This is a genomic window from Pedobacter sp. SAFR-022 (genome assembly GCF_051965375.1).
Taxonomy (GTDB): Bacteria; Bacteroidota; Bacteroidia; order Sphingobacteriales; family Sphingobacteriaceae; genus Pedobacter.
The window spans coordinates 288,358-519,043 of record NZ_JBQCME010000001.1; the positions used below are offsets into that span (position 1 = coordinate 288,358).

195 protein-coding genes, 2 tRNA genes and 1 riboswitch (1 of these 198 cut by a window edge) are annotated in these 230,686 nt (G+C 44.8%); of the genes, 61 read left to right on the forward strand and 136 right to left on the reverse strand.

Features of this window, described 5'->3' with window-relative positions; genetic code table 11:
- A protein-coding gene (locus tag ACTHQF_RS01280; RefSeq protein ID WP_440428040.1) for a TolC family protein crosses the window boundary here: on the reverse strand, window positions 1-830 show its 5' portion. 538 nt of this gene lie to the left of the window's left edge; the window shows 830 of its 1,368 coding nt (coding positions 1-830); its start codon is at window positions 828-830; its stop codon lies beyond the left edge, outside the window.
- Window positions 831-912: 82 nt separating this feature from the next.
- Here ACTHQF_RS01280 and ACTHQF_RS01285 point away from each other — a divergent pair, with 82 nt between their 5' ends.
- Both ACTHQF_RS01285 and ACTHQF_RS01290 read left to right on the forward strand, forming a co-directional pair.
- Window positions 913-1,530 carry a polysaccharide deacetylase family protein gene (locus tag ACTHQF_RS01285; RefSeq protein ID WP_440428041.1) on the forward strand — a complete coding sequence of 206 codons (618 nt, stop codon included), beginning with the start codon at window positions 913-915 and terminating at the stop codon, window positions 1,528-1,530.
- Between the two features lie 284 nt (window positions 1,531-1,814).
- Entirely contained in the window at window positions 1,815-4,082 is a 2,268-nt protein-coding gene (locus ACTHQF_RS01290; RefSeq protein ID WP_440428042.1) for an aconitate hydratase, read from the forward strand.
- Window positions 4,083-4,164: 82 nt separating this feature from the next.
- On the opposite strand, the gene ACTHQF_RS01295 is transcribed toward ACTHQF_RS01290, so the two are convergent.
- Window positions 4,165-5,976: a MutS-related protein gene (locus ACTHQF_RS01295; protein WP_440428043.1), complete on the reverse strand. Its 1,812-nt coding sequence runs from the start codon at window positions 5,974-5,976 to the stop codon at window positions 4,165-4,167.
- Between the two features lie 84 nt (window positions 5,977-6,060).
- Between ACTHQF_RS01295 and rlmH the strand changes: the two genes are divergently transcribed.
- Window positions 6,061-6,534 (forward strand): 23S rRNA (pseudouridine(1915)-N(3))-methyltransferase RlmH, encoded by a 474-nt coding sequence (gene rlmH / locus ACTHQF_RS01300; protein ID WP_440428044.1) that lies wholly within the window; start codon window positions 6,061-6,063, stop codon window positions 6,532-6,534.
- Between the two features lie 237 nt (window positions 6,535-6,771).
- Here rlmH and ACTHQF_RS01305 read toward each other — a convergent pair whose 3' ends face one another.
- The 5 genes from ACTHQF_RS01305 to lpxK all read right to left on the reverse strand — a co-directional run bounded on the left by ACTHQF_RS01305 (window position 6,772) and on the right by lpxK (window position 11,747).
- Window positions 6,772-7,317 (reverse strand): DUF5606 family protein, encoded by a 546-nt coding sequence (locus ACTHQF_RS01305; protein WP_440428045.1) that lies wholly within the window; start codon window positions 7,315-7,317, stop codon window positions 6,772-6,774.
- Between the two features lie 27 nt (window positions 7,318-7,344).
- Entirely contained in the window at window positions 7,345-7,806 is a 462-nt protein-coding gene (locus ACTHQF_RS01310) for a peptidylprolyl isomerase (RefSeq protein WP_440428046.1), read from the reverse strand.
- Window positions 7,807-7,898: 92 nt separating this feature from the next.
- Window positions 7,899-9,902 (reverse strand): putative porin, encoded by a 2,004-nt coding sequence (locus ACTHQF_RS01315; protein WP_440428047.1) that lies wholly within the window; start codon window positions 9,900-9,902, stop codon window positions 7,899-7,901.
- The gene (locus ACTHQF_RS01320) at window positions 9,902-10,717 is read right to left on the reverse strand and encodes a purine-nucleoside phosphorylase (RefSeq protein ID WP_440428048.1); all 816 of its coding nucleotides are present in this window, start codon (window positions 10,715-10,717) and stop codon (window positions 9,902-9,904) included. Before ACTHQF_RS01320 ends, ACTHQF_RS01315 begins: the two co-directional genes overlap by 1 nt.
- Complete coding sequence (gene lpxK, locus ACTHQF_RS01325) at window positions 10,665-11,747, reverse strand: tetraacyldisaccharide 4'-kinase (RefSeq protein WP_440428049.1); 1,083 nt, start codon at window positions 11,745-11,747, stop codon at window positions 10,665-10,667. The genes ACTHQF_RS01320 and lpxK overlap by 53 nt, the downstream gene beginning before the upstream one ends.
- 119 nt (window positions 11,748-11,866) lie before the next feature.
- Between lpxK and pruA the strand changes: the two genes are divergently transcribed.
- Window positions 11,867-13,501 (forward strand): L-glutamate gamma-semialdehyde dehydrogenase, encoded by a 1,635-nt coding sequence (pruA, locus tag ACTHQF_RS01330; RefSeq protein WP_440428050.1) that lies wholly within the window; start codon window positions 11,867-11,869, stop codon window positions 13,499-13,501.
- A 101-nt stretch (window positions 13,502-13,602) separates the two neighbouring features.
- On the opposite strand, the gene ACTHQF_RS01335 is transcribed toward pruA, so the two are convergent.
- The 3 genes from ACTHQF_RS01335 to ACTHQF_RS01345 form a co-directional block, all read right to left on the reverse strand.
- Window positions 13,603-14,283, reverse strand: a complete 681-nt coding sequence (locus ACTHQF_RS01335; RefSeq protein ID WP_440428051.1) for a carbonic anhydrase — start codon at window positions 14,281-14,283, stop codon at window positions 13,603-13,605.
- Between the two features lie 30 nt (window positions 14,284-14,313).
- The gene (locus ACTHQF_RS01340; protein ID WP_440428052.1) at window positions 14,314-15,918 is read right to left on the reverse strand and encodes a SulP family inorganic anion transporter; all 1,605 of its coding nucleotides are present in this window, start codon (window positions 15,916-15,918) and stop codon (window positions 14,314-14,316) included.
- 111 nt (window positions 15,919-16,029) lie between these two features.
- On the reverse strand, window positions 16,030-16,365 hold the full coding sequence (locus ACTHQF_RS01345; RefSeq protein ID WP_440428053.1) for a hypothetical protein: 336 nt from the start codon (window positions 16,363-16,365) through the stop codon (window positions 16,030-16,032).
- 191 nt (window positions 16,366-16,556) lie between these two features.
- Here ACTHQF_RS01345 and ACTHQF_RS01350 point away from each other — a divergent pair, with 191 nt between their 5' ends.
- From ACTHQF_RS01350 to ACTHQF_RS01365, 4 genes are all read left to right on the forward strand, one after another.
- Entirely contained in the window at window positions 16,557-18,098 is a 1,542-nt protein-coding gene (locus ACTHQF_RS01350; protein WP_440428054.1) for an acyl-CoA carboxylase subunit beta, read from the forward strand.
- Window positions 18,099-19,271, forward strand: a complete 1,173-nt coding sequence (locus ACTHQF_RS01355) for an MFS transporter (RefSeq protein ID WP_440428055.1) — start codon at window positions 18,099-18,101, stop codon at window positions 19,269-19,271.
- A gap of 79 nt (window positions 19,272-19,350) precedes the next feature.
- Complete coding sequence (locus ACTHQF_RS01360; protein ID WP_440428056.1) at window positions 19,351-20,460, forward strand: M42 family metallopeptidase; 1,110 nt, start codon at window positions 19,351-19,353, stop codon at window positions 20,458-20,460.
- 94 nt (window positions 20,461-20,554) lie between these two features.
- Window positions 20,555-21,454, forward strand: a complete 900-nt coding sequence (locus ACTHQF_RS01365) for a sugar phosphate nucleotidyltransferase (protein ID WP_440428057.1) — start codon at window positions 20,555-20,557, stop codon at window positions 21,452-21,454.
- A gap of 210 nt (window positions 21,455-21,664) precedes the next feature.
- Here ACTHQF_RS01365 and dnaK read toward each other — a convergent pair whose 3' ends face one another.
- The 33 genes from dnaK to ACTHQF_RS01530 all read right to left on the reverse strand — a co-directional run bounded on the left by dnaK (window position 21,665) and on the right by ACTHQF_RS01530 (window position 41,399).
- On the reverse strand, window positions 21,665-23,575 hold the full coding sequence (gene dnaK, locus ACTHQF_RS01370) for a molecular chaperone DnaK (protein ID WP_440428058.1): 1,911 nt from the start codon (window positions 23,573-23,575) through the stop codon (window positions 21,665-21,667).
- Between the two features lie 151 nt (window positions 23,576-23,726).
- Window positions 23,727-24,920, reverse strand: a complete 1,194-nt coding sequence (locus tag ACTHQF_RS01375) for a class I SAM-dependent methyltransferase (RefSeq protein WP_440428059.1) — start codon at window positions 24,918-24,920, stop codon at window positions 23,727-23,729.
- A gap of 78 nt (window positions 24,921-24,998) precedes the next feature.
- Window positions 24,999-25,538, reverse strand: coding sequence for a 50S ribosomal protein L17 (rplQ, locus tag ACTHQF_RS01380; RefSeq protein ID WP_440428060.1), 540 nt, complete (start codon window positions 25,536-25,538; stop codon window positions 24,999-25,001).
- Between the two features lie 73 nt (window positions 25,539-25,611).
- Window positions 25,612-26,604 (reverse strand): DNA-directed RNA polymerase subunit alpha, encoded by a 993-nt coding sequence (locus tag ACTHQF_RS01385; protein WP_440428061.1) that lies wholly within the window; start codon window positions 26,602-26,604, stop codon window positions 25,612-25,614.
- Window positions 26,605-26,691: 87 nt separating this feature from the next.
- The gene (gene rpsD, locus ACTHQF_RS01390) at window positions 26,692-27,300 is read right to left on the reverse strand and encodes a 30S ribosomal protein S4 (RefSeq protein ID WP_440428062.1); all 609 of its coding nucleotides are present in this window, start codon (window positions 27,298-27,300) and stop codon (window positions 26,692-26,694) included.
- Between the two features lie 64 nt (window positions 27,301-27,364).
- Window positions 27,365-27,754 carry a 30S ribosomal protein S11 gene (gene rpsK, locus ACTHQF_RS01395; RefSeq protein WP_330145807.1) on the reverse strand — a complete coding sequence of 130 codons (390 nt, stop codon included), beginning with the start codon at window positions 27,752-27,754 and terminating at the stop codon, window positions 27,365-27,367.
- A 21-nt stretch (window positions 27,755-27,775) separates the two neighbouring features.
- Window positions 27,776-28,153: a 30S ribosomal protein S13 gene (gene rpsM / locus ACTHQF_RS01400; protein ID WP_068403475.1), complete on the reverse strand. Its 378-nt coding sequence runs from the start codon at window positions 28,151-28,153 to the stop codon at window positions 27,776-27,778.
- Between the two features lie 83 nt (window positions 28,154-28,236).
- The gene (gene ykgO, locus ACTHQF_RS01405) at window positions 28,237-28,353 is read right to left on the reverse strand and encodes a type B 50S ribosomal protein L36 (protein ID WP_082434884.1); all 117 of its coding nucleotides are present in this window, start codon (window positions 28,351-28,353) and stop codon (window positions 28,237-28,239) included.
- Window position 28,354: 1 nt separating this feature from the next.
- Entirely contained in the window at window positions 28,355-28,573 is a 219-nt protein-coding gene (gene infA / locus ACTHQF_RS01410; protein WP_008244555.1) for a translation initiation factor IF-1, read from the reverse strand.
- Window positions 28,574-28,640: 67 nt separating this feature from the next.
- Entirely contained in the window at window positions 28,641-29,429 is a 789-nt protein-coding gene (map, locus tag ACTHQF_RS01415; protein ID WP_440428063.1) for a type I methionyl aminopeptidase, read from the reverse strand.
- A 3-nt stretch (window positions 29,430-29,432) separates the two neighbouring features.
- A complete protein-coding gene (secY, locus tag ACTHQF_RS01420) occupies window positions 29,433-30,767 on the reverse strand; it encodes a preprotein translocase subunit SecY (protein ID WP_440428064.1) in 1,335 nt (444 codons plus the stop codon).
- A 3-nt stretch (window positions 30,768-30,770) separates the two neighbouring features.
- Entirely contained in the window at window positions 30,771-31,217 is a 447-nt protein-coding gene (rplO, locus tag ACTHQF_RS01425; RefSeq protein WP_440428065.1) for a 50S ribosomal protein L15, read from the reverse strand.
- Window positions 31,218-31,330: 113 nt separating this feature from the next.
- A complete protein-coding gene (gene rpmD, locus ACTHQF_RS01430) occupies window positions 31,331-31,510 on the reverse strand; it encodes a 50S ribosomal protein L30 (protein ID WP_440428066.1) in 180 nt (59 codons plus the stop codon).
- A 4-nt stretch (window positions 31,511-31,514) separates the two neighbouring features.
- Window positions 31,515-32,033, reverse strand: a complete 519-nt coding sequence (gene rpsE, locus ACTHQF_RS01435; RefSeq protein WP_008244566.1) for a 30S ribosomal protein S5 — start codon at window positions 32,031-32,033, stop codon at window positions 31,515-31,517.
- Between the two features lie 18 nt (window positions 32,034-32,051).
- The gene (gene rplR / locus ACTHQF_RS01440) at window positions 32,052-32,405 is read right to left on the reverse strand and encodes a 50S ribosomal protein L18 (RefSeq protein WP_440428067.1); all 354 of its coding nucleotides are present in this window, start codon (window positions 32,403-32,405) and stop codon (window positions 32,052-32,054) included.
- A 5-nt stretch (window positions 32,406-32,410) separates the two neighbouring features.
- Window positions 32,411-32,968 (reverse strand): 50S ribosomal protein L6, encoded by a 558-nt coding sequence (gene rplF / locus ACTHQF_RS01445; protein WP_440428068.1) that lies wholly within the window; start codon window positions 32,966-32,968, stop codon window positions 32,411-32,413.
- Between the two features lie 18 nt (window positions 32,969-32,986).
- Entirely contained in the window at window positions 32,987-33,385 is a 399-nt protein-coding gene (rpsH, locus tag ACTHQF_RS01450) for a 30S ribosomal protein S8 (protein WP_440428069.1), read from the reverse strand.
- Between the two features lie 131 nt (window positions 33,386-33,516).
- On the reverse strand, window positions 33,517-33,786 hold the full coding sequence (rpsN, locus tag ACTHQF_RS01455) for a 30S ribosomal protein S14 (protein WP_440428070.1): 270 nt from the start codon (window positions 33,784-33,786) through the stop codon (window positions 33,517-33,519).
- On the reverse strand, window positions 33,786-34,355 hold the full coding sequence (gene rplE / locus ACTHQF_RS01460; RefSeq protein ID WP_440428071.1) for a 50S ribosomal protein L5: 570 nt from the start codon (window positions 34,353-34,355) through the stop codon (window positions 33,786-33,788). The genes rpsN and rplE overlap by 1 nt, the downstream gene beginning before the upstream one ends.
- Window positions 34,355-34,693, reverse strand: coding sequence for a 50S ribosomal protein L24 (gene rplX / locus ACTHQF_RS01465; RefSeq protein WP_229663551.1), 339 nt, complete (start codon window positions 34,691-34,693; stop codon window positions 34,355-34,357). The genes rplE and rplX overlap by 1 nt, the downstream gene beginning before the upstream one ends.
- 1 nt (window position 34,694) lies before the next feature.
- Entirely contained in the window at window positions 34,695-35,063 is a 369-nt protein-coding gene (gene rplN / locus ACTHQF_RS01470; RefSeq protein WP_008244575.1) for a 50S ribosomal protein L14, read from the reverse strand.
- Window position 35,064: 1 nt separating this feature from the next.
- The gene (rpsQ, locus tag ACTHQF_RS01475) at window positions 35,065-35,319 is read right to left on the reverse strand and encodes a 30S ribosomal protein S17 (RefSeq protein WP_037442595.1); all 255 of its coding nucleotides are present in this window, start codon (window positions 35,317-35,319) and stop codon (window positions 35,065-35,067) included.
- Window positions 35,320-35,332: 13 nt separating this feature from the next.
- Window positions 35,333-35,542, reverse strand: a complete 210-nt coding sequence (gene rpmC / locus ACTHQF_RS01480) for a 50S ribosomal protein L29 (protein ID WP_188626197.1) — start codon at window positions 35,540-35,542, stop codon at window positions 35,333-35,335.
- Window positions 35,543-35,615: 73 nt separating this feature from the next.
- Window positions 35,616-36,038, reverse strand: a complete 423-nt coding sequence (rplP, locus tag ACTHQF_RS01485) for a 50S ribosomal protein L16 (RefSeq protein ID WP_048907441.1) — start codon at window positions 36,036-36,038, stop codon at window positions 35,616-35,618.
- A 38-nt stretch (window positions 36,039-36,076) separates the two neighbouring features.
- Window positions 36,077-36,934, reverse strand: coding sequence for a 30S ribosomal protein S3 (gene rpsC, locus ACTHQF_RS01490; RefSeq protein WP_440428072.1), 858 nt, complete (start codon window positions 36,932-36,934; stop codon window positions 36,077-36,079).
- Between the two features lie 5 nt (window positions 36,935-36,939).
- A complete protein-coding gene (gene rplV, locus ACTHQF_RS01495) occupies window positions 36,940-37,302 on the reverse strand; it encodes a 50S ribosomal protein L22 (RefSeq protein WP_440428073.1) in 363 nt (120 codons plus the stop codon).
- 7 nt (window positions 37,303-37,309) lie between these two features.
- Window positions 37,310-37,576, reverse strand: a complete 267-nt coding sequence (rpsS, locus tag ACTHQF_RS01500) for a 30S ribosomal protein S19 (protein WP_440428074.1) — start codon at window positions 37,574-37,576, stop codon at window positions 37,310-37,312.
- A complete protein-coding gene (gene rplB, locus ACTHQF_RS01505; RefSeq protein ID WP_440428075.1) occupies window positions 37,576-38,400 on the reverse strand; it encodes a 50S ribosomal protein L2 in 825 nt (274 codons plus the stop codon). The genes rpsS and rplB overlap by 1 nt, the downstream gene beginning before the upstream one ends.
- A gap of 23 nt (window positions 38,401-38,423) precedes the next feature.
- Window positions 38,424-38,714, reverse strand: coding sequence for a 50S ribosomal protein L23 (gene rplW / locus ACTHQF_RS01510; protein ID WP_440428076.1), 291 nt, complete (start codon window positions 38,712-38,714; stop codon window positions 38,424-38,426).
- A 1-nt stretch (window position 38,715) separates the two neighbouring features.
- A complete protein-coding gene (rplD, locus tag ACTHQF_RS01515; protein WP_440428077.1) occupies window positions 38,716-39,345 on the reverse strand; it encodes a 50S ribosomal protein L4 in 630 nt (209 codons plus the stop codon).
- 4 nt (window positions 39,346-39,349) lie between these two features.
- Window positions 39,350-39,967 carry a 50S ribosomal protein L3 gene (gene rplC, locus ACTHQF_RS01520; RefSeq protein WP_440428078.1) on the reverse strand — a complete coding sequence of 206 codons (618 nt, stop codon included), beginning with the start codon at window positions 39,965-39,967 and terminating at the stop codon, window positions 39,350-39,352.
- 203 nt (window positions 39,968-40,170) lie between these two features.
- Complete coding sequence (locus tag ACTHQF_RS01525) at window positions 40,171-40,569, reverse strand: DUF1634 domain-containing protein (RefSeq protein WP_440428079.1); 399 nt, start codon at window positions 40,567-40,569, stop codon at window positions 40,171-40,173.
- The gene (locus ACTHQF_RS01530; RefSeq protein ID WP_440428080.1) at window positions 40,569-41,399 is read right to left on the reverse strand and encodes a sulfite exporter TauE/SafE family protein; all 831 of its coding nucleotides are present in this window, start codon (window positions 41,397-41,399) and stop codon (window positions 40,569-40,571) included. Before ACTHQF_RS01530 ends, ACTHQF_RS01525 begins: the two co-directional genes overlap by 1 nt.
- A gap of 76 nt (window positions 41,400-41,475) precedes the next feature.
- Here ACTHQF_RS01530 and ACTHQF_RS01535 point away from each other — a divergent pair, with 76 nt between their 5' ends.
- Window positions 41,476-42,096 carry a hypothetical protein gene (locus tag ACTHQF_RS01535; RefSeq protein WP_440428081.1) on the forward strand — a complete coding sequence of 207 codons (621 nt, stop codon included), beginning with the start codon at window positions 41,476-41,478 and terminating at the stop codon, window positions 42,094-42,096.
- A gap of 97 nt (window positions 42,097-42,193) precedes the next feature.
- On the opposite strand, the gene rpsJ is transcribed toward ACTHQF_RS01535, so the two are convergent.
- The 5 genes from rpsJ to dinB form a co-directional block, all read right to left on the reverse strand.
- The gene (gene rpsJ / locus ACTHQF_RS01540; protein ID WP_008244591.1) at window positions 42,194-42,499 is read right to left on the reverse strand and encodes a 30S ribosomal protein S10; all 306 of its coding nucleotides are present in this window, start codon (window positions 42,497-42,499) and stop codon (window positions 42,194-42,196) included.
- A gap of 61 nt (window positions 42,500-42,560) precedes the next feature.
- Window positions 42,561-44,675 (reverse strand): elongation factor G, encoded by a 2,115-nt coding sequence (fusA, locus tag ACTHQF_RS01545; RefSeq protein WP_440428082.1) that lies wholly within the window; start codon window positions 44,673-44,675, stop codon window positions 42,561-42,563.
- Window positions 44,676-44,693: 18 nt separating this feature from the next.
- A complete protein-coding gene (gene rpsG, locus ACTHQF_RS01550) occupies window positions 44,694-45,161 on the reverse strand; it encodes a 30S ribosomal protein S7 (protein ID WP_440428083.1) in 468 nt (155 codons plus the stop codon).
- Between the two features lie 16 nt (window positions 45,162-45,177).
- The gene (rpsL, locus tag ACTHQF_RS01555; RefSeq protein WP_008244597.1) at window positions 45,178-45,591 is read right to left on the reverse strand and encodes a 30S ribosomal protein S12; all 414 of its coding nucleotides are present in this window, start codon (window positions 45,589-45,591) and stop codon (window positions 45,178-45,180) included.
- 323 nt (window positions 45,592-45,914) lie between these two features.
- Entirely contained in the window at window positions 45,915-47,003 is a 1,089-nt protein-coding gene (dinB, locus tag ACTHQF_RS01560; RefSeq protein WP_440428084.1) for a DNA polymerase IV, read from the reverse strand.
- A gap of 209 nt (window positions 47,004-47,212) precedes the next feature.
- Here dinB and ACTHQF_RS01565 point away from each other — a divergent pair, with 209 nt between their 5' ends.
- Window positions 47,213-47,539: a hypothetical protein gene (locus tag ACTHQF_RS01565; RefSeq protein ID WP_440428085.1), complete on the forward strand. Its 327-nt coding sequence runs from the start codon at window positions 47,213-47,215 to the stop codon at window positions 47,537-47,539.
- A gap of 160 nt (window positions 47,540-47,699) precedes the next feature.
- Here ACTHQF_RS01565 and ACTHQF_RS01570 read toward each other — a convergent pair whose 3' ends face one another.
- From ACTHQF_RS01570 to ACTHQF_RS01600, 7 genes are all read right to left on the reverse strand, one after another.
- On the reverse strand, window positions 47,700-48,269 hold the full coding sequence (locus ACTHQF_RS01570) for a DUF3347 domain-containing protein (protein ID WP_440428086.1): 570 nt from the start codon (window positions 48,267-48,269) through the stop codon (window positions 47,700-47,702).
- Between the two features lie 25 nt (window positions 48,270-48,294).
- Complete coding sequence (locus ACTHQF_RS01575; RefSeq protein WP_440428087.1) at window positions 48,295-49,500, reverse strand: efflux RND transporter periplasmic adaptor subunit; 1,206 nt, start codon at window positions 49,498-49,500, stop codon at window positions 48,295-48,297.
- Window positions 49,501-49,502: 2 nt separating this feature from the next.
- Window positions 49,503-50,723, reverse strand: a complete 1,221-nt coding sequence (locus ACTHQF_RS01580) for an efflux RND transporter periplasmic adaptor subunit (protein ID WP_440428088.1) — start codon at window positions 50,721-50,723, stop codon at window positions 49,503-49,505.
- On the reverse strand, window positions 50,701-51,945 hold the full coding sequence (locus tag ACTHQF_RS01585) for a TolC family protein (RefSeq protein WP_440428089.1): 1,245 nt from the start codon (window positions 51,943-51,945) through the stop codon (window positions 50,701-50,703). The genes ACTHQF_RS01580 and ACTHQF_RS01585 overlap by 23 nt, the downstream gene beginning before the upstream one ends.
- On the reverse strand, window positions 51,932-53,869 hold the full coding sequence (locus ACTHQF_RS01590; protein ID WP_440428090.1) for an efflux RND transporter permease subunit: 1,938 nt from the start codon (window positions 53,867-53,869) through the stop codon (window positions 51,932-51,934). The genes ACTHQF_RS01585 and ACTHQF_RS01590 overlap by 14 nt, the downstream gene beginning before the upstream one ends.
- On the reverse strand, window positions 53,866-55,164 hold the full coding sequence (locus ACTHQF_RS01595; protein ID WP_440428091.1) for an efflux RND transporter permease subunit: 1,299 nt from the start codon (window positions 55,162-55,164) through the stop codon (window positions 53,866-53,868). The genes ACTHQF_RS01590 and ACTHQF_RS01595 overlap by 4 nt, the downstream gene beginning before the upstream one ends.
- 156 nt (window positions 55,165-55,320) lie before the next feature.
- A complete protein-coding gene (locus tag ACTHQF_RS01600) occupies window positions 55,321-55,722 on the reverse strand; it encodes an HYC_CC_PP family protein (RefSeq protein WP_440428092.1) in 402 nt (133 codons plus the stop codon).
- A 112-nt stretch (window positions 55,723-55,834) separates the two neighbouring features.
- Window positions 55,835-55,922: riboswitch (TPP riboswitch) on the forward strand.
- A gap of 57 nt (window positions 55,923-55,979) precedes the next feature.
- Here ACTHQF_RS01600 and thiC point away from each other — a divergent pair.
- On the forward strand, window positions 55,980-57,863 hold the full coding sequence (gene thiC / locus ACTHQF_RS01605) for a phosphomethylpyrimidine synthase ThiC (protein ID WP_440428093.1): 1,884 nt from the start codon (window positions 55,980-55,982) through the stop codon (window positions 57,861-57,863).
- Between the two features lie 225 nt (window positions 57,864-58,088).
- The gene (locus ACTHQF_RS01610) at window positions 58,089-58,940 is read left to right on the forward strand and encodes an alpha/beta hydrolase (RefSeq protein WP_440428094.1); all 852 of its coding nucleotides are present in this window, start codon (window positions 58,089-58,091) and stop codon (window positions 58,938-58,940) included.
- A gap of 51 nt (window positions 58,941-58,991) precedes the next feature.
- Here the strand turns inward: ACTHQF_RS01610 and ACTHQF_RS01615 are convergent, their stop codons facing one another.
- Entirely contained in the window at window positions 58,992-59,627 is a 636-nt protein-coding gene (locus ACTHQF_RS01615; protein WP_440428095.1) for a hypothetical protein, read from the reverse strand.
- 35 nt (window positions 59,628-59,662) lie between these two features.
- On the opposite strand from ACTHQF_RS01615, the gene ACTHQF_RS01620 reads away from it, so the two are divergent.
- The 4 genes from ACTHQF_RS01620 to ACTHQF_RS01635 all read left to right on the forward strand — a co-directional run bounded on the left by ACTHQF_RS01620 (window position 59,663) and on the right by ACTHQF_RS01635 (window position 66,289).
- On the forward strand, window positions 59,663-59,884 hold the full coding sequence (locus ACTHQF_RS01620; protein WP_440428096.1) for a VF530 family DNA-binding protein: 222 nt from the start codon (window positions 59,663-59,665) through the stop codon (window positions 59,882-59,884).
- A gap of 444 nt (window positions 59,885-60,328) precedes the next feature.
- A complete protein-coding gene (locus ACTHQF_RS01625) occupies window positions 60,329-63,604 on the forward strand; it encodes a SusC/RagA family TonB-linked outer membrane protein (protein WP_440428097.1) in 3,276 nt (1,091 codons plus the stop codon).
- Between the two features lie 39 nt (window positions 63,605-63,643).
- Window positions 63,644-65,416 carry a RagB/SusD family nutrient uptake outer membrane protein gene (locus tag ACTHQF_RS01630; protein ID WP_440428098.1) on the forward strand — a complete coding sequence of 591 codons (1,773 nt, stop codon included), beginning with the start codon at window positions 63,644-63,646 and terminating at the stop codon, window positions 65,414-65,416.
- 30 nt (window positions 65,417-65,446) lie between these two features.
- Window positions 65,447-66,289 carry an endonuclease/exonuclease/phosphatase family protein gene (locus tag ACTHQF_RS01635; RefSeq protein WP_440428099.1) on the forward strand — a complete coding sequence of 281 codons (843 nt, stop codon included), beginning with the start codon at window positions 65,447-65,449 and terminating at the stop codon, window positions 66,287-66,289.
- 69 nt (window positions 66,290-66,358) lie between these two features.
- Here the strand turns inward: ACTHQF_RS01635 and ACTHQF_RS01640 are convergent, their stop codons facing one another.
- The 4 genes from ACTHQF_RS01640 to ACTHQF_RS01655 form a co-directional block, all read right to left on the reverse strand.
- The gene (locus ACTHQF_RS01640; RefSeq protein ID WP_440428100.1) at window positions 66,359-68,338 is read right to left on the reverse strand and encodes a M1 family metallopeptidase; all 1,980 of its coding nucleotides are present in this window, start codon (window positions 68,336-68,338) and stop codon (window positions 66,359-66,361) included.
- A 5-nt stretch (window positions 68,339-68,343) separates the two neighbouring features.
- A complete protein-coding gene (locus tag ACTHQF_RS01645; RefSeq protein ID WP_440428101.1) occupies window positions 68,344-69,069 on the reverse strand; it encodes a hypothetical protein in 726 nt (241 codons plus the stop codon).
- Window positions 69,070-69,135: 66 nt separating this feature from the next.
- Complete coding sequence (locus ACTHQF_RS01650; protein WP_440428102.1) at window positions 69,136-69,486, reverse strand: ArsC family reductase; 351 nt, start codon at window positions 69,484-69,486, stop codon at window positions 69,136-69,138.
- A 5-nt stretch (window positions 69,487-69,491) separates the two neighbouring features.
- A complete protein-coding gene (locus ACTHQF_RS01655) occupies window positions 69,492-71,945 on the reverse strand; it encodes an outer membrane beta-barrel family protein (RefSeq protein ID WP_440428103.1) in 2,454 nt (817 codons plus the stop codon).
- A 157-nt stretch (window positions 71,946-72,102) separates the two neighbouring features.
- Between ACTHQF_RS01655 and ACTHQF_RS01660 the strand changes: the two genes are divergently transcribed.
- From ACTHQF_RS01660 to ACTHQF_RS01670, 3 genes are read left to right on the forward strand one after another with little or no spacing between them, the layout of a single operon-like run.
- Window positions 72,103-75,549 (forward strand): response regulator, encoded by a 3,447-nt coding sequence (locus ACTHQF_RS01660; RefSeq protein WP_440428104.1) that lies wholly within the window; start codon window positions 72,103-72,105, stop codon window positions 75,547-75,549.
- Window positions 75,550-75,561: 12 nt separating this feature from the next.
- Window positions 75,562-76,377, forward strand: coding sequence for a CheR family methyltransferase (locus ACTHQF_RS01665; protein ID WP_440428105.1), 816 nt, complete (start codon window positions 75,562-75,564; stop codon window positions 76,375-76,377).
- Between the two features lie 17 nt (window positions 76,378-76,394).
- A complete protein-coding gene (locus ACTHQF_RS01670; protein ID WP_440428106.1) occupies window positions 76,395-77,987 on the forward strand; it encodes a response regulator in 1,593 nt (530 codons plus the stop codon).
- 2 nt (window positions 77,988-77,989) lie between these two features.
- Here ACTHQF_RS01670 and pth read toward each other — a convergent pair whose 3' ends face one another.
- From pth to ACTHQF_RS01690, 4 genes are all read right to left on the reverse strand, one after another.
- Complete coding sequence (gene pth, locus ACTHQF_RS01675) at window positions 77,990-78,550, reverse strand: aminoacyl-tRNA hydrolase (protein WP_440428107.1); 561 nt, start codon at window positions 78,548-78,550, stop codon at window positions 77,990-77,992.
- A gap of 93 nt (window positions 78,551-78,643) precedes the next feature.
- Window positions 78,644-79,222 (reverse strand): 50S ribosomal protein L25/general stress protein Ctc, encoded by a 579-nt coding sequence (locus ACTHQF_RS01680; RefSeq protein ID WP_440428108.1) that lies wholly within the window; start codon window positions 79,220-79,222, stop codon window positions 78,644-78,646.
- Between the two features lie 64 nt (window positions 79,223-79,286).
- Complete coding sequence (locus ACTHQF_RS01685) at window positions 79,287-80,228, reverse strand: ribose-phosphate pyrophosphokinase (protein WP_440428109.1); 942 nt, start codon at window positions 80,226-80,228, stop codon at window positions 79,287-79,289.
- A gap of 70 nt (window positions 80,229-80,298) precedes the next feature.
- Window positions 80,299-80,369 (reverse strand) — tRNA-Gln (locus tag ACTHQF_RS01690).
- A gap of 225 nt (window positions 80,370-80,594) precedes the next feature.
- Here ACTHQF_RS01690 and ACTHQF_RS01695 point away from each other — a divergent pair.
- Window positions 80,595-83,621, forward strand: coding sequence for a glycosyltransferase family 117 protein (locus ACTHQF_RS01695; protein ID WP_440428110.1), 3,027 nt, complete (start codon window positions 80,595-80,597; stop codon window positions 83,619-83,621).
- Between the two features lie 299 nt (window positions 83,622-83,920).
- Here ACTHQF_RS01695 and ACTHQF_RS01700 read toward each other — a convergent pair whose 3' ends face one another.
- From ACTHQF_RS01700 to ACTHQF_RS01805, 22 genes are all read right to left on the reverse strand, one after another.
- Window positions 83,921-84,886 carry an acetyl-CoA carboxylase carboxyltransferase subunit alpha gene (locus ACTHQF_RS01700; protein WP_440428111.1) on the reverse strand — a complete coding sequence of 322 codons (966 nt, stop codon included), beginning with the start codon at window positions 84,884-84,886 and terminating at the stop codon, window positions 83,921-83,923.
- Window positions 84,887-84,950: 64 nt separating this feature from the next.
- Window positions 84,951-87,551, reverse strand: a complete 2,601-nt coding sequence (locus tag ACTHQF_RS01705; protein WP_440428112.1) for a DUF4961 domain-containing protein — start codon at window positions 87,549-87,551, stop codon at window positions 84,951-84,953.
- Complete coding sequence (locus ACTHQF_RS01710; protein WP_440428113.1) at window positions 87,551-88,906, reverse strand: MFS transporter; 1,356 nt, start codon at window positions 88,904-88,906, stop codon at window positions 87,551-87,553. Before ACTHQF_RS01710 ends, ACTHQF_RS01705 begins: the two co-directional genes overlap by 1 nt.
- 9 nt (window positions 88,907-88,915) lie before the next feature.
- Complete coding sequence (locus tag ACTHQF_RS01715) at window positions 88,916-90,658, reverse strand: alpha-amylase family glycosyl hydrolase (protein WP_440428114.1); 1,743 nt, start codon at window positions 90,656-90,658, stop codon at window positions 88,916-88,918.
- Window positions 90,655-92,973, reverse strand: coding sequence for a glycoside hydrolase family 65 protein (locus tag ACTHQF_RS01720; protein WP_440428115.1), 2,319 nt, complete (start codon window positions 92,971-92,973; stop codon window positions 90,655-90,657). Before ACTHQF_RS01720 ends, ACTHQF_RS01715 begins: the two co-directional genes overlap by 4 nt.
- Window positions 92,974-92,975: 2 nt before the next feature.
- Window positions 92,976-93,650 (reverse strand): beta-phosphoglucomutase, encoded by a 675-nt coding sequence (gene pgmB, locus ACTHQF_RS01725; protein WP_440428116.1) that lies wholly within the window; start codon window positions 93,648-93,650, stop codon window positions 92,976-92,978.
- A complete protein-coding gene (locus ACTHQF_RS01730; protein ID WP_440428117.1) occupies window positions 93,650-95,500 on the reverse strand; it encodes a glycoside hydrolase family 13 protein in 1,851 nt (616 codons plus the stop codon). The genes pgmB and ACTHQF_RS01730 overlap by 1 nt, the downstream gene beginning before the upstream one ends.
- Before the next feature lie 101 nt (window positions 95,501-95,601).
- The gene (locus ACTHQF_RS01735) at window positions 95,602-96,612 is read right to left on the reverse strand and encodes a SusE domain-containing protein (RefSeq protein WP_440428118.1); all 1,011 of its coding nucleotides are present in this window, start codon (window positions 96,610-96,612) and stop codon (window positions 95,602-95,604) included.
- An 18-nt stretch (window positions 96,613-96,630) separates the two neighbouring features.
- Window positions 96,631-98,214, reverse strand: coding sequence for a RagB/SusD family nutrient uptake outer membrane protein (locus ACTHQF_RS01740; protein WP_440428119.1), 1,584 nt, complete (start codon window positions 98,212-98,214; stop codon window positions 96,631-96,633).
- A 13-nt stretch (window positions 98,215-98,227) separates the two neighbouring features.
- Window positions 98,228-101,176: a SusC/RagA family TonB-linked outer membrane protein gene (locus ACTHQF_RS01745; protein WP_440428120.1), complete on the reverse strand. Its 2,949-nt coding sequence runs from the start codon at window positions 101,174-101,176 to the stop codon at window positions 98,228-98,230.
- Window positions 101,177-101,608: 432 nt separating this feature from the next.
- On the reverse strand, window positions 101,609-102,619 hold the full coding sequence (locus ACTHQF_RS01750) for a LacI family DNA-binding transcriptional regulator (protein WP_440428121.1): 1,011 nt from the start codon (window positions 102,617-102,619) through the stop codon (window positions 101,609-101,611).
- A 15-nt stretch (window positions 102,620-102,634) separates the two neighbouring features.
- A complete protein-coding gene (locus tag ACTHQF_RS01755; RefSeq protein WP_440428122.1) occupies window positions 102,635-103,606 on the reverse strand; it encodes a polyprenyl synthetase family protein in 972 nt (323 codons plus the stop codon).
- 66 nt (window positions 103,607-103,672) lie between these two features.
- Complete coding sequence (locus ACTHQF_RS01760) at window positions 103,673-104,644, reverse strand: YpdA family putative bacillithiol disulfide reductase (RefSeq protein ID WP_440428123.1); 972 nt, start codon at window positions 104,642-104,644, stop codon at window positions 103,673-103,675.
- Between the two features lie 7 nt (window positions 104,645-104,651).
- Window positions 104,652-106,067 (reverse strand): MBL fold metallo-hydrolase, encoded by a 1,416-nt coding sequence (locus ACTHQF_RS01765; protein WP_440428124.1) that lies wholly within the window; start codon window positions 106,065-106,067, stop codon window positions 104,652-104,654.
- Window positions 106,068-106,226: 159 nt separating this feature from the next.
- A complete protein-coding gene (locus ACTHQF_RS01770; RefSeq protein ID WP_440428125.1) occupies window positions 106,227-107,249 on the reverse strand; it encodes an asparaginase in 1,023 nt (340 codons plus the stop codon).
- Between the two features lie 6 nt (window positions 107,250-107,255).
- Window positions 107,256-108,023: a TatD family hydrolase gene (locus ACTHQF_RS01775; RefSeq protein WP_440428126.1), complete on the reverse strand. Its 768-nt coding sequence runs from the start codon at window positions 108,021-108,023 to the stop codon at window positions 107,256-107,258.
- A 79-nt stretch (window positions 108,024-108,102) separates the two neighbouring features.
- Window positions 108,103-110,397, reverse strand: coding sequence for a GH92 family glycosyl hydrolase (locus tag ACTHQF_RS01780; RefSeq protein ID WP_440428127.1), 2,295 nt, complete (start codon window positions 110,395-110,397; stop codon window positions 108,103-108,105).
- A 40-nt stretch (window positions 110,398-110,437) separates the two neighbouring features.
- On the reverse strand, window positions 110,438-111,118 hold the full coding sequence (locus ACTHQF_RS01785; RefSeq protein WP_440428128.1) for a basic secretory protein-like protein: 681 nt from the start codon (window positions 111,116-111,118) through the stop codon (window positions 110,438-110,440).
- Between the two features lie 55 nt (window positions 111,119-111,173).
- Window positions 111,174-113,447 carry a GH92 family glycosyl hydrolase gene (locus ACTHQF_RS01790; RefSeq protein ID WP_440428129.1) on the reverse strand — a complete coding sequence of 758 codons (2,274 nt, stop codon included), beginning with the start codon at window positions 113,445-113,447 and terminating at the stop codon, window positions 111,174-111,176.
- Window positions 113,448-113,463: 16 nt separating this feature from the next.
- Window positions 113,464-114,336 (reverse strand): ROK family protein, encoded by an 873-nt coding sequence (locus ACTHQF_RS01795; RefSeq protein WP_440428130.1) that lies wholly within the window; start codon window positions 114,334-114,336, stop codon window positions 113,464-113,466.
- A gap of 34 nt (window positions 114,337-114,370) precedes the next feature.
- Entirely contained in the window at window positions 114,371-115,789 is a 1,419-nt protein-coding gene (locus ACTHQF_RS01800; protein WP_440428131.1) for a glycoside hydrolase family 125 protein, read from the reverse strand.
- A 193-nt stretch (window positions 115,790-115,982) separates the two neighbouring features.
- The gene (locus ACTHQF_RS01805; RefSeq protein ID WP_440428132.1) at window positions 115,983-116,933 is read right to left on the reverse strand and encodes a LacI family DNA-binding transcriptional regulator; all 951 of its coding nucleotides are present in this window, start codon (window positions 116,931-116,933) and stop codon (window positions 115,983-115,985) included.
- Between the two features lie 179 nt (window positions 116,934-117,112).
- On the opposite strand from ACTHQF_RS01805, the gene ACTHQF_RS01810 reads away from it, so the two are divergent.
- From ACTHQF_RS01810 to ACTHQF_RS01820, 3 genes are read left to right on the forward strand one after another with little or no spacing between them, the layout of a single operon-like run.
- Window positions 117,113-117,652 carry a helix-turn-helix domain-containing protein gene (locus ACTHQF_RS01810; protein ID WP_440428133.1) on the forward strand — a complete coding sequence of 180 codons (540 nt, stop codon included), beginning with the start codon at window positions 117,113-117,115 and terminating at the stop codon, window positions 117,650-117,652.
- Complete coding sequence (locus tag ACTHQF_RS01815) at window positions 117,649-118,074, forward strand: hypothetical protein (RefSeq protein ID WP_440428134.1); 426 nt, start codon at window positions 117,649-117,651, stop codon at window positions 118,072-118,074. Before ACTHQF_RS01810 ends, ACTHQF_RS01815 begins: the two co-directional genes overlap by 4 nt.
- 50 nt (window positions 118,075-118,124) lie before the next feature.
- Window positions 118,125-118,583, forward strand: a complete 459-nt coding sequence (locus ACTHQF_RS01820; protein WP_440428978.1) for a transposase — start codon at window positions 118,125-118,127, stop codon at window positions 118,581-118,583.
- Between the two features lie 241 nt (window positions 118,584-118,824).
- Here ACTHQF_RS01820 and ACTHQF_RS01825 read toward each other — a convergent pair whose 3' ends face one another.
- Both ACTHQF_RS01825 and ACTHQF_RS01830 read right to left on the reverse strand, forming a co-directional pair.
- Window positions 118,825-120,471, reverse strand: coding sequence for a RagB/SusD family nutrient uptake outer membrane protein (locus ACTHQF_RS01825; RefSeq protein ID WP_440428135.1), 1,647 nt, complete (start codon window positions 120,469-120,471; stop codon window positions 118,825-118,827).
- Window positions 120,472-120,482: 11 nt separating this feature from the next.
- Window positions 120,483-123,527: a SusC/RagA family TonB-linked outer membrane protein gene (locus tag ACTHQF_RS01830; RefSeq protein ID WP_440428136.1), complete on the reverse strand. Its 3,045-nt coding sequence runs from the start codon at window positions 123,525-123,527 to the stop codon at window positions 120,483-120,485.
- 432 nt (window positions 123,528-123,959) lie between these two features.
- Here ACTHQF_RS01830 and ACTHQF_RS01835 point away from each other — a divergent pair, with 432 nt between their 5' ends.
- Complete coding sequence (locus ACTHQF_RS01835; RefSeq protein ID WP_440428137.1) at window positions 123,960-126,140, forward strand: GH92 family glycosyl hydrolase; 2,181 nt, start codon at window positions 123,960-123,962, stop codon at window positions 126,138-126,140.
- 78 nt (window positions 126,141-126,218) lie between these two features.
- Here ACTHQF_RS01835 and ACTHQF_RS01840 read toward each other — a convergent pair whose 3' ends face one another.
- The 5 genes from ACTHQF_RS01840 to ACTHQF_RS01860 all read right to left on the reverse strand — a co-directional run bounded on the left by ACTHQF_RS01840 (window position 126,219) and on the right by ACTHQF_RS01860 (window position 134,779).
- The gene (locus ACTHQF_RS01840) at window positions 126,219-127,373 is read right to left on the reverse strand and encodes a glycoside hydrolase family 76 protein (RefSeq protein ID WP_440428138.1); all 1,155 of its coding nucleotides are present in this window, start codon (window positions 127,371-127,373) and stop codon (window positions 126,219-126,221) included.
- Between the two features lie 4 nt (window positions 127,374-127,377).
- The gene (locus ACTHQF_RS01845; RefSeq protein WP_440428139.1) at window positions 127,378-128,514 is read right to left on the reverse strand and encodes a SusE domain-containing protein; all 1,137 of its coding nucleotides are present in this window, start codon (window positions 128,512-128,514) and stop codon (window positions 127,378-127,380) included.
- A gap of 26 nt (window positions 128,515-128,540) precedes the next feature.
- On the reverse strand, window positions 128,541-130,166 hold the full coding sequence (locus ACTHQF_RS01850) for a RagB/SusD family nutrient uptake outer membrane protein (RefSeq protein ID WP_440428140.1): 1,626 nt from the start codon (window positions 130,164-130,166) through the stop codon (window positions 128,541-128,543).
- Window positions 130,167-130,175: 9 nt separating this feature from the next.
- Window positions 130,176-133,457, reverse strand: a complete 3,282-nt coding sequence (locus tag ACTHQF_RS01855; RefSeq protein ID WP_440428141.1) for a TonB-dependent receptor — start codon at window positions 133,455-133,457, stop codon at window positions 130,176-130,178.
- Window positions 133,458-133,633: 176 nt separating this feature from the next.
- Window positions 133,634-134,779, reverse strand: a complete 1,146-nt coding sequence (locus ACTHQF_RS01860) for a FecR family protein (protein WP_440428142.1) — start codon at window positions 134,777-134,779, stop codon at window positions 133,634-133,636.
- A 124-nt stretch (window positions 134,780-134,903) separates the two neighbouring features.
- Here ACTHQF_RS01860 and ACTHQF_RS01865 point away from each other — a divergent pair, with 124 nt between their 5' ends.
- Window positions 134,904-135,461: an RNA polymerase sigma factor gene (locus ACTHQF_RS01865; protein WP_440428143.1), complete on the forward strand. Its 558-nt coding sequence runs from the start codon at window positions 134,904-134,906 to the stop codon at window positions 135,459-135,461.
- A gap of 83 nt (window positions 135,462-135,544) precedes the next feature.
- On the opposite strand, the gene ACTHQF_RS01870 is transcribed toward ACTHQF_RS01865, so the two are convergent.
- Window positions 135,545-136,489: an FKBP-type peptidyl-prolyl cis-trans isomerase gene (locus ACTHQF_RS01870; protein ID WP_440428144.1), complete on the reverse strand. Its 945-nt coding sequence runs from the start codon at window positions 136,487-136,489 to the stop codon at window positions 135,545-135,547.
- Window positions 136,490-136,647: 158 nt separating this feature from the next.
- Window positions 136,648-137,658 (reverse strand): DHH family phosphoesterase, encoded by a 1,011-nt coding sequence (locus ACTHQF_RS01875; protein ID WP_440428145.1) that lies wholly within the window; start codon window positions 137,656-137,658, stop codon window positions 136,648-136,650.
- Between the two features lie 109 nt (window positions 137,659-137,767).
- Here ACTHQF_RS01875 and ACTHQF_RS01880 point away from each other — a divergent pair, with 109 nt between their 5' ends.
- The 3 genes from ACTHQF_RS01880 (at window position 137,768) to ACTHQF_RS01890 (ending at window position 139,312) form a co-directional block, all read left to right on the forward strand.
- On the forward strand, window positions 137,768-138,187 hold the full coding sequence (locus ACTHQF_RS01880; RefSeq protein ID WP_440428146.1) for a nucleoside-diphosphate kinase: 420 nt from the start codon (window positions 137,768-137,770) through the stop codon (window positions 138,185-138,187).
- Window positions 138,188-138,341: 154 nt separating this feature from the next.
- The gene (locus tag ACTHQF_RS01885; protein ID WP_440428147.1) at window positions 138,342-139,067 is read left to right on the forward strand and encodes an FKBP-type peptidyl-prolyl cis-trans isomerase; all 726 of its coding nucleotides are present in this window, start codon (window positions 138,342-138,344) and stop codon (window positions 139,065-139,067) included.
- A 59-nt stretch (window positions 139,068-139,126) separates the two neighbouring features.
- A complete protein-coding gene (locus ACTHQF_RS01890) occupies window positions 139,127-139,312 on the forward strand; it encodes a hypothetical protein (RefSeq protein WP_440428148.1) in 186 nt (61 codons plus the stop codon).
- Here the strand turns inward: ACTHQF_RS01890 and ACTHQF_RS01895 are convergent.
- Both ACTHQF_RS01895 and recF read right to left on the reverse strand, forming a co-directional pair.
- Window positions 139,309-139,599: a DUF721 domain-containing protein gene (locus ACTHQF_RS01895; RefSeq protein WP_440428149.1), complete on the reverse strand. Its 291-nt coding sequence runs from the start codon at window positions 139,597-139,599 to the stop codon at window positions 139,309-139,311. The two genes, ACTHQF_RS01890 and ACTHQF_RS01895, sit on opposite strands and share 4 nt — an antisense overlap.
- A complete protein-coding gene (gene recF / locus ACTHQF_RS01900; protein ID WP_440428150.1) occupies window positions 139,592-140,695 on the reverse strand; it encodes a DNA replication/repair protein RecF in 1,104 nt (367 codons plus the stop codon). The genes ACTHQF_RS01895 and recF overlap by 8 nt, the downstream gene beginning before the upstream one ends.
- A gap of 202 nt (window positions 140,696-140,897) precedes the next feature.
- On the opposite strand from recF, the gene ACTHQF_RS01905 reads away from it, so the two are divergent.
- From ACTHQF_RS01905 to ytxJ, 3 genes are all read left to right on the forward strand, one after another.
- Window positions 140,898-141,566 carry a tetratricopeptide repeat protein gene (locus ACTHQF_RS01905; RefSeq protein WP_440428151.1) on the forward strand — a complete coding sequence of 223 codons (669 nt, stop codon included), beginning with the start codon at window positions 140,898-140,900 and terminating at the stop codon, window positions 141,564-141,566.
- 77 nt (window positions 141,567-141,643) lie between these two features.
- Entirely contained in the window at window positions 141,644-142,135 is a 492-nt protein-coding gene (gene ribH, locus ACTHQF_RS01910; protein ID WP_440428152.1) for a 6,7-dimethyl-8-ribityllumazine synthase, read from the forward strand.
- Window positions 142,136-142,324: 189 nt separating this feature from the next.
- Window positions 142,325-142,657, forward strand: a complete 333-nt coding sequence (gene ytxJ, locus ACTHQF_RS01915; RefSeq protein ID WP_440428153.1) for a bacillithiol system redox-active protein YtxJ — start codon at window positions 142,325-142,327, stop codon at window positions 142,655-142,657.
- On the opposite strand, the gene ACTHQF_RS01920 is transcribed toward ytxJ, so the two are convergent.
- From ACTHQF_RS01920 to ACTHQF_RS01945, 6 genes are all read right to left on the reverse strand, one after another.
- Window positions 142,647-143,054 carry an OsmC family protein gene (locus tag ACTHQF_RS01920; RefSeq protein WP_440428154.1) on the reverse strand — a complete coding sequence of 136 codons (408 nt, stop codon included), beginning with the start codon at window positions 143,052-143,054 and terminating at the stop codon, window positions 142,647-142,649. The genes ytxJ and ACTHQF_RS01920 overlap by 11 nt on opposite strands.
- A 147-nt stretch (window positions 143,055-143,201) precedes the next feature.
- Window positions 143,202-144,713, reverse strand: coding sequence for a glycoside hydrolase family 32 protein (locus tag ACTHQF_RS01925; RefSeq protein WP_440428155.1), 1,512 nt, complete (start codon window positions 144,711-144,713; stop codon window positions 143,202-143,204).
- 31 nt (window positions 144,714-144,744) lie between these two features.
- Window positions 144,745-146,463 (reverse strand): RagB/SusD family nutrient uptake outer membrane protein, encoded by a 1,719-nt coding sequence (locus ACTHQF_RS01930; RefSeq protein WP_440428156.1) that lies wholly within the window; start codon window positions 146,461-146,463, stop codon window positions 144,745-144,747.
- A gap of 14 nt (window positions 146,464-146,477) precedes the next feature.
- Window positions 146,478-149,558: a SusC/RagA family TonB-linked outer membrane protein gene (locus ACTHQF_RS01935; RefSeq protein WP_440428157.1), complete on the reverse strand. Its 3,081-nt coding sequence runs from the start codon at window positions 149,556-149,558 to the stop codon at window positions 146,478-146,480.
- Window positions 149,559-149,616: 58 nt separating this feature from the next.
- Window positions 149,617-150,537 carry a carbohydrate kinase family protein gene (locus tag ACTHQF_RS01940; RefSeq protein WP_440428158.1) on the reverse strand — a complete coding sequence of 307 codons (921 nt, stop codon included), beginning with the start codon at window positions 150,535-150,537 and terminating at the stop codon, window positions 149,617-149,619.
- 31 nt (window positions 150,538-150,568) lie between these two features.
- Window positions 150,569-151,903, reverse strand: a complete 1,335-nt coding sequence (locus tag ACTHQF_RS01945; RefSeq protein ID WP_440428159.1) for a sugar porter family MFS transporter — start codon at window positions 151,901-151,903, stop codon at window positions 150,569-150,571.
- A gap of 307 nt (window positions 151,904-152,210) precedes the next feature.
- On the opposite strand from ACTHQF_RS01945, the gene ACTHQF_RS01950 reads away from it, so the two are divergent.
- Window positions 152,211-155,003, forward strand: a complete 2,793-nt coding sequence (locus ACTHQF_RS01950) for a substrate-binding domain-containing protein (RefSeq protein ID WP_440428160.1) — start codon at window positions 152,211-152,213, stop codon at window positions 155,001-155,003.
- A 17-nt stretch (window positions 155,004-155,020) separates the two neighbouring features.
- Here the strand turns inward: ACTHQF_RS01950 and ACTHQF_RS01955 are convergent, their stop codons facing one another.
- Entirely contained in the window at window positions 155,021-156,388 is a 1,368-nt protein-coding gene (locus ACTHQF_RS01955; RefSeq protein ID WP_440428161.1) for a Gfo/Idh/MocA family protein, read from the reverse strand.
- A 687-nt stretch (window positions 156,389-157,075) separates the two neighbouring features.
- Between ACTHQF_RS01955 and ACTHQF_RS01960 the strand changes: the two genes are divergently transcribed.
- The 6 genes from ACTHQF_RS01960 (at window position 157,076) to ACTHQF_RS01985 (ending at window position 165,164) form a co-directional block, all read left to right on the forward strand.
- Window positions 157,076-157,477, forward strand: coding sequence for a GreA/GreB family elongation factor (locus ACTHQF_RS01960; RefSeq protein ID WP_440428162.1), 402 nt, complete (start codon window positions 157,076-157,078; stop codon window positions 157,475-157,477).
- A 69-nt stretch (window positions 157,478-157,546) separates the two neighbouring features.
- Complete coding sequence (locus ACTHQF_RS01965; RefSeq protein ID WP_440428163.1) at window positions 157,547-158,122, forward strand: uracil-DNA glycosylase family protein; 576 nt, start codon at window positions 157,547-157,549, stop codon at window positions 158,120-158,122.
- A 131-nt stretch (window positions 158,123-158,253) separates the two neighbouring features.
- Complete coding sequence (locus ACTHQF_RS01970) at window positions 158,254-158,580, forward strand: DMT family transporter (protein WP_440428164.1); 327 nt, start codon at window positions 158,254-158,256, stop codon at window positions 158,578-158,580.
- Window positions 158,581-158,806: 226 nt separating this feature from the next.
- Window positions 158,807-159,997 (forward strand): ROK family protein, encoded by a 1,191-nt coding sequence (locus ACTHQF_RS01975; protein WP_440428165.1) that lies wholly within the window; start codon window positions 158,807-158,809, stop codon window positions 159,995-159,997.
- Between the two features lie 125 nt (window positions 159,998-160,122).
- Complete coding sequence (locus tag ACTHQF_RS01980; protein WP_440428166.1) at window positions 160,123-163,242, forward strand: SusC/RagA family TonB-linked outer membrane protein; 3,120 nt, start codon at window positions 160,123-160,125, stop codon at window positions 163,240-163,242.
- Between the two features lie 17 nt (window positions 163,243-163,259).
- Window positions 163,260-165,164: a SusD/RagB family nutrient-binding outer membrane lipoprotein gene (locus ACTHQF_RS01985; RefSeq protein WP_440428167.1), complete on the forward strand. Its 1,905-nt coding sequence runs from the start codon at window positions 163,260-163,262 to the stop codon at window positions 165,162-165,164.
- Window positions 165,165-165,224: 60 nt separating this feature from the next.
- Here ACTHQF_RS01985 and ACTHQF_RS01990 read toward each other — a convergent pair whose 3' ends face one another.
- Window positions 165,225-167,714, reverse strand: coding sequence for a phosphocholine-specific phospholipase C (locus ACTHQF_RS01990; RefSeq protein ID WP_440428168.1), 2,490 nt, complete (start codon window positions 167,712-167,714; stop codon window positions 165,225-165,227).
- A gap of 120 nt (window positions 167,715-167,834) precedes the next feature.
- Between ACTHQF_RS01990 and ACTHQF_RS01995 the strand changes: the two genes are divergently transcribed.
- On the forward strand, window positions 167,835-168,215 hold the full coding sequence (locus tag ACTHQF_RS01995; protein ID WP_440428169.1) for a nuclear transport factor 2 family protein: 381 nt from the start codon (window positions 167,835-167,837) through the stop codon (window positions 168,213-168,215).
- Between the two features lie 143 nt (window positions 168,216-168,358).
- Here ACTHQF_RS01995 and ACTHQF_RS02000 read toward each other — a convergent pair whose 3' ends face one another.
- The gene (locus ACTHQF_RS02000) at window positions 168,359-168,808 is read right to left on the reverse strand and encodes a protein-disulfide reductase DsbD domain-containing protein (RefSeq protein WP_440428170.1); all 450 of its coding nucleotides are present in this window, start codon (window positions 168,806-168,808) and stop codon (window positions 168,359-168,361) included.
- 144 nt (window positions 168,809-168,952) lie between these two features.
- Between ACTHQF_RS02000 and ACTHQF_RS02005 the strand changes: the two genes are divergently transcribed.
- The 3 genes from ACTHQF_RS02005 (at window position 168,953) to ACTHQF_RS02015 (ending at window position 171,936) form a co-directional block, all read left to right on the forward strand.
- Window positions 168,953-169,924, forward strand: coding sequence for an aldo/keto reductase (locus ACTHQF_RS02005; protein ID WP_440428171.1), 972 nt, complete (start codon window positions 168,953-168,955; stop codon window positions 169,922-169,924).
- A complete protein-coding gene (locus ACTHQF_RS02010; protein WP_440428172.1) occupies window positions 169,925-170,734 on the forward strand; it encodes a helix-turn-helix domain-containing protein in 810 nt (269 codons plus the stop codon).
- Window positions 170,735-171,003: 269 nt separating this feature from the next.
- Complete coding sequence (locus ACTHQF_RS02015) at window positions 171,004-171,936, forward strand: TerC family protein (protein WP_440428173.1); 933 nt, start codon at window positions 171,004-171,006, stop codon at window positions 171,934-171,936.
- Between the two features lie 327 nt (window positions 171,937-172,263).
- On the opposite strand, the gene ACTHQF_RS02020 is transcribed toward ACTHQF_RS02015, so the two are convergent.
- The 4 genes from ACTHQF_RS02020 to ACTHQF_RS02035 form a co-directional block, all read right to left on the reverse strand.
- A complete protein-coding gene (locus ACTHQF_RS02020; protein WP_440428174.1) occupies window positions 172,264-173,346 on the reverse strand; it encodes a GAF domain-containing protein in 1,083 nt (360 codons plus the stop codon).
- 480 nt (window positions 173,347-173,826) lie between these two features.
- Window positions 173,827-174,015 carry a hypothetical protein gene (locus ACTHQF_RS02025; protein ID WP_440428175.1) on the reverse strand — a complete coding sequence of 63 codons (189 nt, stop codon included), beginning with the start codon at window positions 174,013-174,015 and terminating at the stop codon, window positions 173,827-173,829.
- Window positions 174,016-174,026: 11 nt separating this feature from the next.
- The gene (locus tag ACTHQF_RS02030; protein ID WP_440428979.1) at window positions 174,027-175,031 is read right to left on the reverse strand and encodes an SDR family oxidoreductase; all 1,005 of its coding nucleotides are present in this window, start codon (window positions 175,029-175,031) and stop codon (window positions 174,027-174,029) included.
- Between the two features lie 606 nt (window positions 175,032-175,637).
- A complete protein-coding gene (locus tag ACTHQF_RS02035; RefSeq protein WP_440428176.1) occupies window positions 175,638-176,978 on the reverse strand; it encodes an alpha-amylase family glycosyl hydrolase in 1,341 nt (446 codons plus the stop codon).
- A 235-nt stretch (window positions 176,979-177,213) separates the two neighbouring features.
- On the opposite strand from ACTHQF_RS02035, the gene ACTHQF_RS02040 reads away from it, so the two are divergent.
- From ACTHQF_RS02040 to ACTHQF_RS02055, 4 genes are all read left to right on the forward strand, one after another.
- Entirely contained in the window at window positions 177,214-177,366 is a 153-nt protein-coding gene (locus ACTHQF_RS02040) for a hypothetical protein (protein WP_440428177.1), read from the forward strand.
- A gap of 165 nt (window positions 177,367-177,531) precedes the next feature.
- The gene (lipA, locus tag ACTHQF_RS02045) at window positions 177,532-178,410 is read left to right on the forward strand and encodes a lipoyl synthase (protein ID WP_440428178.1); all 879 of its coding nucleotides are present in this window, start codon (window positions 177,532-177,534) and stop codon (window positions 178,408-178,410) included.
- 47 nt (window positions 178,411-178,457) lie between these two features.
- Entirely contained in the window at window positions 178,458-179,021 is a 564-nt protein-coding gene (locus tag ACTHQF_RS02050) for an RNA polymerase sigma factor (protein WP_440428179.1), read from the forward strand.
- On the forward strand, window positions 179,008-179,838 hold the full coding sequence (locus tag ACTHQF_RS02055; RefSeq protein WP_440428180.1) for an anti-sigma factor: 831 nt from the start codon (window positions 179,008-179,010) through the stop codon (window positions 179,836-179,838). The genes ACTHQF_RS02050 and ACTHQF_RS02055 overlap by 14 nt, the downstream gene beginning before the upstream one ends.
- Here the strand turns inward: ACTHQF_RS02055 and ACTHQF_RS02060 are convergent.
- From ACTHQF_RS02060 to ACTHQF_RS02070, 3 genes are all read right to left on the reverse strand, one after another.
- The gene (locus tag ACTHQF_RS02060) at window positions 179,831-180,745 is read right to left on the reverse strand and encodes an NAD(P)H-hydrate dehydratase (protein WP_440428181.1); all 915 of its coding nucleotides are present in this window, start codon (window positions 180,743-180,745) and stop codon (window positions 179,831-179,833) included. The two genes, ACTHQF_RS02055 and ACTHQF_RS02060, sit on opposite strands and share 8 nt — an antisense overlap.
- Window position 180,746: 1 nt before the next feature.
- Window positions 180,747-183,590 (reverse strand): excinuclease ABC subunit UvrA, encoded by a 2,844-nt coding sequence (gene uvrA, locus ACTHQF_RS02065; RefSeq protein WP_440428182.1) that lies wholly within the window; start codon window positions 183,588-183,590, stop codon window positions 180,747-180,749.
- 128 nt (window positions 183,591-183,718) lie between these two features.
- Complete coding sequence (locus ACTHQF_RS02070; protein WP_440428183.1) at window positions 183,719-184,456, reverse strand: lytic transglycosylase domain-containing protein; 738 nt, start codon at window positions 184,454-184,456, stop codon at window positions 183,719-183,721.
- A 268-nt stretch (window positions 184,457-184,724) separates the two neighbouring features.
- Between ACTHQF_RS02070 and ACTHQF_RS02075 the strand changes: the two genes are divergently transcribed.
- Together ACTHQF_RS02075 and ACTHQF_RS02080 are read left to right on the forward strand one after the other, a co-directional pair.
- On the forward strand, window positions 184,725-186,110 hold the full coding sequence (locus tag ACTHQF_RS02075; protein WP_440428184.1) for a pseudouridine synthase: 1,386 nt from the start codon (window positions 184,725-184,727) through the stop codon (window positions 186,108-186,110).
- A 4-nt stretch (window positions 186,111-186,114) separates the two neighbouring features.
- Window positions 186,115-187,230, forward strand: a complete 1,116-nt coding sequence (locus tag ACTHQF_RS02080) for a lactonase family protein (protein WP_440428185.1) — start codon at window positions 186,115-186,117, stop codon at window positions 187,228-187,230.
- 14 nt (window positions 187,231-187,244) lie between these two features.
- Here the strand turns inward: ACTHQF_RS02080 and bshA are convergent, their stop codons facing one another.
- From bshA to tilS, 3 genes are all read right to left on the reverse strand, one after another.
- Window positions 187,245-188,372 (reverse strand): N-acetyl-alpha-D-glucosaminyl L-malate synthase BshA, encoded by a 1,128-nt coding sequence (gene bshA, locus ACTHQF_RS02085; RefSeq protein ID WP_440428186.1) that lies wholly within the window; start codon window positions 188,370-188,372, stop codon window positions 187,245-187,247.
- A 157-nt stretch (window positions 188,373-188,529) separates the two neighbouring features.
- A complete protein-coding gene (locus ACTHQF_RS02090; RefSeq protein ID WP_440428187.1) occupies window positions 188,530-189,015 on the reverse strand; it encodes a hypothetical protein in 486 nt (161 codons plus the stop codon).
- Complete coding sequence (tilS, locus tag ACTHQF_RS02095; RefSeq protein WP_440428188.1) at window positions 189,015-190,370, reverse strand: tRNA lysidine(34) synthetase TilS; 1,356 nt, start codon at window positions 190,368-190,370, stop codon at window positions 189,015-189,017. The genes ACTHQF_RS02090 and tilS overlap by 1 nt, the downstream gene beginning before the upstream one ends.
- A 52-nt stretch (window positions 190,371-190,422) precedes the next feature.
- On the opposite strand from tilS, the gene ACTHQF_RS02100 reads away from it, so the two are divergent.
- On the forward strand, window positions 190,423-192,945 hold the full coding sequence (locus ACTHQF_RS02100; protein WP_440428189.1) for an OstA-like protein: 2,523 nt from the start codon (window positions 190,423-190,425) through the stop codon (window positions 192,943-192,945).
- Here ACTHQF_RS02100 and rdgB read toward each other — a convergent pair.
- Together rdgB and ACTHQF_RS02110 are read right to left on the reverse strand one after the other, a co-directional pair.
- Entirely contained in the window at window positions 192,922-193,491 is a 570-nt protein-coding gene (rdgB, locus tag ACTHQF_RS02105; protein WP_440428190.1) for an RdgB/HAM1 family non-canonical purine NTP pyrophosphatase, read from the reverse strand. The genes ACTHQF_RS02100 and rdgB overlap by 24 nt on opposite strands.
- Window positions 193,491-194,192, reverse strand: coding sequence for a hypothetical protein (locus tag ACTHQF_RS02110; protein WP_440428191.1), 702 nt, complete (start codon window positions 194,190-194,192; stop codon window positions 193,491-193,493). Before ACTHQF_RS02110 ends, rdgB begins: the two co-directional genes overlap by 1 nt.
- A 184-nt stretch (window positions 194,193-194,376) precedes the next feature.
- Here ACTHQF_RS02110 and ACTHQF_RS02115 point away from each other — a divergent pair, with 184 nt between their 5' ends.
- The gene (locus ACTHQF_RS02115) at window positions 194,377-195,735 is read left to right on the forward strand and encodes a foldase protein PrsA (RefSeq protein WP_440428192.1); all 1,359 of its coding nucleotides are present in this window, start codon (window positions 194,377-194,379) and stop codon (window positions 195,733-195,735) included.
- 57 nt (window positions 195,736-195,792) lie between these two features.
- On the opposite strand, the gene ACTHQF_RS02120 is transcribed toward ACTHQF_RS02115, so the two are convergent.
- The 7 genes from ACTHQF_RS02120 to mutL all read right to left on the reverse strand — a co-directional run bounded on the left by ACTHQF_RS02120 (window position 195,793) and on the right by mutL (window position 203,751).
- Complete coding sequence (locus ACTHQF_RS02120) at window positions 195,793-196,686, reverse strand: glycerophosphodiester phosphodiesterase family protein (RefSeq protein ID WP_440428193.1); 894 nt, start codon at window positions 196,684-196,686, stop codon at window positions 195,793-195,795.
- 115 nt (window positions 196,687-196,801) lie between these two features.
- Window positions 196,802-197,662 carry a nuclear transport factor 2 family protein gene (locus tag ACTHQF_RS02125; RefSeq protein ID WP_440428194.1) on the reverse strand — a complete coding sequence of 287 codons (861 nt, stop codon included), beginning with the start codon at window positions 197,660-197,662 and terminating at the stop codon, window positions 196,802-196,804.
- Window positions 197,663-197,696: 34 nt separating this feature from the next.
- Entirely contained in the window at window positions 197,697-199,163 is a 1,467-nt protein-coding gene (gene cysS, locus ACTHQF_RS02130) for a cysteine--tRNA ligase (protein WP_440428195.1), read from the reverse strand.
- A gap of 25 nt (window positions 199,164-199,188) precedes the next feature.
- Complete coding sequence (locus ACTHQF_RS02135; protein WP_440428196.1) at window positions 199,189-200,301, reverse strand: endonuclease/exonuclease/phosphatase family protein; 1,113 nt, start codon at window positions 200,299-200,301, stop codon at window positions 199,189-199,191.
- Window positions 200,302-201,165: a rhomboid family intramembrane serine protease gene (locus ACTHQF_RS02140; RefSeq protein WP_440428197.1), complete on the reverse strand. Its 864-nt coding sequence runs from the start codon at window positions 201,163-201,165 to the stop codon at window positions 200,302-200,304.
- Window positions 201,158-201,901: a rhomboid family intramembrane serine protease gene (locus tag ACTHQF_RS02145; protein WP_440428198.1), complete on the reverse strand. Its 744-nt coding sequence runs from the start codon at window positions 201,899-201,901 to the stop codon at window positions 201,158-201,160. The genes ACTHQF_RS02140 and ACTHQF_RS02145 overlap by 8 nt, the downstream gene beginning before the upstream one ends.
- Window positions 201,902-201,903: 2 nt before the next feature.
- Window positions 201,904-203,751, reverse strand: a complete 1,848-nt coding sequence (gene mutL / locus ACTHQF_RS02150; protein WP_440428199.1) for a DNA mismatch repair endonuclease MutL — start codon at window positions 203,749-203,751, stop codon at window positions 201,904-201,906.
- A 114-nt stretch (window positions 203,752-203,865) separates the two neighbouring features.
- Between mutL and ACTHQF_RS02155 the strand changes: the two genes are divergently transcribed.
- Together ACTHQF_RS02155 and ACTHQF_RS02160 are read left to right on the forward strand one after the other, a co-directional pair.
- A complete protein-coding gene (locus ACTHQF_RS02155) occupies window positions 203,866-205,500 on the forward strand; it encodes an amidohydrolase (RefSeq protein ID WP_440428200.1) in 1,635 nt (544 codons plus the stop codon).
- Window positions 205,487-207,295, forward strand: coding sequence for a serine hydrolase domain-containing protein (locus ACTHQF_RS02160; RefSeq protein ID WP_440428201.1), 1,809 nt, complete (start codon window positions 205,487-205,489; stop codon window positions 207,293-207,295). Before ACTHQF_RS02155 ends, ACTHQF_RS02160 begins: the two co-directional genes overlap by 14 nt.
- A gap of 83 nt (window positions 207,296-207,378) precedes the next feature.
- Here the strand turns inward: ACTHQF_RS02160 and ACTHQF_RS02165 are convergent, their stop codons facing one another.
- Entirely contained in the window at window positions 207,379-208,341 is a 963-nt protein-coding gene (locus ACTHQF_RS02165) for an isopenicillin N synthase family dioxygenase (RefSeq protein WP_440428202.1), read from the reverse strand.
- 240 nt (window positions 208,342-208,581) lie between these two features.
- On the opposite strand from ACTHQF_RS02165, the gene msrA reads away from it, so the two are divergent.
- Window positions 208,582-209,181, forward strand: coding sequence for a peptide-methionine (S)-S-oxide reductase MsrA (msrA, locus tag ACTHQF_RS02170; RefSeq protein ID WP_440428203.1), 600 nt, complete (start codon window positions 208,582-208,584; stop codon window positions 209,179-209,181).
- A 79-nt stretch (window positions 209,182-209,260) separates the two neighbouring features.
- On the opposite strand, the gene ACTHQF_RS02175 is transcribed toward msrA, so the two are convergent.
- Complete coding sequence (locus ACTHQF_RS02175) at window positions 209,261-210,565, reverse strand: SGNH/GDSL hydrolase family protein (protein ID WP_440428204.1); 1,305 nt, start codon at window positions 210,563-210,565, stop codon at window positions 209,261-209,263.
- Window positions 210,566-210,587: 22 nt separating this feature from the next.
- Complete coding sequence (locus tag ACTHQF_RS02180) at window positions 210,588-211,805, reverse strand: OmpP1/FadL family transporter (protein ID WP_440428205.1); 1,218 nt, start codon at window positions 211,803-211,805, stop codon at window positions 210,588-210,590.
- 189 nt (window positions 211,806-211,994) lie between these two features.
- Here ACTHQF_RS02180 and ACTHQF_RS02185 point away from each other — a divergent pair, with 189 nt between their 5' ends.
- Window positions 211,995-212,630, forward strand: coding sequence for an NAD(P)H-dependent oxidoreductase (locus tag ACTHQF_RS02185; RefSeq protein ID WP_440428206.1), 636 nt, complete (start codon window positions 211,995-211,997; stop codon window positions 212,628-212,630).
- A gap of 227 nt (window positions 212,631-212,857) precedes the next feature.
- On the opposite strand, the gene ACTHQF_RS02190 is transcribed toward ACTHQF_RS02185, so the two are convergent.
- Window positions 212,858-213,649, reverse strand: coding sequence for a hypothetical protein (locus ACTHQF_RS02190; protein ID WP_440428207.1), 792 nt, complete (start codon window positions 213,647-213,649; stop codon window positions 212,858-212,860).
- A 253-nt stretch (window positions 213,650-213,902) separates the two neighbouring features.
- Here ACTHQF_RS02190 and ACTHQF_RS02195 point away from each other — a divergent pair, with 253 nt between their 5' ends.
- Window positions 213,903-216,635, forward strand: coding sequence for a carboxypeptidase-like regulatory domain-containing protein (locus tag ACTHQF_RS02195; RefSeq protein WP_440428208.1), 2,733 nt, complete (start codon window positions 213,903-213,905; stop codon window positions 216,633-216,635).
- Window positions 216,636-216,718: 83 nt separating this feature from the next.
- Here ACTHQF_RS02195 and ACTHQF_RS02200 read toward each other — a convergent pair whose 3' ends face one another.
- On the reverse strand, window positions 216,719-218,248 hold the full coding sequence (locus ACTHQF_RS02200) for a PspC domain-containing protein (protein ID WP_440428209.1): 1,530 nt from the start codon (window positions 218,246-218,248) through the stop codon (window positions 216,719-216,721).
- On the reverse strand, window positions 218,245-218,577 hold the full coding sequence (locus tag ACTHQF_RS02205) for a PadR family transcriptional regulator (RefSeq protein ID WP_440428210.1): 333 nt from the start codon (window positions 218,575-218,577) through the stop codon (window positions 218,245-218,247). Before ACTHQF_RS02205 ends, ACTHQF_RS02200 begins: the two co-directional genes overlap by 4 nt.
- Window positions 218,578-218,744: 167 nt before the next feature.
- Between ACTHQF_RS02205 and ACTHQF_RS02210 the strand changes: the two genes are divergently transcribed.
- Both ACTHQF_RS02210 and ACTHQF_RS02215 read left to right on the forward strand, forming a co-directional pair.
- Window positions 218,745-220,205 (forward strand): amino acid permease, encoded by a 1,461-nt coding sequence (locus ACTHQF_RS02210; protein WP_440428211.1) that lies wholly within the window; start codon window positions 218,745-218,747, stop codon window positions 220,203-220,205.
- A gap of 147 nt (window positions 220,206-220,352) precedes the next feature.
- Window positions 220,353-220,511 (forward strand): hypothetical protein, encoded by a 159-nt coding sequence (locus ACTHQF_RS02215; protein WP_440428212.1) that lies wholly within the window; start codon window positions 220,353-220,355, stop codon window positions 220,509-220,511.
- Between the two features lie 93 nt (window positions 220,512-220,604).
- Here ACTHQF_RS02215 and ACTHQF_RS02220 read toward each other — a convergent pair whose 3' ends face one another.
- Window positions 220,605-221,747, reverse strand: coding sequence for a putative sensor domain DACNV-containing protein (locus tag ACTHQF_RS02220; RefSeq protein WP_440428213.1), 1,143 nt, complete (start codon window positions 221,745-221,747; stop codon window positions 220,605-220,607).
- Between the two features lie 77 nt (window positions 221,748-221,824).
- Here ACTHQF_RS02220 and ACTHQF_RS02225 point away from each other — a divergent pair, with 77 nt between their 5' ends.
- Window positions 221,825-222,358, forward strand: coding sequence for an RNA polymerase sigma factor (locus tag ACTHQF_RS02225; protein WP_440428214.1), 534 nt, complete (start codon window positions 221,825-221,827; stop codon window positions 222,356-222,358).
- Here the strand turns inward: ACTHQF_RS02225 and rlmF are convergent.
- Window positions 222,355-223,260: a 23S rRNA (adenine(1618)-N(6))-methyltransferase RlmF gene (gene rlmF / locus ACTHQF_RS02230; RefSeq protein ID WP_440428215.1), complete on the reverse strand. Its 906-nt coding sequence runs from the start codon at window positions 223,258-223,260 to the stop codon at window positions 222,355-222,357. The two genes, ACTHQF_RS02225 and rlmF, sit on opposite strands and share 4 nt — an antisense overlap.
- Window positions 223,261-223,338: 78 nt before the next feature.
- Here rlmF and recO point away from each other — a divergent pair, with 78 nt between their 5' ends.
- Together recO and ACTHQF_RS02240 are read left to right on the forward strand one after the other, a co-directional pair.
- Window positions 223,339-224,064: a DNA repair protein RecO gene (recO, locus tag ACTHQF_RS02235; protein WP_440428216.1), complete on the forward strand. Its 726-nt coding sequence runs from the start codon at window positions 223,339-223,341 to the stop codon at window positions 224,062-224,064.
- A 122-nt stretch (window positions 224,065-224,186) separates the two neighbouring features.
- Window positions 224,187-225,374, forward strand: a complete 1,188-nt coding sequence (locus tag ACTHQF_RS02240; protein ID WP_440428217.1) for a porin — start codon at window positions 224,187-224,189, stop codon at window positions 225,372-225,374.
- Window positions 225,375-225,394: 20 nt separating this feature from the next.
- On the opposite strand, the gene ACTHQF_RS02245 is transcribed toward ACTHQF_RS02240, so the two are convergent.
- Both ACTHQF_RS02245 and ACTHQF_RS02250 read right to left on the reverse strand, forming a co-directional pair.
- Window positions 225,395-226,477, reverse strand: a complete 1,083-nt coding sequence (locus ACTHQF_RS02245; RefSeq protein WP_440428218.1) for a sensor histidine kinase — start codon at window positions 226,475-226,477, stop codon at window positions 225,395-225,397.
- Window positions 226,478-226,609: 132 nt separating this feature from the next.
- Window positions 226,610-226,687: transfer RNA gene (locus ACTHQF_RS02250), tRNA-Val, on the reverse strand.
- 500 nt (window positions 226,688-227,187) lie between these two features.
- Between ACTHQF_RS02250 and ACTHQF_RS02255 the strand changes: the two genes are divergently transcribed.
- Complete coding sequence (locus ACTHQF_RS02255) at window positions 227,188-228,042, forward strand: ATP-grasp fold amidoligase family protein (protein ID WP_440428219.1); 855 nt, start codon at window positions 227,188-227,190, stop codon at window positions 228,040-228,042.
- A 71-nt stretch (window positions 228,043-228,113) separates the two neighbouring features.
- On the opposite strand, the gene ACTHQF_RS02260 is transcribed toward ACTHQF_RS02255, so the two are convergent.
- Window positions 228,114-230,639, reverse strand: a complete 2,526-nt coding sequence (locus tag ACTHQF_RS02260; protein ID WP_440428220.1) for a PAS domain S-box protein — start codon at window positions 230,637-230,639, stop codon at window positions 228,114-228,116.
- Window positions 230,640-230,686: the final 47 nt, after the last annotated feature.

Sequence of the window (230,686 nt, forward strand, 5' to 3'; positions counted from 1 at the left end):
CGGTTCAGTTGTGCCTCCTTAATATTCGGGTATCGTGTTAGGGCCTCTGTAAACACCTCGTTTACATTGTAGCTTTTTTGTGCGTAGTTGATGTCTTCGATCGTTGGCGCAACCACCTTAAAGTTGGCATTGTCGGCCTGCATTTCCATCAGCTGGGCCAAGGTAAGGTAAGAGATCGTCAGCTGATTCTGTGCATTGGTAACATTCAACTCTGCAGTCGCGACCTGGGCCTTCGCTTGCGAGATATCAGCCATCGTTTTATTTCCGGCATCCATCAAAGCATTTTCACGCGCTAAGGTCTGCTGAGCTACAATAAGCTGTTCCTGGGAAGCCTTCAACAAATCATCATTGAAGACCACCTGAAAGTATGAAGTTACCACCTGTAGGACCAGATCATTTTTAGTACGTTCCAAAGCACTTTTACCTGCCTCCAATAAGATCTTATTCTGGCGGATCTGATTCATCTTTACCAGACCTCCGAACAAATCCACACCGGTTGACAAGCGTCCATTGGTTACCGACAACGCCTGGTTACGGATCTGGAAGGTTGTTTGATCCAGTGAACGACCAAAACTCAGGTCGCTGGAAGCCCCTGCGTTTAAGGTTGGGAACAGTGCTGCACGTGACTGGCTAAGGTTTACATCAGCTGTGGCAACATCAAGAGCGCTTTGTTTGACGTTGATATTATTTTGAAGCATCCTTTCTACGGCCTGTTTGATGGTAATCACTTCCTGGGCCTGGGCGGTAGCACTGAAGCACATGCTGATGCAGCCCGCCGCCACAAGACAGCCTAACCGGGAGAACAAACCATGATTGGTAAAAATTTTCATACTTTATTATTTTCAATTTTGTTAAACGCCAAATTACCCTTTCAAATCCAACTGCGGCAAGCAGTTTTTAGTACTTTTGGATATGTATCTGGTAAAATCCCCCCTGCTGCTGAAATGGTATTATCCTTCACTTACCTGGCACAAGTCCCGCGCTGAAAAAGCAATTTATTTAACCTTTGACGACGGACCTATACCCGATGTTACAGAATTTGTTTTAAAAACTTTAAGAGATCAGCAAGTTAAGGCTACCTTCTTTTGTATTGGCGACAACATACGTAAACATCCGCATTTATTTCAACAACTCCTGGAGGAGGGGCATAAAGTGGGCAATCACACCTTCAACCACCTTAAAGGCTGGAAAACCGATGATGCAACATACCTGGAGAATTTCGAGCAATGCCAAAAGCTAACCGCCTCAAAGCTTTTCCGTCCACCATATGGAAGGATCAAAAAATCGCAGGTACGCCTAATCCGTGAAAGGTATCCAGAGATGAACATCGTGATGTGGGATGTACTCAGCGGCGACTTTGATCTGCAGCTCTCCCCCGAAGGTTGTTACCATAATGTTAATAAGTATGTGGAGAACGGATCGATCATCGTTTTTCACGATAGTTTAAAAGCATTTGACCGTTTAAAGTATGCACTTCCACGTAGTATAGCTGATTTGAAGTTAAAGGGATACGAGTTCAGGACCTTATGAGGCGTATACCTGCCTTTAACAAGGGCTTGACATGGGGTTGAGCTGTCGCTAGCCTTGTCAAGGCCCTGTCAACCCCTTGTTAACCCCCTGTCAAGGCCCCGGTAATCTGGGCGGCAAACTTGGTTTGGGTTTGAAGCAAACCTAATCCACATGGAATTGTTATATACCGGTCAATTTAGAACATTTATAAATAATATAATGATTTAAAGATGATCGCCCCTGGTTTCTTTTTTTTGTAAATTCGCTCAATTATTTAGACTTATTACCTTTTAACCAATAGTTCAATGGCATTCGACATAGAAATGATAAAAAAGGTGTATGCTAACTTTGGTCCGCGCATCGAAGCGGCTCGTAAAGTTGTCGGCAGACCTTTAACGCTCTCAGAGAAAATTTTATACACCCACTTATGGGAACAGAATACAGATAAGGCTTTCGTAAGAGGTACTGATTATGTAGATTTCGCTCCGGACAGGGTTGCAATGCAGGATGCAACTGCACAAATGGCATTATTGCAATTTATGCAGGCTGGCAGGCCTAAAGTTGCTGTTCCATCAACGGTTCACTGTGATCACCTGATCACTGCGAAAGATGGTGCAGAGTTCGATTTACCTGCTGCAAATACAGAAAGTAAAGAGGTATTTGATTTCCTTGCTTCAGTTTCAAATAAATATGGTATCGGCTTCTGGAAACCAGGTGCTGGTATTATTCACCAGGTGGTATTGGAAAACTATGCTTTCCCGGGTGGTTTAATGATCGGTACCGATTCGCACACCGTTAATGCGGGTGGATTAGGTATGATCGCAATTGGTGTTGGTGGTGCTGATGCCTGCGACGTTATGGCTGGCTTACCTTGGGAGCTTAAATTCCCTAAACTGGTTGGTGTTAAATTAACTGGTAAATTAAGCGGCTGGACTGCCCCTAAAGATGTAATCTTAAAAGTTGCTGGTATCCTTACTGTAAAAGGTGGTACCGGAGCAATTATCGAATATTTTGGCGAAGGTGCAGAAAACCTAAGCTGTACTGGTAAAGGTACCATCTGTAACATGGGTGCTGAAGTTGGTGCAACCACTTCTACTTTCGGTTACGATGATAGCATGGAGCGTTACCTGCGTGCAACAAACCGCGCAGACATCGCTGATGCGGCAAATGCCATCAAAGAACACCTTACCGGTGACCCTGAAGTTTACGCTAATCCAGAGCAGTATTTTGATCAACTGATCGAGATCAACCTGTCTGAGCTTGAGCCTTACCTGAACGGTCCTTTCACTCCGGATTTGGCTACGCCGATTTCTAAAATGAAAGAGGTAGCTGCAGAAAACGGCTGGCCAATGAAAATCGAAGTAGGTTTGATCGGTTCATGTACCAACTCTTCTTACGAAGATATTTCCCGTGCGGTGAGCGTAGCAAAACAAGTTGAAGAAAAAGGCTTGAAAACTGCTGCTCAATATTGCATTAACCCAGGTTCCGAGCAAATCCGCTACACGGTAGAGCGTGATGGTTACCTGGATACTTTCAAAAACATTGGTGCAAAGATCTTCACCAATGCATGTGGTCCATGTATCGGTATGTGGGATCGTGTAGGTTCTGAGAAACAAGAGAAAAACACCATCGTTCACTCTTTCAACAGGAACTTCGCGAAACGTGCTGATGGTAACCCGAACACTTTTGCTTTTGTAGGTTCTCCTGAACTGGTAACTGCAATGGCAATTGCCGGAGATCTTGGCTTTAATCCACTAACAGATACTTTAACTAACGATAAAGGCGAGCAGGTGAAACTTGATCCACCTTCAGGTTTCGAATTGCCGATCCGTGGTTTCGCGGTTGAAGATGCCGGTTACCAGGAACCAGCTGCTGACGGAAGTCACGTGCAGGTTGCGGTATCTCCTACCTCTCACCGTTTACAGCTGTTGGATCCATTCCCAGCATGGGAAGGTACCAACCTTACTGGCTTAAGACTGTTGATCAAGGCTAAAGGAAAATGTACTACTGACCATATTTCTATGGCTGGTCCATGGTTAAAATTCCGTGGTCACTTAGATAACATTTCTAACAATATGCTTATCGGTGCAGTGAACAACTACAACGAAAAAACGGATACCGTTAAGAACCAGTTAACTGGCGAGTACGGCCCGGTTCCAGCTACTGCACGTGCGTACAAAGCACAAGGCATTGGTTCTGTCGTTGTTGGTGATGAAAACTACGGTGAAGGATCTAGCCGCGAGCACGCAGCGATGGAGCCTCGTCACTTGGGTGTTAGAGCGGTTCTTGTAAAATCATTCGCAAGGATTCACGAAACCAACCTTAAGAAACAAGGTATGTTGGCTTTAACCTTCGTGAACAAAGAAGATTACGACAGAATCCTTGAAGACGATGTAGTTGATATCGTTGGTTTAACGGAATTTACGCCTAACGTTCCATTAACAGTGGTGTTAAACCACGCTGATGGTACTAAAGACGAGATTTCTGTAAACCACAGCTACAACGCTCAGCAAATTGAGTGGTTCAAAGCTGGTGGCGCACTAAACATCATCAGAAAACAAGTTGGCGCATAAGATCGTATCAACTTACAGATAATAAAAAGCCTCCTGCTAAACACAGGAGGTTTTTTTATGCCTTACAGGCTGCTCCTTGCAATTACATGCTCAAGCCAATTTGCTTTAAGAGGATCGCAGCATTGAAGGTACGGCAGGCACCATGTTTAAGTTTATAGTCGAAGTTCATCTCGCCCTCGCTAAGTTGAATATCGAAGTGGTAGTTCCGCAACTGTTGCGGATAATCTTGCTCCATCTCGGAGAGTTGCAGGTCATGGGTGGCGAATAAAGCGGGTGTATGCTGTGCGATCAGTCGCTCGATGAAAGCTTTTGAACCTTGGTATTTATCCTTGCTGTTCGTTCCCCGAAGCATCTCATCAATAAGCACCAAGGAGTCGGGTACTTTCGATACCATCTCCAGGATCATTTTCAAGCGGTTCAACTCCGCTTTAAAGGTGGAGGTCTGGTCATTCAGGGAATCTTTGATCCGCATGTAGGTAACCAGGGAGAAGATGGAGCTCTGGAAGCTTTTCGCGCAAACAGGCGCACCAGCGAATGCCAGCACCATGTTGATCCCAACGGTACGTAGAAAGGTGCTCTTACCCGCCATATTCGACCCGGTCACGATGTCGACCGTCGGGCCCTGCTCCAGTGCATAATCATTGGGAATACGTTTGTCTTCCGGAATCAATGGATGTCCCATGCTGCTGGTGTTTAACCCAAATTCCGGCAAGATCTCCGGGAATATCCATTCCGGATGGTTCTGCGTTAAGGTTGCAAAGGAGATCAGTTCTTCAAAGTCACTGATACGCTGTAACCCATGTACCAGGTCATTGGATGCGGTTTGATGCCATTGATCCAGGCGTACGGAACAGCGCAGGTCCCATACAAAGAAAATGTTCAGCACTGCACCAACAATCATGTTCAGCCTGGCATCAAAGGCCTGGATGATCCCGGCAAGCTGTTTAATCTGTTCACTGCCCTTTGTCTCCGGATGTTCCTGTTTGAAAAGGTCCAGAATGTAGGGGCTTTTCCACTGGATATCTTCCATCCACCGGATGACGTTCGCAAAGGAGCTCAATACTTCGGCGCTGCCGCTGAAACCGTCATATACAGCACTGATGGATTTGATGTGTAAGTAGTTGAAGGCGAAGTTGAAGATGGCTACAGCGGCCAGCAGGTCCCAGGTCCAGCCGCCAACAAAACTGCCGAGTAATAATGTTCCAATACTCAGGAAAGGTGCCATACGGGCATATAACCGCAGGAAAGGTTTGTGCGTGAATTTAAGCTCCTCTGGCAATTGCCGGGAGAGTTTATCTTTAATCATTGCCAGTTGATCCGGACCGTGGCTTTTCAGCTCCGCACGGAAGTGGTAGGTGGCTTCCATATGACTTTGAACCTCCCGGATGGCCTGCTGACGGGCAAGGATGGTCTCGCGGCTGCTGGCGGTATGCAACTTTGCTGCAAGCTGGTCCATGCCTTCCCTGCTGCTGCAACGATTGGTTAATACATATAATGATGCCGGTCCAAAGATATCCAGGTCAGAAACATAAGGATGGTTTTCATCCTCGTAGATTTCGCCGTCCTGGTATCCGTTTTTCCGGTGTTCAATAAGCTGGATCTCATTTTCATATACCCAAAGCAGCTGGTTGGCATAACCGAGCTCGCGCTGTAATCTGGTTTGCTTTTTAACCAGCGCCACAAACAAAAAGACAGGTATGATCATCAGGATCGTGTACACCATACTAAAACCGAAACTGATGATCAAGGCCACAAACAGGATCTCCAGCAGAAAAACACCCAAGCGCGACAGCGATACTTTATTCAGGTTCTCTTTAAGTGTTTTTATGATGGACGACTGCGCTGCCGCAGCATTTTGGTAGGCCAATAAAATGCTATCTTTTGTTTTTACCATATCTTTGGATTAAAGCTGAAAATTATAAATATATGCAATCCGGTGATCTCCTGGTCAGGATACATAGAAAATGAGGAATAAAGGATGAAGATTACGTTACTGGTGGTGGGAAAAACGGAGGATAGATATTTGATCGAGGGCATGGAGAAATACCTGAACCGCTTAAAACATTATATCACCTTCAATATGGTGGTGATCCCGGAGTTAAAGAACACTAAAAACCTAACAGAAGCACAGCAGAAAAGCAAGGAAGCGGAAAGCATTTTGAAGCAGGTCAGCAACCTGGATGTGGTGGTACTGCTGGACGAGAAAGGCCGGAAATATACCTCGGTATCATTTTCAAATTATCTGAACAAACAGATGATCGGGAGTGTTCAGCATCTGGTATTTGTAATTGGCGGTCCCTACGGTTTCGATGAATCTGTCTACAAGCGTGCAAACTCAAGTCTGAGCTTGTCGGAGATGACGTTTTCACATCAGATGGTGCGCCTGTTTTTTATTGAACAGTTATACCGGGCATTCAGTATCCTGAAAGGTGAGCCCTATCATCATGAATAGTGATTATGGTATGTGGAAAATTGAACTTTTCTACATCGTAAAAGAAAGGAGTAAATATGCAATTTGGAGATTTTAAAAGAAAGTACAATTATAAAAGCGATACCAGTGCGAACCGGGGCAGTTACTGGCTGGCGATCATCATTTCAGTAATAGCCTTCGTGGTTATCTGGTATTTTTTATAGAAAACACATAAAAAAAGCCGGATCATTGATCCGGCTTTCCTTATAATGGCTTTAATTATACACCTTTTTTAGAGGTCATGCTTACCTTTTTAGCAGGCTGACTAGTCTTGCTTGGCGCTTTTGCGTTAGCAGGTTTTACCGCTGCTGCAGCTGCTGCTTTAGACTTCTTTTCAAGGTCTGCTTTTACTGCTTCCTGCTGAGGATCTAATTCCGGCGCTTCTTCTGTAAATAAAGGCTGATCTTTAAGGATGTTGTACCAGCTGATGATCTTCTTCATATCAGAAACATATACCTTCTCCTGATCGTGATTTGGTGCAACTTCAAGGAAGAAAGATTTCAACTTTGCTGCATCTGCTTTGGTATCTGGTACATTGTCTGCCTGTGCTGCAATTTTTGCAAGTACATCGCTAAGTTTGATGTCATCATCCTCACCATAAACGGTGATGTCTTCCAATGAAGCTAATTTGGTGTTCGAAATATTAGCAACAATTTTCACTTTCTGGGCATCAAGGCTTTCCAATACATATCCTGCCTTATTCTGACCAACAAGCTTAAATAATCCCGGTCTCCCTGAAACCGCAACAATTCCTCTTAAATTCATATTATATAATTTTATAGAAGCGAAGAATTAACCTTCAATAACTTCAATTGTTAAAATCTTGTCGCCTGCTTTGATGTCATCAACGATATCAACGTTTTCTACCACTTTACCGAAGCAAGTGTGGTTTCTATCCAGGTGCGCTGTATTGTTTCTGCTGTGACAGATGAAGAACTGAGAACCGCCAGTGTTTCTTCCAGCGTGAGCCATAGACAATACGCCACGATCGTGATACTGATTTTCGCCAGTCAATTCGCAATCTATTTTGTAACCCGGGCCACCAGTACCTGCAAGGTGTGCTTTTGCTGGGTCTTTAGAGTTCGGGCAACCACCTTGAATTACGAAATCAGGGATCACGCGGTGGAATGTTACACCATCGTAAAATCCTTCACTAGCTAATTTCTTAAAGTTAGCTACGGTGTTCGGCGCATCGTTATCATAAAATTCAACAGTCATGTCGCCTTTTGCTGTCTTTATTATCGCTTTGCTCATATTTGTATGTTTAAATGTCAAATTTAGTAAAATCAATTGATTCCCATGTAAATGGAATTAAATAGCACCTGCAGCTCCCTTAAACAGGCATGTTAATCGTAGAAGTTCCAGCTTACGCCAAACTTCAGCATGCTGTCTGGCATCGGATACCGGCTGGTGGTGTAAAAGCCTTTGGAGAACAAACCCTGATTGGCGTAGTCGTACTTCACAAAGATATTTGCCTTGCGCAAGCTTGCCCTTAACCATACATCCACAACCGGCTCCGTATTCAGCTGACCGCCATTACCCAGGTAAAACTGACTGGTTGATGGGGAGTAAGAATAAGACTGGAAGGGTGTGTTGTATCTTACGTCGAAACCCAGGTTGGTACGAAGCACTTTGAAGAATGTCTGGTTGAAGAAAAAGGTGTTGAAAGTATAGACCTCCGGTGTTCTCAAGATATTCTGCTGATCGGTTTTTTGGTACACCACATAGGTTTCAAAGTTGAATTTACCGAACACAAACTTTTTACCCAAGGTGAGTTTAAGCAGGCTGATGGCATCCGGGTTTTGCATTGGTCTGATCGCCAGCGCCTCTTCCGCACTTTTAGGCGCAAAATACAGGTAGTCGTTCACCAGATAGTACTGCGCACCGGCTTCAAGCCGCAACCGGTCATTCAGGTAGTTGAAAGATAGGTTGATGATCTTGGTGCGATCAAAACTTTGGTTTCTCCACTCATCGTGGTTTCCGATATGCTGAATGTAAATTTGTTCCGGTGATTTATTCTGCATATAAGCACCCAGTTCAATGCGGCCGATGTTATTGCTCAACAGCACGTTACTTTTTGCCTCATATAGAAAATCCCCGATCTGCCTGCCCTGAAAGATCTGCTGTACGTCTACATTCAGGTCAATACGATTGCTGAAACGGTAGCCCAGGGATCCCAGCAACGTGGTATTATTCACATTGGTTTTATATTCCCTAACGCCGGTTTCTGTCTGGGAGTTGGCCCGGAACTGTTCGTAGTTATAGATGTCATTTCGAAGGCCAACATTCAGCTTGAGCTCGTTCTTGATGATGGTACTGCCCTTTCCGCGTAGAAAGAAGCTATAAATAAACTCATTCTGCAGGTGCGTAACCATGGTGGAGTCATTGGTATAGTTGGCATCCAGGATTCCGGGCGCCAGTACCGTATTATCATCCGCTTCATTCTTGGTAAAGTTGAACGATTTGGTTTCATACACCAATGTATGTGAGATCTTGTTCGTTGGCAATACTTTGGCAGTAATCTCCTGTTGTAGAGTATCAATCCGTCCAACGAAATAGTTCTGTTTCAGCATGTATGACTTCTGGCGCCACAGCTGTCTGGCACTGCTTAATCGGATGTTCTCTGCCTCTCTGGAGAATGCATTCTCCTCACTGGTGAAGATGTTGTCGTTCTGGACGGAACCATTTTCCTGTGCTTTGAGTGTGTTGAACACCGCATTGGCCCAGAGGTTATAACGCTTGCTGGGCGATTGGTACCAGGTGAAAAACACCCCATTCAAGTGATCACCACGCTGCCGGGCATAGAGGCCGTTTGCGCCGATACGGTTGTAGTTGGCACCAAAGTTCCAATTCGGTTTGATGTTCTGTGAATGCGTCGCTTTGAACACCTGTTCCGCTTGTCCGCCACTCACGTAATACAGATTGCTGAATGGTGACCGGGCCTGGTAATAGATCACATCATCGTGGGTCATGGCGTAATAATCCAGGGCATGAAAACCCGGATCAAAGCCTATGGTTTTGGTTGGGGAAAAAAGCATGTCCCTTGCCGCTAGTCCGAGGTTACCGAGGTTTATCGTGGGCCGGCGTGGCTGATAGAGCTGGCTGTAATTCTGAAAGCCACGCAAACTGGTATCCAGTGGCAGCGTCTGGATGCTGTCTCTGGTTAACCGTAGGGTCGTAAAGCGAACATATTTAGAGGTGAATACCACCGAATCTCCCGCATTCTCCAGTTTGTTCCTTAGTGAATCCAGTTCTTTATTATCGGTAACAGTTGTTTTAAGATCCTGTGCAGCAGCACCGAATGCACAAAAACAGGTAAGTAAAACCAGGAGTAATGGGGTTTTAAACATTATAATGCAGAGATTAACTGACTTAATATGTGCGTCATTTTAGGTTCGGCATGTTTTGCCGTCTCAATGATATCTTCCAGGCTTGTTGGCTGAAGGTCTTCCGGGAAGCCTTCATCGGTGAGTACGGAAATTGCGAATACCGGCACCGACATGTGATTGGCAACGATAACTTCCGGTACGGTACTCATACCAACAGCGTCGCCACCAATAATCCTCAGGTACTTGTATTCTGCTCTGGTTTCCAGGTTTGGCCCGGTTACAGACACGTATACGCCCTGATGACAGGTGATGTCATTCGCTTTTGCAATCTCCAATGCTTTCCCGATAAGGTCTTTATTGTAGGGCGCACTCATATCCGGGAAACGCGGACCCATATCCGCATCATTGCGGCCGCGCAGCGGGCTTTCTGGCTGGAGGTTGATGTGGTCGTTAATGACCATGAGGTCACCTTTCTTGAACGCTGGGTTCAAGGAGCCTGCAGCGTTAGATACAAAAAGCCACTGTATGCCTAGTGCTTTCATTACTCTAATCGGGAAAGTGATCTGTTGCATGGAATAACCTTCATAGAAGTGCAGACGGCCTTGCATTGCCACTACTTTTTTGCCATTCAGTGTGCCGAAGATGAGTTTTCCGGAGTGGAACTCCAAGGTGGAGATGGGGAAGTTTGGTATGTTGGAATACATCAAACTAAACGCCACTTCAATTTCTGTCACCAAACCGCCAAGACCTGTACCGAGTACGATGCCTATTTCCGGTTCGAAATTACTTGTTCTTTGCTTGATGTATTGAACGGTCTCTTGTATGCTTTGATACATATGTTAGAATCTCTTGATTAAATTTTAGTTGGTCGGCTGCATGAATATCCACCTTTATTGGCAGAAAAAATACAGGCAAATTTAGTAGTAAATCTTTGATACTTGCATCTAATAAACGCTGGGCATCCTTTTCTGTTGTTATGATCAGTTTTTCTCTATCCGGACAGGAATTAAATGCCTGCACCAGGGACTTGATTTCCGACGTGCTGAACTTATGATGATCGGGATAAGCATGTTGTATGACCTGCCGGTATTCGCCCTCCAGGTATTGCAGCAGGGGTTTTGTATTGGCGATCCCCGTTAAGAGAAATACGGTTTGAGCCGGCCCTGTCGTCGTTTTTTCCGGGGTAGTTGCATATACCGGTTGTAAACTGTTGTATTGAATACTCGCATAAGCGATCTTTTCAGGATTCAGGGCGTTGAATTTGCGCTTGATCTGCTGCTTCGTAGATTCATCAACAAGTGTCGGACTTTTGGTGATTAAAATCTGTTCTGCTCTTTTGTAGCCTGGGAAAGGCTCCCTAAGATTGCCCGTTGGCAGCAGCCATTGCGGTCTGCGTATCTTATCATATTCGAACAACAAAATGGAATAACCAGGTTTTACTTTCCGGTGTTGAAAAGCGTCATCAAGGATGATCAGGTCATGGTCCGCTTGAAGTCGCTCGATTCCGGTGATGCGATCTTCGCACACGGCGACAGTAACCTGGGGAAATTTCTGGTAATACTGCAGGGGTTCATCACCGATGCTTTTGGCTGTTGCAGCAGCATCCGCCAGAATAAAACCTTTGGTTTCCCGGCCATAACCTCGACTGAGGATTGCAACCCTGTGCTGGCTTAGCAGTCGCACAAGGTATTCGGTTACAGGGGTTTTACCGCTTCCACCAACGGCGAGGTTACCGACGCATATCACTGGCAAGTCAAATTGACGGCTTTTAAAGATGCCCCAGTCATAACACTTATTTCGTATAATCACGATAATGCCGTACAAGATTGCGAAGGGAAAGAGTAATGGTCGTATGTATTTTATCATGCCTGCATTCAAAAATAACAAATATTAAATGGTTTACCAGGGCATGACGTCCAGGCTTGCCTCCAGGCACGATTGGCTTTGAAAAATCCGTATATTTGTATAAACATTAACATTAAACTATGCTTAAAGGATTTTTTAACGTACCCGCCCCTGTCAACGAACCCATATTAGAGTATGCACCAGGCAGCAAAGAGCGTCAGTTGCTAAAGGCAGCGATCGCTGAAGCACGTTCAAAGCAGCTTGATATACCAATGCATATTGGTGGCAAGGCCGTACATACTGATCAAAAAGGGAATGTAACCCCTCCACACGATCATCAACATATATTAGCGAAATACAGTAAAGGTGATAGCAGCCATGTGCAGCAAGCCATTGATGCAGCCTTGGCTGCAAAAGCAGATTGGGAAAACCTGGCATGGGAACACCGCGCTTCGATCTTCCTGAAAGCGGCTGACCTGATTGCTGGTCCTTACCGTTATAAACTGAACGCAGCAACCATGCTGGGTCAATCCAAAAACGCCTACCAGGCCGAGATTGATTCTGCCTGTGAGCTGATCGATTTCTTACGTTTCAATGTAAGCTACATGTCGGATATCTACAAGCAACAGCCTCCGGTGTCCAGCAAAGGTACCTGGAACAGGGTTGAACAACGCCCTTTAGAAGGTTTTGTATTTGCTTTGACTCCTTTCAACTTCACTGCAATTGCTGGTAACTTACCTACTTCTGTAGCCATGATGGGTAACGTTGTGGTTTGGAAACCTGCAAATACGCAGATCTATGCTGCCAACCTGTTGATGGAGATTTTCAAAGAAGCTGGTTTACCTGATGGTGTAATCAACCTGATCTATGTATCTGGTCCGGTTGCGGGAGATGTGATCTTCAACCATGCAGATTTCGCCGGTATCCACTTTACCGGATCAACAGGCGTATTCCAGGACATCTGGAAAACCATTGGTACAAACATTCACAAATACAAAACTTATCCACGTATTGTTGGTGAAACTGGTGGAAAGGACTTTATCCTGGTTCATGGTTCTGCAGATGTAGAAGCATCAGCGACTGCCATTGTAAGAGGCGCATTTGAATATCAGGGACAGAAATGTTCTGCAGCTTCAAGGGTTTATGTTGCGCAAAGCGTTTGGCCGCAGATTAAAGAACTTATGGTTCGTGATCTGGCGACCTTCAAAATGGGTGGAACGGAAGATTTCAGCAATTTCATCAATGCAGTGATCGACGAGAACTCGTTCGATAAACTGGCTAAATACATCGACGCAGCTAAGGAAGATCCAGCATTGGAAATTATTGCCGGTGGTGGTTACGACAAATCTAAAGGATACTTTATTGAGCCTACAGTTATTGTTGTTAAGGATCCGAGATATGTTACCATGTGTGAGGAGCTATTCGGTCCGGTATTGACCGTTTATGCATACGAGGATGCAGATTTTGATGAAGTGATCAAAATCATTGACACCACTTCCATCTATGCTTTAACAGGATCAATCATTGCACAAGATCGCTACGCTATTGAAAAAGCATCCATAGGACTTCGTAATGCTGCTGGTAACTTCTATATCAATGATAAATGTACCGGCGCTGTGGTTGGTCAACAGCCATTTGGTGGTGCAAGAGGTTCAGGTACAAATGACAAGGCGGGATCAATGATCAACTTGCTGCGTTGGGTATCTCCACGTGCGATCAAAGAAACATTTGCACCAGCGAAAGATTACCGCTATCCGTTCTTAGCAGAAGACTAAGCGGTATTTACCTTAAAAATTCGCGTAAATGAAAAGCTCCTGGAAAACCAGGAGCTTTTTCATTATTAAACTAAAAACGGTATTGATTCAAAAGTCGCGGCTTACTCTGCAACTTTTGATGCTTCACTCACCCTGAATACCGGGGAAAGGTTGTCCGGTCCGGCTGAGCTTAATCCAAGGTCCGTAATTAAGCCAGTTTCAATGCTATACACCCAGCCATGAACGCTAAGCTTTGCACCGTTAGCCCACTTGTTCTGAACGATAGATGTTTTTGAAAGGTTATACACACTTTCTGCAACATTTAGTTCCACGAGTCTGTTGCATCTTTCTTTATGATCAGTAATTCTTTCCATCTCATCGTGGTGTAAACGGTAAGTATCTTTAATCGCACGAAGCCAGTTATCGATAATACCGAACTGCTTATTACCTAAAGCAGCTTCTACCCCACCACAGCCGTAGTGACCACATACAATCACGTGTTCTACGCCTAATACGTTCACGGCATAATCCAGCACGCTAAGCATGCTCATATCGGTGTGTACGACAACGTTAGCGATGTTTCGCAATACGAAGATGTCGCCAGGGTTGGTATTGGTGATTTGGTTTGCCGGTACACGGCTATCCGAGCAGCCGATCCACAATACAGGTGGTTTTTGGCCTTTAGCAAGCTTGTTGAAGAAATCAGGATTTTCTTCAAGGGTTTTTGCTACCCATTCTTTATTACCTGCTAATAAGCTTTCGTATGTAATTTGAGCGTGTTGTTCTTCATGTAATGCGCACATATTGATTTGGTTTATGGTGTTTAGATTTAGTTATTTGTTTATTTCTTCGATTACCCTGGTGTCAATTTTAGGTACCGTATAGTTCTTCTGGATGTTCTCCAGTTGCACAATAATACCTCTTGAATAGGCGTTGTGCTTAAAGTTATTGATGATCTCCAATACATCTGGATCGATAAAGCGAGCATTCGTTCCATCAATGATCACATTGGTTTCAGGTGGTATTTTGGTCAGCATCATCTGGATTGCCGCTTTATTCAGGAAGGATACTTCCTCAGCAAGCTTGATTCTGATGTTCTTCTTCTTGTCATCTTGTGTAATACGATAGAAGAATGAGTTCCGCATGTTGGTTCGTAAAAGGTAGAAAATAGAAACTACCATACCAATTGCCACACCTTTTAACAAGTCGGTAAATATAACGGCCAATACAGTAACCAAGAACGGTACAAACTGATCCCATCCTTTCTGATACATCTGTTTGAACAGGTCTATTTTTGCCAGCTTATATCCTGTTACGAGTAGTACTGCTGCAAGACATGCAAGAGGAATAAGGTTTATAACGAAAGGTATAAGTATCAGGGACAATAACAACCAGACACCATGGAAAATTGCAGACATTTTGGTGCGACCACCCGCGCCTACGTTTGCTGAACTTCTTACGATTACTGAGGTCATCGGCATACCACCTACCATACCACTAACCATATTACCAACGCCTTGCGCTACTAATTCACGGTTGGTTGGCGACACTCGTTTTACCGGGTCAATTTTATCAATTGCCTCAATACTCAACAGGGTCTCTAAACTTGCTACGATGGCAATGGTACCCGCCACAACCCACACGTCTTTGTTGCTGATCTGACTGAAGTCTGGCATGGTGAACAGGCCGGTAAATTCATTCCAGCCATTTACAATAGGAATAGTAACCATTTGATCAGGTCTTAAAGCAAGGCCTGTATTTGCAAACATTAAGGTTAGTGCAATACCGATAAAAACTACTATAAGTGGCGCCGGAACAATGGCTAATTTCTTAAACTTAGGCCATAAAATCAGTACTGCAATAGATAGTGTGCTGATCACAATAGCTGCAATACTAAACTGACCCAATGCATTCTGTACTGCAGAAAAAGTATTTTGCTGATCATTCTGCATGAATGCTTCATCGCCTGCAAAGTCCGAATCGACACCTAAAGCATGTGGTAATTGTTTTAAGATCAATATAATACCGATCGCTGCAAGCATACCGGTAATTACACTGGAAGGAAAATAGTTGCCTATGGTTCCTGCTTTTGCAAGTCCAAGGATGATTTGCATAATACCGGCAAGCATAACTGCCAGTAAGAAGGTCTGGTAGTTTCCCAGGGTCGCAATTGCACCAAGTACAATAACCGTTAATCCAGCTGCGGGGCCACTTACACTTAGTTGCGAACCACTAACTGAACTTACAACAATACCACCGATAATACCAGTGATTAGTCCGGCGAAGAGTGGCGCACCTGACGCCATAGCAATACCTAAACATAATGGCAGGGCTACTAAAAAAACTACGATACTCGCCGGTAAATCGTGTTTTAAATTCTTTTTAAGAAAGTATTTCTTAATATCTAACCCCGATAGGGTTGATTTCTCATTTTTCATAAACAATATTATTCAAAGAAATTAAATGCACCTGATGCACAGGTATAACCAAGATCTTTAATGGAAATTAAACTAGATGTTCGCGCCGTAATTACAGCGGATTAGTTAATGTTATGAAAAGTTCGGTGGCGGTGTAGGCACCGAAGGATGATATGGATCTACATATCGCTTGGAATGTTTTAGAAAGCTATTGGTTAACATGAAATCATAAACCACAGGAATGTAAGTGTTGTAAGTATGGTTGATGATTTTAAAATCTACATACTTCACCGTCTTACCGGTTTCATTATCTGATCCATGTTCCAATTCAACCTGCATGATTACAGAGTTGACCAACTCTTTGTCCATTTTTTGCAGAAATACAGGTGCAGCGGAAATCACCATCTTCGCGCAGAACACGCTTAGAAAAATGATTGCTACAAAAAACTGGTACTTCCTTCTGGACATTTTAAGCTGAATTTTTTTATTCTGGTCCAAAAATAATACCCCAATGATAATTTACATCATCAGTCATGTAAAAAATTTGTAATTAACACTGATTGCATTTGGGAACTTCACAAAATTATAATCAAAACAACACAGTTATAGGGTAAAATTGAGCTTTAAATGTAATTTAGCCTGAATAGTATATTTTGGAAATGGAAAATAAGTTAGCGCTATTAAAGGATAAAGTACAACAGGCCATGGCAGCTGGTGGTGAGGCCAGAATTGCCAGTCAGCATAAAAAAGGTAAACTGACTGCCCGGGAACGACTACATTTCTTGCTGGATGAAAATTCCTTTGAAGAGATTGGCATGTTGGTGACCCACCGTAGCACTGACTTCGGCATGGAGAAAGAAAAGTACTATGGGGATGGTGTGGTGACCGGTTATGGTACTATAGCGGGTCGCCTGGTTTACGTGTTCTCGCAGGATTTCACCGTTTTTGGCGGTTCCCTTTCAGAGACCCATGCGGAGAAGATCTGTAGGGTAATGGATATGGCCATGAAGAATGGCGCACCTTTGATTGGCTTGAACGATAGTGGCGGTGCCAGAATTCAGGAAGGCGTAGTCTCTTTGGGCGGCTATGCTGATATCTTCTACAAGAACGTACAGGCCTCGGGTGTGGTTCCTCAGCTTTCCGCAATCATGGGTCCCTGCGCGGGAGGTGCAGTATATTCTCCTGCCATCACCGATTTTGTGCTTATGGTGGAGAACACATCTTACATGTTTGTTACCGGCCCTAATGTGGTAAAAACGGTGACACACGAACAGGTTACTTCCGAAGAACTGGGCGGCGCGTCTACGCATGCAACCAAATCTGGTGTAACGCATTTCTCCTGCGTGAACGAGCTGGATGCCATTAACCATATCAAAAAGCTGCTGAGCTATATGCCGCAGAACTGTGAGGAGATCCCTACACAGTTGCCATATACGCCAGAAGATGAAAGCAGACCAGCGCTGAACAGCCTTTTACCGGAAAGCTCCAGTCAGCCTTACGACATGCGCGAAGTAATTGCCTCCATTGCAGATGCAGACAGCTTTCTGGAAGTACATAAAGATTTTGCGGAAAATATTGTGGTCGGCTTTGCACGCCTGGCGGGCAGAAGCATTGGCATCGTAGGCAACCAGCCGGCGTACCTTGCAGGGGTTCTGGATAACCACGCCTCGATTAAGGCTGCTCGTTTTGTGCGGTTCTGCGATTGCTTCAACATTCCCCTGCTGGTATTGGAGGATGTTCCTGGCTTCCTACCGGGTACTGATCAGGAATGGAACGGTATCATCAGCAATGGCGCGAAACTATTATATGCATTTAGCGAAGCAACCGTTCCGCGGATTACGGTCATTACCCGTAAAGCTTATGGCGGTGCCTACGATGTGATGAATTCCAAACATATTGGTGCGGACCTGAACTATGCCTGGCCAAGTGCTGAAATCGCAGTTATGGGGGCAAAAGGTGCTGCAGAGATCATCTTCAAGAAAGAAATCAGTGCGGCTGAAAACCCGGAACAGAAATTGCAGGAAAAGGAGCAGCTGTATGCAGAGATTTTCGCGAACCCTTACCGGGCTGCAGAACGTGGATTTGTTGATGAGGTGATTGAACCTTCACAGACGCGTAACAAGCTGATTAAAGCGTTTAAAATGCTGGAAAACAAAGTTGTAAACAACCCAAGAAAAAAACACGGGAACATACCATTATAAATGAAGTTAAGTCGTGCAGACGTACTGCTGATGGCCTTTTGTACGGGTCTGATTGTAGCAAACATTTACTATTGCCAACCGCTCATTATCCTGATCGCAAGAGAGTTTCATATTTCGGAGAGTGTTGCAGGCCGAGCGACCTACCTTACCCAGGCAGGTTATGCGATCGGACTGTTGCTGCTGGTACCGCTTGGTGATATGTTCGAACGTAAGAAACAGATCCTGGTGATTACCGGACTGGCCATTCTATCTTTACTACTGGCAGGATTTTCTCATTCTTTCGGTGTGCTGCAGGTGGCCTGCGTACTCATCGGCGCCAGTTCTATTGTGCCACAGCTTATCCTACCCATGGCTGCAAACCTATCTTCAGATGAAAACCGCGGACACACCATTGGTATTATCATGAGCGGTTTGCTGATTGGAATCCTGGGCTCCAGGTCCGTTAGCGGCACCATTGGATACCTCTGGGGCTGGCGTTCCATGTTCCTTATTGCTGCCGGCATATGCCTATTGCTGGTCCTGCTGATGGCTAAACGCTTTCCTGCAAGTTTACCAGGCTTCAAAGGGAACTATAGACAGCTGATGGGATCCATGTTCGGATACATCAAAACGCAGCCTGTATTAAGAGAAACCTCTTTAATTAACTTCCTTGCTTTTGCGACACTAAGTGCGTTCTGGACCACCATGGTGTTGTATCTGGCGAGTCCGCCTTTCAATTTCCAATCTTTGCAGATTGGTTTGTTCGGCATTGCTGGTGCAGCAGGTGCACTTGCTGCGCCTCTGGTAGGTAAGTTAAGTGACGCCCGTGACCCAAGAAGGAATCTGTTGATCGGGCTGGTGCTGCAATTGATCAGCATCATTGCGTTCTATTTTACGCAGAGTCATCTGTTCCTATTCGTTGCCGGGATTATACTGCTGGATATTGGTCAGCAGGCGATCCATGTGACAAACCAGACCAGGATCTATGCTTTGATTCCGGAGGCTCGTAACCGGCTAAACACTGTGTTTATGTCCGTGAGCTTTGTGGGTGCATCGGTGGGCTCGGCAGCGGGCTTATGGCTTTGGGATCTGGGGCACTGGCCAATGTTTTGCCTCGGCTCAGGTTTAGTGATTAGCACCAACATCCTGATCTATTACTTTTATAAACAGCGACAGCAGCCTGAACTGGCCTAGCATTTTAAGAACCTTAAATTGTAAGTAAAAGAGGCAATAGTTACCGCCTCGATATATCATAATTAAAACAAGTTTAACCATGTCAGAACAAGAAGAAGAAAAAAAACATGTTCCCGTAGTTACGGAGCAATCTGTACGTTTCTTTGAAACATATATTAACAACCCCTCTCCGACGGGCTTTGAATATCCAGGCCAGAAATTATGGCTGGATTATCTTAAGCCCTACATCCACGATAGCTTCATCGACAACTACGGTACCGCTGTAGGTGTGATCAATCCGGATGCGGAGTTCAAGGTAGTTATCGAAGCACATGCTGACGAGATCTCCTGGTTTGTGAATTACATCACCTCAGACGGCTTAATTTACGTGATTCGTAACGGAGGTTCAGATCATCAGATCGCACCTTCCAAGCGCGTTAATATCCATACGGATAAAGGTCTGATAAAGGCTGTATTTGGCTGGCCGGCAATTCATACCCGCAATGGCGAAAAAGAAGAAGCACCGGCCTTGAAAAACATCTTTCTGGATTGCGGATGTACCACTAAAGAAGAGGTTGAAGCTTTAGGTATTCATGTGGGCTGTGTGATCACCTACGAAGATGAGTTCATGGTGCTTAACGACCGTTACTACGTTGGTCGTGCACTGGATAACCGTGCAGGTGGTTTTATGATCGCCGAGGTTGCACGCTTGCTACATGAGAACAAGAACGAACTTCCTTTTGGCTTGTATATCGTGAACTCGGTACAGGAAGAGATTGGCCTTCGTGGCGCAGAAATGATTGCACATCGCATAAAGCCAAACGTGGCCATCATCACCGATGTAACGCATGACACTTCTACCCCAATGATCAACAAGATTACTCAGGGTGACCTTGCCTGTGGAAAAGGACCGGTGGTGTCTTATGCACCTGCCGTACAGACCAACCTGAACAGGCTTTTGATTGACACGGCACAGCAGAATAACATACCGTTCCAACGCCAGGCTTCTTCAAGGTCTACCGGTACAGACACGGATGCTTTTGCTTACTCCAATGGCGGTGTGCCATCGGCATTAATTTCACTGCCATTGCGCTACATGCATACGACCGTGGAAATGATTCACAAGGAAGATGTGGATAATGTGATCAGCTTGATCTATCACGCATTACTAAACATTACCAATAACCACGACTTTAAATATTCAAGATAGGCAAACAATTTAGCCTTAATTTATATTATTGTTCAAACGGCATAAACCGTTAAACTTAACAAGAAAAATATTCCATTTGTTTATATAAACTATTATGAAACCTACTTTACTGATTTTAGCTGCCGGGATGGCAAGCCGCTATGGAAGCATGAAACAAATTGATGGATTTGGCCCGAACGGCGAAACCATTATTGACTATTCTATTCATGATGCAATCAAAGCCGGATTTGGCAAGGTTGTATTCATCATCAAAGAGGAATTTGTAGATAACTTCAAAACCATCTTTGAACCTAAGTTAAATGGCAAAATTGAGACTGACTATGTGTTTCAAAATTTCGACATCAAACAATACGGTGTTGAATTAGAGATCGAACGTGCAAAACCCTGGGGTACTGCTCATGCGGTACTTGCTGCAAGACACGTGGTTAAAGAACCATTTGCGGTGATCAATGCGGATGATTTCTATGGTTTGGATGCCTTCCAAAAAATGAACGACTTCTTAACAAAGGAAGCAAACGGCAGCACATTCTCCATGATCGGCTACGAAATTGGTAAAACTTTATCTGAACACGGATCGGTATCCCGTGGTGTCTGTAAAGTTGATGCCGCTGGTAACCTGGAAGAGATTGTTGAACGTACCAACGTTTACAAAGAGTTTGATGTTATTGTTTACGAAGAAAACGACCACAAACATCCATTAGAGTTCGATACGCGCGTTTCTATGAACTTCTGGGGCTTTACACCAGAAATCTTTAACATCAGCTTAGAACTGTTTAAAGAGTTTGCACACGCTAACAAAGATAACCCTAAAGCGGAGTTCTTTATTCCTTTGGTGGGTGACCACCTGATCAGAACCAATAAAGCAGTGGTTAAGGTGATCCCTACAAGCAGCCAGTGGTTCGGTGTTACCTATAAAGAAGATAAGCCGATTGTACAGGAAAGTATTGACCAACTTGTAAAAGATGGTACATACCCTGAAAACCTATGGGCATAAAATAAAGTACGTAAAATAAATCTGCCATCAAGAAGGCCTCTTAGCGTATGCAAAGAGGCCTTCTTATTTGTTCAGCACTTTAAACGGGTGTTTTCAAGTTTTGATAATCCTTAGGTAGTACTAATCAGCAAGAAGCACTACTTATCAGCAAAGTTTACTGAAAAAAAAGGCTGCCTTTTGGGCAGCCTTTTCCTTTATATTAGAACAAGATTATTTCTTGTCGTCTTTTACTTCTTCGAAGTCTACATCAGTCACGTTATCTCCGCTTGGAGCTTGTTCACCAGCCTGAGGACCGCCTTGTTGTGGCTGTGATCCATCAGCACCAGCTTTGTACATTTCTTCAGATGCTTCGTTCCATGCAGCTTGTAAAGCAGCTTGTGCAGTATCGATGTCAGCAAAGTTTCTTGAAGCATGAGCTTCTTTCAATTTTGTCAGACCTTCCTCGATTGGAGCTTTCTTTTCAGCAGAGATCTTATCACCGAATTCTTTCAGTTGTTTCTCTGTAGAGAAGATTAAAGCATCAGCAGCATTGATTTTTTCTGCTTCTTCTTTAGCAGCTCTATCTGCGTCAGCGTTTTTCTCCGCTTCTTCTTTCATTCTCTTGATTTCTTCATCAGTTAAACCAGAAGATGCTTCGATACGGATCTTTTGCTCTTTACCAGTAGCTTTATCTTTCGCACTTACATGTAAGATACCGTTTGCATCGATGTCAAAAGCAACTTCGATTTGAGGCACACCACGAGGTGCTGGTGGAATACCGTCTAGAATGAAACGTCCAATTGTACGGTTCTGAGCAGCCATAGGACGCTCACCTTGTAAAATGTGGATTTCAACAGATGGTTGGTTATCAGCAGCTGTAGAGAAAGTCTCTGCTTTTTTAGATGGAATGGTTGTATTAGCTTCAATTAATTTAGTCATTACACCACCCATAGTTTCGATACCTAAAGAAAGTGGGGTAACATCTAATAATAATACATCTTTAACCTCACCGGTTAATACACCACCTTGGATAGCAGCACCAATAGCTACAACCTCATCAGGGTTTACACCTTTAGAAGGCTCTTTACCAAAGAAAGCTTTAACAGCATCCTGGATGGCAGGGATACGGGTAGAACCACCTACTAAGATAATCTCATCGATATCAGAAGTTTTTAAACCAGCATTTCTCAATGCAGATTTACATGGTTCAATAGTACGGTTAATTAGATCTGAAGCCAATTGCTCGAATTTAGCACGGCTTAAAGTTCTTACCAAGTGTTTAGGACCAGTTGCATCAGCAGTAATGTAAGGCAAGTTGATCTCTGTAGAAGTGGTGCTTGATAACTCGATTTTAGCTTTCTCAGCAGCTTCTTTCAAACGTTGTAAGGCCATTGGATCCTGGTGAAGGTCCATACCATTTTCGTTTTTGAATTCAGCAGCTAACCACTCGATAATAATGTGGTCAAAGTCATCACCACCCAGGTGTGTATCACCGTCAGTAGATTTTACTTCAAATACACCGTCACCTAATTCCAATACGGAAACGTCATGCGTACCACCACCACAGTCAAACACGACAATTTTCATGTCTTTGTGTGCTTTATCCAGACCGTAAGCCAAAGCAGCTGCAGTAGGCTCGTTGATGATACGTTTAACAGTTAAACCAGCAATTTCGCCAGCTTCTTTAGTAGCCTGACGTTGTGCATCGTTAAAATATGCAGGAACAGTAATAACTGCTTCTGTAACTTCCTGACCTAAAAAGTCTTCTGCTGTTTTTTTCATTTTCTGCAAGATCATCGCAGAAAGTTCTTGCGGCGTATATTTGCGGTCATCAATTTCCACACGTGGTGTGTTGTTGTCACCTTTAACTACGCTATAAGGTACACGACCAGCTTCCTTGCTCACTTCAGCAAAGCTGCTACCCATGAAACGTTTGATAGAAGAGATCGTTTTTGTAGGGTTAGTGATCGCCTGACGTTTAGCCGGCTCACCAACTTTACGCTCACCATTCTCTGCAAATGCAACGATAGATGGTGTTGTACGCTTACCCTCACTGTTGGCTATAACTACAGGCTCGTTACCCTCCATTACGGCTACGCAAGAATTTGTTGTTCCTAAGTCTATACCAATAATTTTTCCCATTTTATTATTATTTTAATGTTTTACTAATTCGATATTTCCCTTTAAACAAGGGTTGTGCCAATTGTAATTTGGCAGTTAATGGCAAAGACTGAGGTAAATAGCGACCGATATTACGCTGCATGACCAGCTGTCAAAATGCCAAATTGACATATTAACCACTAAGCCCGCTGAGTTTTTCCAGATGATGGTAACCTATTCCGAAGAATGCTTTAGTAGACCTGATCTGCTCCAGGATTTCAACTTTACGTGCTTCCGCGATAGTTTTACGTGTGCCTATGATCAGCACGTTTTTCGGTGTATGCTGGTCGGAGATAAACTGCATGATCTTGGTCTGGTAACCAAAATACTCCATGATCAAAGCCCGGAGACCGTCGGTCACCATCTCTGCCTGCCGTTCCAGGAAAATACCATGCTGAGTAATAAAGTCCAGTGCGTTTGACTGTTTGCCCTTGACGATCTCCTTCCTGATCTGCTTGTGGCAGCAGGGGGCAGTAACAATCAGCTGGGCACCCGCCTGGATCCCTTTGTAAATGGCATCGTCGGTGGCGGTATCACAGGCATGCAGTGCAATTAACATGTCCACACCTGCGGTGTCATAGGCATCAATGGTACCTTGTGCAAAGTCTAGGCCCGTAAATCCAGCATTGCTGCCGATCTGATTGCATAAGCCAACCATATCTTCTCTAAATTCTACGCCGGTAACCTGTACGTCTTGCTTAAGGGTATTAACCAGATAATCATAAAGCGCAAAGGTGAGGTACCCTTTCCCGGAACCCATATCAGCCACCTTTTTAATACTTCCTGCTGGAAGCGAAGCAATCAACGGACTTAATATTTCGATATACTGATTGATCTGCTTGTATTTGTCCTGAGCGTTCTTAAACACCGTACCCGAGGCATCGGTTAGCCCCAGATCAACCAGATATTGCTTACCCGTACTCGTAATCTTACGCGCTTTCGTTTTATCATGGGAGAGGAGACTACCCTCCGGCTTGGTCATTGATGGCCCAAGCTGCTTAATGGACCAACGATCACCTTTACGTTGTAAGGACCAGTCGACAGTAGTGGTAAATAGCGTCGCTGCGCTAAACTCCTCCTGAACATACTTCCCTAACATGACCTCCCCTTCTGGCAGGTCGAAATTCTTGACGATATCCCTGGTCTTATACCGGAAAGTAAAAGAAAGTTTAGCCTGCCGCTTAATTTCAACCAAGCGCAGATAAATATTCTTAAGCTCGGGTTCAGCACCAGTGTAATTCGAAAGGGTAACTTTCAGAAAGGAACCAGAAGCCAAGGCTTCTTTTACCTTTTCTAAATAGACCTCCGGCTGATTAGATGCATTCATATGCAAAAGTTAAAATTGAATTATGAAAAAAGCCCTGCTGAAAAAATCAACAGGGCTTCTTTTATCCTTATGAAAGGCTTATGCTTCTTTAGCTTCTTCACCTTCAGCAGGTGCAGCAGCTTCTTCAGCAGGCGCTTCAGTGGTTGCTTCTTCAGTAGTAGCAGTTGCTTCAGCAGCAGGTGCATCAGCTTTTTTGCTTCTGCTTCTACCACGACGGGTAGTTTTCTTCTCTGCAGCGTCAGTATCTTTACCGTATACTTCGTTGTAGTCAACCAATTCGATCAATGCCATCTCAGCATTATCACCTAAACGATTGTTTAATTTGATAATTCTGGTGTAACCACCCGGACGGTTAGCAACCTTAGCAGCTACGTCACGGAACAATTCAGTTACAGTTTCTTTATCTTGTAAGTAGCTAAAAACAATACGACGAGAGTGTGTAGTATCGGTTTTAGATTTAGTAATCATCGGCTCAACGTACATACGCAATGCTTTTGCTTTCGCTAAAGTCGTGGTAATTCTTTTGTGCTTGATTAATGATGAAGCCATGTTAGCCAACATCGCCTTACGATGTGAATCTGTTCTTCCTAAGTGGTTAATTTTTTTACCGTGTCTCATTTTTGATTTTATTCAGTGCATACCGTCTCTTTACGAGGGAATTATGCACGATTAACAATAGTTATATTTGTTATTATTCTTCGTCTAACTTGAATTTAGACAGGTTCATTCCAAAAGATAAGCTCTTAGATTTAACCAGTTCCTGGATTTCAGTCAGGGATTTTTTACCGAAGTTTCTGAACTTTAACATATCAGCAACGTCGTAAGACACTAGATCAGCCAAGGTACGGATGTCAGCTGCTTTTAAGCAGTTTAATGCACGTACAGAAAGATCAAGATCAACCAATTCAGTTTTAAGGATCTTACGCATGTGTAAGATTTCCTCATCAACTTCTTTAGTCTCTTCTTTAGCCTGCGACTCCAATACCAGGTTCTCATCAGAGAACAGCATAAAGTGTTGGATTAAAATCTTCGCAGATTCTTTCAATGCCTCTTCAGGATGAATAGATCCGTCGGTAGAAATCTCAAGGATTAATTTTTCGTAATCTGTTTTTTGTTCAACACGATAGTTTTCAATCGTGTACTTAACATTTTTCATTGGCGTAAAGATCGAGTCAATCGCGATCACACCAACCACAGCATCACTTACTTTATTTTCTTCAGCAGGAACATAACCGCGGCCTTTATTGATGGTTAATTCCACCTCTAAAGTCACTGTTTTTTCCATATTGCAAATCACAAAATCCGGGTTTAAAACCTCAAAGTTGTTTGAGAATTTAGTAATGTCTCCTGCAAGAAACTGATCCTGACCATTTACAATGATGAATACTTTTTCAGAATCACCAGTGTCACCAACTTTCTTAAAACGAACTTGTTTTAAATTCAGGATGATTTCAGTCAAGTCTTCTACAACACCTTTGATGGTAGAAAATTCGTGAGAAACACCAGAAAAACGGATACTTGTAATTGCATAACCTTCCAAGGAAGAAAGTAAAATTCTTCTAAGGGCATTACCAATTGTTACACCGAAACCGGGCTCTAAAGGACGAAATTCAAATATGCCATCGAAATCAGTAGATTTCTGCATGATTACCTTATCGGGTTTCTGAAATGCTAAAATTGCCATTTATAATGTTTTTAGATCGTTTGTTAAAAATTGTAACGCAAAAAAAACTAACCGCCCTTTGGGTAAAGGGCAGTTAGAATCAATTCATTACTTAGAGTACAACTCTACTATAAGGTTTTCTTTGATGTTTTCTGGGATCTCATCACGATTTGGATAAGCTAAAAACTTTCCAGACAATTCACTTGCATTCCAGTCTAACCAATTGAATTTATTGATTACTCTTCCAGCAACAGAATTAGTGATGGATTCTAATGTCTTTGATTTCTCACGAACAGCAATTACATCACCGGCTTTCAATTGATAAGAAGGAATGTTTACCACTTCACCGTTCACTGTTACGTGTTTATGGCTAACTAACTGGCGGGCAGCTGAACGGGTTGTAGCAATACCTAATCTATATACGGTATTATCTAAACGAGCTTCTAATAATTGTAATAAGTTGTCACCGGTAATACCCTGACGTGAAGATGCTTTGGTAAACAAGTTACGGAACTGACGCTCCAATACACCGTAAGTGTATTTCACTTTCTGTTTTTCCATTAACTGAACAGCATATTCAGATTGTTTTCCTCTTCTTTTAGAAACGCCATGTTGGCCAGGAGGATAGTTTTTTCTGTCTAAAACTTTATCAGGGCCGAAAATTGGCTCTCTGAATTTACGCGCGATTTTGGACTTTGGTCCTGTATATCTTGCCATTGTGCTTTGTTTTAAAGTATCGTGCAACCTGTAGCTGCAGACTCTTAGCTTTAAAAATTATAAATTAAACTCTTCTTTTCTTAGGTGGACGGCAACCATTGTGTGGAAGCGGGGTGATGTCTTTAATCGAAGTCACTTCGATACCTGCAACTTGTAAAGTTCTGATTGCTGATTCACGACCAGATCCAGGACCTTTTACAAATACTTCAACCTTACGTAAACCTAAATCATATGCTACCTTACCACAGTCTGAAGCCGCTTGACCTGCTGCATATGGCGTGTTCTTTTTAGAACCTTTGAAGCCCATTTTACCTGCAGACGACCATGAGATCGTTTGACCGTTGTTGTTTGTTAGGGTAACAATGATATTGTTAAAAGTCGCATTGATGTGTGCCTGACCAACAGGCTCAATTACAACAATACGCTTTTTAGTTACTTTTTTACTCTTAGCCATAATTATTGTTTGATACTAATTTTATTTAGTAGCTTTTTTCTTGTTAGCAACTGTTTTTCTCTTGCCTTTACGAGTTCTGGAGTTGTTTTTCGTACGTTGTCCACGAACCGGCAAACCTTTTCTATGACGTAAGCCACGGTAGCAACCGATATCCATTAAACGTTTGATGTTCAATTGAACCTCTGAACGTAAAGCACCTTCAACTTTAATTCCGTCGTTGATGATCGTACGAATCGCTGATAACTCTTCATCAGACCAGTCTTGTACTTTTTTGCTAAAATCGATACCTGCTTCCGTTAAAATACGTTGAGCAGTAGATCTACCTACACCGAAGATGTACGTTAGACCAATTTCGCCTCTTTTGTTTCTTGGTAAATCAATACCTGATATCCTTGCCATATTTGTACTAAATGTTTGATTATTTGATTAAATGACAGATTGAATAACCTGTACATCCAATCCAATCACACTTAAATAATTTCTTAACCTTGACGCTGCTTGAACTTAGGGTTCTTTTTGTTGATAACGTAAAGTTTTCCCTTACGACGTATAATTTTGCAATCAGCGCTACGCTTTTTAATTGATGACCTAACTTTCATTTTATTTATATCTATAAGTAATCCTGCCCTTCGATAAGTCGTAAGGCGACATCTCTAATTTAACTTTATCCCCTGGTAATATCTTGATGTAGTGCATCCGCATCTTACCAGAAATGTGAGCGATAATCTCATGCCCATTCTCCAGTTCTACCCGGAACATTGCATTCGATAATGCTTCCCTTATTACTCCGTCTTGTTCAATTGAGGCTTGTTTAGCCATATATTATTGATTTTTACTTAATTAGCTGCTATTAAACAGGGTTGCAAAATTAATTAAAATAATTTAATTATTTATGCTTTTTCTCTAAAACTTCTTCAATCAACGTAAACGTCGATAAAACATCTGCTTTCCCCTTTTTAACCGCGATCGTATGTTCGAAATGTGCAGATGGTTTATTATCCTTACTCGTTACAGTCCAGCCGTCTGACCAAAATTTAACACCCGCTGTGCCGGCATTAATCATAGGCTCGATTGCAATCACCATACCTTCTTCTAACTTAATCCCGCGGCCTCTCTGGCCATAGTTCGGTACCTCTGGTTTTTCATGCAGCTTAACGCCTACCCCATGTCCTACCAATTCCCTTACTACACCAAAACCGTTATCTTCAGCAATCTTTTGAATGGCATATCCCACATCCCCGATCCGGGAACCGGATACTGCTTTCTCCACACCTGCTACCAGGCATGCTTTGGTTACATCAACCAACTTTTGTTTCTCCGCATCAATCTCACCAATGGCGAAAGTGTAAGCAGAGTCCCCGAAATAGTTGTTCTTAATTACACCGCAGTCTACCGAGATCAGATCACCTTCCTGAATAACATAGTCACTCGGAAAGCCATGTACAACCTGTTCATTCGGAGAAATACATAATGAATATGGGAAGCCATTATAGTTCAGGAATGCCGGAACGGCACCCTGATCTTTAATAAAAGTCTCGGCAAGTTTGTTTAAGCTCATGGTCGTGATTCCCGGGCCAATAACTTTGGCCACTTCTGCAAGTGTCTGCGACACCAACATGGAACTTTCCCGGATCAGCTCAATCTCCTCTGCCGATTTATAATAAATTTTTGACATGACTTATATCACGGCATTACTTCCGGTTGCAGCAGGAATCCCTGTGCGGCCGGTCACTCTACCGGTTTTCATCAATCCATCATAATGACGCATCAATAAATAACTTTCAATTTGCTGAAGGGTATCTAATACCACACCAACAAGAATCAAAAGCGAAGTACCACCATAGAAATGCGCAAACTCAGATTTGATACCGAATTTAACAGCAATCGCAGGAAGGATCGCGATGATCGCCAGGAAAATAGAGCCTGGGAAAGTGATCTTAGAAATAACATCATCTATAAAAGATGAAGTTGCAAGTCCTGGTTTAACGCTTGGAATAAACCCGCCATTCTTCTTCATATCATCAGCCATCTGTGTAGGATTTACGGTGATAGCAGTATAGAAGAAAGTAAAGGCAATGATTAAGAACGCGAAAGTTAAGCAGTACGTAAGTGAAGTATAATCACTGAACTGGATTAACCAGGTGTTTTGCAATGAAGGAAAAAATGAGGTGAGCGTCATCGGAATGAACATCAAGGCCTGAGCAAAGATGATCGGCATAACACCAGCAGCATTAACCTTTAAAGGGATATACTGTCTTACACCACCAAATTGTCTGTTACCAACAATACGTTTTGCATACTGAACAGGCACTTTACGTACACCCTGAACGATCAGGATGGTGAACATCACCACAGCAAATAAAGCAACGATTTCAAGTACAAGTCCGATTAAACCGCCATCACCCACAAACCTGGAGCTGATCTCCTGTTGTAGGGCCATTGGCAAACGTGCGATGATACCAACCATGATGATTAGTGAAACACCATTTCCGATACCTTTATCTGTGATTTTCTCACCAAGCCACATCACGAACAAGGTTCCTGCAGCTAAAACAAACGTAGACAGCACGTAGAATAACGTACGGTCGATCAGAATTGCTTCAACAGGCACCTGCGTTTTGATGTAACCAACTGCCTGAACAGCGGTGATAGCAACAGTCAGATATCTGGTAATTTGGTTAAGCTTATTTCTGCCGCTCTCGCCTTCTTTCTGCATTTTCTGGAAAGAAGGAACAGCAATACCGAGTAACTGAACTACAATAGACGCTGAAATATATGGCATTACACCAAGGGCTAAAATAGATACGCGGGAGAAAGATCCACCGGCAAACATGTCTATCAAACCTAACAGGCCAGATTGTTCATTCGTGTCTAATGCGGTTGCATCGACACCCGGAAGAACCACATGTGATACAAATCTATAGACCAAAAGAATGATGAGCGTAAAAACGATACGCTCTCTCAATTCTTCTATTTTCCAGATATTACTTAAAGTAGTAAACAGCTTCTTCATTAATTACAGTTTTTCAATTGAGCCACCAACAGCTTCAATAGCCTTTTGTGCAGTTGCAGAAAAAGCATGGGCTTTAACTTCTATTTTCGATGTAACCTCGCCACGACCCAATACTTTCACTAGATCATTTTTAGATGCTAAACCATGAGCCTGGAAATCAGCAAATGTGATGGTAGTTAAATTGAATTTTTCAGCAAGCGCCTGGATTACGTCTAAGTTAACGCCAACATATTCTACACGGTTGATTGATTTGAAACCAACTTTAGGAACACGACGTTGTAAAGGCATTTGACCACCTTCAAATCCGATTTTGTTTTTGTGACCTGAACGGGAACCAGCACCTTTATGACCACGGGTAGATGTTCCACCACGACCTGAACCAGTACCACGACCAATTCTTTTGCTGCTTTTGATTGAACCTGATGCAGGTTTTAAATTACTTAAGTTCATTTTTAGAAACTCATTGTGTTGCCCTTCGCTTTCACTAATCAGGGACAACGGTTAAAAAATATACAGAGGTTGCAAATGTAGAATTATATTCCGCATTTGCAACCGCCATTAAATTAGATTTGCTCGATTGCAACCAGGTGGTTTACTTTACGTACCATGCCGATAATTGCATTGTTCGCTTCAACTTCTACAGACTGGTTCATTTTAGTTAAACCTAAAGCCTGCATAGTTCTCTTTTGGCGTTCGCTTCTATCGATAACGCTTTTTATCTGGGTTATTTTAATCCTAGCCATAATGTTATCCGTTAAAAACTTTGTTTAAATCAACACCACGTTGCTGAGCGACAGTATAAGCATCACGCATTTTGGTCAAAGCATCTACTGTTGCTTTTACCACGTTGTGTGGGTTAGATGAACCTTTTGATTTTGCAAGTACGTTGTGTACACCAGCACTCTCCAGAACTGCACGCATCGCACCACCAGCAATAACTCCGGTACCTACTGCAGCTGGTTTGATTAAAACAAAACCACCTGAAAATTTACCGATTTGCTCATGAGGAACGGTTCCGTTCAACAATGGAACTTTTACCAGGTTCTTTTTAGCGTCATCGATACCTTTTGCAATTGCTTCGGTAACCTCTTTCGCTTTACCAAGACCGTAACCTACAATACCGTTCTCATCACCTACCACTACGATAGCGGAAAAGCTGAAGGTACGACCACCTTTGGTCACTTTGGCAACACGTTGTATACTAACTAAACGATCTTTTAACTCGATCTCGCTAGTCTTAACTCTTTTTATATTGATAGTTGACATTCTTCTCTATTTATCAGATTAAAATTCTAAACCAGCTTCACGGGCACCGTCAGCCAATGATTTAACACGACCGTGGTATAAATAGCCATTTCTATCGAAAACAACTTGTTTTACGCCAGCTGCGATAGCTTTCTCTGCGATTGATTTACCTACAGCAATAGATTGCTCCATTTTGGTACCAGTACCAGTAAAATCTTTCGATAAAGAAGATGCTGAAACTAATGTATTTCCGGTTACGTCGTTAATAATTTGAGCATAAATCCCTTTATTGCTTCTGTAAACTGATAAACGTGGACGGCTTTCAGAACCGGTAAGTCTTTTTCTGATTCCTTTTTTTATACGATCTCTACGAGATAATTTTTTTCCTGCCATGATGATTATTTTTTAGAAGCTGATTTACCTGCTTTTCTTCTTAACACTTCGCCTACAAACTTGATACCTTTACCTTTATATGGCTCTGGTGCACGTAATGAGCGGATTTTTGCTGCTACCTGACCAATAAGTTGTTTGTCGATACTCTCTAAAATGATCTTAGGAGTCTGTCCTTTTTCCGAAGATGTTGTTACTTTAATCTCTTCTGGTAACTGGAACACATAGTGGTGAGAGAATCCTAAAACAAGATCCAGGGTATTTCCTGTATTGGTTGCACGGTAACCCACACCAACCAATTCCTGTTGTAGCTTGTATCCTTCTGTAACACCGATAACCATATTATTCAACAATGAACGGTATAAGCCGTGCAATGCTTTGTGTCTCTTTTGCTCAGTCGGACGTAGTACAGTAAGTACATTGTCTTCTAAACTTACAGTGATATCTGAATCAACTGCTTGGGTTAACTGTCCTTTTGGACCTGCAACGGTTACAACGTTATCTTTAGATACAGTAATCGTTACTCCAGCAGGAACATTAATTGGGGCTTTTCCTATTCTTGACATTTTGTTATCCTCCTTTAATTAATAAACGTGACACAAAACTTCGCCACCAATGTTAAGTTTAGCTGCTTCTTTATCTGTCATTACTCCTTTAGAAGTAGACAAGATTGCAATACCTAAACCATTTAATACTCTTGGCATATTCCCTACGCCAGCATATTGCCTTAAACCTGGTTTGCTAATACGCATCAACGTGCGGATTGCAGGAACTTTAGTAATCGGGTTGTACTTCAAAGCAATTTTAATGATGCCTTGTGCAGTAGTGTCCTCGAATTTGTAGTTGGCAATGTAACCTTTGTCAAAAAGTACTTTTGTCATTTCCTTTTTAAGGTTCGATGCAGGAATCTCTACAATTCTGTGATTTGCCTTGATGGCATTTCTTACTCTTGTAAGATAATCTGCTATTGGATCTGTATTCATTTTGATATGATTGTGACAGCGGTTTCCTTCCCGATCCATTCGGGACGACCTTCCATCGGTTAATATTCTTTTTAACGCAAATACATTAGAAGTCCTGCATAAGCAGATCTTCTAATGTATACTGGGTATTTCTACCAGCTCGCTTTTCTTACTCCCGGAATCTTACCAGCTAATGCCATTTCGCGGAACGTAACCCTGGAAATACCAAAGGTACGCATGTAACCACGTGGGCGGCCAGTTAATTTACAACGGTTGTGCAAACGAACTGCTGAGGAGTTTTTAGGTAACTTATCAAGTCCTTCGTAATCACCTGCAGCTTTTAATTCTGCACGTTTGTCTGCGTATTTAGCTACCAATCTTTGGCGCTTAACTTCGCGTGCTTTTACACCTTCTCTTGCCATTACTGATTTGTTGGGTTTTGATTTTTAAATGGTAGTCCAAATTGTTTTAAAAGTTCCATTGCTTCAACGTCGTTGGTAGCGGTAGTTACAAACGTAATATCCATACCCAAGATCTTGTTAATCTTGTCGATGTTGATCTCAGGGAAGATGATTTGCTCAGTTACACCTAACGTGTAATTGCCTTTACCATCAAAGCCTTTATCATTGATACCTTTGAAATCACGGATACGTGGCAAAGCTACGGAAATTAAACGATCTAAAAACTCATACATGTTGTTATCACGTAAAGTTACACGTACACCTACTGGCATACCTTTACGTAATTTAAAGTTTGAGATATCTTTTTTAGATTTTGCGCCTACAGCCTGCTGACCAGAAATGGTAGTCATCTCTAAAATAGAGCTGTCCATAATCTTCTTGTCAGTTACAGAGAAACGTCCAACACCCTGGTTGATAGCGATCTTCTCTAATTTAGGAACCTGCATTACGCTCTTGTAATTAAACTTATCTTTAAGATTATTTACAATTTCCTCTTTATATTTACTTTTTAATCTTGGTACGTAAGCCATTATTTGATCTCCTCTCCTGATTTTTTAGCAACCCTAACTAATTTCCCATCAGCGTTTAGCTTTCTGCCAACGCGGGTTGTTTCACCAGATTTTGGATCAACCAACATCACGTTAGAAATGTGAAGAGCAGCTTCTTTTTTAATGATACCACCATTTGGAGTAGCAGCATTTGGTTTTGTATGTTTTGAAACAAGGTTAATGCCTTCTACCAATACTCTGTTTTTATCAGTTTGTACCGCTAGTACATTACCTTGCTGGCCTTTTGAATCGCCGGCTATAACCTTTACTAAATCTCCTTTACGGATCTTTATTTTTGGTGTCGTTACTTTATTTTTCATATTATAATACCTCCGGTGCTAATGATACAATTTTCATGAATTGTTTTTCACGCAGTTCTCTCGCTACCGGGCCGAAAATACGAGTACCGCGCGGCTCATCTTGTGCATTCAATAATACTGCTGCATTGTCGTCGAAACGGATGTAAGAACCATCCTTACGTCTGATCTCTTTCTTTGTTCTTACAACAACTGCTTTAGAAACTGTTCCTTTCTTAATGTTTCCAGAAGGTAATGCGCTTTTCACGGTAACAACGATCTTGTCACCAATAGAAGCATATCGCTTTCCAGTACCACCAAGTACACGGATAACCAATACTTCTTTTGCGCCGCTATTATCGGCTACGTTTAATCTTGATTCCTGTTGTACCATGTTATTTAGCCCTTTCTAAAATTTCCACTAATCTCCAGTTCTTGTTTTTACTCAGCGGACGAGTCTCCATGATCAGTACTGTATCACCAATACCGCAATCGTTTTTCTCGTCATGAGCCATAAATTTGGTAGTTTTCTTTACGAACTTACCATAGATCGGGTGTTTCACTTTACGTTCTACTGCTACCACAACAGATTTATCCATCTTGTTGCTTACCACTAACCCGGTTCTTGTTTTTCTTAATTGTCTTTCCATTTCGACTCTAAAGTTATTTAGTTTCACTAGCAGACACAGCCTTGCGCTTAGTCAGTTCAGTATTTAATTGGGCAATATTCCTTCTTACCTTTGTGATGCGGGAAGGATTTTCGATAGCCGAAATAGTATGCGCAAATTTTAACTTAACTAAGTTTTCTTTTTCTTCTGCAATCCTGGCTACTAGTTCTTCCTGTGAAAGCCCTGTGATTTCTGAGTTCTTCATTTTATTAATTTTAATGTGTTGGGTCTAGAGGTTATAATAACAAGTTACTTACAACATGCAACCCAATACTTTTTTATGCTTCTACGTAATCTCTACGTACTACAAATTTTGTCTGGATTGGTAATTTCTGAGCGGCTAATCTCATGGCTTCTTTGGCAACTTCCAAAGGTACACCTTCTGCTTCAAAAATAATACGTCCGGGTCTAACAACAGCTACCCAGTATTCAGGAGCACCTTTACCTTTACCCATACGTACTTCAGCAGGTTTCTTAGTTACCGGTTTGTCCGGGAAAATTCTAATCCACACCTGGCCTTCACGTTTCATGAAACGAGTTACCGCGATACGGGCTGCCTCTATCTGACGGCTGGTGATCCAGGTCGACTCTAGAGATTTGATCCCGAAAGATCCGAATGATAGTTCAGCTCCACGTGTAGCTAAACCTTTCATTCTGCCTTTTTGCATCTTTCTGAACTTCGTTCTTTTTGGCTGTAACATTTTATCTTAATATTATCGTAAAACGATTTGTTAACTAATTATTTCCGAGGACCTCTGTTAGGAGTGTTTCCGCCTCTGTTATCTCTTCCTGCTCCAGGACCACCTTGACCCGGGCCTCTTCCGCCACGATTACCACCACCGCGGTTATCGTTACGTCTTTCGCCACCGCCTCTGTTGTCTCTGTCTCTGCCGCCACCGAATGCGCCTTCAGGTCTGCCACCTTTACCAGGTGCATTGCTGGTCGAACCGATGTTTGGAGAAAGATCACGTTTACCGTAAACTTCACCTTTGCAGATCCAAACTTTAACACCTATTTTTCCATAAGTAGTCAAAGCTTCAGCTAGTGCATAGTCAATGTCCGCACGGAAAGTATGCAAAGGAATTCTTCCTTCTTTGTACTGCTCGCTACGTGCCATCTCTGCACCACCTAAACGACCTGAAGTCATGATCTTGATACCTTCAGCGCCCATACGCATCGTTGATGCGATGGTAGATTTCATTGCTCTACGGAAAGAGATCCTTGCCTCTAATTGCTTAGCAACGCCTTCTGCCACTAATTGTGCATCTAACTCAGGACGTTTGATCTCGAAAATGTTGATCTGAATCTCTTTTTTAGTAAGTTGTTTCAGCTCTTCTTTAATCTTGTCAACCTCTTGTCCTGCTTTACCAATTACAATACCCGGACGGGCAGTGTGAATGGTAACAGTGATGCGCTTTAATGTACGCTCGATAACAACTTTCGCCACGCCGCCTTTAGCGATACGTGCAGAAAGGTATTTTCTTATTTTTTCGTCCTCAACTAATTTATCAGCATAGTTGTTGCCACCGAACCAGTTAGAATCCCAACCTTTGATGATTCCTAACCTGTTACCTATTGGATGTGCTTTTTGTCCCATTTCTGTTAATTAGTTTGAGTTTCAACGATTTTACTATCTACTATCAAAGTTACGTGGTTAGAACGCTTGCGAATTCTGAAACCGCGGCCTTGAGGTGCCGGTCTTAAGCGTTTAAGCTGACGGCCACCACCAACCATGATGGTTTTAACATATAGTTGGTTTTCTTCAGGACGAGAACCTTCATTTTTAGTTTCCCAGTTTTTGATAGCGGATAACAAAAGTTTCTCAACTTTTTGTGCTGCTTCTTTATTGGTAAATTTCAAAATATGTAATGCTTTCTCTACACGCTCGCCTCTGATAAGATCTACAACCAAACGCATTTTACGCGGTGAGGTTGGACAATTGTTTAATTTCGCTACTGCTTCCATCTCTTAATTATTTTCTTTTTTCAGAGTGACCCCTAAATGTTCTGGTCGGAGCAAACTCTCCCAGTTTGTGACCAACCATGTTTTCTGTTACGTATACCGGTATAAATTTGTTACCGTTGTGTACTGCAAATGTATGACCCACGAAATCTGGTGAGATCATTGATCTGCGTGACCAAGTTTTGATTACAGTTCTTTTGCCTGTATCATTCATAGAGACTACTTTTCTCTCTACGTTGTGGTCAATATAAGGTCCTTTTTTAATTGAACGAGCCATTATTTTTTCCTTTTCTCTACGATGAAACGATTTGAGTATTTTTTAAGTGTACGGGTCTTGAAGCCTTTGGCATACATACCATTTCTTGAACGAGGCTGACCTCCTGATGAACGACCTTCACCACCACCCATTGGGTGATCGACAGGGTTCATGGCTACCGGACGTGTTCTAGGACGAATACCTAACCAACGTTTGCGGCCTGCCTTACCTAATACTTCATTTGCATGATCAGAGTTGGAAACAGCGCCAATTGTTGCTAAACAGGTAACCAAAATTAATCTGGTCTCTCCTGAAGGCATCTTCAAGGTTGCATATTTACCATCACGTGCAGCTAATTGTGCATAAGCACCTGCACTACGTGCTAACTGTGCTCCACGGCCTGGGTGAATCTCTACGTTGTGCACAATAGATCCCAATGGAATACTGCCCAACTTCAATGTGTTCCCTACCTCTGGAGTAGCTGTTTCTCCCGAAACTACTGTTTGTCCTACTTGCAATCCCTCAGGTGCAATAATGTAACGCTTCTCACCATCTACGTAGTGTAATAATGCAATACGTGCGGTACGGTTTGGATCGTACTCAACAGTAGCTACTGTTGCAGGAATATCAAACTTATCACGTTTGAAGTCAATCAAACGGTAAGATTTCTTGTGACCACCACCTAAATAGCGCATAGTCATCTTTCCTGTGTTATTACGTCCTCCCGATTTTTTAGAAGATACAACCAATGATTTTTCGGGCTTGGTTGCTGTAATCTCCGAAAAGCTGGCACCTACTCTAAAGCGGGTACCCGGAGTAACTGGTTTAAATTTTCTTAAGCCCATAGTTATAAATTATTCAATTCTAATTAAATATTCGAGTAATAATCAATTGTTTCACCGTCTTTCAACGTTACAACTGCTTTCTTGTATTTTGGGCTACGACCCGAAACTAAACCGCCTTTAGTGTTTCTGGACTTTAGTTTTCCGTTAACAACCATGGTATTGATGGCTAAAACGTTAACACCGTACATTTTCTCTATAGCTGCTTTAATCTGCAGTTTGTTTGCTTTGTGTTCTACTTTAAAAGTAAAGCGGTTAGACTTTTCTGTTAATGCAGAAGCTTTTTCGGTTAATATTGGTTTCTTTAATAATTCCATATTACTTGGCAAATGCCTCCTCCAATGTTTTAACAGAATCCGCAGTTAACAAAAGCTTGCCGCAGTTTAATACATCATAAGTATTCAACTGATCAGCAGTAGTAACTTTCACTTTCTGAATGTTTCTGCTTGATAAATAAATATTAGTGTTCTGTGAAGGTAAAACCAGCAAGGTTTTTTCATTAGTCAAGCTTAACGCGTTAACCAAGTTGATGTAGTTTTTAGTCTTGATCTTATCAAAAGTAAAATCTTCCAATACAACAACATTGTTGTCCTGAGCTTTGTAAGACAATGCTGACTTACGTGCAAGAGATTTTAATTTCTTGTTCAATTTAAAACTGTAATCACGTGGCTGAGGACCAAACACACGACCACCACCATTAAATAAAGGTGATTTGATACTACCGGCACGAGCACCACCAGTACCTTTTTGTTTGTATAGCTTACGGGTAGAACCTGCAATCTCATTACGTTGTTTAGACTTGTGCGTTCCCTGGCGCTGATTTGCCAAATATTGCTTTACATCTAAATAAATAGCATGATCAACAGGTGATATGCCAAAAACTGACTCAGGAAGTTGCACTGTGGCACCTGTTTCTTGTCCTGAAATGTTTAATACTTTAACTTCCATCTGCTTACTTATCTAAGATTACGTAAGAACCTTTAGCTCCTGGTACGGAACCACTAACTACAACTAGATTTTGATCAGCATAAACTTTCAAAACCTGTAAGTTCTGAACCTTTACTCTGTCGCCACCCATTCTTCCCGCCATACGCATACCTTTAAATACACGAGCTGGATAAGATGCAGCACCCAATGAACCCGGTGCACGCATTCTGTTGTGCTGACCGTGAGTCTGTCCACCTACACCACCGAAACCATGACGTTTTACAACACCCTGGAAACCTTTACCTTTTGAAGTACCCACTACATCAACAAAATCACCCTCGCTGAAAATAGTAACATCAACCGTATCTCCAAGAGCAACAGCCTCTTCGAATGGATCAAATTCTACTAATTTACGTTTTGGGGTGGTGTTTGCTTTCGCAAAGTGGCCTTTCAGAGGCTGGGTAGTGTTTTTAGCTTTGGCTTCGTCGAAACCTAACTGAACTGAAACGTAACCGTCGTTCTCTACGGTCTTTACCTGTGTTACTACACAAGGCCCAGCTTCGATTACCGTACAAGGAATGTTTCTTCCTTCGGCATCGAAAATGCTGGTCATTCCTACTTTTTTTCCAATAATACCTGACATTTTCTTTTTTAAAGTTTAACACCCATCGAAGCAGTAGGGCTTCGTTCAAGGTGGATATAATTCCCATTTAAGGGAGGGCAAAAATACGAAAGTATTATTAATTTTCAAACAGTTAGCTTATTTATTTTTTAAATAAGTACCATTATTCTCAGGAAGTTGCGTCCGGCGATTAACTAAGTTGCGATTGAAGCACTTAGCCCGGTTTAGCCCGCCAGCTTATTGCTCAAACTGAACAAAATGATGCCCAAAATGATCAGGCCGATGAGCACATAAAGGTAGTCGCGCTCTAAAAGAAAGCTGAAAACAGCAAGAATAACCCTGGAAATCGGTGTAAAGATCAACAGTAGAATGCCCAGCTGAATGATCGCTTTACCATTCATTTCCAGCATACCGGTCCAAATACTGGCCAGTGAGAAGAAGCCTGCTTCATCCATCACGAACTCGCTATAGTCGGCTTGTAGCTTTCCATAACCCATTAGATAGATCACGCCACCAATAAACACCACCGTCATCGAGAGCACCACACCTGCCCTAAGCAGATTGCCCATGATCAACTGCATGTCGCGGTCCTTCAGCATATGTTTCTTTTCCGCTTCCGCCATTATCCTTTTAGCCCGTTATAGATCATTTGTAATGCCAGGAAAGTTACCACTGCTGCAAACAGCATCTTCAACTTTTCCGGTTTGGATTTAATCAGGATCTTGGATCCTGCCCTTGCACCGATCAGCACACCAAGGCAAACCGGCATGGCGATTCCGGGATCAATCTGCCCCCGGTGTAAATAAACCACCGCACTTGCTGCTGCAGTGACCCCCATCATAAAGTTACTGGTCGTTGTAGAAACCTTAAATGGAATCCTCATGATGTTGTCCATTGCCAGCACCTTCAAGGCACCAGAGCCAATGCCCAGCAGTCCCGATGCCACACCCGCAACCGCCATCATCAGAAAACCACCAGCTACGTTGTGCACCGCATAAGGCTGCTCACCGGTTGCTGTTGGATAACTCCCATTCAGCTTAAAGAAGTTCGCCAGCTTCCCCGACGTATCCGTGTCGGAGTGGTCCACCTTCTTCCGCAACATCATCACCGCGGAAAACAACAGGATGCCCCCAAAGATGACTGATATATAGTCTGGATTGATATAGACCGTAATCACGGCACCGAAGATCGCACTGATGGTTGTCGCAATCTCCAGGAACATGCCAATGCGGATATTGGTGATGCCTTCCTTTACGTATGCCGCCGCAGAACCCGAAGAGGTCGCAATAACCGACACGATAGAGGCACCAATTGCATAGTGTATATCCACCCCCAGCACAAGCGTTAACAGCGGGATAATGATCACCCCACCACCCAGTCCGGTCAGCGATCCGACCAGGCCCGCCAGAAAAGCGCCGAGCAGTATTACAAGGGTGAATAGAAGGATTGACATCGGCGCAAAGATAACATCTGAGCCCCAAACACAATAAAATTAAAATATTAATGTTAAATTAGAACAATCAGACTCTATGAGAAAATTTATACACCTACTAACCGCCGTATTGTTTTTTGCATTAAACACGAATCACGCTGCTGCACAGCAGGCTGCAAAAGACTCGGTCAATGCTGACCCAAGCCTTCGCGGGCAATACCAAAGCATCCTGTCGAAAAGCAAAAATCTAAATGGCTTTAAAGTCGTGAATCCTGTCCGGCTAAGTTCATTCTGGAAAAGTGTGAACGACACCCTGCGTAATGAGCGCCGGCAGCTGCCAGCGTTAAAAAAGCAAATTGCCGAACAGCAGAAAGCCATTGCCGACCTCAAAGTACAACTTAGCGGAAAAGAGAACGCATTGAACAGCTCTAATCAAAAGTTGGATGAGATTACCTTTATGGGTATCCCCTTTTCCAAGGGCAGCTACAATACGATGGTTTGGACCATCATCCTGGTGCTTGCACTGGCGCTGATCATCATCATCGTACGCTCTGCGAAGCTGCTGCATGAAGCCAAATACCGGAGCAGCCTTTACGAAGAGATCTCCGCCGAATACCAGAGCTACAAGGTTAAGGCAAATGAAAAAGAGAAAAAGCTGGCGCGTGAACTACAGGATGAGCGCAACAAGCTGGACGAATACAAAAGCCGCGGATATTAAACCAGGCTGGCAGCTAAGCGATAACCACAAAACGATAAAAAGAAAAAGGTCCCGGCAAATGCCAGGACCTTTTTCTTTTATTAAGTATCTATATCAATTAAACTTTGATTTCAACTTCAACACCGCTGGGCAATTCAAGTTTCATTAAAGCGTCAACTGTTTTTGAGTTGGAGCTATAAATATCTAACAAACGTTTGTAAGCGCACAATTGGAATTGCTCTCTTGCTTTTTTGTTCACGTGTGGTGAACGCAAAACAGTAAAGATTTTCTTTTCTGTAGGCAATGGAATTGGACCACTAACTACTGCACCTGTAGGCTTTACAGTCTTAACGATCTTTTCAGCAGATTTATCTACCAAATTGTAATCGTAAGATTTCAATTTAATTCTGATTCTTTGGCTCATGATATATTTAATTAAGGCCGGTTGTTAGAGCTATTAATAACAGCCGACCGGTTGTTTTTTATTATTCTCCGGATTTAACCTTGCCTTTTGATTTAGCAATTACTTCATCCTGAACGTTTCTTGGAGCTGGTTCGTAGTGATCAAACTCCATAGTTGAAGTCGCACGACCTGAAGTGATGGTACGTAACTGCGTTACATAACCGAACATCTCAGAAAGTGGCACAAGCGCTTTGATTACTTGAGAACCGTTACGAGTGTCCATACCTTGCAGCTGGCCACGACGACGGTTTAAGTCACCCATTACATCACCCATGTTTTCTTCTGGAGTTAACACTTCGATTTTCATGATAGGCTCCATCAATACAGGCTTACATTTAGGCAATGCCTCACGGAAAGCAGAACGAGCTGCAATCTCGAAAGATAAAGCATCTGAATCGACTGCGTGGAATGAACCATCGATCAAACGAACTTTCATATCAGGAAGCGGGAAGCCTGCAAGCACACCATTCGACATAGCAGCTGCAAAACCTTTTTCAACTGAAGGGATGAATTCACGAGGAATTGAACCACCAACAATTTCGTTTACGAATTGTAAACCACCTTTTTCGTAATCAGGATCGATTGGAGAAATAACAACCTGGATATCCGCGAATTTACCACGACCACCAGTTTGTTTTTTATACGTCTCACGGTGTTGAGTAGTACCAGTGATTGCTTCTTTGTAAGCAACCTGTGGCGCACCTTGGTTAACCTCTACTTTAAACTCACGTCTTAAGCGGTCAATAAGGATATCTAAGTGAAGCTCACCCATACCAGAGATTACAGTTTGACCAGTTTCCTCGTCAGTTTGTACACGGAAGGTAGGATCTTCTTCAGCCAATTTAGCTAACCCCATACCAAGTTTATCAACGTCAGCCTGAGTTTTAGGCTCAATCGCTAAACCGATAACCGGCTCAGGGAAGTCCATAGATTCCAGGATGATTGGGTTTTTCTCATCGCAAAGGGTATCACCAGTTTTGATGTCTTTGAAACCTACAACCGCAGCAATATCACCAGCACCTACATTAGGGATTGGATTTTGCTTGTTTGCGTGCATCTGGAAGATACGTGAGATACGCTCTTTGTTTTCAGAACGTGCATTGTACACGTATGAACCAGCCTCTAAGTTACCTGAGTATACACGGATAAAACATAGACGACCTACGAATGGGTCAGTCGCAATTTTAAACGCTAAAGCTGCAAATGGCTCGTTGATGTCTGGTTGACGAGTTACCTCTTCACCAGTGTTCGGGTTAGTACCTTGGATACCTTCAACATCCATTGGCGAAGGCAATAGTTCCATTACCAGATCCAACATGGTTTGAACACCTTTGTTTTTGAAAGATGAACCACAAACCATAGGAACGATTTTAGCATCTAAAGTAGCCGCACGCAAAGCATCAAGAATTTCGCGCTCCGTGATTGAATTAGGATCATCAAAGAATTTCTCCATTAATGACTCATCATAATCAGCAACCGCTTCTAATAAATTCTCTCTCCATTGTGCAACCTCTTCAACCATATCATCAGGAATTGGCACTTCAGTAAAGGTCATACCTTTATCATGCTCGTTCCAAACGATACCACGGTTATTGATCAAATCAACAACACCTTTAAAGCTATCCTCAGAGCCGATTGGCAATTGCAAAGGCACAGCGTGGCTACCCAACATTTCTTTTACCTGCTTAACAACTTTTAAGAAGTCAGCACCAGAACGGTCCATTTTGTTAACGAAACCAATACGTGGTACTGCATAGTTGTTTGCTAAACGCCAGTTGGTCTCCGATTGTGGCTCAACACCATCAACAGCGGAGAACAAGAATACCAATCCGTCTAGTACACGTAATGAACGGTTTACCTCTACGGTAAAATCCACGTGTCCCGGGGTATCAATAACGTTTACCTGGTATTTGTTTCCTCTGTAAGGCCAGAATACAGTAGTCGCAGCAGATGTGATGGTTATCCCACGTTCCGCTTCTTGTACCATCCAGTCCATGGTAGATGCACCTTCGTGAACCTCACCAATTTTGTGGTTTACCCCAGCATAATAAAGGATGCGCTCCGTTGTTGTGGTTTTACCCGCATCAATGTGAGCCGCAATACCAATATTTCTTGTGTATTTTAAATCTCTTGACATTATATTATGAATCTAATATTAGAAACGGAAGTGAGAGAACGCTTTGTTAGCCTCAGCCATTTTATGCGTATCTTCTTTTTTCTTAACTGCAGCACCTTCACCTTTAGCTGCTGAAACGATCTCACCTGCTAATTTTTCTTTCATGGTTTTCTCGCCACGTTTACGTGCGTAAGAAATTAACCATTTCATACCTAAAGCAATTTTACGGTCAGGTCTAACCTCGGTTGGAACCTGGAAGTTAGCACCACCTACACGGCGTGACTTAACCTCTACTGCAGGCATTACATTGGTTAAAGCACGTTTCCATACTTCAAGACCGTTTTCACCTGCTCTTTTTTCAGCAAGTTCTACTGCGTTATAAAAAATATCATAAGCGATGGATTTCTTTCCATCGTACATCATATTATTTACAAACCTGGTCACCATAACATCGTTAAATTTCGGATCAGGAAGGATAATTCTCTTTTTTGGTTTTGACTTTCTCATTTTTTTTTCCTCCTAATTATTTCTTTTTACCTTTTGTTGGTGCCGCAGCTACTTGTCCTGGTTTAGGACGCTTAGTACCATATTTCGAACGACGTTGGTTACGACCAGCTACACCTGATGTATCTAATGCACCACGGATGATGTGGTAACGTACACCTGGTAAATCTTTAACACGACCACCACGGATCAATACAATGGAGTGCTCCTGTAAGTTGTGACCTTCCCCAGGGATATAGGCGTTAACCTCTTTTCCGTTGGTTAAGCGTACACGGGCAACTTTACGCATTGCTGAGTTTGGTTTTTTAGGGGTAGTGGTATATACACGTGTACATACACCTCTTCGCTGTGGACAGCTGTCCAACGCTGGAGACTTACTCTTGAACTCCAGTGCTACTCTACCTTTTCTAACTAATTGTTGAATGGTTGGCATTGTTTTTTGTTTTCTATTAAGTGTTTTAAAAACTTTACCCCTAATAAAGGGACTGCAAAGGTAGCAGAATACATTTTATAAATCAAGGGGTTAACTTAAATTTATTGTGGCCGGTCCACTATAGCCCGGCCCTTCTGAAATGCAGCAGCTTAAGCCAGAAAACAAAATCAAATTCGCTTCGGCAATAACAAAGGTTTAGGCATGGTTAAACAGAGACCAGAAGCACATCGAACGCAGGGGTTCTGTGTGGTCGAGGTGCGTTCGATCTGGGTTCGATGTGCGTTTGATGTGCGTTCTATCCGAAGCTGCTTAATCGTTAACCGCTAAAATAAACTCAGCTGTCCCGTGTATTTGCTCGCTTTTTGTTTTGGCTGCGCTTCACCGAAGTTAGACAGCGAAATGCCGAGTAGACGAATCTTGTGACCAATGGGCTCGGTACTCATAAGTAAGCTTTTTGCAGTATCCACAATGGTCTTTAGATCACCCACAGGCTGAGCAAACGAACGGTTCCGGGTGATCTGTTTGAAGTCACTGTATTTGATCTTTAGCGTAATGGTTCTGCCCGAAAGATTCTTTTTCTTCAGGCGTTCATGCACAATTTCAGCAAGCTCCTCCAGCTTAAGCTCCATATCGGTGATCTCTGTAAGATCATAGGAGAAGGTGTCCTCCGCAGCCAGAGACTTGGTTTCACGATGTGGCTGCACAGGGCGGTTGTCGATACCCCGTACGATGTTATAGTAGAAGTGCCCGGTTTTCCCGAAGCGATAAACCAGGGTTTCTTCAGACAGGCGCTTAAGGTCAGCTCCGGTGTGTAAGCCCATCTGTTTCATCTTTTCCGCCGTCACCTTCCCTACCCCATGGAACTTCTCTACAGGCAGTTTCTCCATGAAAGCTTCAATAGCGGAGGGTCCGATAAATTTTAGTCCGTCGGGTTTATTGATATCCGATGCAATTTTAGCGACAAACTTGTTTATAGATACCCCTGCAGATGCGGTAAGTTGTAATTCTTCTTTGATGGCATTTTTGATCTGTTCGGCGATTTCCAGAGCGGAGCCGATGCCAAGTTTATCTTCCGTGACGTCCAGATAAGCTTCGTCCAGGGATAGGGGTTCGATCAGGTCGGTATAGCGGTGGAAGATCTCCCTTATTTTGTTGGATACTTCTTTGTAGGCCTCGAACCTGGGACGCACAAAGACGGCGTGCGGGCAAAGTTGTATGGCCTGACGCGCAGGCATGGCCGAGTGAATGCCATACTTCCTGGCTTCATAACTTGCCGTGGCGACCACACCCCTGCCCTGTGGTGAACCACCAACCACCAGCGGCTTACCCCGGAGTTCCGGGTTGTCGCGCTGTTCTACGGAAGCATAGAAGGCGTCCATATCGATATGGATGATTTTTCGGATGGCGGCCATTAGGTAGAAATATTTGTAAAGCCTGGATAATTCAAAATTAACAATATTGAAAGATTCCTTTCCATTACGACGCAACTTAAAATTTAATGGATGGATAGCGCTAATTTGCTAATCTGAGTTAGAGCCTCTTACGATTTTTGTAATCAAGCTTAAGCTAAAAGTACTTGCATAAAGGCGTCGTAAATACCTGGCGCTATTTAGTTCGATGTATGTTTGATAAATCTCTTGAATATAAATTGGTACAGATTCGAAAAAATCGATTTCCAAAAGTAGAAAGCTTTATTCAGGAATATATCTATCGGTTTGAGAATGCCTCCTGGGGGTTCTTGGCAGCCAACCTACCCAATGAAACCGTAAACACTAACAACAAACGGTTTAGAATATATACAGAGGTTTTACGAAGAACTTTTATTCGTCAGTTTGATGTATATGTTAATAAACAAAATAGCGTTATCTTTGTGATACACAAGGCGAAAGCTACAGAAAAGCAAAACATTATTGAACAGTATGAGCAGATCTTTTCAGAAATCAACTAAGAACCAGTTAACGCTTTTGAATTCGGCTGAAGTGGTTGATATACGAAACCTAACCGTAAAGGCTCCTTGCGCCTCGTATACCAATGGCTTCAAAAGGATGTCCCATAACATTGAACGGGTGCCCCCGTTGGTGATTCCCGGGTATAAAGTGAGGGGTTAACTACAACGTCTCTGTAACTGAACCACAAGTAAGCATACTGTCGCCGAAGTACGGATTTTTGATCTCTTTGCTCGTACTTACCCAAGATGCCCCCTGATCATCCAGCGCCATCGGGCAATGTGCCACATAAAGTTTGCCTTGATCCAAACCTGTATCCTTTAATAACTTGATCAGGTCTTCATTAAGCCTTGCAAATGCAAGTCGTTGCGCCTTTATATCGCTTGTGCTACTGATCTCTGCAGCGGCACGGCCCATCAAAGCGCCGCCTTTAATTTCCCGGGCACCAGTTTCAATTGCCAGCGCAGCAGTCTTGGCGGTGTTCACATCCTCAACCACCAGGGCTTTTGTTAACACCTGATATTGCTGGTAAACTGCATCCAGATTAGGATCTTTTAAGGTGATCGTTGTCGAGGTAAGCGCAGCAGGGGCTGTATTTTTAGATTCCGCAACTACGGGTTTTTGAGCTGCATCTGCGTGCTGGTGATTTGCTATTGAAGGCTTGTTATTGCTGCATGCTGCAGCTAGTATGGTGATAAAGCATAATAGTGCAAAGTGATTTCGTTTTTTCATGATTCTAACTATTGTTGTATTTAAATTAACTTTTGTGAACTGCGGCCATTGGATCTTTTCCCTTTTTGAGCAGGTATTCGCTATATAGCAAATAGGCACCTGAAATGACCACTTTGTCGCCCGGCTGAAGTCCGGAGCTAACGACTATTCCTTCCGTACCTTCCAGCCCTGTCTCCACTATGCGCGGTTCGAAATGGCCCGGTTTTGTTTCTACCCATACATGTGCACCCTTTCCATTGCGGATCAAGGCATCGGGTGGAAGCGAAAGGCCTTTAGCTGTACTTTTTTGAGCCACAAACACCTTTGCCTGCAGGCCGGGTTGCCATTGGTTATCAGGATTTGGCAGTTCAGCACGGATCTGCAGCAACTGAGCCCCCTGCTGTAGCGATGGATTGATAAAAGATACTTTCAGCATCTGCGGCTCATCCTCCCAACCAGGAATGACCACGCGCAGTTGCTGCCCTGCTTTGATCTGGCTAATTTCTGAAGCATAGATATCCGCCTCAACCCAGAGCGACTGATAGCCTTCCAGTCGTAACAGCGGACTACCTTCGGCAACATACTGACCCTCGGTGACAGAAAGTTCTGCAACGGTTCCACTTTCAGGCGCGAAAAAGGTGATGTTCGGACTAGCTTTCCTACTGTGTTGCAGCGATCTGATCTGGCCTTCCGACTGTCCGTACAACCGGAGCTTCTGTCTGGCGGCATTAAGGATCTGTGTGAAGGTTTTATCATCCGGAAACTGCGCGGACTGTTCCAGTGCCAACAGAAACTCCTGTTGCAAAGTAGCCAACTGCTCAGAATAGATCTGGTAGAGTGGCTGTCCCTTTTTAATCTGTTCTCCGGTCTGGCGCACAAAAAGCTTGTCGAGCCGCCCGGCAACCCTGCTGGAAATAAAGGATGTTTGTTCCGGATTGGCAACCAGCCGGCCATTTAACTGCTTACCGCCGCCATCCCCGGCGTCGCCGATGGTGATGGTTCTTACGTTAGCCAATGTCATTTGCCGCTCGCTAAGCTGCAGTCCTCCGGCAGCATCCCCTTTTTCAAAACGTACCAGGTCCATCCCGCAAACCGGGCAGGTACCCATTTCATGCTGCATGACTTGCGGGTGCATCGGACAGGTGTAGGTTTCTTTACTGGCCACAACCTTGTTCTTGCTTTTTTCCTCCCTGCAGCCAACAGTCATCATTAGCGGCAGCAGTAAAATTATGATGAGATATATTCTTTTCATGGTCATTGATTTTTAGCGGTTCTAATAAAGCTCTCACTATCCACCAGGTATTGTGCATTCGCAGCCAGTTGCCAGTCGCCAATTTCATCAAGCACCTGCACTTCCTTGTTTTGCAGCACTCCGGTTTTCACTTTCGTCGGAATAAAGACCTTCCCTTCTTTTTTAAAGACCACCGTTTCATTGCCCAGCGACAATACCGCGGCTTGTGGAAGCCAATAGCTATCCTGCGCGAGGAAAGGGAACTTTCCGGTTACCAACTCTCCGGGTTTCAATCCACTTTTTTGCAGATATACCCTTGCCAACACAAAATTCTCCCCCGCATTCAGTACAGGTTGGATCATGCCAATGCGGCCGGAGATAGATGAGGATGCATCTGCAAGGCGTTGAATGAGTACTTTCTCCTTTTTATTAATCTTCGAGGCGACATCAGGCGTTAAGGAAAATTCAGCCAACAGATCACCGGTCTGGTAAATGCTAAACACCTGCTGCCCGGCATTCAGGTACTGCCCTTCACGCAGCAGTACCGGCGTATTTTGTGGTGCAGACTCCCCTGAGGCCGCTGGCATAGGCCTTGCTGCGGCACTATTATCCATGCCTGACATGCCGCTACCGCCAGTATTCCCTGCAGTTGCGACAGTTTCGCTAGCTGAAACATCCGGCAGGCTCAGGCCCTTTTCCAGGATAAAACCTGTGGCGTTACTATACACTGGGATGCGGTAAGAAACTTGTCCGGTACGTAATACCTTATTGATCTGCGCCATGTCCATGCCCAGCAGCTGTAGTCTGCGCTTTGCCGGCTCCAACATACCTGCGTCATCACCATGTTGTTGAATCAACAGGAGTTCCCGCTGTGCTGCAGCGAGGTCAGGAGCATAGAGCTCCATAATCAGCTGTCCCTTTTTAACCCTTTGATAATTGTATTTGATGTACAACTTTTCGATCCGGCCAGCAACACGGCTTGCAAGAACAACCTGGTTGCGGGTATCATAGCTGATCCGCCCCTGCACTTCCCGCACATAAAGCCTGGAACCCCTTTTCGCCTGGATCAAGGGGCTACGTGCAAGCACCTGCGCGTTTGCAGGCTTCAGCAGGCTCGTCAGGGAGGTATCTTCTGTGTTTGTAGCTACAGCTGCATCGTGCTGCCCGCTCTTGCGCTTACATGAAGTTACCGTTACAGCAAACAGGAAGAGCAGCAATAGCTTAACGATATAGTTCCTTTTCATAATCAACAATCATTTGATATAATTTCATTTTCTCATCCAGCACATTGAGCTGCATCATGGTTAAAGCCTCCCAGCTGTTGATCACCGCCACCACTTCCAGCTTATTTTCCTGATAGTTCACAAAATCGGCTTCCATAGTTTTCCGCAGGGAAGGGATAATCTTTTCTTCCATTGCAGCGATACGTTTTTGCATGGATTGGATTTCATACTGCATTCCGGTAAGCATCCCATGACTTTCCTGCAGCATACCTACACGTTCCTTTTCCATCGCCTGTATTTCATAGTTCATGGCTTTTACTTCCGACTTATACATCTTGGAGGACCATGGCGCCAGGGGAATGCTGACCATGCCCATCACACTATACTGTTTTGGCATCATGCTGCCCAGGGGCGACATGTGGTCCACCCGTAATTTAAAATCTGGTTTTGACTGGTTTTTCATCGCCTTTACCCCAAGCTGCATGGATCTGATGTTCTGCTCCATTTGCAGGATATCTTTACGCTGGCCTGCAAGCAGGACTGTGTCTAACCGGGCTTCTGGTGTAAAGGCTGGTAATGTTGAGCTGTCAATTGCCAAAGGCTGCGTTGCGGGCAAGTTCATGAGGCTGTTCAACCAGGCTTTTGCCTTGGCGATCTCCCCTTGCTGCATGCGGATCATGTTTTCATTCTCCTCGATCTTAGCCCTGGAGCGGTAAACACCAGAAAGTTGCGATTGATTATAAGGGTATCTGATCTCTTCGATCTTCTGCATCATCTGCATGATTTTCTCGTTTTCCCGCAGTACTTTAATGCGTTGACCAGCGATGATCCAAGTATAATAAAGGTTTTTAGCACGAGCTTTCAGCGTGTTGGAAGCGATAGCACGTCCTGCGAATTCAACATCCGCTTTCGAAGCTTCATATACTTTCTGCGCCCGTAGCTTTGAAGGATTTGGAATCTCCTGCTCCAATTGTAGCATCAGCGAACCTTTGTCGCCATCCATCACCTCCTGTCCGGGATAGGGCGTCATGAAGGTACCCGCGCCGACCATAGGTGCCATCCAGGCACTGCCCGCTTCAGCTCTATGTTTGTAGCTTTCTGCTCTTAAAGCATAGGTTTGCAGCATCGGATTGTTTTCATCAATCCGTTTCAGAATGGTATCCAGGGATACCGTATGTTGTTGCGCAATCAGCTGCATGGGCATCAATCCCAGCAGCAGCGCTAATATTCTAATGATTCGCATTACTCACCTCCAGTTTTCCATATTTTTTCAGTTCATATTCTTTGCTCATCAGGAAGATCAGCGGTGTGACCAGCAAGATGTGTGTTGATGACGTGAGTACACCACCAATCATCGGCAACACAATGGGCTGCATTACATCTGTTCCTACGCCAGTAGCCCACAAAACCGGTATTAAGCCAAACAGAGAGACACAAACGGTCATGAGTTTAGGTCTGAGCCGTTTGGCGGCACCTTTCACCACATACTCCCGCAAGTCCTCCCTGCTGATCGTTGCACTGGAGTTCCCATTTAGCTGCACCAGCTGGTTCATCGCGTCATTAAGGTAGATCACCATTACAATTCCGGTTTCCACAGCGATACCGAAGAGCGCAATGAAGCCCACCGCCACGCCAACGGATAAACTCACATCGAAAAAGTAGATGAGATAAGCACCACCGATGAGCGCAAAGGGCACCGTAATCAAACTCAGGAAGGCTTCTCGTAAGGAGCGAAACGCGAAATACAGTGAAAAGAAGATCACGGCAAGTACAATCGGCGCAATCCAGGTTAAGGTCTTCTGCCCCCGGATCATATTCTCATACTGACCGCTCCATTCCATGAAATAACCCTGTGGAAGTAAGCCGCGGCTAGCGTTAAGCTTCTCCATGGCTTCCTCTACAGTACTACCCAGATCACGGTCGCGCACATTGAACATCACCGCGCCACGTAACATGGCATTCTCGGAATTGATCATCGGTGGACCATCTTCAAAACGAACCTCAGCCACTGCAGAGAGTGGAACTTCACCCATGGCTGCCGAGCTTATGGGAATGCGTTTGATGCTTTCCAGGCTGCTCCTGAATTCCTGCCCCAAACGTACGCTAATCGAAAAGCGCTGTCTGCCTTCAATGGTATTCCCAACAGCTGCACCACCAAGCGCAGATTCCACGACCTGGTTAACATCATCTACCGTTAACCCATACCGGCCAAGCTCATTTCGTTTTACATCGATGGCGAGATACTTACCACCAGTAATTGGATCTACATAGAGATCAGTAACCCCGCTGGTACCTTCTAGCGCTTTTCTAACGCGTTCGGAAACTGCAGCAATGGTGTCCAGGTTCTGACCATAGATTTTTACTCCCACATCGGTTCGTATGCCTGTTGCCAACATATTGATGCGGTTGATGATCGGTTGTGTCCAGCCATTTACCACACCTGGAATCTGGAGCTTTTTATCGAGTTCATCAATGATATCCTTCTTCGTTAAGCCCTCGCGCCAGGCCGACTTAGGTTTAAGCATAATGATGGTTTCAATCATGCTGATTGGGGAGTTGTCGGTTGCGGTGCTTGCACGGCCTGCCTTACCCAAGACTTTATCGACCTCGGGCACCGATTTAATAATCTTATCCTGCACCTGCAAAATCCGCTTAGCCTCATTGTTAGACACATCAGGCAGGGTAACGGGCATAAATAAGATGCTCTGCTCATCCAGAGCTGGCATAAACTCTGTACCCAGATTTCTAAGCAGCGGAATCGTAATCAGCAAGGCAATAATATTGATGGCAATGGTTGTTTTCCGCCAGTTTAATACCCCGCGGATCAGCGGTTCGTAATAACGTTCTAAAAACCGGTTTACCGGATTGGCATGATCCGGCCGGAACTTACCTTTCATAAAAAAGGATATTAGCACGGGTGCCAGCGTAAGTACCAGTACCGCATCCACAATCATGATGAAGGTCTTGGTGAAAGCCAGGGGATGAAACATTTTTCCCTCCTGGCCAGTCAGCATAAATACAGGCAGGAAAGAAGTGATGATGATGATCGTTGCAAAAAAGACCCCACGCGAAACTTGTTTGCTCGATTTCTCGATAACCTTAAGTCTATCTTCTTCCGAGATCCAATCCTTATCGGCATCTATTTTTCTTTTGAACCAATTCCTCATAACTTGTTTATATTTTGATGTTCAGCCTGCCAGCTTTCGTATTTTTCTGAAAGATGTTTATAGGCATTTTCACTCATGACGATCCCATTGTCTACGATGACGCCAATGGCCAGTGCAATACCGGTTAAGGACATGATGTTGGAGGATATGTCGAATGCATTGAGCAGAATAAAGCTGGTGGCGATCGTGATGGGTATCTGTATGATGATGCTGATGGCGCTTCTCCAATGGAACAGGAAAACAATGACCACCAGCGACACAACAATCATTTCTTCGATCAGTGTTGTTGTGATGGAGTCTACAGACTCCTGGATCAGTTCACCGCGATCATATACGATATCAAACTTCACCCCTTGCGGCAGACCTTTGGAGACTTCCTTCATTTTGGTCTTTACCCGGTCAATTACTTCCGCAGCATTCTCGCCATAGCGCATGACAACAATGCCACCCACCCGTTCGCCCTCACCGTCCTGGTCAAAGATGCCGAGCCTGGTTTCACCGGTCATCTGTACTGTTGCGACATCGGAAACTCTAATGGCCGTTCCATTCTGATTCTTTACGGGGATGGCGGCGATCTCTTCCATGGATTTGAGGTAACCTGATGTTTTAATGATATAACCGATGTCGCTCATCTCGAATTTGCGTCCGCCAGATTCGTTATTATTGGAGCGGACCGCAGCAATGACTTCAGGAATACTTAATTTGTAGTAGAGAAGTTTATTGGGATCTACAGCAATCTGGTACTGCTTCTGGAAACCACCAAAAGAGGCGATCTCGCTCACGCCAGGTACGTTTTGCAGGGCGAACTTTACATACCAGTCCTGTATCGCCCGCTGTTCTCCAAGATCCGTATCTGGCGCATCCAGTGTGTACCAGAGCACATGACCTACACCGGTGCCATCGGGCCCGAGCTGTGGCGTTGCGCCATCCGGCAAGGTATTGCCTATGGTGCTTAAACGTTCCAGCACCCTTTCTCTGGCCCAGTACACGTCCACGTTATCTTCAAAGATCACGTAGATGAAACTCATGCCGAACATGGAGCTACCACGCACATATTTGATTTTCGGCAGCCCTTGTAAATTGGTTACCAAAGGATAGGTAACCTGATCTTCAATGAGCTGGGGAGACCTGCCCATCCACTCGGTGTAAACGATTACCTGATTTTCTGAGAGATCAGGAATTGCGTCAATCGGATTCTTCTTGACCGCGAATATACCCCAGACAAACAGGCCAGTAGCCAGCAGGAGCACGATCCAACGGTTATGAAGCGACCATTCTATTATTCTATGTACCATTTATGCTTATTTGTGATGCTTGCTCGCGCATGCATAACGATCAGCTGTAAAGCTTTAAAGCGCTTTAACAGGAGAAATGAAAAACTTAATAGCTTAGGCGGGCAAAGCAGGATGATCCTGATGCCCTACACGAAGGTGTAAGAAAGGATAATGGTATTATATACGATAGCTGCAATTTCGTATGAAGACGGGAATATCCTGCAGCGGAGGGGTTTCCTGATCAGGAAAATAGGTCTGTATCCCTTGGTGGGGTACTGATTTCAGAAATCTTTCCAGGAGTGTTTTAGGCAACAGCAGAGCTGCCTGTTCAAACTGGAACTCGCTTTTAACGATCTTTTGAACGTTGTCAATCTTAATGCTTTTAACATCCTGCTGGCAGCAAGCTTCCTTGTCTGAAGCGGTCTGGGTCATACCACAGAAGTCGCAGGCGCTGGATTCACCTGGGTGTTCCATGCCCATCTCGACCAGTTCACCCATGCAATAATGAAGATACACCGTTGGCCCCTGAGAAAGTCCCAGGTAAACAAAGGCGAGTATGATCAATAGTATCCTTTTCATGCGATGAGACAAATCTAAAGCTTAAGGTGGGTATTTGCTTATAGAATCTTGATAAATTTTTACAGTTTAACGTCAAAATGCATTGGTAATAAAATTGATTTCATAGCTTTATAAAAAACTTTAGGGGTGCCTTGTGCTGAGAAATACCCTTTGAACCTGATGCAGTTAGTACTGCCGAAGGGAAAAGTGAAATGACATATCCATGTTGTTTGCCATTCCTTATACAGGTGCTTCCCTGAGGTGTAAAAACAATCAACATGAAAACTGAAAAAACCCCAGGAGCAGAAGTCATTAGCCGAACCCCTTTCCCGGCATCCAGAAAAGTATTTGTTAAAGGTCAGCTGCACGACATTCATGTCGCCATGCGCGAAGTCAGCCTCAGCGACACCAAACTACACGGCAGATTCGGCGAAACGAGCCCTAATGCCGCAGTCACGATCTACGACACGAGCGGTCCTTACACCGATCCGAGTGTCGACATTGATGTGAAGAAAGGCCTTCCTAAACTGCGCGAGTCCTGGATCCTGGAGCGTGCCGACGTGGAACAGCTGGATCATATCTCTTCAAGCTATGGTCAACAGCGCGCTGCAGACGAGAGCCTGAACAGCTTACGCTTTGCGCACATCAGCAAACCATACCGGGCACAAGCGGGCAAAAACGTCAGCCAGATGCATTATGCGAGAAAAGGGATCATCACTCCGGAGATGGAGTACATCGCTATTCGCGAGAACCAGCGAATAGACCAGCTGAAGGAACAGCTTAATGGCGACTTCGAGCTGATGAGTCAACAGCATGCCGGACAAAGTTTCGGTGCGAATACCCCTAAAGGGTATATTACCCCCGAGTTTGTCCGCGCTGAAGTAGCGGCCGGCCGAGCCGTGATCCCTTGCAACATCAATCACCCGGAACTTGAACCCATGATCATTGGCAGGAACTTCCTGGTGAAGATCAACGCCAACATCGGGAACTCTGCTGTAACCTCGAGTATCGAAGAAGAAGTGGAAAAGGCAGTATGGGCCTGCCGCTGGGGCGCAGATACCATCATGGATCTATCCACTGGCAAGAATATCCATGAAACCAGGGAATGGATCATCCGCAACTCCCCTGTTCCGATTGGTACCGTACCTATCTACCAGGCTTTGGAAAAGGTAAACGGTAAAGCCGAAGACCTGACCTGGGAACTGTTTCGCGACACGCTGATTGAACAGGCAGAACAAGGGGTAGATTACTTTACCATTCATGCTGGGGTGCTTTTACGTTATGTGCCGCTTACCGCAAGGCGAATTACCGGTATCGTCTCCCGCGGCGGTTCCATCATGGCAAAGTGGTGCCTTGCACATCATAAGGAGAACTTCTTGTACACACATTTCGAGGAAATATGTGAGATCATGAAAGCGTATGATGTTGCTTTCTCCCTGGGTGATGGCCTACGGCCAGGTTGTATCGCCGATGCCAATGATGCGGCGCAGTTTGGCGAGCTGGAAACCCTTGGAGAGCTCACCAAAATCGCATGGAAACATGATGTACAAACGATCATTGAAGGGCCGGGCCATATTCCCATGCACATGATCAAAGAGAATATGGACAAACAACTCGCTCACTGTGGGGAAGCGCCGTTTTACACCCTTGGACCCTTGACGACCGACATTGCTCCGGGTTATGACCATATTACCTCGGCCATTGGTGCTGCTATGATCGGTTGGTTCGGTACCGCAATGCTTTGCTACGTAACGCCTAAAGAACATCTGGGCTTACCAAACAAGAAAGACGTTAAGGATGGTGTGATTACCTATAAAATCGCCGCCCATGCCGCAGATTTGGCAAAAGGGCACCCTGGTGCACAATACCGGGATAATGCGTTAAGTAAAGCCAGGTTCGAGTTCCGCTGGGAAGACCAGTTTAACTTGTCACTTGATCCGGATACCGCCAAAGAATTTCACGATGAAACCTTACCTGCAGAAGGCGCAAAAATCGCCCACTTCTGTTCCATGTGTGGACCGAACTTCTGTTCCATGAAGATCACCCAGGATGTACGGGACTATGCCAAAGAAAAAGGCGTGCAGGAAGACGAAGTATTGAGCAAGGGGATGGAGGAGAAATCCAAAGAGTTTTTAGAGAAAGGGAGCGCACTATATTTTTAGGATCGGTTTTATATCAGCGGAACAGAACTGTTCCGCTGATATTCTTTCTAGAAGGTACCGCCTACATTCAAGCTGATGAGCTTCAATGGGAGCGCGAAAGTGACATTTCCATCAAAAAGATATAATCAACTTTCTTGCTTTAGTTTCTCCTGCAAAATTGTTACTTCATTGATGTAGTAGCTGAAGTGATACTGTTTAACTTGCATCATAACCAAAGCAGCTTATATGACGCCTAGAACGAACGCAAAATTCATCCATAGACTCCTAATTATTATTACTCTTGTTTTTACAAGCTCAGTGGCCTTTAGCCAGCAATCAGGCACTCGGGTCGACAACATCTTCTACTATCCCGATTCAAGTTCCATCTCAGACAGCTACATCAGATCGAAGTGCAGGCTCGACATTTATTACCCCAAAAACGTTAAGAATTTTGCAACGATCGTGTGGTTTCACGGCGGTGGCATCACTGGCGGGCGCCGGGAGATTCCTGCAGCACTTCTGGATAAAGGTGTGGCTGTAATCGGGGTGGGTTATCGCTTGTCGCCTAAAGCAAAAGCACCAGCGTACATTGAGGATGCTGCCGCAGCAGTAGCCTGGGCATTTAAGCATATTGCTAACTACGGCGGCAACAATAAATTGATCTTTGTTTCCGGGCATTCTGCCGGAGGTTATCTTGGAACAATGATCACGCTTGATAAACAATACCTGGCTAAATACAAGCTAAATGCAGATGCCATTGCTGGGTTAATTCCATTTAGCGGTCAGGCCATCACACACTTTACTGTACGGCAGGAAATGGGCATTAAAGACACGCAACCAACAATTGACAAGTACGCGCCATTGTATCATGTCAGGGCGGATGCGCCACCCATGTTGCTCATCACTGGCGACCGTGAAATGGAACTGTTAGGCAGGTATGAGGAGAATGCATACTTAAACCGGATGATGAAACTTGCGGGGCATAAAACAACAAGATTGTACGAACTTCAGGGATTTGATCACGGTGGAATGGCAGTACCCGCATTTCCGCTGCTGCTGAAAGAAGTTGAAGTACTTAAAAAAGGGATCTTAAAATAGCCGGAACAGCATGGCTTGAATAGCTGAGACCTTCGCCTCAGCTATGTTTTCTTATTTAAATCGCGCTTTTAGCTTGTCCAGATCCAAAGCCTCTTCCTTTTGATCCAGCTGGATTAACCAACCTTTTGTCTTAAGCATCGGTATCTCCTGTTTTGCAACGGAAAGATCTTTGCCTTTGAGGTGCTGGTGAAACAATATCGCCGGTTTCGGCTCAAAGCTGGATGCGGAATGGAACAAAACCTCTAATCTGAACTTCGGCCAGATTTGGATGTCGCTCATGTTTGCGGAGTAAATACGTTTACTGGAATTGCCGGATACTGATCCTGCAAATTCAGCTTTGAATTGATCATTCTTTTCTGTTGTGAAAGCAACCAGCAGATCGTACGAAGTATTATTCACCACATGAAAATGCGCCACGGAATTGCTGTGCTGATCACTGACAAGCGCCAGAAAAACACCATCTTTGATAAATTCCGCAGCTGCAACTGCCGCAGCAGGGCGGTTTCCAACTACCGTATCATCCTCAGGGATACTGCCGTGCACAAGGGTGACCTTAGAAGCGAGTACCGGGATTTCGAAGTCGTTGGCATCGGTTACCCCGATGGTGTCTTTATCTATGATGCGGGTTACGTAACCCTCTATGTTTTCGTCTACAAAACGGACAAAATCGCCTAAGTTTATTTGCATAGCTCAAATTTACTTAATCTTCCTAATTTTGCAGCATGGCCATTAAAGAACAAGTAAACAACCCCCTGCATGGTAAAACGCTGGAGTTTATCCTGAAACAGCTTGTATGGCACTACGGTTGGGAAGAACTGTCGACCTACGTTAAAATTGACTGCTTCAAAAACAACCCGACCATGAGTTCCAGCCTGAAGTTTTTACGTAAGACAGACTGGGCGCGTAAGAAGGTGGAAAAACTTTACCTTAATACTTTTCATTAAACCAGTCTTTCTGCTGAGAAATCGTACTGCGCAGCTCCGATGTTTATCCTATGTTAACAGATGCTTGCCTCTCCTTTAGAGGTAACATTAAATTTACACCGCAGACATAGTCTATGCACATGCATTAATTAACTTCGAGCAACCAAAACCAAATACTGTATGATCATTCTCGTAACTGCAAGCCTTGCATGTAGCATACTAGGCTTGTTCCAGCTTCAGCATCCAGCAACATACACGATTGCTTTTCTACCTGCAGCCCGGTCTGCCAGGCTATAACAAATCCATTTTGTAATTCAGGGCATCGCGCTCCTGCTTGCTGCACAGGATAATATCCTGCTGCATCAGCTTGCCCATGGTTATATAATCTGCGCTTAACGCTGGACTAACATAGCCATTACACCTTTGCCACCAATCAAAATGTACACAATAAACTCTTAAACAATCATGCTTAAAACTGTACTTAATCTAAAAAAGGAAGTCGCGCTGTTTATGGCATTTCTGCTCCTCACCTTAGGGGCAAATGCCATCGGGAACACTGCAGGCTTCCAGAATCAGGACCGCGGAAAAATCAGCGGTAAAATCGTCGATGAGAAAGGAGCACCGCTTCCAGGTGCCAGTGTCCGTATTGCTGAGCTCAACCTCGTGGTGCAAAGTAATTCAGATGGTATCTACACCTTTGATGTTGCAGCAGGCTCTTACACGCTGACGGCCAGCTTTATTTCTTATACCACTGCAACCCAGACCAAGGTTGCGGTAAAATCAGGGCAAACGACGGCATTGAACATCACGCTCACGGCGGAAACCGGTACGCTTAACGAGGTGCTTGTAGTCGGCTATGGTACGCAGAAAAGGGAAAACCTCACCGGTGCTGTAACGCAGGTGACTTCGAAAGTTTTGGAAAACCGTTCGGTAGCCAATCTGGCACAAGGACTTCAGGGTGTAATCCCCAACCTGAATCTGAACATCGCCGATGGTCGCCCGACGCAATCACCAGCTTTCAACGTTCGCGGAACGACCTCCATCGGCCAGGGTGGAAATGCGCTGGTGTTGATTGACGGTATTGAGGGTGATCCAGGTCGTATCAACCCGAATGATATCGCCAGCGTGACCGTGTTAAAGGATGCGGCATCCGCTGCCATCTATGGTGCACGAGCAGCTTTCGGCGTGGTACTGATCACCACGAAAAACCCTGCAAAAGAGCGCACCTCCATTAGTTATAGCATTACACAGTCTATTAAAACACCAACAACGGTTCCAGACTATGTAAGCGACGGCTATACCTTTGCCAGCATGTTCAACGAAGGTTGGTCGGCCTGGAATGACTACTCTCAAACACCTCAGAACATCAATAAGACCGTGAAGTTCTCCCCTGCCTATCTGGAAGAACTAAAACGCCGCTCAGAGAACCCTGGTCTACCGAAAACGGAGGTGAATGAAGCAGGTGAATATGTGTACTATGGTAATACCGACTGGTACGATGAACTGTACAAGGACAACACAAGTGCTACCGATCAGAACATCACCCTTTCTGGAGGTAGCGGGAAGACAGATTTCTACATTTCCGGAAGATCCTTTAAACAAAATGGTCTTTTCCGTTATAATTCGGATGATTATGAAATGTTAAACCTTAGGGCTAAGGGATCCATTCAGCTTTATCCCTGGTTGAAGGTTTACAACAACGCTGATTACTCCGCTTCCAAATACCACACCCCATTGAACGTTGGTGAAGGTGGTGGTATCTGGCGAAACATCGCAGATGAAGGGCATACCGTAGCCCCAATGTTTAATCCCGATGGTACCCTCACCTTCTCCTCTGCTTACACGGTGGGAGACCTTTGGTATGGCAAGAATGGTATCGACATGGACAATAAGGTATTCCGTAACACAACTGGTTTCAGCACCAGCTTTTTTGATGATAAATTCAGGGTTAAAGGTGATTTCACCTTCCAGAACACCGATAACGATCAAAGCCGGAAACGCGTCCCAGTACCATATAGCCGCAAACCCGGGGTTATTGAATATGTTGGTCTGAACTATAATGACCTGCAGAACCTTAACCGCAGCACGCAGTATATGGTAACGAACATCTACGCGGAATATGAACCAAAGATCAGCGAAGATCACTACATCAAGGTGCTTGCAGGTTACAATTATGAGCAATCAACCTATAAAGGATTGGAAGCTTTACGTAACGGGCTGATCTTTGAAGATGCGAACGACATCAATCTGGCGCTCGGGCAGTCCATACAAACCTCGGGCGGCTATGAACAATGGGCCATTCTTGGTGGATTCTACCGTTTGAACTATGCTTTCAAAGACCGTTATCTGGTAGAGTTGAACGGTCGCTATGACGGTTCTTCGAAGTTCCCTGACAATCAACGTTATGCCTTTTTCCCTTCATTCTCTGCAGGATGGCGCGTGAGTAAGGAGCCTTTCTGGAAAATTAACCCGAATGTAATTACGGATTTGAAGATCCGTACATCTTATGGATCATTGGGTAATGGTAATATCGCTTCCTATGCCTTCCAGGAGAAATTCAGGATCGAGCAATCTGGTCGTGTGCTGAACGGTGTACGCCCACAACTAACCAGTCAGCCGGGTGTTATCCCTAATGGCCTGACCTGGGAGACATCAACCACGCAAAACATCGGTTTGGATATCGCATTCCTGAACAACCGTCTAAATTTCAGCGGAGATGCCTATACCCGTAAAACAACAGACATGTTTACTGTAGGTATGACCCTGCCGGCTGTATTTGGAACGGGTGTACCTAAAGGAAATTATGCAGACCTAAGGACAACAGGCTGGGAAGCGAACCTAAGCTGGAATGACCGGGTGGAAGTGGGTGGCTCACCGTTGAGCTACTCCGTAAGACTTACCCTGGCGGATTACAAATCAAAGATCCTGAAGTACAACAACCCGGATCAGCGCTTAACGGACTACTATGCAGGGCAAACCGTGGGTGAAATCTGGGGCTTCGTAACTGATGGTTACTTCCTTTCGGAGGCCGATGTAGCCAACTCACCTAGTCAGATTCTATACAAATCATCCAACACCAGCAAAAGCCTTCCGGGTGATATCAAGTTCCGGGATATCAATGGTGATGGGGTAATCAACAATGGTGACAATACGGTGAGCAATCCGGGCGACCGTAAGGTTATCGGTAACTCTACCCCGCGTTATACCTATGGTATTGCCCTTGGTGCAGACTGGAAGGGATTCTTCTTCAGCACCTTCTTCCAGGGTGTTGGTTCGATGGACTGGTATCCAGGTACGGAGAATGGAACTTTCTGGGGTCAGTACAACCGCCCTTATAATAAGATCCCGACATCACACATCGGCAACATCTGGAGCCCTGAAAACCCGAATGCTTACTTCCCTAGGTATAGAGGTTATATTGCACAGAATGGATCAGGCACACTGGCCCAGGCACAAACGAAATACCTGCAGGATGTATCTTACATCAGGCTGAAAAACCTTCAACTGGGCTATACCCTATCACAAAGCTTTGTCAAAAAAGCAGGGTTAAGCAATGTACGGGTATTCCTTTCCGGAGAAAACCTATGGTCATCATCACCACTATACAAGGTGACCAGAGACCTGGACGTGGAGAACATCGGAAAATCTGACGCCATCTTAACCGGCGACAGTAACAGTGGAAATGGAAATAACTACCCTATTCTTAAGACCTTCAGCTTAGGCTTATCGGCAACGTTTTAAGAATTTAAATCTAACAACAAGCATATAAAAAATATTAATATGAAGAAGTTCTTATTTTGTCTTATACCCGTAGTGATTGGCTTTGCCGGGTGTAAGAAACTAGATCAGACACCAGAAGATACTGCAACCAGAGAAGCAGTGTTCAGCAATGAAAAAGGTCTTGAGCTTTACACCAATTCCTTTTATAACATCCTGCCTAATGCTTCTGACGCCCATAAAGGTGACGCCATGGCTGATTACTCTGCCAGAAGTCAGGCGCCGGAGTTCCTTGTTGAAGGTGCTTATGGGCCCCGTCAAAGTAGCGGATGGACCTGGACCAACCTTAGGAACATCAACTACTTCCTGGAGAACAATAACGACCCTAAAGTAGCACCAGCAGTAAGGCAGCAATATACTGCGCTTGCCAGGTTCTTCAGGGCCTATTTCTACTACGACAAGGTTCGCCGCTTTGGTGATGTGCCATGGATCAACAAAACCTTCAGCGTTGATGATCCAACACTTTTCAACGGCCGCGACAAACGTACCCTGGTTATGGATTCGGTACTAGCGGACATCAATTACGCTTGTGAAAACATCAGCAGGACGAACGATAATAGCCGCTCGCTGATCACCAAATATGTCGCTTTAGGACTCAAATCCAGGATAGCATTATACGAAGGTACCTACCGCAAATACCACACCGAAGCAGGGCTTGCGGGTTCTGCAGATCAGTGGCTACAGGAAGCGGCAAATGCCGCGGAGCAGGTGATGTCAGATGGCGGATTTACGTTGAATACTGCTGGGGGCGCAGATCTTGCCTATCGGAACCTGTTTATCAGCACGGCTCCTGTTGCCACAGAAGTGATGCTTGCGGCAGTTACCGATGCTAACCTCGCTGTTTACAATGATGCGAACTGGTGGTGGACCAGCGCGACCTATGGTTCCAGGGTAAGTTTGGTGCGTACCTTCGTAAACACCTACCTGAATGTCGATGGTACACCATTCACCAGCAGGCCTGGATATCAAACCCTGGAATTCAAAGATGAGGTAAAGAACAGGGATAAGCGTCTGCAGCAAACCATCAGGATGGGCAGCTACAAACGGATCAACGGCGGAACACCTGAGCCTGCACCACCGGTTTTCTCCTACACTTATACAGGTTATCAGCCGATCAAATTCGTGCTGGACGATGTGCGCTATGATGGCGGTGGACAAAACATCAACTCCATTCCTTTAATGCGCTATGCGGAGATCCTGTTGAACTATGCCGAAGCGAAAGCAGAACTGGGCACCTTCAGCGATGCGGATTGGACGAGAACCATCGGTGCCTTACGTCAGCGTGCGGGTATCACTGGTGGCTTGAGCACCAAACCAACGGTTGCAGATCCTTACCTGCAGGCAAATTACTTCCCTGAAATCTCAGACCCAGCCTTGCTGGAAATCAGAAGAGAGCGGGGCATTGAACTTTCTTTTGAAGGCTTACGCTTTGACGATATTGTGAGATGGAAAAAGGGGGACCTGATGACCAAGGTTTGGAATGGCTTCTACGTGCCTGCATTGGATGTACCAATGGATCTTAACGAAGATGGTATCATGGATGTTGCTTTCTACCAGGTGATGCCTGCGAACCGGGTACCTGGGGTTAACTACATCAACGTTGCGCCAACGCTGAATGGCGGACCAAATCCACAGCGTTTGTCTAACAACACCTCCGGTGAATTAACCTGGTTAACGACAACACCACGTGTGTTCACAGATAAAAACTACCTTTATCCTATCCCGGAAACAGACCGATTGTTCAATCCGGCATTGGGTCAAAACCCGGGATGGTAAATCATTAGTCATAAACCTGAATTATAAATAATGAAAATTAAACACTTATTAACCGCAGCCTTGCTCATTTACATCAGCTGCGGTGCTTATGCCCAGACTTACATCTTCGGAAGCTTCAACGTACGCAATGACAACCGTGGTGACGTGGGCAACCTTTGGGAGGACCGCAGGGAATTTGCGGCGAACGTAATGCACTTCCACCAGTTTGACGTTTTTGGAACCCAGGAGGGCAAGAAAAACCAAATTGATGACCTCAGCAATTCACTGCCGGAATATGCGAATCATGGTGCAGGCCGCGATGATGGTAAATCCGGTGGCGAACACTCTTCCATCTTTTATAAGAAAGACAAGTTCAAGCTTTTGAGCAAAGGTGATTTCTGGTTATCTGAAACACCAGACAAACCAGGGCTTGGCTGGGATGCCACCTGCTGTAATCGTATCGCGAGCTGGGTTCAGCTGCAGGATGTTAAAACCGGTAAAAAGTTCTTTTTCTTCAATGCACACTTCGACCACCAGGGCAAGATTGCCCGCGTGGAAAGCAGCAAGCTGATGATCAAAAAGATCAAGGAAATTGCAGGTAATGCACCGGCCGTATTTACTGGCGACTTAAACGGTGACCACCAGAGTGAATGGTACCTGGAGCTGAAAAACTCGGGTTTCTTAAATGACACCTACAACCAGGTAGAAAAACCATATGTAAACAACGCCTCTTTTAATGGCTGGGGTAAACAGCTGGATAGCACTGGCGTTATTGACCACATCTTTGTAACTAAACATTTTACCGCTAAACGCTGGGGAATTCTTACGGATACCTACCGGGGTAAATTTGTATCAGACCACTTCCCTATTCTGGCGGAAGTGACGATGAAATAAGTAAACACAATAATGCAAAAAGGGCTGCTATATGGTTTATAGCAGCCCTTTTTGCATTATAAATACCCCTTACTTTTTCCAGGTATTGTTTGCCGCGTTAACCTCCGGCAATTCATGATCCGGATCAATGGTAACCGCAACAACTTCTTCCGTTGTCGGGAAACGAACCGTCCAGCTGCTATTACGCATCCAGACATCCACTGGGATTCTAACGATATCTTTTTTACCGCTTGCTGTTTCTACGCCAAGAATAATTGGCATCGGTAATTTGCCAAGGTTATCAACAACAATGTCGTAACCTTCACGCGCACCAGCTTTATTCTTCGCTTCTTTTACGCCGCTGATCGCCTGATCCATGGTCCAGTCTTCCATAAACCAGCCTCTCCAGAACCAGGACAGATCTTCACCCGCAGCATTCTCCATAGAACGGAAGAAATCTGTAGGTGTCGGGTGTTTATAAGCCCAGTGTTTGATGTAGTTGCGGAAAGCATAATCAAAGCGTTGCTCACCAAGGATCTGCTTACGCAGGATCTCTAGTCCAATTGCCGGCTTGTAGTAAAGGTTGATACCAATGTTTGCTTCGCGCATGGCATCTGGTTCAAGCATCACAATCTCATTGGTTGGTCTGGCCATATACTTAGCTATACCCTGGTAATCCATGCGGCCTTTGTTGAACTCACCATTGTTAAACACGGTCTTGGAAATGTTATTGATAAAAGTATTGAATCCTTCATCCATCCAGCCATATTTACGCTCATTGCTACCCACAATCATCGGGAACCAGGTGTGTCCGAACTCATGGTCAATTACACCCCATGCGTCTTCACCTTTGGCTTCCCAGCCGCAAAAAACGATACCAGGATATTCCATACCACTGATGTTGGATGCAATGTTTACCGCCATCGGATATGGATATTCAAACCACTTCTCTGAATAGTGCTCAATACTGCCTTTCACGTATTCTGCGCCGCGTGCATACCCATCAGGGGTATTACTTTCTACAGGATGTGCTTCTACAGCGAAGGACTTCTTACCACTTGGCAAATTGATCCTTGCACCGGAAACCACAAAAGCTTTGGAAGATGCCCATGCAGCATCCCTGGTATTATTCATCCTGTATTTCCAGGTCAGCTTAGATTTGGAAGGTCTTGAAGCCGGGTTTAGCACATCAGCTTCGGAACGGATGATTACCGTTTTGTCGCTGTTCTTTGCTGCATTCCAGCGCTTAAGCTCTTCTGCCGTAAATACTTCCTGTGGATTTAACAGCTCACCAGAGCCTAAAACCACCTGATTAGCTGCTGCCGTAATGGAATAGGTAATGTCGCCATATTCCAGGTAAAACTCTCCTGCACCCCAGTAAGGTAACGTGTTCCACCCAGTCACGTCATCATAAACGCTCATCCTTGGAAACCACTGCGCAATACTGTAGATCTCTCCGTTTTTAGTGGTCAGGTGACCCAAACGGTCAGATCCATTCACCGGAATCGGAAAGGAATAATCCATTTTAATGGTGATCAGATCACCATTTGCAGCCATTGGCTGATCCAGTTGGATCTGCATTCTGGTGTCTTCGATCAGCGAGTTAAACTTAACCGCTTTCGCTTTCTGCGTCACACTCAGGTTAGTGATCTTGTAACCACCATCAATCTGCTCGCCACGGGCACCATAACGGCTACCTTTCGGGATTAAGGCGTTACCGCGCGACTGTTTGGAAAAAAGGTTTTGATCCAGCTGCAGCCAAAGGAAAGGCAGCTGATCCGGGCTGTTGTTTTTATAGGTGATCGTTACCGTACCGGTGATGTTGTGCGTCTGTTCATCCAGATTTGCGGTAATGTTGTAATCCGCACGGTTTTGCCAATATTTAGGTCCTGGATAGCCACTTGCAGAGCGGTACTCATTGCCGTTTGAAGTGTAGAACAATGGGCTGAATGCCTCATGTGAATTGTATTTGCTGGTCTGTGGACTAGCACTTTCCTGCGCCTGGAGGGTACTTCCAGCAGCGAGGAGACCAAGAAAAAGCAGAAGTGATTTACTGCAGTTTTTAATCATAATCGTTATTTAAATTTAGGTACTTTTCGTTGTGCAGGCGGCAATTTAAGCCATGCCTGGTATGCTTGTGCAATGTACAAAGTGTAATTGAAAGGTGCTTCACTTTTTACACGGTCTACACTGGGCTGATAAATGGAAAGAAAGGCCTTAAGTTCTTCGCCCTTAAGCTTAGTCACATTACCAACGGTGGTTTCATTGAAGTTAAGACGGATCTCATTTTCCACCCCCTCATTTTCTGTCAGACGTTGTTCTTTCTCCCGCTGGGCTTTCATTTTATCAAAGCCAAGATTAAGGATTACTCCCCCTGCACGGTCGTTGTTCTTCTTACCAGCCAGATCATCACCTTCAATACGTTTGGTTGGCTTAATACCGGCATTAATAGTCTCCAGTTCCAGGTAGGGTGATAACTTGGCACTTTGAATCCTTACCTCATTCAGGCTTATGGAAGAATTTGGAAGATAGACGGCCACCGGACGCATACTGGTTAAATACAGCGTATCTGCATGATAACCTTTGAGCGTAAAGGTGAGCACATCACCCTGCTTGGCACTTAAGGAAAACTGACCCGCCGCAGCCGTTTTCACCACTTGCTTGTTGTTCAGGTTCTGCACTTCAACTTGTGCCAGCGGCAATTTATTCTCAAAATCATAAACACGGCCGCTTATGGAGGTTTGTGCAGCCAGCTTAAGTGGAAGCACAAATAGTGATAATAACAGAAGCTTTCTAATCATAGTGTGTTCCAACACAGCTTAGTCTGCATTGGTTTTAGCATAACAACAAACAACAGCGAGGGTTTATTATTTAAGTTTTTGGGGGTACAAATCTTCGTTGAAGCCAAGCAGTACCGGCTGTTCATCCAGTAAAATAACCGGGCGTTTAATAGCACTTGGCGTAGCCAGCATTACTTCAATGGCCGACTTTTCATCTTTGACTGCCTGCTGCTGCGCAGGATCCAACGTACGCCAGGTAGTGCCTTTCTTATTCAGCACCTGCTCCCAACCAAACACAGCAGACCAGCTTTTCAGCTGGTCTGTGTTAACGCCTTCTTTCTTGAAGTCGTGGAATTCATATTCCAAATTATGATCCTTAAGCCAGGTGATGGCTTTCTTTACTGAATTACAATTCGGGATTCCGTATACTTTAATCATTTCTTTTAATTTGATCCTGAACCGCCACCCGATTTAACATCGTCGTTGCTGATTCCTCTTTTGTTCTTTTTAATAGATTCTTTTAGCTTACCAAAACGCCAGTTCAAACTCATGTTGAAACGTCTGTAATAGTTTTCGCTGTAGGTACGCTGGCTAAAGTTAGGACCTTCCACCTCATTTTCAAAGGGCTGGAATTTCTGGAAAGGATTACTTACACTGCCCGAGAAGGTTAATTTGTCTTTAATAATGTCCTTGCCTAAAGAAAGAGCAGTATTCCATCTTGACCTGGAGCTGCCTTGCAGGGTGATCCATGCACTGCTGTAAGAGAAATTACCACCCAATCGCCATCCTGATTTGAGCCTGTAGTTCAGGTACCCATACATGTATCCCGTTAAACCATCATTGCTAACGGTCTCATCATTTACAAAGCCTTCCAACCAGATGTAATTCATATTACCCCCCAATGAAAGATTTAGGGTCGGTAATATTGGATAGTTGATGTTAAAGTTCGTACCTAGCTTCCGGTCCTTACCGGTATTTACAAAAGTAGATCTGGTAATCTCCGTTTCAGGAATATAGCTACTCACACGCTGGATGGTGTTATTCGCAAACGAATAGTTTAGGCCTATATTGATCGAACCCTTTTTAAATTTACTGTAGTTTAACTCAAAGCTGTTATTTAAAACTGGTTCAAGATCCGGATTTCCACTAGACTCGAAGTTCGGCTGACGCTGTACAAAAGGGTTCAGCTGCCAGATACCTGGACGCTCGATACGCTGTGTATAGCCGAAATTCAGGCTACTCATATTTTTAAACTTCCTGTTTACCGAAACCGAGGGGATGATGTTAAAAAAGCTCTCATCCAAATTAGAAGACTGAGAAATGAAATCTGCGTCTATCGTCGTTAACTCCACCCTCAAGCCTGCTTTGAAGCCCCAGTTGCTCAGATTATACTGGTAAGAGTTGTAGATACCATACACATTCTGATTGTTATTAAAGTTGTTGGTTCTCGTTGAATCAACGACGTAATCGCCGCTTGCATTTTGGCCCTGGTACTCGAACATACTGTTGTTATCACGAAGAATTGCCTTTAGCCCTCCTTCTATGTTCCACTTACCTACAGGATGCACGTAATCTGCCTGAATGGTTTGCTCCTTTTGTTCTTCATCATTAAACTGATTATAGTTGGGAAAGGTCTGCGCATCGTAGTTGATCCGGTCAAATATGTTGTAAGCAGATTCCGTGTTGCCACCGTAAGTGCTGGAGCGGTAGGACAAAGTAAGCAAGCGGTTCTTGTTGCTTTTGAAACCTTTTTGATAATTCACACTAAAGTCGTAACCATCTCCTAAATTGCCCGAGTTGCTGACAGAGCGGTATGACTGGTAAGGATTGTTGGCCTGCATCAAGGCTGAGGTAAGATTTGATGTCCCATCATATGTGTATCTATTGAACGACAGATCACCGGAAAGCAGATTCAAGGTATCAATCTCATAGCTAAGCTCAACACTCATGTACCCCGAATTACCATCGTTACCGTTTGTTCCATTCTGGTTCAAAGCAGTTGCGGGAATACCCAGTAAGGGATTGCCTGTGGTTGTTCTTTCACTGCGGAACATCGTTCCCGGATTCTCAAACTGGTTGAGCATGCCAAAACCAGAAATACCCAGTTTACCTTGCTTAACTGTTAAGGAGCCAGATCCACCAGGTCCACCTGCCGGAAAGGAATGTCTGATGTTCAGGTTACCATTATAACCCGCGTCGATGTTCTTTTTGGTGATAATGTTGATGATACCCGCCAAACCTTCACTGTCATACTTAGCCGGTGGTGTAGTGATCACCTCAATTTTTTCAATGTTTGCCGCAGGCATACTCTTAAACACATCAGAAGGATTACGTGCCACCAATGAAGAAGGCTTTCCATTGATCAGGATCTTGTAACTGCCACTCCCCTTAAGCTGAATGTTATCCTCCGCATCTACAGAGAGTAATGGAATTTTTCGCATCATGTCCAGCACAGTATTCACCTTACTCTCTGGATCCGCCTGAATGTCGTAGGTGATCCTATCGATATCCTGTTTGATGATCGGTCGGGCAGCGGTAACATTGACCTCCGCAAGGTTCTTGGCCGTACCAGAGATCTTGATCTTACCCAGGTCGTAGGTTTTCACATCTTTTACTACCACAGGAATTGACCTGGGGTTAAAACCCATGGCAACAATAACGAGGGTATAATTTCCCGGTGCAACCTTGTCGATCTGAAAAGAACCATCGCTCTTCGACAAAGCAGTTTTAATTGTCGCATTATCTTTTTTTAATGCGGCGGTAATGTAATCCTGGCCTTTATTGGAAGCCGAGTCGATGACGATACCTTTGATGGAGGAGGTTTCCGGTGAAACCTGGGCTTTAACATTGTAGAAACAGACACATGTTAGGAATAGCAAGATAGAGAGCGCTCTCATTTAAAATGGTTTAAGTGGATGATAAGACGTAAAACTAATTTGTTAGTTACAAGTCTAAGGAAATTTTATTTCAACTATCTGTTAAATACTGTTAAATTTTTGTTCTCCTCTTTATATTAGTTACTATTGCGTAAAAATTCGTTTACATTCCTATAATATGCTTAATACTGCATTCAAAAGGCAGGTGCTGGTGGGCTTCACCATTACCATGATCTTTGCACTCATCTCAGCTATTACCTCCTGTCTTAGTGTTTTGTCTACCAGAAAAAGCGATGCCTGGGAGAGTCATACCTATGAAGTCATCAACAAAATACAGGCACTTGACCTGAGGATCGTAACCGCCGAAACGGCCATGCGCGGTTACATGCTTACGGGGTCCGAAAAATTTCTGAATCCTTATCATCAGCATGCCTCGAAGATCATTCCGGCAGTCGACAGCCTGCGTGACCTGGTGTCAGACAACCTGAAGCAGTCCCGCAGCATGGACACACTTGCCGCAACTGTAAGGCTGAAAGTCGGTGCAATGCAAGCCAATCTTGATCTATACCGGGAAAAGCAAAAGATCACACCCGAACTTTTAGGCACCGCCGAAAAAGGCAGGATCTACAAGGAAAAGATTCTGGCAGATATCGAAAGGCTTGTTGCTGAAGAGCGCCGTTTATTGCAGGAGCGTGCTCAGGCATCTGAGATGAATTCCAAACGAACGATTGCCATTGTAATCGTGAGTTCTTTGACCATCTTCGGACTGGTACTCTATTTATTAACGCTCATCCGCAAGACCTTCGACTTCCAGAAGCGTGTTGAAGAGCAGGTAAAAGAACGTAATGAACGGCTTGCGCAGCTATCTTTCGACAACGAACAGAAGAACAAGCTTATGCAAGCCTTGCGAAAGGTTAACGAGCTGATGTTTGGCACTCAAGAGCTGGACAATCTGGCGAGTAATATCCTGCAAGAGGTATGCAGGTACACGAAAGCAACCGTGGGTTTGATGTATTTCAGCGATGAGAACCATGAACTGTCGATTAAAGCAAGTTTCGCAGGCCCAAATAACCACAGCAACCCTAAGATAAAGTTGGGTGAAGGGTTGGTGGGCCAGGCTGCAAAGGATGGTCAGCTGAGCATTATACGGAACCTCCCAGACCACTATCTGAAGGTTCGCTCTGGAATTGGCGAAAGCAAACCTACCCAGCTGTACCTGATTCCTGTTCGACACAATCAGGATACCATTGCCATATTCGAGTTAGGTTTTATCAATGAGCCTGATGAAGACAGCATGCTGTTTCTGGAAAGCCTGGCAGCGAGCATCGGCGTAGGCCTAAACAGTGCCATGTCTCAAGTGATGTTGCGCCAGCTGTATGACAGACTGCAGGCCCAAAGGGAAGAACTGGAGAGTCAACAGGAAGAACTGCTTACCACTAATGAAGAGTTGGTTTACAAATCTGAACAGCTACAGGCCTCCGAGGAAGAGTTGAAGATCCAACAGGAAGAACTGCAACAGACAAATGCTGAACTGGAAGAAAAGGCCCAGCAGCTGGAAGAAAAGAACCTGGCCATCAACCAGGCCAAGGAAGCGGTGAGCATGAAAGCCGAGGAACTGGAAGCATCCAGCAGGTATAAATCAGAATTCCTGGCCAACATGAGCCATGAACTGCGTACACCACTAAACAGCATCCTGATCCTGGCAAGAATTCTGAAGGAGAATAAACCATCAAACCTCACGGAAGATCAGATCAAATATGCCGGCGTCATCCACAATGCAGGTGCAGATTTGCTGAACCTGATCAACGACATTCTGGATCTGTCCAAAATAGAATCCGGTAAGGTTGAGCTGATTCAGGAAAACGTAAGCCCTGCATCGATTTGCCGGAACATGGAACTGCTATTTTCGGAAATCGCAAATAGCAAACACATTCATTTCAACACCACGATAGCTCCTGATGTTCCCCAAGCTTTTCAGTCAGATGCTGGAAGGGTCGAACAGATCATCAAAAACCTACTCTCAAATGCCTTTAAATTTACACCCGAAGATGGCAGCATAAACCTGCAGGTAGAACTAGCTTCAGCTGCACAGGGCTTTTACTCGGCCAAGCTGAGCGGCAGCGAGTCACCGATTTTGGCCTTTTCCATCTCCGACACAGGCATTGGTATTCCCGATGAAAAACAGAAGTTGATCTTTGAAGCTTTCCAGCAGGCCGACGGCTCTACAAGCCGCAAGTACGGCGGCACCGGCCTGGGTTTATCCATCAGCAAGGAGCTTGCCGCCTTGTTGGGGGGCGAAATCCAGCTGTCGAGCGAAGCCGGTAAAGGAAGCCGCTTTACCCTTTACCTTCCGGCGCATGCAACCGCGGTTAGCAGCTCAAATAACGCAGCTGTAAACATCACGCAAATACAGGGCACACCATCCGCTCCGATGCATAGTGGCGCCCATACCCTGCTGATTGTTGAAGACGACCTGATGTTTGCAAAACTGCTGGAGCAATATGCCATCCAGAAAGGTTATCAACCCTTGCTGGCACATGATGGAAAAACAGCCTTAAGCATTGCCAGAGCCGAACTTCCACATGCCATCATACTCGATATCTTTCTTCCCGATACCGATGGCTGGGCAATTCTGAAAACCTTGAAAGCAGATCCGGTTACGCGCGACATCCCGGTACACATGATGTCTTCCGGCGAAAACAATTCCGATCGCGCTCAAAAGGAAGGTGCGATTGGATTCCTGAAAAAGCCTATTGAACGTACCGCGCTCAACGAGGCCTTTGAACTGCTGGAACATGCACAGCTCCATAACTTCAAGTCCGTGCTCATCATTGAGGACCAGGAACTGCAAAGCGAGATCGTGAAGGCACAATTAACTTCCAGAGGTATTGAAGTGAGTCAGGCTTTCGATGGTCAGCAGGCCATGGCCCTGCTGCAGCAGCAGAGTTTCGACTGCATCATCCTCGACCTTAACCTGCCGGATATCTCGGGTATGGAGCTGCTGGACAAGATCAAAAACATCCCCGAGCTGGCACACATCCCAGTGGTCATCAACACCGCTATGGAGCTTGACCAGGAAAAGATGACACAGATCATGCGGTACTCGGAGGCCATGGTACTCAAGTCTAATAAGTCTAACGAACGACTGATGGATGAAGTAAGTTTGTTCATCAACAAGTTGCAGCAGCAGAGCAAAGCCACGGCCCCTGCAGAGCCCCCACGTAAACCCAAGCCTACAAACCAGGAGAAAGTATTAAAAGGAAAAACCATTCTCATCACAGATGATGACATGCGCAATATCTTTGCACTGTCAACAGCACTGCACGAGTACGATATGGAAATTGTGATCGCCAACAATGGTCGCGAAGCCATTGAAAAGCTGTCCTCCACACCACACATTGACCTGATCTTAATGGATATTATGATGCCGGAGATGGACGGCTATGAAGCCATAGGCAGGATCCGGAAAGATGAGCATTACGGTAAAACACCAATCATTGCGCTAACGGCTAAGGCGATGAAAAACGACAGGCAAAAATGTCTGGATGCAGGTGCAAGTGATTACATCTCCAAACCTGTGGATATTGATAAGTTGCTGTCATTGATGAGGGTTTGGCTTAGCTAAAGAATACATTATATGCCTACAAACATCTCCTTTGAAGAAATGGACCAGCTGGTTCAGCTGATCAGAAATGTACATGGTTTTGATTTTAGCAACTATTCATCTGCCTCCCTAAAAAGACGGGTAGCACGTATTGCACAGCTGCAGAACCTAAGCCTTTTTGAGCTTAAAAACCTGCTTACCAATAACGCGGATTACTTTGAACATTTCCTCACGGAAATTACTGTAAATGTTACCGAGATGTTCAGAGATCCCGAATTCTTTCAGGCACTCAAAAGTCATGTCATCCCCTACCTCAGGTCTTACCAGCACATCAAAGTATGGAATGCCGGCTGCTCCAGCGGCGAAGAGCTGTATTCATTTGCCATCACCTTCGAGGAAGAAGGACTGTATCAACGCTCCTTCATGTACGGCACAGACATCAATGCCCTCGTCATAGACCAGGCAAGAAGTGGTCAATACCCGCTGAAGCTAATGAAACTTTACGCCGAAAATTATCAGCAGGCTGCTGGTTTAAAAAACCTGGAAAACTACTATCAGAGCAGCCATGAAAAGGCCTGTATTATCCCGGCGCTAAAACAAAGAACCTTATTTTCCATTCATAACCTGGTGTCTGACGGCGTATTCAATGAGTTCCACCTCATCTCCTGCCGTAACGTTTTAATCTACTTTAATCCGGTACTGCAGGAAAAAGTCCTTCAGTTATTTTACGACAGTTTGGCTAATTTTGGCTTTCTTTGCTTAGGAAGTAAGGAAAGTCTGAAAGGTAGTGTGGCCAGGCGCTTTAAGGTCATTGACAGGAAAAACAACATCTATCAGAAAATCACATAATGGACCAGATGGGGAACATGGAGAAGATTAACATATTAATTGTTGATGACAGGCCAGAAAATATCATCGCACTTGAAGCGCTCCTGGAGCGCGATGATATCAACATACTAACAACAACGCGTCCTAACGACGCACTACGTATTGCCTGGGAAAACGATATCGCGATAGCACTTGTAGACGTGCAAATGCCGGAAATGGATGGCTTTGAACTGGTAAAGCTTCTAAAGGGCAATCCTAAAACGAAAGATATCTTAGTGATCTTCGTTACGGCAATTTCTATGGATACCGAGTTTGCCCTTCAGGGTTATCAATCAGGTGCCGTAGATTACCTGTACAAACCCCTTAACCCCTTTGTAACCGCTGCCAAAGTAGATGCTTTCATCCGCTTTACCCGAACCCAGCGGGACCTGAAGAACAAGAACCAGGAACTACTGGAATTTCAGGATAAGCTGATCAAGGCCAAAGAACTTGCTGAGCAAGGAAAGCGCATCAAAGAGAACTTCCTTGCCAACATGAGCCACGAGATCCGTACCCCCATCAACGGCATCATTGGCATCACCAGGCTGTTGCAGCTCACGGAACTGGACCAGGAGCAGAAAGAAATGGTTAGCCTGCTGGATGTAAGTTCAAATGCATTGCTGGGTGTGATCAACGACATCCTTGATCTCTCCAAGATTGAATCCGGCAAGTTTAAGATCGTCCGCGTGGCCACGCAGGTGCGTGCAATCTGTAATGACGTGGTGAATATCCTGAAGATTAAAGCGAAGGACAAGGGCATTTCGCTCCTGCTGGAGATCGGCGATGACGTACCTGATACCGTGATTGCGGATTCTTTGCGGCTAAACCAAATTCTGATGAACCTGGTCAGCAATGCCATTAAATTCACCATTGAAGGCAGCGTAACCTTGAAAGTGACCAGCGAAGAGCGGACAGAGACGGAGTGCCTTTTAAAGTTTTCCGTGATAGATACTGGCATCGGCATCGCGAAAGAGAACATCGACAAGATCTTCGAAACTTTCGAACAGGCAGAGGATTCTACAACCTTAAAGTACGGTGGCACGGGCTTAGGCCTCTCCATTGTAAAACAACTTGCTGCACTGAAAAATGGCGTGCTGGAAGTGACCAGTGAAGAATTTAAAGGTAGTACCTTCAGCTTCAGCAACCGATATGAACTGCCCGAAGTTAAGGTCAGTCCGATCGTTGTGCCCGCAGCCAATGATTTAAAAGCCTTAGAGGGCTTAAAGATCCTGGTGGCAGAAGATAATGCCATTAACCAGTTCCTGATCCTGCGGATCCTGAAATCATGGAAAATACAAGCCGATGTAGTAGAGAATGGACAGGAGGCTTTAGATCGCCTGGCAGCGGAGGATTACAACATGATCCTGATGGACACCTTTATGCCGGTACTGAATGGCCTGGAAGCCATAAAGCTCATCCGCCAGGGCGCTGTTCCGGGAAAGGAAAATACACCGATAATCACCTTCTCTGCAGCGGTAATGGAAACCGACCGCCAGATTGCGATTGAGGCGGGTGCCAACGACATCCTGAGCAAGCCTTTCGATGTTAAATTGCTGCACAGCAAAATAGCCAGTTTATGTATGGTCTATTAAGATCAGGAATTAAAAGCGGTCATGGTTTTTGCAGGGCCAACCGTTACAAAGCTCTTGATCAACTCGACACTCTTGTCGATCAACGCGGGTAATTCCAGCTGTTCATCCTTGTCGAAGGGCGCCAGCACATAATCTGCCTGCCGGCCTTTCGGATAATTATCGCTGATGCCGAACCGTAACCGCGGGTATTGCTGCCCACCACAAAGTGCTTCGATGCTTTTCAGTCCGTTATGGCCTGCACTGCTGCCCTGCAACTTCAGGCGGAGTTTCCCTAATGGTAAAGCCAGATCATCCACCAGCACCAAGACGTTTTCCAAAGGGATCTTCAGTTCCTGCATGTAGTAGTTCACGGCTTTGCCGCTGAGGTTCATATAGGTGGTAGGCTTTATCACGTGCAGTTTACGGCCTTTAAAGGAAACCTCCGAGTAGTAGGCCAGGCGAATGTTCTTAAAGCTGCCTTCCAGCGACTTCACCAGCTCATCTGCGATATCAAAACCTATATTGTGACGGGTGTGGGCATATTCCGGCCCGATGTTTCCTAAACCTACGATCAAGTATTTCATGCAGCGCAAATATAGGGCTTAGGATTAAGCTGCGGGAAAGCGGGCACAAAAAAAGGCCGCACAATGGCGGCCTTTTCCTTGCAAAGCATAAGCTTATTTTTTACCAGCTTGTTGTTCAGCTTGTTTTAAAGCTCTTGACATACCTACAGATACGATAGTATCTTCAGGAGTGTTGGTGATTACGTAATCGCCTTTAGCAATATCACGTACACGGAACAAGTTACCAACTTCTAATTTAGCAATGCTTACTTCTACCACTTGTGGCATGTTCGCAGGCAAGGCTTTAACACGAAGTTTACGTAATTTTTGAACCAGTTTACCACCCATTTTAACACCTGGAGAAGTTCCGGTTAATTTAACAGGGATCTCCATAAGGATTTCTTTATCGTCAAACAACTGTAGAAAATCTACGTGTAATAAAAGGTCAGTTAGTGGGTGAAATTGAAGCTCTTTAATGATCGCTTTACTTTTAGCGCCATTGATTTCAATTTCTAAAAAGTTTGCTTCTGGTGTGTAGATAGCTTCTTTTAAATCAGTTGCAACTACAGCAAAATGGATTTGCTCTTGACCACCATACAATACTGCAGGAACCTTGCCTTCATAGCGAAGCTCTTTAGCATCGCGTTTCCCTACGTTCTCTCTTGGAGAACCGCTAATTGCGATTGTTTTCATTTTATTGATTTTGATTAATTTGAAGCGTCCTACCCAATGTACTGGCTTCGGTTATTTATTATTGTTATACTTTAAATAAGTCACTGATAGAGCCATGCTCATTTACATTCGCAATGGCTTTCGCAAATAAGTCAGCCGTACTCAATACCCTGATCTTTTCGCTTTCCCTTTTCAAAGGAATGGTATCGGTCACGATCAGCTCCGTCAAAGCCGAATGCTCAATCGTTTCGTATGCCTTGCCTGATAAAACCGGATGGGTACATACCGCTCTTACACTTTTAGCACCTTTTTCCATGATCAAGCCCGCTGCTTTTGAAAGCGTGCCTGCGGTATCACAAACATCATCAATCAAAACCACATCCATCCCTTTAACATCACCAATGATCGACATGGACTCGATCTCGTTCGCACGTTTACGTCGCTTATCACAAATCACCACCTCTGCATTAAAGAACTTGGCGAAGGTACGTGCACGGTAAGAACCACCCATATCTGGCGATGCAATAATCAAATCATTAAGACCTAAACTTTTGATGTAAGGCACAAAAATTACCGAGGCATCCAGGTGATCTACAGGTACGTCAAAAAACGCCTGTATCTGGGCCGCGTGTAAGTCCATGGTCATGATCCTGCTGATGCCCGCTGCCTGTAACAGGTTTGCAACCAGTTTAGCACCAATGGCTACCCGTGGTTTATCTTTACGATCCTGCCTGGAGAAACCATAATAAGGAACAATTGCGGTTATATAATGCGCAGATGCACGCTTAGCGGCATCGATCATTAACAGCAATTCCATAAGGTTATCGTTTGGCTGACAAGTGGACTGGATTAGAAATACATCACATCCACGAACAGTTTCATCATAAGAAGGCTGGAATTCCCCGTCACTGAATCGGCTTAGTGTAACGTTACCAAGAGGTTTGCCGTAACTGGCGGCAATTTTGTGAGCTAATGCTTTACTGCCGGTTCCGGCAAAGAGTTTAACTGGGTTAAATTGCAATGGCATGATTGGCGGGTATCAATGCTGGTTAAAAAAAATCGGATTGCGGGTTTATTCGCAATCCGAATATGTTTTGTTGCCCGACCAGGATTCGAACCTAGACAAACGGTACCAAAAACCGTCGTACTACCTTTATACTATCGGGCAATCTCCGTCAAAGGGTTGCTTTGAATTGGGATTGCAAATCTACGCACATTTTTTAATTCTGCAAATCTTCCTCTAAAAAAATTGAAAATAATTTCTCCCCTACCAGGTAACGTGCTGAGCGCGAGTTAAAAATTGTTAAAGTGTTTTTTTCTTCTACCCTATTCTCAATCTTTATCTTTAATTTCGGCAGCATTTATATGCCCAAAACCTATACCCAATTTAAAAATGAAGTATAATAAAATAAACAACTTAACCGGCTGGATATGCTTTTTAGTTGCTGCTTTAACCTACATCCTGACGCTTGAACCCAATGTTAGCTTCTGGGATTGCGGCGAATTCATCGCTTCTGCATTCAAAATGCAAGTCGTACACCAGCCTGGTGCCCCGCTATTCCTTATGATCGAACGCTTCTTTTCCATATTCGCTTTCGGCGATGTGACTAAAGTCGCGTATTTCATGAACCTGGGTTCTGCCATTGCCAGTGCAGCGACCATCCTGTTCCTTTTCTGGACCATCACCGCTTTGGCCAAGAAAATGCTGGTAAAGGCAGATGAGGAAATCAGCACTTCCAAAATGATCAGCATCATGGGTGCCGGCGTGGTGGGTGCACTAGCTTATACCTTCTCCGACAGCTTCTGGTTCTCGGCAGTAGAGGCTGAAGTATATGCACTATCCTCTTTGTTTACCGCTATTGTATTCTGGGGTATCCTGAAATGGGAAGCACATGCAGACGAGCCGCAATCAGACCGCTGGTTACTGTTCATCGCCTATATCATGGGACTTTCCATTGGTATTCACCTACTTAACTTATTAACTATCCCGGCAATCGCCTTTGTATATTACTTCAAGAAAACGCCTAATCCTACTACTGGTGGCGTGTTCAAGACCTTTATTGTTGGGGTGTTGATTCTTGCTGTTGTGCAGTATGGCATTATCCAGTACCTGATCTCTTTCGGTGCTTATTTCGACCTTTTCTTTGTAAATACACTCGGCCTTGGCTTCGGTTCAGGCGTGCTTTTCTTCGCAATACTGTTAATCGGAGGATTGGTATACGGTATCCGTTACTCCATCAAACACCGTAAACGCGTGCTGAACCTTGCACTGCTTTCTACCGCGCTGATCATCTTTGGTTATGGCTCATACGCCATGATCGTGATTCGTGCCAAAGCAGATCCGAACCTGAACAACAGTGACCCGGACAATGCTTTTGCGCTGCTTGGATACCTGAACCGGGAGCAATACGGCGATCGTCCATTGCTTTTCGGACCTAACTATAACTCACAACGTGTTGCGGTTAAAGAAGGTAAAAACCTATACCGCAAAGGCGAAGATAAGTATGAAGTTGCCGGTAAAAAGACCGACTACGAATACGACAGAACTACACCTTTCCCTCGTATGTACAGTGACGATCCGCGTCACGTAGAGTACTACAAAGACATGACCGGACTGGATGAAAGCCAGTTCCCTACCCTGTTCGACAACATCAGCTTCCTGTTCAAATACCAGATCGGGAACATGTATATGCGTTATTTCATGTGGAACTTTGTGGGCCGCCAGAATGATGACCAGGGTCAGGGTAGCCTTTACGAAGGTCAGTGGTTAAGTGGTATTAAACCTGTTGATGCCATCCTTTTGGGCAACCAGAGCAACCTGCCACCGAGCATTGTAGACAGCAAATCTTACAACAGATTCTTCTTTTTACCATTGATCATCGGTGTGCTGGGTGCAGTGTGGCATTTCAAACGCAACCAGAAAGATGCAGGTATTGTTGCCTTGCTCTTTTTCTTTACGGGTCTTGCCATCGTATTATATTTAAATCAGAAGCCATTAGAACCGCGTGAGCGTGATTACGCCTACGCAGGGTCCTTCTATGCCTTCGCCATATGGATCGGCTTTGGTGTGCTTGCTATCCGCGAATGGCTGGAGAAAAAAGTTACCCCAAAGAATGCCGCTATTGGTGCAACGGTATTATCGCTATTCGCAGCGCCGATCATTATGGCTGCGCAAGGCTGGGATGACCATGACCGTTCAACCAAGATGGTTGCACACGATATCGCGGTAGATTACCTGGAATCCTGTGCGCCAAACGCCATCCTGTTCACCTATGGTGATAATGATACTTATCCGCTGTGGTATGCGCAGGAAGTGGAAGGTATCCGTCCGGATATCCGCCTGGTGAACCTGAGTCTATTCGATACCGACTGGTACATCAATGGTATGAAGCGTAAGATGAACGAATCTGAGCCACTGCCAATTACCATGAAGGAATCTCAATACGTGCAAGGGGTTCGTGATGTGATGTATTACCAGGATTACAAGATTGCAGGTTCGGTGGAGCTGAAAAGCATCCTTGAAGTATTGCTGTCTGATAACGATGAAGACAAGATCCAGGTTACTGAAACCACCAAGGAGAACTTCATCCCGACTAAGAACTTCCACATCACCATCAACCCGGAAGATGTTCTTAAAACCGGAACCGTGAGTCCTGCGGACGCCAATAAGATTGCACCGATCATGCAGTGGACCTTCAACAAAGGTTATGTAACCAAGGGTACACTGGCCATGTTTGATATACTGGCACACAACAACTGGAAAAGACCTATTTACTTCGCCAGCACGGTTCCTTCAGAACAATACAACGGACTGGACAATTACCTGTACAACGAAGGCCTGGCATTACGTCTATTGCCACTAACACCAGATACCGCTGCCAGCAGAACCGAGCAACTGAATGCGCCGGTATTGTACAACAACGTGATGAACAAATTTAAGTGGGGTAACATCAAACACGCTAAATATCTTGATCCACAGTCCGCAGACGATATCTCGATCTTTGCGAACGTTTGGAACAATACGGTTACTGGTATGCTGAAAGAAGGAAAAGTTGCTGAAGCGAAAAAAGCCGCTAACAAATACCTGGAAGTGATGCCAGACAAGTTCTACGGCATGCGCTCAATGATGGGTACTTATTTCATGGCAGAGAACTTCTACATGCTGGGTGAAACTGCAAAAGCCAATGAAATTGTAACCCGCTGCGCGGATTATATCCAGAAAGAGCTAACCTACCTTGCAGATGTTTCGGAAAGCAAAAACAGGCTTGTGGGGATGCAAAATGTGCGCTTAGGCATGTCCTTCCTAAACCAGATGGCAAATACCACTGCACAGTACAAACAAATGCCATTGGCAGAGAAAATCAACAATCAGTTTAAGGCGCTTGAAGCGCGCTTCGGCCCTTACCTCGGTCAGGAATAATAGATCATATTTTAGAAATGCAGTCCCGCCAGTGTTACTGGCGGGACTTTTTTTGCCCCTTGTTTTGGCCGATTTATAATGCACCCAAGCGGATCTTGGCGCTGTGGTTGTCGGGGCCTTGACAAGGGGTTAACAAGGGGTTGACAAGGCCTTGACCTGGCCAACGACATGTGAACCCCCTGTCAACAGCGCGCTAAGCCCAGGTCAGCTGTGAACCTGGTAACCGTTCAGGAAGTCACAGCATAAAAAAAGGCTGTTCATGGATCATGAACAGCCTTCGTATAAGGATATATTTTTTCTTAGTCTTCCACAACAACACCCATCGCACAGAACTTGTCGATCCTTTTAGCGATCAGTTCGTCTGTAGGTACAGGTATAAGCTCTTGCAGATCTCTTAAGATTTGTTCTTTAACATTTTGTGCCATTGCCTCTGGGTTCTGATGTGCGCCACCCAATGGTTCCCGCACAATCCCGTCGATCAACTTGTTCTGGAACATGTCTTCTGAAGTTAGTTTTAAGCATTCTGCAGCACGTTCCTTATAATCCCAGCTTCTCCATAGGATAGACGAGCAGGATTCCGGAGAGATTACCGAATACCAGGTATGCTCCAACATGTACACGCGGTCTCCGATACCGATACCCAATGCACCACCAGATGCACCTTCTCCTACGATGAAACATAAGATCGGCACTTTCAGGATTGACATCTCAAGTAAGTTTCTCGCAATTGCTTCACCTTGTCCGCGTTCCTCTGCTTCAAGACCCGGGTAAGCACCCATGGTATCAATGAAAGAAATTACGGGTTTGTTGAACTTTTCAGCGAGGCGCATCAAACGTAGCGCTTTGCGGTACCCTTCAGGGTTGGCCATACCGAAGTTCCTGTACTGGCGCTCTTTGGTGTTCTTCCCCTTCTGGTGTCCGATGACCATTACCGTTTGGCCGGCGATGGTAGCAAAGCCTCCAATGATGGCTTTATCATCTTTCACGGTACGATCTCCATGAAGTTCTATAAAGTCTTCACAGATCATTTTTATATAATCAAGGGTTTGCGGCCGTTCTGCATGGCGGGACATCTGCACTTTCTGCCAACCGGATAGATTGCTGTAGGTAGCTTTTGTGGTAACATCCAGCTTCTCCTCCAGTTCTCTGAGCGTAGCAGACATGTCTACCTTCGTTTTTTCAGAAACCTGTTTAACTTTTTCGATTTGCTGAACCAGTTCAGCAATGGGTTTTTCGAAATCAAATGACGTTTTTATCTGTTCCATAAGCGGACTGTAAAAATAGACATTTTATTTAAAACATAACAGTGACATGCTGATTAGCTAATTTTTAGTTGCTTAAAGCACGTTTGCTATAAATATGGTACTCACCCGCTGCAAGCATCTGTGTATAATTACTGCCACTTAAATTCAAGGTTTCTGTACTACCTGCTTCGTACCACAAGCCCGATGCGCCAAAGTCCACATTAGCCTGCCTGCTGCTTACATCGAAGTTCCCGACAACGACCACAACATTGTCGGCATCCATAAGTTTGATGTACTTAACACCACCTGCTACGCCAAACTGCACATTGCTGGTATTAAATATCGTATTCTTCTTTTTTAAATTGATGAATCTCGCATAGGCATTATACAAAGATTTTCGTGCCGGCTGCTGGTAGTAGTTCCAGTAAACAGGCTTCTCCCCGGTTCGTCCGTTTGCATCAATACTGACGTCATAACCGAGCTCCTGAAACTGCCAGAGCATCTTCGGACCTGGAATGGCGAAGAAAAATGCAGCAGCAAGCTCTTCCCGTTTTAAGGCTGTGTTCAGGTCTTTCACCGAGTAACTACCAGAAACATTTCCATAGGAAAGGTTTTTGAACATGGTCCTTTCTTCATCATGGCTCTGCATATAGCTGATCAGGTTGTCTGATTTGCTGAAGCCATGGGTACCAAAAAAGCCTCTTGAAAAATCGGATCTATCCAGATAACCCATTGTTGCCTCATTAAAACTTCCATTCAGGTTGTTCCATAACATCATGCCCTTATCCGCCAGTTCTTTTTCCTCGTTGTCCGCAGCAAAATGTTCCAGAATGACGTAGAAGTTGTTCGCATCGACACTCTTGATGTAGTTATTGTATTCGTTCCAGATGGCGATCCTGCCCGCATCATAGTCGCTCCAGGCATTAACCGCGGCATCTGAGCTTCCCGAGTTCTTTTGGGTAAATCCCTTGGACAAGTCAAAGCGGTAACCATCGATTTTATATTCTTCCATCCAGAAGCGCAGCACGTTTTGGACAAAGCTTTTCGTTGCCGCACTTTCGTGGTTGAAATCGTAACCTACATTGTATGGATGTGTTGGATCTGGGTTAAACCAGGGACTATTTGCCGCAGGTTTATTGGTAGACTTGTCGAAGTATAGCTGTACCATCGGCGATTGCCCGAAAGAATGGTTTAATACCATATCCAGTATAACAGCGATGCCTCTGCCGTGGCACTCATCTATAAATCGCTGCAACATTACCTTGCTGCCGTAGTATTTATCAGGCGCAAAATAAAAGGAAGGGTTATAACCCCAACTGGAATTACCTTCAAATTCATTTACCGGCATCAGCTCTATGGCATTTACGCCAAGCCTGCTGAGGTAGTTCAAGGTATCGGTTAAGGTATTGTAGTTATTGCTCTTCAGGAAATCTCTAAGATGCAGCTCATAGATCACCAGCTTGTTCTTTTCCGGTCTTCTAAACGAATTGTTCTTAAAAGTATAAGCCGGTTTATTGGCTTGCATGACACTCACAACGCCAGTCTGACCTGCCGGATAAGCGGGCACTGCGACAAGCTGGCCAGCCGATAGGTATTGGTCGTTATCAGGATCAAGTACCAGTTCTGCGTATGGGTCCGCAACCCTCAGGGTACCATCAACCAGATACTGGTAAGTATAGGCCTTGTTGGGATCTAGCTGATCGATCTGGATCCACCACTTCTTCCCATCCGGTGTCTTTTTCATCTGCTGCGCAGCATCAGCGCTCCAGTTATTGAAACTTCCAATCAGGTAAACACTGCTTTTTTCCGGTGCAGTTAAGGTCAATATTGCCGAGCTGCCACCGTTTATATATACCACACCCTCTTTGGCCTCTGCAGGTAGTTCCGCAACCTGTGCTTCAGCTGTTGCAAGTAGCTGAATAGACGCCGTTGCCTTCAGCCCTGCAGTAGTGCCTTCAACTACAATTTGCTGCAGGCCAGTCTTAGTAATTTTAACTTTTCCAGCGATGCTTGTGGCATTTGCAGCAGTTGCAAAGCTTTCACCGTTAAGTGTTAACTTCAGGTCAGCCGCTACAGAAGCCGCTGCCGAGATATAGACCTCTGATCCAACAAGTGCGACGTTAACCACTGCTGAAGGTTGATAATTAAAGTTCAACTCCGGCGAGGTGATCTTTAGGCCAAGCTTGCCCGCTTCGTAAAGGGGCAGGTAAATGTCGGATCCGTCCGTATTCCGGGCTACGGCCTGCCCATCAGAGGTTCTAAAAAGCATGACTAGCTTCAGCACCTGCTCCGTAGCCGGAACGCCGAAGAATGTTCTTGGATTGATGCTGATCTTGTACTTATCCGGACCGCTTGCCGTCATTTTCGCCGCAGCATCTGCGGTATTAAAGGAAGCACTTTTAACATATTTCCAATCGCTGGGGCCGGTACTCTTATCCGTGATCAGGCCCGCATAGATGTAGATATCCTTGTTTATGCCTTGCAGGCCTTTATCACCTTTAGCGGCATCAAATTCCAGCTCGAAGGTATCATCAGCTGTAGGAAACTCTTTTGAAGTAGAAATTAAACCTGTTGCCGTGCTAACTGGCAGTGTTTCAGGGCCGGTAACCTGTTCTTCAGGATTACTTTTACGGCATGCGGAGGCCGTTACCCATAGGATAAGCAGCAGACAGGAAAGTTTTTTCACTAAATTTTCTCTTTATTGTTTTGGATGTACAAGACAGAAATAGCACCTAAAATCATGAAGATCCCGGCCAGTACAATTGCATAGATGGCCTCTCCATTGTAGAACTGCTTCACGATCATGCCACCGAAGAATCCATTAACGATCTGCGGCATCGTGATGAAGAAATTAAATATCCCCATGTAAACGCCCATTTTACGCGCCGGGATGGAGCTGGAAAGGATCGCGTAAGGCATGGAGAGGATACTACCCCAGGCAAGTCCTATTCCGATCATGGAAAAGATTAGATAATCCGGATTGGTGATGAAGTAAATAGAAAGCAATCCGGCGCCGCCGCAAACCAGAGAGAAAGCGTGCGCAATCTTGCGACTGGTTTTGTCGGCAATCCAGGGTAAGATCAGCGCATAAGCAGCTGAAATACCATTGTAGATCCCAAATAAGAATGCCACCCAATTTGCCGCATCCGCAAACTGCGCAGACGTGGTATCTCCGGGTGTTACTTTATAGATGTGCTGTGCCACTGCAGGCGTGGTAAAAACCCACATGGAGAATAAGGCGAACCAGGAGAAGAACTGCACCACACCAAGTTGTTTCATGGTTAATGGCATGTTCTTGAAATCCTTAAAAATGGTCATCAGGCCATGTTGCTCTTCCTGTATAGGCGTAGTATGATGGCTTTCCATTTCTTCCGGTGAATATTCTTTAGTGGTGATGACCGTCCACAAGATGGTGGCGATAAGCACCGCAGCACCTACGTAAAAGGAGTAAATCACGTTGTTAGGAATCTGGCCTTCTACTGCGACTTTAGACACGCCAACATACTCGGAGAGGATGTATGGCAGCCAGGAACCGACAATGGCACCCGAACCGATCAGGAAGGTTTGCGTGGAGAAACCAAAGCTCCGCTGACTTTCAGGCAGCTTATCGCCTACTAAGGCACGGAAAGGCTCCATCGCAACGTTTATGGAAGCATCCATGATCATCAGCATACCTGCACCAATGATAATCGGGGGTAACAATCCGGCCAATACCGCCGAATTCGGCATCAGAATCAAAGCCATGGCAGTGAGCAACGCACCAATCATGAAATAAGGTCTTCTTCTGCCGAACCTGTTCCAGGTGCGGTCGCTGTAATGCCCGATGATCGGTTGCACGATCATACCCGTTAACGGGGCGGCCAGCCAAAACAAAGATAGATGCTCTACATCTGCGCCGAAGGTCTGCAGGATTCTGGAAGCATTTCCGTTTTGCAAAGCAAAGCCGAACTGTATTCCAAAGAAACCCATGCTCATGTTAAAGATCTGAAGCTTACTCAGGCGAGGTTTGGAGGCTACTTGTTTTTGGCTGACCTGTTCCATATCGTGTATTTAGAATTTAATAATTTGTGCCGCGGAAGGCGCTACCTTCACGCGAATAGATTGACCGTTAATTTGAACTTCAGAATCATTTAGTAGATCCTTCGCTGCAGCCGCTGTTGCTCCGGATAATACCTCGGCAGGGATGTTAAGCGCAGCCTCGAAGGTTTGTTCGCGGTTGAAGTTTACCACGATAAGCATCCGTTCTTTTGCCGTGTACCTGAAGTAGGCGTAAGCGCGATTGTTGTTTTCTAAAGGCAAATTATAATGTTTCCCACTGATGATGGCATCAGATTGACCAGCGATATGGAATAGCTTAGTATAGAAAGCTCTTAATGCCTTTTGCTCATCGCTAAGTAGTGCACCATCATATTTACCCTTGTTAACCCATTGCTGTAAAGCAGGGACACCCCAGTAATCGAAGATCGTGCTGCGGCCATCATCACCGCTGAAGCCAGAAATACCTTCGGCTTTTTCACCCACTTCCTGTCCGGAGTATAACATTACCGGACCGCCGGAGAGTGTAGCCGAAACGACCATCGCCGGCACAGCTAACCAGGGGTTAGCAGCAAAAGCTTTTGAAGCAATACGCTCTTCATCATGGTTCTCCAGGAAACGCAACATCTTGTCCCCAAAAGTTGCACTCTCCACTTGCCATACATGATCGATATCGGCGGTTTTTGCATGTTCTTCATTGCGCATCAAACGCTTAAGGCCATCATAAAGACCTACTTTGTCGTACAGATAGTCGAACTTGCCTTTGGTTAAATAGGTTTCATAAGCTGTGGGATCATAGGCTTCACCAATAAACACCAGCGAAGGCTTTACTTTCTTCAGTTCTGGGATAACCCAGTTCCAGAATTCTACAGGCACCATTTCTGCAACATCACAACGGAAGCCATCTACCCCTTTGTTGCTCCAGTAAACCAGAATGTCGCGCATTTTGGTCCATACCGGTGGAATTGGATCGAAGTGCGTCTGGTTATTGTTCTGGTAGTCTACACCGTAGTTTAGCTTGACCGTTTCGTACCAGTCGTTTTTACTTGGTGCTTCAGAGAATACGTTATTGCCGGTAGCTTTCGCCGGGCTTTCAGAAAACCTGCCGTCTTTTAGGGAAGCTAATCCGTCGTTAACGTTGGTATCTACAGGTGCTACGAAATCTTTTCCGGGCACATAGTAATAGTCATTACGCGGGTGGTAAGCCACAGTTTTATCATCCTGTGCACCGAAGTCGATCACCTTTGCAGGTTTCGCTTTCGATTCATAACTTCTGGCAACATGGTTTGGCACGAAGTCGATGATCACCTTCAAGCCGTTCTTGTGCGTACGTTCCAGCAGTGCCTCAAATTCCTTCATGCGGTTTTTGACATCTACGGCAAGATCCGGATCCACGTCATAATAGTCGCGGATAGCGTATGGAGATCCCGCACGACCTTTTACCACATCAGCATCCGCCGTCGGAATGCCGTACTTGCTGTAGTCCGTAAGACTTGCATGGGCAATCACACCAGTGTACCAAACGTGGGTGATACCCAGTTCCTTGATCCCATCCATCGCTTTCTGGTTGATGTCGTTGAATTTCCCACTGCCATTCTGTTCAATGGTGCCAAAAGGAATATTCTGCGATTTGGTGTTGCCGAATAACCTCGGCAACATCTGATAGATCATTAGTTTGTCCTTCTGTTGTGCTACAGCACTTTCCAGACCAGTTGCAGACATCATTGTCATAAGTACCAGATATTTTAGTTTTCTCACAGGCTCAATGTTTTTAAAGATATCTTTTTCTCGCCCTGTGCGATATCAAATGTCTCATTAAATACGCTTACTGCAATACTTTCCGCGCTGTTGTTTACGATGGAAAGCTCATCTGCACTGATCCTGATCTTCAACTGCGTGCCCCGGAAACCAATATTAAAGGAGAAGGATTTCCACTGACTAGGTAGGAAAGGATTAAACTGAAGCTTGTTATCGCGTACTTTCATACCGGCAAAACCTTCCACAATACTCATCCAGGTACCTGCCATGGAAGTGATGTGTAATCCATCTTCGGTATCGTTGTTATAATCATCCAGGTCCAGGCGTGCGGTGCGCAGGTAAAACTCGTATGTTTTTTCTTCATCGCTTAAACGTGCAGCAAGGATGCTGTGTACACATGGAGATAAGGAACTTTCGTGTACCGTGCGCGACTCATAAAATTTGAAGTTGCGTTTCAGCGTTTCGATGTCAAATTCATCTTCGAAGAAGTACATGCCTTGCAGCACGTCTGCCTGTTTGATGAAACATGAACGAAGGATCCTGTCCCAGCTCCACTTCTGGTTCAAGGGGCGTTCCGATGCCGGAAGGTCAACCACAAGCATCTGCTCTTTGTCCATATAACCATCTTGCTGCAAGAACACACCTTGTTTCTCATCATAAGGATAGTACATCTGATCAGCGATGCTGCTCCAGTCTTCGAACTCTTTGGTGTTGAAGTTTACTTTTGACAGGATGGCTTCATATTTTGCTGCATCCTGCTGTTTAACTGCTTCAGCAGCTTCCTGTGCGTAACGCAGACACCATGCAGCCAATTTATTGGTGTACCAGTTGTTGTTAATGTTGTTCTCGTATTCATTCGGACCGGTTACGCCAAGGATTACATACTTGTTCTTTTCAGCGCTCCAGTTTACCCGTTGTTTCCAGAATCTGGCGATGCCGATCAGCACTTCCAGTCCGTGTGATGCCAGGTAACCTGCGTCTCCAGTATAGCGGATGTAGTTGTAAATGGCGAAAGCAATCGCACCATTTCTGTGGATCTCCTCGAAAGTGATCTCCCACTCGTTATGGCACTCCTCACCGTTCATGGTAACCATTGGATACAGGGCCGCGCCATCTTTGAAGCCTAACTTTTCTGCATTCTCAATTGCTTTCTGCAGTTGATTGTGGCGATAAACCAAGAGGTTTTTCGCAACTTCCTGTGGCGCCGTTGCCAGGTAGAAAGGAATGCAGTATGCTTCGGTATCCCAATAGGTCGAACCCCCGTATTTCTCACCGGTGAAACCTTTCGGACCGATGTTTAATCTTGCATCTTTACCAGTATAGGTTTGGTTCAGTTGGAAAATATTGAAGCGGATAGCTTGTTGTGCAGCAACATCACCTTCAATCAGGATGTCACCTTCTTCCCACTTGTTTGCCCATGCCGCAACTTGTGCTTCGAACAGCTCGTCAAAACCTGCCGCTACTGCACGATCTACCGCAGCAGTTGCTGCTTTTTGTAGTTCTGCTTTATCGTAGTTCTGTGAAGAAACGTTAGCAGCATATTTATAAATGGTGACGTTGTCGCCTTCCGTAACATTTACTTCAAGACTCGAAGCAATGTATTTCTCTTTTTCCAGAGGTGTAGCTTTCGTTGCTACCAATTCGTTGTTCAGGTAAACCTGCGTGTTTGTAGCAGTACAAACTTCGAAGTTTGTCTTTTTGGTTCTTAAGGTGATGAAAGCAGTATCTGCCTCAAAACCTTTGTTTACCTCTTCCCAGAATTTTTCATCGTAGTTGGAATCCTGGTTCTTCACATCACCATCAATGGATGAAGTGATGCTCAGCACACCGCTGAAGTTCTTTGCCACAACCTGATACTGGATTGCGGCAAGCTCATCATCTGCGATGCTGCAGAATCTTTTGGCTACCACACTTAGTAGTTTCCCGGAGGGTAGTTCTGCAGAGAATGAACGTTGAAGATAACCTTCTTTCATGTTGAGCACACGCTGGAACTCACTTACTTTGGCGGTGTTCAGGTCTAGTGTTTCGCCATCAGCTTTGATGTCGATACCAATCCAGTTCGCAGCATTCAGCACTTTTGCGAAATAGTCCGGATAACCGTTCTTCCACCAGCCTACGCGGGTCTTGTCCGGGTAATATACACCTGCCACATAATTGCCCTGCAGCGTATCGCCAGTATAGGCTTCTTCGAAATTCGCCCGATGGCCCATCCGGCCGTTTCCGATACTGAATAAGCTTTCAGAGATTTTATTTAAATGAGGATCAAAACCTTCCTCTACGATGTTCCACTCGCTTGGTTTGATATAGTTTTTCATTCTTATGCTTTGTCGTTTACCAGGTCAATAATTTGAGATACGGAGATTTCAGAAAGATCTTTGATCACCATATTCGCACCCTGGAGGTTGTTCTGCTGACCGATACCGATCACTTTCATTCCGCCATTTAGAGCCGCCTGTACGCCGGCTTGCGCATCTTCAAACACGATGCAGTTTGCAGGCTCAAGGCCTAGTGCTTCGGCACCTTTCAGGAATACTTCGGGGTCAGGCTTGGAAGCGTTTACATGATTTCCATCAATGATGGCATCAAAGTAGTGTGCAAGGTTCGTTCTTTCCAGGATCATTCCGGAGTTCTTACTTGCCGAACCCAGGGCGATCTTAATACCTGCAGCCTTCAGTTGTTCCAACAATTGCGGGGTTCCCGGCAGCACCTCTTCAGCTGTCATCTTGCTGATCATCTCCACGTATTCCGCATTTTTGCCTGAAGCCAGCTCCAGCATCTCAGCTTCAGTTTTGGAAACCTTGCCCCAGTCCAGGATCATCTCCAGTGAACGCATCCGGTTTACACCTTTCAGGTGTTCATTTTGTGCTTCGGTAAAGTCAAATCCCAGGCGGTTTGCAAGTGCCTTCCAGGCTTTGTAGTGGTATACAGCGGTATCTACCAAGACGCCGTCAAGATCGAACAAGCATCCTATTTTATCAGTATTGATATTCATTAATTAAGTTCTAATACCAGTGTAGTGCTGGCAGGAATATTTATGGTGTTAATGTTATTGATTTTAGCTCCGGTAATGATATTGGTAGCTGTTGTTGCCTGCAGGATACGTTCTGCAAAGCGGGCGGTCTTTAACTCTTTCGCTTTGTCTTCAGAATTCACGATAACCATGACCGTTTTCTTGTTGTCTTCGGCATATCTGAAATAAACGAATAAGCCATCTTCAGGAACAAACTGCATCATTTTACCGCTGGTTAGCGCTGCACTGGTTTTACGGTAGTTTGCCAGGGTGCTTACAAAATCAAAAGCCTGGTTCTCCTGATCAGTTCTTCCAGCTTTGCTAAACTTGTTTACCTTGTCGCCTTTCCAGCCACCCGGGAAATCAGACCTAACCAGCCCATCTGGGTTAGAGTAGTTCTTCATCAGGATCTCTGTTCCGTAATAGATCTGTGGAATACCACGTACGGTTAACAGGATCGCCATACCGCTTTTGTATTTGTTGAAGTCTTCATTTACCATAGAGTAAAATCTGCTCATGTCATGGTTATCCATAAAGACAACATTGCTGCTTGGGTCTTTATATAAGAAGTCTTGCGCAAGTGTTGCATATAGGCGGAAAATGCCGTCGGTCCAACCTGGTTTGCCATTTAAAGCTTCATAGATCGCATCTTTCAATACCGCGTCTGTGATGCCTGGTAGATTGGTGTCCATACCTCTGTTGGTGGTATTACCACCAGTGAAATAAGATTGTGCTGCTGCGGAGTTTACCAGTGTCTCACCGAAAATCGACAAGGTCGGGAACTCTGCTTTTAGCTTCAGTGCCCAGTCGGCCATGTACATTCCTTCATTGTATGGGTAAGTATCTAATCGTAGTCCGTCGATACCAGCATACTCGATCCACCAGATGTGATTTTGCGTCAGGTAGTTCTGTACGTATGGGTTTCTGTGATTTAAGTCGGGCATGGTTGGCACGAACCAGCCGTCCAGCATGCGTTTTTTATCTGCTTCAGAAGCGTGAATATCCATCACCGGCTGATCGCGGTAGTTGGTTTGAGTGTATGTTGGCCATTGGTTCAACCAGTCCTTCATCGGCATATCCTTATAGGTATAGTGACCGGTACCAATGTGGTTGTGTACGATATCTTTGATAACTTTCAATCCCTTTGCATGTGCTTTTTCCACATAGGCTTTGTACAATTCGTTTGTACCATAACGCGGATCAATCTTGTAGTTATCGGTAGCAGCATAGCCATGGTAAGAGGCTTGCTTCATGTTATTTTCAATTTCCGGAGTCATCCAGATGGCAGTTACGCCAAGTTCTTTGAAGTAATCCAGGTGATTCATCACACCCTGGATATCTCCCCCATGACGGTAGTACATGGAGTCGCGGTTCAGTGCGGTTTCTGCCAGGCCTTTAACCACATCATTAGATGGATCGCCATTGGCGAAACGGTCTGGCATAAGCAGGTAAATAACATCTTTGGAGGTTACCGGTTGTATTCTTCCAGCGGTCTTATCCCGGTTTTTCAGTTCGTAGGTATAGCTGAGGTTTTTCTTGCCTTTTTGCACAAAAGTGATGGGGAACTTCCCTGCTTTTGCGTCAGGGCTGATCTCCAGATCAAGGAACAGGTAATTGGGGTTTTCTACCTTGTTTACTTTAACCAGCGACACACCGGCATAGTTAAGCTGCACAGTTGCATTGGCAATCTGATCGCCATGTACCAGCAGTTGTAGTTTTGGATTGTGCATGCCAACCCACCATGACATTGGCTCTACCCTTTCCAGTTTAGGGATTTGGGAAAATACCTGGAGCGAAGCGACTAAAAGTAAGGAGGTAAAAAGATTTCTCATTTAGCAGTTTTATTGGTTGTAAATTCTTGTGTAATGAGCGTTGAAGAGCATTGATGAAAAGAAGCCCTGCAAATGGTTTCATTTGCAGGGCAGGTATTGTTTTAGTTTTTAACGATGGTATATGTTTTTTCTACCGGATCAAGGGTGATGGTATAGTTTCCAGCGGTAGCAACTTTAATGTTGTCGCCACCGTCAGTCAGCTTGCCATCTGCGCCTCCAAGGTTAACATCCCAGGCGTCATTCATCCTGAACTTGATTTCACCCGCGGTCAGCGCTACGGTCATTGTCCACATGCCTTTTCCATCATTGATGAGCTTCAAGTCTGTGTCCTTATCCCAGCCCCCTGGTGTAGCATCGCCAATCAAACCCCATGAATCTGCGGTTTCAATTTTATAGGTGCTTTTGTTCAAGTCTACTGTGATTTTCTTCAATCCTGGGGTTCCCGCATTGATATCCCCTCCAGAAGTGCTAAGGGCATCGCCACCGCCGTCGCCGTAAGCAAGATCCCATGCCTTTTTAGGCGTAATCTTGAAGGTCAGCTTATCTGCTGGCATATTGATTACACCTTCATAAACGCCATTTCCAGTTAAGGAAACCAAGCTGTCCACGGTGTCAAAACCCCAGCCATGGTATGCACCCGGAACATAAACCCATGCAGATGCAAGGTAAGGGGTTCCGCTGATGGTGATAACATTAGAGTACGTTGGCGCGTTTGGTGCTGGCGCAGATTTCAAACGAACTTCCATTTCTGCAGGTACGCCGATAGTAGCACCCAGGCTTAATAGCATTTTATTTAATTCAGCAACTGTTGCGCTGTAAGTTGTTGTAGTAATCACGGTTTCCTTTGCGGTTGCAAAGTTCTTTCCTTTAAGGTCGAACTGCAGGGTGCTGGTTACAGGAACCTGGTAACCGGTAACGGTTGGCGCTGGAAACGTAAAAGTTACTGCGGTTTGTTCTGCGGCTGCGATGTTTAAGTCTACGCTGGTTGCCGAAGCGCTAAGTGCGCCTGCAGGACTGGCATCGGAGATAATTCTATCCTCATCCTTTTTACAAGACCATAGCGACAGTACCATAAGGCCCACAGCAACGGTTTTTAAGATATTTGCTTTCATGTTTTTAAGATCTTATGATTAATAACCTGGGTTCTGAACTAAGTTTGGATTAGCGATCAAATCTGCCGCTGGAATTGGGAAAATGTTGCGGGTTTCAGCAAGTGCTCTACCAGACTTTTCACCACCTTTAAATGGCCATAAATAACTGCCTCCGGTAAATCTGCCGAAACGTACAAGGTCTGTACGACGGTGACCTTCCCAGTATAATTCTCTCGCACGTTCGTCGATGAAGAAGTTTGTAGAAATGCTACTTACATTGCCTGAAGCATTACCATATGCACGAGTACGTAGTTCATTAACATAAGCGATAGCCTGTGCAGTTGTACCGCCATTTCCGCCACGCGATACCGCCTCACCATAGATCAGGTACTGCTCAGCAAGTCTGAATAACGGGAAGTCTAAAGAAGCGAATGTTCCGTTTACAGATGGTGCTGGAACACCTTGCGCATTTACGTTCTTGAATTTGGTAACTGCTAAACCATCAGTGAAAACTGCGATGTCATCTACAGTAGGCTTTGTTCCGAAGAACATCGCTCTTTTATCTGTGGTTCCGGCAGCATCAGGGAATAAACCCGGAAGGTTCTGACGGCTTCTGTTTCCACCCCATCCACCATTTGGAATACCAAATGTAGCAGGATCCATAGCTGCACTAACCGCAGCATTAATTAGGAAAGTTGTACCACCGTTGTTTGTTCCAAATCGGCCATCGTAGTTAATGCTTAAGATGGTTTCTGGGTTGTTGGTTTCATTTGAAGTGTTGAATAAATCTGCATAGTTTGCTTTCAAAGCATAACCTGCGTTGATTACTTTACTTGAATAAGTGATCGCTTCCGTGTACTTCGGTGTACCAGTGTAAACCTCTGCATTCAGGTATAATCTCGCAAGTAAAGCCCAGTTTGCACCTTTATCAGCACGACCGTAGTCGTTTCTGCGTGGTTCAGCCATCTCAGGCTCCACAGCAAGCAATTCAGATTCTACGTACTTGAATAATTCTGCACGGCTGATCTGCTTAGGTGGCGTTTTACCAATAGCATCAGCTTCAGTCACGAATGGTGGATTACCAAAACCATCCATCAATACCCAGTACTGGAAGGCTCTTAAGAAGCGTGCTTCAGCTCGGGCTCTTTGAACTTCAGTTGCATCTGCACCGGTAATGCCGCGCTCTGCAAGTTTCTCCGGAGTACTTTCACGTAAATATTCGTTGATGAAAGTAATGTGAATGATACTTCTTGAATACAAGCCACGAAGGAACACGTTGTCTGTTGCCCAGGTACCTTGATCCAGTTCCGGAATACCGGCATCACCCCATGAACATACAGCTTCGTCGGTCGTTAATTCTTGTAAATTCCAGTATAAGCGTAGGAAATCCGCAAAACCAGCATCAATACCGCCGATGTCACTCGCATCACCACCCTGCGCACTCGTTAAGCCATAACCTGCGTATAATTTTGCTAATGCATTTTTGTAGTCTGCCGGTGTACGGTAAACATCAACGGCAGTAACATCATTGGTAGGCTTTAAATTTAAATCGTCTTTTTTGCAAGCGCTCATCGACATCAGGAACATCCCGGATACCAATGCTATTTTATATAATTTTTTCATATCTATTTTCTGATTAAAAACCAACATTTAAACCTAAAGTGTATGTTCTTGGTCTTGGATATAAATTGTAATCGATACCAGATGGCAGTTCAGGATCTAGTCCTTTGTAATCGCTGATCACAAATACGTTCTGAACGTTAGCAGAGATTCTTAAGGTCGTGTTTCTGTTTTCTGAAAGTCTACCCAGGTTGTAAGAAAGTCCTACGTTATCCATTTTCAGGAATGATGCATTGTGCATGTAGTAATCACTGAAATATTGGGTTTGTGTAAAACCGGTGTTCAGGAAGTCAGCACCGGTATTGTTAAGAATACCACTAGGACTTAAGATGTTGCTTCTGATACCGAAGTTTGAACTTACGTTATCATAAACGTAGTTACCAAAGCTTGCACGAAGCACGGTGCTTAGTGACCATTTTTTGTAGTTCAAGGCCGTGTTAAAACCTACTGTTACAATTGGATCAGGTGATTTGTAGAAATACTGATCGCTGGTGTTGATGATACCATCTTCGTTTCTGTCTGCATAAACACCTTCTAAAGGTCTTCCGCTTGCATCATAAACCTGTTGGTAAACGAAGAAAGCACCTGGAACCTGGTTAACGGCATTGTATTTCAGCGTGTTTCCGGTACCACCTGTCAGGTTACCTGCACCAACTTTAGAAGCCGGATCTGGATTTAGCGTCAGGTTGGTAATTTTTCTCTTGTTGTAAGCCAGGTTAAATCCGAAATCCCATGATAGGTTTTCTTTTTGAATAGCCGCGAAGTTGATGTTCGCCTCAATACCTTTTACTTCCATGTTACCAACGTTGGTGGTAAGCAAGTTACTGAAGTTTGTACCTACAGGAATGTTAATGGTGCTTAACAAATCTTTGGTTTCTTTGTAGTAAGCATCTACGCTACCGTAGATCCTGCCACCTGCAAAACCATAATCAATACCAGCATTGTAGGTGGTTGTTGATTCCCATCTCAAATCTGGATCATAAGCAGCTGGAGTGTAGTAGTTATAGAAAGTATTTCCTAACTGATATTGTCCGGTGTTGCTGTTTGCGTAATATTTAGCAAGGTAATCGTAGTTACCAATACCGTCTTTATTACCAGTCTGACCGTAGCTTAATCTTAGTTTCAAGTCAGAAAGCACTTTGCTGTCTTTCAGGAAGTTTTCACCGATCACTCTCCAGGTTAAACCTACAGATGGGAAGTAGCCCCAACGGTTATCTTCTGCAAACTTCGATGAAGCATCTGCACGCATGGTACCCGATAAGATGTATTTGTCATTTAAGGTATAAACTAACCTTCCATAGTAAGAAAGCAATTTATTCTGCTCCACGGAGAACGGGAATACAGGGGTGGTTTGAACTGCACCGGTAGCACGGTAGGTCGGGAAGTTATAACCCGTAGTTGCATTGTCATAGTAACCGTAACCTGCAGTTGCATCGATACGGCTGATGCCGATGTTCTTCGCATAGTTTAAATAGAACTCGGCGATTTTGTTGGTTTCTTCATTCAATGACTGCGATCTTGATCCTTCAGTGGAAAAAGACTGCGCTGCGAATGCAGGCACACTGATTCTGCCATAACCTCTGGATACATCATAACCAACATTCAGGTTAGCATGTAGCTCCGGTAAGAAGTGGAAAGAGTAATCTAAACGTAGGTTACCAATGCTTCTTTCTGTTTTACCATTGTTATTGTTTAAACGGATCAAAGAAACCGGGTTTCTTGGTGCATTTGGATTTGGTACTGCACCTTGAGTCCATTCGAAGTAGTTGCCGAACTGGTTTTCTGCATATACCGGCTGCGTTGGGTCGAACTGAATCGCTGCTCCAATAGCACCGCTATTTGCAAAATGACTGTCTGTTAATGATCCTTTTAAGTTTAGATCTACCTTTAAGTGGTTGTCGAACAAGGTTGGACTAACCGTGATCGCACCAGTGGCACGCTTCAAACGGTCGGTGATGATGGTACCTTGCTGATCCAGGTAACCACCAGATACGCGGTAAGGCACACCCTGGAATTTACCAGCGATACTTAAGTTATTATCTGTAGTGAAAGCATTTTGATAGATCTCATCCTGCCAATCTGTGTTTGCAGTACCTAACAATGCTTTTTGAGTAGCGTTTCCATTAGCGTTTACATAGTCACGGATCTGATCTGCAGAAAGAACATCTACTTTTTTTGCAACCGTTGCAATAGAGTTGTTGGTTACAAAATTGATCTCCGGTGCACCTGCGCCACCTTTTTTGGTGGTAATCAAGATTACGCCGTTTGAAGCTCTTGAACCGTAGATTGCAGTTGCATTCGCATCTTTTAATACGGTGAAAGTTTCAATGTCGTTCGGGTTGATCAAGGCCAATGGGTTTGCCGCATTACCGATCGAGTTACCACTCAATGGCACCCCGTCAATAACGATCAAAGGGTCGTTGCTTGCATTTAAGGATGCACCACCACGGATGCGGATCACACTACCACCACCTGGAGTACCACCGTTATTCACAATGTTTACACCAGCTACTTTACCCTGGATCAATTGCTCAGGTGTAGTAACGGTACCTTTCTGGAAATCCTTTGCACCTACCGTTGTAATGGAGCCGGTAAGGTTCTTTTTTTCTGCAGTACCGTAACCGATTACCACAACCTCGGTAAGGTTCTGTGCATCTGGCTTCATGCTGATGTTTGTAGTCGTATTGCCGGAGATGGTTACTGCCTGATCATACGGCGTATAGCCGATGTAGCTTACCGTTACCGTAACCGCGCCATTTGCCAGGCCGGTGATTCTGAAGTTTCCTTCAACATCGGTCGAAGTGCTTTTGTTCAGACTTTTGATCTGAACCGAGGCACCGGGTAAACCCTGACCGGTTTCATCTAAAACTTTACCGGAAAGGACCCCGGTTTGTGCTTGTACTGTAACCGCTGCAAAAAGAAACAGCAACAGTAAGCAAGACTTCATTACGTAAAATACTTTCATATTCCGAACTCGTTTTTATGGTGATATATTTAGTTAACACTTAGTGTGTATACAATCGGGGTAAATTTACAATCAAGCTTTATAATTCAAAATTTTATACTACTATTTATTTCTCAGCAATATTTTATACGCTAAAACCGTGAATTTTTGATCAAATATACTTTTTGTCAAATTTTAAAATCGTACAAACAATATTGCAAAATATTATAAATCAATATTTTACTAAATAAAACCACAGAACATGGTGTGAAAGATACACTAAGGTAGACAGGCGTGAAATTTCGGGAACGTTACCGGGATCGTTCCCGAAGAAAATGAAGGACCTGCTGCAAATTCCAAAATCAAGCCTCAGAATTCTGCGCGTTTTGGAGATTTCAGCGGAAAGATTTTGAATTTTGTTAACCTAAAAAGGTCTGATTTCTTAATGAAAATTTAACTTGCTGTAGAGGCTCTTTTCATGAGTTTAGAGTCGAGCACAACCTTGCATTTAAGGTCTACCGTTTCTGGCGCTTCCAGCATTTTGAACAGCAATGCTGCAGCTTCGATTCCGATCTTCGTAGCAGGCTGGGTAATGGTGGTAAGGGACGGGTTCAGCAGGGGCGCAATCTCCAGACTGGAGAAGCCGATCACTTTCAGATCCTTTGGAATGGAAATGTTCAGGTCGTAACAGGCGTAGTAGGTTGCAAAGGCCAGACGCTCCACCGAGGTAAATACCCCATCAGGTTTAATCTTGGTGAGCATGTTCTTCAGAATGGTATTATTCTTCCGGTAGCTGTTCGTACAATCGATCACCAGCTTTTCATCATAAGGGATGTTAAATTCCTCCAGGGCATCCAGGTAGCCTTGCATCCTGGTTTTACCGATAGATAGGTTTTTGTTGATTACCAGGTACGCGATCCGTTCACAACCCTGTTTAATCAGGTGCCGTGTAGCGGTAAAGCTGCTGTTGTAATCATTGGTAATTACCCTTGGGGTAATGATGTCTTCATACACCCTATCGAAAAAAACCAGGGGCAGGCGTTTTTCTGCAAGCTCATCCAGATAGGTATGATCATTTGCTTCACCCGATACCGACATGATGATGCCATCTGCCCTGCCGTTGTGCAGGTGACGAATAAATGAAACCTCTTTTTCATAGTTGTCTTCGGTGGCGAAGATCAGGATATGGTAGCCCTTTTCCCGTGCAATACGTTCAATGCCATGGATCGCCTGCGAGAAGAAGTTGTTGGCAAGTTCCGGAACGATTACGGCGATGGTCTTGCTGCGTTGTTCCCGCAGATTGCTGGCATAGTGGTTGGGCTGATAGTTCAACTCTTTTGCCTTGGCCAGAATGCGTTCTTTAGTGGCCTTGTTAATATCGCTGTTATCTCTGAACGCCCTTGAAACTGTAGAAGTGGAAAGATTTAACGACTTAGCAAGTTCTTTTATATTGATGTTATGCATGGTCCATAAAGGCTGTTATTTTTTTCGCTCTGTAGTATAGCGAACCAACTGCTCCAGGCCAGTACGGGCCTCACCTTCTTCAAAGGTGTATAAGATATCGAAGGCTTCCTGCTGGTATTCCAGCATTTTCTGATTCGCATAATGCACCCCTTCTTTGGCATTCACAAAGTCGATGATCTCCGCGATCTTCTTGGGATCTTCCTGATGGTTTTTCACCAGGTTGATGATCCTTTTCTTTTCTGAACGATCTGCACGGTTCAGTGCATAGATCAGCGGAAGTGTCACTTTCTTTTCTTTGATGTCAATGCCCAGAGGTTTCCCTACATCGTCGGTTCCGAAGTCAAAAGTATCATCTTTTATCTGAAAGGCAATACCCACTTTTTCACCAAATAACCGCATTTTTTCAATTGTCGCCTCATCAGCACCAGCTGAAGCTGCACCACAGGCACAGCATGAGGCAATGAGCGATGCTGTCTTCTGACGGATCACGTCGAAGTACAGACTCTCGCTGATATCCATTTTCCTGACCTTCTCAATCTGCAGCAACTCCCCCTCGCTCATTTGCTTTACCGCTTCTGAAACGATCTGAAGTAAACGGAATTCATTGTTGTTCACCGAAAGCAACAGTCCCTTCGCCAGCAGGTAATCACCCACCAGTACGGCAATCTTGTTCTTCCATAAAGCATTGATTGAAAAGAAACCCCTACGTTCATAGGCGTTATCTACCACATCATCATGCACCAGCGTAGCGGTGTGCAGCAGCTCCACCAGAGCGGCGCCGCGATGGGTGGATTCCAGAATACCACCACAGAGTTTGGCAGCAAAAAAAACAAACATAGGCCTGATCTGCTTCCCTTTGCGCTTAACAATGTAATGGGTAATCCGATCTAAAAGCGGGGCGTCACTGTGCATTGAAGCCTTGAATTTCTCTTCAAAGGCACTGATGTCCGCAGCTATGGGTTGTTTAATTTGATTTATTCCTGGCATTCAGGTTTTGAAATGTTTGTGCAAACTTAACTAAAATCCTTTATATGCCGGCTTTAATTAGAGATATCAGGATTGCAGGCTTTTGATGTGGTCAAATATCTGAACCGCATGTACCCGCGAATTTTCTATAAACCACTTATGGGTATCCATACCGCCACAGACCACCCCAGCCAGGTAAAACCCAGGCGTACTGCTCTCCATGGTTTCCGGATTGTACATTGGACAGTTTGCCACGTCGCCCGATAGCTCCAGCCCCAGGTTCTTTAGCAACTTGAAATCCGGCGTGTAGCCTGTTGTGGCAATCACGAAGTCATTCTCCAGCACAACTTCGCCTTCCGGCGTTTGTATATGCACGGTATCGGGCTCAATGGAAGTCAGGGTAGAGCCGTAATAAACCTTAATGGCACCTTCCTTGATCCGGTTCTCAATGTCCGGGCGCACCCAGTATTTCACATAAGAACCTATCTCCTGGCCACGGATCACCAAGGTCACCTGCGCGCCCTTCCGGTAGGTTTCCAACGCCGCATCTATGGCGGAGTTGTTTGCTCCAACCACCACCACGCGCTGAAAAGCGTACTGATGTGGATCTTTATAGTAGTGGGTAACCTTCGGCAGATCCTCACCCGGAATTTTCATCAGTACCGGCACATCATAGAATCCGGTGGATACGATCACGTACCTGGTCTTATAGTGTCGCTTGGCAGTCTGTACATCAAACAGGCCATCTTCGTTCTTCCGGACGCTATCGACCCTTTCATACAAGTGGATGTTTAGCGAAAACTTCTCCGCCACCCGGCGATAATATTCGACCGCCTCATTGCGGTTCGGCTTTGGATTGATACTTACAAAAGGTACATCCCCGATCTCCAGGCGCTGCGAGGTTGAAAAGAAGGTCATGAACACCGGATAGTTGTACAAGCTATTCACCAATGCACCCTTCTCCACAATAACGTAAGTTAAACCCGCTTTCTTCGCTTCAATTGCACAGGCCATGCCTATCGGACCGGCACCTATAATCAGGACATCGTAATCTACCATATATGTATTAGCCTTTCATAGCTTTAGAGGGACAAGCAAAATCCGTGCGCGTTAAGCCGGTGTTTTTCAAAGCACCATAACCACCCGCGATATCCACAACGTCCTCCACACCTCTTGCTTTAAGAATGGAAGCTGCAATCATGGAACGGTAGCCACCGGCACAATGTATATAATACTGCTGACCAGGTTTGATCTCCCCTGTCCATTCGTTAATGTAATCTAATGGCCGTGCCATGGTCATTTCCAAATGTTCCGCCTCGTATTCTCCTGGCTTGCGTACATCCAGCACATTGATTGCCGGATCCGCGGAAGCAATGCTTTCGAACTCAGTAGCAGAAATTGAAACAATTGTATCTACATCACGACCGCTGGCTTTCCAGGCCTCCATACCACCTTCCAGGTAGCCAATGGTATTGTCGTACCCTACCCGGCTCAAACGGGTAATGGCTTCTTCTTCCTTGCCGGCTTCTGTAACCAATAGGATTGGCTGTTGCAGGTCCGTGATCAAACTCCCAACCCAGGGCGCAAATTGTCCACCAAGGCCAATATTGATCGACGAAGGAATAAATCCCTGTGCAAAGACCTGCGGGTCACGTACGTCCAGTACCAGGGCGCCAGTTTCATTCGCCTTCAGCTCAAAAACTTCCGGCGCCAAGGCTTTCAGACCTTTTTCCATGACCTGCTCAAAACGTGCATAACCCTGCTTGTTGATCGCCGCATTTTTCGCGAAATATTGTGGCGGCGGCAAGATTCCGTCGGTCACCTCCCGGATAAAGCTTTCCCGATCTGCAGCTTTCAAAGCATAGTTTACCTGCTTCTGGTTACCCAGGGTATCAAAGGTCTCCTTGCTCATGTTCTTACCGCAAGCAGAACCTGCACCATGTGCTGGATAAACCAGGACATCATCCGGCAACACCAAAATTTTCGAATGTAAGGAATCATATAAAGTGCCTGCCATATCTGCAGCAGTAAGTTCAGCTTGTTGCGCCAGATCCGGGCGGCCCACATCACCAATAAACAGGGTATCTCCAGTGAAGATGCAGTATGGTTTACCGGCAGCATCTTTCAACAGGTACGTGGTAGATTCCGGCGTATGCCCTGGCGTATGCAATACCGTGATGCTGATCTCTCCGATATGGAACACTTCACCATCCTGGGCTACATGTGCTTTGAAGCTTGTCTCAGCCGTAGGACCATAAACAATGCTTGCATCAGCACGCAATGCGAGATCAACATGCCCCGAGACAAAGTCCGCATGAAAATGCGTTTCAAAAATATACTTGATCCTGGCATTGTCCTTTTCTGCACGCTGCAGATAAGCATCAACTTCCCGCAGCGGATCTATGATCGCAGCCTCACCATTGCTCTCAATGTAGTATGCTGCTTCTGCAAGACAACCGGTATAAATCTGTTCTATTTTCATCGACGTATTATTATTTTTAAAAGCTGATGAACAACGTCATCAGCCACATATATCCTTTTCAAATTTTCAAAAAACCAGCTTCACTAAGCCAGTTTAAAACGTTAACTGTTAGTTGCACACAAAATTATGGGTTCTTAAACAAAGCAAACATGACCTGGATCACAATGTCCGCGTAAGTTCTCCACGTAAGGACCGCTCCATTAGAATTCGAAGTTCAGCCTTATCCAGATCTTTGCCCAGCAGGAACATCAGCTTGGTAATGGTGGCTTCAAAAGTCATATCATAACCGCTCAAAATCCCCATCTGCTGCAGCTTCCTGCTGGTCTCATATTTTCCGAGTTCCACAGACCCGGCCTGGCACTGTGAGATGTCAACAATGATCTTACCCTGATCTGCCGCTTCCTGCAGGCAGTTCAAAAACCATGGGGCGGTACTCGTATTCCCGGAGCCGAAGGTCTCCAGCACAATAGCATCCAGCGAAGATGTCGTAATTGCCTCCACAGCCGCCTTGCTTATCCCAGGATACAATTTGAGCACCCCAATATTGGTATTCAATTTCTCATTCACCAGAAACTCCGCCTTGGAAGGTTTCTGTATGTAGTTGTTAAAAAATGTAAGGTTTACCCCTGCTTCGGCAAGTAATGGATAGTTCGGCGACTGAAAGGCCTCGAACTTATCGGAGTCGTACTTAATAGAACGGTTGCCACGAAATAATTGAAAGTCAAAGTAAATACAGACTTCCGGAACCCGTGCCGCGCCGTTCTTCTTTGTCGCTGCGATCTCCAAGGCCGTAATCAGGTTTTCCTTCGCATCCGTGCGGATCTCCCCGATCGGCAATTGCGAGCCGGTCAACACCACAGGCTTAGAGAGGTTCTCCAGCATAAAGCTTAAAGCTGAGGCCGTGTAAGCCATGGTATCCGAGCCATGCAGGATCACAAAGCCGTCAAAAGTATCGTAGTTCTTTTTAATAATTCCCGCAATCTCCACCCATACGCTGGCGTCCATATTGGAAGAGTCCAGGATCGGATCAAAGGAATGCACTTCCAGGTCGTAATTCAACCTTGCCAGTTCCGGCACATTCTGCTGGATCTGCCCGAAGTCGAAAGGAATTAAAGTGCCACTATGCGGGTCATTAACCATCCCGATGGTACCACCGGTATAGATGATCAGGATCTTCGTCATCTGCTATTAAACGTTAAATATTTTACGCGAATTCGCCGTGGTAATCTCCGCAACTTCCTCGACAGAAAGCTGGTAGATCTCGGCTACTTTTTTCGCAATGTGGATCAGGTAACTGCTTTCATTTGGTTTCCCACGGAAAGGAACTGGTGCAAGATACGGACTGTCGGTTTCCAGCACAATATGCTCTAATGGAATATCATATAACACCAGATCCAGATTTGCTTTTTTGTAGGTCAGCACACCGCCGATCCCCAGGTAAAAACCCAGATCGATGCAGCGTCTTGCCTGTTCAACGTTACCGGTAAAACAATGCAAAATTCCAAATAATTTTTCATCCTTATGCTGCTCCAGAACTTCGAACACTTCATCAAAAGCTTCCCTGCAATGGATCACGATCGGTAGCCCCATTTCCTTGGCCCAGCCAATCTGAATGGCGAAAGCTTCCTGCTGATACTTCAAGGTACTTTTATCCCAGTACAAGTCAATGCCGATCTCACCGATCGCATAGATCTTCCTCGAAGGAATGTTCGCCTTAATCTCAGCAAGTACATCCGCATAGTTTTCACCGACTTCACAAGGGTGTAAGCCCGACATGGCGAAGCAGTTTTCAGGATATCTGCTTACCAGTTCATCAATCCTGCTGATGGAGGCGACATCTACATTGGGCAGGAATAAACGATCTATGCCCTGATCGAAACAACGTTGAAGCAATGCCGCCTGCTTTACTTCATCCGTTTCATAATATAAATGGGTATGCGTATCTGTTAAAAGCATAGAACAAAGCTAACAAAAAAAGAGGGCCGCTTTTCAGGACCCTCTTTGAATCATCATAAAATGATGCAGGTATTACATGCTATTTGTGTGTTTTTTCTGTGGAGAATGAGTATGGGAAATCTGCCTCATTCGTACCTCTTTTCTTGTTCGGTGTTGCCGTCATATCGAAGTCTAACACCGCACCTTTTTGAAGTTCCGTGTGGTTTAACCAAAGTTTAGAGTAAGGTTTACCATTAACTTTCAAAGCGTTTACATAGCGGTTTTCATCGCTGTTTTTAGGCGCATTGATCACTAAGGTTTTACCGTTTTCCAGTGTCACAGTTACCTTCTTAAATAAAGGCGCACCCAACACATATTCGTTCACTGCAGGTGTTACCGGATAGAAGCCCATGGAAGAGAATACGTACCATGCAGAAGTCTGACCGTTATCCTCATCGCCGCAGTAACCATCAGGTGTTGCCGCGTACATTCTGTCCATGGTTTCTCTAACCCAATACTGTGTTTTCCATGGTGCACCACCATAGTTATACAGATAGATCATGTGCTGTATCGGCTGATTACCGTGTGCATACTGACCCATGTTTGCGATCTGCATTTCACGGATCTCATGGATCACCCCACCATAAGCACTTTCATCAAATACCGGAGGTAAAGAGAATACAGAATCCAGCTTCATGACAAACTTATCCTTGCCACCCATCAGGTTCGCAAGTCCAGCAACGTCATGGAACACCGACCAGGTATAGTGCCAGCTGTTACCTTCCGTAAAAGCACCACCCCATTTAAACGGACTGAATGGAGACTGGAAGCTGCCGTCTTTGTTTTTACCACGCATCAAACCAGAGGCTGGATCAAACAGGTTCTTATAGTTCATGCTACGCTTTGCGTAGATGCCGATTTCACTTTCCGGTTTGCCTAAAGCACGGCCCAAGTTATAGATCGCGAAATCGTCGTAGGCATATTCTAAAGTCTTCGCCGCATTTTCATGAATCCCTGCATCAAAAGGTACATAACCCAATTCGTTGTAGAACTTCACGCCATCACGGCCAACTGCTGCCATCGGACCAGTGTTGTTTGCACCTTTCTTCAGGGCCTCCCATAAAGTTTCAATGTCGTAGCCACGTAAGCCTTTGATGTAAGCATCGCTCACTACAGAAGCAGAGTTGTTACCAACCATGATGTTAGCGTATGATGGACTGCTCCATTCTGGCAACCAACCACCTTCTTTGTAATCGTTGATCAGACCTTCCTGCATCTCCTTGTTGATCGAAGGATAAACCAGGTTCAGGAATGGATACAATGCACGGAAGGTATCCCAGAAACCAGTACCTGCGAACATATATCCAGGCAGCACCTTACCATTGTATGGGCTCCAGTGAACGATCTTGTTGTTCGCATCAATCTCATAAAGCTTGTTCGGGAAGAACACGGTACGGTATAAGGTAGAATAGAAAGTACGAGTCTGATCAATGGTACCGCCTTCAACATTAATTCTGCTTAGGGTTTTATTCCAGATCGCTTTAGCTTTCGCTTTTGTTGCATCGAAGTTATCATTGGCAAGCTCACGTTTTAAGCTGATGTCTGCCTGCTCAAAACTGATGAAAGAGGAAGCAATTCTGGCCACCACCTGCTCACCTTTTTTGGTGTTAAAACCAACAACGGCACCTACGTGATCGCTTTCAATTTCCAAACCATCTTTCAGGTCCTTTTTGCTCCAGGTTTTCGACAATTTGAAGTCCTTATCGAAGTAGATCACGAAGTAGTTCTTGAAATTCTCCGGTAATGGTCCTCTTGCAAACTTCTTGGTGTAACCAATGATCTTTCTTTCTGAGGGAATGATCTTCACGTAAGAACCTTTGTCCAAGGCATCAATAACCACATAAGCACTGTCCGTTTTCGGGAAAGTGAAGCGGAACTGTGCAGCACGCTCCGTTGGTGTAATTTCAGTCGTTACATCGGCATCTGCCAGGTACACGCTGTAGTAATACGGCGTCGATTTTTCCGCTTTATGGCTGAACCAGCTCGCACGCTCGTCCTGGTCAAATCTTAATTTTCCGGTTACCGGCATAATGGCAAACTGACCATAGTCATTCATCCATGGCGATGGCTGGTGCGTCTGCTTAAATCCGCGGATCTTGTCCGCATCGTAGGTGTAGGTCCATCCGTCGCCCATCTTGCCAGTCTGCGGGGTCCAGAAGTTCATTCCCCATGGCAGGGCAACTGCCGGATAGGTATTACCATTAGACAATGATGGCTTCGACATGGAGCCCATCAATGGGTTTACATAATCCACCGGGCTGCTGATCTTACCCGTGGTTTGCGCCTGGGTAAAGGTTGCACCCAATAACAGCAGGGCTGTAAATACTTTTTTCATATTAATTGATATTAGGATTTTCATTTAGTGTAATTGTAGATCAGATCTGCGGATTTTTAATATAGTCCGCCCATAGCGTATCCAGGTCTTTACCCGTCAGCGTCGTCCAGATCGCAGGGGTATAGCTATGGTCACGTAAACTTGCATCTACAGCCTTCACCGTGCCGGCTTTTACCTTGTTTTCGATCCAGTTGAAGAACCCAGCAGTAATACGGTAACTGTTCTGATAGTGATGCTCCGGCTTTAAGGCTGGCAAAGCCCATTTTGCACCAGCATTGTCAATACCGAATTTAAAGCGCGCATAATCTGCAATACCTTCGGTGAGCCATCCTGGACCAACGCTATTGCCATAGTCCTGCACAATGTGCATGACCTCATGGGTAACCACGTCAATATCTTCCGGGTGTTTGTCCATCCACATGGAGCTGTAAACCACTTTACCGTTGGATGTTGCAGCAACACCGTCGTATGCGGTGTCAACTAAAAAACTCACCTTCTTCAACGTTTTTGGATTGTACTCCTTTGCAAGTTTTGGATAAACCTCAAAGAAAGTGCTGATCAAGCGTTGTTTCAGGGCCGGATCCAAGGCAGCGTAGTTGCTCTCGAACGTCAGTTCGTACCCTTTCTTTTTGATCACTTCAGGCTTTTGCTGCGCAAACAGGGAAGTGCCGACCAGCATTCCTGCTACAGCCAGGCCAATCTGTTTTGTTACTTTGTTCATTCTGATTTTTCTTTTCACCAGCATGCTGGTCATTATTATCTATTCTTTTTTGGGACTATTTAATTGCAGTAAGGGAAAATGGCTTGTCTTCAGCAAGCAAACCTCTGCTGGTATTTGGCTTAGGTCCCATCTCAAAGATCAGGGTTCCTCCTTTCAGCAGGTCTTCATGGCGAATGTAATTCCTGGTATAAGGCTTACCATTCAGCATGGCAGATTGAATGTAAACATTCTCCTTGCTGTTGCCATTGGCGATGATCGTAAACTGCTTCCCATTTTCCAGGTTAACCGTGGTTTTGTTAAAAGCCGGACTGCCGAATACATACTCGTCCACACCTGGGGTAACGCTGTAAAAACCCAGTGCACTTAGCACATACCAGGACGAGGTTTGTCCCTGATCTTCATCACCAGGATAACCGTTCTCGGTTGCATCATACAATTTCGCCATCACATTGCGGGCATGGTACTGCGCCTTCCAAGGTTCATTCGCATAATTATATAGGAAAACCATATGTTGGATCGGCTGATTGCCATGTGCATACTGACCCATGTTCGCCATAACCATCTCCGTCATCTCATGAATCATGCCCCCGTAAGTTCCGGTTTTCACCGTATTCGGTCCACTGAATACCGAATCGAGCTTTTTCGTAAAAGCCTGTTCACCGCCCATCAGGTTAATTAAACCTTGTGTATCCTGAAATACGGACCATTGGTAGTGCCATGCATTACCTTCTGTAAATGGCCCACCCCACTCTACCGGATCAAAGTTCTTAGTCCAGTTGCCGTTTTCATCCCTGCCGCGCATAAAGCCGGTGGATTTATCATATACATTTCTGTAGTTGTACATGTTCCTGCTGAATACATCAGCGAAGAACTTATTTCCCGTTAATGTCGCCAGTTGATAACCGCAAAAATCATCATAAGCATACTCCAGCGTTTTCGCCGTAGACTCCCGGTATTTCGGATAAGGCACAAAGCCCAATTGGTAGTATTCCTTCCAGCCTTCGCGCCCGTTTGCTGGTCCCCATGGGCCTTTGTTGTTGGCTTCATGCAGATAGGCTTTCAAGGCACGCTCCGGATCGAAGCTGCGGATACCTTTAACCCAGGCATCGGCAAACAGGCTGATCGCGTGATTACCGATCATGCTGCCCGCTTCACTCGGGAAAGACCAGGAAGGTAGCCAGCCACATTGGTCATAGGCATCAAGCATGGCATTCATGTAGCGTCCATGCATCTCGGGATGCAACAGGGCGTTCAGTGGAAACTGTGCCCGGAAGGTGTCCCAAAATCCCGTGTCGGTAAACATATAACCCTGATGCACTTTGCCATCGTAAGGACTGAAGTAGTAAGGCTGACCTTTTTCATCCAGTTCATAGAACTTCCTGGAGAATAGACTTGCACGGAAAAAGCAGGAATAGAACGTCGCCTTGTCGGCTTCCGTACCGCCTTCAACCTGTATTTTCCCTAAAGATTCATTCCATACCGCCGCAGCTTTAGCCTGGGTTTGTTCCAGCTTTTTCGCCGCACCAAGCTCACGGGATAAGTTCAGCTCTGCCTGTTCCGGACTGATGTAAGAGGATGCGACCTTCACCTGAACGGTACTACCCGGAGCGAACTCCAGCCATGCCCCTTTACCCAGCCCTTCAGCGCTGGTGGAATCCGCATTCACGGTATTCTTGCGATTCTCCCAGGTACCGAACTTTTTGATCGGCTGGTCGAAATACATCACGAAGAAACTCTTGAATCCTGGCTTAAACCCGCGGCCGTTGTTCACGTAACCGCTGATCTTTTTTCTTTTGGCATCAATGGTTACCCCACTGATGTTGGTATAACCATCCAGTACCAGGAAACTTTTATGCCCCTTCGGATAGCTGAACCGGAGGTGTGCACCACGCTCGGTGGGCGCCATCTCCGTACTGATCTGATTTTTGAATTTTACTTGGTAGTAATCTGGTCTTGCTACTTCATCCGCATGACTGAAAGCAAGCTCCCTTGCATCTTCAGCCACCTGAAGTTGATCAATGCCCGGCATTAAGGAGAAAACCGCGTAATCATTGCTCCAGCTGCTACACTGATGTGCCTGCTGGAAACCACGGATCTTGTCTTTGAAGTACTGGTACTTCCAGCCATCCCCGTTTTTACCGGTCTGTGGTGTCCAGGTATGCATACCAAAAGGTAAGGCTGTAGTGGGATAGGTATTACCGCGGGTGAGTTCATGTTTAGAGTTGGTACCCTGCAGGGTATTCACATAATGAACCAAACCAGCTTTCTGGGCGTAACCTGATGTGGTGATCCCTAAAAGCAAGCCAACAAATACAGACCTTAATTTCATACGCGTTTTATTAATTTCAGCTCGCCTGCTCCAGTGAGGCCCAGCAACTGGCCGCTCCAATCAACGATGCATCTTCTTTCAATTCCGCAATCTTAATTACCGCCGGTCTGGAAGCTGCATTCAGCTGTTCCAGCAGGGCCGGCATAAACAAGGGGTGTGCATTGGCGATGTTTCCGCCAAGTACGATGGCGTCTGGCTGCTCCTGCTCCATAAAAGGGAGTAAGAACTCACCTAAATGGCTACCGAACTCCGCAAAGATCTGTCGCTTGATATCCTCGTCAACTTCCATGTCCGTTAGTTCTTTAACGCCGGAAACGGTAGTTCCGCTGAGCGCTTCATAGCGACTGATGAACCAGCGCGTAGAAAGATAGTCCTCCGCAATGCCATTTTTAAATGCAGAGTCCCATAATGCTGCATCAACTGCAACACCCTCAGCACAAAAAGACGCACCCAGTCCGGTACCAAGCGTCAAGCCAATTACTTTCTGCCTGTCTTTTGCAGCACCTCCAAAAACTTCACCTTGTAAAAAGCTGGCGGCATCATTGATGAACCGGATATTTCCAGGTTCAAGGTCCAGACGCTGTGCCAGCTCGTTCTTGATATTCACCTGGTATAAATTCTGAAACTTTGGCTGATCCTTAATCAGTGAGATCCCCGCTTCGTAGTCGAAGGGGCCCGGCATGGCGATACCAACGTACGCTGTTGCGCAGTCTGACTGATTGTAAACGGCCTTGATCATTTTACACCAGGTGTTTAAGATATCTTCTGCATTTAGGTTAGCGTTTACCGCCGTTCGGGATGTAGATCCCGCTATGATACTTCTACTTTCCAGATCTACCATGGCCGCAGTAATGTGCGAGCCGCCTATATCAATGCCTAATGCAATCATATGCTATTTAAAATGTTATTATTTCTCCTTCAGTTTATGCTTTAAGTAATTCAGGCATTTCATGATAGGTTCTCCATAAAAGCTCTCCAAACAAGGTATTTGACCATGCAAACCATGCTCTGGTAAAATTATTCGGGTCGTCTTTATGGAAAGACTCATGCATAAAACCTTTTCCACCATGCGTTTTTTGCAGGGTATCTATACAATATTTGATTTCCTCTTTATTTTCTGAAGTCAATGCACGGATGCTAAGGCTCATTGGCCAGATCATGTCCTGACCAGCGTGCGGTCCACCGATACCTTCAGCAGCTTTTCCGATGAAATAGTATGGGTTATCTGCCGAAAGCACAAATTTTCTGGTGTTCTGGTAGATTGGATCATTCTTGTCTACCGCACCTAAGTATGGAAGTGATAGCAAGCTTGGCACGTTAGAATCATCCATCATGTAAGCCCCACCAAAGCCGTCTACTTCAAAGGCGTAGATCCTACCATATTTCGGATGCGTAACCACCCCATGTTGCTGAATCGCTGTTTCAACTTCTTTCGCAAGTGCAAGCAATTCGGTAGACAAGGCATTGTCGTTATGAAGTGCAACCACCATTTCTGCTGCCTGTTTTAAGGAAACAACAGCGAAAAAGTTTGAAGGGATCAGGAATGGGAAGATGGTCGCATCATCACTCGGACGGAATGAAGAAACGATTAGTCCAACGGGCTTAACCGGGAAGCCATACCCACCCATAGGTAGCGTATCTGTTGGATGTGGGGTCTGACGCTGAAACTTGTACGGACCTCTGTTTTCTTTTCTTTGTTGCTCTTTAAAAGTTTTCAGGATTGCAGCAATGGATTGTTTCCATGTTGCATCAAACGGTGCTTTATCGCCGGTCTTTTTCCAGTAATGGTAGGCCAGTCGGATTGGATAACAAAGCGAATCGATCTCCCATTTGCGTTCATGTACACCAGGACGCATTTCTGTATGATCGCTCTTCCACTCGCCCACTTTCTGTGGGTCACCATAAAACGCGTTCGCATAAGGATCTTTCAGGATAGACTTCGTCTGGTGGTTGATCACTCCTGCAATCAGGTTCTTCAAGGGCTTGTCTTCGTTTACGAACTGCAGGTACGGCCAAACCTGTGCCGAGCTGTCGCGCAGCCACATGGCATCGATATCACCGGTAATCACGTAAGTGTCCGGGCGACCTTGTTCTTCTTTGTAATATACAGTGGTATCCAGCGTATTTGGAAAGCAGTTCTCAAATAGCCAGGTTAGTTCGGGGTTTTTAACTTTAGATTGAAAAGTTTTGATGGCTGCGTCTACAGCTTTACTTCTGAAGTGACGTTGTGAAGCTGCCACACGGACTACAGGAAACTCAGGGGCTGCTGCAAAAGATACTTTTGACGCTAACATCCCTGCACCCAGCAAGCTGGTGTTCTTAATAAAATTTCTTCTTTTCATACAGTATGCTTATAAATGGCGGTGTATTCTTGGTAAAACGTTTTAGTAAAACCAATTATAGGCAATATAATCGCTATTCACAAAAGGTCAACTATAAGTTCCTGTAAAAAAGAAGATACAAGATGAAAGGGCTTTAACGCAGCACCAGTTTTACGGGAAGAATGGTCTTTTCAATGGTATTTTCAGCCTTCGCTTAAAGTTGCTCAAACACTTTTTTGATGATGCTGTCGGCAATCTCTTCTAAGGGTTGTGCGAGTGCGGAGATCTGTGGGGTGTGCAGCTTGAAGATGTCTCCATCATCATAGGCAATTACGGAAAGGTCTTTATTAATGCGCTTGTCGGTTTGTTTGATGGCAAGCAGGCCACTGATGGCAAGATAGTTTGTTGCAAACAGGATGGCGTCGGTTTGCGGGGCTTGTTTCAGCATGTCCACCAGCAAGGTGATGGTATCTTCACGGCTGGTGCCATAAGGCACTTTGATCACCAGGGAGGCCTTCTTTTTTATGCCGGATTCAGCAACTGCAGCGTTGAATCCGGCCTCCCGCTCTTTGATCTGTTCAATATCTAAATCAACGGTGACCAACGCCAGGTTGCGCTTACCTTCGTCTATAAAATGTTTAGCTGCCCTGTAGGAGGCATCGAAGTTATCCACCCCTACATAATTCACATCCAGTTCCGGCAGGTACCTGTCGAACAGCACGACGGGTTTACCATCGTTGATAATACTTTGGATATCCTTTTCCGCACCCTGGGCAGGTGCAATGACATAGGCATCCACTTGCCTCGATTTGAAAAGGTGGATTAACTCGCGCGTTTTACCTGCCTGATTTTCGGTACTGGAGTAAATGATCTTATAACCTTTCTTGTAAGCTTTGTCTTCCAGTAACCGGGCAATACCCGCGAAAAAAGGGTTGGCAATGTCCTCGACAATGAGCCCTATGATCTGGGAGTTCCCGGTACGCAGGCTCCTGGCGATTTGGTTGGGTTTGTAACCATCGGCCTCCACAATAGCTTCTACACGCTCAATTACGGCTTTGCTGATGTTCCGTTCTACGGCTTTCCCATTTAAAATGAAGGACACGGTAGTAATGGAAACATTTGCCTTTGCAGCAATATCTTTTATAGAGTGCGCTTTTGTGGACATATAAACAAATCTATAAAAATATTTGAAAGAATATAATCTGCGGCGATTAAGTTCGTTGCGAGGAGGAACTTGTGCATTTTTTGAGCGCAGCTATCGGCAGTAAAATGAGGGGCGCTGCGGGGTAATAGCAGGGCACCAGCTGGTCGATTCCTAAAAAAGCTATACACAAAAACAAGTGTATGGAAACAGTAGAAACAGTATCTAACCTTGCAGTTAGAACAAGTAATCAGCAGCCATTTGACAAGCGTTTAATTGCGCACATTGTCAGTCTTGTAGAACAAGGTGTTCCAAGAAAAGTACTGGTTGAACAGTATGGAATGGCCAGTTGCACCTTGTGCGCCTGGTTGAAAAATTATGGAGCAAGTTCCGTTCGTAAGGACTTTAGTGTTGCGCATAAGCGCTCAGTTGTGAGAGCAGTAGCAGCTGGCATGAGCATTAAGCAAGCGGCTGTAGCCTATCAAGTTACCTCGCCAGGACTTATTAAGAAGTGGATCAAGGCTTTTAAGGAAGAAAATGTTGAAATTAGTGTATCTAAACCTACGGATATGGCTAAGAAAAAGACAGATCAATCGGAAAGCGCAGCCATCAAAGCGCTTAAAAAAGAGTTGGAGTTCGCCAACATGAAGATCAAAGCACTCGATACCATGATCGATATCGCCGAAGAACAGCTTAAAGTGGATATCAGAAAAAAGTCTGGTGCCAAGCAGTCAGAAGAATGAAGCAGGACTTCCCTAAACAAAGGATTAAGCCATTATGCAGACTGTTTTGCAAAACAAGGCATGCCTATTATGATCACCAGTGGCGGGTTCAGGATGAGGGATTAAAAGATGAGATTATCCTGCAGCATGTCGCTGTGATCCGCAAAACGCAGAAAAGAATTGGCACCATGAAGTTATGGCACATCATTGAGCAACAACTTGCCGGGCACAACATTAAGGTCGGACGGGATTATATGTTTGATCTGATGCGAAGCCATGGTATGCTGATCAGAAGGCGAAAAAGAAAGGTCGTAACCACCAATTCTAGGCACTGGATGCATAAATACAACAACCTGATTAAAGACATGAAGATCGATCGTCCGGAGCAACTTTGGGTGAGTGACATCACTTATATCCAGCTAAATAAACGCTGGGATACCTAAGCCTGGTTACTGATGCTTATTCAAAGCAAATTGTAGGATGGGCATTCAGACTGGATCTGGCAGCTCAAGGTTGTGCAGACGCTTTACAAATGGCTTTGGAGAGCCGTATGTACCCCAACCAGCCACTCATCCATCACTCGGACCGGGGTACCCAGTACTGCAGCAAGCAATATGTCGATCTGCTTACAGACAATAACATTGCCATCAGCATGACCGAAAACGGTGATCCTTATGAGAATGCCATTGCGGAACGGGTGAATGGGATCCTGAAAGGCGAGTTCGACCTGTATAGTTCAAAAACTGGCTTCAAGGAAACGACCAAAAAAATCCGTGCTAACATTGAAGTTTACAATACGCTCAGACCACATGCGAGTTGCGATTACCTAACCCCCAAACAAGCCCATTTGGTCAGTGGCGAACTTAAAAAAAGATGGAAACCCAGAACGCGCAATAAAGTGAAAAATACAGCGTGTATAACTCAAACAGGAATAACAAATCCAGGTGTATAGCCACATTAGAATTAACAGATAAACAAGTATAGCTATATTAGGATAGGACAGCCCCACATGAAACGCACAGCACACGCACATCAACCGCACATCAACCGCACACCAAGCGCACACAGCTGTGTGTTTGAACTGCGTTTGATGTGTTTTAAATCAGGAGGACATGACAGCTTGTGTCGGAGGCAAATAAAAGCGGCTGTTCATTTTTACATGAACAGCCGCCATTAATGGTATTAGCTTTTGACTAGTAGCCTGGATTTTGTTTCAGGGCACTGTTTAAATCAAGTTGTCTTTGTGGAATCGGATATAAAGCCTTTGTTGGATTTGAAGGCTGGTGATCCCACCATGAAGCGGTAGTGAATTTGCCGAAGCGGATCAGGTCATCTCTCCTGAAACCTTCGAAGATGAACTCACGACCTCTTTCTGCAAGCAACTCGTCCAAGGTCAGGGTTGTTGGGGTGTAAGCTACACCTGGAACAGCCCAATCTTCAGCGGTATAAGCACGTTTTTTGCAAGTGTTGATCAGGTCAACAGCTTCCTGGTTTGCAACGCCGCCATTTTTACGCATGATCGCTTCTGCTTTTGCGAAGTAGATCCAGGTAAGGCGGTAGATGTTCCAGTCGGTGTTGTTGTAGTTCGGGTCAGGTTCAATTCCATTGGGCCCACTCACTTGATTACCCAATTTATATTTATTGAAACGCACGCCACTATTTTCCTCCCCTTCGCTCATATTAGAGACGGTCGATCCTTCCTTATTCCGCTGAATGTTGTCTACAAACACCAACTGTTTACCGCTGTATTCTTCAGATGCTAAAACCGGTGTTACGCCATCGGAAAACTTAACCATTGGCCCTTCCAATAGCCAGTTTGATTTTCTTAGATCTTGATCCGGAAAAGTTGTGTAAACACCAGGTACCACTACGATTCCATCATTACCATTCCTACCACCGCCATAGATGTCACGTTGTTGAAAGTGATAGAATTCACTTGGCCATGATGGGGCGAAATTAGCTACCTTGTAATCATATGCGATAGAGAAAATGGTTTCTTTTGAAAGATCATTAGTGGTTTTAAACTGATCAAAAATGTTAGGATCTAGTTGCATTGTACCATTTTGTCCGCCTGCATCACCATTAATCAATTTATTAGCAGCAGCAATACAATCATCCCAGCGTGGTGTGCCCGTCCAGGCCTCAGCATTCAGATACAACTCCACCAACATTGCATATCCACCCGCCTGACTCATGCGGCCTAACGTAGCCCGTGAATGTTTTGGTGCAGCAGCAATATTTTCGTTTATCTCTTTTTCGATGAAGTTAAAAACTTCCTGACGAGGCATGGTTTCCGGTCTTGCAGGTTCACCAACTTTAGTGACGATCGGAATATTGCCAAACAAATCCATTAATTTCAGGTAGTGAAATGCTCTTAGCAACTTTAGTTCAGCCAAATAGGAAGCTTTTTCTTCCGCTGTTAATCCCATAGTGCTAATGTCTCTTTTTTCAATGTTCTCGATGGCATCATTACAAAGTCCCATGCCCCAATACATCAAGGACCATGCATTGTTCAGTCCGCCCTCATCATTGGTCCAGGTATGATAATGTAAACGCTTCCATTTACCACCATCTTCCCCATGGCGGCCTTTTGTAGGCCAGGCAAGCTGATCTGCAGACAATTCAGCAGCCCTCCACCAGCCATCTTGACCAGATGGGGTAACCCAAGCATTCGCATGGGTATAAGGCCGTAGAACCGCAGAAACAACCTCAGTTTTATTGTTATAAAAATTATCTGTAAGTAGCTCATCATAAGCATTTTCTTCAAGTTGTTTTTTACATGAACTCGTAAAGCCTAACGCAGCAACAAGACCCAGATATATAATTGATTTACTCTTCATTTTTCGATTGCTTAAAATCCAACATTTAATCCAATTAGGAAGGAACGGGTACTTGGGTAAGCACCACGATTATCAACACCGGGTCCCAAGCCGGTATCCCTTACAAAGTCAGGATCATTTCCTGAATAACCTGTTATGGTTGCTAAATTCTGTCCGGTAGCATAGATTTTTGCACTTTTAGCCCATTTGGAATTTAGCTTGAAACTGTAGCCCAGAGTGACCTCATCGATTTTGACATTTGTACCTTCTTCAAGGTAGTAGTCGGAATACATGTAAGTATCGTCGATCTGATTGTGCTTGGTGAAAGTCTCACGCAGCAGGTTACCAGACCAGTTTTTGTTTCCGTAGGTCAGTGCTGTTGTATTTAGAATCTTATAGTCAAACTTACCTCTCAGGAATATACGAAGATCGAATTGCTTGTATCGGAAATTGTTGTTCCATGAAGCGTAGTACTTAGGAATCGCATTTCCAAGTTTTACATAGTCAGTAGTTGCTAAATCGGTTCCAGTACGAATTTGGTCATTCCTCACAGCTTCTCCATTCCTATTGTAAAACAACCATTTACCATCTTCAGTGAAGCCTGCGAATTTTTTACCCCAGAATTCGCCAAGTGAACCGCCTTCATAGGTCGTGATTGCATCTCCCAACGCTCCTGCCCCTCCAATTTCTCCAAAGGTTTTTGAGGTAACCTTAAAAAGGTCATTCGAGTATGAATCTAGGGTATTCTTCAGCGTGCTTGCCGTTACATCAATATCCCAGCTGAAATCTCCCTTTTTGATGGCCGCGTAACTTAACGCAAGTTCAATACCCTTCGAAGAAATCTGACCTACGTTAGCGTAGATTGTAGACTGAACATATGGTGGTTGTGGAGTGATATAGGTATCTAATAGATCTTTCGTTGTCCGCTTAAATACATCGACGGATCCACTAAGTTTATTGTCCATCATTCGGAAATCTAAACCTAGGTTAAGTTCTCTTTTCGTCTCCCATTTAAGGTTTGGATTTGGATTTCTACTTGGTCCATAAGTTTCATAATATTTTCCATCAGGAAACAGGTATCTCCCTCCACCGCCAAGGGTTACCCTTGACGCATTGTTCGCAAAACCACTGTTTCCTGTAATACCATAGCCTGCTCGGAATTTAAGGTAATTAATCGTCTTAGAGTCCTTTAAGAAATCCTCTTCAGAAAGGTTCCATCCCACGGAAACCGCCGGAAAATTACCCCATTTATTGTTAGCTCCAAAGCGAGATGAACCTTCACGTCTCAAGATAAACTGTGCGAGATATTTATTATTGAAGGCATAGTTTACCCTACCGAAAAACGCAACCAAGGTATTATCATTTTTGTAACTGTCCATTGACGCTTTCCCAAGGGCCAAAGCTGTTCCCTCATCTAGTTTATCCTCATGATATAGGTCGTTTATAAAGCCCATATTGGATGCTGACGATCCTTCGTTGAGCTCATAACGATAGCTATATCCAGCCACAGCGTTAATACTGTGTACTTCCGCAATAGTTTTGTTGAATTGCAAGGTTGGCTCAAGGGCAAAACGTTGACTCAAATCACTTCCTCTTGAAGCGTATCCGCCGCCCCGAAAATTCTCATCCTCGTTCTCAAGTGAAAACTCACTGTTTTTGTAGCGATAAGCACCGTCATTTCTACTGTCTCGAGTTACCGATCCAAACACGGATGCCTTTAAGCCGTCTATGATGTCCAAATCAAATTTTGCATCTGCGGAGGTCGTCTGTTGCTTACGCCTGTTGGTTTCCATGAACAAACGCGCATACTCATTTGTACTCAACTGGTCGTAACGGAACGAACCGTCTGGATTGAAATTGCTTAAGGTCGGGTTTTTGGCTGCCTCACTTTCCCAGCCGCCGCCGCCCAGCATATTTGCATTATTGAAATTGCTGGCAATGTTGAACTGGGCGCTTAGGCGATCATTGAAGCCTTTTTGATTGATGTTTAAGCGAACAGTATACTCTTTTCGGCCATTTTCCAAGGCAACCCCCTGTAAGTCTCTATAGTTGATACTTGCACGATAGCTGCTTTTTTCAGAACCACCTGACATAGACAGATTGTGATTTTGCGATAGGTTACCGTGATTGACCAGCGCATCATAAAAATCCGTATTACTACCAAAGTCCTCCTGTTTGATTTCTCCCGAAGCAATTTTCTGACGGTATTCGTCCGCCGTTAAAAAATCTGGTCTGTTATTCAGGTACTCTTTTCTGAAGTAAGAGGAATAGTTAAACGCTGGTGGTCCTGCTTTACCCTTCTTAGTCGTAATGATGATTACACCCGCATTCGCGCGTGTACCATATATTGCTGCACCAGATCCATCTTTCAACACATCAATAGATTCTATGTCATCTTGTTGCAGTAGATCTGGGTTCGCATCTGGAATACCGTCGATTACAAACAAGGGACTTGAGCTACCGGTCACTGTGATAGCTCCTCTCAATTGTACATCAACAGCACTATTTGGGTTAGAACCAGAAGTTCTGGTTAAAACCAGACCTGGAACCTTACCCTGAATAAGATCTAGTGGATTTCTAGAACCACTTTGCCTAAAATCTTCTGCACCAACATGACTTACAGCAGAGGTAACTTCTTTTTGTTTCAGCGTGCCATAACCCACTGCCACTACGTCTACCGTTTCCAGTGTTGTTGAACTAGGTTTTAAATTCACCGTGATGTTTGTCCGGTTCCCAACAGTCACTTCCTGAGCATCATAGCCGATGAAAGTAAATACTAATACAGATGTTGTAGCGGGTGCTGCAATGCTAAATCGTCCATTTGCATCTGTCGCCACAACAGTAGTAGTTCCTTTGATTTTTACACTTACCCCCGGAACTGGCTGTCCTGTTTCGTCTCGAACAACACCCTGAACCTGGATCTGCGCCTGCCCAGTTTTGGTGCTGAACGTAGCACTGCGTTCGATGTTAATGTGCGCGGCAAAAACACCAGAGTGATTGAAGCCCAAACCGAGCAACACACTTCCTGCGATCATTACCGGCCCTGGTTTAATAAGTTTGATAAAACTTTTTTTCATACCGAATTAAATTTGGTTTACTTTTCTGACAACGTCTTCCCTGCTACACACAAGTTTACACTTTACATAAATCCATGTTACAAGAGAGATAAAACGTTTTACTAAACTCAAAGGAGGGAATTATATCCTTGATGTACAAGATCAACCGAAGTTCAAGGCGTAACATTTTTATGACAGACAGCAGAGTAATGCTGCTTTAACATCGAATGAATGTTGATCGCAATACCGACGTATAGTAAAGCTTACTTTGGTCTGTTTTAATTAGTCGGAAAACTCCATATTTGAATGGAGGTGCTAGCTGAAATGGAAGTTAGAAGCCTTTATGCTACGGTGAAAATAGAGTATAACAAATAGCTTCCTGCTTATTAACTTATACACTAAGTCAATTGCGTATGCTAAAAACACTGCCGAATAACTAACCAAAAAATAAACATGATGAACTATTTTCGAAAGAGCTTACTCGCCGCTACAATTATTTTGACCGCCTCCCTCACAGGTAAAAGCCAAACTACCGCTTACACCAAGTATGTAAATACTTTTATCGGAACCTATCCACTCACAGACCCTAAGATCCTGGGCTACGAACTCCCAGAAGGCTGGAGATCCTGGGCAGGCTTGACTTTCCCGGGCAGTTCACTGCCTAACGCGATGGTACAGCTCAGTCCGATGACGGAGTATGGCTCTGGTGCCGGATATGAATATGAAGACAACGTGATCTATGCCTTTACGCACACCAATAAAGGCCATTGGAATCTCTGCAATATTCCCGTGCTCCCAGTATCCAACCCGGGTAAGAATTTAGCTTCGTTGAATAAAGGATTCAAATTCGGCTCTACTTTTTCCCACAAAAAAGAAAGCGCTGCGCCGGGTTTCTACCAGGTTTATCTGGACGACTATAACGTTAACGTTAGCCTCACCTCCACCCTGCGGGCCGGGTATCATAAATATGAATTCAAGGATAACAACAATCGACAAATCCTGTTCGATTTAGCCAGGGCAAACAACAGGATCTCTAATTGGAGTATCGAACAAGTTGGTAACAACGTCATTAAAGGTTATCAGCAAACCGGAGAAAAGATCTTTTTCTATGCCGTCTTAAACACCAATATCAGCAAGCTGGAAAAACAAGGGGAAGGTAAGCAAACTGGCTATGCACTGGTACATTTAGCAAACGGCGGCAATGGTCCGGTTGAACTGAAGATTGGCTTATCATTCGTGAGTGCAGAAAATGCCAAGCAAAACCTGGAAGCCGAGATCGGTAATAAAAACTTCAACCAGATCGCTTCAGAAGGCACGAAAAAATGGGAGTCGTTGCTGTCAACCATACAGGTAAAAGGTGGAACCGAGAAGCAGAAACAAATGCTTTACTCTTCCTTATACCGTTCGTTTTTATGGCCAGCATTACGAAGCGATGTTAATGGTGAATTTACGGATGCCAAACACAACAAAGCTAAGGCAGATTACAACTATTATACCGAACCTTCATTATGGGATACCTACCGGAATAAGGACGTGCTCCTGGGCATGATTTCGCCCAAGGTGACTTTAGATGTGATTAAATCCATGAAAGAAGTTGGCGACAAAACTGGCTTCATACCAACATTCTTCCATGGCGACCATGGTGCTTCTTCCATCACTGGCGCTTACTTGCGTGGTATAGACGACTTCGACGTTAAAGGAACCTACGAGATCCTTTTGAAGAATGCCAATGTCCCAGGCGGAGCACGCCCGCACATCGCAGAGTACATTGAGAAAGGTTTCATTTCTGACCCTGACATCAAGAATCCGCATGTAGAGACCAAAGCCAGTGCTGGTGTTTCTAAGACATTAGAGTATTCTTATGATGATTATTCGCTGGCACAGATGGCAAAGAAACTCGGTGATTCCGCGAACTACAAGATCCTTATGGCCCGTTCTAAGAACTACAAGAACATGTTTGATCCTTCTACGCGGTTTATGCGGGGCAGGTTGGCGAATGGCGATTGGATCAGCCCCTTCGATCCGCAGTACCCATATTATGAATATATGTACCGTGAGGCAAATGCTTGGCAGGTATCCTTCTTTGCGCCGCATGATATGAAAGGCCTTATTGCCCTATACGGCGGGGAGAAAGGTTTTGAATCCAAGCTGGACTCCTTGTTTACCGTGCCATGGAACCCAAAACATATTGCCAGAAACGTAGAGACCTTCATTGGTCAATATTGCCATGGCAATCAACCGGATCATGAAGCACCGTTCTCCTACCATTTTATCGGCAAGCCAGAGAAATCGCAGAAGATCCTGGATACGATCATGAATACGCTGTACGGCATTGGAGAAGAAGGACTGGCACTCAGCGGAATGGATGATGCGGGTGAGATGTCGGCCTGGTATGTATTCAGTTCTTTAGGACTGTATCCGTTCTCGGCTACTGATCCGGAGTATATTGTTACTGCACCACTTTTTGACGAGGTAAAATGGCGCAGCAGCAACGGCAAGATGGTGACGATCAAAAAGCCCAACAAAGGTCGCGCGATCACTTCCATCAAAGTAAATGGAAAAGCTATTCAGGGGTACTTCGTACCACATGAGATCTTCCAAAAAGGAGGACAAATCGAGATCATCACAAAATAGTGAAGTTGAATTAAACAGAAAGGGCGTCCAATGGACGCCCTTTCTGTTTACACGAATCTACGGATTATAGTAGACGTTTTATTCAAGAATTCCCGCGTTTTTCAACTCCGCAGCAGCTTCAAGCAACATCATTCCACTCAACTGCGTGGTAAAATCCGTGCTGGCACCAGGAGCCTTGTCCCAGGCCGGACTGATCATTAAAGCCGGACGACTAATGCCCTTGGTGTACAAAGTCTGTGCGTTAAACTTGATAAACTGAACATACTTAGCGCGGTCCGTAGCTGACACATCAGGTTCGTTAATTAACAAAGTCAGATACCTGATGAAGACCCCTTTGAATAAACCACCATCACCTTGACCTTCATCTTTCAGGATTCCACCTGGTGCAAGCTCAATATCGCCGATGGCAGCATTTGCAGTCTTAATGGCATCATCCAAATAGTTGCGCTCCTTTGTCGTTTTATAGAGTTCCAAGCCTGCACCGATGAATAAACCATAGTTATAAGTGTATTTATTCTTTGCAAGTTCCCCATTTCCGTCATAGTTGATACCATCGTAGATGCGGAAAGTTCCAGGCTCTACAAGCGTGGATTTCAACCAGGCATAAAGTGATTTAGCTGTTTCAAGATCTTCCTGTTTTTGCTGCAGGCGGTATAATCTTGCTGCCAGGATAATCGCAGGTCCGTTTGCCGGCGTGTTTTTGAAGTTTGGCCTGTCCTTGGTCCAGCCCATACCACCCCCCATCACATTCGAAATACCTTTCTTCATGTCGGTCCATAACACGTCGGTCGCTTCTGTGTAGGCCTGATCCTTGGTGACATCGAACGCCCTTAAGCTTGATAATGCGAGCCAGCCCATATCATCATAGAAGTTATTTGGGAAAACATTGTTGTTCTCCGCTTTTATGCCTGAAAGCAAGGCCTTCATCTGTGCCACATACTTCTGATCTTTTGTTCTGAGGTACTGATCAACCATAACATCGAGCATATGGGCATTTGGCCAATAGTGAAAAGTTGAATTCCCCTGATTGTTCTGCACAAAGTAATTTGCATTTGATGACAGGAAAACTTTGTAGGTCTGCTGCTGTACAGAATCTGCAAGTGCACTATAGTTGTAATCTACCGTTATAATTTCGTCTCCATACAAGGGAAATACATCCTTTTTACAGGAGACAAAGCCGATGGATCCGGCAATAACGCCGGATACCATCATGATTTTTACCATCTTTTTCATATGCCTATTTTACCGTTACCTTATGCGTGTAAACGCCCTCTGCCTGGAAGAACACTTCCATGTCAACGTTCTTGTTGTCTGCATCTTTGTAAAACTTAAACGAGTAGTCATATTGTGAATTGTTAACCGGTACAACGTTGAAATACGCCGGAGGTGTAGAAGCAGTTGGCGCCTGATTATCCAGGTTGGTGCTTCCAAACCATTCTGTATCCTGAGCACCATCTTCCTTTTTAACTTTCATCTGCAGCTTGTACCGCTCGTCCCTACCCCAGGACTCACTCTTAAATACCACCGGCTGATCTACTGCCTTGAAAATGCCATTAGCCACATAAGGCAGACTGAAGATCACCTTATTGTCGCCGGATAAGAATACATTAAAGGATTCGATTTCGGTAAAGTTTGCCGATGCGGTATTAAAGTCTACCCGGATACGCATTACCTTAGGACCTCCGGTCATCTCTGTACTTCCATCTGCAATTAATGTCGAGTTGGTTACGGAGAAGGTTTTCGGCGAGCCAGAATTTGCATCACTGAAGTGGTAGCTACCATTTTTCAACGCCGTATAGATCTCAAAAACGCCTGTAGCGGTCTTCTTAAAGCGAACAGCTTTGGACAGGTCATCACCACCCTCAGATGCTGCACCGGTCAGGAATAAGTCTGAAGGTATTTCAGCGAAGCCGGCCGGGCGCTCCAGCTCCAGCGTGCGGTTTTCAGCTGCCGCTTTCACGTTGATCCCTTTCGAGGAACGTACGGTCCATTTGATCTTGCCTTTTGCCAGCGCTTCTATTCCTGCGCTTGCAGCAATTTTGTTCATTTCAGCATGGGTCAAAGTCAATCTGTTATAGAGACCGTTCCCCTCCGAAGGGTAAGAATATAATGGTTTTGAAAAGTCGCCATCAACTTTGTCGAATACCACTTCATACTGAACAACTCCGCCATCCTCGGCACGTGCCTGCTCCCATTCGAAGTCGGTCGAACCAGCTTTAGGATCTAGCTTCAGGGAGGCCTCATTTGCAGGTGCAAACAAGGTATTCACGGCCGAAACCTGCGTATGTTTTAGGGTATCGTCTTTCTTACACCCGGTTACAACAGCCAGCACCATCAGGCCAGCTTGAAATATTTTAGAGAAATTATTTTTCATGATCTTAATATTGATAGGTTTATGTGTTACCAGCCTGGATTTTGTTGAAGGTTTGGATTCAGGTTTCTTTCATCTCTTGGAATTGGCCATAGGTAGTGTTTTCCAGGATCAAAAACACGTAGATTAGCGCGGATATAGCCATTATCGATTGAAGCCGGGCCGTATTTGGCACCATGTGACCAACCGTTTAGCACCACTTCAGCAGTTTTCCATCTTCTAATATCGAATATGCGCAGACCCTCCATAGCGAGCTCTGTTCTTCTTTCATTGCGGATCGCCGTTCTTAAGCCATCCTGCCCAAGCGAAGCATTGAAGTTAAGCGCCACAGGATCCACAAATCCAGCCCGGTTACGCAGTGCACGCAGCGTTTGGTTCCAGACAGACTCATCCATGGTACCAAGCTCATTTCTGGCTTCCGCATACATCAGCAAAACATCGGCATAGCGGATCAGAATAAGGTTTAGTCCGGAGACGAAGTTGGTTAAAGAGGTTGGATCATAGTACTTACGCAGGTAATAGCCTGTCGGAGAACTTACCCCACCTGCAGCATACTCATCCATCTTGGTATCATCCGGATCTGTTCCTGGTTTAATGTAAATGGTTTTGCTGGTGCCATCTGGTCGGGTCCAGTTGTAGTTATGGTAAACAATTGTCGCGGTCATTCTTGGATCACGGTTTACATAAGGATCTTCCGCGTCATAGCCTGAGCCTGCCTGGTTGATTGTCCTTCCATTAGTCATCAGATAACTATCTACAAGTTCCTGTGTAGGCGCAAGCGCATTTAAACGGGCGCCAACAGAAATTGGCACAAAATCAAACAGGTGATTGTAGGTCCTGTTCACCGGATCGAACTGGAAGTCGAGCAGTACTTCTGAATTGTTCTCATTTTGTGGTAAAAACAAACCTGCATAGGAATTGAACAAGCTGTAGCTGCCATTATTGCCACTCATTATGGCTTCACAGGTTGTCGCAACATCCTGCCAGCGGCCTTCATACAGGTATACCCTGGCTTTTAGTCCTAAGGCTGCACCTTTGGTGATCCTGCCGCGATCTGCCTGTGCATACGCGGTGTTCAGCGGCAGCGCTTCGATTGCAGCATCAAGTTCGCTTAAGATAAAGGCAAGCACCTCTGCTCTTGGACTACGACCGATGGAAAGCGACTCTTCAAGGGTAATATCCTTATCAAACAAAGGCACATCGCCAAACCAGGTCATCAATTGAAAATATTGAAATGCACGAAGGAACCTTGCTTCGCCTTTCATACGGGCTTTTAAAGCAGGATCCATATTTTCGATCCGGTCTACATTATCTAAAAAGAGGTTGCAGGTCTTGATCCCGCTGTAATGATCATTCCACTCACTTTTTATTCTGCCCAGTGAAGCGTCGTATGTCCCGGAAGCAATAGAGGCTACACCTTCATTATCACCCCTGCCATTATAGGCATTGTCGGACAAGGCTTCGTTCAGGAAAAACCTGCTGCTGTTGAACATTTGAGAATATGCCGTATTGAGAATGCTGTTGGCTTTCTCGGTGGAGGTCCAGTAGTTCACATCCGTGAAACGGTCGGTTGGCACCAGATCCAGCTTTTTGCAGGAAGTTATTGTTGTTAGAAACAGCAGCACTACCCAACTTATGTGTTTTATTGATTTCATGTTAATAGATTAAAAGGTTACATCCAGACCCATTCCTATGTATATCGGTGTTGGATACGCACGCGCACTATTTGCACCTGAATTACTGAGGTTGTTGTTAAACTCGGTATTCTCCGGATCTAAGAATTTCAGTTTAGAAAAGGTTAGCAAGTTCTGCCCTGAAGCATATATCCTGAGCTTCTGCATACCGATCTTTTTAGCGGTTTCGGTTGAAAGTGAGTATCCGATCTGCAGGTTCTTCAAACGGGCATAAGAGGCATCGTAAAGGTATGCATCAGAGCCTCTTCTGTAGTTGTTTGCGTTAGACTGGCTACCGTTTGCCGCAAGACGTGGGTAACGTGCATCGGGATTTGTTGGTGTCCAGTAATCCAGCTGGTGCTGATACATTACCTGGCCATAGTTAAAGTGATATGGCTCTACCATCTCACCGCGGATGAATGCATCACGTCTGCCTACACCCTGGATAAAGATGTTTGCATCGAAGTTCTTGAAGCTTACCGCGTAAGTCACACCGAACGTGAGTCGCGGGAAGGCATTACCCAGCACAAAGCGGTCACGATCATTGATCACCCCATCTTTATTTACATCCACATAACGGATATCACCTGGTAAAACAGAGATACCCTCCGGCTTTGGACCACTATTTACCTGATCTATATTCTGGAAATAGCCATCGGTTTTTAAGCCTACATAGGAGTTAAACGGCAAGCCTTCACGTATGATGAACTGCATTTCATCGGAAGATGAGATCCGCTCACGGCCGCCATAATCCAGAACCTTATTCTTAGAATCGCCAACATTCAGGCCGATCTGATGATTGAACTTGTCGCCGGAAATCCGATAGTTAATGCTAGCTTCCCAGCCCCGGTTCTGCATTTTTGCAGAGTTAAAGTCTGGCAGTGAGGTACCGAAAATTCCTGGCACCACCGGCGCAACAAGGATATCGCGGGTAACTTTATCAAAGTAATCGACCGATACGGTAAGGCTATTTTTGAAGAAGGTTGCATCTACACCAATATTGAACGTGGATGCCCGCTCCCAACGGATGTCCGGATTGGCAAAGTTAAAACCTGTACCGCTTACGACACTATTGTTGAAGGCATAAGCATTTTGGAAGCTGAAATACGTGGTTTGGAACTGGTAATTACCCACATTCTGATTTCCCAGAATACCGTAGGAACCACGGATCTTCAGATCTCCGAAACGCTGACGGTAGTTCTCCATAAAGTCCTCCTGACTGATGCGGTAACCAGCAGAGATGGCCGGGAAAAAGCCCCAGCGATTTTGCTTACTGAATTTTGAAGAGCCATCTACACGGAAGTCGACCTGTCCGTAGTACTTATCATCAAAGGAGTAACCGGCCCTACCAAAAAGAGAGTTCAGGCTACTTTCATTTGTCCGTTGATTGGTGTTCGAGGAGTTTGGATCAATTACCGTTTCCGTGATTGGTGTACCAAGCTCCGGATCCGTAAACCTCCGGTACAGTCTGTTCTCTTCATTATTGGTGGATTCGTTCGAAACACCAAGCAAAGCATTAACTGCATGTTTCTGTGCGAAGGTCTTATTAAACTCTGCCAGGAACTGGGTGTTCAGGAACAGATTTTTGGTATTCTCATCATTGGTGTTGCGGTCTGCACCAGAAGTACCCTGAGGATAATAGTCCACACGCAAGGTTCTTGCGAAAAGATGATTTGCGGTTAAGGTACCACCAACGACTGCACGTAATTTCAGGAAATCGGTAACGGCAAATTCCGCATTCAGACTTCCAAAAAGGTTGTCGTTATCATATTTCCGGTATCCGCCTTTTTCTAGCTGGCCTAAGGGATTGAACTCCGCCAAAACCTCATTGGTAAGGTAGCGACCTTGCTCATCCTTCATCTTAAAGATGGTAGGTACACGCCCTGCATCCACGATTAGGGTTGAGGTACTGGAGGAATGATCGTTGATCTGCGTTTTGGCATACGATAAGATGCTGGTCAACTTAAATTTACCGTACTCGTTATTCATGTTAATGCGGTAGTTGTAGCGCTTCAATCCGAAGTTCTGCCCAACAAGGTTATTTTCCTGATCGGCGTAACCCACAGAAACCAGGTAGCTGGAGTTGGCATTTCCGCCAGACAGGCTAACATTATGATTTTGCTGCAAGGCGTTTTTAAGGATGCCGTTTAAAAACCATTGCTCATCGCCACGGGATTGAAAGTCCCTGATTTGCTCCGGACTGTAGATTGGCGTTAATCCGGCATTTACGTTTGCTTCATTGCGTAAGATCGCATTTTCATAACCCTGCACCGGCTTGTATAAGATGTGGGGCACCTGAACACCGGTAAGTGCATTTAAGGTAACCCTAGTGCCGGAGTTCTTACTCCCTTGTTTGGTTGTAACCAGGATTACGCCGTTTGAGGAACGCGATCCATAGATGGCTGCGCTACCGGCATCTTTAAGAACGGATACGGATTGGATATCTGATGGGTTCAACAGGTTGATGTCTCCGCCAACAATACCATCAATGACCACCAAGGGGCTGTTGTCGCCCATGGTACCGACACCTCTGACGTTCAGATTGATGGCACCGCCAGGTTCTGCATTCCGCTGTTGTACAATTAAGTTTGGCGATACACCTTGTAGCGCTTGTGTGGCATTCATTGCAGGTTTACCTTCTAAAGCAGCTGCACTGATCTGGTCAACCGCGCCGGTAACGCTGGTTCTGCGCTGCGTACCATAACCTACAATCACAACATCACTCAAGGCCTGAGCATTTTCTGCCAGCGTAACATTGATCTGTTGCTGGTTGTTCACGGTTCTTTCCAGAGTTTCATAACCGATGTAGGAAAATACCAGAACACTTGTGGTTGCCGGTACAGTGATCCTGTAGCGGCCATCCTGATCGGTAATGGTGCCGATATTGGCTCCTTTTACCCGGATGCTTACCCCGGGCAAAGCTTGGTTGGTGCGATCGGTTACCCTTCCGGTTACCGTAAGATTCTGCTGCTTACTAAGCTTTATTGGGGTCAGTGTAACCGTTTTCTGATTGATCTGATACGTAAAAGGTTGTCCTGCTACGCAAAGTTTCAGTGCCTCTTCAATGGAGGCATCTTTTAGGTTTAAAGTTACAGGCTTGGCTTGGGTCAGCAGCTCTGAACTATACAAGAAATCAAATCCGCTTTGCTGTCTGATATTCAGCAGCACATCTTCTAAAGGCGCATCTTTGAATTTCAAGCTTATCTTCTGCGCGTAGGTCTTTGCAGTTACTTGTAATACCGCCAGCAGCAGGATACAGGTAAGCTTCATCATACGGCAAATTCTAAGCTTTACACAGGATTGGCTCCTGTTTGACGCAGTAAAATTTATATACATTTGGTTAGTGATTTAAGATTTTATCTATCATTGTGCGACCCCTGATCATTTCCATGTTGTTTCAACATTCGGTCCGGGCGGGGACAAATACCGGCCTGATTGATCTGGTAAACCTAGGCCATAACAACAATCCTCCTTCCTTCAATCTTAAAGCGGACAAGACCTGTAAGTTCCAGTCCTTTGAGCAATTCATTGATGTCTTTATTTCTGGAGTAAATACCTCCGAAGGTCTTGGTTGGCATGCTGCCTTCAAATTCAACTTCTACATCATACCACCTGCTGATCTGCGCCATGATATCTTTGATGCTATCGTCCTGGAACATGAAATAGCCGTTTTTCCAGGCCACAATTTTATTCACGTTTACGGAAGCGACTTTGATGTTTTCATTTTCCGGGTCTACTACGCCCTGCTGCCCTGGCTTAAGCAATGCTACTCTGGCCGACTGGCTCAGCTGTACTGATCCTTCTACAAGCGTGGTCTTATATCGCCGTTTGTCATAGGCATTGATGTTAAAATGGGTACCCAATACGGTAACCCTCATATCGTCTACTCTTGCAATGAATGGCTTCGCTGCGTTTTTGGCGACCTCAAAATAGGCCTCTCCCTCCAGTTTTACTTCGCGGGTCTTGCCACTGAACGTTGTTGGATACGTCAGCCTGGACAAGGCATTTAGCCAAACAGCTGTGCCATCTGGCAGAACCACCTTGTACTGACCACCTGCGGGAACGTTGATGGTATTGAAACTTTCGGTGTCGCCATTTTTTCCTGATGCCTGGTAAATGATGGAACCATCTCCTGATTTCTGTACCCGTGCACCTTCGGCGCTGGCAATTGTACCGTTTCCGGCCTGGGCTAAGTCTACAACAACACCATCTGAAAGGGTTAGGGTCGCTGTATTACGGCCCGGCGTGATGGGCAATTTAGCTTTTGCGACCTGTTTCTGGAAATTTAAACCTGCCGGCTGGGGCTTTTGGTTATCAAAAAACAAAAAGCCTGCACCAAGGATTAAAAACACTGCTGCGGCATACTTCATCCAGTTAAAATGTATTCTTAGCGGTTTATCGGAATGCTGAATGGTTCGATTGATTTGCTGGAAGAGTTGGTCCTTGCGTTTTGAGGCTCCGACTTCATCTGCTGCCTCATCGGCATCCAACATTTTGAAGTCATCCATATAGGCGTACAACTTTTCCTCTTCCGCTGTACTGCAAAGGCCTGCAATGTATTTTTCATACAGCTTTAGGTATTCTTCCTGGTTCATACAATTTGGTTGTATGATAAAGAGGTAAACCAAAGCGCTGCACACACATCAATTTGAAAATTTTGTATAAATCTGGATAGGTCAGTTCTACATGATGAAAAAATGGTAGTTTTAGATACCAAATATGAACAACGTTAGCCTTTCGGATCTTGAGCTCTGGAATAAAGTGATTTCAGATGATTCTGCTGCGTTCGCCTGCTTATACGACAGGCACTGGGCTGCGCTGTTTAAAACTGCCAATTATTATACGCAAGATGAGCATACGGCTGAAGAAATTGTGCATGATGTTTTTGTAACGCTTTGGCAAAGACGCAAGTTCCTAAACATCAACAACTTTCGTAATTACATCTTCATCACCACCCGGTATCATGTCCTGAAAAAGATAAAGCAAGGTAAAATGTCGCCAATCACCTATGTAGAGCATTACAATGAATCAGCCGACCATCAAGTTAGCAATAAAGAAACGGAACGCATCAGCCAGTCTGACTTTGAAATTGAACTTAAATCGATGCTGCAGGGGCTTCCAAAAAGATGCAGTGAAATTTTTTATCTCAGCAGGGTCAACCAGCTTAGCAATCAGGAAATCGCAAAGACCTTTGGCATATCAAAGCCCAGCGTCGAAAATCAAATTACGCTTGCCTTGAAGTATCTTAGAAATAAAATGATGAACAGATCAGGTTAGCAGAAAGCTAAATCGTATTACATAAAAAAAGGGCATCCAATGGACGCCCTTTTTTTATGTTCAATACCTGAAACAGGTGTGTATTACATTGGCTTTTTGATATCAACCATTTCCACTTCAAACACCAATGGTGTATATGGAGGGATACCACCTTGCATACCTGCTTCGCCGTAAGCTAATCTGGAAGGAATGATGAAAGTTGCTTTTCCACCTTTACCTAACATTTTCAAACCTTCATCAAATCCTGGGATTGCTTTACCCAACTGGAAAGGACGCGGACCATATTCCATGCCTGGCATAGATGGTTTACCGGCAGCTTCAGCATCAGCTTTCACGCTTGTATCAAAAACATTGTCTTTACCATCTGTTTTCTTGTTGGTAAATCGACCGGTGTAGTTGATCATCATCGTATCTGTGGGTTGTGCACGTTGTGCATCACCAGGTGCCGTGATCACATACTGTAAACCAGAAGCAGTGGTTTTCACTTTCAGGTTGTTGTCTGCGATGTACTTTTTGATTTTGCCTTCTTCAGCAGATTTGCGTTGTGCAACAGAGGCCTGGTAGTCTTTTTCGAAGAACTCTTGTGCTTTCTTAAGGAACACGCTGTCCGGTTCGTTCTTAGGCTTCGACAATACCTTCTCCACCTTAATGGTGAACAACATGTAAGTATCTTTGGTGCCCGGAGGTTTAGGTTGACCAGATCTGGTTGCCATGGTATCCAGGTTCAATTTGAAGGTAGCGCTATCGCCTTCTCCAAACATGGTAAGGATATCGTTCATATCACCAGCATACATTTTTTCCGCTACCGGGAAGATTTGTGGCTGCTCTACGTCGTAGGTGCTGCTCATAATTGAATCTTTCTCGCTTTTGCGGATGAAGTTCAATTTCACGATATCACCTACTTTAATTTTCTCTTTACCTTCGGATTTGTGGACGATGTACTTGGTACCTCCTGGCGCATCTTTGTAGTTGTTACATGCACCCAATCCAAGAGCGGCTGCACAAAGAATTACTAAACTTTTTTTCATTAGTATAAATTGATTTTTAAATGTTATGAAGCTATTATAAGCCTATTTTGGTTGTTTTTAAGCTGTATGCTTATAATGGTTTCTTACTGTTATTTGATTTGTGGTTGATAAGCGGCAGTTCAGCGCGCCATCATGTTTTATCTTCGGCTATTAAATAGTTAAGCTAATAATTGCTGTTCGTAGTCCTTCAGCAAGCCTTTGAAGATCTGCACGGTTTCCTCAAGACTCTTTTCTGAAGCACCGCCTGCGGCATTCCGGTGTCCGCCACCATTAAAGTACTTTTTGCAGATCTCATTTGCGGGAAACTCTCCAGTGGAACGGAGTGAAAGTTTCACCCGGTCGGTACGTTCAATGATGAATGCTGCTAGCTTAATGCCGTTTACGGAAAGTGCATAGTTCACGATGCCTTCAGTATCTCCGGTAACGATGTTAAACTGCTTCAGCTCTTCAGCGTTTACGGTGATGATTGCGGTGTTAAACTCCCTTAAAACCTCCAGTTTGTTGGTTAAGCAATGGCCTAAAAATCGCAAGCGGCTTTCGGTAGCATTATCATAGACCTGCTGGTGAATTCTCCAGTGTTCTGCACCCAGATCAATAAGATCTGCAGCAATCCGGTAAACTGTTGAGGTCGCGGATGGGAAACGGAAGGATCCTGAGTCCGTCATGATACCGGTATAGAGGCAGGTTGCAATGTCTTTGGTCATAGATGCACCATCATTCAGCACATTAACGATGAAGTCGTACACCAATTGTGCTGCAGCACAAGCATTGATGTTCCAGTGACGGAAATCATCAAAATCTTCCGGCTCCAGGTGGTGATCGATCATCACTTTGTACCCATCAGCTGCGCGGATCAGTTCGCCAAGTTCATTGATACGGCTCAGGGTGTTAAAGTCCAGGCAGAAAATCAATGCAGCTTCGGCAACATAAACCTCAGCATCCTGTTGGTTTTCGGTATAAATGATGACATCGGAATTGTTGGGCAGCCAGTGCAGAAAATAAGGGTAATCTGTGGGGGTGATCACTTTAACATGGTGACCTTTCTGAATCAGATAGGCATACAAACCAAGTGAAGAACCCATGGCATCACCATCAGGTTTATGATGTGTAGTGATGACAATTTTTTGTGGCGTAGCCAATAAATCGGTTAATTCTGAAAGAGATAGCATATTTTAAAGCTGCAAAGCTAATAATTAAATAGATGAATTGATGTCGATTTATTTTGAAGCTATAATATTTACTGTTTAAAACGTAATTTTGGAAAAAAATACAAAACCCATGAGTACAAACAGAACATTTACAATGATTAAGCCTGATGCAGTAGCAAACGGACATATCGGTGCTATTATCAATGACATCACTACTGCAGGATTTAAAATCGTTGCTTTGAAATACACCAAACTTACTCCAGAAAAAGCAGGTGCTTTCTATGAAGTACACAAAGAACGTCCTTTTTACAATGATCTGGTAGGTTTCATGTCTTCAGGACCAATCGTTGCTGCGATCCTGGAAAAAGATAATGCTGTTGAAGAATTCAGAAAATTGATCGGTGCTACTGATCCATCTAAAGCTGAAGCAGGTACCATCCGTCAGAAATATGCAAAATCAATTGATGCAAATGCTGTTCATGGTTCAGATTCTGATGAAAACGCTGAAATTGAAGGTAACTTCTTTTTTACAGCTGACGAGCGTTTCTAATCGCCGATAAGCACATAGAATATAAAATAAAGCACCTCTACAGGGTGCTTATTTTTTAACCGGGATTTTTGAAGGGTTACAAGTATCGAAACTGTGGTCATGGAGGCCGCGGGGTACATGTATCTTGATCATTATCCTAACCAAAAGTATTACAATGAAAAAAACATCTATCGCAGTGGCCTGCTGCCTTGCAGCCTTTGGCGCCACTGCCCAAACTAAAAAAACAACCGTCGCAAAGAAACCTGTGGCAAAAGTTGCACCCAAACCTGCAGCCCCGGCGCTGAGCATGAAGAACACCCTGGATTCTGCAAGCTACAGTTTCGGAAGCTCTATGGGTACAGGTCTAAAATCGAACGGCATTACTACACTAAACTATGACCTGCTATTAAAAGGCCTTAAAGATGCTTTTGGGGATAAAGACCTGATGCTTGACCGTACGCAGGCACAGGAAGCGATCAATAACCTCTTTATGGCAAAGAGCAAGGCAAAATTCGCCGCTGTTATTGAGGAAGGCCGTGCTTTCCTGGAGAACAACAAAAAAGTAGATGGCGTAAAAACAACCGCTAGCGGACTGCAGTACTTTGTGGTGAAGGCTGGAAATGGACCCAGACCTTCGGCAGACGCCACCGTGCTGGTGAATTACAAGGGCCGATTGTTGAATGGAAAGCAGTTCGACAGCAATGAAGGCCGTGATCCGGTAGAGCTTAATGTCGGTGGCGTGATTCAGGGCTGGACCGAAGGTTTACAGCTGATGAATGAAGGTTCTACCTACCGGTTTTTCATCCCTTCTGAGCTGGCTTACGGGGAACGTGGCGCTGGTCAAAACATCATGCCTTACAGCACCCTGATTTTTGAAGTGGAACTGGTAAAGGTTAAATAATCCCTTTTAGCGGGGAAACCATTTTTATCATGTGTTGTTAGTAGATAAAAACAAACATTATGATGACGAAAAGATATTTCCCCCTAGCACTCGTAGCGCTCCTCACTACAACCTTAGCAAGCTGCTCCGCCATTGAAGGTATATTTAAAGCAGGCATGTGGGCCGGCGTTATTATGGTTGTTGTCGTACTTGCGTTGATTATCTGGGTAATCAGAAAGATATTTGGTGGCGGCAGCAGAAATTAAAGGAATACAATTTCTGTGATCACTTCAGAGCCGGCGCGTTCATTTAATCGTTGAATGATGCCGGTTCTGATCATCAAAAGATCATTCTTCACCACTGAGGATTCAATCCGCACGAACAGCTTTTTATGGGCAATATAGATCTGAGTGGTACGGTTGGAAACCGCTTTCCCCATAACTTCCGGCCATAAGGCCACGACAGAAGTCTCATCCAGCTTAGATTTTAAGCGGTAAACTTTTAGCATTTTGTCTATCCCCTCTTTCAGGGTAATGTCGTTGGGCTTACGCATGGTTGATCTGTCCGTTATCTACGTCGAACAAAGTTACAGGAACATTGATCTTGTTGAAAATATTTGTAACCCTTTCTTTTCCCGTATCGGTGATGAAAATCTGCCCGAAGTCATGATGTGATACCATTTCCATCAGCTTCTGCATACGGCTATCATCCAGTTTATCGAAAATATCATCCAGTAACAACAACGGTTTGAAACCTTTGTATTTCTGCAGGTAACTGTATTGCGCGAGCTTCAGTGCAATGAGGAAGGACTTCTGCTGGCCCTGTGAGCCGAACTTCTTCAGCGGCATATCACTAATGGTAAACAGCAGATCGTCTTTGTGGATGCCCGTGGTTGTACGTTCCAGCACTTTATCTTTCTCCAGCGACTGGATCAGTAATTCTTCAAACGGTGTTTCGTTAAGCTGAGAAGCATACTCCAAACGTACCTGCTCCTTGTCATCGGTAAGATAGTGGTAGTGCTGATTGAACAGGGGGATGAAGTCGAGCATGAATTCTTTACGTTTTTCAAAGATCTTCTTCCCTGTAAAGGCGAGCTGTTCATCATAGATCTCGAGCAGGGATGGATCAAAGCGCCTGGTGCTGGCTACTTGTTTTAGAAAGGCATTACGACTTTGTAATTGCTTGTTGTAGCTGATCAGTTCGTCCAGGTACTGCGCATTCGTTTGTGAGATGACATTGTCCATAAACCTGCGCCGCTCTTCACTGCCCTCCATGATAATGCTGGAGTCGTATGGCGAGATCATCACCAGAGGGAAAAGTCCGATGTGGTCTGCGAGTTTGTCGTATTCCTTCTTGTTGCGCTTAAATTGCTTCTTCTGATTGCGCTTTACCCCACAACTGATCTTCTCGTTGTTTTCTTTAAGATCGAAGTCGCCCTGGATCATGAACAGATCCTGTCCCGTTTTAATTTGCTGTGTATCTATGGGGTTGAAATAGCTCTTGCAAAGACAGAGGTAATGTATGGCATCAAGCAGGTTGGTTTTACCCGCGCCATTGTTGCCTACAAACGCATTAACGGTCTTTGAAAAACTAACTGCGGCATCCGGATAATTTTTGAAGTTCAGGAGGGTAATGTTTTTTAACCACATAGATTGTTCAAAGTTACCAATAAGATTTTATTGCCGTTCTTAAATTATCAATATGGTTTTCGTCTAGGTTTTTGATACTTTTCAAAACTATTTTGTGGATAGTTCAGTTTCAGATGGTTAAAGTTTGTGTAAATACCGCAAAAGGGTTGATACTTTAATCGAAAAATGTATTTTTGCAATCCTTAATTTTTTATAAACTAAAATGTCTACAACACAAAACGAAATAAATCCTCAAGTTAAAAAAAGATCATTTTTTATTGAAAACTCCAAAAGCTTGTTGTTCATTGCTGGTGCCGTAGTTGTTCTAATTGCAATCTATATCTGGTATCAGAATGTATACTTAAAGAACAGAGCGGAAGAGGCTTCTGCAAAAATGTACAAGGCAGAACAGTATATCGGTGTAGATTCACTGGCAAACAAAGCCATCAAAGGTGATTCAGGTTACCCAGGATTTGAAAAGATTGCTGATGAGTACGAAAACACCAAATCTGCTAACCTTGCAAACTTATACCTTGGTGGTATCTATTTACGTAAAGGTGAATACAAAAAAGCAACTGAAGCTTTGGGTAAATACGCCGAAACTGGTAGCCCTGTAGCAGATCCTCTAGCCCTAGGTTTATTGGGTGATGCTTACAGTGAGTTGAAAGACTACAAACAAGCTGCTACTTATTACAAGAAAGCCGCTGACAAAACCGGTAACAACTTCACTTCTCCAATGTTCCTTAAAAAGCTTGGATTGGTACAGGAGCAATTGAAAGATTTCAAAGCTGCTGAAGATGCTTACACTAAAATCAAAACAGAATATCCTGCAAGTGAGGAAGCTGCAATGATCGATTCTTACATTGCACGTGCTCATGCACAAGTAAAATAAACGTACTTAATCAACAATATTGAAGGTTAGCATGAAGATGCTAGCCTTTTTTTATAGGCAATACTTATCTTTATCCCATGGCTACACAATTAAAAAACCTGTCAGACTTTTCCCACACTACTGTGCCTGATGCCAGTCCTTATAAATTTGCTATTGCTGTTGCAGAATGGAATGCCGAAATCACCGGCAGCCTGTACAAGGGTGCACTGGAAAAGCTTCTTGCTTATGGTGCTCAGGAAGACAATATCCTTTCCGTAGCTGTTCCAGGAAGTTTCGAACTGAGCGGAGCCGCAGAGATCCTGTTAAACAAACACCCTGAACTTGATGCAGTGATCTGTCTGGGTTGTGTGATCCAGGGTGAAACCCGCCATTTTGATTTCATCTGTGACGCTGTTGCGAATGGGGTGACACAAGTTGGCATAAAACATGCTAAACCTGTAATCTTTGGTGTACTGACTACAGACGACCAGCAACAGGCGATCGACCGTGCAGGTGGTAAACATGGTAATAAAGGCGATGAAGCTGCTATTACAGCCATCAAAATGGCGCACATGGCTGCTACGCTGTAGTTTAAACGTTTATAAAATTATTAATCAGCTCCTAATGAAGAAAATTGCTACACTCTTGCTTGGCGTGTTTTTTGCAACCGTTATGTTACAGGCATGTTCAAACAAGATATGCCCAGCCTACAGCTCCTATAAGGAAGGCAAAAAAAGAAGAGGATAACCTCTTCCATTTTAAATTAAACACGTTTATTGATGCAGTGGAACATATTAACAGATATCGCTCAGGTGAAGGATATCAAAGCGAAGGAAGGCTATAGCCTCATTTTTAAACACAGTACCCGTTGCCCGGTTAGTGCGATGGCAAAGCGAAGATTTGAGATGGACTGGGATGTGATCCCTTCGGAAGTTTCCCTTCATTTCCTGGACCTGATTGCCTACCGCCCGGTTTCCGCGCATATCGCCGAGACCTTTCAGGTGCACCATGAATCACCACAGATCCTGTTGATCAAAAATGGCGACTGCATCCTGGATGCTTCCCATGGGGACATCTCCGCGGCTGAAGTCGCTGAAGTGATTAATAGTTAAAAGTCACCGTTTTCTTAATGTCCGGGTGTATGCTATATGCAACCGGACAGGTATGGGCGGAGCGTTCAATGATGGCTTTCACTTTATCGGAATAGTCATTCGCTGGAAAATGAAAGTCTACCACGATTTCCGCCACTCTTCTTGGTCCTTCCTTAGCCATGATCTTGGTGATCTCGCAGGTGGTGCCATCAATGTTGAAGCCATGTTCTCCGGCAGCAATGCCGATAATGGTCAACATACAGTTGCCTAAAGAAGTTGCCAGCAGGTCTGTTGGTGAAAAAGCTTCTCCCTTGCCCTTGTTGTCTACCGGTGCGTCGGTAATGATCTCCGTACCCGATTGTAAGTGAACAGAAGTGGTTCTTAAGCCACCGTTATAAGTAATCTTTGAAGTTGCCATTTTATACAATTTTGTGAAGGCAAGTTAGCATTCCTGAGGTATTAAAAAAACCATTAAAGAAGTGATGCCTGTTCAAAGTGCCAAATAGGAAGGGGCATTTAAACAGACATCACCGGAATGTATAGGGGATATTTGACGCGATATAGCTTAGTGAATGGATTGAAGGTTTGCTATACGTACATTCTTAAGCGACTTGGTTTTAGCACTAACTACTTTAAGATTACTAATCGTTTCATCAGGGAAAAACACATCCGTCATCACCGATAATCCATCATCAGCGAAGAGTTCCACAGATGCAACATCTGCGAACAGACTCAGCTTGATCTCTTTACTTGTGCTAATCCTTGGGGCGGTATGTTTTTTAGCAAAGCCAGCCTCAAAGTCCGACTTTCCAGACTTTGTTCTATCAATGTAATACGCGCGTTCTTCACTGTCATAGCCTATAGTGAGTTCCTGTCCAAGCTTATTACTTAGAACAATATGGAAGTCATTGCTTGCATCTAAGGTCATATCGATTTTAAATAGGCCCCCAGCGTCCTTGATGTGATTACTTAGATCAAGCTCCTTCGTAAAGCCTAATGAAGACTTTCTGAAACTATCTTTCTGTATGGTCGCTAGCTCTTTTGATGGCCGGGAGCTTAAGAAATGTTCACCATTAACTTCAGTAATATCCAGATCTCTTGGAATTGTTGCAGCGCCACGCCAGCCTTGGGTAGGCACCACATTGGCATACTGCCAGTTGTTCATCCAGCCAATAAAAATCTTTCGTTCGCCTGTGTTGGACCAGGTCACGCCGGCATAATTGTCTGTGCCGTAATCAATGAATTTAGTCTTTTCCACTTCTGGAACAAAGGTCTTACCATCAAAAGATCCAGTGAAATACTGCGTTGCGGAACCACCGTTTGGCCCACCTGGATTGATGCTGACCAAAAGTACCCATACTTGTTTGCCTTTGTGCATAATTGGAAATAAATCCGGACACTCCCACACGCCACCATGAGCACCGATCTGGGCGCCAAATTCACTTTCTTTTGTCCATTCTTTTAAGTCCGGCGAACTATAAAAAGTTATTCGGTCTTTGGTGGCCAACGTCATGATCCATTTATTTTGCGGCTCATACCACATCACCTTTGGATCTCGAAAATCCACTATGCCAGGATTCTTCAATACAGGATTTCCCTCATATTTAGTCCAGGTTTCGCCATCATCCAAACTGTAGGCAAGACTCTGATTCTGGTAATTGTTGGCCTTCTTCTGCTCCAGTTTGGCATTATGGTGTGTAAATATTGCGACCAAGGCTGTTTGGCCCGCCTTTGCGAAGCCAGCAGTATTGTTAACATCCACCACAGCACTGCCAGAGAAGATGTATCCAAGGCTGTCGGGGAACAATGCTGTGGGCTTGTGCTGCCATTTCACAAGATCTTTGCTGACGGCATGCCCCCAGTGCATTGGCCCCCAAGTCGTACCATCCGGAAAATACTGGTAAAAAAAGTGATACACCCCTTTATGGTACACCATCCCATTTGGATCATTCATCCAATTGGCTGGTGGCGAAAAATGGTATTGTGGGCGATGCTGCTCTTTGAAGGTCTGCTGCGCAAAAGTGTTGATACTCAAAGCCAAGCAGAAAAGTACAATGAAGCTAGATAGTTTTCTCATAATCGTATTTTTTAAATTCGCAATGGCTGCGTTACCAGCCGTTATTTTGTTTATAGAGACCGGAGCTGAAGTTGATTTGATTTAGTGGAATTGGAAAGTATTCATCGCGTCCCCTAGTAAAACGTGCATCGTTCAAGTGAGCTACCCTTCGTTTTTCGATATCAAAATAAGCATTCATGGTTTGTGCAGCAATGCCCCATCTTACAAGATCAAAGAAATGATAGCCTTCAGTTGCAAACTCCAGCCTGCGTTCAAATCGCAATGCTTCCCTTGCATATGCTTGTGTCCAGTTACTGTTTACCCCAGGTTGATATAATTGAACATTATAATTTGATATAGCGCTTCCATCGGCCATTTTCAAAAGATTTTTGCTGTTGTTTGCTCTCGCGCGAATCTGATTAATCAGCGGAACAGCTTCAAGCGATCTGTTTAGTTCAATTAAGGCCTCTGCTTTCCAAAGTAACACATCAGCATAACGTATAATCTCCCAATTTTTAGAACTGCCGATGAATGGCGGAACCTTTTGAAATGATGGATCATCCGGCAGTACCGCTTCCTTCATACTTGCAAATGCATCGTAGATTGCTGGTGCTCTGGACCACGAACGCTGATAGATGAAGTTGCTTTTGTATTTATATGGGGCGCCTGGTTTTGCGACCGTATGGTCCAGTCGCGGATCAAAGGTTGCCGATTTAAAGTCCAGCGTTGCTGCCACATCAGTATTGTTATAAGTTGTAAACTGCGGCAATCCATCCTGGTCAGTCTTGTAAGCATTAATTAAATCATGACTGGGTACATTGAAGCCACAGCAACCGTATTCCTGATTCATTGGATAGTTAAGTGCATGGCCGTAATCCAGTCGGCCTTTTGGTGTGCCATCATCTTTTGAGTATTGGATGGCAAAGATGGATTCCGTGCCATTTTGCGTTGTTGCCAGGAAGTTGTTCGCATAATCCGTCGTCAAACTGTATTTTCCCGAAGCAATGATCTCATCTGCAAGCGCATTTACTTCCTCTAATTTAGCGGCATTGATGGACGTAATCTGATGATCTTCACCTTGTTCATAGGCCTGATACAACAACACTTTCGCCAGATATGCTTTTGCAGCAAACTTGCTTGCTCTACCTATTTCTGCCTGACTTTCCGGTAGTACATCTGCAGCTGCTCTGAAGTCGTCCGTGATTTTAGCCCAGAGTTCTGCATCAGATAGTGCTCGATTGGAAATGGTGTTGTATGCCGTTTTCTCTGTGTTCTCATCCAGATAGGGAACATACTTAAACAGAATCTTAGCCAGGAAATAAAAGTGACCGCGTAGGAACCGGAGTTCTGCTTGTCGCTCTGCTTTCTTCGGATAATCCGCATCGGAAATTTCGTTGACACGTTTCAAGGCGTCGTTTGCTCTACCAATTCCAACATATAGTCTAAACCAAACCTGATCAAGTAATGGGTTATCTACACGGTTTAGTGAAAAAGTTTCAAAAAGGTGAAACTCCGACAAATCTCCCGGTCCATCACCACCTTTGTAGGTGTCTCCACCCCTAACACTGCCATATGGCCACATGCTGGAATAGGGTGAAGTATAATGATCATTACCTAATGCAGAATAAGCAGCAATGACCATTTTATCGACATTTTCAGGTGTACCAAGGTCCTCTGAGGACACGACGCCTTGTGCAGGTTCATCCAATACTTTTTTACATGAAATCAGTATGGTGAACATCATCAAGAATATGTATTTTAAATTTTTCATGTTAACAGATTTAATTATAGCGTAACATTTATACCGATTGTACCCACGACAGGCACTGGAAACCCATAATTGGGAATTTCCGGGTCCGGACCAGTAAAAGATTTACTTTTGATGGTAAAAAGATTACTTCCCTGTAAGAATATCCGGGCATTTTGAATCTTCAGATTGAAAGCTTTTTTAAAGTTGTAACCTACTTGTAAGTTCCTGAGCTTTAGATAAGAGCCATTTTCAATGAAATAAGTGGAGAACCTGCCTTCATTGTTCCTGTCCACCAAAGTCAGGGCAGGGATACTGGAACTGGTATTGGTAGGTGACCATGCATCTAACGTTCTGGAGCCCCAGTTTGTACCAGTCCACAAGGATGAGAAATCCGTATAGGTTTTAAAGTCATTTACCACGTCTACTTTGATACCTTGCAGAAAGAAACTTAAATCGAAATTTTTATAATTCAAGGAAACATTAAGTCCCGCGGAGTAGCGGGGACTGTTATTTCCAATGAAATCACGATCCTGATCGTTGATTACACCATCAGCGTTTAAATCTCGATATTTTATCCTCCCTAGGCCCTTACCAGGCTGGTCCGCAGCGGCATCCACCTCAGCTTGAGATGTAAACAGGCCATCTGCCATATATCCGAAATAGGAATTTACCGGTCTTCCTAAAATCGTCTTGTCCGTTCCATTTCCAGGATACGAGGCTAAGACTTCCTTCGGTAGATAGGTAACTTTATTCCTGTATAGGGAGAAATTTCCTGTAAGATTTATAGACAGGTCTTCGCTAAGCTTTGTATCATAAGATAAAATTGCATCCAAGCCTTTGTTTTGCAACGAAGCGCCATTGATAAAGCTGTTTCCACCTTCGCCTAATACTGCCAGGTAAGCAGGGCTGATCAAAATATCTGATGTTTTTTTGATAAAGTAGTCGAATGAGCCGGTTACTTTGTTGTTAAACAAGCCAAAATCAACACCAAAATTCGACTCCTGTAAAGACTCCCATTTGAGTGCAGCATTTCCTTGTTGGATCATTGTAAAACCCGAAGGTAACTGACCCGTTCCACCCCCATTGATATCGTATGCACTGCCTCGGTCAAAATCCCAGGTCGGATCAACGCCATAGATCGCAGAATATAGTGACAGGCTGGCGTTATCCGGAATATCCTGGTTGCCTGACTTACCCCAACCATACCTTAATTTCAGATCGGAGATAAAGTTTAAACGCTTAATGAAGGTTTCTTCACTCAGCCTCCAACCCAAGGAAAAGGCAGGGAAGGTTCCATAACGGTTTTCGGCTCCGAATCTGGATGAGCCATCCCGTCTCAGGGTTACAGATGCTATATACTTATCATCCAATACATAATTGACCTTACCAAAAAAGGAAAGCAGTGCGTAAGCAGCTCCGGAGCCTCCATTTAGGGTGTTTGTTGATCCCGCATTCAGGTAGGCATAGTTGATGTTTTCCAAAGCCAGGCCTTGTCTGCTTGCAGAGAACTCCTGATTGATATTTCTTATATATTCATGTCCAGCAAGAAACTCCAGATTATGTTTCCCCTTTTCAACTTTATAGTTCAAGGTATTCTGCCAGATGATGTTTCCTTGATACACCTGCGCATTGAAGACCTGATTTGCAGGATCGGCAAGAAATCCAGAGGTGTATGACTTCTTAAGTGTCCTTTGGTAAGTTCCATTGTAGTCGATACCGAAACTTGTTCTAAAGGTTAAATTGGGTAGCACATCATAGTTGGCGAAGGCATTTCCAAAAAGACGATAGAAGTAGGATTTGTTATCGCGATTGTCCTCAATTAACCGAACCGGATTTTGTCTGTCTGTCATACCTGCCGCCGGACCACCCCAGCCACCATCGATGGTATGAACTGGAACGATAGGTTGCTGCACAAGAGAAGCAAATAAGATGTCACTCGCCGGAATAAGTGCATTTTTTATATAGCTCGCGGAAAAATTCTCTCCTATGGTAAGCTTGTTATTCAGCATCTTATAATCGGAATTAAACCTGGCCGTGTACTTCTGACTATGGGACTCCTTAACGATCCCCTTGTTATCATAGTAGCCTAGGGAGAATAGTGAATTACCTTTTTCACCACCATTTGAAAGGGCTAAATCATAAGACTGGATGATGGATTGCTGAGAAACCTCATCATACCAATAGGTATCTGCCGGGCGCATAGTTCCTGCGGCGTCAATAAACTCCGGCAACACCACCCTGTTAAGCACCGGGTTACTAAAATCATTATTCCAATCGTATTGGTAAATTTGGTTGTTATTCGGATTAGCACCGTCATTTACTGCAGCAAGCCAATAAGCCCGTCCACGTTCTTCCGCATTAAGCGTCTTTAACTTTGTAGCGTAATTTTGTATCGATGTACTGGCATTAACATCTACTTTCGAAAAGCCATTCTTTGCTTTCTTGGTGGTGATGATGATTACACCATTGGCAGCTCTGGAACCGTAGATAGTAGCCGATGAAGCATCTTTCAGCACCTGAATGGACTCAATATCATTTTGATTGAGCTGCTCTAATCCACTTTTCGTCGGCACACCATCAATGACATATAAAGGGTCGTTGTTTCCAAGGGTACCAATACCACGAATCCGCACTGTAGCGCCTCCGGTGGGCGACCCATCAGTGGTGATCAGTACCCCAGGCACACGACCTTGTAATGACTTAATGGGATTTCCGCTTGGAATGTCTTTGATTTCCGCGACGTCTACCACGTTCACCGCACCAGTGATATCTTTCTTCCGTTCGGTTTGATATCCTGTTACAACAACTTCTTCCAACTTGTTGGAGGATATATCCAGTTGTATATTAACAATCGTGGTACTCGCATTAATCAGGAAAGTAGCAGGCTCTGCGCCAACATAGAAAAATTTGAGCGTCTGACCAGCTGAGGCTTGGACGCTGAAGCGTCCATTGGGATCAGTCATTGTTGTGGTTTTTGTGCCGACCACGTTTACAGTTACGCCTTCAAGTGGACCAGCATCCTTGTCCGTCACGGTGCCGTTCAGCTGCCTGACTTGCCCGAAGCTCCATCCTATTGCACTTAGCAACAGGACGAAGAAAAGAAAAATTCTTTTCATACAATTTTTATTAAGGTTAAATATTTGGTTTTTAATGGTTCGATCTAATAAGGGGTGTTTACATCATGCCTAACTTTTTCTTCCATATAAATCTTTCCAGATCAGATTTTGAGTAAGGCGGACATGCACCTGCCTGAGATGTGATAAAAGCACCCATTGCAGCTGAATAGTCCATGACTAGCTCTAGAGGTTCATTCCTAAGTTTCATGGCTAAAAATGCAGCAAGAAATGAATCCCCGCTGCCAATGGTGTCATTCACATCAATTGTATAAGACGGATAATCATATCGCAGCGTATGACTATAGTAAGATGCGCCATCCCCACCTTTAGTGACTATTATTTCTTGAATCTTGAACTTGTTCAATAGAACTTCAACACATTCCGCTTCTCTACGGCAGTTAGGATTATACCATCCCGCAAGTAATGTTAACTCACTTTTATTTACCTTAGCAAGGTGTGCTGGCCGTAGTAATTGCTCAATGGTTTCTTTTGTATAATGCGGAGCTCGCAGGTTAACATCGAATATCCGGTAAGGGGACTTTTCCAATAACAGGTTTAGGGTAGATCTTGAAACGATATTCCGCGCACTTAACGTGCCGTATACAAATGCCTGAGCATCTTCCACAACGGAGGTTAATGCTTCATCCAGACGAATAAAGTCCCATGCTACCGGCGCTAATATCTCGTAAGTCACCTCATGGTTGTCTGGATTTACCGTCGCCTGCACCTCACTTGTTTTTTGTTCGGGATTGACCTGAACGTAGGAAGTTTCAATGCCCATCGCTTTCAAAAAATCAATTAACTCCTTGCCAGCCTGATCATGTCCTACGCTGCTAACCAGTTTGCTTTCCAAGCCCAGTCTATGCAGATGGTAAGCCACATTCATCGGGGCTCCGCCAGGCCTTCTTCCACCTGGCAGATTATCCCAAAGAATTTCACCAAAACACACTACTGCTGTTTGTGATCGATTTGTTTTCATCAATATCTAAGTTTTTATTGCTGCCTGCAGCTTAATGCATTACTATGTTTGTTCCTATTTGTTCCAGAGAGCGTCCCTTGGTTTCAGGCATCAGTCGCCATACAAAAATCAACTGTAGTACCATCATGCTTGCAAAGAATAGGAATGTGGTTCCACCGCCGAGATTTTCTGCGAAATATGGAAAGCTAAAGGCGATTAAAGATGCCATGACCCAGTGGGTAGAACTCCCAAGTGTCTGGCCTTTTGCGCGCACCTCATTTGGGAAGATTTCAGAGATAAAAACCCAGATCACCGCGCCTTGGGAGAAAGCAAAAAAGGCGATGAATATCATCATGTAAATCGGTATGGAAAAACCACTCAGATCACCACGGTAAAAGGTATAACTTACCAATGAAAGCGAAACAATCAAGCCTATCGATCCAACAAGCATTAAAACCTTCCTTCCAACCTTGTCAATAACATTTATCGCGAGCAGCGTAAAAGAGAAGTTGATCACACCAATACCAACCGTTGATAATAAAGAGGAGTGTGCACCCAGACCCGCCATTTCAAAAATGCGCGGCGCGTAATATATGATGGCATTGATTCCCGAGACCTGGTTAAAAAAAGCAAACAACATCGCTAGTATTACCGGCGTTTTGTATTTTCTAGAGAATAAAACCTCAGTCATTCCTTTTCTATTTGTTGAAATAGACTTAGAGTTTTTTATCGCTTGCAACTCCTCTTCACAATTAAGTGGATTGATAATGCGCAATATTTCTAAAGCTGCCTTGTCGTGGCCTTTCTTAAGGATCAACCATCTCGGACTTTCAGGAATAAAGTAGATTAACACCAAGAACAGAACAGAGGGAAATGCCTGCACGCCGAGCATCCAGCGCCAGGATGCCTCTCCTCCTTGACTAATTAAATAGTTAGATAGGTAAGATATTAAGATTCCGAGTACAACATTAAATTGAAACAATCCCACTAATCGCCCGCGACGGTCCGCTGGTGACACCTCAGATATGTATATCGGTGCGGTAACGGAAGAAATGCCGACACCAAGGCCGCCTAAAAATCTGAAGATCAGGAAAACCGACCAATCGTTGGCTAGTGCTGTTCCGAGTGATGAAAGCAAATATGCAATAGCGACAAAATATAGTGTGTTTTTGCGTCCGAAATGATCGGAAGGACGAGAGCCAATTAGTGATCCGATTACAGTACCAATTAAGGCTATGGATATCGTGAAGCCATGTTCAAATACCGAAAGATTCCAGTGTTGCTGAATGGCCTTTTCTGCGCCGGAAATTACAGCAGTATCAAACCCAAACAAAAAGCCTCCAAGGGCGACGACCATGGACCAGGCCAGGACGGATTGATTTTTCATATGTATATATATTGGTTAGCATCTGCAAAGTATGCAGGAGTTTGCCTATCAACCTGTGCATTTGTTTCAAATAGATTCGAAAAGCATAAAAAATGTAATCACTTAAATATCAGTCATATATAATTCTTACCTTTGTAAATCTTAGACACACTTACAATTTTATTACAGGTAATCTTCAAAATTATTTCATGGTTACAAGCCAGCGCATTTGAACTGAAGTCTATTAACTCACTGCGAACTGAATTTTTCATATCTTTAAATGAGTTTGTAGAAAAACTCTATCTATATTTTCAATAAAAGACTTCTAATGAATAACCAAAAAAAGGCTTGGGAGCGATTATCATCGATCTTAGTTCAGCTTTTTATCTTGATCTTTATCGTCATCATTTTTCAGAGATGTAGTTCCAAAAAAACGGATCCAGAATATCTCATTGGCTTTTCGCAATGCACCGGGGCGGATCTCTGGCGTAAGACCATGTCTGCAGAAATGAAAATGGAGCTTTCGCTTCATCCTGGAGCTAAACTCATTTATACTGATGCAGACGGTGACAGTGATAAGCAGGTAGAACAGGTAAAATGGATGTTGAAACAAAACATTGATCTACTCATCATCTCACCGAATGAAGCACAGCCACTCACGCCTGTGGTCGAGCTGGCATACAAGAAGGGTATCCCGGTGATCGTCATAGATCGTAAAACCGCTTCAAATGCCTATACCGCATATGTAGGTGCCGATAATTTCCAAATTGGAAAAACCGCTGCTGCCTATGTGGGCAGCGCACTGCATGGAGAAGGCAATATCATAGAAATCATGGGCCTACCGGGCTCATCTCCTGCCATTGAGCGACAACGAGGATTTTCAGAGGGCCTGAAGCAGTTTCCTGGCATTACCATCAAACATCAACTTTATGGGGATTGGTTGAAGCGGAATGCGGAACAACAACTAAAAAGTCTTAAAACCACGTTTCTTGATATCGACGGTATCTTTGCTCACAATGATGTTATGGCAAGTGGGGCCAGAGAAGTCATAAAACAACTTAACCTTACCCGGCCGATAAAGGTATTTGGTATTGATGCGCTACCAGGTGCGGGTGGCGGACTGCAGCTGGTCTCCGACAAGGTTCTTGATGCAAGCTTACTCTATCCAACAGGAGGAAAAGAAGCCATTTCAACTGCTTTTAAGATCTTGAAAAAGGAACCTTTCGCCAAGGAAAACATCCTGCAATCGATCGTCATCGACTCCACTAACGTAGAATTGATGAAGCTACAAGGCGATAAAGTAAGGAGTCAGTATAAGGATATTGAACGCCAGCAGGTCTTGTTGGCAGAACAGGAGGTTCTATTCAGTAATCAGCAAACGGTGCTTAATATAACGGTGATCGCACTGGTACTTGCGGTTGTATTCGGTGGCTTGGCCTTCTATTCGCTTTTAGAGAATAGGAAAATAAATAAAAGACTAAACCTGAAGAATGCGGAAATTCTAGATCAGCGAAATCAGTTGATCGAAATGTCTGCAAAGGCAGAACTTGCTACGGAGGCTAAACTTAACTTCTTTACAAACATATCCCATGAGTTCAGAACGCCATTAACACTCATCCTCTCACCACTCCAAGACCTATTGAATAATGAAAAAGTAAGGCACTTGGGTGGGACTAATCTAAACCACATTCACAAAAATGTTTATCGTCTGCTCCGATTGGTAAATCAGTTGATAACGTATAGGAAGATCGAATACGAAAATGTGAAAATACATGCAACACCGAATAACATCGTTGAATTCATCAGGGATATTCTGGAAAGCTTTAAATTCAATGCACAGCAGTTAAACATCAACTTGAAGTTTACAGCATCTCAGCAGGAAATTTTGGTGTGGTTTGATGCAAACATGTTGGACAAAGTCATATTTAACTTACTCTCTAATGCCTTTAAGTTTACGCCACGAAATGGAACAATCTCGGTTTCTGTAGAACGTAAAGACGAGTCCATTATGGTTAGGGTCCAGGACAATGGAATCGGCATGAGCAAAGAAGAGAGTGAACATATATTTGATCACTTCTATCAGGTAGACACCAATTCAATCAAGGGATCAGGCTTAGGCTTATCCTTATCGAAGGAAATTATGCAAATACACCATGGTAGTATCGAAGTTCAAAGTACCAAGCAGCATGGAACAACTTTCACCCTAACACTTTTAAGCGGATCTAGCCATTTTAGCGAGGCGGAAAAATCAAATGTTGAATTAAATAAAGCCGACCTAGGCGAAACCGCACGTATTTACACCTCTGAGATAGACTTACCATCACTTGAAATTACCTCTAATATTGAGCCTAGGGTGCACGATCAATCGATTTTGATTGTAGAGGACAATTTAGACTTGCTAAACTACCTGCAGGAAAGATTTAGTAAGCAGTACGAAATCTTCGCCGCGCATACCGGCACCGATGGCTTAGCTGCAGCTTATGAACATGTACCTGACCTGATCATCTCAGATGTTGTGATGCCAGGCATAACGGGTAAAGAACTAACACAAAAGCTGAAGTCAGACATACGAACCAGCCATATCCCAATTATTCTATTAACAGCCCGGGCTAGCAATGAACAACAAATACAAGGACTGGATAGTATGGCAGATGCCTATATTGTGAAACCATTCGACTCAGATGTGCTTTTAGCCAAGGTGAACAATCTACTAAAAAACCGGGTGCTTCTGAAAGAACATTATACCAGTGACGTAAGCACAGCTAAGCAGTCTCAGACCTACAATGCTATAGATCGGAAGTTCGTGAATGATCTGGCGGCAATAGTGGCACAAAACCTCGCCAACGAGCACTTTAATGTTGATGATATATGCAAAGAGATCGGGATTTCACGGGTACAACTATACCGTAAAGTAAAAGCGCTTTTAAACTGTACAATTACAGAGTATATCTTAAGCAGAAGGTTGAAAAAGGCGAGATACCTTTTAATCAATGAAGGATATTCTATTTCCGAAATTACCTATATGGTAGGTTTCTCTACACCTAATTATTTCGCAACGGTTTTTAAAGGAAAGTACGAGTGCAGCCCTAGTGAATTCAAGAAAAAACACCAGGGGAAATAAACCTGGTTTGATGGACATCAGACCTTGGGCTCCCAGCCTTTATGATATTCGCGTTTCCAAAGCTTCTGGGCATCCTTGTCGTTTTTAATGTGGCCATTAGCTGGATTCACATGGATATCGCGGCCCACACGCCAGGAGATGTTCCCCAGCTGCATGGCAACGGTACTCTTATGTCCAATCTCCACGTCACAGTTAGGCTTTCTGTTATTCCGGATGGCATCAAGGAAATCTACCATGTGCAGCGTATCGAGTCCTAAGCTTGGACTTGCCGTATTGCGGCCCGCCATCGCTTCAGTATTACCCTGCTGCTTTTCTTCACGGATGAGTTTACCGTTGAGGTCATAGATCTTGTATGCATCTTCTCCGGTGTCCAGACTACCCTTCTCGCCGTAGAAAATGATGCCACGGTCCAGCGCCTCCACTTTGCGGCCATTACGGCTTCTGCCTTCCCAGATGATGGTCCTTCCATCCGGATATTCAATGTTCACCACTTGCGTATCTGGGGTTTCCCAGTCGTCCTGGTAGGCGAAGCGTCCACCGCTGGAGCTTATACGTACCGGGTAATCCACCCCCAAGCCCCAGCGGGCCACGTCAACCTCGTGGGTACCATTGTTCAGCGCTTCACCTGTACCCCAGTGCCAGAACCAGTGCCAGTCATAGTGGATGAGCCCTTCTTTGTAGGCCATGCGCGGCGCGGGCCCCTGCCAGAGGTCGTAATCCAGCCAGTCCGGTACACTTCCTGGTTTCAGCAGAGTCGTCTTACGGGCATTAGTGTACCAGGTTTTGGCCAGATAGACCTTCCCGATCACACCTTCATGTAGCAATTGAATACCCTTGGTTAGTATAGGTGCAGAGCGGCGCTGCGCACCCATTTGCACCACGCGGTTATATTTCCTTGCTGCAGCAATTGACAGCTCTCCTTCATGTGGATTATGGCTCAGCGGTTTTTCGACATACACATGTTTGCCGGCCTGGCAGCCCATGATCGTCAGCGGTGCATGCCAATGGTCTGGTGTAGCCGTATAAATGGCATCCACATGCTTGTCTTCCAGCACCCTGCGCAGATCAGCTTCAGTCTTGGGTTGCCCGCTATGTCCTGCCTTTGCGATGGTGTTCTGCACCTTGGCGAAAGTTCTTTTATCGACATCACAGATGGAAACAATCTGCGCATCCTTGAGCTTGGCGATCGTCCCGCTTACACTGTCGCCGCGGCCATTTAGTCCGATGACGGCGATATTTACCCGTTCATTGGCGCCTATGATGTTGCGGTAGCTCTTCGCACTAAAGCCTGTTACTGTGCCTCCGAAAACCTGGTCGCCCACCGCAAGTGCAGCAGTTCCAATGCCCAATGTTCTGATGAAATGTCTTCTTGAATGCTCTTGCATAACTGAGGAATTTAAAATTGCCACCTACCAGAAATTCCAGCATACAGGAGGTTTATTTTAACCAATGAAGGCTAAACCACTGGATTATATTTGGTTAGAAGGGATATTAAAGTTGTAAAGAAATCGGGTAAATAAGAAGACTGCGAGCCAATATTTCAAGTTTGTTACGGTAGAACAGGTTTACAGGTGAATTCTTTAAAATGGACGGACACGTTTATCAGGTATACCATAAGGACCTTGAGATGACTGAAATACTTGACAACCAGGATTATATTGGCTATGTTTGAGAACATTGAAACATCAAAGCGCACATATTACCCGAATCGTTGATGGCAACAACGCCCATATAGGCACTGCTATGCTTCAGCCGATCCATCAAAAGTCTGGGTTTGTGCTTACCAATCTGCTTTACAGCAAACGGTATATCTTTTCATCTTTTAAGGATTTCAACACTTCCGCCCGGGCCTAAAAACCGCAGGTCTGGGATTACAACATCCATTTCTTACAGTTAACAGCATCTTTCTTATCGGAGCAATCAGACCGTAATTCAGGCGAATTCAAGAGCCGGGTTAGGGCAGCTTGCTTGCGTCAGAGTGTTCGGAAATGGCGCGGAACAAGAACAACAAGGAACAACCGGCAACATCGCTGGAACAAGTATCAAATTCTATTACATCTTAAAAGAAAATCATGAATACCACAGCAATAAAAACTGAAGAACAACAATCCATCATCCTTACCACTGGCATGTTCGACCTGTTAAAAGACCAGATCAGAAGGAAGAAACTTTCCAATTTAAATGAAGCTAACCTCATTGAACAACTGAAAAACGCCAAGCAGGTTTTACGAAAAGACCTGCCGGATAACGTTGTAGACATCAACAGAAAGGTTCGTCTGGCGGATGTGGAATCCGGTGAAACTTACACCTACAGTTTTGTGGCACCTGAAAAGGCTAAGCCAAAGCACAACACTACTTCCATCCTTTCACCAATCGGGCTAGCACTCATCGGCTATGCCGAAGGCACGGAACTTTCCTGGGAAATGGACAACGGAATTCGCCAGTACCGGATTGAAGCAGTAAGTTCATTATAGAAGTAACAGCATTGTAATAACAGCTGGATGCTGCGGGCATTTCCCCGCAGCATCTTAACTTTGAGCCAGATGACAGAACTCCTTGATGAAATCTTAAGCTGTACTTTCTGCGCCGGCGTGCTGCCGCACGAGCCGAGACCCGTGATTCAGTTCGGTAAAAGCGCAAAGATCCTTATCGTAGGCCAGGCTCCGGGACGACGGGTACATGAAACAGGCATCCCATGGAATGATCCAAGTGGCAATAAACTGCGCGACTGGCTCGGCGTTTCCAAGGATGAGTTCTACAACCCTGAACTGTTCTCCATCATCCCAATGGGATTTTGTTACCCTGGAAAAGGGAAATCCGGTGATCTGCCCCCGCTACCTGCCTGTGCCAGGCTATGGCATACCAGGCTTCTAGAAGCTTTTGAAAGTAAGCCACTCACCCTGCTCATCGGACAGTATGCACAACGGCACTACCTGAACACCAGATACAAAGGCAACCTGACGGAAACGGTTGCAAGCTATGCGGAATACTTACCTGCCTACTTTACACTACCCCACCCTTCTCCAAGAAACCAGAACTGGCTTAAAGTAAACCCTTGGTTTGCGGAAAGAGTGTTGCCGGAGCTGAAACAACAGGTCAGCACCTTGATTCACCAGTAGTCAACCGCTTTTGTATTTAGCCCATCAGCCATTTTCGGAATGCCGCAGCAGGAGCAGATGTTACACTCCAATTATAAACTGAGCCTGCGAACTTCAATACAAATGCAGACCTTTGCGGCAAAGAACAAGCTATGAATTGGATTATATTGGTTATCGCAGGTCTATTTGAAGTCGCCTTTGCTTCCTGCCTTGGGAAAGTAAAAGAAACCAGCGGCAGCGAAATGTATTGGTGGTTTGCAGGATTCTTGGTATCCCTGACCATAAGCATGACCTTGTTGATCAAAGCGACAGAAACGCTTCCAATTGGCACTGCCTACGCCGTATGGACCGGCATCGGCGCTGTGGGTACCGCCATTATAGGCATTCTGGTGTTTAAAGACCCTGCCAGCTTCTGGCGCATTTTCTTCATTACTACCCTTATTGGTTCGGTAGTGGGGCTGAAATTTGTTTCACACTAGCCTGAAATTCTACTATTTTATCTTTTCACGTTATAATATTCTTGTGCTTTCGTTGCAGAACGCATAATAATCTACAAAGGCTAACCTCTAGCCTCTTTTTGTATAAACTTCAAAATCAGCCAAATAGTTCATTTAAAAGATAAGCTTCAAATACTTTAAAAATAATTTAATAAGTATTTAACATTTAGTGCAAATACTTATTAAGTTTGATGTATTGAAACTGGGAATGAACGCAATAGAAGAAAAGAGCCAGCTGCTTAGAAATGATATCATTAAGCAGCTCTACTACAAGCACCCTTTGTCTTTAACAGAGATCAGCAAATTGACCCACAAAAGTCTGCCGCTGGTCACTAAAGTTGTGCAGCAACTCGTAGCTGAAGGCTACATTGTGGAACAAGGACTAGGTCCATCTACAGGCGGCAGAAGAGCTTCCTTATTTCTGCTGAATGCAGACAAGCAGAAGTTCATAGTCTCGGTAGCCATGGATCAGTTCATTACCCGGATGATGATCTGCGATCTCAAAAACACCAGCCGTTTTGAAATTTCCAGCCTGGAACTACCACTGATGAATAATCCGGAAGCTACGGATCAACTGGCGAATTTCATTGCAAGCAAGCTTAAAACCTCCGGCATTCCCAAAGCACAACTCTTGGGCGTAGGCATTGGCATACCGGGCTTCGTAAACGCTGAGCTGGGCATCAGCCACTCCTACCTGCCAACCCGCGATGGCAGTCCACTGGCAACTTACCTCGCTACACAGCTGGAGCTGCCTGTTTTTCTTGATAACGATTCGAGTTTAATTGCGCTGGCTGAACTGCGTTATGGTGCGGCCGTTGGAAAGCGTAACGTCATGGTGGCGAATATCGGCTGGGGTACCGGACTGGGTATGATTGTAAATGGCCAGCTCTACCGCGGCAGTAGTGGTTATGCAGGTGAATTCAGCCATATACCACTCTCCAAGTCAGACAACCTCTGCTCTTGTGGAAAACGGGGCTGCCTGGAGGTCGAAACTTCCCTTTCGGTCATGACCGAGCGTGCCACAGCAGCCATTGCCTCTGGTGCTGCAACCAGCATGCGCAAACTCGCAGAAGATAAAGGCAAAAACATAGAGCAGATCTTCCTGGAAGCAGCGAAGGAACACGACCCATTGGCGGTTTCCATCTTGTCTGAAGCGGCTTTCATGATTGGTAAAGGTCTAGCAACGCTCATCCATATTATGAATCCGGAGTGTATCGTATTAAGCGGTCGTGCTGCGGTAGCTGGCAAAGTATTGCTGCCACCAATCCAGCAGGCACTCAACGAATTTTGTATCCCCAGGATTGCTAATCAAACAAACATCGTCCAATCTGAGCTTGCGGAGAATGCTGAACTGCTTGCCGCAGCGAGCCTGGTGATGGAAAATGTAGCTTTTAAATAAACAACAACATTCACCATAAAACCCCTCATTAACACAGCCACAATTAACAACTAAAACAAACCAGAAACAATTCACAAAACAATTAAACAGTAAACACCAATTTATTAATCCTTAGTACTTAGACTATGAAACAAATCTATGCCCGATGCTTAAGTATGTTATTGCTGACTTTGTTCACGATAGCCGCTTACGCACAAAATACCGTTACGGGTACGGTAAAGGACGCCAAGGGAGAAGCTATTCCTGCTGTCAGCATCTTAGTAAAAGGCAGCACCCAAGGTGTGAGCTCCGATGCTGAAGGAAAGTTTAGAATCGCCGCCGCACAAGGCAGCGTTTTAATTTTCCGCTACATTGGCTATAAAACTCAAGAGGTAACTGTAGGTACCTCGAATACCATTAATGTGGTCCTTGCAGACGAGAGCAACAACCTGAATGAAGTTGTTGTTACGGCTTTGGGTATCCAGAGAGAGAAAAAATCTCTTGGTTACGCCGTACAAGAAGTAAAAGGTGAGTCGCTTGTAGAAGCACGTGAGCCAAACGTGGTGAACACCTTATCCGGAAAAGTATCCGGTTTACAGGTAACCCGTTCAAGCAATGGCCCTGCAGGATCATCTAAAATCACCTTGAGGGGTAACAACTCCCTAACCGGAGATAACCAGCCACTTATTGTGATTGACGGTGTACCTGTAAACAACTTCACTGGTGCAACAAACAACGATTACTACAATCCTTCGATTGACTACGGTAACGGACTTTCGGACATCAACTCTGAAGATATCGAAAGTGTATCTGTGCTTAAAGGCCCATCTGCATCTGCATTATATGGTTCAAGAGCCGGTAATGGTGTAATCTTAATTACCACCAAAAGCGGTCGTATCCAAAAAGGCCTGGGTATTGCGGTTTCTTCTACTTTCGGAATTGAAGATATCTTCACCCGTCCAAAAATGCAAAATGACTATGCTCAAGGTGATCAGAATGGATTCGATCCAATGTTGAGTACAAGTTGGGGACCAAAAATTACTGGTCAGACCGTTACCAACTGGAGAGGTGAGCAGGAAGTTCTAAGTGCGCATGATAACCTTGGCAACTATGCCGATCAGGGTTTCAGCTCTAACCAAAGTGTATCGCTTCAACAGCAATATAAATCAACGTCTGTTTATACTTCATTCAACCGTTTGGATGACAGAAGTATGATTCCAGGTGCTAAATTGCAGCGTACCAATTTACTTGCAAGAGCAATCAGCAAGTTCGGTGAAGACGACAAATGGACTGTAGACACTAAAGTGCAGTACAGCAACTCAGATGCGCAAAACAGACCTGCCAGCGGTGCAAACCCGAACAACGTTTTCGCAACCCTGTATCAGTTCCCAAGATCATTGGACATCCGTCAGTTAAATCCCTCGGTTGATCCAGTTACGAAACAGATGATCTGGTACAATACAGGACCAGCACTTAACCCATACTGGGCAAAAGATTACAACTTGAACCAGGATGTCCGTGATCGTTATTTATTAAATGGATCATTGAAATATCAGGTAAATAGCTGGTTAAATGCGGAAATTAAAGCAGGTGCAGATAAGTTTAGCACAACTACAGAAGGTAAATTATATGGAGGCAGCCCTTCAAACGCCGGTGGTTTGTACAGCTTAGGCAAACAAACCTTTACTGAAACCAACTTCAGCTTCTTGCTATCCGGACAAAAAGATAATCTGATTGATCGCCTAGGTGGTAACTTTACTGTTGGTGGTAACTTGATGTCACAAAAAAACAGTGCATTAAATGGCAATTCAGGACAACTGAATGTACCAAACCTGTTCTCATTGAACAATGGTATCAACAACCCTACGGTTGAGCAACTTTACAATGAGAAACGCATTAATTCCCTGTATGGAACTTTAGGCGTAAACTGGGATGGTTATTTGTTCTTAGATGGAACATTCCGTAACGACTGGACCTCTACTTTACACCCAGATAACCGCTCTTTCTTTTATCCATCACTTAACCTATCCCTTGTTGTTACAGAGATGTTGTCTAAATTAGGAACAACGGTTCCTGAATGGATTACTTATGCGAAAATTAGAGGTTCTGCAGCTTCCGTAGGTAACGACTTGCCGCCATACCAGTTGTATAACACTTACAACATTGGTAAGGATCCAAATGGAAATACAACCGGTTCAAGGAATGAGATCCTTTTTGATCCTTACGTGAAAAATGAGTTGATCAAATCTTACGAGGCTGGTGCGGATTTACGTTTGTTCAAAAGCCGCTTAGGTTTAGACTTCTCCATCTATAAATCTAATGCAACTAACCAGTTGCTGAACTTACCATTGGATCCGCTTAGTGGTTACAGGTTTATGAAAATAAATAGCGGTGACATCCAGAATACGGGTATTGAAATCACCCTTGATGGACGCATACTAGAAAGTGAAAATGGCCTGAACTGGAACATGGGCGTTAACTTTTCCCGTAATAAGAACACCGTTGTGTCGATCAAAGACGATATTGAACTTTACCGTTTAGGAGGCTTTGATGACGTTGGAGTGTTTGCAAAAGCTGGTGCTAAGTATGGTGAAATCTATGGAAGTACATTCAGAAGAGTTGAAGATAATGCAAGTCCATTTTACGGACAGCTTTTACTTGATGCGAATGGATTACCGCAGGTTGGAGATCAGAACGTGCGATTGGGTAACCAACAAGCTGATGCATTGCTTGGTATCACAAATACTTTCTCTTACAAAGGCTTTAACTTGTCGTTCTTAATCGATGGTCGTTTCGGTGGTAAGATCTTCTCTTCTACCTTAGCGCAAATGCAACGTAATGGTACTTCTGACAAAACCGTTGTAAACGGAATGCGTGACAATATCGTAACATCAGGTGCGATTTTAAACACAACTACCAACCAGTTCGAGCAAAACACAAAGGCTGTTACGCCACAACAATACTGGGCTGCAGTAGCAGGTGTAGGTAACTTGGGTATCACCGAAGCAAACTTATATGACGCTTCTAATATCCGCATCAGAAACATCAACCTTGCTTACAACTTTTCGCCTAAAATGCTGGAAAAAACATTTATTCAGCGGGCAAAACTGGGTGTTTCCTGTAACAACGTATGGTTAATAACCAGCCACATGAATGGATTGGATCCAGAGTCCGTATTTGCAACCAACACCAATGCAACTGGATTTGAAAATGGTGCTGCACCAACAAGCCGTTCATTCTCCTTTAATTTAACATTAGGATTCTAATCTATCCACTAGAGATCATGAAACAAATCATAAAAAAATCATGTATGCTTGTTGCAGCAACCCTGGTGCTGGCATCATGCAAGAAATTTGAAGACATCAATGTAAATCCTGTTGCGGCGAATGATGAGCAGGCACAGGTAGAATACTTTATCAATGGCTCCATCATTGGAGCCCAAATGAACCCTGACGTAGCAGAACGCTCCTTTGTATTATACTGGAAAGCAGCAGGTCGTCAGATGTCGGAAGGTGGTACAATTACTGTAGGTAACTACAATGACCAGTGGACAGGCGCTTATTATGACCAGATTTCAAACTGGTTAAATTCAGCGAACACTGGTATTCAGTTGGCAGAAAAGCAAACCGCAGCAGGACTAGCAAAGCCACATACACCTAACCTGATACAGGTTGCACGTATCTGGAGAGCTTATCTAATGAGCGAAATGTCTGACAACTTTGGTCCCATCCCAGTGAATGCCTTTAATGGTACCAACCCTGAGTTTAATGATGTTAAAACTGTTTACTACCACATCCTTGAAGAACTTGCAGATGCAAGCCAGAAACTTGACCTCGCGGTTAAAAATCCATCAGGTTTAGACAAGCAAGATCCTGCATATGGTTATGACTATGCAAAATGGCGTAAATATGCGAATTCGCTTCGCATGCGTTTAGCCATGCGCTTATCTGAGGTAGACCCAGCAAAAGCACAGTCTGAATTTGAAGCTGTAATGGCAACTGCAGGTGCTACCAATGATTTCATCACCAACATGAATGAGACTTTCCAGGTTCAGGAAAAGGATGGCTGGAGTGATCTAACCGGTGTAATGAGTCGTTCTTGGAATGCACAGCCTATCTCGGCAACCATCAACAACCTGATGATTGGATTGGGTGGAATTAAAAGTGCAGATCTACTTGATGCTAAATTCCAGCCTTTTATCAAGCCGGCAAACTGGCTTGGACAAAGCTACCCGAATCACTTCGCAACTAAAACCAATGCGCCAGGCGCAGGTTACTGGTTTAATGGACTACCAGAAATCATGGATCCACGTGCGTACGTGCTATTTAGTATTCCAGGAGACGTGGAGAACCCTAATTTTCCAGATCAGAATGCGAACGACCTCATCACAGTCAGACCCCTAAGAAATGCAGCTGGAGAGGACATTAAATCCATCGACGCAAAGTATAGCTGGAACGCGAGGATTAATGGTGCTTGGGGCACTAAAACAGGTATGAACTTGGTTTATAATTTCGCCGGAGCAATGCCTCGTATCAACATGCAGTTCCGTACCAGCACCAACAAGCGTGTATTCTTTGGTCCTTGGGAAACTTACTTTCTGATCGCTGAAGCCGCAGTTCGTGGCTGGAACACACCAATGAGCGGACAGGCAGCTTATGAAACGGCTATTCAGAAAAGCTTCGACTACAATGGTACCCAAGTTGGTTCTTACCTGACTTCAGAAAGCTATAACCGTGTGGGTACTTCTGTTGCATGGAACCATACCACAGAACCTACAAGCCGCATAATGGAGTTTGAAGACGGATTTACGGGTACCAAAGGATCTGCCACTGTAGCTTACCCTAAAAATGATCTTTATAAAAACGGAACCGTAAATAACGACCATTTGACCAAGATTATTACACAAAAATTCATCGCACAAACGCCGTGGTTACCCCTGGAAACCTGGAGTGATCATAGAAGAACAGGTTTACCTTTCTTTGAAAATCCAGCGATTGAAATTCCAATTCAAACATTGCCAGCGCTCACAGATGCGACTTACATGACCAGTAAAGTACAATTCTTTCCACAGCGACTTAGATATCCATCTAACCTAAAGAACACCAATGCTGCCGGTTACGGACAAGCACTGTCTGATCTTGGCGGCAAGGATGAAGTTTTAACACCGTTATGGTGGGCGAAGAAATAATCAGCTTAATCTGATAATAAAAAGGGATGCCAAAAGCATCCCTTTTTTGTACCCTTCTATTTATATTATTCCACCCATTAGTGGATCACTAAAGCCAGCTGCACCGGTTTCTATCCGACCAGCAAATCGCTGCTGGTAATCCGGAAAACCTTCAACAGCTATACTGAAATCATACCAACGATGGCTCTTGCTCAGGTCCAGCACGGTTGAAGCACTACCACCTTTTAAATTCATCTTCTTCCCTGGCTGCTTATAGGCATGATCCGTAATGGTGATCGCGGCATTGAGCTTTCCATGGATCTTCAACACCACATTGCCGGATAGCTTTTTAGGATTAAGCCTGTCCAGCTGACCTTCGCAGGCGACTTCCAGTTGAGGACTGTTGTGCCCGCCTTTGAAAACCCGGTAAAAACCATTGGGCCCGTACACTTCCACATGGTAATGCTCCTTTTCAAACATCGACAAAGGGTATTCGTCACTGACCCGGTCCCCGGCTTTTACGGCATAGTGCCTGTTGTTCATCTTTGACCAGCGCTGCTTGCCTGCGACCCTTGTATTACTTGTATTCCCCGGAAAATAGACAATGAATGCCGCACCGGCAGTCTGCCTGCCGAAAACCTCATTTCTAGATGCGAATGTAAGTTCCAGCGTTTTGTTCAGTTGGTTATAGCGGGCATTTACCTCCAGTTGATAAGGCAATGCATTCGAAGGGCGTATCCCTTTTTCCTGCATCGGCACATGTTGGGTGTTGAACCCGGAAGGTAGTGCTTTGAACTTTGCATTATGGATACTTTGAATGAAAGCCTCTTTCTTCAGCGCTGCAGGCATTGCAGAGGGCTTATCATCCGCAACGCGGAAAACAGAACTCAGGTCCCCGCAGACCGTTCTGCGCCAGTCGCTGATTTGTGGCTGTTCCACCTGCTTACCCGTTTTGGCAGATAAGAAATGTTCCAGGAACTGCAGATTGGAGGTATGATCAAAAACCTGGGAGTTCACATATCCGCCCTTGGTCCATGGTGACACCACCAGCATTGGTACCCGAAACCCAAGCCCAATAGCACTTTCGCGCTTTTCGTTGAAGCCCCGCTGCTGCTCCTGCGCCATAGAAACAAACTCTACGCGCGTATCCATGCCTTCAGAAGCTTTGCCCGTTTCAGGCTTCCCGGTATGTGGCGGCAGGAATGGCGGCACATGATCAAAGTAGCCATCATTTTCATCATAGGTTAAAATGAAGATGGTCTTTTTGAAAACCTCCTCGTTTTTAGTGAGGATATCCAGCACCTCAGAAATGTACCAGGCGCCATACCAAGGTGCACCCGGATGATCCGAGAAGTTGCAAGGCGGCACCAACCAGGACACCGTTGGCAAGTTCCCTTCCGCAACATCCTTACGAAACTGGTAAAGCACATCCCCTTTCGGAATTTTCATATTGCGTGCAACACCATCTTCCTCATAAGGCATATCCACCAGCTTGTGGTAATCCGGATCATTCACATTGGTTACAAAAGCCTTTTGATGAATGCTTTTCTCCCTGGCAGACAATCCATCATAACGCGCCTGTGTCCAGATCTTCCGGTCCGCTAGTACCTTAGCCAGGCTGGCTTCTTTTTTCTTCAGGAGCGCTGCTGTTTTCTCATCCTGCGCATTTTGCTTAAGCTGGCTTTTCAGCTTTTCAATCTCTTGCGGAAGGGACTTTGCCTGTTGCTCCAGAAATGCCAGATGCTGTGGATGCAGCCGAACATTGAACTGCTTAAAAAACTCCAGATCATTATCGGTGAAGTTGGCTAACCAGTCGGCCTCCTCCCCTTCGAAGCCTATGGGAATGCTCAGCTCGTTCTGGTAGGTTTTCCAGGAGATGCCAAGTTCTTCCAGCCGCTCCGGGAAGGTGGTCCAATGGATATCTTTATGGTCGATTTCGTCGTTCCAGACATGGGCTTTCGATTGTTCATCCTGCTCCGCGCGAATGGTGCCGCTCCAGAAGAACAAGCGGTTGGGACTGGTACCGGTAAGCGAAGAACAGAAGTGCTGATCGCAGACGGTAAATGCATCCGCCAATGCGTAGTAAAAAGGCAGATCTTCACGGTTATAGTAGCCCATGGTTAGCGGCATATCCGCAAAATCCTTGTTTCCGGATTTTTTTGCTTCAAGCCAATGGTCATTTTTACCAGCGTTTAGGGCATCTACCTGATTTTCCCAGGAGTGTGGCAGTGAACTCATCCAGGTCGATCTCGTATCTTTTAAGTTGAGCCGGAAAGGTGCGTAGGTTTTTCCCGCCGCATTACTTTGCAGCCAAACCGGATTGTTGTTGACCAGCTTCATCGCTCTTGGGTCATTAAACCCGCGCACGCCTTTTAAAGTACCGAAACAATGGTCGAAAGACCGGTTCTCCTGCATCAGAAAGATCACATGTTCCGCATCCAAATAGGTACTGCCCGCTTGAGCATCAATGGCCAGCGCTCGCTGAATTGCTTCCGGGAAGACACTGAACAGGCCTGCTGCCCCACTAAGTAAACTTGCTTTTTTAAGGAATGCTCTTCTGCTATCGTTCATGGGTTCTGATTATGAGATAAAAATACCAAGCGTATTCTGCTTGTTAAATTAAGAAAGTGTTAAGATATTTTCGAAATTGTGCCCAATAGATTAACAAGATTTATTTTACCGGATATAAACATGAGAGAACAACAGCAAAGCATTATCGAGCATTATGTGAACTCATACAACAACTTTGACATTGATGGGATGACCAGAGACCTTGACGAAAATATCGTGTTTGAGAACATCAGCAATGGGCAGGTAGAGCTAAGAACCGATGGCATCGAAGCCTTTCTGCAACAGGCAGCATCCGCAAAGCAATACTTTCAGGAACGTGAACAGCGCATCTCATCCTGGGAATTTGAAAGTGGAAGCATTAGGGTTGAGATTGATTATCGCGCAGTGCTGGCTATAGATCTTCCCAACGGTCTTAAAGCAGGCGATGCATTGGAATTAAAGGGAAGGTCCACATTCAAGTTTGAAGGGGACAAGATCATACATTTGATTGATATCAGCTGAGTCATGGTCAGTGCTGGTCTTCCGGATTTGACAAATGATTGTAAATAGGCACAGGCATCTTAACATACGTCAGACATCAACTCAACAGCAAATGAAACTAGACGAGCGCTAGGCTGAGGCAGCTAACTGCTGGATTGCTTACATCAACCCTTCACAGGAATCGAAAAGTTTACCGTTTCTTCGGGAAGGCAGCGCTTTGCATCACAAGACATGAAGGAAACGCTCCCCTTTACAACGGTTTGCCCGCTGCTGATATTGATCTTCTGTTGAAAAATAACAGATTTCTCATGGTAATCAACATTCATATGAAAAGACTCATCATACTTACGGATGGCTTTAGGTTCAATCATCTTGCTGATCAATTTGTAATCTTTAGATGGAGCAAACCGGATTGTAGTTTTTTTAGGGCCGCCTTCAGGTAAGCTCAGCGCATAGATATGCCAGCCTTTATCAATGGTCGCCTTAATAAACACTGTTGCTGTGGTTCTTGAGCTGAGTTTGGCAGCATAACTCCACTTTACCGGTGCAAAGATCTGGCTCTTGGCCGAAAGCGTAACCAGCAATGCAAATACGAACAGGTATAAACTTTTCATCTTCGGAAAGATAATCATTGTTTCTTATACTGCCATATTAAGCCTAAAGTGTAATGCACCTAGCAACGATAGTTGAGCGGTACAAGCAAATTTTCTGAGCCGCTGAGGAAACCCCTGCCCTATTGCAATCGTGATCTTTATGATATGAAAACAATAGACAAAATTCAGCTGGACCAGAATGGCCCCTCCGTTTCCAAACTAGGTTTGGGCTGTATGCGGATGTCTTCAATCTGGGGCGGTTCTACGCCTGATGAAGCCGAAAGTATCGCAACCATCCATGAAGCCTTGGATAATGGCATCAATTTTCTGAACACCGGAGACTTTTACGGTGCTGGTCATAATGAAATGCTGATTGGCAAAGCAATCAAAGGAAGGCGTGACGATGCTTTCATCAGCGTAAAGTTTGGCGCCATCTTTCACAACGGGCAGTGGATTGGATTGGATCTGCGCCCCGTTGCCATTAAGAATTTCATTAACTACTCCCTAACCCGTCTGGGGATCGAGACAATCGACCTCTACCAACCCAGCCGGATGGATAACAGTGTGCCCATAGAAGACATTATTGGAACTATCGCGGATCTGAAAAAGGAAGGAAAACTGCGCTACATCGGGGTGTCGGAAATAACTGCCCAGCAACTTCGCCGGGCTAATGAAGTGCATCCTATAAGCGCATTAGAGATTGGCTATTCACTAGCCGAGCGTCAAATTGAAAGCGAGTTACTGCCGACGGCGAAAGAACTAGGGATTGGCATTGTTGCTTTTGCGAATACCGCCGAAGGGTTGTTAACCGGCGAGCTGAAAGTACCACTTGCAGAAAACGATTACCGGAATCATTTCTCCCGCTTTCAAGGAGAGAACCTGGTTCATAATTTGGAAAAGGTTGAAGTGTTAAAGCAAATGGCAATCAATAAAAGTTATACGCCTACGCAGCTCGCAATTGCTTGGGTAAAAGAACAAGGTGATCAGATTATGCCATTGGTAAGCATGAGCCGCAGGTCACGTTTACCAGAAAACATCCAAGCGATGGAAATCGTATTTACACCGGAAGAAATGAGCTTGCTAAATACTACTTTTGCTTCAGGTGCTATTTTAGGCGGAACCTACTTACAACGCTAAATGAACAGTCCACAGGAAATCCTTCCAGGCGTAATCTTCTATTCCTACCTTTCTGCCGAGCGAAGGGAGAAAGTATGCTTTTGGAAAGACCCCACGTTGATCTTACAGGTATCCGGACAATTTACCATCGAAACCTTTGAGCAAACGCTGTCGATGACGGCCGGAGACATGCTGCTGGTCGGAAAAAACCAGGTAGGTACGCTCAGGAAAACACCGGTCCCTGGCGGACATTATGAGACCATTGTGATATCCCTGCAGGAGGAACTCCTGCGCAAGATCGTGTTAGAAGAAAAACTTGAAGCGGACCGGAAGTATGTCGGTCCGCCAAATATGCTGATTCCATCCAACGAGTTCCTGCGGGGGTATTTTCAATCCATTGTTCCTTACGCACGTAAATCGGGCGCTGAAATGACAAACGAAATGGGCATCCTGAAAGTTAAAGAAGGCGTTAAACTACTCCTTCATGCTGTTCCAGAACTGCGTAACTTCTTATTCGACTTTTCAGAGCCCTATAAAATTGATTTGGAAAAGTTCATGCTCAGTAACTTTCATTTCAACATCCCCGTCGAGAAATTTGCACAGCTGACTGGCCGAAGCCTGGCGAGTTTCAAACGAGACTTTCAGAAGACCTTTGGTTCACCGCCACGGCGTTGGCTGCAGGACAAGCGGCTGAAAGTAGCACGGCATCTTATCGAAACCAAACACCAAAAACCCTCGGCAATCTATCTAGATCTGGGATTTGAAAGCTTGGCGCACTTCTCACATTCCTTCAAAGTGAAATTTGGCAAGGCGCCCTCTGAGCTGAGCTAGTTAATCCTTTTTTTTGCGAATCTGAGTCAACGCATCAACTGCTTGTCGCACAGAACACTTCCTGGCATATACTGATTCTACAATAAACACCCTTCAAAAAGAGAATTCTCTTTCATTTAAGGTATCCTAGTACATATTTGGCCATTTAGATCCTTGCTCAAAAGATAAGTCAGAAGTACAGGAAGAAAGGTGCCGTAATAAATTAATACCTTGCGATTTAATATTGCACAAAAAATCACGGCATTGTTTTTACTATAGACACTGTAATTATGGAAGTTAGCATCACATTTTGGATAGGTTTTAATGTTTTCGTTCTCCTCATGTTGGCCCTCGACTTAGGTGTTTTTAACCGGAAGGCGCATGTCGTGTCCGTAAAAGAGGCATTAATATGGTCAGGTGTTTGGATCTGCCTTGCACTTATTTTCAATTGCCTTATTTATTACTGGTTTGGTGAACCTAAAGCAATAGAATTCCTGACTGGCTACGTTATAGAAAAATCACTAAGTATAGATAACATTTTTGTCTTCGTACTGGTGTTTGGCTATTTTAAGGTACCATCGATATACCAGCATAAAGTGCTGTTCTGGGGTATTCTGGGCGCTCTGGTCATGCGTGTCATTTTCATTTTTGCAGGAGTGGCAATGATCGAGAAGTTTCATTGGACGATCTATGTTTTTGGCGTATTTCTAATATACACCGGGTACAAAATGTTGACTGAAAAGGACAAACAAATGGAGCCGGAAAACAACCCGCTGATAAAATATGTGCGGAAGGTTATGCCGATAACGAATGATATGGAGGGCGGCAAGTTTTTCGTCAGGAACAATGGAAAGCGCTTTGCTACGCCGCTCTTTCTTGTACTTATCGTTATTGAGACTACAGACCTGATTTTCGCTGTCGACAGTATTCCAGCAATATTGGCCATTACACAAGATCACTTTATTGTTTATACTTCAAACGTTTTTGCTATTCTGGGCCTTCGATCTCTTTATTTCGCCCTGGCGCATGTCGTTCACCGCTTTATATATCTTTCTACCGGATTGGCCGCTATACTCCTATTTGTGGGGTTGAAAATGGTCCTGGTGGATATATTCAAAATCCCGACGTTCATTTCTTTGATTACGATAGGGCTTATCATCGCCATCAGTATCATCTTATCCCTACTTAAGACCAGGGGTACCGACACAGCGGGTGGTAAATAGTTATCGCGGGCGACATATGCCCGCTATCGGCTCAACTCGTATTTGGGCAAATAAAGTATAAAACAATACGTGCTTGAAGGCAATTCGCTCTATAAAAGAGGTCGAAATTTATAGGCTTTAAGAGGGTTGATAAAACGAAATCTCCCGTATATTCTTGATGCAAGGCCATAAATTACCAGATGGTTATCCAACAACATGAAAATAGTACATACGCAGCGTAAGTGTATAGTTACGAATTCATGCGGATTATTATTATTTCACACCCTTTTCCGATAGTAATTGCAGATAATCGCTAAACTATAGCAATAAATTAAACTTTCAGAGATTCTAGTTGCCAGCATGATCAACAATTAGGCGAATTTTGTCATCAAGTTCAACGACTGCTTGCTCCATGAGTTGCAGTTCCTGGATGCTTTCGAGATAGCCGTTAGCTTTTAGCAGATTCATTAAACCGAGAATGGTGGCAACAGGTTTTCGGATTTCATGAGACTGGATCCAGGCAATTTCCTTAAGAGATTCGTTCTGTAATCCGACCTTTTCTTTTTGCTCAATCTCCGAAGTGATATCAGTGGAGTTGATGGAAACACCAAATATTTCATTTTCATTGTTGAGCGCAGGCTCAAACCTGGTAATTCTCCAGAACTCTTGTGTTCCATTGGTTATTTTTTTCTGGCTCAAAACAGGTGTGCCTGCCAAAGCTTGGCAATAGTCATTATATACCATGTCTACATTCTCAGGATGAAGAAAGGTGTGCATAGATTTTCCGGATTCCATATTCAGGTTATACGAATTCCTTACATGATTATCCCAGGCCTTGTTAAAGGCTATAATTTCAAATTCTTTACCTAGAAGTAGATGACAATCGATCGATGTTTCAAAGAAAGCACGCATTTGCGCTTCTGACTGCCTAACCTGAAGATATTGATCTTTCAAAACCTTAAGACTCGCATCAAATTCGAGCAATTGAATGACTTGCTTGGAAAGCGCAGCAAGCATCTGTTGCTGAATATAACTCAGCTCGGATGGTTTTTGATCTATAACACATAAACTACCCAGATTGTAACCATCCTGCGTAGTAAGTGGAGCTCCAGCATAGAACCGGATATGTGGGTTCCCGGTAACTAAAGGATTGTTAAGAAAACGATGATCTTTTGTCGCATCTGGTACGATCATAACATTCTTTTGAGAAATAACATGATTGCAAAAGGCCTGCTCACGTGTCGTCTTGTCATACGCGAACTCATGCTTAAAAATGATGTGCTGAATATCTTCATCAATCAATGTAATTAAGGCCGTTTCTGTATTACATATGGAAGCAGCTAGAGCGACAATTTCCTGTAGGCCTCTTTCTCTGCTGATTTCCAGTTTTAAAAACCTATTTACAGCTTGTAATCGTTCTAACTCCTTCATTGAGATAATTTAACTATTCAATAGTAAAGCTAGGAAAAATCAACGCTTTCTCATGAGGATTTCTCTTATCAACACAGATATGCACGCATTAAGTAGCGTTCAGTTTAGATATCCATCAAAATCAATGTATTTTATCCGGTTAATGGTTCTGTTTAAGCCGCAGAGGAGGTAGCTAACGATATCTCCGGAGCACTTTCAAAAATAGGGCAGAGAGCGGTAAGCATAAATTTAATAACTTTAGCATCGTCGCCTTTTAATCGCATCAACTAGGCGCATGCTCAGCTGATTGCTGCACATTGCATATACATTTCGATACACTTTGCCATCATCCTAATATCTTGTTGTTCCAGGAACTTGCACAGTGCTTACATACTTCCGCATATTGCAGGCAAGTGTCAATACCTGTTTTTCATTCGTGATATCCCAAAATATCAGTTATGCATTGTTTTTTGATCGGCAAAAAACCCTGCGCTATCATTTCTAACCGCCATAGCAAGACTGCTTCAGCGTGCGTATCGTAAAGATGAATCCGACCAAGTTAAAAGCTGCTCTCCAGCGCTCCAGTTTTTCAACCGCAGCCATAAAATGAAAAAAAAAGATCACCGCGAGTATACATATGGCGAACAGCAAAATGTGGCGTTGTAGGTTGAGGGCTTGTTGTTTTTCCATGGCTCTTTAGTTTAGGGCTGGCCGCCGCCACCCGCTGCCCCATAGATCTGACCAGTAGCATAGCTGGCATCAGCAGCAGCAAGTTGTACATAGATTGATCCCAGTTCTGCCGGCTGACCTGGTCTTCCAAGAGGGGCATCTCCACCAAAGCTTTTAAGTTTTTCCTGCGTTGCACCTCCACTTACCTGCAAGGGCGTCCATATTGGCCCGGGGGCAACACCATTTACACGAATGCCCTTTGAAGCAAGCTGTTTAGCGAGTGATCTTACAAAGCTAGTTGTGGCCGCTTTGGTCTGGGCATAATCGTAGAGATCTGCAGATGGATCCTGAGCCTGTACAGAGGTGGTTGCAATGATCGCTGATCCCGGTTGCAGGTGAGGCAATGCTGCCTTAATGATCCAAAATGGCGCATAAATGTTCGTCTTAATGGTCCAATCAAACTCTTCGGTGGAAATGTCCAGGATCGAAGGTCGACTTTGCTGCCGTGCCGCATTACTCACCAGGATGTCTAGTCCACCCAAGCCCTTTACGGCTTCAGACACCAGTCGCTCGCAGAATGCCTCCTCCCGCAGATCTCCAGGGATAGCTATCGCTTTTCTTCCCTCGGCCTTGATTAAGGCTATAACTTCCCTTGCATCGGGTTCTTCGTCAGGCAAATAGTTTATTGCCACGTCGGCACCTTCCCTTGCATAAGCGATTGCTGTCGCCCGGCCCATGCCAGAATCGCCCCCGGTAATCAGTGCTTTTCTACCCTTTAATCTTCCTGATCCTTGGTAGGTTTTTTCCCCATGGTCGGGTACAGGGTCCATTTTACTGGCAAGCCCTGGCCAGGGTTGTAACTGCGCTTTGAACGGAGGCTTTGGATATTTGCCGCGAGGATCATCAAGTGTCAAGCTGAAAGACCGCGCTGCTGAACTACCATTAACAGCCAAGGCAGGTGAAACCGCTGCCACTGCAATACCAGCGCCCAGCCCGGTAATCGCTTTTCGTCTGGAAATCTTATGCTCTTCAATCATTTTCTTCAAGTTATATACAAATCTAACAGTCGCCTGTTGACCTGGTTTCTAAGACCTTACCATTTTTGAAATTTCCCGTAGATACCGACCTGCCTGCTGAGATGTTTGTTGTGAAAGTACCAGAGCAGAAGTAATAACCTCGTGATTTTAGAAGATTTACTGACGTAAAACTACCTGTACTTTAAATGGAATTCTAGTATCTATATTAATTAAACAGGAAGATGAACGCTTGTGTAAAAAGCTATCTACCAGTAACTTGCATTGCAATAAATTTTCAAACCAATGACAGATTTTGAATTTATAGCTTTACCCGAGCAGGATAGGATTAAACTATTATCGACTGCTTATTACATTGCCACTAGCGAGGAAGAAACTGCTATACTATTTTTAGTGGATCAGTTTTTTGTTGAAGTCTTTTGTGATCTAGATGGCAATCTGATTACTACAATTACGTATTCCTCAAGTTCAATATTGCCAGATCAATATCTGGATCTCGTTAACTTGGATGAGATTTCGAATAGACTTAAATAGAAGCAATTATGGCTAAGCAAGTAATTTGGATAAATAGTGGTAAGGCTGTTTGCTGAAGTTTTGTGGGGCTTCAGACTATAGGCTTGTAAGAATCATATACTGGTATGGAGCAAGTGAAACTGATGTCGCGAGCGTTTGCTTCTTCCCGCTGAATGCATCTTTCCAGTGCTTGGCTAAAACAGGTTGAAGGCTATAGCTAAGTGCTTTGTTTCTTAAATTGGCAATCACGAGTACCGTTTTGCCATCAAGTTGCTTAGTAAACACACAGACGTCCTTATCACTAAACGATTTTAGCTGTCCGCGTCTAATGATCTCATTACTATTTCTAAAATTAATAATCTTCTTATATGCAGATGTATGTTCCGGATTGATGTTCCAGTCAATTTTAGTCGTTGTGAATGGAAAAGAGATACGTTTTGGTGTTCCAACTTCCTGTCCATTATAGAGCATCGGAATACTTTGCATGCAGGAAACCACCACGAATGCAGCCAATTCTCCATCCTTGCCACCGAAAAGCTCCAAGGAGGTACCATCGGAACTGTTTACATCATGATTGCTGGTGTACCTTACATACTGTTGTCCCGGTAATGCATCTTTTAGATCTGCAGCGTTCAAGCTATCGATAGAGCGTACCGACTTGCCATGCTCGTAAATATTCTTAAGATTTTCGAAGAAGCGAAAACCAAAGTTGTAATCAAACCCTGCTTTAAAATGGTCTGTACGCGTACCTTCAGACAACATCAAGAGCTTTCTTTTTCCAGCAGCAGCTCTTAGACTTCCAACAGCCTCCTTCCAGAAGTCATATGGTGGACCATCGGAATAATCACACCTGAATCCATCTATATTGGCATTGTTAAGCCAGAATTTCATAGACGCTATCATTGCTACTCTCATGTCTTTATTGTCGAAGTTCAGTTGCGCTACATCATTCCAACCCGTTCCCGGAGGGCTAATAATTTTACCAGTGGAATCCTGCTTGTACCAGGATTTGTTTTTTGTCCAGGCATGATCAAAGGCAGTATGATTGGCAACCCAGTCCATAAGTACACCCATCTGCTTTTGATGTGCTGTATTAACTAAGGTCTTCAGATCTTCTATATTTCCGAATTCTTCCGCAATAGCGGTGTAATCGCGGATGCAGTAGGGAGAATTTACCGAATTCTCTCTGCCCACTGGATACAATGGCATCAGGTAAATTACATTTATTCCAAGTGCCTTTATAGAGTCAAGTCGGGCAGTTACACTTTTGAGGTCACCCGCTGCACTGAAGGCACGTGTATTAACCTGATACAAGGAAACGTCGCGTCGGTCAGGTATGATAAAAGAGGTTGATGAGGATTGCTGCTGTGCAATGGCTGCTGTACCAAAACATAGCAGAAGCATGGTATTCAGTATTAGGCTTTTAAGAAAATTCATGTTGATGCTTTTTGTATAATGTTATGCGTATAATGATTGATCTACCGGTATAGCAAGCTTGATCCTGCTATCACGAAGGTAGCTGTTAAAAAATTATTATAACTCCAGTATGGCAAATATCATCAGTCAAAAATCATCTTACTTAATACTTCAGCATTAGCCTTGCTCCGCCTGCTTTGAAGCCGGCAGTGCGGTACTTGGCTCAACAGGTGGTGGTGGAGGCGGAACTTCTTTCTTGTTTGGCTTCACAATGGGCGGTGGAAACCTGAGCTCCGAGCTTGGTGCAGGCTCAGCTGGCGGGGGCGGCGGTACCCGCTTACTAATGATCGGCGGTGAGATCATGTCGCTATTGATTTCTGATCTTCACCGGCTCTTCTTCGCCTCTTGACCGCCTATTGTTCGCCTATTGTTCGGCTCGAGGCGAACAATACACGTCTAAGACCCGGTTTAAAGGCCTTTAAGGGTAAAACCCTCCTTCATTCTTATTACGCTCCAATTACATTCAAAATCTCCACGTATATAACTATTCAAACCTATTGCTTAACTTTGTATTATGATTGAACTTCCGGTTGTTTCAGCGAATCCCGTACAACGTAAACCTGACTGGCTAAGAGTTAAACTTCCAGTAGGTAAAGAATATGCGCAAGTCCGCAGTCTGGTTGACACACATAAGCTACATACCATTTGTGAGAGTGGAAATTGCCCCAATATGGGTGAGTGCTGGGGTGCCGGAACTGCAACCTTCATGATCCTTGGTAATATCTGTACCAGATCATGCTCTTTCTGTGCCGTTGCTACAGGCCGTCCATTGGCCGTAGATCTTGGCGAACCAGATCGCGTTGCGGAATCCGTGAAGCTGATGCAGGTAAAACACTGCGTAATCACCTCCGTAGACCGTGACGACCTAAAAGATGGTGGTTCCATCATCTGGGCAGAAACATTGAAAGCTATCCGCCGGGAAAGTCCACAGACCACCTTAGAAACCTTAATTCCTGATTTCAGAGGCATTTGGGACAACCTGTACCGTGTGCTTGAAGAACGCCCGGAAGTGATGTCGCACAACGTGGAAACCGTTAGAAGGTTAACTAAACAAGTTCGTATCCAGGCCAAATACGACAGAAGCCTGGAATGTTTACGCAGAATCTCCGAATTCGGGTTAAGAACCAAAACCGGTATCATGCTGGGCCTTGGCGAAACTGAGGAAGACATCTATGAAGCGATGGATGATCTTGTTGCAAACGGCGTACACATCCTTACTTTGGGTCAGTATTTACAACCAACCAGAAATCACCACCCGGTGGTAGATTGGATCCATCCGGACCAGTTTGCGAAATATAAAGAGGTAGGATTGGCAAAAGGCCTGAAGTATGTGGAAAGCGGACCATTGGTACGTTCTTCTTATCATGCAGAAAAACACTTGTTTGACTTTTAAAACAAAAGCTTAACCTTCTTGTTGTTGATCAGGTATTCCAAGCAACCTTGACAACTCCACAGAAACTTAAACTATCAGAAGAAGCACTTGTTGAGGCGCTTAAGCGCCGTGACATTATTGCCATGCGTGCTTTGTACGATATGTATGGTGCTGCCTTGCTTGGTGTTATCTTAAGAATTACCCAACATACGGAGTTGGCAGAAGACCTGCTGCAAGAAACCTTCCTTAAGATCTGGCATGCTTCCGATAAATATGATGCTACGAAAGGGCGTCTGTTTACCTGGATGATGAACATTGCCCGGAACCTGGCTATCGATAAGCTACGTTCCAAGGATTTTAAAAATGAAGGAAAAAACCAGGACATTGAAAATAACGTAGCTGTTATTGACAATCAAAAAAAACAAATCATTAACATTGAGCTATTGGGATTGCGCGATCTGGTATCAGGCCTTAAACCTGAACTTTCCAGCGTGCTGGAGATGGTGTATTATAGTGGATTTACCCATGCCGAAGCGGCAGAGGCCTTAAACCTCCCGCTGGGTACGGTGAAGACCAGGATCAGAATGGCAATTATAGAATTAAGAAAGCAGTTTAATTTTGGAAGACAGTAGCGCATATATCGAATCCGGAATCCTTGAACTCTACGTTCTGGGGCAGCTGTCTGCACCTGAAATGCTGGAAGTTGAGAGGCGGGCTGCGGCTTCCCCTGAGATCAGGCGGGAGTTGGAGGCGATTGAGATCGCACTGGAACGTTATGCGCTGGATAATGCTGTTGAACCGCGCCAGGACTTATATGCAGCGCTCGAAGCTAAACTGAACCCTGTACAACAAACTTCTTTCACCATCCAGCCCCCAGCTCCGGTCGCTGTGGTAAAGCAATCTAACAAACCTTTACAGTATGCCCTTGCGGCATGCGTGGCCCTCCTTGTTGTCAGCGGAATTGCTTTAATCAACGCGCATTCCAAGTTGAACCAGGCAGAGCAACAAATCATCGCCTTGAGGACGGAAAAGGACCGCTATGCCTCCAGCATGAATGTGATGAAGCAGACCAATGCCGAACTAAAAACCGTGGCTGACATGGTCGACGATCCCAACTGGGCTATTGTTCCGCTTGCTGGCACCAAGACCTCTCCTGCTTCGAAAATGATGGTGTACTGGAATAAAAAGAGTCAGGATGTTGTGCTGGATAAATCCAGGATGAAGCTGCCGGAACACGATCAGGCACATCAATACCAATTATGGGCGATAGTGGCTGGAAAGCCGGTAGATCTGGGTGTTTTTGACATGAAGACCGACAGTGCACAACTGCTGCTTAAAATGAAAGAAGTCGGCAAAGCAGAGGCTTTTGCCGTAACCCTTGAAAAACGTGGCGGTAGTGTGAACCCAACCATGGAAAACATGGTTGTATTTGCCGGGGTATCTATTTAAGCAGGTTCTTTATTATTTCCGGGATATGCTTTGCGACTTGGCTAGCGGTGACCACAAAACGTGTTGCTGCAAGCGCATCTCCTGAACTGCCATGCACATTTACGGCCAACACCGCAGCGTCCGCGCTGGAATAACCCTGTGCAATTAAGGCAGCGATAACACCCGTTAATACATCTCCCATACCGCCTTGAGCCATCGCCGAATTTCCGGTTTGATTGATGAACACATTGGAACGCTGATCTATAATAAAGGTATACTCGTTTTTGAGCACAATCACGATCTGGTGCTGTTTAGCCATCTCCCTGCCGGTTTGTATCCGATGAAACCAGGTGTGATGTTCCCCGAACAAGCCGTCAAATTCCTTTACATGTGGTGTAAGCACGGAACCTGCAGGAACACTGCTGAGCTGCTCGGGATCTTTTGCAAGCAAATTGATGGCATCCGCATCAATCACCAAGGGTTTGTTCCTGGCAAACGCTGCTTCCAATAAGGCGGCCACAGGTTCATCTTTTCCAAGCCCTGGCCCTACCGCAATGCTGTTGAACTTCTCCAGCTTGGAGGCATCTTCCAGGGCTTCACGACTTAAATACATGACTTCGGGTAAAGCGGTATTCAGCGCAGTCAAACCCGAAGCAGGAATAGATGCAGTGGTTAGTCCTGCGCCAGCATATAAACATCCTGTAGCGCAGAGCAATGCAGCGCCCATGGTCTGCTCCTGCCCGGCAATGAGTAGTGCATGGCCATAGGTGCCTTTGTGACTAAAGGATTTCCGGGGCTTCAGTAACCTTTTTACATCCTGAACAGTCACTAACTTGTATACGGCTGTGCTGGTCAGCCCTTCCCCTACGGTTACCGCAGCTGGTGCGGAGGTATCAGGGAGATAATTGCTCAGGATCTTGTGGTACATGTTAGCCCTCCATTTCTTTTTTTAGGAATTTACCTGTTAAACTTATTGGATTTTGAATCAGTCCTTCTGGTGTGCCCTCAAAGAGGATCCGACCGCCACCTGCACCACCTTCTTCTCCCAGGTCAATCACCCAGTCGGCAACTTTCACCACGTCCAGGTTATGTTCAATAACCAGCACCGTATTGCCTTTATCCACCAGTTCTTGTAATACGCCCAACAATACGTTGATATCTTCAAAATGCAGACCTGTAGTCGGCTCATCAAGAATGTAAAACGTACTGCCAGTATCTTTCTTAGAAAGTTCTGTCGCCAGCTTCACCCTTTGTGCCTCTCCTCCGGATAAAGTCGTTGAGGATTGTCCCAGGGTGATGTAGCCTAACCCAACATCTTTCAAGGTTTTGATCTTACGGTAGATCGCAGGCATGTTTTCGAAGAAAGTACAGGCATCCTCGATGCTCATATCAAGCACATCACTGATGGACTTTCCGCGGTAGCGCACTTCCAGCGTTTCGCGGTTGTACCTTCTACCACCACATTCTTCACATGGAACAGATACATCAGGCAAAAAGTTCATCTCAATGACTTTCATACCTGCACCCTGGCAGGTCTCACAACGACCGCCTTTAACGTTGAAGGAGAAACGTCCGGGTTTATAACCGCGGATCTTTGCTTCCGGCAGCTGTACGTACAGGTTGCGGATGTCTGAAAACACACCAGTATAAGTTGAGGGATTAGAACGCGGCGTACGCCCGATTGGCGCCTGATCAATCTCAATCACTTTATCAATATCCTTTAAGCCGGTAATTTTCTCGTATGGCAGTGGATGTTTCTTGGCGCGGAAGAAATGATGATTTAAGATCGGGTATAAAGTCTCCGTGATTAAACTGGATTTACCACTCCCGGATACGCCGGTTACGGCAATCAGCTTACCCAATGGGAAGTCTACAGAAACCTCCTTCAGGTTATGACCACTGGCTTTGATGATGGAAACTTTGTGGCCATTTCCTTTCCGTCTTTTCTTAGGAACCTCAATAGCCTTGCGGCCGTTCAGGTATGCAGCGGTTAAAGTGTCTGATTTCAGGATCTCCGCAGGTGTACCCTCGGCAACGATCCGTCCACCATGTAAACCGGCAGCCGGGCCAACGTCGATCACGTGGTCCGCTTCCAGGATCATGTCTTTATCATGTTCTACAACCAATACGGTATTGCCCAGGTCACGAAGGTTCTTAAGTGCATTGATCAGCCGCTCGTTGTCACGTTGGTGCAGGCCAATACTTGGCTCATCCAGAATGTACATGACATTCATCAGCTGTGATCCAATTTGTGTGGCCAAACGGATCCGCTGCGCTTCTCCCCCGGACAGGGTTCTTGCGGTACGATCCAGAGAAAGGTAGTTTAAACCTACATCACTTAAAAAGCCCAGTCTTGCACGGATCTCCTTCAAGATCTCGCGTGCAATGGTATTCTGACGCTCGTTTAAGCGGCTTTCCAGATCTTCATACCAGCTGCGTAAGCTGAGGATATCCATCTCGGAAAGTTCAAAGATGTTCTTGCCGTCAATCTTAAAATGCAGGCTTTCTTTTTTCAGCCTCGCGCCGTTACAAACAGGACAGGTATGCAGCTTGCGGAATGCTTCGAGATCATCTGTGGAGCCGGCAGATTTTTTCTCCTGCTGCTCTTCAAGTAGCTTGATGATACCATCAAACGTTACCTGATAATTCTGAACATTCCACTTATTATATTCTACGGCCACGGAAAGCAATTCCGGTGTACCGTTTAAGATTAGGTTTATCGCTTCTTCACTCAGCTTTTCAATTGGTGTAGACAGCGAAAAGCTGTACTTCTTGGCCAGTGCCTTAAGCACCTGAAACATCCAGATGTCGCGGTACTCCCCAAGCGGCGCCAGTCCACCGTTGATGATGCTCAGCTTAGGATTCGGCATCACCGATTCTTTATCTACAATAAAGATGTAACCAAGCCCGTCACAACGCTCACAGGCACCATATGGCGAATTGAAAGAGAAACTGTTTGGCTGGGGTTCATCGTAGGAGATGCCTGTGGTCGGACACATCAGGAACTTACTGAAATGCGATACATTGTCGTCCTTATCGCTGATCTTGATCACGCCCTTGCCCATCTTCATCGCTGTAGCGATAGAATCCTGCAGACGCTTCTGATCCTTTCGGTCTACGATCAGCCTGTCGATCACGACCTCAATGTCGTGGATCTTATAGCGGTCTACCTGCATCTTCAATCCGATGTCCTTGATCTCGCCATCTACGCGCACCTTCGTATAACCTTGTTTACGGATTTGCTCGAAGAGTTCGCGGTAATGCCCCTTACGGCCTTTCACTACTGGCGCAAGGATGTTCACCGGAACATCGGTGTACTTATTATATATGGCATTGAGGATCTGATCGTCGGTCATGCGCTCCATCCGTTCACCAGTATTGTAGGAGAACGCTTCTGCCGCGCGGGCAAAAAGCAGACGCATGAAATCGTATATTTCGGTGATGGTGCCGACGGTAGATCTTGGATTTTTACTGGTGGTCTTTTGCTCGATCGCAATTACAGGGCTCAGCCCTGACACTTTGTCCACATCCGGGCGCTCCATACCCCCCATAAACTGGCGGGAATAAGCGGTGAATGTTTCCATATAACGGCGCTGACCTTCAGCATAGATGGTATCGAATGCCAGGGAGGACTTTCCACTCCCACTTAACCCGGTGATTACCACCATCTTATTCCTTGGGAAGGAAACGTCTATATCTTTTAAATTATGTACCCGGGCGCCGTAAACTTCAACATCTTTTTGTTCGCCGAGATCAACATTGTTTTTACTCATATTCAAAATTAAGCGCTAGTAGAGCCTTTATGTAGGTTTAGCAAATTTGCAGCCACAAAAAAGCCGGATAAATCCGGCAAATTTAAGGTAAATCAATGCAAACTGGTGTTGTTGCAGCTTGATTCCGCTTACTCCGCGTTGTAAGCAAGTAATGTCTTAGATTCTTTGTATCCGTGCTTGGAAGGATTTTTAACGATCTCCTTCATAGAAATCAGCTTATAAACGTAACTGCCGGTTTCACGGTTCAGCTTCATTTTATAATAGTTATCCTGTTTCTGACGGTTGATCTGTTTCTTCATGTGGTTGTCACCAACATTGTATGCTGCAGCGACAAGGGTCCAGCTGCCGAATATATCATAAAGATCATTGAGGTATTTACATGCGGCGATGGTTGATTTACGTAGGTTCTTACGCTCATCGATTTTACCGTTTACCTTCAGGCCATAACTTCTTGCCGTACCAGGCATGAACTGCCAGTAGCCTGAAGCACCTTTTGGAGAGGTCCCACCTCTGAACCCGGACTCTACCAGGGGCATGTATTTGAAATCATTTGGAATGCCATGAGCTTTCAAGATCGGCTCGATCACCGGGAACCATTCGGCAGCCTTTCTATGCAGACGATTGGTCTGCGTTTTCCCATAACTATAAGATGCAAGGTAACGTTTCATTTTCCGCTTCACCCGGGCATCCGCCACTGGAAGTGTTTCCTTTGCAAAGTTTAGTTTCGCCTTCGGTTTTAAAGGCTTTTCTTCTTTAAGAACTGGTGTAACAACCGGTGCTACTACCGTATTTTTCGCTAATGTTTGTGCTTCTTCAGCACTCGTTTTTTTTGTCTGGGGCAGTTTGAGAACTAACACTTTTGCCATAACCAGTAATGTTAGAATTACCGTACATGTTATTATGTGTTTCCTTATCATTTTCCTCCTTTTTTAGGTTAACAAATAAGAGCGGCGACAAATATAAGTTATATTGATCTAATTATCAAGCTTTTACAGAATTACCTTCCAAAAGTGGGCTTTAAACGGCCATCAGATACGATTTTAAATATCTTCATCCGGCTGAAAATAAGCAAGCTAGAATCGGCGATTATTCTTAAATTTGCGCTCGCATTAAACATGCAGTTAACACAGTCTTATGATGAAAAACAACAACAGGAACAGTCGGGATGACAAGTCCACCCCAGGTAACCGGAACAGTTCGAACAGGCGCCCCGCCGGAACTGAAAGTACCTACAAAGGCAAACGGACTTTTGCCGACAAAGAAGGAAAAGAAGGCGGATATCAAGGTAAAAAACCTTTCGCCGATAAAGAAGCAAGAGCTGACAAGTTTAGTGGAGCAGGCCGTAATTCTACGGGTCGTGCGGAAAATACCGGAACATCCCGTGGGGCGAGTCGCCCGGAAGCTGGTAGCACTTACAAAGGAAAACGTAATTTCGAAGATAAAGAACCGAGATCATTCGGGGATAGAGAACCAAGAAAAAATAAATTTAGCGGAGCTGGAAGACCAGGTGCTAGTCGCCCGGAAACTGGTTCAGGTTATAAAGGCAAAAGACCTTTCGAAAACAAAGAAGGTAGAGATGCTGGCGAAAGCAAAGGCCGCAGCTATATCAAAAAAGATCAGTTCGGTGCTAAAGGCGATCAGCCGGCAAGAAAATTTGAAGACCGCAAAGGTGGCGCTTCAAGAACAACCGACAACAGACCATTCCGTAAGCGTGATTCAGAGGCTGGCGAATACAGACCAAGCTTCTCTTCAGATCGCCCGGTGATGCGTGTAAGGAAAGATCAGCCGAAGAAAGCAGATGATGGATTGATCCGTTTAAACCGCTACATCGCCAACTCTGGCATTTGCTCCCGCCGTAAAGCGGATGAGCTGATCGCTGCAGGCGTAGTTTCGGTCAATGGTGTTGCCATTTCAGAACTTGGCCACAAGATCGATCCAGCAAAGGACGAAGTAAGATATAATGGTGAATTACTGAAACGTGAGAAGAAAACTTACGTATTGTTGAATAAACCAAAAGACTACATCACGACTACTGATGATCCGCAGGAACGTAAGACCGTAATGCAGCTTGTTGAAAAAGCAAGCCGTGAACGCATCTACCCGGTTGGCCGATTGGATCGTAATACTACAGGCCTATTGCTGATGACCAACGATGGTGATCTTGCAGATAAACTTTCGCATCCAAGAAACGGCATCACTAAAATCTATCATGTAGAACTAGACAAGAGTTTAAGTCAGGGTGACCTGAACAAAATTCAGTTTGGATTGGAGCTTGAAGATGGATTGATTAAACCAGATAACGTATCTTACGTAACCGGAGGATCAAAACGTGAGGTTGGCATTCAAATACACAGCGGTAAAAATCGCATTGTAAGAAGAATTTTTGAACATCTGGGTTATGAAGTTGTTAAATTAGACCGTGTGGTTTATGGCAACCTAACCAAGAAAGACCTTCCGCGTGGCAGATGGCGCTACCTGGAAGAGCATGAGCTGATCCAGATCAAACATTTAATAAAATAGTAACATGAAAAAAAGTCTTTTCCTCCTGCCGTTTTTATTCTGCAGCCTGCATTCAAAAGCACAAAGCACGGAATATAATCTATTGATTGGTACATACACCAATACCGGTAAGAGTGAAGGGATCTATGTTTACGACTTTAATACTAAAACCGCGGCATTCAGAGCTAAAAGCATCACCAAGAATGTGATCAATCCAAGTTACCTGACGGTAAGCAAAGACAACGCCTTTGTTTATGCAGTGAATGAGGATGGCGCAAACAGCAGTGTTAGTGCTTTTAGCTTTGACCCGGTAAAAGGCAGCCTGGAACCGTTGAATAAGCTTGCTACCAAGGGTGCAGATCCTTGCTTTGTTATTGCAGATGATGTAAATGTACTTTCCGCGAATTATTCGGGGGGAAGTATCTCCGTTTTCGGGCGGGACAGTTCAGGTGCCGTGAGCGGGCCTAAGCAGATCATCCAGCATAGCGGTGGCAGCGTAGACAAGAGCCGGCAAGAAGGTCCGCATGTACATCAGGTCCGATTTAGCCCGGATAAGAAATACATCATCTCCAACGACCTGGGCACCGATAAAATTTACATTTACAAATATCAACCTACTGAAGCCAGTAATGTGCTTGTTGCACATGACAGCGTAGCCGTTAAGGCAGGAACCGGCCCCAGACACATTACGTTTAGTAAGGATGGTAAGTTCGCCTACCTGCTGACAGAGATGGGCGGCCTGGTTTATGCTTACAGCTATAACGATGGTAAGCTTACCCTGCTACAGGAGACTGCAATTTTTGGCAAGGACTTTAAGGAGCAAAGCGGCGCTGCAGACATCCACCTGACCCCGGATGGCAAGTTCTTGTATGCTACGAACCGTGGAAACGCGAATAGCATCACCAGGTTTGCGGTACAATCGAACGGTAAGCTGGTCAAGAAAACAGAAGTACCGACACTGGGAAAAGGTCCACGGAACTTTGCCATCGACCCTTCCGGCAATTTCCTGCTGGTTGCACATCAATACACCAATGACGTGGTGATCTTTAAGATCAACAAAGAAACCGGTGCCTTGACAGACACCGGTAAACGGATTGAATTAGGCGCGCCAGTATGCCTGGTATTCGCGCCTGTTAAATAAGCCAATTTAATTTATTATGCCTTCTGAATTACATCGGTATAATAACCAATGTATATTGGCAGGACTTTCTTCAGATCGAAGTCATGCGCACGTTTGTACGCGTTTTCTTTGAAGCTTTGCAGTACGGCATCATCTTCGAGGATGTTTATCGCATTCGCCGCCATATCCTCCACATCACCAACGTTACTCATGTAACCGCAGAAACCATTTACGTTAAGTTCCGGCAAACCGCCTGCATTGGTGGTAATGATCGGTACGCCACAAGCCATGGCCTCTAGTGCTGCCAGCCCGAAGCTTTCCGACTCTGAAGGCATCAGGAACAGGTCTGATACGGCAAGGATTTCTTCTACAGCATCCTGCTTTCCGAGAAAACGTACATGTTCGGTAATGCCCAGATCACGGCATAATTGCTCATTGTAAGCACGTTCCGGTCCGTCACCCACCATCAGTAACTTCGAAGGGATGGTCTGCTGGATTTTATGGAACATCTTGATTACGTCGAAGGTCCGTTTTACTTTCCGGAAGTTTGAAGTATGGATCAGGATGCGCTCATTGTTTGGCGCAATCGCCTTTTTGAAGTGATCTTTAGGCTTTAAACTGAAGCGGTTGAAATCGATGAAGTTGGGAATAACTTTGATTTCCTTTTTGATGTCAAAGTGTTTCAGGGTATCCTCTTTAAGGTCCTGCGACACCGTAGTGATTCCGTCAGATTGGTTAATGGAGAAGGTAACTACTGGTTTATAGGTTGGGTCTTTGCCTACCAGCGTAATATCAGTACCGTGCAGCGTAGTAACCACTGGAATGGCAATGCCATAACTTGCCAGGATCTGCTTGGCCATAAAAGCTGCCGAAGCATGCGGAATGGCATAATGTACATGCAGGAGGTCGAGTTTTTCAAAACGCACCACATCCACCAACTTGCTTGCAAGCGCAGATTCATAAGGCGCATAGTCGAACAGCGGGTAATCCCTTACAGATACTTCATGATAGAACAGGTTGGCGGAAAAGAAATCAAGCCTTGCTGGCTGACTGTATGTGATAAAGTGAACTTGATGGCCCTCATCGGCAAGCGCCTTACCGAGTTCTGTGGCAACGACGCCACTCCCACCAAAGGTTGGGTAACAAACAATACCTATTTTCATTAGCGAATATTTGTATTATATAATGACGCGATCTGGAGCGTATGTATCGCATTAAGCAGCATACTCATGAAGGTTCATTAATGATTTTTATGTGGCGCAAAGAACACGACTTAAAGTGATTATAGTGTTAAACAAATGCAATTTCTTTTTGTTGCGCCTACTTGCTCATCTCGTCTTTGATGACGAGGTACATTTCATTGGGGCGCTGGGTACCGATGTAATATTCCAGCCCGTCACGATCGGTAAGTACTACGGCATCGCGGCCGGAAGAATAAAAGCGAATGCTGCCTTTGCGATGCAGGTTGTACACCGGATTGTTGAAGAAGAAATTGTTGTACTGGTCCTTGCGAACACTTACAATGCTGTTGAGATCGATCTTGACCATTTTGGCGGTCCATAAGCCGTCCAGGATGAGGCTTTTATTAACGATGATGGTCTTGTAATGAATTAAGAACAGCAAGAGGATAGAGATCCCGATGATACCAAAACCAACCACCAGAAAGAGATCCTGCGTATTGTCGCGGTCACGCTCGTAAACGTATGCCGCGAAACAAAATGCGGCAAGTAGCAGGCGGATACAGATCCGGATGTAATCTCTGCCGATATACTGTTTCTCTAGATAAGCGTATTTTTGGTTACTCATTACTTTAATTTCAGTTCGAATATAGCGACTTTTTTTGTTGTCGCAGTGACTTTATATCTATTGTCCTGTCGCATGCCAGCCACCCAGATGATGTCGCCATTACCATTGATCAGCAGCGGGATCTTGTCTTTCTCCGGCAAAGGCACCTTCTCATCGATGAAAAAGTCGCTCAGCTTTTTATGGGTTTTCATACCCAGTGGGACGAATACATCACCTGGTTGGCGGGTCCGAAGTATCAAAGGGTAGATCAGCAGCTCATGATCTACATAGGCATTGCCGTCGATGTTGTAGCTGTTCCCCTCCGCGTAGCGGATGTTTAGCACATGATCGGGCAGGTCAATTTGCCGGCTTGCCGGGTGGATGATCTGGTTAATGCCCGGGCCTTGTTCCCATTCAGCGCCGGACGGTTTCGCCGCCAGCGGCGTGATGATCAATCGATGACGGTCCAGCGTGATCCGGTGGGTACTGCTGTAAAAAGAAGTCCCGGTTTGTTTATCCAGGGCGGCAAGCACCTCCAGCGTTAAAGACTCGTTGAAGTTATAGGGCTTCAATAGCTCGTAACAAAGCAGCTTTTGTGGCTGCAGGGTTCTGATGGCATCGATTTGTATGGAAACGCAGGTTTGGGTTTCTTCAAGCAACTTGCTCCTGAGCGAAAGCACGGTTTGCTGGATGATCATTTCTGCTTCCTGGAAGCGTTGGATATTCTGTGCGAAGGTTTGTTCCAGCCCTGGGTTGATGGCTTTTAGCTGTGGGATAACATGCAGCCGGATCTTATTCCGGGCGTAATGATCCGATAAGTTAGAGCTATCTTCAACGTAGTCGATGTTTTCTTTTTCGATCAAGGTTTCGATATCTTCCCTGCTGAGGAACAGTAAGGGGCGGATGAGGCGTTCTCTTTTCGGGGCGATGCCATGCAGGCCCGAGATCCCTGTTCCTCGGCTGAGGTTGATCAGCATGGTCTCGATGGCATCGTTCTGGTGATGGGCCAATGCTATCGCTTCATAACCTTCCGCTGCGCGGATTTCCTCAAACCAGGCATACCTTAGGTCCCTGGCAGCCATCTGTGTGGAACAGCGATGTGCTTTTACATAGGCTTTGGTATTGAAATGGGTAACGTGAAATGGAACATCTAAGGTTGCAGCGAGCATCTTGACGAAGGCCTCATCGCGCATGGACTCTTCGGCACGAAGCTGAAAATTGCAGTGGGCGATACCAAAATGCAATCCTGCCTGTTTAAATAGATGCACCATGAGCACCGAGTCCTTACCTCCGCTGACAGCCAGCAGGATCTTTTGATCTGGCTCAAAGAGCTGATGCCGGGAAAAGAAAGCACGAAAGCTTTGCAGAGGTAACATCCGGTAAAATTATTTAATTAAAAATGGGAAGCAAAAAAACTAACTTTGTATTGTGCAGAAATTACACTATTTACTATTTTTTATACTCCTACCCTTTACTGTGCTCGCGCAGAAGCGCACCAAAATTACCCTGGTAAACTCGCAGCATAGTACCGTCGACCTGAAGGCGAGTATTTCTTACCTGCGGAAGCCTGTTTTTCAGCAGGATAACGCTATCCTTCGTTGCGACAGTGCCGTATTCTTTGAGGCACGCAACGTCTTTGAAGCTTACAACAACGTACACATCAACCAGGCGGACACGGTGAACATCTATTCCGACAGGCTAACGTATGATGGAAACACCAAGATGGCGCATTTGTCGAGCAATGTGCGACTGCTGGACCGCACCTCTGTGCTAACCACAAACATCCTGGATTATAACATGAACACGAAGGTGGGAACCTATGTGCAGGGCGGTAAAATTGTGAGTAAAGATGCCAAGGGTGGTAATGAGGTCACCGTGACGAGTAAGAACGGATACTACTTTGCAAATACAAGGGATGCTTATTTCAGGTATGACGTGGTGGTGGTGAGCCCGGAGGTAAAGATCCTTTCAGACACCATGCGTTACAACACGCTGAACAACTGGACCTACTTTTATGGGCCGACAAACATTAAAGGGAAAGACGATAATCTATATACGGAGAACGGTGCGTACAACACCAAATCTGAGTATGCTTACTTCGGAAAACGAAACTTGTATACTTCAGGCAGTAAATCCCTTAAGGGCGACAGCTTGTATTACGACGGTATTGCCGGTTATGGTAAGGCGGTGCGGAACATTGTGTTCAGTGACACGGTAGACCGTACGGTGCTTTATGGACAGCTTGGGTATTATTACAAGGCGGATGAACGTGCGCTGGTAACGAAGAACCCCTATGTGGGCATGGGCAAGGACTCGGTTAGGGTGAACGATGTTCTGCGGCCGGATACCCTCTGGCTTGGTGCGGATACACTGGAGACGCAGATGGTGTTGCGGCAAACGCTGAAGCTGCTCCCCCGGCCTGTGGTAAAAAAGGATAACGAGATCGGCTCGGATGCGGTGCCAGAGGGAGAAGACCCTAAAGCAGCACGCCGGAAAAGGAATGCTGCAGCGCAGGCTGGTAATGGGGAGGGGAATGAGGCAGGTAATGCACCGCCTGATTCAACCGGGAAGCAAGTGACACCGAGGGATTCTACCCTAAAAACACCGGTTCCCAAACCCGCAGATTCGGTAAGGAACAAGCCTCCGGTCAAGCCTGCTGATTCGGTCAGCAAGACTGTGCCGCGAAAGTTGGGCACTGCTGATTCTACGGCTACTGATTCGGTCGGCAAGACTGTGGCGCAAAAGCTGGGCACTACTGATTCGACTGCTTCGGCGAAGGTCACCGGGGCTAGGGCGAAGATCACCGGGGCCAAAACAGCTGCCGCTGCAGATACAACGAAAAACAAGACCCCATTAAAGGCTGCGCCTGTCCTGAATCCATCGGATACGGTGAAAGTGCGTACCATAAAGGCCTATCATAATGTTCGGGTTTACAAATCAAACCTGCAGGCCAAATCAGATTCGCTATTCTACAATAGTGCCGATTCGACCTTAAGGTGGTTCCACAATCCGATTATGTGGGGTGAAGGTTCGCAGCAAACCGGTGACACCATTTACCTGCAGATGCGTAACTCTAAATTGAGCTCCGTGCAGGTATTACAATCTGCTTTTGCGGTGAATGTAGAAAAAGATTCTGCGCATTTTAACCAGGTGAAGGGCAAGGTTATGACCGGTTTCTTCAAAGAAGGTAAAATCCAGACCTTGTATGTAGACGGAAATGCGGAAAGTATTTATTTTACCAAGGATGACAACGTCTACAAAGAGATGAACCAAACGGTGAGCAGCAGGCTGAAGATCACCTTTAAGGATGATGAAATTGCCGACCTGCTAACGATAAAGGAAGCGGAAAGTGCGATCACGCCACTTTCCCAGTTGAAGGAGGATGTTTTTCTTACTGGCTTTATCTGGAAACCTGAACTGCGGCCGCTATCAAAGCGGGATATCACCAATCCGAAGGCAAGAAAGGCCGCAAGTACGGCTAAGAAGCCCGCCGGACCTAAAGGGAAGGCTGCTGCGGCACCGGACAAGAACGATCCTGATGCGGAAGAATCGGGGGTAAAAAGAACAGACACCACGGTCAAAGCCAATGCGGCCGCTGCAGCGAGGGGTAATGCTGCAGGAAGCGAAGAAAAGCAACGGGACAGCACGAAGCGCCTTAGCCCAAATCAGACTAAAGCGGCTGCAACAGCTGACAAATCCGGCCTGCAAACAGATACAACGGCAATAAAGCGCAGTGTTAAAGATACGCTGCCTGCAGATAAAACCGCGGTTTCGGGCAGCCCTGCGGCTAAGCCTGCAGCTCGTCCTGCAACAGGCCAAAAAGCTCCTGCAGCTGCGCAAAAAGGTTCAGCAAGCGGTCAGCAAAAAGGTGCGGCAGTCGGTCAGCAAAATTCTGCTGCAGGGAAGCAGAAAACAGCGGCAGACACCCTATCGAAGAAGCCAGTCAAGTAGCTGTTTCATCGCCAATGCCCGGTGACTGATGGCGTTCTTTTCCGCCATAGACATCTCGGCAAGTGTGATCTCGTAGGCATCTGGCTGGAAAATGGGATCATAGCCAAAGCCATGGGATCCTCTGGGCGCAAGGGTTATCGTTCCGTTTAGTTGTCCTTCGAAGAAGTATTCCTGTCCGTCTACGAGTAAAGAGATCACGGTCTTAAACCTTGCTTTACGGTTGCTTTCGCCCTCAAGTTTCTGCAACACCAGCTGGGTATTCGCGGCATCACCTTGTCCGCTATATCTGGCAGAATAGATCCCTGGCTTCTGGTTCAGCGCTTCTACTTCCAGTCCGCTATCATCACCGAAGCAGTCCAGCTGCAATCGTTCATAAACATAGTGGGTTTTCAAAGAAGCATTCTCAGCGAAGCTGTTCCCGTTTTCGGGGATTTCTTCGGTGATGCCTAGCTCCGTTAAACCAGAAACATGATATTTGCCAGCCAAAATGGCCTGCACCTCTGCAAGTTTGTTTTTATTATGTGTTGCGAAAACGAGTTGTTTCATTAAAGTTTGATTTGTTTCAGACTACCCCAAAGCAGCTTCTTGGTCGCTGCATCTCCACTTAGTGGATCAAGATTGCTGGAGAAGATGAGTTTGCTTTCCGCCGTAGTTACGATGCTGTTATACGGCGCATCATGGACGCCTAGTTGATCCGGGCTAATGCCGAAAGCAAACACATATTGTGGTTTGAAATACTGATAAAGTGCCTTGAAATTCGCACCATCACAGGAAGCATAGTTAACCAGTGCACAATCATTACGGCTCAGCCCAATAGCTTTCAGGATATTGCCCAATAATTCCCGGCCCGCTAATGTGCTCACCGGATGCTGTTCATCATTGACCAGGATCAGGATATTACGCTCATTTGCACCTACATACTGGAAGGTTTTAGTGGCTGGCGCTTGTGCTACCGGAATTTCAGGCGTCACAGTTGTTGGAACTTCTTGTATCGATGCTGGTTCTGCCGCAGCGGGAACATTAATGTTCAGCGCAGGGATTGCAGGTGTGGCAGGTAGGTTTGGTGTTGTAATTGGCTCCGCCTGCGGAGCTGCCTTTGCAACGGGGGGTGCTATACCGCTTTGATCCTCCTTTGCAGCTGCCAACTTGGGGCTTCCGGCATCCGTTTGGGCCGTATCCACCAGAAAAATATCTTCAGTAAAAAATAAACGTAAGGCTTCGGGATTGTTCGTTAATTGATCAGACATGCTATGCTTTGAACAGGAATCATTTTTCTGTTAAAATTAGTTAAATATCTTATTATAGCCCCCTAAATTGTTACTTTTATACCTTAATATGAATTGCTTGCCCGATGATCTGCAGCGTTTCCAAACAGGCTTATCATTCATCACAACAGCGGCAAGTGGTTTATACAAAACAGGACAAAACAGAATGAAGAAATTTTTATTTATGGCAGGCGGATTAATCTGCTTGTTTTTAAACGTTCAAGCCCAAAAGAAGAACATTGATAAAGTGGTTGCGGTTTTGGGTAACAACATCATCCTTGCTTCTGAACTCAATCAGCAGTATGTGATGTACCTTAACCAGGGTAACCCACCTGATGAAAAGGTAAAGTGTTACATCTTACAGCAAATGTTGGTACAAAAGCTACTGAAACAACAGGCTGAAATTGACTCCGTTTACGTGGAAGAAGATCAGGTGGATAATGAGGTGGACAGAAGGATGCGTTACCAGATTCAACGTGCTGGTGGTCAGGATCGCCTGGAAACTTTCCTTAACCGCTCCATTCTGCAGTATAAAGACGAGATCAGACCAGACGTGCGCGATCAGTTAATCGCTAACAAAATGCAGGGCAAGATCACTGAAAACGTGTACATCACGCCGATCGAGGTAAAAAAATACTTTGATTCCTACCATAAAGACAGCTTACCTGATATCAATACAGAATATGAGATCGGTGAGATCGTTATGCACCCGGAATTGACGAAAGCTGAAAAACAAAGGTATTATGACAAGCTGGATGCAATCAGGCTCCGTGTGAAAAGCGGTGAAGACTTCGGATTCCTGGCTAAGACCTACTCGGAAGACCCTGGGTCTGCAGGAGATGGTGGTGACCTTGGTTTCTTCGACAGAAGCGTGATGGCCAAAGAATTTACCTCCTGGGCTTTTAAATTGAAAGCTGGTGAAGTTTCACCTGTATTTGAAACAGAATTTGGGTACCATATCCTGCAAGTTATCGAACGCCGTGGGGAACAGGTTCATGCGCGTCACATCCTGGTTCGTCCGCAGACCACGCCACAGAGTTTAGAGCGCCTGAAACTACATGCAGACTCCATCTACAAGAACATCCTTGATAAAAAACTTCCATTCTCTACTGCTGCATCGCTTTACTCCGATGACAAGGAAAGCAAGTACAATGGTGGTATGAAGTTGTATTCTGATAATGTTACTGCAAGAACTACTTACATCCCGGCTGACAAGATAGAGCCTGGCGACTTCCTGGTGATCGATACCATGAAAGTTGGAAGCGTTTCCAAACCAGTATCATTTACTGGTCAGGACGGCAAAGAAGGTTACAAGATCATTCTACTGAAGTCCAAGATACCACCACATAAAGGTAATCTGGAACAGGACTATGCGAAGTTCAAAGAACGTGCACAGGAACAGAAAATGGACAAGGTACTGAGCGAGTGGTTTGAGAAACGCCGCGAAAATACTTACATCAAAATTGACGAGGAATTCACCGATTGTAGTGACCTCAAGATCTGGACAAAAGGAGCTGCTAAATAGCAGTACACCTTATAAAATAAAAAGAGCCTGTTTGATGCAGGCTCTTTTTTTATGTCTTTACTTCTTCTTCCCCGCTGGTTTCACCATCTGGTAAATGTTCGGGAAGTCTGATACCACCCCATCTACACCAAGCCCGATCAGGTAATTAAGATCTTTCAGGGAGTTTACTGTCCATGGGATGATCTTCACCCCCATATCGTGGCAACGCTCTACCAGGCTCTTCCCTACAAGCACGTAATACGGACTATATACCGTGGGTTTAAAGCCCAGTGTTTCTATATTTTGCTCGAAATCTACTTTCTCGTCAATGACCAGTGAGGTCTTGATCTTTGGATAATGCTCATGCAGGTATTGCAGGGTACGTATATCGATGGACTGAATCATTACCCGTTTACTGATCTTTTTCTCATTCACCACGGCCATAATCAGCTCCACGAATTTTGAAGGCTCAGGTTGAAATTCTACATCCCCTTTGCGGATTAGGCTGGTTTCAATGTTGTAGTATGGCTTAGAACGTTTAGTCGCTTTAGCATGCGCCTCTGCGGAGTCAATGACCTCAGCCAGTAGTGGCTTGTATGCCTTATATTTCTGCTGTCCTGGAAAGCGGTTGTGCACCTTGCTCCCAACATCAAACTTCTTCACTTGCTCGTAGTCCATCTTGAAGATGTTATAGTTCTTCTGATCCTTTAGCGTGATCTCTTTTCCCTCTGGTGTAAGGCTAAACTCGTGATTGAAATACGGCTCGTGGGAAAGCACCGGCTGACGGTCTTTGGTGATTACCACATCCATGTTTAGCGTTGTAACACCAAGATCCAGGGCGCGAAGCATACCACCCACGGTATTTTCAGGCATTAAGCCCCGGGCGCCCATATGGCCCTGTAGATCAAACTTCTGAGCAGATGCATTAAGGCTCAGTGCTGCCAGGGCGATAAATAGGTAAGTTTTTTTCATGTATGATATAATTTATTAGATAACGTAGAAACGCCTTCTAAATGGTTAATTGCTTGTGTAAAAAGAAAAGGGTTCCTTAAATGAATAAGAAACCCTTTTCTATAAATAGCTTGTATTAACGTTCTGCAGGTGTATAGATTTGCAGGATCAAGTTCCAGTTATGGTCTGGCTGACGTTCGTAGATATTCACGTAGTGAAAGCTTTCCCTTAGATCCGCTTTATAGTCGATTGTTGCTACGCCGTAGGTATAGGCAAGATCGCCGCCAAGTGCTTTATCAGCCTTCGTGGTTTTGAACGAAATCTTGCTCACCATACTGTTATAAAAAGCAAGCATATTATCTTTTCCAATGATTGGCTCACGTCCGGGAAACAACAATCTGGCCTCCTCACTTAAGAAGCCGGAGAATGCGGCAATGCCGTAAGATTTTAATGAAGTCTCCAAGGTTTTCTCCGTGGTCAGGATAATACCTCTACCAGTTGCGATATCCTTATCGTTGGTGTATTGAGGTCTTGAAAATTCCTTTGGCTCAATAAACTTTGTGGTCACCTTGTTCAGGGGCTTATTATGCGTAGTACCAAGATCAAGCGCGAGTTGCCATTTACCATTCACCATTTTCCAGATGCTCAGGTAATCTCCATAGGTCTTTTCCGCAGCCTCATGGATGTAAGCGCCCGTGCTGAAACCCCAGTCGCCACTTTTTGACACCCGTGCATAAGCAGGCGCCCAGCTTAGTCCTTTTGTATCTTCAGCCTTAGCGTAGTGCTCCCTGGCATTTACAGGATTGGGTGAAAAGGTGATGGCATCTGCCGCAGCATACTGCGCGTAAGCGGCCTTTGTGCCATTCTTCGCCACGCTTGCTGCGAATTCCTTTTCTGTATTAACCAGTGATTTGGTCGTACCATCGTTTTTTTGTGCAAAGCCGGATAGTGCAATGGTGGTCGCTACAACGGTGGTAAATATATTCTTTAACATCATGATCTTCGTTATTTGTGCTAATATAAGGTTTGTATTACATTTTATTCCAGGTGGTTCCCTCTTTGCTGTCTTTTAACAGGATACCCATGGATTGAAGACCAATCCTGATCTTGTCTGACGTCGCATAATCCTTGTTTTCTTTAGCCGCCTGACGGATGTCGATCACCAGATCCAACACCGAATTGAGTTCCTCATTCGAGGCATCTTCATCCTTCAATCCAAATACATCGAAAAGGAAGTCCTTCATGATGCTTTTCAGCAGTTCCAGGTCCGCAGCATTAATGCGTCCTTTACCATCATATACGGTATTGATGATCCGTGCAGCTTCGAACAGTTCTGCAATTACCACAGGACTATTGAAATCATCGTTCATCGCTGCGATACAGTTCTCCTTAATGCTGGCGATGTCGAACTCACTTTGCCCTTCAGCATCCGCCACCAGCTTATCCATTACATGCACCGCGTTCATCAACCTCTTAAAGCCCTTTTCGGAAGCATCCAAGGCCTCATTTGAGAAGTCAAGCGTACTGCGGTAATGTGCCTGCAGCATAAAGAACTTCACCGTCATCGGGCTAAAGCCCTTTTTAAGTAAGGGGTGGGTACCGGCAAAAAGCTCATGTGGTAAAAAGCCGTTACCTGCACTTTTCGACATACGGGTACCGTTTACGGTTAGCATGTTGGTATGCATCCAGTATTTTGCTGGCTGCACATGGTTGCAGGCTTCAGATTGGGCAATTTCGTTCGTATGGTGCGTTGCAGCTAGGTCCATACCCCCACCGTGGATGTCGAACTCGTGACCCAGGTATTTCGAGCTCATCGCCGAGCACTCAATGTGCCAGCCCGGGAAGCCCATACCCCATGGTGATGGCCACTGCATCAGTGTTTCGGGCTTTGCCTTGATCCATAGCGCAAAGTCCAAGCGACCGCGTTTCTCGTCCTGCCCACCCAATGCACGCGTATTATGCAACATGTCTTCCAGGTTGCGGTTGGTTAATATCGTGTAGTTGTATTTCTCGCTGTACTTTTCCACGTCGAAATACACATTACCGTTGATCTCATAAGCAAAGCCATTGGCGATGATCTCCTTCACCATCTCGATCTGCTCTATGATATGGCCCGTAGCAGTAGGTTCAATGCTCGGAGGTAAGGTGTTGAACATGCCCAGGACCTCATGGAAACCCAGGGTGTACTTCTGCACGATCTCCATTGGCTCCAGCTGCTCCAGCTTGGCTCGCTTAGCGAATTTATCATCCCCCTCATCACGATCGCCTTCCAGGTGCCCCGCATCAGTGATGTTGCGCACGTAACGCACTTTATAACCGCAATACTTAAGGTAGCGGAAAATAAGATCAAAGGAAATGAACGTGCGGCAGTTACCTAAATGCACATCACTGTACACCGTAGGTCCACATACATACATGCCTACATTAGGACTATTCAAAGGCTCAAATGGCTCTTTTTTTCTAGATAAAGTATTATAAAGCTGTAAGCCGTTTATCATTGGATTAAAATTATATTCTCGAATATTAAGGGTTCATCCGGAGATCTGCACGTACCGGAAAATGGTCCGAAAGCTTGGCATTTTTCACCAGATGGTTAACAATCTCGATGTCTTTTGTTGTTGCAATATAGTCAATCTGAAAGTTCGGGAACTTACCGTTGTACGTACGGCCCAGGCCCCTGCCCTGTTCGTCAAAGCTCTTATTTAGTTTACTGGTCAGCTGTGTCACGGCGTATGATGCTGGGGTATCGTTAAAATCGCCGGCAATCAGGAAAGAGGTCGTACAGGAATCCATGTGATTTCTCATGATGTCGACCTGTTTAGCACGCTTCTTAAAAGCCATGTTCAGCATACCCAGGATGCGCTTTGACGGGCGCAGCTCCGGATCCATTTTCTCACGCACTTTGCTTATATACTTGTAGTCCATAGGTCCAAAGGAGATGCTCTGGAGATGTACGTTGTAAATCCGCAGCGTCATATTTTTCACTTTCAGGTCTGCCCAGATACTGGTATTTCCACCGTAGGCACCATCAAACTCAATTACACCCTTGTCTTTAATGGGGAATTTGGAAAATATGGCCAGGCCGGTAGACTCATAATCGTTCTCAGAGGTCGGATAGAAATAGAAAAAAGGTGTTTTTAGGATATCCTGTAAGCTATCCGTCATATCATAACTGCCCTTCTGCCGGGTATAATACTCCTGAATGGCAATCACATCCGGATTTTCCGCTTTAATCAGGTTAAGAATCTGACTTTTCACCGAATCTGAATTCCCTTCATCATAAGGGCGGAAACCATGCACGTTGTAGGTCATCATCCTTACCAGCCCGGTATCCGCTTTGGCCCCCTGACCTTCTTCACCCGTAAAACGGAAAGTAGAAGTCAGCGCATTCCAGCCCAGGCCGATGATCAGCACACTTACAAATGCGAACACCCAGCGTCTGCGGATCACCCACCAGCAGATCATGAAGATGTTTACCAGCAAAATATAGGGATATGCAAGACCAAAGAAAGGGATGTACTTGCTATCCCGTGGATCCACATAACCTGCTATACTACCCAGAATTAGTGCAGTGAGCAATCCCAAGGCGAGCAGTCTAACTAAAATATCTAAAAGGGTTAATTTCCTCCGCTTCATTTAATGATTACTGGCTTTAAACAAAGTTTCCTTCTCTTCTTTACTTAACTTATCATAACCTGATTTAGATATTTTATCTAAGATGGCGTCGATCTCACTTTGTGCAATAGTTGAGCCGGATTTTGATGATGAAGGATTATAGGCTTTGTTTTTAACCACTTTCAACTTTGGCCTTTTCTTGAACAAATTGCTCCAGTCTGTTCCACTGCGAAGCATTTTGATGTATGCAAATCCGAAGATCGCACCACCGATATGCGCAATGTTACCCCCGGCGTTGGCAGAGCCCACACCAATGATGGATAAGAGCATGTAAGCCAATGCAAGGTACTTCAGCTTTACATTACCCAGGAACAGCATGCGGATCTCGTAGTCCGGCACCAGTGTTGCCGTAGCGGTCACGATAGCGATTACGGCTGCCGAAGAACCGATCAGGTGTGCCGTTGGAATAGAGGGGCGAAAAACCGGAAAGGCATAGAAAGCAGCGGTAAACAGGATTGCCCCACAGATCCCTCCTGCAAGGTAGATGAAATGAAACTGCCGGCTGTTCATGAAGTTCATAAATATCTGACCGAGCCAGTAAACCCACAACATGTTGAAAAGCAGGTGGAAAAAGTTATCGTGAAAGAACATGTAGGTCAGCAGTGTATAAAACCGCAGCGGCAGGGCCGTAACATCAGCCGGAAAGGCGAAGTATTCTCCAATGAATGCAGCGATGCCACCTGAACCATTTCCAGAAAGAAACAGCAATACACCCAGTAATGCTGTTACAATGAAGACCATCGCGTTCAGCCCGATGTATAAGAATATCGGGTTTCCTGAACGAAAAACTTTGTACTTCAAATCCTCAATAAGGCCGTTATTCATAGTAATCGTAATAAGTATGTCTATCCCTATCCTTCCAGATCTTTACCAGGATGAAGCCCAGTAAGGCGCCACCCAAATGCGCATAATGCGCAACCGAATCACCCTGAAATTTAGCAACACCCAGGAATAATTCTATAACGATATATACCGGCATAATGTACTTCGCTTTAATCGGCACCGGTATAAACATAATGTACATCTCGACATTCGGGTACAACATTCCGAATGCAACGAGCAGGCCAAAAATGGCACCAGAGGCACCTACCATTGGGCCGATGTAAATGCCCAGTAAGGTTTGTCCCTGTTCACGTGTCAGTCCGGGTAAGTTTACACCGGCCATACCTTCTGCAAGGTCTATCGTAACCGCTCCATGGTTCACAATGGAGCCGGTAATGTTGTAAACCTCTATAGACTGTACCAGAAGCTGTAATGCCAATGCACCCAAGCCTGTGATCAGATAAAAGTTAAGAAATCTTTTTGGCCCCCACCTGTTCTCCAGCACACTGCCGAACATGTACAAGGCAAACATATTGAACAAAATATGCGTAAAGCCACCATGCATAAACATGTAGCTGATGGGCTGCCAGATCTTAAACAAAGGTGAGTCAAAATAGAATGCACCAAGATAATATGCCAGATCTATGCCTTTCGACTGCATCACCCAGGTCGCAACGAAGAAAAGAATATTGATGATCAGCAGGTTCTTAACTACTGGTGGGATCTGGATATTATTCATGTTTATCGGTCAAATTTTTTGTCTATTTCCGTAAGTCCAATGGTTTGGATCACTGGCTTACCACTAATGCTGAAGTTTGGTGTCTTGCAGGCAAACAACTGCTCAATTAAAGTATTCATCTCCTCCTGCTCCAGGGATACGCCACTCTTGATGGAGCTGTTCCTGGCCATACTTCTGGCCAGCGCATCCCTTTTATCTAACTTCAATTCCTGTTGGGAGTTTTTAAAACCTTCAATTAGGTGCTCAAAAAGCTGCGTCTCGTTGAAATTGTTACTCCCAAGGTCTACAGGGATACCCTCAATCACCAAAGTGTTCTTACCAAACTCCCGCACCTCGAAGCCCAGGCTTTTGATATCCTCCAGCAGGCTCTTAGCAAGCTCAAAGTCGTTCGGACTCAAAGTTACGGTCTGCGGGAATAGACTCTGTTGCGAAGCACCCTTACGATCTTCCAGGTGCAACAAGAAACGCTCATATAGAATACGCTCATGTGCCGCCTGCTGATCAATCACCATAATACCAGATTTTATCTGGGACATGATGTATTTGTTATGCACCTGCATCAGTTGCTTTTGAACCGGCGCAAGCTTTTCGTCTTCACCTTCCGGATCAAGCTCCAGCGCTGCCTGTTCCTGTGGCTGGTGTTTTACGATCTCATATAAGGAGCCCCAGTTCTTGCTAACGGCCGGCTGGTAATCATTTGAACTCTGATAAGCATACTCGCGTGTTGTGCTTTTGCTTTCGCCAAAAGGGTTAAAGTCGGGGTTGAAGTTGATGGTCGGCGGCACAATATCTTCCGGCTTCTTCAGACTGATCATGCTGCTGAACCCGGTTTCCTGGTCAAAGTCTATACTCGGACTGATGTTAAAGCGCCCTAAAGAACGTTTAACGGCAGAGTGCATGATCGCATAAATGGATTTCTCCTCCAGGTATTTGATCTCTGTTTTTGTAGGGTGCACATTCACGTCGATCTTTGCAGGATCGATATCAATAAAAAGCACATATAGCGGGAAGTTCTCCTCGGTTAATAGTTCCTCATAGGCTTTAGTAACCGCATGATTCAGATAGCCGTCTTTGATAAAGCGGTTATTCACAAAGAAGAACTGCTCGCCACGGGTTTTCTTGGCAAACTGTGGCTTACCGATAAAACCTTTCAGGTTGATGATCGAGGTTTCTTCCTCCACGGGAATCAAACGCTCGTTATAGTTGTTTCCCAGCAGGTGCACAATCCTTTGCTTCAAGCCGGAAGCCGGCAGGCGGTAGATCTCCTGCCCATCGCTATGCAAGCTGAAGGCAATGTGTGGATTGGCCATGGAGATCCTTTGAAACTCATCAATGATGTGACGCATTTCCGCGGGATTGCTCCGCAGGAAGTTCCTTCTGGCCGGGGTATTATAAAATAAATTCTTGATGCAAATACTGGTTCCTGCAGGTGTAGCGCAGGGTTCCTGTTTAATGAAGGTGGCACCTTCAATTTCGATCATGGTTCCGATCTCATCTTCATGGCGGCGGGTTTTCATCTCCACCTGTGAAATTGCGGCAATAGAAGCCATCGCTTCCCCACGAAAACCCATGGTCCGGATGGCAAATAGATCTGCTGCTTTGCGCACTTTCGATGTCGCATGGCGCTCAAAGCACATACGGGCATCCGTAACACTCATGCCGCAGCCATTATCAATCATCTGGATCAATGCTTTTCCTGCGTCTTTAAGGATTAATTGTACTTTATTCGCACCTGCATCTATGGCATTCTCCAGCAATTCCTTTACTGCTGATGCGGGTCTTTGAACCACTTCCCCGGCAGCAATCTGATTGGCAACACTATCGGGTAGGAGTTGTATGATATCTGACATTTAAATCTCCGGTAAAGTCGCTAATTTAGCGATTATTAGCCTTAACTGTAACTTCTTTTCTATAATAGGTGTTATATGACGCAGGCCGTACAAGCTTTTAATACCTTTAACAACATGAACAAACTTAACGCTACATTACTGATGTGCAGCATGCTGCTTTTTAGCTGTATGGGCAAAAAAGCAGACTTAATCGTCTATAACGCTAAGGTTTATACGGTGAACAACAAGTTCGATACCGTGGAAGCTTTTGCCGTAAAGGACGGCAAGATCATTGAACTCGGCAGCAACGCAGACATCGAGAAAGTGTACCATGCCGCAGAGCGGATCGATGCCGGTGGTAAAGCCGTATATCCGGGCTTCATCGATGCACATGCACACTTCTATGGTTATGGCGAAAGCCTGCAAACCGCAGATCTGACTGGCACCAAAAGCTGGGAAGAAGTATGCAGCAGACTAGAAGCCTTCGCAAAGGATCATCCGGAAGGCTGGCTGATTGGCCGTGGCTGGGATCAGAATGACTGGACAAACAAAACGTTCCCCGATAAAGCCGCGTTGGATAGGCTTTTCCCAAACCAACCGGTGCTGCTTACCCGCATTGATGGCCATGCTGCTATTGCCAATCAGAAAGCATTGGATGCCGCAGGGATCAAGGCAAGCTATGAACTCACCGGTGGAGACATTGTAGAAAGTAATGGAAAGCCTACTGGCTTACTGATCGATAACGCGGTGGATCTGGTATCCTCTAGAGTTCCCGCGCCTACCGCAGAACAGCAAGAGAAGATCCTGCTTGATGCCCAAAAGAACTGCTTTGCAGCAGGCCTGACGACCATTGATGATTGCGGTGTAGATGCGCAGCTGGTTGAATTTATAGAAGGCATGCAGGCATCAAACAAGTTGAAAATGCGTTTATACCTAATGCTGTCGGATAAAAAAGAAAACTACGATTACCTGTTTAAACGCGGCGCAATTAAAACGGACCGGTTAAATGTACGCTCCTTCAAGGTTTACGCTGATGGCGCACTAGGTTCCAGAGGCGCATGCCTGCTCCACCCTTACAGCGATATGCCCGGCAAACAGGGCTTCCTGTTAAGCAAACCAGAACACTTTAAGGAGGTCGCTAAAAAGATTGCCCGCAACAAGTTCCAAATGTGTACCCATGCTATTGGCGACTCGGCGAATCGCGCCATTCTGAAGATCTACAACGAAGTTTTGGGTGGCACCAATGATGCCCGCTGGCGTATTGAGCACGCACAGGTTGTTGCTCCGGAAGACTTCGCCCTTTTTGGCAAAGCTAAAGTCGTACCTTCCGTTCAACCTACACATGCAACATCAGACATGTACTGGGCAGCAGAACGCCTGGGCAACGAGCGTGTTAAAGGTGCGTATGCCTACAAGCAGCTGCTTAATCAGAATGGCTGGCTGCCACTAGGCACCGACTTCCCGGTAGAGAACATCAATCCGCTATTTACCTTTTATGCGGCTACCGCCAGAAAGGATGCGAAGAACTACCCTGCAGGGGGCTTCCAGATGGAGAACGCATTGACCAAAATGGAAGCGCTTCGCGGAATGACGATCTGGGCAGCGAAAGCCAATTTCGAAGAGAAAGAAAAGGGTAGTCTGGAAAAAGGCAAGTTTGCCGACTTCATTATTCTTGACCACGACATCATGAGTGATGACGATTCCAAAATCCTGAACACACAAGTTTTAAAAACCTATATCAACGGAGAGAAAGTATATGAGAAGAAATAAGGTCCTGAACGTTTTCCTATTATCCATTTTAGCACTAACCACCTTCAATGCCTGCGCACAGGATCATAAAACCAATCAACAACGTTTAACCGCGATTAACAGCATCATCAGCAGCACGGTGGTACTGAACAACCACGACCAGCTGATCCCCCTTAAAGGGCTCGACAAGAAGAAAGTCGCTTCCGTGAATTTAGGTTTACCGCAGCAGCAGGTTATTGACAGCATGCTGAACAAATACACCAAAGTAAGGGCCTTTCATGCCGAGGATTACAAAGATCAGCGGGATTTGAACTTTCTGGAAGACGACCTGAAGTACTACAGCACTGTAGTGGTATCATTGTCCTCCGGAGAAAGCAACAATGCGAGGTACATCAACTTCATCAATACCCTGGCCAAGAGCAAAGAAGTTATTGTTGCGCTTTTCGGTAACGGCAATGCACTCGCCTCTTTCGATATGCTGGAAGCCCCAATCGTATGGACCCCGGCATCAGACACGGAAGCTGCTGCCGTGGTTCCACAAGTGATCTTCGGAGGCATTGCGGCTACAGCCAAGCTGAAAACCGCTTACTCTGCTAAATACACGCTTGGTTCAGGATTTAATACGGAAGTCACCCGCCTTAAATATACCTTACCGGAAGATGCAGGCGTCAATGCAGATGACCTGAAGGAAATCGACAAGATCGCTGCAGAGGCGATCCGCGGAAAGGCAGCTCCAGGGATGGTTGTATTGGTTGCCAAAGATGGCAAAGTGATCTTTAACAAAGCATATGGCAACCATACCTATACCAATGGCCCGGCAGAAAAGATCACGGATATCTTTGACCTGGCTTCAGTGACGAAAACATCTGCGACAACACCGGCGGTGATGCGCTTGTTTGAGCAACAAAAGCTAAACCTTGACACCAATGTAGGCGCCTACATCCCCCGGGCACGTACCAGTCCGATGAACAACATCCACGTTCGGGAGGTAATGCTGCACCAGGCGGGATTTATCCCTTTCATCCCTTTTTACAACGCAGTTAAGGCTGCCGATCATAGCGCGGACTCCTCGGCAGCCTACCCAACGAAGGTTGCAGATGGCTATTACATGCGCAAAAACTATTTTGAGGATATCATGTGGCCACAGATGCTAAACTCACCGATCAAAACCCGCGGCAAATATGTGTACAGCGACATCAGCATGTACGTGATGAAGGACATGGTAGAACGTTTAAGTGGCAAGCCACTAAACGAATATGTGGCCATTGAATTCTATGAACCGCTGGGGATGCAGACTGCAGGCTTCCTGCCAAGGAACCGTTTCGCCAAAGAACAGATCGTTCCTACAGAGAACGACACCTACTTCCGCAAAACCCTGCTGGAGGGCTATGTACATGACCAGGGCGCAGCTATGGTGGGTGGTGTTTCCGGCCATGCCGGATTATTTGCCAATGCCAATGATGTCGCCATCCTCTACCAGATGCTCTTGAATAAAGGCAGCTATGGCGGTGAGCAGTACTTCAAACCTGAAACCGTGAACATGTTTACCGCTAAACAATCTGCAGTAAGCCGCAGAGGACTGGGCTTCGACAGATGGGACCCGGATACTACGAAGAAATATCCTTCAGCACTTGCTTCTAATATGACCTATGGTCATACCGGTTATACCGGAACCTGTGTCTGGGTAGATCCTGCAAGAGGATTGGTTTATGTCTTCCTTTCCAACCGGGTACATCCCCTGGTTTCTGACCAGCTGTCTAAACTATCGGTAAGAGGCAGAATCCAAGACGTGATTAACAAAGCGATTGACAAATAACATAAGCAAACACTTGCCATAAAAAAGGCCAGCATGATATCGTGCTGGCCTTTTTGTTTATATAAAAACGTGGTTGAAATACGCTATTTCTTCAAGCCAATTTCTCTTAATCGCTCATCAAGATATTCCCCAGCGGTCATATCACTGAAAGCCTTTGGATGTGCCTCATCGATGCAGGACTCCAAACAAGTTAAATCCATATCCGAACGCGGGTGCAGGAAGAACGGTACAGAATACCTGGAGGTCTTCATCAGCTCCACCGGCGGATTAACCACCCGGTGTGTAGTAGACTTTAATTTATTATTGGTCAGGCGCTGAAGCATATCTCCTACGTTCACGACGATATCCGAATGATGTGCTTTGATTGGCAACCACTCGTTGCTTCGTGTTAACACTTCCAGTCCATCTGCACTGGCACCAATAAGTAAAGTAATCAGGTTGATATCTTCATGAGCACCGGCACGTACGGCATCAGGCGCTATTGCTTCCGGGTTTTCAATCGGAAAATAATGGATACCTCTTAAGATGGAGTTTCCATTATGTACATGCTGATCAAAGTAATTGGTCTCTAAACCAAGGTAAGTTGCGATGGCCCTTAGAAGGTGTTTACCATTTTCCTCAAGCTTCTTGTAGATCGCTCCAGTTACAGGGTTAAAATCTGGTACTTCCTTCAATATAACATTACCCGGGTACATTTCTTTGATCGGATCACCATCCGTAACCTCCTGGCCAATTTGCCAGAACTCTTTCAAATCTGCAGTTTTAGCACCTTTTGCGGTTTCCTTTCCAGGGCTGGTATAACCACGTTGACCAGCCAATTCCGGTTTTTCATACTGGCTCTTCTGCTCAGGCGTTAGTGCAAACGCAGCTTTGATGTTTTCGTAAAGCTGATCGATCAATTCCTGACTCACACCATGGTTGGTGATGGTTACAAAACCCGAATCATTAAAGGCACGTCCAAGCTCATCAGAAAAGGTTTTTCGTTGTTCCTCGGTACCGTTGATGTAAGAGCCAAGGTCCAGGCATGGGATATACGGTGTAGACATAATGTTACTTTGTTAGTAATGTTTGTCAAAATTATAAAACAATGGCTGCAATTGTTAATACTTGATTTTCGAACAATTAAAGCAATTGTGAATTAACCCTTTAAGTTATTAACATTTTTACACAACACCTAAATTAATCAACAGTTTGTCATGTTTGGCGCTTTGCTGCGCTATGAAAATCTATACCACCTGCTGTATACGTAACTTTGGAACAGGCGCACTAAAGCCTGCAAAATAATCATGAAATACTTTTCAATTTTTGTACTTCTATTGCTTTCCATAGGTACCACGAAGGCGCAACAGCCGAAGTTGCAAAAAGCCACCTTTGGCATGGGCTGCTTCTGGTGCACAGAAGCGTTGTTTCAGCGTCTGGATGGTGTTGTTAGCATCAAGTCGGGCTATGAAGGCGGTGATGTGGTGAACCCCAGCTATGAGGATGTTTGCACCGGAACCACCGGGCATGCTGAAGTTACCGAGATCACTTTCAATCCTGCAAAGATCAGCTATGAGGAATTGTTGGCCGTGTTCTGGAAAAGCCATGACCCAACGACTTTAAACCGCCAGGGTGCTGATGTTGGTACGCAATACCGTTCAGTGGTTTTCTACCACGATGCCGCGCAGCGGGATATTGCAAAAAGATATAAAGCTGCGCTGAACAAATCCAATGCTTACGGCAAGCCTGTGGTTACGGAAATTACACCGGCACAGAAGTTTTACGTTGCCGAGCCTTATCACCAGAACTATTTTAACAAGAACAAAAATGAACCTTACTGCCGGCTGGTCATCCAACCGAAGTTGGAAAAGCTGGAAAAAGTATTTAAAGCACAGTTGAAGAAATAGCTTTAGCAAGGTCCATAAATACAACAAGGCCCTGGTAAATATTACCAGGGCCTTGTTGTATTTACGAATGTTTGAAGGATTAATTCGCAGCAGCTGCAGGAAATTTCACGCCTCTGTAATGTGCGATGTTTACGATCGGTACACTTGCTTTATACTGCTGATTGATTGCTTTGATGAATGCGTTAGCAGTTATTGCATTACCAAGCGGAGTTGGATGGATACCATCTAAAGAGAAAATATTCCCGGTGATATATGCGGTGCTGATGGCAGCACCATTAACCATCTTAGGTGTCGCAAACTGATTCATCAAATCATCGATGTCAACAATTGCCAGTTTATTCAATGCAGCAATTTCTTTGATAATGGCGTTGTATTCGTTTGTACGGGCTTTAATCTGCGCTTGCTCTTCAGGATCAAGCACCCAGTTACTGGTAATTGGATTTCCAGGATGCAAACCGTATGGGCGTCTCTGCGCATCAGGAACACCGATGAGACCAGAAGAGCTTAATGGCAGGGTAAATTTAAATGTAGAATCTGCCATTACGGTGGTGTTAGCACCTGTTCTTACGTAAAATGTAGCATTTGGCATAACCGCTGCTACAGCACCCTGAAGTGCTTTCAGGGTAACAACATTGAAATAAGGAACTCCAAGCACGTCACCAATTGTACCCACTACACCTTTTCGACCTTCATCGCCGATAAGTCTGTTGACGGTTCTATTATACAAGGTTTCAAACTGCGTTACTGGCGTTAAAGGTTGTGACCCACCGGTATATGCAAAACCAAGAATATCATTTTGACCTTCCCAAAAGGAAAAAAAGGTGGCTTTCTGGTCTTTCATAGCTGCTTCAACGAAATCCATATACTTACTATTGCCACCAGCTGATCCAAGGATACGTGCAAAATAAACATTGTTGGATGCGTAGCCGTTAGACTCCAATAACGCTACTTTCATCTCTGGCACACCATAGTTGTTAAAAGTCCCATCGTATTTTGCCAGACTCGTTCTTGCAGCGCTGGTCCAGGCAGTATTGTTTGTTACATTACCCATTATCGGGCTTCCAGTGGGCCCAAAGCCATTAAACTGCAGATAGCCTGATCCATTTGCCTGTGCTTCGCTAAAGAACGGCGAATTGAAGTCACCCCCACCAACAGCTTTAAACTGCTTGGCCAAGATCTCCGGAAAGGAATTCTGCTGTCCTTCCAGATATAGCCCACCGTCAGCATATCCTGCGGTCAGTGAATTTCCAACAGCGATATAGCGACTGAAATCAACCTCCCCATTACTTGGAATATTTTCCTGTAAACTAGGCTTGCAGGATGCAATTGCTCCGGCTGCAACCAATGCCAAAAGGCTTTTAGCTACATAGTTTTTTTTCATCATGTTTTTCATTTTCTGAGAACGATTAGAATTTGTAAGATAGAGAGATACCCGGGATATACACTGCAGTTTTGAAGTCGCCGGCAAGACCGGTTTCAATATTGGTTTGCGTTCTTGACTTAACATTTTCATATAAGAAAGAGAAATCAATACCAAGCTTTTCAGTAGGCTGGTAACCGAAACCTGCACTCAGGATTATACGATTTGCATCCGGCACTTCGGGTGTTACATAGCCATCTTTCACCGGTGTAATTGCATAACCTGCACCTGCTCTAACTGTAAATTGCTCATTATACTGGTGTTGCACCCCCAAACGGATCGCACCTGCATCTTTGTAGTTACGAGGCGATTGGGTGTCATCAATTGTCGAATTGTTATCGTAGTCGAATGCCAGTTCTTTGTATTTATTCCAGGCTACCCAGTTTACATCTAGAGCAAGGGTTGTGCTTGGCGAAACGCTGTAACCAAAACCGATGCTGGTGGTTGCAGGCAAAGGAAGCTCTGCATTGAATTTTGTCGGAAATCCTGAGGCCAAAACTTCTGGAACAACGAAAATCGCATCACCGTCAGTTACCTTGGCGGTTACCTGTGAACGGTGCGTAATACCAACTGACAAACCTCCGAAAAGATCCTTGATATAGATACCCGCATTCCATCCAAGATCGGCTGAACTGCCTTTAAGTTTGGCAGTGCTCGCTTGTCCATTGTTCAAAAAGATCGGAATAGCACGTCTAAGATCAACTTTTCCTAGTGCATAAACCAACCCGGCACCAATACCAATGTTTTCGGTGATTTTATAACTTGCTGTTGGTTGAATATAGATGGCCTGAAGATCTAATGAAGTTACCGCGTATTTACCTGACCAGTCTTCATCCCAGTGCATGGCACCGCCGAAAGGGGTGTACACACCTAAACCGAACTTCAGGTCGCTACCCGGAGCGCCCCATACGCCATAAAGCTGAAAGGGCGGTGCAATTTTGTCTTTATTATACTCTGTAATGTTAGAACCAGTTTCGCGGAATGCCGATTTCAGATAAAGGGCACTAACACCACCCTGGATGCCATTTTGCTCTAAAAATGAAACTGCACCAGGGTTGAAGAACACGGAGGCCTCATCTATAGCAAGCCCTGTTCCGGCCCCTGCCATGGCAATTTGTTTCTGCCCCTGAAGATTTACCTGAAAGGATTGAGAGAATCCCCAAAAGGGTAATGCGGTCAATAAACCGAGTAGAATTTTTTTCATAATTAAGGTACGTTAAATGTTGCATGCCATTGAATTATGTATGCATGCATAACAAAGTAACAATTTTACTTTCACATTATTAACAAAATTTTACATATCATTTTTTAGTCAACCTTCGCAAACCACAGGCCTAAACTGATGTTAGTTTATAAATTTGCGCAGCATCATTATCACGGATAATCTAGAACTATGAACCTTATTGAAGCCCTACATTGGCGTTATGCCACCAAGAAAATGAACGGAGAAGCCGTTCCACAGGAGAAAGTTGACCAGATCGTTGAAGCCGCACGCCTTGCACCTACTTCATCTGGCTTACAGCCATTTAATGTAGTGGTAATTACCGACCCTGCACTTAAGGCTCTGATTGCACCAATAGCAAATAACCAGTCGCAAGTAATCGACTGCTCACATTTACTCGTTTTTGCAGCATGGGACAACTACACTGAAGAACGGATCAGAACGGTTTTTTCCAGGATGAATGCGGAACGTGGTGTACCGGATTCGGCAACAGAAGATTATGTAAAATCCTTGTTGGGTCTATATCTGAACCGATCTGCAACAGAAAACCATCATCACGCTGCAAAACAAGCCTACATTGGCTTTGGACTTGCCATTGCACAGGCCGCAGAACTGGAAGTTGACGCTACTCCAATGGAGGGTTTTGACAACGAGAAGCTAGATGCGCTGCTTGGCCTGGAAAAATACCACTTGAAAAGTACAACCATACTGCCTTTGGGATACCGCGATGCCGCAGGCGATTGGTTGATTAACCTTAAGAAAGTACGTAAGCCAGTCGAGAATTTTGTAATCACTTTAGACCAGTAGATTCGATCAGTTAAAATTGAAAAGCCTGTCCTCAGTTTAATGAAGACAGGCTTTTCTGTATAGCCATTTCAGGAAAATACAAGCTTTTGATCAAACGCACATCAAGCGCACATCAAAGCCAGATGACACGCACATCAACCGCACACGGGATGTGTGTTTGAACTGGGATCCATGTGTTTCTGAATATGGTTTGTAATTATGCAGATTAAAGGCATTCAGTCCTGTTATTATTCTGCTAGGGCATACCTGATGTTCGCAATGGCAAAGCCAGCCTCCCTAAACGTCATACCTTCAACATCAATCATAACATAATCAAATGGCACCTCAGATTTTACAGCAATCAGCCTTGCACCTGAGGGAGAACTGATGGTCTGCGATACGCTAAATAACGTAGGTGCACGGTATGTCGAACCACTAGGATAAGTTACCGATACCCTGAAATCCTTACCGGTGACATTTGGCGCAATTTCAAACCCAAAGGTTGTTACCCTTTTGTTTAAAAGCAGGGTTATACCATTCTCTCCTCTAACCTCACCACCCCAACGATTCCGGGCAAATAGCACTTCTGGATATTCAGATTCGGTATAAGGGCTATAGTTCCAGTGCGTCCACCAACCATTCGCACCGGGAGTAAGGCGGGCAAACCCACGATTATTAAATTCATGATCTACAATAAACTTTAGTTCTGCGCTTCCGAATCTATTATAAAAAACGCGTTCAGTTAAATTTGAAAAGCCTAACTTTTTAGTGCCTTGAATATATTCGGCGCAAACTGTATCAATAAGCTTGACCTTAATATTCTTGTACATATAGCCCTTAGTCAAAACTGCTCTTGGCAACTTTCTTTCCGGAAGGATATTGTCTGGCAATTCCGTTGACGGCACTGGATACACGAGCTCAGATGTAGCTGCAGCTACTTGTTCCGAAGATTTTTCAAAGTTTTCTGCTTTTTTCTCACAAGCCGAGAGCGTTACAGCGAGTGCAGCAGCCCATAGGGCCTTTAGGTAGAATGATTTCATAAACGTTAATTTAAATTAAATGCGCACCAAAATTAACGTATTGTTGCACAACCGTTTAAGCAATCCTCAAATTGGGTATATCCGTGTAAAAGCAGGAAAAATTTTGATACGCTTTTGAGAAGATGTGGAAAAACCGGATCCTAATGGAGCATAGCGAACGGAAATGTCAAAATATGTTAAACTAAGTGTTTTGATTAGCCTACACCTTTTATAAATCAATATATTAGCCAGATTAAAAGGTTAAAACGAATCCATGAAGTATATCAAAATTGTATTTGCCCTCACTTTCCTAACCCTGGGCTTACATTTTTCCGCAGCTGCCCAAGCCAGTCCACAACAAGACACGGCAGTACTGCAAAACATCCTTGAGAAAACAAAAAGGCTTTCCCAGACACAACCCGTAGAAAAGGTTTACCTGCATTTCGACAAACCATATTATAGCGTTGCAGATACCATCTGGTTTAAAGCCTACCTCAGCTCAGAGCAGAACCTGCCTTCACAGCTTAGTAAGATAGTTTACGTTGATGTGCTCAATGAAAAAGACTCCCTGGTGACTTCTCTGAAGCTCCCAGTGAACAACAGTGTGGCGACAGGTCACATTCCGCTCGATCTGGAGCTGTACAAACAGGGTAACTATTATGTTAAAGCCTATACAGTATGGATGTTAAACTTCCCGCAGGAATATTACTTCACAAAAACCATTGCCATTGGAGATGCCATTGACAAACGTCTGTTCACAAACATTAAATACAACGCAACCCAATCGGATAAGAGCCAAACCATCAACGCCCGTATTCAGTTCAGGAATGAAGAAAAACTGCCGCTAAGCAACAAAGTGGTAAACTGGCGCATGGTATCCTCCTACGATGTTGTAGCCAAAGGTCGCGGCACCACAGACCAAAACGGCTTCCTGAACGTAGAAATTAACACCAAAAAGGAGAATTTCATTAAGTCGGGTGAGCTGTATACGGACCTCGTCCTGGCTGACAAAGAAATACTGAGCTCAAGCTTCAACATTAAACCACAGGTTGGAAACATCGATTTGCAGTTCTTCCCTGAAGGTGGCGAGTTGTACATCGGCCTGCCAAGCCAGGTTGCAATAAAGGCGGTAAAGCCGAATGGCCTTGGTATCGATTTTACCGGTAATGTAACCGATAATGACGGCAACCAGGTTACCGCAATCAGCTCCAGTCACCTGGGCATGGGTGCTTTTTACCTGAATCCGGAGCCTTCAAAAACCTACAAAGCAAACATCACCTTCAAAGATGGAAGTAAACAGGTGTTCCAGATTCCTGCAGCAAAGGCCTCTGGCGTGAACCTGCAGGTGAGCAACACCCTTGCTGATGTAATTGGTGTCAAGATTGTTGCCAATGAAGCATACTTCCAGGCGAACAAAGGCAAACCGCTATTTCTTGTTGCACAGCATAACAACGTCGTTTATTACGCTGCGCAAACGATGCTTCAGAATCAGGTAACCTCGGCAAAAATCCCGAAGGACAAGTTCCCCTCGGGCATTGTGCAGCTGACACTTTTTTCTGCGACCGGCGAACCGGCATCCGAGCGTCTGGCCTTTGTACTGCATAAAGATGCCTTGAACCTGAAGATCAGCACCGACCTGGCGACCTACAAGCCACGTCAGAAGGTGAAGATGACCGTAACCGCACAAGATTCCACCAAGAAAATTGCCGGTAATTTCTCGGTAACGGTAATTGATGAGCAGAAAGTGCCATTTAACGATGATGCAGAAACGACGATCTTAAGCGCATTGCTGCTAACCTCCGACCTTCAGGGCTATATCGAGCGACCAAACTATTACTTTAACAAAATCAACGATAAGAAAGTAGCTGATCTTGACGTGCTGCTGCTGACACAAGGCTATCGCAGGTTTGTATATAAAGATATCCTGGCGAATAAATACACGCCAATCACCTACTATCCGGAACAAGGAATGGACATTACCGGGACATTGCGCGACCGCACGGGGATGCCGGTGAAGAAAGGTGCGCTACGGCTAACCGTAACCAATAAGCCCATTTCACAGGAGATCCTGACCAGTCCTTCCGGGCTGTTTACCTTCAAAAATCTGAACATTCCGGATTCCTCAGAAGTGGTGATCAGCGCAAAATACAACGCCAACTCCAATAATATGATGATCATGCTGGATCAATCCCCGGCAGCGGCCATTACCAAAAACATCAATGCGCCCGATGAAGTGCAGAATATTGACAGCACGCTGAACAATTACCTGGCAAACAGTAAAAAACAATACCGGTTCCTGAACAACCTGAAGGAGGTTGTAATTAAAGGTGCGCCTGTTAAAAAGGTATCGCACAATGATTACTCTGCTTTAACCACTTTAAGCATGGTCGCAGATCACCAGATTGATGGTGAGCGATTGGGCAACTGTCGCGACCTGATCAACTGCCTGAAAACGATGGCAACAGGCCTGACGTTCTATGAAAACAACTTCTACATCACCCGTGACTATAATGCTGGCAGAAGGGTACCCGTACAAGTTTTCCTTGCGGGCACGCCGGTAGATCTGTTTTCGATCAATGGTGTGAACCCTTCAGAGATTGAGTCGATTGAGATCTTCCTTAGAGACGATGTTGGAACGGTAAGCAGAACATACAACAGCAACGGGGTCATCTCCATCAACATGAAAAAGGTGGAAAAAACCAAGATGAGCATCGCTGATCTGAAGAAAATGATTCCAGAGAGCAACACCCTGAAGTTTAGTCCAAAAGGTTTCAGCAAAGATCGTGAGTTCTATGCACCGAAATACCTGCCTGGTAAAACCTACAATACCACTGATCTTAGAAGCACCATATTCTGGAACCCTAAGGTGGTAACCGACGCCACGACCGGCGCAAGCTCATTCGAATTCTACAATGCCGATGGTAAGGGTACTTACAAGGCCATCGTAGAGGGACTTGACGTTAACGGTAATCCCGGTCGATTCATTTACCGCTATACGGTCAAATAAATAAGAAGGTGTAAGAAATTATTAAAGGTCTAAAACAAAAAAGGAAGGTTTAAAACCTTCCTTTTTTGTTTAACAAGAATATATTAGTTCGGTACACCACATTTTAAGCCTTCTTCTGTCATGACCCAGACCTTCCGTGCCTCTTCGCCATCACATGACCAGTAGTCGAAGCTAAAGTTTAGGCGGTCCATATCGTCCGTCAGGAACAACTTGACCCCTACCGGAACCTTAAGCGTTAACTCCACCTCCTGATCTCTCCAGTTTGTATTGCGGTTAAGCTGAAGAAAAGGACTGAAGTTTAACAGGGAATCCTGCTGACTAAAGTCATAACGGATGTTCTGTGCATGGCTTAATGCCGCCTCGAAGTTCTTTCCATGCGAACTGTTGTTCTGCGTAAGTGTAACGCGATCGTTATCACTTTTCTCAATATTTAAGCGCACATTTCTTGGCAGGTTAAAGGGATCGTCCATTTCATTCAGGATCACTTTACCCCGGTATTTGTCGGTATTGATCTGGTATTTTACGCTATCCTCCTTAGAAAAGAATCTGGAACGATCCAGGACTAATGTGTAGGCATCATATTTCTTCAACTCTCTGACCTGTGTGAAAGCCGCTTCTTCTTTAAACTCGGAGAATACTTTAGTGATGTAAAAGATGCTCACCATTACGCCGCCTAACCACACAACAAGGAGGGCAAAGGATACCGTGCGGTTTATTGCTCTGGTGTTAAACGCAACCCGGATTGCAAAGAGCACCAGCGCAATTACAGGCACTGCCATGGCAATAAAGAACGCCACCACCATGGATGACAGATAATCATCATTTACAATATTTAAAGGAAAATAATCACTTGGGTTCGCATCCCAGAAGCCAAAGAACACCGCAAGTGCAACCAGCAGACTTAGAAAAAAGCAGGTACCAAAGATGATGATGAGCGCAGCGATTACCTTGAAGAAAGTCTTTCCCAAAGTTCTAACGAGTCGCCCCGCAGCTTCGGCAAGTTCTACAAAGAAACCACGTGAACGGTTAATCAGTTGATTCCCGGCAAGCTCTTCTTCGAAGTTGCGAATAAAGCCGTGCAGGTTTACCGGCTGCCCTTTCATATACATCCGCTGCGAACGTGTAACAGCCCGCGGAATCAGGATCCACATGATTAGATAAGCAACGATGCCCGAACCAGCAAAGAACAAGGAAACCAGAAATAATAAACGGAACCACTTGGCATCAACGTTGGCATAATGACTTAAGCCAGCACAAACACCAGCAATATAGGCCTCGTCTGTATCACGGTAGAGCTTCTTAACCCCACTGATCGTATCTTCATAACCGCTTTCTTCTGCCTCATCTGCCGACTCGAAGTCTTTCACAGAACCCATCTGTGCAATGACCGACTGCACATCATCGATGCCGATCACCTGTTTTTGTTGTTGTGCAAGGATATCGCGAAACATCTCCGCAATACGGTTTTCTATATCCGTGACAATCTCGAAATGATCAGCATTCTTTGAAAAGTGAAATTTAATCTCATTCAAATAAGCTGTTAACATTTCATAAGCGTCCTCTTCAATCAAGATGATTGAATTTCCAATATTTATGTTGAGCGTCTTTTTCATGATTTCGTTTGTTTTGATGTTTCTATGGCGTAAGACAACTCCATCCAGGTGATGTCCAGTTTATTTAGTATTTCTTTTCCTTCAGCGGTTAGCAGATAGTACTTTCTGGGGGGACCAGAGGTTGATTCAACCCAGTTATAGCTCAACAAACCGTTGTTCTTTAAGCGGGTTAATAATGGGTAAAGCGTACCCTCCACCACCAGCAATCTGGCCTTCTTTAGTTCCGCAATAATATCAGAAGCATAGATCTCCCCTTTCGATATTATCAGAAGCACACAGTATTCGAGTATGCCCTTGCGCATTTGTGTTTGCGTATTTTCTGCTATCATAAAACAAAGATATATGTTTAATACAGTAATATGCAATACATAGTACTATATTAAACATTCATCTAATTGTAACCATTTGTATATCAGCCATATAAAATTTACACAAGAACTTTACATGGTTAATAACGCATCATCTACTACTTTTGTCGACTATTTCCATATTCTTTATGCTAAAGAAATCCATTGATCAGATTCTCGTTGAAGCAAACGAGAGCAACGAACACTCCCTTAAGAGATCCTTAGGGCCTTTTAACCTGATACTCATCGGTGTAGGACTGACACTTGGCGCCGGTTTATTTTCCATCACTGGTCTTGCGGCAGCCACCTATGCAGGGCCCGCTGTTACCATATCATTTTTCATTGCGGCCCTAGGCTGTGGTTTAGCGGCCTTGTGTTATGCAGAGTTTGCTTCCATGATTCCGGTGGCGGGTAGCGCGTACACGTACTCTTACGCTACCATGGGCGAGTTTTTTGCATGGATCATTGGCTGGGACCTGGTCCTGGAATATTCTGTAGGCTGTGCTACCGTGGCCGTGAGTTGGTCGCAATACCTCACCAGGTTTTTAGCTTCCTTCAACATCTATCTTCCGGCACAACTCACCATGTCGCCCTTTGAAACTGCGCAACTTGCAGATGGCCGCATGGTAAACGGCTGGATCAATATTCCCGCAGCAATGATCGTGATCATCATGACCATGGTGGTTATTCGAGGCGCAAAGGGATCTGCAATCGTGAATGCAATCATCGTTTTCCTGAAAGTTGGTGTGGTTGTGGTGTTCATTGCCATGGGCTGGAAATACATCAATCCGGAGAACTATCAACCTTACATCCCGCAAAACACCGGTGTTTTCGGTGAGTATGGCTGGTCGGGCATCCTGCGGGGTGCAGCATTGGTATTCTTTGTATTTATCGGCTTTGACGCGGTAGCTGCTTCTGCACAGGAAACCAAGAAACCTGCAAGAGATCTGCCGATCGGGATATTAGGATCATTATTGGTTTGTACAGTATTATTCGGTGTTTTCGCACATGTACTTACCGGACTTGCAAACTATAAGGAGTTTGCCAACAGCGGGGCGCCGGTTGCGATTGCCTTGCAGAACACGCCGATAAACTGGATTAGTCAGGCGGTAATTCTGGCCATTCTGGTAGGTTATACTTCGGTGATCCTGGTGGATCTGATGGCACAATCGAGAATGTTCTATTCCATAAGCCGCGATGGCTTATTACCGAAAGTGTTTTCAGAGGTGCATACTAAATTTAGAACTCCTTATAAATCGAACATCCTGCTTTGTGCCTTCATCGCCACTTTCGCCGCTTTGGTGCCTATGCGGATTGTTGGGGAGATGACCAGCATTGGGACGCTATTGGCATTTCTAATGGTATGTGTGGGCATTCTGATCTTAAGAAAGACCAATCCAGATGCGGTGAGGCCTTTTAAAGTACCCTTTGTACCCTTAATCCCGATACTCGGAATCCTGGTTTGTCTTGGCATGATGCTATTTTTACCTGCAGATACCTGGATCAGATTGGTGGTCTGGCTGGCTATCGGTATGGCGATTTATTTTGGATACGGTAAAAAGAACAGTGTACTCAGAAAAAGTCTGGAGGAACAGAAAATGAAGGATTAACGAGTTGAAAAAGTTTTACAAGAAGCACAACTTTAACAGTTGAGTTAAGCTTGTTTAGAAAAACTAAAACTTAGGATTATTTGCCAGTAAGACAATACTTTGGCGCACACTTTGTATCGCGATAAGTACATCTTTAATCATCTACCTATGTTAATCAAATTAAATCCTGTTTTTCCGACCTATGCGAGGCATAGCGAAGAAAAGATTGAGAAGACATTAAGCAAGCAGCAATGGATTTACGCAGATCGTGTTGTTATGCTGATCATGTTCCTGGCCGTGATTACCGGGGCCATTGTATTTTCATAGGAGTTGAAAAACATTAATTAATTTTTTTCCCGGTGCTGCCCACCGGGATTTTTTATGCCCCTTCGTTTCGGTTTTTATGCCCTTTTTTGAGTTTTAGAGCAACAGCGTGTCTATGCGGTGGGCCTGCACCATGTTCCTTGTTTCAGACCAGCTGAATAAGGTATAATGGCCGTCTTGGGACGCGACAAGCGCGAGTGCATCATGCTGATCGTTCACAAACTGCGCCGCCGATAAATGGCGGGTACCACCCATCTTGGCCGCTGGCATGGTTACCGCACCTCCACCATATACAGGTTCGATCAGGATGATATCATCTACAGTCTCCTTCCCTTTTGCTCGTCCGATCTTGGCGCCAAAAGCGAGTAAGTCATAGTTTTCATTTACAATGGTTGCACCATCAACAGCGGTCAGTCCGGCCATATGTTCAACCTCCCTGCGAAGTGCCGTTTGCCAGAAGATCTGGCTTGCTTCTTTCCGGTCCTGGTTGAGCAGTTTGGATAAACCCGAGAATGCCGGTTGCACGCCATACTGAAATGGCTTGATGATCGAATGGAGCCAGTTGTTGTTCTTCGATGATACGATCAATAACGTTCCGCCGCGTTGATGCGCCCGCATGGATACGGCCAGTTGGATCATCACGTTAACGGCATCATTCCAGTACGAAGGTGCCGTTAAATCTAATAAGGATAATACAAGTTGTGGGGTATCTGGCATGGCACCACTACCCGAGTCCACGATCTTAATCTGCTCTCCTTTTAGTACAGCAACGTTGGTAAACTTGCCAAATCCTGAAAACCGGCGATGTTTGATCACCAGCAAGCTGGGTTCAGAAACGTCAAGCACAAAACAAAAATTTGGAATGCTGGTGGTGGTTCCCCAGATGTAAATTTCACCCTCTTCATGCCATACGCCCAGGTGTATGCCGGCCCGCTCTACCCCCGGCGCGATCTTAGCCAGGGCAGTGGAGGTAAGCGATAGTCGCTGCTTGAAGATTAAGGGATTTCCGGCCTGCGCTGGGGCTACAAAGGCCAGGGATATCTTTGGAGAATGGCCTTCCTCCTTGCGGAGACTGGCCCAAAATGCCGCATCAATGATCATCTCCACGATCGGCGCTTCCGGTAATGGTGCCAGGTCTATCTCCCCACGATCTTTGGCTAAACGAAGGTGCTCATTAAAGATCGACTCAACCTGAGAAGCAATAACCCGCGCCGCCTGATACGTGATTTGATATTTCATGGGATAAAGTTAAAATAAAAAAAATTGGTATGTCAATTGTTATTATTTGTTTATCTATCAACCAAATCTATTAAACAATGGACACTAAAGCATTTAACTTAAACATTTTTAGTCATAAAGATTCTTTATTCTCTTTTGCGTTCTCATTCACTAAAGATACCGACGATGCGAACGACCTGTTTCAGGAAACAATGCTGAAGGCCATCAACTATTCAAGTCAGTTTAAGGAAGGAACCAATTTGAAAGCATGGTTATACACCATTATGAGAAACACCTTTATCAACAACTACAGGAAAAGCTCCAAAACCGATCGAATCATGACGGTAACAGATGACCTGACTTCCGATAAATTATTCTTAAGTGCTTCGATGAACGGCAGTGAGGGCAAGTTTGTAATGGACGACATCTACAAAGCCCTGGAGAAACTGCAGCCAGAATACTATACGCCTTTCATCAAATACTTTGAAGGCTATAAATACCACGAAATCGCTGATGAGCTGAATATCCCGATCGGCACGGTTAAAACCAGAATTCACGTGGCAAGACAAATCTTAAAGAAACAACTTAGAATTTATTCTAAACTTGCGGAGGACCAGGATCAGGTAGCTTAAATACCGAAGTTCCAGGCTACAAACCTGCTAATCTTTTGACCTTGGGCCATTTCGATGCTACGCAGCGAAGTGGCCTTTACTTTTTCCAAGGCATTGTATATACCAGGCAGGTTGCTGTTTTTGGACACCAGGCTGGTGTACCAGGTCTTTGATTTTGGCAATTCAGCGCTTTCAAATACCATCTTGCGAATAAATGCCTGTTCACCACCTTCCACCCAGAGCTCTACCTGCTGACCGCCAAAATTCAACACTTTACTTTGCTTGCCCAGGTTGCGCAGTTTGCGGCCGGAGCCAGCTGCAGCTTCTTCTGCTGAGGCATGGAAAGGTGGATTGCACATCGTTAAATCGAATGTTTCCCCAGGTTTGATGATTCCCTTCAGGATCTGCTGTTTGTTTTCCTGCAGTCTGATCTGTACGGCACCTTGCAGCTCCGGGTTTGCAGCAACAATGTTCTGAGCGGATTTAACCGCCGTTCGATCTACATCAGAGCCTACAAAGGTCCAGCCGTATTCCTGATGTCCAACAATCGGATAGATGCAGTTGGCACCCACACCGATATCGAGCACACGCAGTGACCGTCCTGTCGGCACAACACCGTTATGGCTTTCGGCAAGCAGATCGGCCAGGTAATGGATATAATCCGCCCGTCCGGGTACCGGCGGACAAAGATAACCTACGGGAATATCCCAGTGCGAGATGCCATAAAAGTGTTTAAGCAGCGCGGCATTTAAGGTCTTTACGGCTCCGGGATCAGCAAAGTCTACCGATTCATCCCCATAAGGATTGATTTTGATGAAATCACGAAGCGCAGGTACTGCTTTTACTAAAGCTGCAAAATCATAACGTGAACGGTGTTTGTTCCGGGGGTGTAGATTGGTTTTTTCGTCCTTTGCTTCGCTCATTGTGGTGTAATGCTTGCGGCAAAAGTACTTGATAAATTCCGCTTCAGGCAATTTAACTATCTTTGTTTAAAATATCTTATGCTGCACAAGACCCGCGGAATTGTACTGAAAACCACCTTCTATGGCGATACCGGCGTAGTGGTTCAGATATTTACGGAGAAATTTGGTATTCAGTCGTACCTGATAAATGGGGTACGGAAACCAAAGGCAAAGGTTAATTTAAACATGCTGCAGCCTTTACACCTGCTGGAAATGGTGGTTTACTTTAAAGCGAATACCGGCATTCAGCGTGTAAAAGAGCTGCAGTCCTCCCCTATATTCCGCAGCATTCCCTACGATATCATCAAGAGTACCATGGTGATGTTCCTGAATGAAGTGCTTTATAAAAGCATCAGACAGCAACATACGGATGAACATCTGTTTGATTTTATATACAATAGTATAGCCTGGTTCGACGAGGCCCAGCATGCCAGTATTAATTTTCACCTTGCCTTTCTGTTAAAACTTTCCAGATATCTGGGATTTGCACCGAGCGTGGAAGGCAAAAGTGGTCAAAACTACTTCGACCTGCAGGAAGGGGCTTTCTGTAGCCGACCTCCGGTACACCCCTACTACATGGATAAGACGGACGCACAGATCTTCATTGCGCTTTTTACCACGCCAATGGATAAACTTAATGAAATCAGCCTCAGCAAGTTGGACCGACGTGCCATTCTGAACAAGATCCTGGTATTTTACACCTTGCATACCGCGTCTTTCGGTGAAATCCGTGCACATCAGGTGCTTGAAGAGGTGCTTTCCTGAGCTGTGAAGGCCCCAAAGCCAGAATTGGTGAATATATTCGAAATGAATGGCACAGAATTGAGGCTAAGGTGCTTTCTTTGCACATTCTTAACAAACACCAGAACATTAACAAATTCTTAATAATGAGATTAAAGCAAATACTTGCTCTTGCGGCAACATTTATTGCTCTTACCACTGCTGTTCGCGCGCAAGAAGACAATACACCCAAATGGTATGACACTTTCTCCCTTCGTGGTTATATACAGGCTCGCTACAATGCATTTCAGTCCAATCCCAATCTTGGTTGCGAGCAATGTGACAAGAGCTGGAATGGCAACAGCAGTTTCTTCATCCGCCGTGCCCGACTGGTCTTTTCCGGGCAGATTGGCAAACAGGTATTCTTTTATTTCCAGCCTGACTTTGCAAGCTCCACCTCAGGAGGTCTGAATTTCGGACAGATAAAAGACGCCTACTTTGATCTGGGATTGGATTCAAAGAACGAATACCGGATTAGAATTGGACAAACGAAAATTCCATACGGCTTTGAGAATATGCAATCCAGCTCGGTGCGCATTCCTTTAGATCGTGCTGATGCACTAAATAGTGCTTTTACCAACGAGCGCGACCTGGGCGTGTTCTTTTACTGGGCTCCGAAAGAGAAACGTGAACTACTGAAAAATCTGGTGAAGGACGGACTTAAAGGTAGTGGGGACTTCGGCATCTTCGCCATTGGTGTTTTCAACGGGCAGACACCGAATCAGCTGGATCAGAATAATGAGCTGCATACCGTAGCCAGGGTTACTTGGCCGTTTGCGATAGGCAATCAGATCATTGAGCCCGGCATCCAGGGATATACCGGTAAGTTTGTGGTTCCGGAAAATGAAATTTCCGATGACGTAAAGTATACTGCCGATCGTAATTACCTGGACCAGCGTGTGGCAGCGACGTTTGTCTTGTATCCAAAGCCCTTTGGCATTCAGGCGGAGTTCAATGTGGGCAAAGGTCCTGAGTTTAATAAACAAACAGATTCCATCGAAGTGCAGAACCTTAAAGGTGGATATGTAACCATGTCTTATCTGATCAAAAAGAATGATCAGACCTTTATTCCGTTCCTGCGGGCGCAGTACTACGATGGGGGCAAAAAGCATGAACTTGATGCCAGAAGTTATAAGGTTAACGATTTTGAGTTCGGTGTAGAATGGCAACCTGTACCACAGTTCGAACTGGTGGGCAGCTACAACTTCTCCAAAAGGCGATATGAAGACTTCGAGCTACCAGACAATTATCAAACCGGCAATCTGCTCCGTATACAGGCACAGCTGAACTTTTAGGGTTCAGCTGCTCGAAACAGTTAGTTTGTTTCAAGGTTAAGATACACTGCAAACACAGAGCCTTTTCCCGGTTCACTCTCAACAGTGATTCTACCGCCTGCATTACTGATGATTTCTTTTACCAGATAAAGGCCAATGCCTGTGCCTTCAACATCATCAGCCAGTCGTTCATACTTATGGAAGATATTCTTGAAGTCAGCTTCAGGTATGCCTCTGCCATTATCCGCAATACGGATCACCATAAATCCATCTTCTTCCGTTGTCTCAATTGAGATCTCTAGCCGGCGATCCTTTGCACGATATTTAATCGCATTGTTAACAAGGTTGTAAACAACGCTGCGTAACTTCCGTCGAACAAACATCACCTGCGAGACAGCAATCTTACTGGTTATCAACGCACGCGACTCTTCAATTTGTGCTGCAAGCGTCAGGCGGACATCTTCAACGATATGTTCAAAACTTAACAGTTCTTCCTGTGCCTGATATTTATGTTGTTTCCAGCGGGCATTCGTCAGATCATTGATGATCTGCTGCATGTTGAGCATGCTGCTTTCCACCTTTGCCAGCAAGACCGGAAAGCGCTCCATACCTTTTTCCGGGACTTGTTTAAGCAATCCGATAGTCAGACCTAGGCTGGTGAGTGGAGATTTGATATCATGAGAGATGGTGTCTAGCAGCATCTCGTGTTCGGCGATGAGCTTTTCCTGTTCTCTCAGGTCTTTGATACGCATTGTGATTTCCACAAATGTAATGATCACACCATTGGTCTGGTTTAGTTTTTTAATAAAATAAGGCAGGATATTCATCTGGTACCAGCGCATGTCTGTCGTCTGAATTTCCTTTTCCAGGATCTCTCCAGAGTTGATCACGTGCCGGATGTTATCCATAAACGCGGGAAAACGGAAGTGCTCTTTGATTTCGGCCAGTGGGCGCCCTATATCGGAATTGGCCAGTTTGAACTGTTTCATCGCCGGTGGTGTAAATTTCCGCAGGATGAGCTGGGCGTCTACGAAGAGTTGTGGAATGATCGTATTTCCGAAATAGTTTTCTAGCGTCTCGTTAAGTTCAATAAGTGAATTAATCTGCTGGTCTTTATTCTGCATAGAGGTTTGATAACGTACGCCGTAAGTTTTGACCTGCGCCAAGCTGGGCTTCGTTGCTGTTCAAGGTAAGATAAACAATATTCCAGCCGAAAACGAGAAAAGCCTCTCAGTATGTACTGAAAGGCTTTTCTTTGGTGGGAGATACTGGGTTCGAACCAGTGACCCCCTGCTTGTAAGGCAGGTGCTCTGAACCAGCTGAGCTAATCTCCCTTTTGGTTACCTTCTCAACATTTAAGCTTTTTTAGAAGTCTTTTTCGTTGTTCGGTGTGCAAATATACACCCAAGTTTTAATTCTGCAAAAGTTTTTTCAGTTTTTTCTTAAAAATCTAAGTCCAAAAGGCCTTTAAATGGGTCAAAAACAGCTATTTTAGGGTTTAAAGCCAAGGATATCAACCTCTTACCGGACAACATTTTTTTTTAAACTTTTTTTGCTGCCTGTACCCTTCTGAACGATGTGAGCAGTTATATAAAAGAAAACTATTCTAAATCGAGATTCGTTCCGTCAAAATCCCAAACACCCCCGCCTCCCTTCTTCAAAAAGATTTTTAACAAAACAAGTAAATTAACCCACTTATGTTTTTTGTACACTAAAATGTACCAGCTAACATTTGGCCAGGCACTTATTTACCCTTAAATTTAACCCCTTATTGATCTTAAATGGCGATTGCCCGATACTAAATTGGAACATTTTAACAACGTATTACGCCCTCATGCTAAAAAATATTAAAAGGAGAATTCTAAACAGTGGAGAGTTCTCTGATAGAATCGTAAGAAGACATAATGCATTCTGGGCTGACCCAGCTTCTGAGAAGATCAGAAATGTCCGTATGTCCCATACTGATCCAATAGAAAAATGGATGGATGTCCCTTATTGGCAGCGCAAGCTGAGCAATAAAGCTAATGCACGTGAGTTTGCATTGATGCAAGGCTGCCAGGTACCCGAACTGTACTGGCGTGGCGCTGACGTTGATAATATCGACTTTAGCAAACTTCCTCCATATTATGTGATCCGGCCGACAACAGGACACTCCTCAAAAATGGTGTTTGTCATGGATCATGGTACAAATCTGTTTGATGGAAAAAGATATGCACCGGAAGAAATCGTTGCGGAACTTAAAGAAGCTGTCGGCCAGAAAGCAGATCAGGAGTTTCTAATTGAAGAATTCCTTCAGAATGAAGAAGGTGAATACAATGTGCTTACCGACTATAAGTTCTTCTGCTTCAACGGCGAGATTGCAGTGGTTTGGGAGATTAAACGCTTAGGTCCGAAAACCGGCTTCGCAACCTTCTATGACGAGCATTGGAACCAAATCAACGAAGTACATGTGTTCTATCCACCTAAAGAAAAAGGTCCGGCACCAAAATGTTTCCCGGATATGGTTCGCCAGGCCAAGAGCCTGAGCAAGGCATACGGCATCTTTGTACGCTTAGACTTTTACGCAACCAATCGCGGCGCGGTATTCGGTGAATTTACACCTACCCCAGCTTTAGGCAAAGGTCACACCCGTTTCGGCAAGAAGATCCTGATTCAGTATTGGGACAAGTACTGCAAGGGTCTAATCTAAATTAAACACTTCAAATAACAACAGAAAGGATCCAGCCACAACACCTGGATCCTTTCTGTTTTCTAAAGCTTTCAATTACCGGGCTCTGGCTTCTTGTCGGTTTCTGCAAGTATCGCGGTAATGATCTGGTCCAGTTCACGGGCAGAGTCCGTTAGATGCGACAGTAGTTCTTTATTCGTAATCTTACCTTCATTATAGGTCAGCAATTCCGACAAGCCCATAATCCGGGCAAGTGGTGCACGCACAACATGGCTTTGCATCCAGGAGATCTCCTTCAAATACTTATGCTCTTGTTCCATATTACTGATGTAGGTTAACCGTTCCGTTGCATCCTGCATTGCGCCAATCATGCGTTCCGGTTCCCCGGAGGCATTAAACACGAAGAAACCACGATCAATTACCGCCTTGTAGATGCCCCCTGCAGCCAGGAAACGGTACTGCTGCTTCCATCTTGTTTTCTTATCACGCAGGTGGATAAAGATCTGGTCCACTAACTGTTGCTGATCCTCAGGATGGACCAGATCAAGCCAGCTTAGCGTCTGATCTTTGCCGTCGCAGCAGTCGTAGCCAAAGATCTCCTGAAAGCCCTTGCTCCAGGTCAATCGATTTGTTTGCAGATCCCAGTCGTAAATGGCATCTACGGTAGCCCTCGAGATACGGTTATAATGCTCCAGGTTAGCCCTGATCTTACGTTCATTGTTAATCCGCTGCGTTACATCCCGCCCATTGATCACGATGCCCCCAACAGCATGTTCCTCACTCAGGTCTGTGATGAAAATTTCGATCCAGCGATGTTGTTTAGCACCTATGACAACCCGGAAAGGTTCGAGCCGCCTTGATTTAGATATGCCCAGGTTACTGAAGCCTTCAACCACCCGGGCCTTATCTTCGGGGTGGATAAACTCAAAAATATTCTTATGCATGAGCATTTCCGAATCTACCCCCAACACGCGCTTGGTCGATGGACTCACATACTTGAACGTCCCCGATAAATCAAGTATTGCAGTGAGGTCAGACCCATCCTGCACCAGCGCCTTAAAGCGCTGTTCACTCGCTCTCAACGCTTCCTCTGCTTTTATCCGGTCAGTGATGTCCTGCGCAACAATGATCCGGGCAGTATCATTCCAGGTGGTCAGTGGCTGACTAAGGATTTCAGCAGTCAGGATTTCCCCTGATTTCTTAGCCAGACGCACCTGCGCTTTGTTCACTTTCCTGGTCCAGGCTTTCTCCTCTAGTATCTGCTGAAGAACGTGCTGTTCATCTGGCGGATACATAAAGCGAACATCCATTTCCATGAATTCAGCCTCTGAGTAACCATAGGTCTCTGTTGCTGCAGCATTCACCGCCAGAAACCTCAATGTTTTTATATCGTACACCCAAATTGGAAAGGGGCTAAAATCAAATAGCTTTTCATAACGCTCTTTAGTATCCTGTAATTCTTGCTTCGCCTTAATCCGAACCGTAGCATCCCGAAAGTAGATACTTAGTCCGTCATTATTCGGATAAGCCGACACCTCAAGCCACATGTTTTTCGAAGGTAAGTACTCATCGAAACGCACAGATTCCTTTGTGGAAAGCACCTTGCGATAAGCATCGATAAAGGTGTATTCCAGTGCAGTAGGAAAAAAGTCCCAAAGGTTTTTCCCAATGATCTCCGATCTTGGTGTATTCAGGATGCGCTCCGCTTCTTTATTCCAATAGGTCACCGTCCAGTCCTGATCCATTGCAAAAAAGCCGTCCTGAATACTCTCCATCATCTCTACCAGCTGCTTTTGCTTCGCCTCAGCTTGTGCTTCCGCTTCCCGCAGCTGTGTAAGATCCTTGGTAATCATATAAACGCCCAACACCTCATTATTGATGATGATGGGGATAAAGGTTAAATTCAGCACCAACATTTTACCGTCAGCGGTTAGCGCCTGGCTTTCCAGGTTCTGTATTTCTCCTTTGATAGATTTTTGGAATGCCTCGAACACCTGCTGGAAGTCAACTTCCGGGATCAATGGAAGGAAAGATATCGACAATAGATCCTCCCGCTTAAAAGCACTCAGGTCGGCAAAGATCTTGTTCACATCCAAAAAATTGCCGTAAAGATCAAGCGTAGCCATCGCCTCCGGATAGTCGTTAAACAAAGGATGTGCGAAGCTATCATGCAAGGATTGTCCTTCCTTTTCTCCACGGCTTTGCTGCGTAACGAAGTCCGTCACATCAACAATCGTATGTACCAGGTACAACACCTGACCATTTGCATCCATAATCGGCGTAGTATCCGTATTCCAGAACCTGGTTTGTGCCTCAGATCGCCCGTCCATCACCAAATCATACCGCTGCAGACGTACCTTGCTCGGCTTCTTCAAACGGAATGCATTCTCTAAAGCAGATCTAAATGCCTTTACCCGCTTCTGGTTTTCCTCACCACCGCCTTCAGGAAAGATATCGAACATTCTGCACCCGATCACCTGGCTCAACTGCTTGCCGGTTGCACGCAAATAAGCCTCATTCGCATCGATCACCGTGAATTTTGGAGAGTCAGGCAGTAAGAAAAGACAAGGTGTAGCCGATGATTTATAGGAGTTTACGAGACGATCGTTAGCGGGCATACGGGTATCTGGTTAAGGACTATTAATTTATAAAGATTTTGTACCAT

Bases quoted from the DNA above. Each gene is read 5' to 3' on its own strand.
- ACTHQF_RS01285 (WP_440428041.1), top strand. From the start codon at position 913: ATGTATCTGGTAAAATCCCCCCTGCTGCTGAAATGGTATTATCCTTCA.
- ACTHQF_RS01290 (WP_440428042.1), top strand. From the start codon at position 1,815: ATGGCATTCGACATAGAAATGATAAAAAAGGTGTATGCTAACTTTGGT.
- ACTHQF_RS01295 (WP_440428043.1), bottom strand. From the start codon at position 5,976: ATGGTAAAAACAAAAGATAGCATTTTATTGGCCTACCAAAATGCTGCG.
- rlmH (WP_440428044.1), top strand. From the start codon at position 6,061: ATGAAGATTACGTTACTGGTGGTGGGAAAAACGGAGGATAGATATTTG.
- ACTHQF_RS01305 (WP_440428045.1), bottom strand. From the start codon at position 7,317: ATGAATTTAAGAGGAATTGTTGCGGTTTCAGGGAGACCGGGATTATTT.
- ACTHQF_RS01310 (WP_440428046.1), bottom strand. From the start codon at position 7,806: ATGAGCAAAGCGATAATAAAGACAGCAAAAGGCGACATGACTGTTGAA.
- ACTHQF_RS01315 (WP_440428047.1), bottom strand. From the start codon at position 9,902: ATGTTTAAAACCCCATTACTCCTGGTTTTACTTACCTGTTTTTGTGCA.
- ACTHQF_RS01320 (WP_440428048.1), bottom strand. From the start codon at position 10,717: ATGTATCAAAGCATACAAGAGACCGTTCAATACATCAAGCAAAGAACA.
- lpxK (WP_440428049.1), bottom strand. From the start codon at position 11,747: ATGATAAAATACATACGACCATTACTCTTTCCCTTCGCAATCTTGTAC.
- pruA (WP_440428050.1), top strand. From the start codon at position 11,867: ATGCTTAAAGGATTTTTTAACGTACCCGCCCCTGTCAACGAACCCATA.
- ACTHQF_RS01335 (WP_440428051.1), bottom strand. From the start codon at position 14,283: ATGTGCGCATTACATGAAGAACAACACGCTCAAATTACATACGAAAGC.
- ACTHQF_RS01340 (WP_440428052.1), bottom strand. From the start codon at position 15,918: ATGAAAAATGAGAAATCAACCCTATCGGGGTTAGATATTAAGAAATAC.
- ACTHQF_RS01345 (WP_440428053.1), bottom strand. From the start codon at position 16,365: ATGTCCAGAAGGAAGTACCAGTTTTTTGTAGCAATCATTTTTCTAAGC.
- ACTHQF_RS01350 (WP_440428054.1), top strand. From the start codon at position 16,557: ATGGAAAATAAGTTAGCGCTATTAAAGGATAAAGTACAACAGGCCATG.
- ACTHQF_RS01355 (WP_440428055.1), top strand. From the start codon at position 18,099: ATGAAGTTAAGTCGTGCAGACGTACTGCTGATGGCCTTTTGTACGGGT.
- ACTHQF_RS01360 (WP_440428056.1), top strand. From the start codon at position 19,351: ATGTCAGAACAAGAAGAAGAAAAAAAACATGTTCCCGTAGTTACGGAG.
- ACTHQF_RS01365 (WP_440428057.1), top strand. From the start codon at position 20,555: ATGAAACCTACTTTACTGATTTTAGCTGCCGGGATGGCAAGCCGCTAT.
- dnaK (WP_440428058.1), bottom strand. From the start codon at position 23,575: ATGGGAAAAATTATTGGTATAGACTTAGGAACAACAAATTCTTGCGTA.
- ACTHQF_RS01375 (WP_440428059.1), bottom strand. From the start codon at position 24,920: ATGAATGCATCTAATCAGCCGGAGGTCTATTTAGAAAAGGTAAAAGAA.
- rplQ (WP_440428060.1), bottom strand. From the start codon at position 25,538: ATGAGACACGGTAAAAAAATTAACCACTTAGGAAGAACAGATTCACAT.
- ACTHQF_RS01385 (WP_440428061.1), bottom strand. From the start codon at position 26,604: ATGGCAATTTTAGCATTTCAGAAACCCGATAAGGTAATCATGCAGAAA.
- rpsD (WP_440428062.1), bottom strand. From the start codon at position 27,300: ATGGCAAGATATACAGGACCAAAGTCCAAAATCGCGCGTAAATTCAGA.
- rpsK (WP_330145807.1), bottom strand. From the start codon at position 27,754: ATGGCTAAGAGTAAAAAAGTAACTAAAAAGCGTATTGTTGTAATTGAG.
- rpsM (WP_068403475.1), bottom strand. From the start codon at position 28,153: ATGGCAAGGATATCAGGTATTGATTTACCAAGAAACAAAAGAGGCGAA.
- ykgO (WP_082434884.1), bottom strand. From the start codon at position 28,353: ATGAAAGTTAGGTCATCAATTAAAAAGCGTAGCGCTGATTGCAAAATT.
- infA (WP_008244555.1), bottom strand. From the start codon at position 28,573: ATGGCTAAACAAGCCTCAATTGAACAAGACGGAGTAATAAGGGAAGCA.
- map (WP_440428063.1), bottom strand. From the start codon at position 29,429: ATGTCAAAAATTTATTATAAATCGGCAGAGGAGATTGAGCTGATCCGG.
- secY (WP_440428064.1), bottom strand. From the start codon at position 30,767: ATGAAGAAGCTGTTTACTACTTTAAGTAATATCTGGAAAATAGAAGAA.
- rplO (WP_440428065.1), bottom strand. From the start codon at position 31,217: ATGAACTTAAGTAATTTAAAACCTGCATCAGGTTCAATCAAAAGCAGC.
- rpmD (WP_440428066.1), bottom strand. From the start codon at position 31,510: ATGGCTAGGATTAAAATAACCCAGATAAAAAGCGTTATCGATAGAAGC.
- rpsE (WP_008244566.1), bottom strand. From the start codon at position 32,033: ATGTCAACTATCAATATAAAAAGAGTTAAGACTAGCGAGATCGAGTTA.
- rplR (WP_440428067.1), bottom strand. From the start codon at position 32,405: ATGGCAGGAAAAAAATTATCTCGTAGAGATCGTATAAAAAAAGGAATC.
- rplF (WP_440428068.1), bottom strand. From the start codon at position 32,968: ATGTCAAGAATAGGAAAAGCCCCAATTAATGTTCCTGCTGGAGTAACG.
- rpsH (WP_440428069.1), bottom strand. From the start codon at position 33,385: ATGAATACAGATCCAATAGCAGATTATCTTACAAGAGTAAGAAATGCC.
- rpsN (WP_440428070.1), bottom strand. From the start codon at position 33,786: ATGGCAAGAGAAGGTGTAAAAGCACGCGAAGTTAAGCGCCAAAGATTG.
- rplE (WP_440428071.1), bottom strand. From the start codon at position 34,355: ATGGCTTACGTACCAAGATTAAAAAGTAAATATAAAGAGGAAATTGTA.
- rplX (WP_229663551.1), bottom strand. From the start codon at position 34,693: ATGAAAAATAAAGTAACGACACCAAAAATAAAGATCCGTAAAGGAGAT.
- rplN (WP_008244575.1), bottom strand. From the start codon at position 35,063: ATGGTACAACAGGAATCAAGATTAAACGTAGCCGATAATAGCGGCGCA.
- rpsQ (WP_037442595.1), bottom strand. From the start codon at position 35,319: ATGGAAAGACAATTAAGAAAAACAAGAACCGGGTTAGTGGTAAGCAAC.
- rpmC (WP_188626197.1), bottom strand. From the start codon at position 35,542: ATGAAGAACTCAGAAATCACAGGGCTTTCACAGGAAGAACTAGTAGCC.
- rplP (WP_048907441.1), bottom strand. From the start codon at position 36,038: ATGTTACAGCCAAAAAGAACGAAGTTCAGAAAGATGCAAAAAGGCAGA.
- rpsC (WP_440428072.1), bottom strand. From the start codon at position 36,934: ATGGGACAAAAAGCACATCCAATAGGTAACAGGTTAGGAATCATCAAA.
- rplV (WP_440428073.1), bottom strand. From the start codon at position 37,302: ATGGAAGCAGTAGCGAAATTAAACAATTGTCCAACCTCACCGCGTAAA.
- rpsS (WP_440428074.1), bottom strand. From the start codon at position 37,576: ATGGCTCGTTCAATTAAAAAAGGACCTTATATTGACCACAACGTAGAG.
- rplB (WP_440428075.1), bottom strand. From the start codon at position 38,400: ATGGGCTTAAGAAAATTTAAACCAGTTACTCCGGGTACCCGCTTTAGA.
- rplW (WP_440428076.1), bottom strand. From the start codon at position 38,714: ATGGAATTATTAAAGAAACCAATATTAACCGAAAAAGCTTCTGCATTA.
- rplD (WP_440428077.1), bottom strand. From the start codon at position 39,345: ATGGAAGTTAAAGTATTAAACATTTCAGGACAAGAAACAGGTGCCACA.
- rplC (WP_440428078.1), bottom strand. From the start codon at position 39,967: ATGTCAGGTATTATTGGAAAAAAAGTAGGAATGACCAGCATTTTCGAT.
- ACTHQF_RS01525 (WP_440428079.1), bottom strand. From the start codon at position 40,569: ATGGCGGAAGCGGAAAAGAAACATATGCTGAAGGACCGCGACATGCAG.
- ACTHQF_RS01530 (WP_440428080.1), bottom strand. From the start codon at position 41,399: ATGTCAATCCTTCTATTCACCCTTGTAATACTGCTCGGCGCTTTTCTG.
- ACTHQF_RS01535 (WP_440428081.1), top strand. From the start codon at position 41,476: ATGAGAAAATTTATACACCTACTAACCGCCGTATTGTTTTTTGCATTA.
- rpsJ (WP_008244591.1), bottom strand. From the start codon at position 42,499: ATGAGCCAAAGAATCAGAATTAAATTGAAATCTTACGATTACAATTTG.
- fusA (WP_440428082.1), bottom strand. From the start codon at position 44,675: ATGTCAAGAGATTTAAAATACACAAGAAATATTGGTATTGCGGCTCAC.
- rpsG (WP_440428083.1), bottom strand. From the start codon at position 45,161: ATGAGAAAGTCAAAACCAAAAAAGAGAATTATCCTTCCTGATCCGAAA.
- rpsL (WP_008244597.1), bottom strand. From the start codon at position 45,591: ATGCCAACCATTCAACAATTAGTTAGAAAAGGTAGAGTAGCACTGGAG.
- dinB (WP_440428084.1), bottom strand. From the start codon at position 47,003: ATGGCCGCCATCCGAAAAATCATCCATATCGATATGGACGCCTTCTAT.
- ACTHQF_RS01565 (WP_440428085.1), top strand. From the start codon at position 47,213: ATGTTTGATAAATCTCTTGAATATAAATTGGTACAGATTCGAAAAAAT.
- ACTHQF_RS01570 (WP_440428086.1), bottom strand. From the start codon at position 48,269: ATGAAAAAACGAAATCACTTTGCACTATTATGCTTTATCACCATACTA.
- ACTHQF_RS01575 (WP_440428087.1), bottom strand. From the start codon at position 49,500: ATGAAAAGAATATATCTCATCATAATTTTACTGCTGCCGCTAATGATG.
- ACTHQF_RS01580 (WP_440428088.1), bottom strand. From the start codon at position 50,723: ATGAAAAGGAACTATATCGTTAAGCTATTGCTGCTCTTCCTGTTTGCT.
- ACTHQF_RS01585 (WP_440428089.1), bottom strand. From the start codon at position 51,945: ATGCGAATCATTAGAATATTAGCGCTGCTGCTGGGATTGATGCCCATG.
- ACTHQF_RS01590 (WP_440428090.1), bottom strand. From the start codon at position 53,869: ATGAGGAATTGGTTCAAAAGAAAAATAGATGCCGATAAGGATTGGATC.
- ACTHQF_RS01595 (WP_440428091.1), bottom strand. From the start codon at position 55,164: ATGGTACATAGAATAATAGAATGGTCGCTTCATAACCGTTGGATCGTG.
- ACTHQF_RS01600 (WP_440428092.1), bottom strand. From the start codon at position 55,722: ATGAAAAGGATACTATTGATCATACTCGCCTTTGTTTACCTGGGACTT.
- thiC (WP_440428093.1), top strand. From the start codon at position 55,980: ATGAAAACTGAAAAAACCCCAGGAGCAGAAGTCATTAGCCGAACCCCT.
- ACTHQF_RS01610 (WP_440428094.1), top strand. From the start codon at position 58,089: ATGACGCCTAGAACGAACGCAAAATTCATCCATAGACTCCTAATTATT.
- ACTHQF_RS01615 (WP_440428095.1), bottom strand. From the start codon at position 59,627: ATGCAAATAAACTTAGGCGATTTTGTCCGTTTTGTAGACGAAAACATA.
- ACTHQF_RS01620 (WP_440428096.1), top strand. From the start codon at position 59,663: ATGGCCATTAAAGAACAAGTAAACAACCCCCTGCATGGTAAAACGCTG.
- ACTHQF_RS01625 (WP_440428097.1), top strand. From the start codon at position 60,329: ATGCTTAAAACTGTACTTAATCTAAAAAAGGAAGTCGCGCTGTTTATG.
- ACTHQF_RS01630 (WP_440428098.1), top strand. From the start codon at position 63,644: ATGAAGAAGTTCTTATTTTGTCTTATACCCGTAGTGATTGGCTTTGCC.
- ACTHQF_RS01635 (WP_440428099.1), top strand. From the start codon at position 65,447: ATGAAAATTAAACACTTATTAACCGCAGCCTTGCTCATTTACATCAGC.
- ACTHQF_RS01640 (WP_440428100.1), bottom strand. From the start codon at position 68,338: ATGATTAAAAACTGCAGTAAATCACTTCTGCTTTTTCTTGGTCTCCTC.
- ACTHQF_RS01645 (WP_440428101.1), bottom strand. From the start codon at position 69,069: ATGATTAGAAAGCTTCTGTTATTATCACTATTTGTGCTTCCACTTAAG.
- ACTHQF_RS01650 (WP_440428102.1), bottom strand. From the start codon at position 69,486: ATGATTAAAGTATACGGAATCCCGAATTGTAATTCAGTAAAGAAAGCC.
- ACTHQF_RS01655 (WP_440428103.1), bottom strand. From the start codon at position 71,945: ATGAGAGCGCTCTCTATCTTGCTATTCCTAACATGTGTCTGTTTCTAC.
- ACTHQF_RS01660 (WP_440428104.1), top strand. From the start codon at position 72,103: ATGCTTAATACTGCATTCAAAAGGCAGGTGCTGGTGGGCTTCACCATT.
- ACTHQF_RS01665 (WP_440428105.1), top strand. From the start codon at position 75,562: ATGCCTACAAACATCTCCTTTGAAGAAATGGACCAGCTGGTTCAGCTG.
- ACTHQF_RS01670 (WP_440428106.1), top strand. From the start codon at position 76,395: ATGGAGAAGATTAACATATTAATTGTTGATGACAGGCCAGAAAATATC.
- pth (WP_440428107.1), bottom strand. From the start codon at position 78,550: ATGAAATACTTGATCGTAGGTTTAGGAAACATCGGGCCGGAATATGCC.
- ACTHQF_RS01680 (WP_440428108.1), bottom strand. From the start codon at position 79,222: ATGAAAACAATCGCAATTAGCGGTTCTCCAAGAGAGAACGTAGGGAAA.
- ACTHQF_RS01685 (WP_440428109.1), bottom strand. From the start codon at position 80,228: ATGCCATTGCAATTTAACCCAGTTAAACTCTTTGCCGGAACCGGCAGT.
- ACTHQF_RS01695 (WP_440428110.1), top strand. From the start codon at position 80,595: ATGAAGTATAATAAAATAAACAACTTAACCGGCTGGATATGCTTTTTA.
- ACTHQF_RS01700 (WP_440428111.1), bottom strand. From the start codon at position 84,886: ATGGAACAGATAAAAACGTCATTTGATTTCGAAAAACCCATTGCTGAA.
- ACTHQF_RS01710 (WP_440428113.1), bottom strand. From the start codon at position 88,906: ATGGAACAGGTCAGCCAAAAACAAGTAGCCTCCAAACCTCGCCTGAGT.
- ACTHQF_RS01720 (WP_440428115.1), bottom strand. From the start codon at position 92,973: ATGAAAAACTATATCAAACCAAGCGAGTGGAACATCGTAGAGGAAGGT.
- pgmB (WP_440428116.1), bottom strand. From the start codon at position 93,650: ATGAATATCAATACTGATAAAATAGGATGCTTGTTCGATCTTGACGGC.
- ACTHQF_RS01730 (WP_440428117.1), bottom strand. From the start codon at position 95,500: ATGAGAAATCTTTTTACCTCCTTACTTTTAGTCGCTTCGCTCCAGGTA.
- ACTHQF_RS01735 (WP_440428118.1), bottom strand. From the start codon at position 96,612: ATGAAAGCAAATATCTTAAAAACCGTTGCTGTGGGCCTTATGGTACTG.
- ACTHQF_RS01740 (WP_440428119.1), bottom strand. From the start codon at position 98,214: ATGAAAAAATTATATAAAATAGCATTGGTATCCGGGATGTTCCTGATG.
- ACTHQF_RS01745 (WP_440428120.1), bottom strand. From the start codon at position 101,176: ATGAAAGTATTTTACGTAATGAAGTCTTGCTTACTGTTGCTGTTTCTT.
- ACTHQF_RS01750 (WP_440428121.1), bottom strand. From the start codon at position 102,619: ATGCATAACATCAATATAAAAGAACTTGCTAAGTCGTTAAATCTTTCC.
- ACTHQF_RS01755 (WP_440428122.1), bottom strand. From the start codon at position 103,606: ATGCCAGGAATAAATCAAATTAAACAACCCATAGCTGCGGACATCAGT.
- ACTHQF_RS01760 (WP_440428123.1), bottom strand. From the start codon at position 104,644: ATGGTAGATTACGATGTCCTGATTATAGGTGCCGGTCCGATAGGCATG.
- ACTHQF_RS01765 (WP_440428124.1), bottom strand. From the start codon at position 106,067: ATGAAAATAGAACAGATTTATACCGGTTGTCTTGCAGAAGCAGCATAC.
- ACTHQF_RS01770 (WP_440428125.1), bottom strand. From the start codon at position 107,249: ATGACGAAGATCCTGATCATCTATACCGGTGGTACCATCGGGATGGTT.
- ACTHQF_RS01775 (WP_440428126.1), bottom strand. From the start codon at position 108,023: ATGCTTTTAACAGATACGCATACCCATTTATATTATGAAACGGATGAA.
- ACTHQF_RS01780 (WP_440428127.1), bottom strand. From the start codon at position 110,397: ATGAAAAAAGTATTTACAGCCCTGCTGTTATTGGGTGCAACCTTTACC.
- ACTHQF_RS01785 (WP_440428128.1), bottom strand. From the start codon at position 111,118: ATGAACAAAGTAACAAAACAGATTGGCCTGGCTGTAGCAGGAATGCTG.
- ACTHQF_RS01790 (WP_440428129.1), bottom strand. From the start codon at position 113,447: ATGAAATTAAGGTCTGTATTTGTTGGCTTGCTTTTAGGGATCACCACA.
- ACTHQF_RS01795 (WP_440428130.1), bottom strand. From the start codon at position 114,336: ATGATTGCATTAGGCATTGATATAGGCGGCTCGCACATTACTGCGGCC.
- ACTHQF_RS01800 (WP_440428131.1), bottom strand. From the start codon at position 115,789: ATGAAAAGAAGAAATTTTATTAAGAACACCAGCTTGCTGGGTGCAGGG.
- ACTHQF_RS01805 (WP_440428132.1), bottom strand. From the start codon at position 116,933: ATGTCCACAAAAGCGCACTCTATAAAAGATATTGCTGCAAAGGCAAAT.
- ACTHQF_RS01810 (WP_440428133.1), top strand. From the start codon at position 117,113: ATGGAAACAGTAGAAACAGTATCTAACCTTGCAGTTAGAACAAGTAAT.
- ACTHQF_RS01815 (WP_440428134.1), top strand. From the start codon at position 117,649: ATGAAGCAGGACTTCCCTAAACAAAGGATTAAGCCATTATGCAGACTG.
- ACTHQF_RS01825 (WP_440428135.1), bottom strand. From the start codon at position 120,471: ATGAAGAGTAAATCAATTATATATCTGGGTCTTGTTGCTGCGTTAGGC.
- ACTHQF_RS01830 (WP_440428136.1), bottom strand. From the start codon at position 123,527: ATGAAAAAAAGTTTTATCAAACTTATTAAACCAGGGCCGGTAATGATC.
- ACTHQF_RS01835 (WP_440428137.1), top strand. From the start codon at position 123,960: ATGATGAACTATTTTCGAAAGAGCTTACTCGCCGCTACAATTATTTTG.
- ACTHQF_RS01840 (WP_440428138.1), bottom strand. From the start codon at position 127,373: ATGAAAAAGATGGTAAAAATCATGATGGTATCCGGCGTTATTGCCGGA.
- ACTHQF_RS01845 (WP_440428139.1), bottom strand. From the start codon at position 128,514: ATGAAAAATAATTTCTCTAAAATATTTCAAGCTGGCCTGATGGTGCTG.
- ACTHQF_RS01850 (WP_440428140.1), bottom strand. From the start codon at position 130,166: ATGAAATCAATAAAACACATAAGTTGGGTAGTGCTGCTGTTTCTAACA.
- ACTHQF_RS01855 (WP_440428141.1), bottom strand. From the start codon at position 133,457: ATGATGAAGCTTACCTGTATCCTGCTGCTGGCGGTATTACAAGTAACT.
- ACTHQF_RS01860 (WP_440428142.1), bottom strand. From the start codon at position 134,779: ATGAACCAGGAAGAATACCTAAAGCTGTATGAAAAATACATTGCAGGC.
- ACTHQF_RS01865 (WP_440428143.1), top strand. From the start codon at position 134,904: ATGAACAACGTTAGCCTTTCGGATCTTGAGCTCTGGAATAAAGTGATT.
- ACTHQF_RS01870 (WP_440428144.1), bottom strand. From the start codon at position 136,489: ATGAAAAAAAGTTTAGTAATTCTTTGTGCAGCCGCTCTTGGATTGGGT.
- ACTHQF_RS01875 (WP_440428145.1), bottom strand. From the start codon at position 137,658: ATGCTATCTCTTTCAGAATTAACCGATTTATTGGCTACGCCACAAAAA.
- ACTHQF_RS01880 (WP_440428146.1), top strand. From the start codon at position 137,768: ATGAGTACAAACAGAACATTTACAATGATTAAGCCTGATGCAGTAGCA.
- ACTHQF_RS01885 (WP_440428147.1), top strand. From the start codon at position 138,342: ATGAAAAAAACATCTATCGCAGTGGCCTGCTGCCTTGCAGCCTTTGGC.
- ACTHQF_RS01890 (WP_440428148.1), top strand. From the start codon at position 139,127: ATGATGACGAAAAGATATTTCCCCCTAGCACTCGTAGCGCTCCTCACT.
- ACTHQF_RS01895 (WP_440428149.1), bottom strand. From the start codon at position 139,599: ATGCGTAAGCCCAACGACATTACCCTGAAAGAGGGGATAGACAAAATG.
- recF (WP_440428150.1), bottom strand. From the start codon at position 140,695: ATGTGGTTAAAAAACATTACCCTCCTGAACTTCAAAAATTATCCGGAT.
- ACTHQF_RS01905 (WP_440428151.1), top strand. From the start codon at position 140,898: ATGTCTACAACACAAAACGAAATAAATCCTCAAGTTAAAAAAAGATCA.
- ribH (WP_440428152.1), top strand. From the start codon at position 141,644: ATGGCTACACAATTAAAAAACCTGTCAGACTTTTCCCACACTACTGTG.
- ytxJ (WP_440428153.1), top strand. From the start codon at position 142,325: ATGCAGTGGAACATATTAACAGATATCGCTCAGGTGAAGGATATCAAA.
- ACTHQF_RS01920 (WP_440428154.1), bottom strand. From the start codon at position 143,054: ATGGCAACTTCAAAGATTACTTATAACGGTGGCTTAAGAACCACTTCT.
- ACTHQF_RS01925 (WP_440428155.1), bottom strand. From the start codon at position 144,713: ATGAGAAAACTATCTAGCTTCATTGTACTTTTCTGCTTGGCTTTGAGT.
- ACTHQF_RS01930 (WP_440428156.1), bottom strand. From the start codon at position 146,463: ATGAAAAATTTAAAATACATATTCTTGATGATGTTCACCATACTGATT.
- ACTHQF_RS01935 (WP_440428157.1), bottom strand. From the start codon at position 149,558: ATGAAAAGAATTTTTCTTTTCTTCGTCCTGTTGCTAAGTGCAATAGGA.
- ACTHQF_RS01940 (WP_440428158.1), bottom strand. From the start codon at position 150,537: ATGAAAACAAATCGATCACAAACAGCAGTAGTGTGTTTTGGTGAAATT.
- ACTHQF_RS01945 (WP_440428159.1), bottom strand. From the start codon at position 151,903: ATGAAAAATCAATCCGTCCTGGCCTGGTCCATGGTCGTCGCCCTTGGA.
- ACTHQF_RS01950 (WP_440428160.1), top strand. From the start codon at position 152,211: ATGAATAACCAAAAAAAGGCTTGGGAGCGATTATCATCGATCTTAGTT.
- ACTHQF_RS01955 (WP_440428161.1), bottom strand. From the start codon at position 156,388: ATGCAAGAGCATTCAAGAAGACATTTCATCAGAACATTGGGCATTGGA.
- ACTHQF_RS01960 (WP_440428162.1), top strand. From the start codon at position 157,076: ATGAATACCACAGCAATAAAAACTGAAGAACAACAATCCATCATCCTT.
- ACTHQF_RS01965 (WP_440428163.1), top strand. From the start codon at position 157,547: ATGACAGAACTCCTTGATGAAATCTTAAGCTGTACTTTCTGCGCCGGC.
- ACTHQF_RS01970 (WP_440428164.1), top strand. From the start codon at position 158,254: ATGAATTGGATTATATTGGTTATCGCAGGTCTATTTGAAGTCGCCTTT.
- ACTHQF_RS01975 (WP_440428165.1), top strand. From the start codon at position 158,807: ATGAACGCAATAGAAGAAAAGAGCCAGCTGCTTAGAAATGATATCATT.
- ACTHQF_RS01980 (WP_440428166.1), top strand. From the start codon at position 160,123: ATGAAACAAATCTATGCCCGATGCTTAAGTATGTTATTGCTGACTTTG.
- ACTHQF_RS01985 (WP_440428167.1), top strand. From the start codon at position 163,260: ATGAAACAAATCATAAAAAAATCATGTATGCTTGTTGCAGCAACCCTG.
- ACTHQF_RS01990 (WP_440428168.1), bottom strand. From the start codon at position 167,714: ATGAACGATAGCAGAAGAGCATTCCTTAAAAAAGCAAGTTTACTTAGT.
- ACTHQF_RS01995 (WP_440428169.1), top strand. From the start codon at position 167,835: ATGAGAGAACAACAGCAAAGCATTATCGAGCATTATGTGAACTCATAC.
- ACTHQF_RS02000 (WP_440428170.1), bottom strand. From the start codon at position 168,808: ATGAAAAGTTTATACCTGTTCGTATTTGCATTGCTGGTTACGCTTTCG.
- ACTHQF_RS02005 (WP_440428171.1), top strand. From the start codon at position 168,953: ATGAAAACAATAGACAAAATTCAGCTGGACCAGAATGGCCCCTCCGTT.
- ACTHQF_RS02010 (WP_440428172.1), top strand. From the start codon at position 169,925: ATGAACAGTCCACAGGAAATCCTTCCAGGCGTAATCTTCTATTCCTAC.
- ACTHQF_RS02015 (WP_440428173.1), top strand. From the start codon at position 171,004: ATGGAAGTTAGCATCACATTTTGGATAGGTTTTAATGTTTTCGTTCTC.
- ACTHQF_RS02020 (WP_440428174.1), bottom strand. From the start codon at position 173,346: ATGAAGGAGTTAGAACGATTACAAGCTGTAAATAGGTTTTTAAAACTG.
- ACTHQF_RS02025 (WP_440428175.1), bottom strand. From the start codon at position 174,015: ATGGAAAAACAACAAGCCCTCAACCTACAACGCCACATTTTGCTGTTC.
- ACTHQF_RS02030 (WP_440428979.1), bottom strand. From the start codon at position 175,031: ATGATTGAAGAGCATAAGATTTCCAGACGAAAAGCGATTACCGGGCTG.
- ACTHQF_RS02035 (WP_440428176.1), bottom strand. From the start codon at position 176,978: ATGAATTTTCTTAAAAGCCTAATACTGAATACCATGCTTCTGCTATGT.
- lipA (WP_440428178.1), top strand. From the start codon at position 177,532: ATGATTGAACTTCCGGTTGTTTCAGCGAATCCCGTACAACGTAAACCT.
- ACTHQF_RS02060 (WP_440428181.1), bottom strand. From the start codon at position 180,745: ATGTACCACAAGATCCTGAGCAATTATCTCCCTGATACCTCCGCACCA.
- uvrA (WP_440428182.1), bottom strand. From the start codon at position 183,590: ATGAGTAAAAACAATGTTGATCTCGGCGAACAAAAAGATGTTGAAGTT.
- ACTHQF_RS02070 (WP_440428183.1), bottom strand. From the start codon at position 184,456: ATGGCAAAAGTGTTAGTTCTCAAACTGCCCCAGACAAAAAAAACGAGT.
- ACTHQF_RS02075 (WP_440428184.1), top strand. From the start codon at position 184,725: ATGATGAAAAACAACAACAGGAACAGTCGGGATGACAAGTCCACCCCA.
- ACTHQF_RS02080 (WP_440428185.1), top strand. From the start codon at position 186,115: ATGAAAAAAAGTCTTTTCCTCCTGCCGTTTTTATTCTGCAGCCTGCAT.
- bshA (WP_440428186.1), bottom strand. From the start codon at position 188,372: ATGAAAATAGGTATTGTTTGTTACCCAACCTTTGGTGGGAGTGGCGTC.
- ACTHQF_RS02090 (WP_440428187.1), bottom strand. From the start codon at position 189,015: ATGAGTAACCAAAAATACGCTTATCTAGAGAAACAGTATATCGGCAGA.
- tilS (WP_440428188.1), bottom strand. From the start codon at position 190,370: ATGTTACCTCTGCAAAGCTTTCGTGCTTTCTTTTCCCGGCATCAGCTC.
- rdgB (WP_440428190.1), bottom strand. From the start codon at position 193,491: ATGAAACAACTCGTTTTCGCAACACATAATAAAAACAAACTTGCAGAG.
- ACTHQF_RS02110 (WP_440428191.1), bottom strand. From the start codon at position 194,192: ATGTCTGATCAATTAACGAACAATCCCGAAGCCTTACGTTTATTTTTT.
- ACTHQF_RS02115 (WP_440428192.1), top strand. From the start codon at position 194,377: ATGAAGAAATTTTTATTTATGGCAGGCGGATTAATCTGCTTGTTTTTA.
- ACTHQF_RS02120 (WP_440428193.1), bottom strand. From the start codon at position 196,686: ATGAAAAAAACTTACCTATTTATCGCCCTGGCAGCACTGAGCCTTAAT.
- ACTHQF_RS02125 (WP_440428194.1), bottom strand. From the start codon at position 197,662: ATGATGTTAAAGAATATATTTACCACCGTTGTAGCGACCACCATTGCA.
- cysS (WP_440428195.1), bottom strand. From the start codon at position 199,163: ATGATAAACGGCTTACAGCTTTATAATACTTTATCTAGAAAAAAAGAG.
- ACTHQF_RS02135 (WP_440428196.1), bottom strand. From the start codon at position 200,301: ATGAAGCGGAGGAAATTAACCCTTTTAGATATTTTAGTTAGACTGCTC.
- ACTHQF_RS02140 (WP_440428197.1), bottom strand. From the start codon at position 201,165: ATGAATAACGGCCTTATTGAGGATTTGAAGTACAAAGTTTTTCGTTCA.
- ACTHQF_RS02145 (WP_440428198.1), bottom strand. From the start codon at position 201,901: ATGAATAATATCCAGATCCCACCAGTAGTTAAGAACCTGCTGATCATC.
- mutL (WP_440428199.1), bottom strand. From the start codon at position 203,751: ATGTCAGATATCATACAACTCCTACCCGATAGTGTTGCCAATCAGATT.
- ACTHQF_RS02155 (WP_440428200.1), top strand. From the start codon at position 203,866: ATGAACAAACTTAACGCTACATTACTGATGTGCAGCATGCTGCTTTTT.
- ACTHQF_RS02160 (WP_440428201.1), top strand. From the start codon at position 205,487: ATGAGAAGAAATAAGGTCCTGAACGTTTTCCTATTATCCATTTTAGCA.
- ACTHQF_RS02165 (WP_440428202.1), bottom strand. From the start codon at position 208,341: ATGTCTACACCGTATATCCCATGCCTGGACCTTGGCTCTTACATCAAC.
- msrA (WP_440428203.1), top strand. From the start codon at position 208,582: ATGAAATACTTTTCAATTTTTGTACTTCTATTGCTTTCCATAGGTACC.
- ACTHQF_RS02175 (WP_440428204.1), bottom strand. From the start codon at position 210,565: ATGATGAAAAAAAACTATGTAGCTAAAAGCCTTTTGGCATTGGTTGCA.
- ACTHQF_RS02180 (WP_440428205.1), bottom strand. From the start codon at position 211,805: ATGAAAAAAATTCTACTCGGTTTATTGACCGCATTACCCTTTTGGGGA.
- ACTHQF_RS02185 (WP_440428206.1), top strand. From the start codon at position 211,995: ATGAACCTTATTGAAGCCCTACATTGGCGTTATGCCACCAAGAAAATG.
- ACTHQF_RS02190 (WP_440428207.1), bottom strand. From the start codon at position 213,649: ATGAAATCATTCTACCTAAAGGCCCTATGGGCTGCTGCACTCGCTGTA.
- ACTHQF_RS02195 (WP_440428208.1), top strand. From the start codon at position 213,903: ATGAAGTATATCAAAATTGTATTTGCCCTCACTTTCCTAACCCTGGGC.
- ACTHQF_RS02200 (WP_440428209.1), bottom strand. From the start codon at position 218,248: ATGAAAAAGACGCTCAACATAAATATTGGAAATTCAATCATCTTGATT.
- ACTHQF_RS02205 (WP_440428210.1), bottom strand. From the start codon at position 218,577: ATGATAGCAGAAAATACGCAAACACAAATGCGCAAGGGCATACTCGAA.
- ACTHQF_RS02210 (WP_440428211.1), top strand. From the start codon at position 218,745: ATGCTAAAGAAATCCATTGATCAGATTCTCGTTGAAGCAAACGAGAGC.
- ACTHQF_RS02215 (WP_440428212.1), top strand. From the start codon at position 220,353: ATGTTAATCAAATTAAATCCTGTTTTTCCGACCTATGCGAGGCATAGC.
- ACTHQF_RS02220 (WP_440428213.1), bottom strand. From the start codon at position 221,747: ATGAAATATCAAATCACGTATCAGGCGGCGCGGGTTATTGCTTCTCAG.
- ACTHQF_RS02225 (WP_440428214.1), top strand. From the start codon at position 221,825: ATGGACACTAAAGCATTTAACTTAAACATTTTTAGTCATAAAGATTCT.
- rlmF (WP_440428215.1), bottom strand. From the start codon at position 223,260: ATGAGCGAAGCAAAGGACGAAAAAACCAATCTACACCCCCGGAACAAA.
- recO (WP_440428216.1), top strand. From the start codon at position 223,339: ATGCTGCACAAGACCCGCGGAATTGTACTGAAAACCACCTTCTATGGC.
- ACTHQF_RS02240 (WP_440428217.1), top strand. From the start codon at position 224,187: ATGAGATTAAAGCAAATACTTGCTCTTGCGGCAACATTTATTGCTCTT.
- ACTHQF_RS02245 (WP_440428218.1), bottom strand. From the start codon at position 226,477: ATGCAGAATAAAGACCAGCAGATTAATTCACTTATTGAACTTAACGAG.
- ACTHQF_RS02255 (WP_440428219.1), top strand. From the start codon at position 227,188: ATGCTAAAAAATATTAAAAGGAGAATTCTAAACAGTGGAGAGTTCTCT.
- ACTHQF_RS02260 (WP_440428220.1), bottom strand. From the start codon at position 230,639: ATGCCCGCTAACGATCGTCTCGTAAACTCCTATAAATCATCGGCTACA.